General features: G+C 71.5%; 213 protein-coding genes, 1 tRNA gene, 5 pseudogenes and 1 riboswitch (1 of these 220 running past the window's edge). Of the genes and pseudogenes, 89 read left to right on the top strand and 130 right to left on the bottom strand.

Annotated elements, in window-relative coordinates:
* Window positions 1-1767, top strand: the 3' portion of a protein-coding gene (locus O1G22_RS23750; protein WP_270083160.1) for an acetate--CoA ligase family protein. The gene continues 456 nt to the left of window position 1, outside the view; the window shows 1767 of its 2223 coding nt (coding positions 457-2223); its start codon lies off the left edge, out of view; the stop codon is at window positions 1765-1767.
* Window positions 1758-2552, top strand: coding sequence for an enoyl-CoA hydratase/isomerase family protein (locus tag O1G22_RS23745; RefSeq protein WP_270083159.1), 795 nt, complete (start codon window positions 1758-1760; stop codon window positions 2550-2552). Before O1G22_RS23750 ends, O1G22_RS23745 begins: the two co-directional genes overlap by 10 nt.
* Before the next feature lies 1 nt (window position 2553).
* Here O1G22_RS23745 and O1G22_RS23740 read toward each other — a convergent pair whose 3' ends face one another.
* Window positions 2554-3471: a hypothetical protein gene (locus O1G22_RS23740; protein WP_270083158.1), complete on the bottom strand. Its 918-nt coding sequence runs from the start codon at window positions 3469-3471 to the stop codon at window positions 2554-2556.
* A gap of 82 nt (window positions 3472-3553) precedes the next feature.
* Between O1G22_RS23740 and O1G22_RS23735 the strand changes: the two genes are divergently transcribed.
* Entirely contained in the window at window positions 3554-4147 is a 594-nt protein-coding gene (locus tag O1G22_RS23735; protein WP_270083157.1) for a flavin reductase family protein, read from the top strand.
* A 3-nt stretch (window positions 4148-4150) separates the two neighbouring features.
* Here O1G22_RS23735 and O1G22_RS23730 read toward each other — a convergent pair whose 3' ends face one another.
* Both O1G22_RS23730 and O1G22_RS23725 read right to left on the bottom strand, forming a co-directional pair.
* Window positions 4151-5296 (bottom strand): class I SAM-dependent methyltransferase, encoded by a 1146-nt coding sequence (locus O1G22_RS23730; RefSeq protein WP_270083156.1) that lies wholly within the window; start codon window positions 5294-5296, stop codon window positions 4151-4153.
* 101 nt (window positions 5297-5397) lie between these two features.
* Window positions 5398-6723: an MFS transporter gene (locus O1G22_RS23725; protein WP_270083155.1), complete on the bottom strand. Its 1326-nt coding sequence runs from the start codon at window positions 6721-6723 to the stop codon at window positions 5398-5400.
* A gap of 71 nt (window positions 6724-6794) precedes the next feature.
* Between O1G22_RS23725 and O1G22_RS23720 the strand changes: the two genes are divergently transcribed.
* Entirely contained in the window at window positions 6795-7808 is a 1014-nt protein-coding gene (locus O1G22_RS23720; protein WP_270083154.1) for a GlxA family transcriptional regulator, read from the top strand.
* Window positions 7809-7826: 18 nt separating this feature from the next.
* On the opposite strand, the gene O1G22_RS23715 is transcribed toward O1G22_RS23720, so the two are convergent.
* Genes O1G22_RS23715 through O1G22_RS23705 form a run of 3 tightly spaced genes read right to left on the bottom strand, consistent with a single transcriptional unit; the run spans window position 7827 to window position 10954 of the window.
* Window positions 7827-8876, bottom strand: coding sequence for a Zn-dependent alcohol dehydrogenase (locus O1G22_RS23715; RefSeq protein ID WP_270083153.1), 1050 nt, complete (start codon window positions 8874-8876; stop codon window positions 7827-7829).
* Window positions 8876-10024, bottom strand: a complete 1149-nt coding sequence (locus O1G22_RS23710; protein WP_270083152.1) for an acyl-CoA dehydrogenase family protein — start codon at window positions 10022-10024, stop codon at window positions 8876-8878. The genes O1G22_RS23715 and O1G22_RS23710 overlap by 1 nt, the downstream gene beginning before the upstream one ends.
* A gap of 18 nt (window positions 10025-10042) precedes the next feature.
* Window positions 10043-10954 carry an SDR family NAD(P)-dependent oxidoreductase gene (locus O1G22_RS23705; protein WP_270083151.1) on the bottom strand — a complete coding sequence of 304 codons (912 nt, stop codon included), beginning with the start codon at window positions 10952-10954 and terminating at the stop codon, window positions 10043-10045.
* Between the two features lie 86 nt (window positions 10955-11040).
* Here O1G22_RS23705 and O1G22_RS23700 point away from each other — a divergent pair, with 86 nt between their 5' ends.
* The gene (locus O1G22_RS23700; protein ID WP_270083150.1) at window positions 11041-11967 is read left to right on the top strand and encodes a cyclase family protein; all 927 of its coding nucleotides are present in this window, start codon (window positions 11041-11043) and stop codon (window positions 11965-11967) included.
* Window positions 11968-12318: 351 nt separating this feature from the next.
* Here the strand turns inward: O1G22_RS23700 and O1G22_RS23695 are convergent, their stop codons facing one another.
* From O1G22_RS23695 to O1G22_RS23675, 5 genes are all read right to left on the bottom strand, one after another.
* Complete coding sequence (locus tag O1G22_RS23695) at window positions 12319-12807, bottom strand: ATP-binding protein (protein WP_270086514.1); 489 nt, start codon at window positions 12805-12807, stop codon at window positions 12319-12321.
* A gap of 18 nt (window positions 12808-12825) precedes the next feature.
* Window positions 12826-12963: a hypothetical protein gene (locus O1G22_RS23690; RefSeq protein WP_270083149.1), complete on the bottom strand. Its 138-nt coding sequence runs from the start codon at window positions 12961-12963 to the stop codon at window positions 12826-12828.
* A gap of 409 nt (window positions 12964-13372) precedes the next feature.
* Entirely contained in the window at window positions 13373-14239 is an 867-nt protein-coding gene (locus O1G22_RS23685; RefSeq protein WP_270083148.1) for an acyl-CoA dehydrogenase family protein, read from the bottom strand.
* A gap of 2 nt (window positions 14240-14241) precedes the next feature.
* Complete coding sequence (locus O1G22_RS23680) at window positions 14242-15378, bottom strand: acyl-CoA dehydrogenase family protein (RefSeq protein ID WP_270083147.1); 1137 nt, start codon at window positions 15376-15378, stop codon at window positions 14242-14244.
* Window positions 15378-16574, bottom strand: a complete 1197-nt coding sequence (locus O1G22_RS23675) for an amidohydrolase family protein (RefSeq protein ID WP_270086513.1) — start codon at window positions 16572-16574, stop codon at window positions 15378-15380. The genes O1G22_RS23680 and O1G22_RS23675 overlap by 1 nt, the downstream gene beginning before the upstream one ends.
* Before the next feature lie 95 nt (window positions 16575-16669).
* On the opposite strand from O1G22_RS23675, the gene O1G22_RS23670 reads away from it, so the two are divergent.
* Together O1G22_RS23670 and O1G22_RS23665 are read left to right on the top strand one after the other, a co-directional pair.
* On the top strand, window positions 16670-18184 hold the full coding sequence (locus O1G22_RS23670) for a class I adenylate-forming enzyme family protein (RefSeq protein WP_270083146.1): 1515 nt from the start codon (window positions 16670-16672) through the stop codon (window positions 18182-18184).
* A 312-nt stretch (window positions 18185-18496) separates the two neighbouring features.
* A complete protein-coding gene (locus O1G22_RS23665; protein ID WP_270083145.1) occupies window positions 18497-19006 on the top strand; it encodes an allene oxide cyclase barrel-like domain-containing protein in 510 nt (169 codons plus the stop codon).
* Here the strand turns inward: O1G22_RS23665 and O1G22_RS44905 are convergent.
* A pseudogene (locus O1G22_RS44905) lies at window positions 18984-19226 on the bottom strand (hypothetical protein); the annotation flags it as partial. The gene O1G22_RS23665 and the pseudogene O1G22_RS44905 overlap by 23 nt on opposite strands.
* A 74-nt stretch (window positions 19227-19300) precedes the next feature.
* On the opposite strand from O1G22_RS44905, the gene O1G22_RS23660 reads away from it, so the two are divergent.
* On the top strand, window positions 19301-19708 hold the full coding sequence (locus tag O1G22_RS23660; protein ID WP_270083144.1) for a hypothetical protein: 408 nt from the start codon (window positions 19301-19303) through the stop codon (window positions 19706-19708).
* Between the two features lie 257 nt (window positions 19709-19965).
* On the opposite strand, the gene O1G22_RS23655 is transcribed toward O1G22_RS23660, so the two are convergent.
* Window positions 19966-20616, bottom strand: coding sequence for a response regulator transcription factor (locus O1G22_RS23655; protein ID WP_270083143.1), 651 nt, complete (start codon window positions 20614-20616; stop codon window positions 19966-19968).
* Entirely contained in the window at window positions 20604-21878 is a 1275-nt protein-coding gene (locus O1G22_RS23650) for a sensor histidine kinase (protein ID WP_270083142.1), read from the bottom strand. Before O1G22_RS23650 ends, O1G22_RS23655 begins: the two co-directional genes overlap by 13 nt.
* 135 nt (window positions 21879-22013) lie before the next feature.
* Between O1G22_RS23650 and O1G22_RS23645 the strand changes: the two genes are divergently transcribed.
* The 3 genes from O1G22_RS23645 to O1G22_RS23635 all read left to right on the top strand — a co-directional run bounded on the left by O1G22_RS23645 (window position 22014) and on the right by O1G22_RS23635 (window position 23915).
* On the top strand, window positions 22014-22529 hold the full coding sequence (locus O1G22_RS23645) for a hypothetical protein (RefSeq protein WP_270083141.1): 516 nt from the start codon (window positions 22014-22016) through the stop codon (window positions 22527-22529).
* A 66-nt stretch (window positions 22530-22595) separates the two neighbouring features.
* Entirely contained in the window at window positions 22596-23312 is a 717-nt protein-coding gene (locus O1G22_RS23640) for a class I SAM-dependent methyltransferase (protein ID WP_270083140.1), read from the top strand.
* A gap of 324 nt (window positions 23313-23636) precedes the next feature.
* Complete coding sequence (locus O1G22_RS23635; RefSeq protein WP_270083139.1) at window positions 23637-23915, top strand: hypothetical protein; 279 nt, start codon at window positions 23637-23639, stop codon at window positions 23913-23915.
* Between the two features lie 46 nt (window positions 23916-23961).
* Here the strand turns inward: O1G22_RS23635 and O1G22_RS23630 are convergent, their stop codons facing one another.
* The gene (locus O1G22_RS23630; RefSeq protein ID WP_270083138.1) at window positions 23962-24642 is read right to left on the bottom strand and encodes a GAP family protein; all 681 of its coding nucleotides are present in this window, start codon (window positions 24640-24642) and stop codon (window positions 23962-23964) included.
* Window positions 24643-24942: 300 nt separating this feature from the next.
* On the opposite strand from O1G22_RS23630, the gene O1G22_RS23625 reads away from it, so the two are divergent.
* Genes O1G22_RS23625 through O1G22_RS23615 form a run of 3 tightly spaced genes read left to right on the top strand, consistent with a single transcriptional unit; the run spans window position 24943 to window position 28104 of the window.
* A complete protein-coding gene (locus O1G22_RS23625) occupies window positions 24943-25533 on the top strand; it encodes a hypothetical protein (RefSeq protein ID WP_270083137.1) in 591 nt (196 codons plus the stop codon).
* A gap of 30 nt (window positions 25534-25563) precedes the next feature.
* Window positions 25564-26916, top strand: coding sequence for a Dyp-type peroxidase (locus O1G22_RS23620; RefSeq protein WP_270083136.1), 1353 nt, complete (start codon window positions 25564-25566; stop codon window positions 26914-26916).
* 57 nt (window positions 26917-26973) lie between these two features.
* A complete protein-coding gene (locus O1G22_RS23615) occupies window positions 26974-28104 on the top strand; it encodes a catalase family protein (RefSeq protein ID WP_270083135.1) in 1131 nt (376 codons plus the stop codon).
* Window positions 28105-28112: 8 nt separating this feature from the next.
* Here O1G22_RS23615 and O1G22_RS23610 read toward each other — a convergent pair whose 3' ends face one another.
* The gene (locus O1G22_RS23610; RefSeq protein ID WP_270083134.1) at window positions 28113-28373 is read right to left on the bottom strand and encodes a GntR family transcriptional regulator; all 261 of its coding nucleotides are present in this window, start codon (window positions 28371-28373) and stop codon (window positions 28113-28115) included.
* A 349-nt stretch (window positions 28374-28722) separates the two neighbouring features.
* Between O1G22_RS23610 and O1G22_RS23605 the strand changes: the two genes are divergently transcribed.
* Window positions 28723-29019: a hypothetical protein gene (locus O1G22_RS23605; RefSeq protein ID WP_270083133.1), complete on the top strand. Its 297-nt coding sequence runs from the start codon at window positions 28723-28725 to the stop codon at window positions 29017-29019.
* On the opposite strand, the gene O1G22_RS23600 is transcribed toward O1G22_RS23605, so the two are convergent.
* Window positions 28976-30421: a zf-HC2 domain-containing protein gene (locus O1G22_RS23600; protein ID WP_428986393.1), complete on the bottom strand. Its 1446-nt coding sequence runs from the start codon at window positions 30419-30421 to the stop codon at window positions 28976-28978. The two genes, O1G22_RS23605 and O1G22_RS23600, sit on opposite strands and share 44 nt — an antisense overlap.
* Window positions 30418-30999, bottom strand: coding sequence for a sigma-70 family RNA polymerase sigma factor (locus O1G22_RS23595; protein ID WP_270083132.1), 582 nt, complete (start codon window positions 30997-30999; stop codon window positions 30418-30420). Before O1G22_RS23595 ends, O1G22_RS23600 begins: the two co-directional genes overlap by 4 nt.
* A gap of 365 nt (window positions 31000-31364) precedes the next feature.
* Between O1G22_RS23595 and O1G22_RS23590 the strand changes: the two genes are divergently transcribed.
* The gene (locus tag O1G22_RS23590; protein ID WP_270086511.1) at window positions 31365-31745 is read left to right on the top strand and encodes an STAS domain-containing protein; all 381 of its coding nucleotides are present in this window, start codon (window positions 31365-31367) and stop codon (window positions 31743-31745) included.
* 205 nt (window positions 31746-31950) lie between these two features.
* A complete protein-coding gene (locus O1G22_RS23585; protein ID WP_270083131.1) occupies window positions 31951-32463 on the top strand; it encodes an EF-hand domain-containing protein in 513 nt (170 codons plus the stop codon).
* Window positions 32464-32509: 46 nt separating this feature from the next.
* On the opposite strand, the gene purU is transcribed toward O1G22_RS23585, so the two are convergent.
* On the bottom strand, window positions 32510-33391 hold the full coding sequence (gene purU / locus O1G22_RS23580; RefSeq protein WP_225097888.1) for a formyltetrahydrofolate deformylase: 882 nt from the start codon (window positions 33389-33391) through the stop codon (window positions 32510-32512).
* Between the two features lie 143 nt (window positions 33392-33534).
* Complete coding sequence (locus tag O1G22_RS23575) at window positions 33535-34035, bottom strand: SCO4402 family protein (RefSeq protein WP_225097889.1); 501 nt, start codon at window positions 34033-34035, stop codon at window positions 33535-33537.
* Window positions 34036-34152: 117 nt separating this feature from the next.
* Here O1G22_RS23575 and O1G22_RS23570 point away from each other — a divergent pair, with 117 nt between their 5' ends.
* On the top strand, window positions 34153-35478 hold the full coding sequence (locus O1G22_RS23570) for an ABC transporter substrate-binding protein (RefSeq protein ID WP_270083130.1): 1326 nt from the start codon (window positions 34153-34155) through the stop codon (window positions 35476-35478).
* 120 nt (window positions 35479-35598) lie between these two features.
* Here O1G22_RS23570 and O1G22_RS23565 read toward each other — a convergent pair whose 3' ends face one another.
* A complete protein-coding gene (locus tag O1G22_RS23565; protein WP_270083129.1) occupies window positions 35599-37242 on the bottom strand; it encodes a hypothetical protein in 1644 nt (547 codons plus the stop codon).
* A 155-nt stretch (window positions 37243-37397) separates the two neighbouring features.
* Window positions 37398-38783, bottom strand: a complete 1386-nt coding sequence (locus O1G22_RS23560; RefSeq protein WP_270083128.1) for an NsdA family TPR-like regulatory protein — start codon at window positions 38781-38783, stop codon at window positions 37398-37400.
* A 281-nt stretch (window positions 38784-39064) separates the two neighbouring features.
* Here O1G22_RS23560 and O1G22_RS23555 point away from each other — a divergent pair, with 281 nt between their 5' ends.
* The gene (locus O1G22_RS23555; protein ID WP_270083127.1) at window positions 39065-39730 is read left to right on the top strand and encodes a bifunctional DNA primase/polymerase; all 666 of its coding nucleotides are present in this window, start codon (window positions 39065-39067) and stop codon (window positions 39728-39730) included.
* Between the two features lie 156 nt (window positions 39731-39886).
* On the opposite strand, the gene O1G22_RS23550 is transcribed toward O1G22_RS23555, so the two are convergent.
* Both O1G22_RS23550 and O1G22_RS23545 read right to left on the bottom strand, forming a co-directional pair.
* Window positions 39887-40774, bottom strand: a complete 888-nt coding sequence (locus tag O1G22_RS23550) for an alpha/beta fold hydrolase (RefSeq protein ID WP_270086510.1) — start codon at window positions 40772-40774, stop codon at window positions 39887-39889.
* A 346-nt stretch (window positions 40775-41120) separates the two neighbouring features.
* Complete coding sequence (locus O1G22_RS23545; RefSeq protein WP_225097895.1) at window positions 41121-41813, bottom strand: iron-dependent transcriptional repressor DtxR; 693 nt, start codon at window positions 41811-41813, stop codon at window positions 41121-41123.
* A gap of 218 nt (window positions 41814-42031) precedes the next feature.
* Here O1G22_RS23545 and O1G22_RS23540 point away from each other — a divergent pair, with 218 nt between their 5' ends.
* Window positions 42032-42787, top strand: coding sequence for an SIS domain-containing protein (locus tag O1G22_RS23540; protein WP_270083126.1), 756 nt, complete (start codon window positions 42032-42034; stop codon window positions 42785-42787).
* 21 nt (window positions 42788-42808) lie between these two features.
* Here O1G22_RS23540 and O1G22_RS23535 read toward each other — a convergent pair whose 3' ends face one another.
* The 3 genes from O1G22_RS23535 to pdxH all read right to left on the bottom strand — a co-directional run bounded on the left by O1G22_RS23535 (window position 42809) and on the right by pdxH (window position 45803).
* Entirely contained in the window at window positions 42809-44242 is a 1434-nt protein-coding gene (locus O1G22_RS23535) for a PAS domain-containing protein (RefSeq protein ID WP_270083125.1), read from the bottom strand.
* Window positions 44243-44355: 113 nt separating this feature from the next.
* Window positions 44356-44802 carry a GNAT family N-acetyltransferase gene (locus tag O1G22_RS23530; RefSeq protein WP_270083124.1) on the bottom strand — a complete coding sequence of 149 codons (447 nt, stop codon included), beginning with the start codon at window positions 44800-44802 and terminating at the stop codon, window positions 44356-44358.
* 287 nt (window positions 44803-45089) lie between these two features.
* The gene (pdxH, locus tag O1G22_RS23525) at window positions 45090-45803 is read right to left on the bottom strand and encodes a pyridoxamine 5'-phosphate oxidase (protein ID WP_428986392.1); all 714 of its coding nucleotides are present in this window, start codon (window positions 45801-45803) and stop codon (window positions 45090-45092) included.
* A gap of 183 nt (window positions 45804-45986) precedes the next feature.
* Between pdxH and O1G22_RS23520 the strand changes: the two genes are divergently transcribed.
* On the top strand, window positions 45987-47087 hold the full coding sequence (locus tag O1G22_RS23520) for a citrate synthase 2 (RefSeq protein WP_270083123.1): 1101 nt from the start codon (window positions 45987-45989) through the stop codon (window positions 47085-47087).
* A gap of 140 nt (window positions 47088-47227) precedes the next feature.
* On the opposite strand, the gene O1G22_RS23515 is transcribed toward O1G22_RS23520, so the two are convergent.
* The 15 genes from O1G22_RS23515 to O1G22_RS23445 form a co-directional block, all read right to left on the bottom strand.
* Window positions 47228-48265: an isopenicillin N synthase family dioxygenase gene (locus O1G22_RS23515; RefSeq protein WP_270083122.1), complete on the bottom strand. Its 1038-nt coding sequence runs from the start codon at window positions 48263-48265 to the stop codon at window positions 47228-47230.
* 229 nt (window positions 48266-48494) lie between these two features.
* A complete protein-coding gene (locus tag O1G22_RS23510) occupies window positions 48495-49067 on the bottom strand; it encodes a hypothetical protein (RefSeq protein WP_270083121.1) in 573 nt (190 codons plus the stop codon).
* 33 nt (window positions 49068-49100) lie between these two features.
* Window positions 49101-49715, bottom strand: coding sequence for a TetR/AcrR family transcriptional regulator (locus tag O1G22_RS23505; protein ID WP_270086508.1), 615 nt, complete (start codon window positions 49713-49715; stop codon window positions 49101-49103).
* Window positions 49716-49725: 10 nt separating this feature from the next.
* Entirely contained in the window at window positions 49726-50463 is a 738-nt protein-coding gene (locus O1G22_RS23500) for an enoyl-CoA hydratase family protein (protein WP_270083120.1), read from the bottom strand.
* Window positions 50460-52040 (bottom strand): 4-coumarate--CoA ligase family protein, encoded by a 1581-nt coding sequence (locus O1G22_RS23495; RefSeq protein ID WP_270083119.1) that lies wholly within the window; start codon window positions 52038-52040, stop codon window positions 50460-50462. Before O1G22_RS23495 ends, O1G22_RS23500 begins: the two co-directional genes overlap by 4 nt.
* 40 nt (window positions 52041-52080) lie before the next feature.
* Complete coding sequence (locus tag O1G22_RS23490) at window positions 52081-53241, bottom strand: acyl-CoA dehydrogenase family protein (protein WP_270083118.1); 1161 nt, start codon at window positions 53239-53241, stop codon at window positions 52081-52083.
* A 7-nt stretch (window positions 53242-53248) separates the two neighbouring features.
* Complete coding sequence (locus O1G22_RS23485) at window positions 53249-55102, bottom strand: acetyl/propionyl/methylcrotonyl-CoA carboxylase subunit alpha (protein WP_270083117.1); 1854 nt, start codon at window positions 55100-55102, stop codon at window positions 53249-53251.
* An 8-nt stretch (window positions 55103-55110) separates the two neighbouring features.
* Window positions 55111-56709 carry an acyl-CoA carboxylase subunit beta gene (locus tag O1G22_RS23480; protein ID WP_270083116.1) on the bottom strand — a complete coding sequence of 533 codons (1599 nt, stop codon included), beginning with the start codon at window positions 56707-56709 and terminating at the stop codon, window positions 55111-55113.
* Window positions 56706-58466 (bottom strand): acyclic terpene utilization AtuA family protein, encoded by a 1761-nt coding sequence (locus O1G22_RS23475; RefSeq protein ID WP_270083115.1) that lies wholly within the window; start codon window positions 58464-58466, stop codon window positions 56706-56708. The genes O1G22_RS23480 and O1G22_RS23475 overlap by 4 nt, the downstream gene beginning before the upstream one ends.
* Window positions 58463-59257, bottom strand: coding sequence for a TIGR03084 family metal-binding protein (locus O1G22_RS23470; protein WP_270083114.1), 795 nt, complete (start codon window positions 59255-59257; stop codon window positions 58463-58465). The genes O1G22_RS23475 and O1G22_RS23470 overlap by 4 nt, the downstream gene beginning before the upstream one ends.
* A gap of 136 nt (window positions 59258-59393) precedes the next feature.
* Window positions 59394-60302: an EamA family transporter gene (locus O1G22_RS23465; RefSeq protein ID WP_270086507.1), complete on the bottom strand. Its 909-nt coding sequence runs from the start codon at window positions 60300-60302 to the stop codon at window positions 59394-59396.
* 184 nt (window positions 60303-60486) lie between these two features.
* The gene (locus O1G22_RS23460) at window positions 60487-62478 is read right to left on the bottom strand and encodes an ABC transporter ATP-binding protein (RefSeq protein WP_270083113.1); all 1992 of its coding nucleotides are present in this window, start codon (window positions 62476-62478) and stop codon (window positions 60487-60489) included.
* A gap of 96 nt (window positions 62479-62574) precedes the next feature.
* Complete coding sequence (locus tag O1G22_RS23455) at window positions 62575-62715, bottom strand: hypothetical protein (RefSeq protein ID WP_270083112.1); 141 nt, start codon at window positions 62713-62715, stop codon at window positions 62575-62577.
* A 213-nt stretch (window positions 62716-62928) separates the two neighbouring features.
* A complete protein-coding gene (locus tag O1G22_RS23450) occupies window positions 62929-63693 on the bottom strand; it encodes a metallophosphoesterase family protein (protein ID WP_270086506.1) in 765 nt (254 codons plus the stop codon).
* Window positions 63684-66869, bottom strand: coding sequence for an FAD-binding and (Fe-S)-binding domain-containing protein (locus tag O1G22_RS23445; RefSeq protein ID WP_428986391.1), 3186 nt, complete (start codon window positions 66867-66869; stop codon window positions 63684-63686). The genes O1G22_RS23450 and O1G22_RS23445 overlap by 10 nt, the downstream gene beginning before the upstream one ends.
* A 168-nt stretch (window positions 66870-67037) precedes the next feature.
* Between O1G22_RS23445 and serC the strand changes: the two genes are divergently transcribed.
* Both serC and O1G22_RS23435 read left to right on the top strand, forming a co-directional pair.
* Window positions 67038-68156: a phosphoserine transaminase gene (gene serC / locus O1G22_RS23440; RefSeq protein ID WP_225097911.1), complete on the top strand. Its 1119-nt coding sequence runs from the start codon at window positions 67038-67040 to the stop codon at window positions 68154-68156.
* A gap of 489 nt (window positions 68157-68645) precedes the next feature.
* On the top strand, window positions 68646-69365 hold the full coding sequence (locus tag O1G22_RS23435; RefSeq protein WP_270083111.1) for a hypothetical protein: 720 nt from the start codon (window positions 68646-68648) through the stop codon (window positions 69363-69365).
* Between the two features lie 109 nt (window positions 69366-69474).
* Here the strand turns inward: O1G22_RS23435 and O1G22_RS23430 are convergent, their stop codons facing one another.
* Window positions 69475-71016 (bottom strand): cellulase family glycosylhydrolase, encoded by a 1542-nt coding sequence (locus tag O1G22_RS23430; protein WP_270083110.1) that lies wholly within the window; start codon window positions 71014-71016, stop codon window positions 69475-69477.
* Window positions 71017-71172: 156 nt separating this feature from the next.
* Between O1G22_RS23430 and O1G22_RS23425 the strand changes: the two genes are divergently transcribed.
* Complete coding sequence (locus O1G22_RS23425) at window positions 71173-71631, top strand: PPOX class F420-dependent oxidoreductase (protein WP_270083109.1); 459 nt, start codon at window positions 71173-71175, stop codon at window positions 71629-71631.
* 4 nt (window positions 71632-71635) lie between these two features.
* Here the strand turns inward: O1G22_RS23425 and O1G22_RS23420 are convergent, their stop codons facing one another.
* The gene (locus tag O1G22_RS23420) at window positions 71636-72619 is read right to left on the bottom strand and encodes a TolB-like translocation protein (protein WP_270083108.1); all 984 of its coding nucleotides are present in this window, start codon (window positions 72617-72619) and stop codon (window positions 71636-71638) included.
* An 89-nt stretch (window positions 72620-72708) separates the two neighbouring features.
* Between O1G22_RS23420 and O1G22_RS23415 the strand changes: the two genes are divergently transcribed.
* A complete protein-coding gene (locus O1G22_RS23415) occupies window positions 72709-73392 on the top strand; it encodes a GDSL-type esterase/lipase family protein (RefSeq protein ID WP_270083107.1) in 684 nt (227 codons plus the stop codon).
* Window positions 73393-73480: 88 nt separating this feature from the next.
* Window positions 73481-74071 (top strand): Uma2 family endonuclease, encoded by a 591-nt coding sequence (locus O1G22_RS23410; protein WP_270083106.1) that lies wholly within the window; start codon window positions 73481-73483, stop codon window positions 74069-74071.
* Here the strand turns inward: O1G22_RS23410 and O1G22_RS23405 are convergent.
* Window positions 74068-75177 (bottom strand): hypothetical protein, encoded by a 1110-nt coding sequence (locus tag O1G22_RS23405; RefSeq protein ID WP_270083105.1) that lies wholly within the window; start codon window positions 75175-75177, stop codon window positions 74068-74070. The two genes, O1G22_RS23410 and O1G22_RS23405, sit on opposite strands and share 4 nt — an antisense overlap.
* A 95-nt stretch (window positions 75178-75272) precedes the next feature.
* Between O1G22_RS23405 and O1G22_RS23400 the strand changes: the two genes are divergently transcribed.
* On the top strand, window positions 75273-76268 hold the full coding sequence (locus O1G22_RS23400; protein ID WP_270083104.1) for an aldo/keto reductase: 996 nt from the start codon (window positions 75273-75275) through the stop codon (window positions 76266-76268).
* A 211-nt stretch (window positions 76269-76479) separates the two neighbouring features.
* On the opposite strand, the gene thpR is transcribed toward O1G22_RS23400, so the two are convergent.
* Window positions 76480-77052, bottom strand: coding sequence for an RNA 2',3'-cyclic phosphodiesterase (gene thpR / locus O1G22_RS23395; RefSeq protein ID WP_270083103.1), 573 nt, complete (start codon window positions 77050-77052; stop codon window positions 76480-76482).
* 39 nt (window positions 77053-77091) lie between these two features.
* Here thpR and O1G22_RS23390 point away from each other — a divergent pair, with 39 nt between their 5' ends.
* Complete coding sequence (locus O1G22_RS23390; protein WP_270083102.1) at window positions 77092-77616, top strand: GNAT family N-acetyltransferase; 525 nt, start codon at window positions 77092-77094, stop codon at window positions 77614-77616.
* A 41-nt stretch (window positions 77617-77657) separates the two neighbouring features.
* On the opposite strand, the gene O1G22_RS23385 is transcribed toward O1G22_RS23390, so the two are convergent.
* From O1G22_RS23385 to O1G22_RS23375, 3 genes are all read right to left on the bottom strand, one after another.
* Entirely contained in the window at window positions 77658-78824 is a 1167-nt protein-coding gene (locus O1G22_RS23385; RefSeq protein ID WP_270083101.1) for a TIGR03118 family protein, read from the bottom strand.
* 136 nt (window positions 78825-78960) lie between these two features.
* Complete coding sequence (locus O1G22_RS23380) at window positions 78961-80298, bottom strand: MFS transporter (RefSeq protein ID WP_428986390.1); 1338 nt, start codon at window positions 80296-80298, stop codon at window positions 78961-78963.
* Between the two features lie 27 nt (window positions 80299-80325).
* On the bottom strand, window positions 80326-80769 hold the full coding sequence (locus O1G22_RS23375; protein WP_270083100.1) for a MarR family winged helix-turn-helix transcriptional regulator: 444 nt from the start codon (window positions 80767-80769) through the stop codon (window positions 80326-80328).
* Window positions 80770-80924: 155 nt separating this feature from the next.
* Between O1G22_RS23375 and O1G22_RS23370 the strand changes: the two genes are divergently transcribed.
* Window positions 80925-81125, top strand: coding sequence for a BrnA antitoxin family protein (locus O1G22_RS23370; RefSeq protein ID WP_225097925.1), 201 nt, complete (start codon window positions 80925-80927; stop codon window positions 81123-81125).
* Here O1G22_RS23370 and O1G22_RS23365 read toward each other — a convergent pair.
* Window positions 81118-82566 (bottom strand): NCS2 family permease, encoded by a 1449-nt coding sequence (locus tag O1G22_RS23365; RefSeq protein ID WP_270083099.1) that lies wholly within the window; start codon window positions 82564-82566, stop codon window positions 81118-81120. The genes O1G22_RS23370 and O1G22_RS23365 overlap by 8 nt on opposite strands.
* Before the next feature lie 171 nt (window positions 82567-82737).
* On the opposite strand from O1G22_RS23365, the gene O1G22_RS23360 reads away from it, so the two are divergent.
* Both O1G22_RS23360 and O1G22_RS23355 read left to right on the top strand, forming a co-directional pair.
* Window positions 82738-83004: a DUF2530 domain-containing protein gene (locus O1G22_RS23360; RefSeq protein WP_225097927.1), complete on the top strand. Its 267-nt coding sequence runs from the start codon at window positions 82738-82740 to the stop codon at window positions 83002-83004.
* A 16-nt stretch (window positions 83005-83020) separates the two neighbouring features.
* Entirely contained in the window at window positions 83021-85417 is a 2397-nt protein-coding gene (locus O1G22_RS23355; protein ID WP_270083098.1) for an HAD-IC family P-type ATPase, read from the top strand.
* A gap of 4 nt (window positions 85418-85421) precedes the next feature.
* Here O1G22_RS23355 and O1G22_RS23350 read toward each other — a convergent pair whose 3' ends face one another.
* Together O1G22_RS23350 and O1G22_RS23345 are read right to left on the bottom strand one after the other, a co-directional pair.
* The gene (locus O1G22_RS23350; protein ID WP_270083097.1) at window positions 85422-86993 is read right to left on the bottom strand and encodes an FG-GAP-like repeat-containing protein; all 1572 of its coding nucleotides are present in this window, start codon (window positions 86991-86993) and stop codon (window positions 85422-85424) included.
* A gap of 91 nt (window positions 86994-87084) precedes the next feature.
* Window positions 87085-87552, bottom strand: coding sequence for a hypothetical protein (locus tag O1G22_RS23345; RefSeq protein WP_270083096.1), 468 nt, complete (start codon window positions 87550-87552; stop codon window positions 87085-87087).
* Window positions 87553-88398: 846 nt separating this feature from the next.
* Between O1G22_RS23345 and O1G22_RS23340 the strand changes: the two genes are divergently transcribed.
* From O1G22_RS23340 to O1G22_RS23330, 3 genes are all read left to right on the top strand, one after another.
* Window positions 88399-92430, top strand: coding sequence for a polymorphic toxin-type HINT domain-containing protein (locus tag O1G22_RS23340; protein ID WP_270083095.1), 4032 nt, complete (start codon window positions 88399-88401; stop codon window positions 92428-92430).
* 26 nt (window positions 92431-92456) lie between these two features.
* Entirely contained in the window at window positions 92457-92831 is a 375-nt protein-coding gene (locus O1G22_RS23335; RefSeq protein ID WP_270083094.1) for a hypothetical protein, read from the top strand.
* Window positions 92832-92942: 111 nt separating this feature from the next.
* Window positions 92943-93311 carry a hypothetical protein gene (locus tag O1G22_RS23330; protein ID WP_270083093.1) on the top strand — a complete coding sequence of 123 codons (369 nt, stop codon included), beginning with the start codon at window positions 92943-92945 and terminating at the stop codon, window positions 93309-93311.
* Window positions 93312-93361: 50 nt separating this feature from the next.
* On the opposite strand, the gene O1G22_RS23325 is transcribed toward O1G22_RS23330, so the two are convergent.
* The 5 genes from O1G22_RS23325 to O1G22_RS23305 all read right to left on the bottom strand — a co-directional run bounded on the left by O1G22_RS23325 (window position 93362) and on the right by O1G22_RS23305 (window position 99912).
* On the bottom strand, window positions 93362-94192 hold the full coding sequence (locus tag O1G22_RS23325) for a hypothetical protein (RefSeq protein WP_270083092.1): 831 nt from the start codon (window positions 94190-94192) through the stop codon (window positions 93362-93364).
* Between the two features lie 291 nt (window positions 94193-94483).
* Window positions 94484-94939 carry a class IV adenylate cyclase gene (locus tag O1G22_RS23320; protein WP_270086503.1) on the bottom strand — a complete coding sequence of 152 codons (456 nt, stop codon included), beginning with the start codon at window positions 94937-94939 and terminating at the stop codon, window positions 94484-94486.
* 298 nt (window positions 94940-95237) lie between these two features.
* The gene (locus O1G22_RS23315) at window positions 95238-98381 is read right to left on the bottom strand and encodes a sacsin N-terminal ATP-binding-like domain-containing protein (RefSeq protein WP_270083091.1); all 3144 of its coding nucleotides are present in this window, start codon (window positions 98379-98381) and stop codon (window positions 95238-95240) included.
* An 85-nt stretch (window positions 98382-98466) separates the two neighbouring features.
* Window positions 98467-98952 (bottom strand): GNAT family N-acetyltransferase, encoded by a 486-nt coding sequence (locus O1G22_RS23310; protein ID WP_270083090.1) that lies wholly within the window; start codon window positions 98950-98952, stop codon window positions 98467-98469.
* 33 nt (window positions 98953-98985) lie between these two features.
* The gene (locus O1G22_RS23305) at window positions 98986-99912 is read right to left on the bottom strand and encodes a DUF3027 domain-containing protein (protein WP_270083089.1); all 927 of its coding nucleotides are present in this window, start codon (window positions 99910-99912) and stop codon (window positions 98986-98988) included.
* Between the two features lie 275 nt (window positions 99913-100187).
* On the opposite strand from O1G22_RS23305, the gene O1G22_RS23300 reads away from it, so the two are divergent.
* The 4 genes from O1G22_RS23300 to O1G22_RS23285 all read left to right on the top strand — a co-directional run bounded on the left by O1G22_RS23300 (window position 100188) and on the right by O1G22_RS23285 (window position 103796).
* Window positions 100188-101591 (top strand): MFS transporter, encoded by a 1404-nt coding sequence (locus tag O1G22_RS23300; protein WP_270083088.1) that lies wholly within the window; start codon window positions 100188-100190, stop codon window positions 101589-101591.
* A 120-nt stretch (window positions 101592-101711) separates the two neighbouring features.
* Window positions 101712-102191, top strand: a complete 480-nt coding sequence (locus O1G22_RS23295) for a DUF2771 domain-containing protein (RefSeq protein ID WP_270083087.1) — start codon at window positions 101712-101714, stop codon at window positions 102189-102191.
* Window positions 102161-102949, top strand: coding sequence for a futalosine hydrolase (locus tag O1G22_RS23290; protein ID WP_270083086.1), 789 nt, complete (start codon window positions 102161-102163; stop codon window positions 102947-102949). The genes O1G22_RS23295 and O1G22_RS23290 overlap by 31 nt, the downstream gene beginning before the upstream one ends.
* Window positions 102936-103796, top strand: a complete 861-nt coding sequence (locus O1G22_RS23285; RefSeq protein WP_270083085.1) for a 1,4-dihydroxy-6-naphtoate synthase — start codon at window positions 102936-102938, stop codon at window positions 103794-103796. Before O1G22_RS23290 ends, O1G22_RS23285 begins: the two co-directional genes overlap by 14 nt.
* 425 nt (window positions 103797-104221) lie before the next feature.
* On the opposite strand, the gene O1G22_RS23270 is transcribed toward O1G22_RS23285, so the two are convergent.
* On the bottom strand, window positions 104222-104605 hold the full coding sequence (locus O1G22_RS23270; protein ID WP_158922086.1) for a cold-shock protein: 384 nt from the start codon (window positions 104603-104605) through the stop codon (window positions 104222-104224).
* 176 nt (window positions 104606-104781) lie between these two features.
* Between O1G22_RS23270 and O1G22_RS23265 the strand changes: the two genes are divergently transcribed.
* Entirely contained in the window at window positions 104782-105039 is a 258-nt protein-coding gene (locus O1G22_RS23265) for a hypothetical protein (RefSeq protein WP_270083084.1), read from the top strand.
* Here O1G22_RS23265 and O1G22_RS23260 read toward each other — a convergent pair.
* Entirely contained in the window at window positions 105009-105632 is a 624-nt protein-coding gene (locus O1G22_RS23260) for an HAD family hydrolase (protein ID WP_270083083.1), read from the bottom strand. The genes O1G22_RS23265 and O1G22_RS23260 overlap by 31 nt on opposite strands.
* A 47-nt stretch (window positions 105633-105679) precedes the next feature.
* A complete protein-coding gene (locus O1G22_RS23255) occupies window positions 105680-106711 on the bottom strand; it encodes a hypothetical protein (RefSeq protein ID WP_270083082.1) in 1032 nt (343 codons plus the stop codon).
* 77 nt (window positions 106712-106788) lie between these two features.
* On the opposite strand from O1G22_RS23255, the gene O1G22_RS23250 reads away from it, so the two are divergent.
* Both O1G22_RS23250 and O1G22_RS23245 read left to right on the top strand, forming a co-directional pair.
* Window positions 106789-109332 carry a helicase-associated domain-containing protein gene (locus O1G22_RS23250; protein ID WP_270083081.1) on the top strand — a complete coding sequence of 848 codons (2544 nt, stop codon included), beginning with the start codon at window positions 106789-106791 and terminating at the stop codon, window positions 109330-109332.
* A gap of 76 nt (window positions 109333-109408) precedes the next feature.
* A complete protein-coding gene (locus O1G22_RS23245) occupies window positions 109409-111052 on the top strand; it encodes a DNA repair helicase XPB (protein ID WP_270086502.1) in 1644 nt (547 codons plus the stop codon).
* 6 nt (window positions 111053-111058) lie between these two features.
* Here the strand turns inward: O1G22_RS23245 and O1G22_RS23240 are convergent, their stop codons facing one another.
* A complete protein-coding gene (locus O1G22_RS23240) occupies window positions 111059-111241 on the bottom strand; it encodes a hypothetical protein (protein WP_225097946.1) in 183 nt (60 codons plus the stop codon).
* Between the two features lie 268 nt (window positions 111242-111509).
* Here O1G22_RS23240 and O1G22_RS23235 point away from each other — a divergent pair, with 268 nt between their 5' ends.
* Together O1G22_RS23235 and O1G22_RS23230 are read left to right on the top strand one after the other, a co-directional pair.
* Window positions 111510-113585: a HelD family protein gene (locus tag O1G22_RS23235; protein WP_270083080.1), complete on the top strand. Its 2076-nt coding sequence runs from the start codon at window positions 111510-111512 to the stop codon at window positions 113583-113585.
* Between the two features lie 86 nt (window positions 113586-113671).
* The gene (locus O1G22_RS23230; protein ID WP_270083079.1) at window positions 113672-114352 is read left to right on the top strand and encodes a hypothetical protein; all 681 of its coding nucleotides are present in this window, start codon (window positions 113672-113674) and stop codon (window positions 114350-114352) included.
* A gap of 149 nt (window positions 114353-114501) precedes the next feature.
* Here the strand turns inward: O1G22_RS23230 and O1G22_RS23225 are convergent, their stop codons facing one another.
* Window positions 114502-115203: a copper homeostasis protein CutC gene (locus O1G22_RS23225; RefSeq protein ID WP_270083078.1), complete on the bottom strand. Its 702-nt coding sequence runs from the start codon at window positions 115201-115203 to the stop codon at window positions 114502-114504.
* 110 nt (window positions 115204-115313) lie between these two features.
* Here O1G22_RS23225 and O1G22_RS23220 point away from each other — a divergent pair, with 110 nt between their 5' ends.
* Both O1G22_RS23220 and O1G22_RS23215 read left to right on the top strand, forming a co-directional pair.
* Window positions 115314-115961 (top strand): HD domain-containing protein, encoded by a 648-nt coding sequence (locus O1G22_RS23220; RefSeq protein ID WP_270083077.1) that lies wholly within the window; start codon window positions 115314-115316, stop codon window positions 115959-115961.
* Window positions 115962-115988: 27 nt separating this feature from the next.
* Window positions 115989-117092 (top strand): GNAT family N-acetyltransferase, encoded by a 1104-nt coding sequence (locus O1G22_RS23215; RefSeq protein WP_270083076.1) that lies wholly within the window; start codon window positions 115989-115991, stop codon window positions 117090-117092.
* Window positions 117093-117173: 81 nt separating this feature from the next.
* Here O1G22_RS23215 and O1G22_RS23210 read toward each other — a convergent pair whose 3' ends face one another.
* Window positions 117174-117449 (bottom strand): DUF4031 domain-containing protein, encoded by a 276-nt coding sequence (locus tag O1G22_RS23210; protein WP_270083075.1) that lies wholly within the window; start codon window positions 117447-117449, stop codon window positions 117174-117176.
* A complete protein-coding gene (locus O1G22_RS23205) occupies window positions 117446-117838 on the bottom strand; it encodes a hypothetical protein (protein WP_225097953.1) in 393 nt (130 codons plus the stop codon). Before O1G22_RS23205 ends, O1G22_RS23210 begins: the two co-directional genes overlap by 4 nt.
* Window positions 117839-117894: 56 nt before the next feature.
* Between O1G22_RS23205 and O1G22_RS23200 the strand changes: the two genes are divergently transcribed.
* The 3 genes from O1G22_RS23200 to O1G22_RS23190 all read left to right on the top strand — a co-directional run bounded on the left by O1G22_RS23200 (window position 117895) and on the right by O1G22_RS23190 (window position 120085).
* Complete coding sequence (locus O1G22_RS23200) at window positions 117895-118800, top strand: MurR/RpiR family transcriptional regulator (protein ID WP_270083074.1); 906 nt, start codon at window positions 117895-117897, stop codon at window positions 118798-118800.
* Between the two features lie 51 nt (window positions 118801-118851).
* Entirely contained in the window at window positions 118852-119775 is a 924-nt protein-coding gene (gene murQ / locus O1G22_RS23195) for an N-acetylmuramic acid 6-phosphate etherase (RefSeq protein WP_270083073.1), read from the top strand.
* A 91-nt stretch (window positions 119776-119866) separates the two neighbouring features.
* A complete protein-coding gene (locus tag O1G22_RS23190) occupies window positions 119867-120085 on the top strand; it encodes a hypothetical protein (protein ID WP_270083072.1) in 219 nt (72 codons plus the stop codon).
* Here O1G22_RS23190 and O1G22_RS23185 read toward each other — a convergent pair.
* Window positions 120079-120735: a class I SAM-dependent methyltransferase gene (locus O1G22_RS23185; protein WP_270086501.1), complete on the bottom strand. Its 657-nt coding sequence runs from the start codon at window positions 120733-120735 to the stop codon at window positions 120079-120081. The genes O1G22_RS23190 and O1G22_RS23185 overlap by 7 nt on opposite strands.
* Window positions 120736-121143: 408 nt before the next feature.
* Between O1G22_RS23185 and O1G22_RS23180 the strand changes: the two genes are divergently transcribed.
* Complete coding sequence (locus tag O1G22_RS23180; RefSeq protein WP_225097968.1) at window positions 121144-121716, top strand: hypothetical protein; 573 nt, start codon at window positions 121144-121146, stop codon at window positions 121714-121716.
* On the opposite strand, the gene O1G22_RS23175 is transcribed toward O1G22_RS23180, so the two are convergent.
* On the bottom strand, window positions 121711-123270 hold the full coding sequence (locus tag O1G22_RS23175; RefSeq protein ID WP_270083071.1) for a carboxylesterase/lipase family protein: 1560 nt from the start codon (window positions 123268-123270) through the stop codon (window positions 121711-121713). The two genes, O1G22_RS23180 and O1G22_RS23175, sit on opposite strands and share 6 nt — an antisense overlap.
* Window positions 123271-123334: 64 nt before the next feature.
* Window positions 123335-124459, bottom strand: a complete 1125-nt coding sequence (locus O1G22_RS23170) for an NADH:flavin oxidoreductase (protein WP_270083070.1) — start codon at window positions 124457-124459, stop codon at window positions 123335-123337.
* A 122-nt stretch (window positions 124460-124581) separates the two neighbouring features.
* Here O1G22_RS23170 and O1G22_RS23165 point away from each other — a divergent pair, with 122 nt between their 5' ends.
* A complete protein-coding gene (locus O1G22_RS23165; RefSeq protein WP_270083069.1) occupies window positions 124582-125433 on the top strand; it encodes an alpha/beta hydrolase in 852 nt (283 codons plus the stop codon).
* A gap of 101 nt (window positions 125434-125534) precedes the next feature.
* Here the strand turns inward: O1G22_RS23165 and groL are convergent, their stop codons facing one another.
* The 4 genes from groL to thrC all read right to left on the bottom strand — a co-directional run bounded on the left by groL (window position 125535) and on the right by thrC (window position 129665).
* Entirely contained in the window at window positions 125535-127157 is a 1623-nt protein-coding gene (groL, locus tag O1G22_RS23160) for a chaperonin GroEL (protein WP_225097972.1), read from the bottom strand.
* Window positions 127158-127458: 301 nt separating this feature from the next.
* Window positions 127459-127662 carry a cold-shock protein gene (locus tag O1G22_RS23155; protein WP_004929928.1) on the bottom strand — a complete coding sequence of 68 codons (204 nt, stop codon included), beginning with the start codon at window positions 127660-127662 and terminating at the stop codon, window positions 127459-127461.
* Between the two features lie 444 nt (window positions 127663-128106).
* Complete coding sequence (locus tag O1G22_RS23150) at window positions 128107-128385, bottom strand: MoaD/ThiS family protein (RefSeq protein WP_225097973.1); 279 nt, start codon at window positions 128383-128385, stop codon at window positions 128107-128109.
* A complete protein-coding gene (gene thrC, locus O1G22_RS23145) occupies window positions 128382-129665 on the bottom strand; it encodes a threonine synthase (RefSeq protein WP_270083068.1) in 1284 nt (427 codons plus the stop codon). The genes O1G22_RS23150 and thrC overlap by 4 nt, the downstream gene beginning before the upstream one ends.
* Before the next feature lie 17 nt (window positions 129666-129682).
* Window positions 129683-129830, bottom strand: a riboswitch (SAM riboswitch).
* Between the two features lie 171 nt (window positions 129831-130001).
* Here thrC and O1G22_RS23140 point away from each other — a divergent pair.
* Window positions 130002-130973, top strand: a complete 972-nt coding sequence (locus tag O1G22_RS23140) for a glucosyl-3-phosphoglycerate synthase (RefSeq protein WP_270086500.1) — start codon at window positions 130002-130004, stop codon at window positions 130971-130973.
* An 82-nt stretch (window positions 130974-131055) separates the two neighbouring features.
* Window positions 131056-132495 carry an alpha,alpha-trehalose-phosphate synthase (UDP-forming) gene (locus O1G22_RS23135; protein WP_270083067.1) on the top strand — a complete coding sequence of 480 codons (1440 nt, stop codon included), beginning with the start codon at window positions 131056-131058 and terminating at the stop codon, window positions 132493-132495.
* On the opposite strand, the gene otsB is transcribed toward O1G22_RS23135, so the two are convergent.
* The 3 genes from otsB to O1G22_RS23120 all read right to left on the bottom strand — a co-directional run bounded on the left by otsB (window position 132483) and on the right by O1G22_RS23120 (window position 135026).
* Window positions 132483-133316, bottom strand: coding sequence for a trehalose-phosphatase (gene otsB / locus O1G22_RS23130; RefSeq protein WP_270083066.1), 834 nt, complete (start codon window positions 133314-133316; stop codon window positions 132483-132485). The two genes, O1G22_RS23135 and otsB, sit on opposite strands and share 13 nt — an antisense overlap.
* Window positions 133317-133524: 208 nt before the next feature.
* The gene (locus tag O1G22_RS23125; RefSeq protein ID WP_225097977.1) at window positions 133525-133758 is read right to left on the bottom strand and encodes a DUF3263 domain-containing protein; all 234 of its coding nucleotides are present in this window, start codon (window positions 133756-133758) and stop codon (window positions 133525-133527) included.
* 14 nt (window positions 133759-133772) lie between these two features.
* Window positions 133773-135026 (bottom strand): extracellular solute-binding protein, encoded by a 1254-nt coding sequence (locus O1G22_RS23120; protein ID WP_487416680.1) that lies wholly within the window; start codon window positions 135024-135026, stop codon window positions 133773-133775.
* Window positions 135027-135179: 153 nt separating this feature from the next.
* On the opposite strand from O1G22_RS23120, the gene O1G22_RS23115 reads away from it, so the two are divergent.
* From O1G22_RS23115 to O1G22_RS23105, 3 genes are all read left to right on the top strand, one after another.
* Window positions 135180-136127 carry an ROK family protein gene (locus O1G22_RS23115; RefSeq protein WP_270086499.1) on the top strand — a complete coding sequence of 316 codons (948 nt, stop codon included), beginning with the start codon at window positions 135180-135182 and terminating at the stop codon, window positions 136125-136127.
* 134 nt (window positions 136128-136261) lie between these two features.
* Complete coding sequence (nagA, locus tag O1G22_RS23110; RefSeq protein ID WP_270086498.1) at window positions 136262-137389, top strand: N-acetylglucosamine-6-phosphate deacetylase; 1128 nt, start codon at window positions 136262-136264, stop codon at window positions 137387-137389.
* Window positions 137390-137511: 122 nt separating this feature from the next.
* Window positions 137512-138441 (top strand): 1-phosphofructokinase family hexose kinase, encoded by a 930-nt coding sequence (locus tag O1G22_RS23105; protein ID WP_270083064.1) that lies wholly within the window; start codon window positions 137512-137514, stop codon window positions 138439-138441.
* Here the strand turns inward: O1G22_RS23105 and O1G22_RS23100 are convergent.
* Window positions 138438-139382 (bottom strand): carbohydrate-binding protein, encoded by a 945-nt coding sequence (locus O1G22_RS23100; protein WP_270083063.1) that lies wholly within the window; start codon window positions 139380-139382, stop codon window positions 138438-138440. The genes O1G22_RS23105 and O1G22_RS23100 overlap by 4 nt on opposite strands.
* Window positions 139383-139502: 120 nt before the next feature.
* Window positions 139503-141158 carry a diguanylate cyclase CdgB gene (cdgB, locus tag O1G22_RS23095; RefSeq protein ID WP_270083062.1) on the bottom strand — a complete coding sequence of 552 codons (1656 nt, stop codon included), beginning with the start codon at window positions 141156-141158 and terminating at the stop codon, window positions 139503-139505.
* Window positions 141159-141535: 377 nt separating this feature from the next.
* On the opposite strand from cdgB, the gene O1G22_RS23090 reads away from it, so the two are divergent.
* A complete protein-coding gene (locus O1G22_RS23090; RefSeq protein ID WP_374116136.1) occupies window positions 141536-142027 on the top strand; it encodes a flavin reductase family protein in 492 nt (163 codons plus the stop codon).
* Between the two features lie 27 nt (window positions 142028-142054).
* Here the strand turns inward: O1G22_RS23090 and O1G22_RS23085 are convergent, their stop codons facing one another.
* Both O1G22_RS23085 and arfB read right to left on the bottom strand, forming a co-directional pair.
* Complete coding sequence (locus tag O1G22_RS23085) at window positions 142055-142939, bottom strand: sigma-70 family RNA polymerase sigma factor (RefSeq protein WP_270083061.1); 885 nt, start codon at window positions 142937-142939, stop codon at window positions 142055-142057.
* 108 nt (window positions 142940-143047) lie between these two features.
* The gene (gene arfB, locus O1G22_RS23080; protein ID WP_270083060.1) at window positions 143048-143485 is read right to left on the bottom strand and encodes an alternative ribosome rescue aminoacyl-tRNA hydrolase ArfB; all 438 of its coding nucleotides are present in this window, start codon (window positions 143483-143485) and stop codon (window positions 143048-143050) included.
* A gap of 146 nt (window positions 143486-143631) precedes the next feature.
* On the opposite strand from arfB, the gene O1G22_RS23075 reads away from it, so the two are divergent.
* Window positions 143632-144207 (top strand): TerD family protein, encoded by a 576-nt coding sequence (locus tag O1G22_RS23075; protein WP_069780172.1) that lies wholly within the window; start codon window positions 143632-143634, stop codon window positions 144205-144207.
* A gap of 173 nt (window positions 144208-144380) precedes the next feature.
* On the opposite strand, the gene O1G22_RS23070 is transcribed toward O1G22_RS23075, so the two are convergent.
* Window positions 144381-145787, bottom strand: a complete 1407-nt coding sequence (locus tag O1G22_RS23070) for a M1 family metallopeptidase (protein WP_270083059.1) — start codon at window positions 145785-145787, stop codon at window positions 144381-144383.
* Window positions 145788-145991: 204 nt separating this feature from the next.
* On the opposite strand from O1G22_RS23070, the gene O1G22_RS23065 reads away from it, so the two are divergent.
* Window positions 145992-146492, top strand: coding sequence for a hypothetical protein (locus tag O1G22_RS23065; RefSeq protein ID WP_270083058.1), 501 nt, complete (start codon window positions 145992-145994; stop codon window positions 146490-146492).
* A gap of 16 nt (window positions 146493-146508) precedes the next feature.
* Here the strand turns inward: O1G22_RS23065 and O1G22_RS23060 are convergent, their stop codons facing one another.
* Window positions 146509-147216: a pentapeptide repeat-containing protein gene (locus O1G22_RS23060; protein ID WP_270083057.1), complete on the bottom strand. Its 708-nt coding sequence runs from the start codon at window positions 147214-147216 to the stop codon at window positions 146509-146511.
* A gap of 104 nt (window positions 147217-147320) precedes the next feature.
* Here O1G22_RS23060 and O1G22_RS23055 point away from each other — a divergent pair, with 104 nt between their 5' ends.
* Complete coding sequence (locus tag O1G22_RS23055; protein ID WP_428986389.1) at window positions 147321-148838, top strand: MFS transporter; 1518 nt, start codon at window positions 147321-147323, stop codon at window positions 148836-148838.
* Window positions 148839-148856: 18 nt separating this feature from the next.
* On the opposite strand, the gene O1G22_RS23050 is transcribed toward O1G22_RS23055, so the two are convergent.
* Entirely contained in the window at window positions 148857-149261 is a 405-nt protein-coding gene (locus tag O1G22_RS23050) for a hypothetical protein (RefSeq protein WP_270083056.1), read from the bottom strand.
* A gap of 296 nt (window positions 149262-149557) precedes the next feature.
* Between O1G22_RS23050 and O1G22_RS23045 the strand changes: the two genes are divergently transcribed.
* Window positions 149558-149962 carry a patatin-like phospholipase family protein gene (locus O1G22_RS23045; protein WP_270086496.1) on the top strand — a complete coding sequence of 135 codons (405 nt, stop codon included), beginning with the start codon at window positions 149558-149560 and terminating at the stop codon, window positions 149960-149962.
* Window positions 149963-150025: 63 nt separating this feature from the next.
* Here the strand turns inward: O1G22_RS23045 and O1G22_RS23040 are convergent, their stop codons facing one another.
* From O1G22_RS23040 to O1G22_RS23030, 3 genes are read right to left on the bottom strand one after another with little or no spacing between them, the layout of a single operon-like run.
* Entirely contained in the window at window positions 150026-150505 is a 480-nt protein-coding gene (locus O1G22_RS23040; protein WP_270083055.1) for a GNAT family N-acetyltransferase, read from the bottom strand.
* A gap of 24 nt (window positions 150506-150529) precedes the next feature.
* Window positions 150530-151951: an NAD(P)/FAD-dependent oxidoreductase gene (locus tag O1G22_RS23035; protein ID WP_270083054.1), complete on the bottom strand. Its 1422-nt coding sequence runs from the start codon at window positions 151949-151951 to the stop codon at window positions 150530-150532.
* A gap of 9 nt (window positions 151952-151960) precedes the next feature.
* The gene (locus O1G22_RS23030; RefSeq protein ID WP_270083053.1) at window positions 151961-152626 is read right to left on the bottom strand and encodes a rhomboid-like protein; all 666 of its coding nucleotides are present in this window, start codon (window positions 152624-152626) and stop codon (window positions 151961-151963) included.
* Between O1G22_RS23030 and O1G22_RS23025 the strand changes: the two genes are divergently transcribed.
* From O1G22_RS23025 to O1G22_RS23015, 3 genes are all read left to right on the top strand, one after another.
* Window positions 152625-153542, top strand: coding sequence for an aminoglycoside phosphotransferase family protein (locus O1G22_RS23025; protein WP_270083052.1), 918 nt, complete (start codon window positions 152625-152627; stop codon window positions 153540-153542). The genes O1G22_RS23030 and O1G22_RS23025 overlap by 2 nt on opposite strands.
* 161 nt (window positions 153543-153703) lie before the next feature.
* Window positions 153704-155662 (top strand): hypothetical protein, encoded by a 1959-nt coding sequence (locus tag O1G22_RS23020; RefSeq protein ID WP_270083051.1) that lies wholly within the window; start codon window positions 153704-153706, stop codon window positions 155660-155662.
* A 227-nt stretch (window positions 155663-155889) separates the two neighbouring features.
* A complete protein-coding gene (locus O1G22_RS23015) occupies window positions 155890-158316 on the top strand; it encodes an N-acetylmuramoyl-L-alanine amidase (protein ID WP_270083050.1) in 2427 nt (808 codons plus the stop codon).
* A gap of 107 nt (window positions 158317-158423) precedes the next feature.
* Here the strand turns inward: O1G22_RS23015 and O1G22_RS23010 are convergent, their stop codons facing one another.
* The 6 genes from O1G22_RS23010 to O1G22_RS22985 all read right to left on the bottom strand — a co-directional run bounded on the left by O1G22_RS23010 (window position 158424) and on the right by O1G22_RS22985 (window position 165427).
* A complete protein-coding gene (locus O1G22_RS23010; protein WP_270083049.1) occupies window positions 158424-159107 on the bottom strand; it encodes an ATP-binding cassette domain-containing protein in 684 nt (227 codons plus the stop codon).
* Complete coding sequence (locus tag O1G22_RS23005; protein ID WP_270083048.1) at window positions 159104-160138, bottom strand: ABC transporter ATP-binding protein; 1035 nt, start codon at window positions 160136-160138, stop codon at window positions 159104-159106. Before O1G22_RS23005 ends, O1G22_RS23010 begins: the two co-directional genes overlap by 4 nt.
* Window positions 160074-161951 (bottom strand): ABC transporter permease subunit, encoded by a 1878-nt coding sequence (locus O1G22_RS23000; RefSeq protein WP_270083047.1) that lies wholly within the window; start codon window positions 161949-161951, stop codon window positions 160074-160076. Before O1G22_RS23000 ends, O1G22_RS23005 begins: the two co-directional genes overlap by 65 nt.
* 8 nt (window positions 161952-161959) lie before the next feature.
* Complete coding sequence (locus O1G22_RS22995) at window positions 161960-163501, bottom strand: ABC transporter substrate-binding protein (protein WP_428986501.1); 1542 nt, start codon at window positions 163499-163501, stop codon at window positions 161960-161962.
* A 103-nt stretch (window positions 163502-163604) separates the two neighbouring features.
* Entirely contained in the window at window positions 163605-164873 is a 1269-nt protein-coding gene (locus tag O1G22_RS22990; protein ID WP_270083045.1) for a S53 family peptidase, read from the bottom strand.
* A gap of 480 nt (window positions 164874-165353) precedes the next feature.
* Window positions 165354-165427, bottom strand: a tRNA-Thr gene (locus tag O1G22_RS22985).
* 176 nt (window positions 165428-165603) lie between these two features.
* Here O1G22_RS22985 and O1G22_RS22980 point away from each other — a divergent pair.
* The 4 genes from O1G22_RS22980 (at window position 165604) to O1G22_RS22965 (ending at window position 170057) form a co-directional block, all read left to right on the top strand.
* Complete coding sequence (locus O1G22_RS22980) at window positions 165604-166932, top strand: RNA-guided endonuclease InsQ/TnpB family protein (RefSeq protein ID WP_270083044.1); 1329 nt, start codon at window positions 165604-165606, stop codon at window positions 166930-166932.
* A 328-nt stretch (window positions 166933-167260) separates the two neighbouring features.
* Window positions 167261-168397 carry a diacetylchitobiose ABC transporter ATP-binding protein MsiK gene (gene msiK, locus O1G22_RS22975; protein WP_270083043.1) on the top strand — a complete coding sequence of 379 codons (1137 nt, stop codon included), beginning with the start codon at window positions 167261-167263 and terminating at the stop codon, window positions 168395-168397.
* A gap of 228 nt (window positions 168398-168625) precedes the next feature.
* On the top strand, window positions 168626-169084 hold the full coding sequence (locus O1G22_RS22970) for a hypothetical protein (RefSeq protein WP_270083042.1): 459 nt from the start codon (window positions 168626-168628) through the stop codon (window positions 169082-169084).
* Between the two features lie 241 nt (window positions 169085-169325).
* Window positions 169326-170057, top strand: a complete 732-nt coding sequence (locus O1G22_RS22965) for a nucleotidyltransferase family protein (RefSeq protein ID WP_225098002.1) — start codon at window positions 169326-169328, stop codon at window positions 170055-170057.
* A 66-nt stretch (window positions 170058-170123) separates the two neighbouring features.
* On the opposite strand, the gene O1G22_RS22960 is transcribed toward O1G22_RS22965, so the two are convergent.
* The 7 genes from O1G22_RS22960 to O1G22_RS22930 all read right to left on the bottom strand — a co-directional run bounded on the left by O1G22_RS22960 (window position 170124) and on the right by O1G22_RS22930 (window position 177187).
* On the bottom strand, window positions 170124-171863 hold the full coding sequence (locus O1G22_RS22960) for a DoxX family protein (protein ID WP_270083041.1): 1740 nt from the start codon (window positions 171861-171863) through the stop codon (window positions 170124-170126).
* 153 nt (window positions 171864-172016) lie between these two features.
* Entirely contained in the window at window positions 172017-172958 is a 942-nt protein-coding gene (gene rlmB, locus O1G22_RS22955; RefSeq protein ID WP_225098004.1) for a 23S rRNA (guanosine(2251)-2'-O)-methyltransferase RlmB, read from the bottom strand.
* Window positions 172959-173062: 104 nt separating this feature from the next.
* Window positions 173063-174457, bottom strand: a complete 1395-nt coding sequence (cysS, locus tag O1G22_RS22950) for a cysteine--tRNA ligase (RefSeq protein WP_270083040.1) — start codon at window positions 174455-174457, stop codon at window positions 173063-173065.
* A 60-nt stretch (window positions 174458-174517) separates the two neighbouring features.
* Window positions 174518-174922 carry a PPOX class F420-dependent oxidoreductase gene (locus O1G22_RS22945; RefSeq protein WP_270083039.1) on the bottom strand — a complete coding sequence of 135 codons (405 nt, stop codon included), beginning with the start codon at window positions 174920-174922 and terminating at the stop codon, window positions 174518-174520.
* A 173-nt stretch (window positions 174923-175095) separates the two neighbouring features.
* On the bottom strand, window positions 175096-175602 hold the full coding sequence (gene ispF, locus O1G22_RS22940; RefSeq protein ID WP_225098007.1) for a 2-C-methyl-D-erythritol 2,4-cyclodiphosphate synthase: 507 nt from the start codon (window positions 175600-175602) through the stop codon (window positions 175096-175098).
* On the bottom strand, window positions 175592-176344 hold the full coding sequence (gene ispD, locus O1G22_RS22935; protein ID WP_270083038.1) for a 2-C-methyl-D-erythritol 4-phosphate cytidylyltransferase: 753 nt from the start codon (window positions 176342-176344) through the stop codon (window positions 175592-175594). Before ispD ends, ispF begins: the two co-directional genes overlap by 11 nt.
* 360 nt (window positions 176345-176704) lie before the next feature.
* Window positions 176705-177187, bottom strand: coding sequence for a CarD family transcriptional regulator (locus tag O1G22_RS22930; protein ID WP_003953493.1), 483 nt, complete (start codon window positions 177185-177187; stop codon window positions 176705-176707).
* A 666-nt stretch (window positions 177188-177853) separates the two neighbouring features.
* Here O1G22_RS22930 and O1G22_RS22925 point away from each other — a divergent pair.
* Window positions 177854-178543, top strand: a complete 690-nt coding sequence (locus O1G22_RS22925; protein ID WP_270083037.1) for a DUF461 domain-containing protein — start codon at window positions 177854-177856, stop codon at window positions 178541-178543.
* A 108-nt stretch (window positions 178544-178651) separates the two neighbouring features.
* On the opposite strand, the pseudogene O1G22_RS22920 reads toward O1G22_RS22925, so the two are convergent.
* The 4 genes and pseudogenes from O1G22_RS22920 to phoR all read right to left on the bottom strand — a co-directional run.
* Window positions 178652-178732, bottom strand: a pseudogene (locus O1G22_RS22920) (DNA-binding response regulator); the annotation flags it as partial.
* A 77-nt stretch (window positions 178733-178809) separates the two neighbouring features.
* Window positions 178810-178890 (bottom strand): annotated as a pseudogene (locus O1G22_RS22915) (DNA-binding response regulator); the annotation flags it as partial.
* Window positions 178891-179125: 235 nt separating this feature from the next.
* Window positions 179126-179797 carry a two-component system response regulator PhoP gene (gene phoP / locus O1G22_RS22905; protein WP_466437636.1) on the bottom strand — a complete coding sequence of 224 codons (672 nt, stop codon included), beginning with the start codon at window positions 179795-179797 and terminating at the stop codon, window positions 179126-179128.
* Window positions 179798-179802: 5 nt separating this feature from the next.
* The gene (gene phoR, locus O1G22_RS22900) at window positions 179803-181062 is read right to left on the bottom strand and encodes a two-component system sensor histidine kinase PhoR (protein WP_270083036.1); all 1260 of its coding nucleotides are present in this window, start codon (window positions 181060-181062) and stop codon (window positions 179803-179805) included.
* Window positions 181063-181242: 180 nt separating this feature from the next.
* On the opposite strand from phoR, the gene phoU reads away from it, so the two are divergent.
* The 3 genes from phoU to O1G22_RS44560 all read left to right on the top strand — a co-directional run bounded on the left by phoU (window position 181243) and on the right by O1G22_RS44560 (window position 182855).
* Complete coding sequence (gene phoU / locus O1G22_RS22895) at window positions 181243-181932, top strand: phosphate signaling complex protein PhoU (RefSeq protein ID WP_225098011.1); 690 nt, start codon at window positions 181243-181245, stop codon at window positions 181930-181932.
* Between the two features lie 116 nt (window positions 181933-182048).
* Window positions 182049-182204: a hypothetical protein gene (locus O1G22_RS22890; protein ID WP_225098012.1), complete on the top strand. Its 156-nt coding sequence runs from the start codon at window positions 182049-182051 to the stop codon at window positions 182202-182204.
* Window positions 182205-182645: 441 nt separating this feature from the next.
* Entirely contained in the window at window positions 182646-182855 is a 210-nt protein-coding gene (locus O1G22_RS44560) for a hypothetical protein (protein WP_333492327.1), read from the top strand.
* A gap of 70 nt (window positions 182856-182925) precedes the next feature.
* On the opposite strand, the gene O1G22_RS22880 is transcribed toward O1G22_RS44560, so the two are convergent.
* Together O1G22_RS22880 and O1G22_RS22875 are read right to left on the bottom strand one after the other, a co-directional pair.
* Window positions 182926-183636, bottom strand: coding sequence for a DUF2637 domain-containing protein (locus O1G22_RS22880; protein ID WP_270083035.1), 711 nt, complete (start codon window positions 183634-183636; stop codon window positions 182926-182928).
* A 383-nt stretch (window positions 183637-184019) separates the two neighbouring features.
* Window positions 184020-185273, bottom strand: a complete 1254-nt coding sequence (locus O1G22_RS22875) for an MDR family MFS transporter (RefSeq protein WP_270083034.1) — start codon at window positions 185271-185273, stop codon at window positions 184020-184022.
* 179 nt (window positions 185274-185452) lie between these two features.
* Here O1G22_RS22875 and O1G22_RS22870 point away from each other — a divergent pair, with 179 nt between their 5' ends.
* A complete protein-coding gene (locus O1G22_RS22870) occupies window positions 185453-186214 on the top strand; it encodes a phosphoglyceromutase (protein WP_225098016.1) in 762 nt (253 codons plus the stop codon).
* A 63-nt stretch (window positions 186215-186277) separates the two neighbouring features.
* Here the strand turns inward: O1G22_RS22870 and O1G22_RS22865 are convergent, their stop codons facing one another.
* Window positions 186278-188092 (bottom strand): sialidase family protein, encoded by a 1815-nt coding sequence (locus O1G22_RS22865; protein WP_270083033.1) that lies wholly within the window; start codon window positions 188090-188092, stop codon window positions 186278-186280.
* A gap of 177 nt (window positions 188093-188269) precedes the next feature.
* Between O1G22_RS22865 and O1G22_RS22860 the strand changes: the two genes are divergently transcribed.
* Window positions 188270-188548: a hypothetical protein gene (locus O1G22_RS22860; protein WP_270083032.1), complete on the top strand. Its 279-nt coding sequence runs from the start codon at window positions 188270-188272 to the stop codon at window positions 188546-188548.
* Between the two features lie 120 nt (window positions 188549-188668).
* Window positions 188669-189145 (top strand): carboxymuconolactone decarboxylase family protein, encoded by a 477-nt coding sequence (locus O1G22_RS22855; protein WP_270083031.1) that lies wholly within the window; start codon window positions 188669-188671, stop codon window positions 189143-189145.
* 29 nt (window positions 189146-189174) lie between these two features.
* Here O1G22_RS22855 and O1G22_RS22850 read toward each other — a convergent pair whose 3' ends face one another.
* A complete protein-coding gene (locus O1G22_RS22850) occupies window positions 189175-189600 on the bottom strand; it encodes a DUF2000 domain-containing protein (protein WP_270083030.1) in 426 nt (141 codons plus the stop codon).
* 49 nt (window positions 189601-189649) lie between these two features.
* Here O1G22_RS22850 and O1G22_RS22845 point away from each other — a divergent pair, with 49 nt between their 5' ends.
* On the top strand, window positions 189650-190459 hold the full coding sequence (locus O1G22_RS22845) for a helix-turn-helix transcriptional regulator (RefSeq protein ID WP_270083029.1): 810 nt from the start codon (window positions 189650-189652) through the stop codon (window positions 190457-190459).
* Window positions 190460-190465: 6 nt separating this feature from the next.
* Here the strand turns inward: O1G22_RS22845 and O1G22_RS22840 are convergent, their stop codons facing one another.
* Window positions 190466-190966 (bottom strand): type III secretion system chaperone family protein, encoded by a 501-nt coding sequence (locus tag O1G22_RS22840; RefSeq protein ID WP_270083028.1) that lies wholly within the window; start codon window positions 190964-190966, stop codon window positions 190466-190468.
* Window positions 190959-192296 (bottom strand): D-inositol-3-phosphate glycosyltransferase, encoded by a 1338-nt coding sequence (gene mshA, locus O1G22_RS22835; RefSeq protein ID WP_270083027.1) that lies wholly within the window; start codon window positions 192294-192296, stop codon window positions 190959-190961. The genes O1G22_RS22840 and mshA overlap by 8 nt, the downstream gene beginning before the upstream one ends.
* A gap of 292 nt (window positions 192297-192588) precedes the next feature.
* On the opposite strand from mshA, the gene O1G22_RS22830 reads away from it, so the two are divergent.
* The 4 genes from O1G22_RS22830 (at window position 192589) to O1G22_RS22815 (ending at window position 197637) form a co-directional block, all read left to right on the top strand.
* A complete protein-coding gene (locus O1G22_RS22830; protein ID WP_270083026.1) occupies window positions 192589-193296 on the top strand; it encodes an LAETG motif-containing sortase-dependent surface protein in 708 nt (235 codons plus the stop codon).
* A 520-nt stretch (window positions 193297-193816) separates the two neighbouring features.
* Window positions 193817-194662 (top strand): class I SAM-dependent methyltransferase, encoded by an 846-nt coding sequence (locus O1G22_RS22825; protein WP_270083025.1) that lies wholly within the window; start codon window positions 193817-193819, stop codon window positions 194660-194662.
* 290 nt (window positions 194663-194952) lie between these two features.
* Window positions 194953-196050, top strand: coding sequence for a C40 family peptidase (locus O1G22_RS22820; protein WP_270086495.1), 1098 nt, complete (start codon window positions 194953-194955; stop codon window positions 196048-196050).
* Window positions 196051-196326: 276 nt separating this feature from the next.
* Window positions 196327-197637 carry a PP2C family protein-serine/threonine phosphatase gene (locus O1G22_RS22815; RefSeq protein ID WP_270083024.1) on the top strand — a complete coding sequence of 437 codons (1311 nt, stop codon included), beginning with the start codon at window positions 196327-196329 and terminating at the stop codon, window positions 197635-197637.
* Between the two features lie 99 nt (window positions 197638-197736).
* Here the strand turns inward: O1G22_RS22815 and O1G22_RS22810 are convergent, their stop codons facing one another.
* The 3 genes from O1G22_RS22810 to O1G22_RS22800 form a co-directional block, all read right to left on the bottom strand.
* The gene (locus tag O1G22_RS22810; RefSeq protein WP_263636230.1) at window positions 197737-198087 is read right to left on the bottom strand and encodes a DUF2516 family protein; all 351 of its coding nucleotides are present in this window, start codon (window positions 198085-198087) and stop codon (window positions 197737-197739) included.
* 115 nt (window positions 198088-198202) lie between these two features.
* Window positions 198203-198799: a hypothetical protein gene (locus O1G22_RS22805; RefSeq protein WP_270083023.1), complete on the bottom strand. Its 597-nt coding sequence runs from the start codon at window positions 198797-198799 to the stop codon at window positions 198203-198205.
* Window positions 198800-198877: 78 nt separating this feature from the next.
* On the bottom strand, window positions 198878-199306 hold the full coding sequence (locus O1G22_RS22800) for a helix-turn-helix domain-containing protein (protein WP_270083022.1): 429 nt from the start codon (window positions 199304-199306) through the stop codon (window positions 198878-198880).
* 119 nt (window positions 199307-199425) lie between these two features.
* On the opposite strand from O1G22_RS22800, the gene O1G22_RS22795 reads away from it, so the two are divergent.
* Window positions 199426-199800: a VOC family protein gene (locus O1G22_RS22795; RefSeq protein WP_270083021.1), complete on the top strand. Its 375-nt coding sequence runs from the start codon at window positions 199426-199428 to the stop codon at window positions 199798-199800.
* 102 nt (window positions 199801-199902) lie between these two features.
* Here the strand turns inward: O1G22_RS22795 and O1G22_RS22790 are convergent.
* The 3 genes and pseudogenes from O1G22_RS22790 to O1G22_RS22780 all read right to left on the bottom strand — a co-directional run.
* Window positions 199903-200250 (bottom strand): annotated as a pseudogene (locus tag O1G22_RS22790) (sigma factor); the annotation flags it as partial.
* A complete protein-coding gene (locus tag O1G22_RS22785) occupies window positions 200247-200798 on the bottom strand; it encodes a carboxymuconolactone decarboxylase family protein (RefSeq protein ID WP_270083020.1) in 552 nt (183 codons plus the stop codon). The gene O1G22_RS22785 and the pseudogene O1G22_RS22790, both read right to left, overlap by 4 nt.
* 97 nt (window positions 200799-200895) lie before the next feature.
* Complete coding sequence (locus O1G22_RS22780) at window positions 200896-202236, bottom strand: aminotransferase-like domain-containing protein (RefSeq protein ID WP_270083019.1); 1341 nt, start codon at window positions 202234-202236, stop codon at window positions 200896-200898.
* An 81-nt stretch (window positions 202237-202317) separates the two neighbouring features.
* Between O1G22_RS22780 and O1G22_RS22775 the strand changes: the two genes are divergently transcribed.
* Window positions 202318-202956: a LysE family translocator gene (locus O1G22_RS22775; protein ID WP_270083018.1), complete on the top strand. Its 639-nt coding sequence runs from the start codon at window positions 202318-202320 to the stop codon at window positions 202954-202956.
* Between the two features lie 64 nt (window positions 202957-203020).
* Window positions 203021-205387 carry an excinuclease ABC subunit UvrA gene (locus tag O1G22_RS22770; protein WP_270083017.1) on the top strand — a complete coding sequence of 789 codons (2367 nt, stop codon included), beginning with the start codon at window positions 203021-203023 and terminating at the stop codon, window positions 205385-205387.
* A 125-nt stretch (window positions 205388-205512) separates the two neighbouring features.
* Here O1G22_RS22770 and O1G22_RS22765 read toward each other — a convergent pair whose 3' ends face one another.
* The 10 genes and pseudogenes from O1G22_RS22765 to O1G22_RS22720 form a co-directional block, all read right to left on the bottom strand.
* Complete coding sequence (locus tag O1G22_RS22765) at window positions 205513-206142, bottom strand: RraA family protein (RefSeq protein WP_270083016.1); 630 nt, start codon at window positions 206140-206142, stop codon at window positions 205513-205515.
* A gap of 18 nt (window positions 206143-206160) precedes the next feature.
* Window positions 206161-208206, bottom strand: a complete 2046-nt coding sequence (locus O1G22_RS22760) for a HelD family protein (protein WP_270083015.1) — start codon at window positions 208204-208206, stop codon at window positions 206161-206163.
* 50 nt (window positions 208207-208256) lie between these two features.
* On the bottom strand, window positions 208257-208871 hold the full coding sequence (locus O1G22_RS22755) for a TetR family transcriptional regulator (protein WP_270083014.1): 615 nt from the start codon (window positions 208869-208871) through the stop codon (window positions 208257-208259).
* A gap of 20 nt (window positions 208872-208891) precedes the next feature.
* Window positions 208892-209869 (bottom strand): ATP/GTP-binding protein, encoded by a 978-nt coding sequence (locus O1G22_RS22750; RefSeq protein WP_270083013.1) that lies wholly within the window; start codon window positions 209867-209869, stop codon window positions 208892-208894.
* A 106-nt stretch (window positions 209870-209975) separates the two neighbouring features.
* Window positions 209976-210701, bottom strand: a complete 726-nt coding sequence (locus O1G22_RS22745) for an HAD family hydrolase (protein WP_270083012.1) — start codon at window positions 210699-210701, stop codon at window positions 209976-209978.
* 78 nt (window positions 210702-210779) lie between these two features.
* Window positions 210780-211490, bottom strand: a complete 711-nt coding sequence (locus tag O1G22_RS22740) for an HAD family hydrolase (RefSeq protein WP_270083011.1) — start codon at window positions 211488-211490, stop codon at window positions 210780-210782.
* Window positions 211491-211513: 23 nt separating this feature from the next.
* The gene (locus O1G22_RS22735) at window positions 211514-212410 is read right to left on the bottom strand and encodes a GntR family transcriptional regulator (protein ID WP_270083010.1); all 897 of its coding nucleotides are present in this window, start codon (window positions 212408-212410) and stop codon (window positions 211514-211516) included.
* Window positions 212407-213036, bottom strand: a pseudogene (locus tag O1G22_RS22730) (GntR family transcriptional regulator); the annotation flags it as partial. The gene O1G22_RS22735 and the pseudogene O1G22_RS22730, both read right to left, overlap by 4 nt.
* 97 nt (window positions 213037-213133) lie before the next feature.
* Entirely contained in the window at window positions 213134-214417 is a 1284-nt protein-coding gene (locus O1G22_RS22725) for a GNAT family N-acetyltransferase (RefSeq protein WP_270083009.1), read from the bottom strand.
* 43 nt (window positions 214418-214460) lie between these two features.
* The gene (locus tag O1G22_RS22720; protein ID WP_270083008.1) at window positions 214461-215087 is read right to left on the bottom strand and encodes an RsiG family protein; all 627 of its coding nucleotides are present in this window, start codon (window positions 215085-215087) and stop codon (window positions 214461-214463) included.
* Window positions 215088-215247: 160 nt separating this feature from the next.
* On the opposite strand from O1G22_RS22720, the gene dtd reads away from it, so the two are divergent.
* Window positions 215248-215673 (top strand): D-aminoacyl-tRNA deacylase, encoded by a 426-nt coding sequence (dtd, locus tag O1G22_RS22715; RefSeq protein WP_270083007.1) that lies wholly within the window; start codon window positions 215248-215250, stop codon window positions 215671-215673.
* 23 nt (window positions 215674-215696) lie between these two features.
* On the opposite strand, the gene ygfZ is transcribed toward dtd, so the two are convergent.
* From ygfZ to O1G22_RS22690, 5 genes are all read right to left on the bottom strand, one after another.
* On the bottom strand, window positions 215697-216662 hold the full coding sequence (gene ygfZ, locus O1G22_RS22710) for a CAF17-like 4Fe-4S cluster assembly/insertion protein YgfZ (RefSeq protein ID WP_270083006.1): 966 nt from the start codon (window positions 216660-216662) through the stop codon (window positions 215697-215699).
* 9 nt (window positions 216663-216671) lie between these two features.
* Window positions 216672-217121, bottom strand: coding sequence for a Fur family transcriptional regulator (locus O1G22_RS22705; RefSeq protein ID WP_270083005.1), 450 nt, complete (start codon window positions 217119-217121; stop codon window positions 216672-216674).
* Between the two features lie 16 nt (window positions 217122-217137).
* Window positions 217138-217713, bottom strand: a complete 576-nt coding sequence (locus O1G22_RS22700; protein ID WP_225098052.1) for a heme-binding beta-barrel domain-containing protein — start codon at window positions 217711-217713, stop codon at window positions 217138-217140.
* Window positions 217714-217935: 222 nt separating this feature from the next.
* Window positions 217936-218214: a DUF397 domain-containing protein gene (locus O1G22_RS22695; protein ID WP_270083004.1), complete on the bottom strand. Its 279-nt coding sequence runs from the start codon at window positions 218212-218214 to the stop codon at window positions 217936-217938.
* Entirely contained in the window at window positions 218196-219035 is an 840-nt protein-coding gene (locus tag O1G22_RS22690; protein ID WP_270083003.1) for a helix-turn-helix domain-containing protein, read from the bottom strand. The genes O1G22_RS22695 and O1G22_RS22690 overlap by 19 nt, the downstream gene beginning before the upstream one ends.
* A 172-nt stretch (window positions 219036-219207) precedes the next feature.
* On the opposite strand from O1G22_RS22690, the gene O1G22_RS22685 reads away from it, so the two are divergent.
* The 3 genes from O1G22_RS22685 to O1G22_RS22675 are packed head-to-tail and all read left to right on the top strand — an operon-like array spanning window position 219208 to window position 220087.
* Window positions 219208-219465, top strand: a complete 258-nt coding sequence (locus tag O1G22_RS22685) for a hypothetical protein (RefSeq protein WP_270083002.1) — start codon at window positions 219208-219210, stop codon at window positions 219463-219465.
* A complete protein-coding gene (locus tag O1G22_RS22680; RefSeq protein WP_270083001.1) occupies window positions 219462-219728 on the top strand; it encodes a hypothetical protein in 267 nt (88 codons plus the stop codon). Before O1G22_RS22685 ends, O1G22_RS22680 begins: the two co-directional genes overlap by 4 nt.
* Window positions 219725-220087 (top strand): DsrE family protein, encoded by a 363-nt coding sequence (locus O1G22_RS22675; protein ID WP_270083000.1) that lies wholly within the window; start codon window positions 219725-219727, stop codon window positions 220085-220087. Before O1G22_RS22680 ends, O1G22_RS22675 begins: the two co-directional genes overlap by 4 nt.
* A 72-nt stretch (window positions 220088-220159) precedes the next feature.
* Here O1G22_RS22675 and O1G22_RS22670 read toward each other — a convergent pair whose 3' ends face one another.
* Together O1G22_RS22670 and O1G22_RS22665 are read right to left on the bottom strand one after the other, a co-directional pair.
* Window positions 220160-220630: an HIT family protein gene (locus O1G22_RS22670; protein WP_270082999.1), complete on the bottom strand. Its 471-nt coding sequence runs from the start codon at window positions 220628-220630 to the stop codon at window positions 220160-220162.
* A gap of 417 nt (window positions 220631-221047) precedes the next feature.
* The gene (locus O1G22_RS22665) at window positions 221048-221311 is read right to left on the bottom strand and encodes a DUF3099 domain-containing protein (protein WP_270082998.1); all 264 of its coding nucleotides are present in this window, start codon (window positions 221309-221311) and stop codon (window positions 221048-221050) included.
* Between the two features lie 130 nt (window positions 221312-221441).
* On the opposite strand from O1G22_RS22665, the gene O1G22_RS22660 reads away from it, so the two are divergent.
* The 3 genes from O1G22_RS22660 to O1G22_RS44900 all read left to right on the top strand — a co-directional run bounded on the left by O1G22_RS22660 (window position 221442) and on the right by O1G22_RS44900 (window position 222810).
* A complete protein-coding gene (locus tag O1G22_RS22660; RefSeq protein WP_270082997.1) occupies window positions 221442-221636 on the top strand; it encodes a hypothetical protein in 195 nt (64 codons plus the stop codon).
* A 150-nt stretch (window positions 221637-221786) separates the two neighbouring features.
* Window positions 221787-222530: an LmeA family phospholipid-binding protein gene (locus O1G22_RS22655; protein ID WP_270082996.1), complete on the top strand. Its 744-nt coding sequence runs from the start codon at window positions 221787-221789 to the stop codon at window positions 222528-222530.
* A gap of 199 nt (window positions 222531-222729) precedes the next feature.
* Complete coding sequence (locus O1G22_RS44900; RefSeq protein WP_351055874.1) at window positions 222730-222810, top strand: Ms5788A family Cys-rich leader peptide; 81 nt, start codon at window positions 222730-222732, stop codon at window positions 222808-222810.
* Window positions 222811-222815 lie beyond the last annotated feature (5 nt).

The raw sequence follows: 222815 nt of genomic DNA, 5'->3' as shown, positions 1-222815 counted from the left end.
ACCGGCGAGGCGGGTGCCGAGGCCCAGGAACGGCTCGCGGACGCCGTACGCCGCTCGGGCCTGCGCCTGCTCGGCCCGAACACCAACCTGAACGCCTTCGAGCGCTTCCGGGAGGACCTGGACGGCCCGGCGATCGCGCTGATCACCCAGTCCGGCCACCAGGGCCGCCCGGTCTTCTCCCTCCAGGAGCTGGGCATCCGCCTCTCCCACTGGGCGCCCACCGGCAACGAGGCCGACCTGGAGACGGCCGACTTCATCTCGTACTTCGCCGAACAGCCCGAGGTCGGCGCCATCGCCGCCTATGTGGAGGGCCTGAAGGACGGCCGCGCCTTTCTGCTGGCCGCCGACCGCGCCGCCCGCCGCAAGGTGCCGGTGGTCGCGGTGAAGGTGGGCCGCACCGAGACCGGGGCCCGTACGGCCGCCTCGCACACCGGCAAGCTCACCGGCGCCGACGCGGTGGTGGACGCGGCGATGCGCCAGTACGGCGTCGTACGCGTCGACGGGCTCGACGAACTCCAGGACACCGCGGCCCTGCTGGCGCGGGCGCGGGCTCCCCTGGCGGACGGCGTGGCGGTCTACTCGATCTCCGGCGGCACCGGCGCGCACGTCGCCGACCTGGCGGCCGGCCTGGGGCTGCGCCTGCCGCGGCTGTCGGACGAGCGGCAGGCCGAGCTGCACCAGTGGATCCCGGAGTACCTGAGCGTGGCCAACCCGGTCGACAACGGCGGACACCCGGTCGGCGACGCGCGCGGCCGGAAGATCATCGACGCGGTGCTCGCCGACCCGGCGGTCGGGGTCCTGATCTGCCCGGTCACCGGCCCGTTCCCGCCGCTCAGCGACAAGCTGGTGGCGGACCTGGTCGCGGCGGCCGAGGAGACGGACAAGCTGGTGTGCGTGGTGTGGGGCTCCCCGGTCGGCACCGAGCCGGCGTACCGGGAGACCCTGCTGGGCTCCTCGCGCGTGGCGACCTTCCGCACGGTCGGCAACTGTCTGACGGCCGTCCGCGCCTGGCTGGACCACCACCGCTTCGTGCGCGACTACCGCTCCCCCTTCGACGAGGCCCCGCGCCTGCCCTCGCCCTCCTTCCGCAAGGCGCAGGCGCTGATGCGTCCGGGCCGGCAGCTGAGCGAGCACGCGGCGAAACAGCTCCTGCGCGCCTACGGCATCCGGGTCCCGCGGGAGCAGCTGGTGACCAGCGCGGCGGCGGCCGTACGGGCCGCGGCCCAGATCGGCTACCCGGTGGTGATGAAGGCCTCGGGTGCCCGGATCGCCCACAAGACCGAACTGGGTCTGGTGAAGGTCGGCCTGACGTCAGCCAGCCAAGTCCGTGACGGCTACCGCGAGTTGATGGACATCGCCCGCTACGAGGGGGTCTCGCTGGACGGGATCCTGGTGTGCCAGATGGTCGAGCAGGGCGTGGAGATGGTCGTGGGCGCGACGCACGACGACCTGTTCGGCCCGACGGTGACGGTGGGCCTGGGCGGGGTGCTGGTCGAGGTCCTGCACGACACGGCGGTCCGCGTCCCGCCGTTCGGCGAGGACCAGGCCCACGCCATGCTCGCCGAACTCCGCGGCCATCCCCTGCTGGACGGCGTCCGGGGCCGCCCGCCGGCCGACCGCGACGCGCTGGTGGAGGTGGTTCTGCGGGTCCAGCGCATGGCACTGGAACTCGGCGACCAGATCGCCGAGCTGGACATCAACCCGCTGCTGGTCCTGCCCCGGGGGCAGGGCGCGGTGGCACTGGACGCGCTGGTGGTGTGCCGGTGAGCGGGATCCGCCACGAGGTCCGGGAGCACGTCTCGTACCTCACCCTCGACCGGCCCGAGGCGCTGGGCGCCCTCACGCCCGCGCTGCGGGACCGGCTGATCGAGCTGCTGGCGGAGGCCTCGGCGGACCCGGAGACCCGGGCGGTGGTGCTGACCGGCACCGGACGCGGCTTCTGTGCGGGCGCGGACCTGCGGGGTGGCGGTTCGGGAGCCGGTGAGCGCGTCGCCGGTGATGTGGCCCGCACCCTCCGGCTCGGCGCTCAGCGGCTGATCGCGGCCGTGCTGGACTGCGAGAAGCCGGTGATCGCCGCCGTGAACGGTACGGCGGCCGGGCTCGGCGCGCATCTCGCGCTCGCCTGCGACCTGGTGCTGGCCGCTGAATCCGCCCGCTTCATAGAGGTGTTCGTACGACGTGGACTCGTACCGGACGGCGCAGGCGCCTATCTGCTGCCCCGGCTGCTGGGCCCCCAGCGGGCCAAGGAGCTGATGTTCTTCGGGGACGCGGTTCCGGCGGCGGAGGCGGAACGGCTGGGGCTGGTCAACCGGGTGGTGCCGGACGGGGAGCTGGCGAAGACGGCACGGGAATGGGCGACCCGCCTGGCTTCCGGCCCGACCCGGGCCCTGGCCCTGACCAAGCAGCTGGTGAACACCTCTCTGGACACCGACCGTTCGGCCGCCTTCGCCGCCGAGGCCGCGGCGCAGGAGATGAACATGACGACGGCGGACGCCAGGGAGGGCCTGCGGGCGTTCGCGGAACGCCGCAGCCCGGAGTTCCGGGGGCGGTGAGTCAGGTCTTCCGCTTCAGCGTCCACAGCGTGCCCGCGTCCGGATCGCCGAAGAGCACGAACAGTTCGGGGTCGTGCTCGGTACCGCTGATCGACCAGTGGGTGTCCTCGCCGCAGGAGCGGTCGAGCTTCAGCAGCACGCCGTCGCGCTGGGTGCCGTCCGGGGCCGGGCCGGGCTCCCAGCGGCCGGGGCCGTCGCACAGGACGACGTCCGTCGGGGGCCCTTCGTCCCCGGACGGCTCGGCCGGCAGCCTGGTGGCCTCGGCGCGCCCGCTCGGGTACAGCCGCAGCACGGCCCCGCTCGGGCCGTGCCAGACCCCGGCCAGCTGGGCGGTGGTCAGCTTCGGCGGCTCGTACTGCTTGATCAGGCCGGCCGCGATGGCCCCGAGCCCGCCGCCGAGGGCCAGGGCGAAGAGGCCGGCGCAGGCGAGTGCCGAGCGCCACCACAGGCCCCACTGCGACCACGTACGCGCGCGGACGTAGGGGAGGGCGAGCGCCGGCAGCACGCCGAGGCCGGTGAGGACCGCGGCCGTGGTGGCGAACGGCCAGTGCCACAGCGCCGCCGTCACCGCGCCCCAGCCGACGGCCGTGGCCACCGCTCCGGCGAGCCGCCAGGCCCGCTCGGGACCGCCGTACCGGCGGAGCGCCGGCCGGGCGAGCAGGGCCGCGGGCAGCGTCAGCACGAGCGAGGCGAACAGGCCCAGCAGCGGGAGCAGCAGCGGCGCGAAGATCAGCAGGAGCGCCGGCCCGAGGGCACCGCCGGTGCCCGCGCCGTACTGGTCCTGGGTGACGCTCCGGAGGAGCCACAGCAGCCCGGCCGCGGGCAACTGCGCCGCGTTCACCGGGATCGCCGCGGCCACCTCACTGCGCAGCGCCCGGTCCGCGGCCCGGCCCTCGTCGCGTACGTTCTCCCACCCCATGATCGCACCCTATGAGCCGTCGGTACGGGGCACTCCGGCAGGCTTCCCATCTGACAGACTGTCAGCTTCAATGGAGGGCGTGATGGGACACGCAGGGGCGGCGGCCGCCGCAGTCCGGTATCTGAGGCCGAGGGCCGTGGAGCCATTGCCGCGGCCGGAGTTGCGGTGCGTCCGGGAGGACGAGCGGGCGTCGGTGGAGCCGGGCGAGTTCCGGCGGGTGCTGGGGCACTTCGCGACCGGGGTCACGGTCATCACCGCCCCGGCCGGCGCGGACGAGCCGGGCCCCGCCGGGTTCGCCTGCCAGTCCTTCTCCTCCCTCTCCCTCGAACCGCCCCTGGTCTGCTTCCTGGTGGGCCGTACGTCCACCACCTGGCCGCGCATCGCCCGCGCCGGCGTCTTCTGCGTCAACGTGCTCGGCGCCGGCCAGGGCGAGCTGTGCCGGGCCTTCGCGGTGAGCGGCGCGGACAAGTTCGCGGGGGTGGCGTACGACGCGGCGCCCGTCTCCGGGGCACCGCGGCTGGACGGCGCGGTCGCCTGGATCGACTGCACCGTCCACGCCGTGCACACCGGGGGCGACCATCTCATCGTCGTGGGTCGGGTGGCGGCCCTGGGGGCGGCCGGGGACGGCGAACCGCTGCTGTTCCACCGGGGGCGGTTCGCCGGGCTCGGCCCCTAGGAATCACCCGGCTGCCAACCGCCACAACGACGTCACCTCGGCCGCGCGGGCCGCGTGCAGCGGGTCGCGCGGGTCGTTCGCACGCGGGTGACGGGGGCGGGTGTCCGTACGGTCCAGCACCTTCAGGCCCGCCTTCCCGATCGCCGCGAGCAGCTCGCCCCGGGTGCGCAGACCCAGGTGTTCGGCCAGGTCGGAGAGGATCAGCCAGGCCTCGCCGCCGGGTTCCAGGTGGGCGGGGAGTCCGGCCAGGAAGGCGTGCAGCATCGCGCCGCCGGGGTCGTACACGCCCTGGTCGAGGGGGGAGGCGGGGCGGGCCGGGAGCCAGGGCGGGTTGCAGACGATCAGCGACGCCCGGCCGGGCGGATACAGCTCCGGGCCGGTGACCGTGACCCGGTCCGTGAGGCCCAGGCGGCCGAGGTTGTCCCGGGCGCAGGCGCGGGCGCGGGGGCTGAGGTCGGTCGCGGTGACGTGGGTGAGACCGCGCCGGGCCAGCACGGCGGCCAGCACACCGGTGCCGGTGCCGAGATCGAAGGCGGTACGGCCCTCGGGCAGGGCTGCCCGCGCGACCAGGTCGACGTACTCGCCACGCACGGGGGCGAAGACGCCGTAGTGCGGGTGGATCCGGGCGCCGAGGGCCGGTACGTCGACGCCCTTCTCGCGCCACTGCCGGGCGCCGAGCACGCCCAGCAGCTCCCGGAGCGGTACGAGGGTGGGGCCGGCGGGCGGGCCGTAGGCGTCGGCACAGGCCTGGCGGACGTCCGGGGCGCGGCGCAGGGCGAGGCTGTGGTCGGCTTCCAGCAGGACCAGCAGCCGGCCCAGGATCCGGGCCCGGTGGGCGCGGAAGCGGCGCAGGAGGTGGAAGCTCTCGGCCGCCGAGGCCGCCGAGGCTCCCGAGGCCTCCGAGGCCCCCCGGTCCGGGGGCTGTGGGGCCTTGCGGTCGATACGGCGGGCCAGGGCGCTCAGCAGCTGTCGGGCGCCGTGGTAGTCGCCGCGCCACAGCAGGGCCGTGCCCTCGGCGGTGAGGCGGTGGGCGGTGGCGGCGCGGACGCGGTCGTCGGCGACGATCAGCCGGCGGGGCGGCGGGAGTTCGCTCTCAGAGTGCCAGCGGGCGGACAGGGGGTCGTTCTCGGTCCAGCGGACCAGGGGCACGGCATGCTCCTCGGGAGGGGGTTCCTACGTGTGCGGGCACGAGGAACGCGTCACCGAGGACCATGCCGAGTGTCATCAACTTCCCTTTCCTGAGCGTGGGTTCAGGGTACTGCGAGGACGGGCGTCGCCGGGGCCGGGTGGCGGCGGATCACCAGGGACATCAGGGCCGCCGCCGCGCACAGGGCGCCGGAGGCGTACCAGACGAGGTCGTAGGAGCCGAAGACGTCGCGGGCGACGCCGCCGAGGTAGGCGACGAGGGCCGCGCCGATCTGGTGGGAGGCGAGGACCCAGCCGAAGACGATGGCGCTGTCGTCACCGAACTGCTCCCGGCACAGGGCCAGGGTGGGCGGGACGGTGGCCACCCAGTCGAGGCCGTAGAAGACGATGAAGAACAGCATCGGCGGGTGCACCGACGGGCCCAGCAGCATGGGGAGGAAGAGGAGGGACAGGCCGCGCAGGGCGTAGTAGACCGCGAGCAGGCGGCGCGGTTCGAAGCGGTCGGTGAACCAGCCGGAGGCGATCGTGCCGGCCACGTCGAACACGCCGACGACCGCGAGCAGCGAGGCCGCCGTGGTGACCGGCATGCCGTGGTCGTGCTCGGCGGGCACGAAGTGGGTCTGGATCAGACCGTTGGTGGAGGCGCCGCAGATCGCGAAGGTGCCGGCGAGCAGCCAGAAGGTGCCGGTGCGGACGGAGGTGGACAGCACCTTCAGCGTGCGGCGGGCCGCGCCGGTGACCGGCGCCGGCTTGGGTATGAACTCCTTCGCCCCGTACGGCGCCACGCCGATGTCCGCCGGGTGGTCGCGCAGCAGGATCCAGACGAAGGGCACGACGGCGAGGGCCGCCAGGGACACGGTCACGGCCGCCGGGCGCCAGCCGTGGTGCTCGGACAGCCAGGAGAGCAGCGGCAGGAAGATCAGCTGGCCGGAGGCGGACGCGGCGGTGAGGATGCCGCTGACCAGGCCGCGCCGCTCGGCGAACCAGCGGTTGGTCACCGTCGCCGCGAAGGCGAGCGCCATCGAGCCGGAGCCGAGCCCCACCAGCAGGCCCCAGCACAGCCACAGCTGCCAGGCCGCCGTCATCCACACGGTCAGGCCGGACCCGGCGGCGATCACGACCAGTGCGACGGCGACCACCCGGCGGATGCCGAACCGGTCCATCAGCGCGGCGGCGAAGGGGGCCGTGAGGCCGTAGAGCGCGAGGTTGATGGAGACGGCCGCGCCGATCGTGCCGCGCGACCAGCCGAACTCCTGGTGCAAGGGGTCGATCAGCAGACCGGGCAGGGAACGGAAGGCGGCCGCGCCGATGATCGTGACGAACGTGACGGCGGCGACGAACCAGGCGCGGTGCACACGGTGGTGCCGGGCGGGCGGAGCGGCCTGGGCGGGGGCTTCGGCTGAGGCTGCGGCTGGGCTTGTCTGAGTCACGTCATAGAGCATCCGGTCTGCTGTTCCGCGCATCGAGTGGCCCGAAGGACAGCATTCGCTAGGATCGGGCCATGGCTGCTGTCACCGAGGATCCTGAGGCTGTCCGTCCGCATCGCGTCGTCGTCCTCGCCCTGGACGGCCTGCTCCCCTTCGAGCTGGGCATCCCGCACCGCATCTTCGGCCGCCCCGAGGACGAGCGGGGCCGGCCGCTCTACGAGGTCGTGACGTGCTCGGTACGGCCCCCGGGCCCGGTCGAGACCGACGCCGACTTCGCCATCCACGTCACCCACGGCCCGGAGGCGCTGGCCGAGGCCGACACGGTGATCGTCCCGGCGTCGTACGAACTGGGACCTGTCTTCGAGGAGGGCCGGCTGACCGACGACCTCGCCGCCGCCCTCGCCCGCATCCGCCCCGGCACCCGCCTCGCCTCCATCTGCACCGGCGTCTACGTCCTCGCCGCCGCCGGCTACCTGGACGGCCGCCCGGCGACCACGCACTGGGCCGACGCCGAGCGCTTCCAGCGGCTGTTCCCGCGGATCGAGGTGGACGCGGACGTGCTGTTCATCGACGACGGCGACGTGCTGACCTCGGCCGGGGTGGCCGCCGGGATCGACCTGTGCCTGCACATGGTGCGCCGCGACTTCGGCACGGCCGTCGCCAACGACGTGGCCCGGCGCACGGTCGTACCACCGCACCGCGACGGCGGCCAGGCCCAGTACATCGAACGCCCCGTCCCCGACCCGCAGGTGGCGACCACGACCGCCGCACGCGCCTGGGCGCTCGGCCGGCTGCACGAGCCGATCCAGCTGCGCGACATGGCCGGACAGGAGTCCATGTCGGTACGCACCTTCACCCGCCGCTTCCGTGAGGAGGTCGGCATCAGCCCCGGCCAGTGGCTCACCCAGCAGCGCGTCGAACGCGCCCGCCATCTGCTGGAGACCACCGACCTGTCCATCGACCAGGTCGCCCGCGAGTCCGGCTTCGGCACGGCCCAGTCGATGCGCCAGCACCTCCAGCAGGCCCTGGGCGTGACCCCGACGGCCTATCGGCGCACTTTCCGGGCGACGGTCACCTCGGCGGTCTGACGCCCGCGGACGAAAGACTCAGAATGCCAGGACCGCCCGCGCCACCCGCCCCGCCTCCGCGTCCGCCCGCGCCTTCTCGAAGTCCTCCACGGGATACACGGCCGTCACCAACTCGTCGAGCAGGAGCCGCCCTTGGCGGTACAGCTCGGCGTACAGGGCGATGTCCCGCTGGGGGCGCGAGGAGCCGTAGCGGCAGCCCAGGACGGACTTGTCCAGGTACAGGGAGGAGACGAGGAAGGACGCCTCGGCCGTGACCGGCGGGACACCGAGGAGGATCGCCTGGCCGTGCCGGCCGAGGAGGTCGATCGCCTGCCGGATCAGCTCCACCCGGCCCACGCACTCGAAGACGTGGTCGGCGCCCGTGGGCAGGATGTCCGTCACGCCCTCCGCCGAGGTCAGGAAGTCGGTCGCGCCGAACTGCCGGGCCATCTCCTCCTTGCCCGGATTGGCGTCCACGGCGACGATGCGCAGGGCCCCCGCGATGCGCGCGCCCTGGATGACGTTCAGCCCGATCCCGCCGGTCCCGATGACGACGACGCTCTCCCCCTGCCCCACCCGAGCCCGGTTCAGCACCGCGCCCACCCCGGTGAGCACCCCGCACCCGATCAGCGCGGCGGACGGGAACGGGAGATCCTTCGGGATCCGTACCGCCTGTACGGCCTTGACGATCGTGCGTTCCGCGAAGGCGGAGTTGGCGGCGAACTGGTACACCGGCTCCGCACCCCGGGTGAACGGCTTCCCTGGGCGGCCGATGGCCTGCCGGCACATGGTCGGCCGGCCCCGGTCGCACTCCGCGCAGGTGCCGCAGTTGGCGAGCGTGGACAGGGCCACATGGTCGCCGGGCGCGACATGGCCGACCCCCGCCCCGACCGCTTCCACGACCCCGGCCCCCTCGTGCCCCAGCACCACCGGCACGGGGAAGGGAATGGTGCCGTCCACCACGGACAGGTCGCTGTGGCACAGCCCGGCCGCGGCGATGGCGACGCGCACCTCCCCCGCCCCCGGCTCCCGCACCGCGAGATCGTCGACCACCCGCACCCGCTTGCCGTCGAACACCACTCCACGCATCACACGGCCCCCTTGGGCTCTCTGGGCAGACCGAGCACGCGCTCGGCGATGATCGTGCGCTGTACCTGGTCCGAGCCGCCGTAGATCGTGTCGGCGCGGGAGAAGAGGAACAGGTGCTGGTCCGCGTCCAGTTCGTACGGCGCCGCAGGCGACCAGTCCGCCGGGCCCACGGAGGCGGCCGCGCCCCGCACCCGCACCGCGAGCTCGCCCAGCCGCTGGTGCCACCCGGCCCACAGCAGCTTGGCCACACTGGGCGCGCCCGGATCCTCGGAGCCGCCGAGGGTGCGCAGGGCGTTCCAGCGCATGGTCCGCAGCTCGGCCCACTGCCGTACGAGCAGCGCGCGTACGACGGGATCGCCGGCGGCGCCGGTCGCCACGGCGGCCCGCACCACCCGCCCCAGCTCCTCGGCGAACCCGATCTGCTGGGCGAGCGTCGACACCCCCCGCTCGAACCCGAGCAGACTCATGGCGACCCGCCAGCCCTGCCCTTCGCCGCCGACGACATGCGCCACGCGCGCGTGTGCCCCGTCGAAGAAGACCTCGTTGAAGTCACTGGTGCCGGTCATCTGCCGGATCGGCCGCACCTCGATACGGCCCGGCTGGTCCATGGGCACGAGCAGAAAGCTCAGTCCGTGATGCCGGCGGGAATCCGGCTCGGTCCGGGCCAGCACGAAGCACCAGTCGGCCTCGTGCGCGAGCGAGGTCCAGATCTTCTGCCCGCTGATCCGGTACCGCTCCCCGTCCCGCACGGCCACGGTCCGGATCCCGGCCAGATCAGACCCGGCACCGGGCTCGCTGTACCCCTGGCACCAGAGCTCCTCACCGGCGGCGACCGGCGGCAGAAACCGCTTCTTCTGCTCGTCGGTGCCGTGTGCGATGAGGGTGGGAGCGAGCAGGTTCTCCCCGATGTGCCCGGACCGGGGCGGCGCCCCCGACCGCGCGTACTCCTCGGCCCAGGCGACCTGCTGGGTGAGGGTCGCGGTCCGGTTCCCGTATCCCGATTCGGGCCAGCCGAGCCCGATCCAGCCGGCGGCGCCGAGGGTGTGCTCCCATGTGCGTTTGCTGTCTGCCGAGTTGACGTGAGAGGCCAGCCAGGAGCGAGCCTCCAGGCGAAACGCGTCATCTTCTACGCTGAACCCGAAATCCATGTGGACCGCCTCAGTTGGTCATGCGTTCGGCCGGTCTCCCGCCCGCGCCGCCTCTTCCATCGCCACAAGCTGGGACAGCATCGGCATCGGATCCACCCCCACCGACCCCGGCAGAGACTCCGCGATCCGCTGCGGCGTCCAAGGCCTCTCCCCGTAAACCGCACGGAGTTCCCTCGGCTGGGCCCACACCGCGATCTTCGGCCCCGCGACCGTGTACACCTGTCCGGTGATGCCCTGCGCGGCAGCCCCGTCGGACAGCAGATACACCACGAGCGCGGCCACGTCCTCCGGCTCGCCGATCTCGGCCAGCTGCATGGGCACGTTCGCCGACATCCGCGTACGGGCCACGGGGGCGACGGCGTTCGCGGTGACCCCGTACTTGTGCAGGCCCAGCGCCGCGCTGCGGACCAGTGAGATGATGCCGCCCTTCGCCGCACTGTAGTTGGCCTGGGAGACCGAGCCCTGGTGGTTGCCGCTGGTGAAGCCGATCAGGGTGCCCGAGCGCTGCCCGCGCATCACGGCGGAGGCCGCCCGGAAGACGGTGAACGTGCCCTTGAGGTGGGTGGCGACGACGGGGTCCCACTCGTCCTCGGTCATGTTGAACAGCATGCGTTCGCGCAGGATCCCGGCCACGCAGACGACTCCGTCGAGCCGGCCGTAGGAGGACACGGCGGTGTCCACCACCCGCTGTCCGCCCGCCATCGTGGAGATGTCGTCGGCGACGGCGACCGCCTCGCCGCCCGCCGCCTCGATCTCCTTGACGACCGCTTCGGCGACCTCGCTCGTCGGTGCCGTCCCGTCGGCGGCGACGCCGTAGTCGTTGACGACGACCTTCGCTCCCTCGGCCGCCGCCGCCAGGGCGACCGCCCGTCCGATCCCGCGCCCGGCTCCGGTCACGGCGACCACCTTGTCTGCCAAGAAGTTCCCCACGTCCGGCCCCTTCCCGCGGTTTCTGACGGTCCGTTAGATTTTATGGCCCGTCGGACGCACGGACACAACCCCCGGGGAGGCACCGGATGGCACTGCCGGAGGAGTTCCACGAGATCGCGGGGCGCGTGAACAACTGGGGGCGCTGGGGGGCGGACGACGAGATCGGGACCCTGAACCTCATCACCGGCGAGGTCGTGCGCGAGGCCGCCGCCCGCGTCCGCACCGGCCGCCGTGTCCCGCTCGCGCTGCCGCTGCGTGAGGACGGTGTGCAGACCGGGATGATCCCGGGACGGGTCAATCCCCTGCACGCCATGGTGCAGATCAACCAGGAGCTGTTCGGGCCCGGCACGGTCGCGTGCAGCGACGACGCGGTGACGATGGGCCTGCAGGCCGGCACCCACTGGGACGCGCTGACCCATGTCTCGCACTCCGGGAAGCTCTACAACGGCCGCCCTGCGCACTCGGTCACCGCGCACAGCGGGGCCGGGTTCGGCGGGATCGACAAGGCGCGGCACATCGTCTCGCGCGGGGTGCTGCTGGACGTGGCACGCGCGCGTGGCGTGGACCGGCTGGAGGGCGGTCACGCGGTCACGCCGGAGGATCTGGACGCGGCCGAGGAACTCGCGGGTACGCGCGTGCGTGCCGGTGACATCGTGCTCGTACGGACCGGGCAGGTGCAGGTGTATCTGGCCGGGGACAAGCACGGGTACGGCTATCCGTCGCCGGGGCTGTCCGTCCGCACGCCGGAGTGGTTCCACGCGCGCGATGTGGCCGCCGTCGCCAACGACACGCTCACGTTTGAGATATTTCCGCCCGAGATCGACAATCTGTGGCTGCCCGTGCATGCGCTGGACCTGGTGGAGATGGGGATGCTCCAGGGTCAGAACTGGAATCTGGAAGAGTTGTCCACAGCCTGTGGAGAAGAGGGGCGGTACGCGTTTCTGCTGTCGGCGATGCCGGAGCCGTTCGTCGGGGCGACGGGTTCACCGGTGGCACCGGTGGCGATCCTGTAGCCCAAGGCCCGCGGTGAAGCCCGAGCTGGAACCGGAGCTGGGGCCTGAGCTAGAACCGGAGCTGGAGCTGGAGCCTGAGCTGGAACCGGAACTGGAACCGGATGGCGGCGCGCCTCCCCCCACCGGCGCGTCTCCCCCACGGCCGTGCGCGCACGCCGCCATCCGATGCGACCCACACTCGACGAGGGCCGCCGTCACCCATGCCCTCGTCGTCCCCTCGCGGCGAATCGACGCCCACCAGCGTGTTCAGGTGCCCACGTGACGTCAACGCCGGTACGGGGATTTGTTACGTACGCCCAATTCACGGACCCCGCGCACGGATGCACCCCCGGCGCACCGCCGCGCCGGAACCTACACCGCCTCGAAGGCCAGGCCCTCGTACGCGGACAGTCCGCCCCCGTACGCCAGTTCCGCGCCCTGCCGGGGCGTCTCCTCCTGGGACTGTGAACAGCGGTCCAATTCGCACCAGATGCTCTTGCCGGCGCCTTCCGGGCTCCAGCCCCAGCGATCGGCCAGGCAGTCCACGAGCGCCAGGCCCCGGCCACCGGTGGCATCACCCCGGGCGCAACGCGGCACGGGGGCGCGGGAGCTGGTGTCGGCCACCTCCACCCGCACGGTGGCCGAGGGGTCGGCCCCGCTCTGCGCACCCGGCAGGGACAGCCGCAGCACGGCCGGGCAGCCCGTGTGCACCACCGCGTTGGTCACCAGCTCGGAGACGAGCAGGATCAGGGTCTCGGCCAGCGGCTCGTCGGCCGCTATGCCGAGCCCGGCGAACCGCGAGCGGGCCCACCTCCTCGCCCGCCCCACCTCCGCGGGGTCGGGCCGGATCTCCAGCTGCACTTGAAGCACCTGCACCGCTCACACCATCCGAACCGGCGGACACATGACCCCGCACAACGCTGCCGCCACGGCGAAAGCCACGACGACGATCACGACGAGGGCCACGATCGTAGCCATTTTCTGCATGGCCAGAACAACGGCCAGAGCAGGGATCACGGACCGTGATTCCCTTATGAGACAGCATGGTTGACGTACAGTCACCCCAACAAGCGCTTCGGGCATATTCCAGCGCGAAGGAGTACGCGTGCGGCATACTGTGCGACGCTCGTGCCAGGGAGTCGAACAGGCGGGGTCCGAAGCGGTGTCCGCGACGGCATCCGCCCTGCGAGGAGCGCCGCGCACCGCGCCACCCGGCGCCACCCCAGGGGGTTCACCGGCCCGGCTCGCGCTCACAGCCACTCGCATCCCACACAAGGTACCGGAGCGGACCCCTGACTCCAGGCCGTGACGAGTCACGCATAGGACACAACCAGGTATCAACGCTCCGTGATATCGGTTTGCCACGATCCGCGACATCTTGGGCCATGGCTTGCAGGGAGTCGCAGTCCAGGGCGCTGTCGGCCGGTCAGCCGGCCAGTCGCGCGGCGAGGAGTTCCTCACTCTGTGTGTCCCCATCGCCACGCTGGGCCCGCACCCAGGCCCGTTTCAGATGCAGATGGACGTCCGCCTCCCAGGTGAAGCCCATGCCGCCGTGCACCTGCAGGCAGTCGCGCGCGCCGCGTACGGCGGCCTCGTCGGCGAGCAGCCGGGCGGCGGCGATGTCGGCCGGGTCGGCGGTGACGGCCGCCGCGTAGACCGCCACGCGCGCGATCTCGGCCCGCACCAGCAGGTCGGCACAGAGATGCTGCACCGCCTGAAACGCCCCGACCGGCCGCCCGAACTGCTCCCGAGTCCGGGCGTGTTGCGCGGCCAGCTCGCACACACGCCCAGCCGTGCCCAGTTGTTCGGCTGCGGTGAGCAGACTGCCGACGGGGTCCGTGACACCGGCGACGGGAACGCGGTGCAGTGGCGTCAGCGGGTCCAGCGAACGCAGGGGTACGGCGCCCGAGGTGTCTCCGAGTACGGCGTCCGCGCCGTCCAGCCACTCCACCAGCTCCCCGTCCACGGCCGCGACGACCGTCTCCCCGGTCGCCGCACCCGGCACGCTCCCGGCCGCGAGGTGGGTGGCGACCAGGGGTCCCGGCAACAGCGCCCGACCCGCCTCCTCGAAGACCAGGACCGCCTCCGGCAGCCCCAGCCCGACCCCGCCCCGCGCCTCCGGCAGCCGCAGAGCGAAGAAGCCCGCCTCGCCGAGGGCCCGCCACAGCCCCCGGTCGAGCCGGCCCGGAGCGTCCACGGCCGCCCGCAACGCCTCATGCCCGAACCGCCGCTCCAGCAACTGCCGTACGCCCGCCCGCAACGCGTGCTGATCATCGGTGAGTTGAAATCGCACGCTCATCTCCCCCTCGGCAGCCCGAGCATCCGCTCGGCCACGATCGTGCGCTGGATCTGGGAGGTGCCGGCGGCGATGGTGTAGGAGAGGGACGACAGCCGGTCCAGGACCCAGGGCCGGTCCAGGTCGAGGCGGTCCGGGCCGAGTACGTCCGCCGCCGCGTCGTACAGGTCCTGGCGGGCGTGCGAGTAGCGGAGCTTGAAGAGGGAGCCGCCCACACCCGGCACGCCACCCCCGCTCACCTCCGCCGCGCTCACGTTCCACTGGGTCAGCCGCCACAGCGCCCGGAACTCCGCCTCCAGCCGGCCGAGGCGACGGCGCAGTACGGGGTCGTCCCAGCGGCCGTTCTCCCGTGCCGCGCACGCCAGTTGGCCGAGCACCCGGCGACAGGCCAGCACCTCGCCGACGAAGGCCGTGCCCCGCTCGAAGGACAGGGTCACCATGGTCACGCGCCAGCCGTCGTGCTCCGCGCCCACCCGGTTGGCCACCGGCACCCGGACCTCGTCCAGGAACACCTCGGCGAACTCCGCCGACCCGGCGAGCGTACGCAGCGGCCGTACGGTGATCCCCTCGGCGTCCATGGGCATCGCGAGCCAGCTGATGCCCCGGCGCCTGGGCGCGTCCGGGTCGGTGCGGACGAGCAGTTCGCACCAGTCGGCGACCTCCGCGTGCGAGGTCCAGATCTTGGACCCGCTCACCACATAGTCGTCGCCCTCCCTCCGCGCGCGCGTGCGCAGTGCGGCGAGATCGGAGCCGGCACCCGGTTCGCTGAACCCCTGGCACCACACCTCCTCGCCGCGCAGGATCGGCGGCAGCCAGCGCGCCCGCTGCTCCGCCGTACCCTCGGCGGCGATCGTCGGACCGGCGTGCAGCAGCCCCACGAAGTTCGCCCCCACGTACGGCGCGCCGGCCTCCTCCGTCTCCTCCAGGAAGATGAGGCGGGTGGTCGGCGAGGCATCCCAGTGGACGTCGGCGTACCCGGCGTCGTGGAGCATCCGCTGCCAGCCGAGGTCGTAGGCGCGGCGGCCCGGCCAGTCCTCGGGCGCGGGCCGGTCCGGGAGGGTGGGCAGCACCTTGGCGAGCCACTCCCGCAGCCGGGCCCGGAACTCCTCCTCCTCGGGCGTGTACGACAGGTCCACTACCGGTCCAGATCCAGTCCGAGCATGCGGATGGCGTTCCCCCGCATCAGCTTGTAGACCGTCTCCTCGTCCAGGCCCTTCACGTGGTCGAGGGCGACCTCCTTGGTGTGCGGGAAGGTCGAGTCGACGTGCGGGTAGTCGGTCTCGAAGGTGGCGTTGTCGCGGCCGACGACGTCGATCGAGGCGACCCCGTGCCGGTCGCGGAAGAAGCAGCAGAAGATCTGCCGGTAGTAGTACGTCGACGGCGGCTCGGGAATCAGATCCCTGACTCCGCCCCAGGCCCGGTGCTCCTCCCACACGTCGTCGGCACGCTCCAGGGCGTACGGCACCCACCCCATCTGCCCCTCGGAGTAGGCGAGGGTGAGGCGCGGGAAGCGGACCAGGACCCCGCTGAAGAGGTAGTCCATCATCGAGGCCATCGCGTTGTTGAAGCTGAGCGAGGCCTGGACGGCGGGCGGGGCGTCGGGGGAGGCGGCCGGCATCTGCGAGCTGCTGCCGATGTGCATGTTGACGACCGTGCCCGTCTCCTGGCAGACGGCGAAGAACGGGTCCCAGTAGCCGGAGTGGATGGACGGCAGCCCGAGGTGGGTCGGGATCTCGGAGAAGGTCACGGCCCGCACCCCGCGCCCGGCATTGCGCCGGATCTCGGCGACGGCCAGCTCCACGTCCCACAACGGAATGAGACACAGCGGGATCAGCCGCCCCCCGCTGTCCCCGCACCATTCCTCCACCATCCAGTCGTTGTAGGCGCGGACGCAGGCGAGGGCGACCTCCTTGTCGTGCGCCTCGGCGAAGGTCTGCCCGCAGAAACGCGGGAAGGTGGGGAAGCAGAGGCTGGCCTCGACGTGATTGAGGTCCATGTCCTCCAGTCGGGCCTTGGGATCCCAGCACCCGCGCCGCATCTGCTCCCGCGTGATCCCTTCGAGGGTCATCTCGTCCCGGTCGAACCCGACGGCGGCGATGTTGCGCTTGTACGGGAACTTCAGGTCCTCGTAGATCCACCAGTCCGTCGGCTGCCCCGCCGGGTCCATGGTGATCTGGTACTTCCCGCCGACGTAGGCCAGTTCGCCGATCCCGGCGGTCAGCGGCTTGGGCCCCCGGTCCCGGTACCTGGCCGGCAGCCAGGTCTCGAAGAGGTGGGCGGGCTCGATCACATGGTCGTCGACGCTGACGATGCGGGGCAGTTCGGTCGCCATTTCGGTAGCCATGAGTCCCCTACTTTCCTGATGGTCCGTCAGATAGCAATATGACATCTGACGGTACGTCAGCCAAGTCCGCTCTGGGGGCACCCGTGAACGAGACCCCGCACGCCCTGAGTTCCGCACCCACGCTGTGGGACCTGGTGGCCCGCCGCGCCGCCCTCACCCCCGACCGCCCGGTACTGCTCCAGGGCGACCGCAGCCTGACCTTCGGCGACCTGCGCACGCGCTCGGAACGGGTCGCGGCAGGCCTGTACGCCATAGGGGTCCGCCCCGGCACGGTGGTCGCCTGGCAGCTGCCCACCCGTATCGAGACCGTTCTGCTGTCCCTCGCGCTGGCCCGCCTGGGCGCCGTACAGTCCCCGGTCATCCCCTTCTACCGGGACCGGGAGGCCGGCTTCGCGCTGCGCGAGTCGAAGGCGGAGTTCTTCGCGGTCCCGGGCGTGTGGCGGGGCCACGACCACACGGAGATGGCACGACGGCTCGGCGCGAAGGGGATCTTCGAGGCGTACGACGACTCCTTGCCGGAGGGAGACCCGTCGACGCTCCCCGCTCCCCCCTCCGAGGGCACCTCGGTCCGCTGGATCTACTGGACCTCGGGCACCACCTCCGACCCCAAGGGCGTACTGCACACCGACCGTTCCCTGATCGCGGGCGGCTCCTGCCTGGCGCACGCCCTGCGCCTCACGCCGGACGACGTCGGCTCGATCGCCTTCCCGTACGCCCACATAGGCGGCCCGGATTATCTGGTGATGCTGCTCCTGTACGGCTTCCCTGCGGTGCTGTTCGAGCACTTCGCGCTGCCGGACGCGCTCGCGGAGTACCGGCGGCACGGGGTGACGATGGCCGGCGGCTCGACGGCGTTCTACTCGATGTTCCTGGCCGAGCAGCGCAAGCAGCCGCCGGGAACGAGGCTGATCCCGTCCCTGCGCCTGCTCGCGGGCGGCGGCGCCCCCAAGCCACCCGAGCTCCATCACGCGGTCGTCCGCGAGATGGGCGTACAGCTGACGCACGGGTACGGCATGACCGAGGTCCCGATGATCACCATGGGCGACCCCGAGGACACCCCGGAGAACCTGGCGACGACCGAGGGCCGGCCGCCGTCGGGCATGGAGATCCGGATCGTCGACGGCGAGATACGGCTGCGCGGCGAGGCCGTCTGCCAGGGCTATCTGGACCCCGCCCAGACGGCGGCCGCCTTCGACGCCGAGGGCTTTCTGCGCACCGGCGACCTGGGGCGTCTGACGGACTCGGGCCACCTGGTCCTCACCGGCCGCCTGAAGGACGTCATCATCCGCAAGGGGGAGAACATCTCCGCCAAGGAGATCGAGGACCTGCTCGCCGCGCATCCGCTGGTCGCGGACGCGGCGGTCATCGGCCTGCCGGACGCGGACCGGGGCGAGCTGGTCTGCGCGGTGGTGGAGCAGCCGCCGGATGCCGACGAGTTGACCTTGCCGGAGGTCGTCACATACCTGCGGGCTGCCGGCCTCTCCGTGCACAAGCTGCCGGAGCGGCTGGAGGTGGTGGCCGCGCTGCCGAGGAACGAGACGCTGCGGAAGGTGCTGAAGTACAAGCTGCGGGAGCGGTTTTCAAGGCCGTTCCCTTAGGCCGCTCAGGCAATCCATCTCGTCCGTGGGGGTCCGAGGCCCACGCCGACGCACGGAAGCCTTACGCCGGCGTCCTCAAAGAGCATGACCTCCGCCGGTTTCCGCTCCATGGTCACCCACCGCGACTTCATGGCAGCTCAGCCAACCCGCCCGCGTGACTCGTCCGGTCGGGCGGGCCGTCTCTCGTCCCGGGTTGGTCCGATCGATCGGATCTGCCGGTGAGTCGCACCGGGACGTTCCGGGCAGCGGCAGAGCCGAGGTTATGAATACATCACCTGCCCATCGGTGAATATCAACCTCAGGAGCCACACGATGCGCCCCATCAGAGCAGCCTGTCTCGGCACGGCCACTGCGCTGGTCACGCTTCTCGCCTGCGCCCCTGTGGCGGGCGCCGCCGCGACGGACACCGATTCCGCTCATGCCAAGGGCGGAGACAAGGTCTTCAAGCTCATCGGCCGGCTCGCGCAGGAGACCCGCTTCCCCGTCAACCCCGGCGGCAGCCCCGCCCAGGGCGATCGGGCCGTCTTCCGCTCGATCCTCTTCGACCAGAACGACAAGCAGGTCGGCGACACCGGCGGCACCTGCACCACCACCCGGGTCGACAACGGCGGAGAGGAGGAGTGCGTCGTGACCTACAACCTCCCGGGCGGCCAGCTCTCCGTGCAGGGGATGGTCTTCGGCTTCCTCAATCCGGGCCCTCCCCCTTCGTTCGACAACGGGATCACCGGGGGCACCGGAAAATTCGACCGGGCTCGTGGCACGGTCCACGCCGACACGATCGCTACGAACACAAGGCGCTTCACGTTCGACCTCGACCACTGACTGACCCTGATCGCGATCTACAGATGGAGTACTGGACTCCATCGGGAACCTTGTGGGGCTTGTTCGCCTTCACGTGGCGGACGGGGACGCCGGTGGTGCGCTGTATGACGCGGTCCTGGCCGTCCAGCTCGACCGTGAGGGTGGATTCCGCCACGTGCACGGTCACGGTCCGGCCTGCGTACGGGCAGCCGAGGGAGACGACCTGGCGGCAGACCACGACTTCCACCCGCTGACCGTCATGGGCCTGGGGATGATCTGCGCCAGGGCGCCAGGTCTGTCGCGCGCGCCGTCCGTGTGGCTACGGCCGCCGGCGCTCCGGCTGCCCGCAAAGCTCACGCCCGTACCGCGACGGACCTCGCCCACACCGTCGCCGCCGCTGGCGGCGCGATCAACGCCCTCGGCGGCGCCCACGCCGATCAGCTCTTCATCGACCACTTCACCTCGGCCTACGCCAACCCGCGTGCCAACGCCGACTTCGCCCGGAACCGGATCGCCACCCACCTCACCGCCGCCCGCACCGCGCTGGCCGAAGCCACCAGCATGCTGCGCAGCGGCGCCACGAGCGCGGACCTCGCCGAGCAGCGCGTTCTCGCCGCCCGAAGGCGCAGCCCGCAGACGGTCTCGGCCGCTCCCGGCCAATCCTCCCCACCTCCGGCCGAATCCCCCGCACCGGCGCCGCCGAACCCGGGACGAAGGCGCTGACGCGACGACCGCCCTGACATCACGTCTGCTCCGGACATCGGCCGACCAGCCCGAGCCACCCCGCCCAACCCTCGAAGACTGCGAATACACCAGCGCTGACCGGCCCCACCCATGCCGTGGCCCTGCGCACCACGGCCACCGCCTTCGACGCCCACCGCGGCAAAGCCTGGTGAAGAGCACGTGTCCGAAGGCGCCGCATTCCCCACCACATGGCGATCAGCACCGTTGTCGACTGGGCATGCGGGCGTGATCGCGCACTATGCGGTCGCAACGCCCAGGAAGCGCAGCACCGCCAGGACGCGGCGGTGGTCGGCGTCGGCCTTGGGCAGGTCGAGCTTGGTGAAGATGCTGTTGATGTGCTTGGCGACCGCGCTCTCGCTCACGACCAGCTCGGCGGCGATGCCGGAGTTGGACCGGCCGCCCGCCATCAGCTCCAGCACCTCCCGCTCGCGCGGTGTCAGCCGGTCGAGCGGATCGCTGTGCCGGCGCACCAGCAGCTGCGCGACGACCTGCGGGTCGAGCGCGGTGCCGCCGGCCGCCACCCGGCGTACCGCCTCGGCGAACTCCTCGACGTCGGCGACCCGTTGCTTGAGCAGATAGCCGACGCCCGAGGTGTTGGTGGCGAGCAGATCGGCGGCGTACCGCTCCTCCACGTACTGCGACAGCAGGAGCACGGCGGTACGCGGGTACTGGCGGCGGATCACCAGCGCGGCGCGCACTCCCTCGTCGGTGAAGCCGGGCGGCATGCGCACGTCGACCACGGCGATGTCGGGCCGGTGCTCCTCGACGGCCGCCAGCAGCCCTTCTGCGTCGGCGACTTGCGCGCACATCTCGAAGCCGGCCGCCTCCAGCACCTTGACCACGCCGATGCGCAGCAAGAGGGAATCCTCGGCGATCACGGCGCGCACGGCAGCTCCACGGTGATGACGGTCGGGCCCCCGGCGGGGCTGCGGCAGGAGAACGTGCCGTCGACGGACGCGACGCGCTTGGCGAGCCCGGCGAGCCCGGTGCCACCGCCGGCCGCCGCGAGATCCGCGCCGCCCGCGCCGTCGTCCGCGACGACCACCAGCAGTGTCTCCCCGATCCGCTCCACGGTCACGTCCGCCTGGGTCGCCTGGGCGTGTTTGACCACGTTCGTCAGGGCTTCGGAGACCACGAAGTACGCGACGGCCTCGACCGTGGGTGAGGGGCGCTGCGGCAGGTCCACCGCCACGCGCACCGGGATCGGGAGGCGGGCGGCGACCCCGGACAGCGCGGCGTCGAGGCCGCGGTCCTCAAGGACGGCCGGATGCAGACCGCGCACCAGGTTGTTCAGCTCGGCGATCGCCTCCTTCGCCTCGCGGTGCGCCTCGTCGATCACCTTGCGGGCGTCCTCCGGCAGGTCGCCGAGGGTGGACCTGGCCAGGCCCAGGTTGACGGCGAGTGAGACGAGGCGCTGCTGCACGCCGTCGTGCAGGTCGCGCTCGATCCGCCGCCGCTCCGCGTCGGCGGCGTCGAGCACGCCGGCCCGGCTCTCGGCGAGGTCGGCGACCCGGCGGGCCAGCTTCTCCGTGCGGCTGGGGCCGAGCAGGACCTCGGCCGCCCGGGCCTCCAGCCGCACCAGAGCGCCGGTCAGCCGGGGCCCGAGGAACAGCAGGGCGAGACCGCCGGCGGTGATGTACACGGCCTGCGTGGTGTACCCGAGGTCGGTGACCCGCCACTGAGGGGGCAGCGCCCAGATCCACACGTAGATGGAGGCGGCCACGAGAGCGGCGGCCCAGACGGCGAGGACGGCGAGGTCCAGGACGGCGAGCAGCGGACCCGCCACGGCGTGGTAGCAGACCTGCCGCCACAAGGCCCGCGTGGTCAGCCGGCGCACCGCCGACGTCCAGTTGCGTCCGGGCCCGGGTACGGCGGGGCGCGGGAGGTCCTTGCCGACGAGCGCCCGGTAACGCCGCCGCTGCCCGACGGTCAGCAGGGGTGTCACCACGAGCGTGAGCAGCACGGGCAGCGGAGTCACGGCTACCGCGCCGGGCGCGCGCACCAACGCCGCCATCGTGCCGAGCAGCCAGAGCCACAGTGGCACCACGGCGAGGTGGAGCGGCAGGCCGGCGGCGACGAGCGCGGTCCGGTGTCCCGCCCTGCGGAACGGCCGGCCCAGTACCAGCTGCAGCCACGTCGTGAGTTGCATGCGTCAAACGGTAAAGCCGCAGGCCATCCCCGTGCCATGACGCTCCCGCCCGGTTCGGGGGTGCACTTTTCTCCACCCCGGGTCGGAACCCTGCGTGACTGACGGCGCCCTGGTGTGCGGCGGAGGGTGGAGCACGTGAAGGGGAGAGCCGGCGGGGAGCGGGGGAAGACGATGCGTCAACTGACCTTGTGTGATGAGAAAGTGGCCGGTGCCGAGGGCTTCGACCGCGCCGAGGTCATCCCGCTCCACGAAGAGGTGGAGGAGCCGCGCCCGGCGCGGGGCATGCGGCGGGCCGGGGGGCTGCTGGTCGCCTGCGGGCTCGGCCTGCTGCCGTGGCTGTACGTGCTGGCCACCGGCCTGCCGGCCACCGCGACCGCGGCGCACTGGCCGGTTGCCTGGGTCGGGCTCGACGCGCTGGAGGCGCTCGGCCTGATCGCCACCGGCCTCCTCGCCGCCCGCGGCGACCGGCGGCACGCCCTGGCAGCCGCCGCGACCGCGACGCTGCTTGTGGTGGACGCCTGGTTCGACACCACGACCGCGGCCCCGGGCGGCGACTTCGCCACCGCGGTCGCCATGGCGCTCGGCGCCGAGCTGCCGCTCGCCGCGCTGTGCGGCCGGCTGGCGCTGCGGGCGCTGGGCCGGCACACGTGACGCCGACCGCCCGACCGCCTACCACGAACAACGATCACGAACCGAATCGATCCACCGGAGAACACCATGCACCGCATCACCACCGCCGCCGTCGCCCCGATCCCGGCCCGGACCCGCTGGGCGGTCGCCGCCGGCGCGGGCGCCGCGTTGGCCGCCGCCTGGTGGCTGGGCGACACGGCGCCCTATCCGTACGCCCAACGCGGCCTGCTCGACGTGCCGTTGCCGTTCCTGACAGCCGACCGGATGGATGCCGTACTGCAACCGCGGCCGGGGGAGCGGATCCTGGAGATCGGCCCGGGGACGGGCCTGCAGTCGCTGCACGTCGCCCCGCAGCTCGGGCCGGAGGGACGGCTCGATGTGCTCGACATCCAGCAGGAGATGCTCGACCACGTGATGTGCCGCGCCGAGCGCGACGGCCTGGCGACGATCAGGCCCACCCGCTCGGACGCACGTGAACTGCCCTACGCCGACGGGACATTCGACGCCGTATATGCCGTGACCGCGCTCGGCGAGATCCCCGAGCCGGATCGGGTACTGCGCGAGGCGGCACGGGTGCTGGCACCAGGCGGGCGGCTGGTGATCGGCGAGTTCTTCGACCGGCACTGGATCCCCTTCGGCCGGCTGCACCGGCTCGCCGACGCCGCCGGCCTCCACCTGACCGAGCGCCGCGGCCCAAGCCCGGCATACCTCGCCCGCTTCCGACCCTGCGGAGCCCACGCGCCCGTTCGCCAGGGCGAGCACCTCGCCGACGGCGACCGGGAAAGCGACGACGGGAAAGCGTGAGCACCACACGCAGGGACCGCGATCACCGAGCAGGTGTCAACGGTGATCGTCAGTTCTGGACAGTATCGCTGTCCTGTTCCGCTTCTGCCCCAAGGCCATTCACCGCAGCCAACAGCACTCGAAGCAGCAGGTCGAGCGTGCCTTGAAAGCTGTCGGAGAAGGGTAGATGGTCCGGGGACCACGCAGCCGTAGAGATCTCCGTGTTGAGGTGGTTGGCGATGTGGCGGTACTTCGCTCGGTATTTGCGGTTCCGTTCAGTTGGCAAGGTCGAGTCCGGTCCGCAGCTGGACTACAACCCACCGAAGAGGGACGACCTTTCGGCGGATGTCGTACTTGGACTCATTGATCCGCCCAGGACCCACGAAAGACAGCTCGGCAGTCAACCTCGCGGTGTGGCAGGGGCAGAAAATGCCGACTCGGCAGGCATGTTCTGACCTGATCTCGACTCAGGGCGTCTGGATGGTCGAAGTTCAGAAGGGCACAGTGATCTGCCTCAAGACGCAGGCCGGGCGCATCGCTGTCCTGACCATCACATCGACGAGCGACAGCTTCAGCACGGGTGTAATGGCTCAGGCGACCGTATGGTCAGAGATTGCCGACTGACTATTACATTGCCATCCACTCGGTCGCTTCGTCTGCTCGATCTTTCTCAGCCGGAGGTGAGGATGGAGATGCCGTCTCCGAGCAGCTTCACCCCGAGCACGAAGAACAGGACGGCCATCACAGCGACATTGTGCTGAGCTGCCCACTCTTTCCAGTTGGCGAGCGTGGTCTTGGCGCGCTCTCCCCCGAGGAGGAAAACTCCCAGCGGGGCCAGCAGACCAAGGGTGGCGATCAGGACGAAGATGGCCAGCGATGCGATCTGCTGCCCGACCGGCAGTCCTGCTGAGCCGATCGCGGCGCCCGCGGCGATCGTCAGCGGTGCGTTCTTGGCGTTGAGCGCGGCCAAGGCCAGCCCGAGTGCGAACACCTTGACCGGCGTGAGGCGGTCGATCGCGCCCATCCACTTCGGCAGCTGGGCCTGCGAGGAATCCCTGGGGCGTCGGCGCCACTGCCGGGCGCCGAAGAGGACGAGGATCACGCCCAGAGCGAGCTTGAGCGCTCCCACCCAGGTGGCCGGATGCTTGTGGGCGGAGGCGCCGGCCGGGGAGGCGATCGCCAGCATCACCGCGCCCAGTACCGCGAGTCCCAGGATCCAGCCGACGGTGAAGAGGACGCCGTTGAGCCGCCCTCGGGGCGTGGCGAGTATGAGGATGACGGCGATGATCGGGAGCGGACTGACCGCGACGGCCGCCGCGAAACCCAGCACGTCACCGAGGACTGCGCCCATGGTTGCCTCCGGGTGGCGATCCAGTGGAGCGGGTGTGGCGACGGCGGCGTACTTGGCACGTCCCACCGCTTCCATCTTCCTGTGCCTGGCCGGATCTGTCCTCGGGAGCTTCTCGGGACGCGAGGGCTCCTGGCCTGGCCTGCACCGCCCGCTCCGATGCCGTCCCGGGCGACCGCATCGGCCGGGGCTGAGGATGCGAGGCGCCGCATCCGCGGTGAGCATGGGCATGTGAGGGCGATGGCGTCCCATGTTCGGGTGCTGGGCGACCCTCGCACCGATCCGTGGCAGGAGGGTTTCACGATGACTGCGACGACAGGTGCAGGCCGGTCAGCGCACCCCGAGCGGCCAGGCAAGTCGGATGGGGTCTGCAGCGAGTTCACCGTCTTCACCGAGATCAAGCCGGGCCATGCGGACGCGTTGCGTGAGGATCTCGCCGCGATGGCCGACACGGCGGATGACGAGAGGGTCCACGCGGCGGTGCGCCAGATCGGCACCCTGCATGACGCACGGCATGTGATCTTCGACAACGACACCCGGTTCATGTTCGCCAGCGTCTTCGACGGCTCTTGGGACACCTACATCGACGACTTCGCCAAGACAGTGGTCGGGGAGCGCTTCGACAAGGTCTTCTCGCACAGCGTGGGGTTCCCCGGCGTCAAGGATCCAGGGGTGAAGGACTGGTTCGTCGCCCACCAGGCGCCCGCGGGGGTCTTCGTCAGCGCCTATCCCGATCTGACCGTTCAGCAGATCTACAAGGACCAGCGCGTGGACGAAGCGTTCCAGGAGGTGCTGGACACCGCCGAGTTCCGCGCGGCGCTGGAGAACCCGGCCAACGCGGAGTTGGTGGCCACGCCTGCCTTCCAGAAGCTGCTGGAGGAAGCCTCGGCCTAGAGCCCGGACGATGTGGAGGCACAAGCGATCATGAAACCTGCGGACAGCAGCGGCGCGACCGGTGTGCGTGTCGAGATCGACGACGTCCAGAGCGGGGCCCTGCGTCCACGGCCCGTCCCGTACGAGGGAAAGTTCATCTTCCTGCGCGTCGACGACCGTCACGCCGGGCGCGCCCTGCTGCGCCGGCTGCTCCCGGTGACCTCGGGTGGTCTGCCCGACGCGGACCGGAGCGGGGAAGCCTGGGTGGCTGTGGCGTTCACCTACCAGGGACTGAGGGCCCTGGGGGTGCCGCAGGAGTCGCTGGACAGCTTTCCGCAGGCGTTCCGTGCGGGCATGGCCGCCCGGGCGGAGCTGATCGGAGACGTGGGCGAGAGTGCGCCGGCCCACTGGGAGGCACCGTTCGGAACGGGTGATGTCCACATCGCGTTGAGCGCCCTCTCCTCCGATGCGGCGCAGCTGGACAGGGAGCTGAAGCGGGCTCGTGTCGCCTACGAGGACACCCCCGGTGTCCAGGTGATCTGGCAGCAGGAGGTCCGTCAGCTCCCGACCGGCCGCACCACCTTCGGGTTCCGTGACGGCATCAGCCATCCGAACATCGAGGGTGTCGGACTGCCGGGCTCCAACCCGCAGGAAGCTCCCATCAAGGCCGGCGAGTTCATCCTCGGCTACCCCGACGAAACCGGCAGCCTCCCGCCCATGCCCGAACCCGAGGTGCTGGGGCGCAACGGCACCTACGCAGCCGTCCGCAAGATCCACACCAACGTGGCGGCCTGGCGCCGTTACCTGCGCGCGAACAGCTCCAGCGCAGAGGAGGAGGCACGTCTGGCGGCGAAGATGGTCGGGCGCTGGCCCAGCGGGGCGCCGCTGACGCTGACGCCGGAGCATGACGATCCGGAGCTGGCGGCCGACCCGCAGCGCGTCAACAACTTCCTGTACCGGGAGAACGACGACCGGGGGTACCGGTGCCCCGCCAGTGCGCACATCCGGCGCACCAACCCCCGTGATTCCACCATCATCGGCGACGCACGCATGCACCGTCTCATCCGCCGCGGCACCACCTACGGCCCGCCGCTGCCCGAGGGCGTGCTGGAGGACGACGGCGCCGACCGCGGCCTGGTCGGGGTCTTCCTCGGAGCCCACCTGGAAAGGCAGTTCGAGTTCATCAAGGCCGAATGGGTCAACGACGGCAACTTCATCGGCTATCCCGGCGAGCAGGACCCGGTGGCCGGGCATCACGGCGGAACCGGCACCGTCACCATCCCGGAGAAGCCGGTCCGGCGTCGCCTGCAGAACCTGCCCAGCTTCGTGGTCACCCGAGGCGGCGAGTACTGCTTCGTACCGGGTCTGCGCGCCTTGCGCTGGCTCGCCGAACTGGAGGGCTGAGGGCAGTTCCAAGCCGCTGAGGTGCGATCACGGTCTCTGAGAGGAGAGGTCGGAGTCATGGCAGCACAGTTCGTCCGCTACACACCGGACATCGAAGACGACGATCCGCACTTCGACGAGAGCCTGCAGACGGTGATCGCAAAGACCGAGAAATACATCACCGAGTCGGTCGAGGCCGGTGGCACCGGACGGGCCCTCCGCGACGCCCATGCCAAGGGCTACGGGCTGGTCCGGGGGCAAGTGGAGATCCTGGACGGGCTCCCCGCCGAGTACGCCCAGGGGATCTACGCGACCCCGGGAACCCACGACGCGCTCATCCGCTTCTCCAACGGCTCGCCCCACGCCGGAGCCGACGCGCGACTGGGCGCCGCCACCGGACTGGCGCTGAAGATGTTCGACATCCCCGGTCCGACCCTGCTGGAAGACGAACCGGACACGGGCACCTTCGACTACGCCAACATCAACGGACCGATCTTCTTCTGCAACACGGTCGAGCACTACCTGTTCATCCAGGAGCTGTTCCTCGACGCGCCGGCCTACTTCTCGCAGGGCCGGCCCGGAGCACATCGCTTCTTCACCGAGTTCGTGACCGGAAAGGGAACGCTGGACCAGGACAACTGGGCGTGGGACGAGTTCCTGGCCTTCCTGCGTCTGTCGAAGACCGCTCCGGCAAACGTACTGCTGTCGAGCTACTGGACGATGGGTGCGGTCCGGCACGGGGACTACATCGCCAAGGTGCGCATCACCCCCGACCCGCCCTCCGCCGCCGCGGTGGTCCGGCGGGACATCGACCCGACCTCGGCGGCGGAGGTCTTCCGACCGGCGTTGGAGGCCGAGTTGCAGGAGCGGCCCTACGCCTTCGACATCCAGGTCCAGCTCTGCACCGACCTGGAGCGCATGCCGGTGGAGGACACCACCGTGGAGTGGCCCGAGAAGCTCTCGCCGCCCGTCACCGTGGCCAAGCTACGGCTGCCGCAGCAGGACATCTCCGGCCCGGAAAACCTGGAGAAGATGGACTCACTGTCCTTCACTCCCTGGCGGGTCACCGCCGAGCACGCCCCCCTGGGCAACATCATGCGGGCCCGCAAAGAGGTCTACCGGCACTCCTCCATCGCGCGCCACAAGCTCAACCAGCAGTCACGCACAGAGCCGCGCAGCGCCGACGAGGTACTCGGCCCGGCCCGATGAAGCTGCGTTCAGGAGGCCGGCGTTTCTTCGGCTGCGGGTGGCAGAGGGTCGGCGACGAAAGTCCCCAGGCCGACCTCGCCACGAGTCCAGCCCTGCTCTCGCACATGCCTCATGGCCTTCGCCGCGGTCGCGTTCACCACGCCGAACTCCTGGGCGATCTCCAGAGTGGACGGCACGCGGCTGCCCGGAGGATACGTGCCGTCCTTGATGCGCCGGATGATCTCCCCTGCGATCTGCCGCCAGAGTGGGCGCGTGCGATCAAGGTCCATGACCTTCAGCCTGGGTGACCATGGCTTTCCGCGCATCCGTAGTTATCCACGGTTATCTACGCTAGCCTGCTCCCACGAAAGCGATCGGCCCCGGCGGGAAGCGGCTACTTCCTCGCCAGGGCCTGAGCCGACTGAACTGGAGTCGACCTGCGCCCCTGCCGCCCAGGCCCGTCAAGCCGCCCCTGCCCGTCGTCCTCGCCGACGGCCAGCCCCTCGTCCGGCCCTACGTCACCCTGTGGGAACGCGAACGCGAGGAACTCGACCGACGGCGCCTGCAACGCGAACGGCGCCGGGCAGCCGTACTGGCGACCATGGGCCAGGACTACGCCGTCCCGTGCGAGGTCGCCGTATGAGCGCGTCGCGCCTGCGCAGCCTCGGCGTCGACCCGGCCACCGGCAAGGAGACCTACGCGGTCACGCGGCCCGGTGGCTGCCTCGACGCACTCGCCGACGCTCACGCACTCACGTCAGCTGCCACCCTGCTCGCCGTCGTGGGCGCCGTACTGGACGCGGACAACGCCTCCGACGCCGAACTCGCCGCCTTCGTACCCCCCTTGCACATGGCACTCGGTGAGTGCGTCGGCGTGATCGCCGAGAGCACGGTCACATCCGGCTCAACCCCGCCGTCGCGAACAGCACGTCCCTGATCGCCTGCCGGTCGCCGACCTGGCCCGCTGCCGCCTCCTCCGGTGGGATGTGTCCGGCGGCCAGGCGGCAGAACTCCACGCCGTCCAGGGCGACATGAGCCACCTCGAATTCCGCCGAGCCCACCGCCGCCGGGGAGTCCAGCGGGATCAGCCACTCACCGCCCGCCGCGCCCTCGATCTCCAGGCGCAGGCTGCGGCCGGGCGCGCCCGCCGCGACCAGGTGCGGGGTCCCGCCCGGCGCGGAGCGGCCCGTGCGGCGCCGCTCGGCGAGCGCGGTCGGGAGCATGCGGGCCGCGAGGTCGATCATCTTGTTCAGGTGGCGCGGCGCGGGCGGCTCGTAGGGATAGTCGACCGCCTCCGCAATGTCCTCGGCATGCACCCAGCACTCGAAGGCCCGGTCCAGCATCGCGTCGTGCAGCGGAAGCGAGAAGTCGCCGTACGACACCGGGAGTCCGCCCGCGTGGCTGCCGGTGAAGGCCACCGTGCGGACCAGGCTGTGGCTCTGCTCCCGCCAGGGCCCGCGCACCGAGCGGGTCGGCGGGAAGTGGGAGGTCCGCCAGAAGGCTTCCGAGCGTTCCGCCGGGCCCTCCGCATCGATGCCCTGCATGCCGGTGATCTCGGCCAGCGGGTCCTCCAGGCCGAGCGTGAGCGCGATCAGCCCGTCCACCGACAGCAGGTGGGCGATCACACCGGCCACGGTCGTACGACGGCTCGTCGGCTCGTCGCCCTCGAACCAGCGCAGCCGTACCGGCGAGTGCCACTCGGCGTCCCCGAAGTCCTGCAGCAGGGCGTCCAGCCGCGCGGCCTCGGCGTCGTACGGCGCCGCCCAGGCCGGCAGCGGGATGCGCGGCGGCCGGCGGTCCAGGCAGGCCTCCAGGACGCGGGTGCGCAGCCCCGGGTCCAGGTCGAGGCTCTCCGGCTGGTGCAGCAGGCCGACGGCCTCGCGCAGCCGGCGGGCCTCGTCGGCGCAAGCCCCGCAGGAGCCCAGGTGGTCCTCGACGGCCGCGGTCTCCGCCGCCGAGCAGGCGGCCAGCGCCCAGGCCCCGAGCAGCGACTTCAGGACGTCGTGCGGCAGGTCGAGCGGCACGGGCACCGCCTCTCCCAGATCGGCGAGGCCGGGCAGCAGGCGACCGCCGTCCTCCACGGAGGCACGGGGCGTCGGTATGCGCGGCCGGTCCGGCTCGGGCGTACCGGAACCGGACGGCACCTGCCCGGAGCCGCCGCCATCGCCCTCACCAGAGTGCCCGTTCCCGACGGGACCGCCGGGGCCGCCGGGGCCGCCGGGCACGCCCGGACCACTCGGACCGCGGTCATCGCCATCCCCCTCGTGTCCTCCGTACCCCTCTCCTCCCCCATCTCCCTCGTGCTCGTCGTGTGCCTCGAACCGGTCGGCCTCGCTCACACCGCACCCCCGTGTTCCGGAGGCGCTCCGGCGTCGTGGGCGGTGGAGAGCAGCTGCAGGCCGAGGCGGAGCCGGCGGCGGGCCTCGTCCTCGGTGACGCCGAGGTCGGCGGCGGTCTGGCGGTAGTCGCGGCGCTGGAAGTAGGCCAGTTCGAGCGCGGCGCGCAGCGGGGCGGGCATGGAGTGGACGATGAAGTCGGCGCGGGCGGCGACCGAGGCGCGCCGCACCGTGCGCTCCAGCTCCGCCGTTTCCCCCGTGGCACCGCCGGCCCCGTGGGGCAGCGCGGCGGTCCCGCTGTCGCGCAGCCGCTGCACGGCGAGCCGGTGGGTCACGCCGGCCACCCAGGAACGCAGCGGGCCTTGCTTGGGGTCGTAGCCCTCGGGGTGCTCCCAGACATGCGCGAAGACCTCGCGCGTGAGGGTGTCGGCGGCCTTCTCGTCGCCGAGGACGCGGTGGGCGAGGCTGTGCACGAGCGAGGCGAATCTGTCGTACAGCTCGCCCAGGGCGGCCGCCTCACCGCGGGCGAGCCGCTGCTGCATCTTGCGGTCCCAGCGGGGCGGTACGTCCTTCTTGGCCATGCGGTCCCCTCCCCTCACCCGTGCTCCGGCCCGTCCAGCGTCTCTGCACCGTCCTCCCGAATGTAGTCGGCACCTCTGACAGCGCACGCCCCTTTGTGCCAATGCGCGCCCTCCGAGGCGTCGCAGGTGATAGTGCCCTCTTCACACAACCTTCACACGGAGCGCGGGCATCTCTGACACATCCTTGATCGAATGCGATCGATAGTGACCGAAACAAGCCCCTTGTCGATCACGTCCGGTTTGTTGCACGACGTTTCAGGGAACGGCCGCTGGGCAGCCGCGCGGAAGCAAGCGAAGGAATCGCTTCCGTTTCCAGGCGGTTCCCGCGATTCCGAGAGTTCGAGAGTTCCGGCGAGCGGAGGGGCATAGCCGTGGCATTCAACGTGACCGGCGTCGAACGGGGCGAGTGGGCTGTCCTGCGCGTCTCCGGGGAACTGGACCTGATGACCTCGCCGGTGCTGCGCCAGCGGGTGCACGACGTCGTCGCCGAGGGGCACCACAGCCTCGTCGTGGACCTCTCCGAGGTGTTCTTCTGCGACTCCAGCGGGGTCGGCGTCCTCATCGCCGCCCGTCGGCTGCTCCGCTCCTGCCAGGGCCGGCTCCGGCTGATCCTGCCGGAAGGAGGCGTTGTCGACGGCTCGCACGTCAACCGGGTCCTCGGCGCGCTCGGCGTCCGCCGCCTGTTCGACGTCCGCCCCGACCTCGACGCCGCCATGTCCGACGAGGCGGACCCCCTGTCCGCCTGAAACCCGCCGTTCCACCGACCCGTCGTTCCGCCGACCCGTCGTTCACCGACTCGCCGTTCCGCGATCTTCGCGACAAGTCCACACGTCTGTCCCAGGATTCCCCCGGTCTTGGCACAACCGCCTGTTTTCCGCCACCTCGCGGCCACCCGCGTCGTACGCTCCGTGCGAGATCGACCCACGCACAGGTAAGGCGGCCCGAACAGACATGGTCAGCACCGAGTACGAGCGCAGGATCGCCGCCCGGTTCGCCGGCTTCGACCAGGACGGCAACGGCTGGATCGACCGCGAGGACTTCAGTACGGCCGCCAAGGCGCTCCTCGCCGAGTTCACCGTGCCCGCCCGCTCGGACAAGGGCCAGGCGCTGTACGCCGGAGCGGAGGCGTTCTGGCAGGGCATGGCCGGCATCGCGGACCGTGACGGGGACCAGCGCATCACCCGCGAGGAGTTCGTCACCGGCGCGGTCAAGCGCCTGCGCGACAACCCCGCCCGCTTCGCCGAGATCGCCCGCCCGTTCCTGCACGCGGCGCTGGCCGTGGCGGACACGGACGCCGACGGCCGGATCAGCGTCGCCGACACCGCGCGCGTCCTGCGGGTCCTTCACGTACCGGACGCCCTGGCCGCGTCGACCGCCGCCGCCCTCGACGCGGACGGCGACGGTGTGATCGGCGAGGCGGAGATCGTCCCCGCGTTCGCGGAGTACTTCACGATCTCCGAGTGACCGCCCGACGAGCGCCCGACGAGCACCCGGCGACCGCCCCGAGCTCTCAGCCGAAAACGACCGTCCGCCGCCCGTTGAGCAGAATCCGCCGCTCGGCGTGCCACTTCACGGCCCGCGCCAGCGCCTGGCACTCCACATCGCGCCCGATGGCCACCAGCTGGTCGGGGGTCACATCGTGGGCCACCCGCTCGACCTCCTGCTCGATGATCGGGCCCTCGTCGAGGTCGGCGGTGACGTAGTGCGCCGTGGCGCCGATCAGCTTCACGCCGCGCGCGTGCGCCTGGTGGTACGGCTTGGCGCCCTTGAAGCTCGGCAGGAAGGAGTGGTGGATGTTGATGATCCGGCCGCTGAGCTGCTTGCACAGGTCGTCCGAGATGACCTGCATGTAGCGGGCGAGGACGACCAGTTCGACGTTCTCCTCGCGGACGATCTCCAGCAGCCGGCTCTCGGCCTCCGCCTTCGAGTCCTTCGTCACGGGGATGTGGTGGAAGGGGATGTTGTACGAACCCACCAGTTCCTGGAAGTCCGTGTGATTGGACACCACGCCCACGATCTCCACGGGCAGCGCGCCGATCCGGGCCCGGAACAGCAGGTCGTTCAGGCAGTGCCCGAACTTGCTGACCATGAGCAGGATGCGCATCTTCGCGTCGGCCCGGTTGATCTGCCAGTCCATGTGGAAGGAGTCGCCGATCGCCGCGAAGCTCGCCCGCAGCTTCTCCACCGTCACCGGCTCCTCGGCCGAGAAGTGGACGCGCATGAAGAACAGACCGGTGTCGTGGTCGCCGAACTGCTGGCTGTCCTCGATGTTGCAGCCGGTCATGAAGAGGTAGCTGGACACGGCGTGCACGATGCCCTGCTTGTCCGGGCAGGAGAGGGTGAGGACGTACTGGGCTGCCGGTGCTGCGGCGGGCGCGGACTGCTCATTCATGCACTACAGGTTCCCATACGGCCGCCCCGCCGTGGATGGTCGTCCCGCAGGACGGGACACGCCTCATGGGTCCTACCCCGTCACGGATCCTGCTGCGTCACGGATCCTGCCCCGTCACGGGTCCTGCCGCGTCACGCGTCCCGCTAAGCGGTCCTCGTCATGATCCGCAGCACTTCCAGCGTCTTCGGCGGCGTCTCCGGGTCCTCCCCGTCGCTCACCGACATCCGCACGTGCGCGTCCCGCGCCGCCCGCACCGCCTCCGGCCAGCCCTGATGGTCGAGGTACGCGGCGACCGGCGCGTCCGGGCCGACCTGGTGCATGATCCGCAGCACCCGCAGCACGGCGGTGTCGACGAGCGCCGCCTCCTGCGAGTCCCGGAAGATCGTGCCGACGTACTTCTCGGCGGACCAGTTGTCCAGCCAGGTGTCCTCCACCAGCCGGTACACGGCGTCGGTGACGTCACCGTACCCGTCCACGCCGGCCAGCCAGACGTCCCGCTGGAACACCGGGTCGGAGAGCATGTGCAGCGCCGAGCGCACATTGCTGCGCCAGCGCCACCACGGCATGTCGCTTAGAGGCATGCCGCCCATGGTGGAGGAGCGACGGCCGCGACGGGAAGAGTTCTCCGAACCTTGCACGGTCATCGATCGTACGTTCCTCACCACACGGACCTCACCGGCCCCTGTAATTCACCTCCGCGTCACCTTTCATTGACCGAGGGTCACTCCTGGGTTAGCGGTGTGAGGGAATCGTGGGCGCACATGACCGGCAGGCGACGTACGCGCAGCACCTTCCCCCGCCCATTCTCCCGGCCCGTCAGAGCCGGTGCCCTGTCTCTGGGCGCTGTGGCTCTCTGTGCGTCGCTCACCGCCGGATGCGGGGTCATCCCCGGTACCACGGGGGGCTCCGGGGATGACCCGATCAAGGTCATGACCTGGGCGCCGGAGAACACGAGCGCCACCAACAAGCCCGGCATGCCCGCGATGGCCCGCGCCTACGGCAAGTGGATCAACGACCACGGCGGGATCAACGGCCGCAAGCTGGAGATCCTGACCTGCAACGACCACAACGACAGCGTGGCCGCCGCCCAGTGCGCCCGCCAGGCCGCCGACGAGAACGTCGTCGCGGTGGTCGGCTCCTACAGCCAGTTCAGCGACTCCTACCTCTCCCCGCTGGAGGGCGCCGGCATCCCCTACATAGGCGGCTACGGCGTCACCAGCGGCGAGTTCACCGGCCAGATGTCGTACCCGGTCAACGGCGGCCAGCCCGCCCTCCTCGCCGGCCTCGGCAAGGCCCTTGCCGCCACCTGCGGAAACGTCTCCCTCGTCCGCCCCGACAACATCACCGGCGACCAACTGCCCCCGCTGCTGAACTCCGGCCTGAAGGCGGGCGGGCACGCGAACGCGGACGACGTGCTGGCCCCCGACACCGCCACCGAGTACAGCTCCCAGTCCGGCCAGGCCCTGCGCGACGCGACCAGGAACAACGCCCGCAAGGGCTGCGTGGTGCCCGCGCTCGGGGACCTCACGGACACCTTCATGGACTCCTTCCGCAGGGCCCGCGAGCAGTACCCGGAGGTGCGGCTGGGAACCGTCCTCGGCAACGTCGACCAGACCGTGATCAACGCCACGGGCGGGGCGTCCAGCCCGTACGAGGGGTCGTACATCACCGGCTGGTACCCGCCGGCGAGCGACGCGCGCTGGGACCAGATGAAGAAGGTCATCAACGAGGAGGCCTTCGGCGACAACCGCATCGACCCCGCGGACGCCGGGGTACAGACCACCTGGATCGCCTACACCGTGCTGAAGGCCGTGCTGGAGAAGATCGGCTCGGGCGACGTGACCGCCGACTCCGTGCGCCGCACCCTCAGCGGCGGCCTGCACGTCTCCACCGGCGGCCTCACCCCTCCCCTGAGCTGGCCCTACGAGGGCAAGCTCGCCTCCGTCGGCTTCCCGCGCCTGGTCAACGCGAGCGTCACCCTCCAGGTCGTGCAGAACGGCCAGCTGGTCGCGGCCCGCAAGGGCATCGGCGGCACGAACGGGACCGCCGACATGACGCAGACCCTGGAGAACGCCGACGTGCAGTGACGGCGTCCGTGCCGTGACGGCGCCCGTGCCGTGACAGCGCCCGTGCCGTGACAGCGTCCGTGCCGTGCCGGCCCCGGGGTGACGCCGCCGGCACCCCGGTGGGCGCCGGCGGCGGTCAGATCACAGCTGGGTGGACTGGCGCTGGGTCAGGCCGTACTTCTGCGCGATCGCGTTCCACAGCCCGGCCGCCTTCGCCTTCTGCGCGCTGGCGGTACCACTCGCTCGGTCGCCGGCCGCAGCCTGTCCGGTGACGCGGGCATGGCCCTTGTGACAGCCCTTGCCGCCACCCTTGACCTGGTCGGCCCAGGCCGCGTAGTGGTTGTCGGCCGCGGCGGAGGCCTGCCAGGCCTTGGTCAGGGAGTCGGTGAGCGCGCCGTTGTCCGGCAGCTTGTCGACGGACAGCTTGCCGAGCCGGGTGACGAGATCATTGCGCTGTGTGGCCGCGTCGCGCAGGTCGGTGGCGGCACCGTCGAGGTTGTCGCAGCTCTTGATGTCGGCCACCGCCTTGATCGCCGAGGCGCGGCTGTTGCCGCTGTCGGCGAGCAGCTTGTCCAGCTCGACCGCCTGCTGCCGGGCGGGGTCGGCGGCCCCGGAGGAGCCCTGGGTCGCGGCCGGGGAGGCGGCGGCGACCGTCTTGCTGTTGTCGGTCTTGCTCCCGCCGTCGCTGAGGAGCGCGCCGGCGCCCACGCCGATGACGACGATGCCGATGCCGATGCCCGCGATCAGCGGCACCTTCGAGCGCCGCCGGGGCCGGTCGTCGTCGTGCGCCGGGTCGTACGCCGGCTGCTGCGCGCCGTACGCCTGCTGCGCCGGGGCATACGCCTGCGCCTGGCCGTACGGCTGCGCCGGGCCGGGGTAGGCCTCCGGCTGCTGGACGCGCGGCAGCTGCTGGGTGGACCCGGCCGGGCCGTCGCCGCCCGCCGGGCCGCTGCGGAAGAGGTTGTCGAACTCGGCCGGCGGCTGCCGGTCCCCACCCTGCGCCTGGGCGGTGTACGGCGGTATGTACTGGGTGGCCTCGGAGTCCGACGTCACCGGTGCGGCCGCGGGGGCCGGCTGCTGGGGTGTGATGCCCAGGTAGCGGGTCTCCTCGCCGCCCGACTCGGCCGGCAGCGCGGCGGGCGCCACCGGCGCGATGTACTGCGTCGCGGCCTCGGCCGGCCCGGCCGGGACCGGCGGCAGGTACTGGGTCGCGCCTTCGTCGGCGGGCGCGGGGGCGGCCGGGACCGGCGGGAGGTACTGGGTCGCGCCGTCGGCCGCCGGGGGCAGCGCGCCGGGGTGCGCATGCGGCGCGGCGGCGGGCGCGGAAGCCTGCGGGAACTGCGGCTGCGGTTGGTGGGGCTGCTGCTGCGGCTGGTGGGGCTGCTGCGACTGCTGCTGGTACGGCTCGGGTGCGCCGTACGCCCCGCCGTGGCCGTCGGTGCCGTAGCCCGGGGTCTGGCCGCCGGGGGCGTAGGCGGGCGGGTGGCCGCCGTACGACGGGGCCGGGGCGCCCTCCGGGGGCAGCGGGCCGGGGTTCACCGCGGGCGGCTGCCCGGCCGGGGCGTCCCACTGCTGGGCCGGTGCCGGGGGCCAGCCCTGGCCCGGCTGGGACGGCTGCCGCTCGGGCCCCCAGGAGCCGCCCCAGGCCTGCCCGCCGGCCGGGGCTGCGGGAGCGGGCGCGCTGGTCATGCCCGGCAGCACGGGCTCGCCTCCGTCGGAGGGCAGCACGATGCCTTCACGCGCGGGCTGCGCCGAGGGCTCCTCGCGTTGTCCACTCTGCGTCACCGGGACTCCTACTTATGGGGGACCTTGTGAATCGTCGGCTCACGCTACCGGGTCCCCCGAGCCGGGTGCTATGCAGCTCATGGCCCGATCTCGTCCCCTGTGACGGTGATAACAAACCGCCCCGCGGTGCGCGAGGTGCGCCGCGGGGCCGGTGTTCACGCGGCCTGCTGGAGGTCGAGGCGTGCCCCGAACTCCCGTACCACCGCCTCCTCCCGGAAAGGTTCCAGCCGCTGCTGGAGATCCTCCAGATACTCGGCGCCCCGGTTGGAGCGGAGCGTCTCCAGCAGTTCCACCGCCCTCAGACCCGAGGTGCAGGCCTGTTCGATCTCACGCTGCTGCACCTGGGCGGTGGCGAGCAGCACATAGCCGATGGCGCGCCTGCGGGCCCGGGACTCCGGATGCCCGGCCAGCGACTGCTCGGCGTACCGGGCCGCCTGCTCGGGCTGTCCCAGGTCACGGTGGCAGTGCGCCAACTCGTCGGCCAGATAGGCCTCGTCGAAGTGCGCGATCCACACCGGGTCGTCCCCGGCGGCGTCGTCCGCCTGCTCCATCGCCGTGACCGCCCGCCCGGTGGCCGCCTGTGCGGCGCGTACGTCACCGAGCAGGGCGTGCCCGCGCGCCTCGGCCGCGTGGAACATCGCCTCCACGCGCGGGGTCACATGCCCGCGCGCCCCTTCCTGCGCCGCCCGCGCCAACTGGGAGATCTCGCGCGGGTTTCCGAGCTGTGCGGCGAGGTGGCTCATGGACGCGGCCAGCACATAGCCGCCGTAACCGCGGTCCCCGGCGGCCTGGGCGAGCCGCAGCGACTGGATGTAGTACCGCTGGGCCAGGCCCGGTTGGCCGGTGTCGACGGCCATGTAGCCCGCCAGCTCCGTCAACCGGGCGACGGCGGCGAACAGTTCACGCCCGACCGACTCCCGGTACGAGCCCGCGAGCAGCCCGGAGACGACGCTGTTGAGGTAGTGCACGACGACCGGGCGGACATGCCCGCTGCCGTACTGGTGGTCCAGGTCGGTCAGCGCCTGCGTCATGGACCGTACGGCCGCCACGTCGGCCTGGCCCACGCGCGGGCCCGCCTGCCGGGCCACCTGGGCGTCGGGGGCCGAGATCAGCCAGTCGCGGCTGGGCTCGACGAGGGCGGAGGCGGCGACGGAGGAGCCGGACAGGAAGTCCCGGCGCCCCACGTCGCTGCGCCACAGCTCGCAGACCTGCTCGATGGCCCCCAGTACCGTCGGCGAGAACTGGAGACCGACTCCCGAGGCGAGGTTCTTGCCGTTGGCCATGCCGATCTCGTCGATCGTGACCGTACGGCCGAGCTTGCGCCCGAGCGCCTCCGCGATGATGGCCGGGGCCCGGCCCCGCGGCTGCTGGCCGCGCAGCCAGCGGGCCACGGACGTCTTGTCGTAGCGCAGGTCGAGGCCGTGTTCGGCGCCGCACATGTTGACCCGCCGGGCCAGCCCGGCGTTCGAGCACCCCGCTTCCTGAATGAGAGCCTGCAGCCGTTCGTTCGGCTGCCTCGCCACGAGAGGCCTTGCGGCCATGTATTACCCCCTGTGGTGCGATCCCCTGGTTGCGATCCCCTGGAGTGAGATGTTCCGCTCGGGAAGATCACTGCCCAGCTGACATACCGTCAATGCGCGACATGTGCGGTTTGCCGGGGTAACGGCGGATGCCAGCCCCCTTCCTGGCTACCCACCTCACACCCTGCTTCCTCCCACGCGCCCCCGGACGTGCACCCATGCGCCCCGGCTGCGGAATCGATGCTCCACCCCCGCGCGCGCTACGGCCGTAACTCCAGGTGAGTGCGGGAGTTGAGAGGGGCGTGGAAGAGACGATCGCGGGCGCCGAGAACAGTCAGATTGCCGGTCAGATTCCGCAGCAGCGCGGGGAATCGCTGCTGGAGACCGCCGTACGGTACGCCGAGGAGCGGCACTGGGACGTGTTCCCGGGGACGTGGCTGGAAGCCGTCGACGGGATGCAGCGCTGCTCGTGCGGCGACGCCTCCTGCTCTGCGCCGGGTGCGCACCCCGCGCGCCCCGACTGGGCGACCCAGGCGACCGGCAGTGCGACCGTCGCGCGCCGGATGTGGCAGAAGCAGCCGACCGCGTCGATCCTGCTGCCGACGGGGCGGACCTTCGACGCGCTGTCCGTCCCGGAGACCGCGGGGTTCCTGGCGCTGGCCCGGATGCAGCGGATGGAGCTGACGCTGGGGCCGGTGACGCTGGCTCCCGACCGCCGTATGCACTTCTTCGTGCTGCCGGGGGCGTCGGTGAAGGTGCCCGAGCTGGTACGGAAGCTGGGCTGGACGCTGTCGTCACTGGACCTGGTCGCGCTGGGCGAGGGTGCGTACGTCGCCGCTCCGCCGACTCGGTTCGGATCCCGTGGCGCCGTGCAGTGGGCCTGCCGGCCCACGCCCGCGAATCGGTGGCTGCCGGATGCGGAGGAGCTGATCTCGCCGTTGGCGTATGCGTGCGGCCGGGATCGATAGCGGGTTCGCCGTTCGTCTGCCTGGTGCGGTTTCGTCGGCGGGTGCGGGTCGTTCGTGGCTTGTCGCGCCCACGTGGCGGAGCCACCGCGTGGGCGCGAGCAACCACCATTCACCCGCACCCGGCAACGACGAAGCACCCGGCAGACGAGCAGCCGCTCATTCCCCGAGCAAGCTGTCGAGAAACGGCGAGACGGCCGCCCGCCAAGCCACCGGCCGGTCATAGTGGGCGAGGTGCCCCGCGTCCGCCACCTCCGCATACTCCCCCCGCGGCAGCACCCGCACCATCTCCTGCGCCTCCGCCCGGCCCAGTTCGCCGTCCAGGCCCCGTACGACCAGCGTGGGGCACCGCACCTGGGCCAGTTCCTCCCAGTGCGCGTCGTACACCCAGGTCTCGCGGGAGCTCAGCATCTGCTCGGGCTCGAAGACGGGGCGCCAGCCGTCGGCGGACTCGTGCATGACCTCGGCGTAGAAGGCGCCGCGGGCGGGGTTCGGGCGCTCCGCCCAGGGGTCGTCCTCGCCGAACCACTTGCGGACGTCGGCGAGGGTCGCGAAGGGGACGGGCCAGGAGTGGAACCAGTCGGCCCACTCGCGCTGCGAGGCCGCGCCGAGCGCGGAGGCCCGCATGTCGCAGATGATCAGGCCCCGCACCAGGTCGGGGCGCTTGGCGGCGAGCTGCCAGGCGGTCAGCGCGCCCATGGCGTGGCCGATGAGGACGGCGGGGGCGAGGCCGAGCTGTTCGAGGGCAGCCTCGGCGTCCTCGACGTACGCCTCGCGGGTGAAGGCGGCCTGCGCGGACTTGCCGCTCTGGCCGTGCCCGCGCTGGTCGAGCGCGACGGCGCGATACCGGGCGGCGAGCCAGCGGGCGGTCGGCGCCCAGTGCGAGGCGCGGCCCATCAGCCCGTGAAGTAACAGCACGCCCGGAGCGCGGGGCTCCGCCTCCGCCCGGTCGTCCGCCGGGTCCGGGTCCGCCTTGGGCGGGTCGGCGAACTCCCAGGCGGCCAGGCGCACGCCACCCGCTCCCGTCACGTCCATACGCCGCGCCATGGGCCTGGCACCCCCCAGCTCCGCCTGCCTCGTACCGGTGTACTGCCGTACTCGCTCGTACTCGCTGCTGTCGCTGTCGTGCTCGTGGTCGTGCTCGTGGTGGTACTTGCTCTGCCGCCGCAGATTATCGAATATCCATTCGAAAAATCCGTCTCTGCGGACAACACCCCTCATTCGAGTGACACCCGTCCAGGAATGATCGCTGTCACCCAGGGGATCTTTCAGGCGGGAGGCGGACCGCTCGGGGAAAAACGGTCCGAGGGGGATGACCCTGGGAGCTCGGGGCTCCGGGTCAGCACAGGGGAGGACAGGCCCCGGCGTCGTAAGGCGCCGGGGCCCTCGCCGTTCAGCGCTTGGCGACGAACACGTGGGAGGCGATGTCCGCCTCCAGCTCGGCCGCCTCGCCACCGCTGCCGACCAGCACACCGCCGGCCGACTCGGTCACGCTCACCACGGAGCCGGGCTGCACGCCCGCGCGCCGCAGCGTGTACATCAGCTGGGCGTCGGTCTGGATCGGCTCGCCGATCCGGCGGACGACGACCGTCTTGCCGTCCGCGCCCGGGTCGAGGTCGGCCAGCGAGACCATGCCCTCGTCCAGGAACGGGATGGCGCCGTCCTTCTCACCGAGCTCCTCCAGGCCCGGGATCGGATTGCCGTACGGCGACTCGGTGGGGTGCCGCAGCAGCTCCAGCACGCGGCGCTCCACGGCCTCGCTCATCACGTGCTCCCAGCGGCAGGCCTCCGCGTGCACCTGCTCCCACTCCAGGCCGATCACGTCGACGAGGAGGCACTCGGCCAGGCGGTGCTTGCGCATCACGCGCGTGGCGAGCCTTCTGCCCTCGTCCGTCAGCTCCAGGTGGCGGTCGCTGGCCACGGAGACCAGGCCGTCGCGCTCCATGCGCGCCACCGTCTGGCTCACCGTCGGCCCGCTCTGGTCGAGCCGCTCCGCGATGCGGGCTCGCATGGGCACGACGCCTTCCTCTTCGAGTTCGAGGATGGTGCGGAGATACATCTCCGTGGTGTCGATCAGTCCGGACATACGTGCCCCTCGATTACCTCTGCCGGATACCTCTGCCGTAAGTCCGGCGCGTGCGCTGGCCCTGCCACCAATTCTGCCGGATCCCACTGACAAGCGGGGGGCGCCGGGAAAACGTGGGCACCGAACCCTCTCCGGGGCGCCCCCCTCGGCCGTATTGACACCGCACTGGTCCAGACCGCACGGTGATCCGCGACACAGACGCTGCGAAGGGGCACCGCATGAGCGACGGCACGCCTGCCGACCTGTTCTTCGACGCCGCCATCAACCTGCTGCGGCGGGTCCGCGAGGAGGAGGCCGAGTCGATCCGGGCGGCCGGCACCCTGCTCGCCGACACCGTCGCGGCCGGCGGCCGCCTGTTCGCCTTCGGCGCCGGACACTCCTCGCTGGCCGCGCAGGACGTCGTCTACCGCGCGGGTGGGCTCGCCCTGATGAACCTGCTCGCCGTGCCGGGTGTCGTCGGCGTCGACGTCACCCCGGCGACGCTCGGCTCCGCCCTCGAACGCGTCGACGGCCTCGCGAGCGCCGTCCTCGGCGCCTCCCCGGTCCGCGCCGGCGACGCCCTGGTGATCATCTCCCTGTCCGGCCGCAACGCCCTGCCCGTCGAGATGGCCCAGGGTGCCCGCGCCCTGGGCGTGCGGGTCATCGGCGTGACGTCGGTCGCGTACGCCTCGGAGACCCGGTCCCGGCACTCCTCGGGCACCTTCCTGAAGGACCACTGCGACATCGTCCTCGACTCGAAGATCGCCGTCGGCGACGCGGAACTCACCCTCGACACCATCCCGGCCCCCTTCGCCCCCGCCTCCACCGTGGTCACCACCGCCCTCATGCAGGCCGTGATGGCGACCACCGCCGCCACCCTGGCCGAACGCGGCATCGAGCCCCCACTCCTGCGCTCCGGCAACGTCGACGGCGGCCACGAGTGGAACAGCCGGGTGATGCGGGAGTACGGCGAGCGGATCTTCTACCGGCACTGAGCCCCCGCAGGGCTCAGCCCGCTATGCGCCGCGAGCCTCCTCCGCCAGGTCCAGCGCTGCCGCTATGCGCGCCGCCACGTCCTCGGCGTAGGCCGTGTCGGACCGTTCGAAGCGGGTACGGGCGGGGCCGCGCAGGAAGGTCACCACGCCGAGTGTCCGGCCCCGGCTGCGCAGTACCGCGCACAGGGCGTGGACCGCGTCGTCGGGCCACTGCCGGGCCAGCGCCCACTGCCGGGCCAGCTCCGCCGGGACCGAGCCGGCGTCCGCGCGGACACTGCCGGCGCGCTCCACGCACTGCACCGCCGGGTGACCGGCCGCGTAGCACACGGGCAGCCCGGCCGCGCCGGTGAGCAGGCTCGGCCCCGGCGTCCCGGCGGGCGTCGCGGCGATCCGTACCAGCCGTACGGTGCTTCCCGTCCCGTTCTCGCGTCCGTTCTCGCGCCCGTTCTCGTGCCCGCCCGCGCGCGGTGGCGCGGCCACGCGGTCGAGCAGGGCATGGTCGGCGAAGCCGGCGAGCGCGAAGTCCAGGTGGACGGTGGCCGCCTCGGCCGGGTCCTCGCACTCGGCGGCGGCGCGGGCCGCGCGGTGCAGCTGGTTCGTGCGGAAGCGCAGCAGGGACGCCTCCTGCTCGCCCTGCTTGGCCTCGGTGACGTCCTGGAACAGCCAGCCCACGCCGAGCGGCACCGGTTCCTCCGCGAGCGGCGAGGCCAGCCGTACGAAGCCGCTGCGCCAGCAGCGTCGCTTCTCGCCCTCGGGGGTGCGCAGGGCCACCCACATCTCGGCGGGCGCGGGCGGCGCGCCCTCGGCCAGGACGTGCGTGAGCGCGGCCTCCAGCTCCTCCACGCCCTGCGCGAGCAGCTCGCCGAGGGGTCTGCCGAGCGCCGATGTACGGCCGATGCCGAGTGCGCGGGCCGCGTGCGCGTTGACGACGGCGGGTCGCAGGTCGGCGTCGATGAGGACGACGCCCCAGGCCGCGTCCTCGAACAGTGCCTCGCTCAGCGCGATCGACCGCTCCAGATCGATCTGCGCGTGCACCTCGCTGAACGCGCAGTACAGCCCGGCGGGCTTGCCGTCGGGACCGCGTACGGCGGCGGACTGCGTGCGCACGAGCACCCGGCCGCCGTCCTTCGTGACCAGCGCGAACTCGTGCACCTGCCGGCCCGGCGCGTGCATGGCCGACATCAGCCGGGACTGGACCTCCTCGGCGTCGGCGCTGCGCACCGCCCAGCCGGCGAAGCCGTGCCGTCCGACGGCCTCGGCGGCCGTCCAGCCGAGGATCCGCTCGGCCTCCCGGTTCCAGTGCGTGACGACCCCGTCGGCGTCGAAGGCGCACAGCGCCGCGTCCATGCCGTCGAGGAGCGCGGCGAGCAGATCGGAGCCCCCGGACTCACCGGGCTCGCCCGGCTCGTCCGGTCCCAGTTCGTCGGTGGTCCCACTCCGCCGCGAAGCACTCACCTGGACCCCCTGCAGGCTGTGTCGGCGCCGGTACGGCGCGCGGTTCGCTCACTGGCCTTCATTCAACTGGAACGTGACACAGCCCACACCCTGTTCCCGCAACTTCCCGGGAATCAATCCCCGCTCCACCGCAGATCCACCCACTCGTCGTGCTCCCCGTCGAGCACATACCGATCGATCTCCGCAAATCCCCGCCGCGCGGCGAATCGCAGCCCGTCCTCGTTCGCCGCCAGCACGCAGGTCTCGATCACGCTCGCCCCCAGCACGCGCGCGTGGGCGAGCCCGTCCTCGTACAGGGCCGTCCCGAATCCCCGCCCCCGGAAATCCGGCAGCACGCGCGCGATGACGGTCGCCGCGCTGTCCTCCCCGGCCGGCGGGCGCACGGTGGAGCAGCCGACGAGCACGTCCCCGAGGTAGGCGTTCCGCAGCCGGTACCGCTCCTGGCGCTCCCGGGCGTCCTCCAGGGACATGGCGGCGGGCGGGACGATCACGTTGTGAACGTGCCGCCACTGGTCGAGCATGTCGTCGCCGTCGACGGGGACGATGCGGAGGTTTGTCATGCTCGGGACGGTAGCGAAAAAAGGGGTTGAGCGGCTGCCGGTCACTTCTTAAGGTGTGGAGCACACGAGAAGGGAGGTGGTTCGGCAAATGTATGAATACCGGACGCGTGAGGTGGCTGCGGGCTAGCGGCCCGTCACCACGCTCTGTGCGGTGCCGGACCAGTGCGCGATACGAGCGCACAGCCGGCCAATCCCAAGCAGTCACCCGACCCGCGGGCTGCCGGTACGTCCGGCCGGCTCCTCCTTGAGGAACCCAGCCCGCGGGTCGTCTGCGTTTCCGGCAGGGGTCAGGGGCTCAGGCGCTCCACCCGCCACCTGCCGTCCGGCTGGGCGACGTACCGCAGGCGGTCGTGCAGGCGGTTCGCGCGGCCCTGCCAGAACTCGATCGTCTCGGGGGTGACGCGGAAGCCGCCCCAGTGCGGGGGGACCGGGACCTGTTCGTCCTCGGGATAGCGGGCCTCCAGCGCGGCGTAGGCGGTGTCCAGTTCGGCGCGCGAGGCGATCACCGAGGACTGCGCGCTGGCCCAGGCGCCCAGCTGGGAGCCGTGCGGGCGGGTGCGGAAGTAGGCGGCGGTCTCGTCGCGGCCGGTGCGCCGGGCGGTGCCGGTGACGATGACCTGGCGGGCGAGCGGGTGCCAGGGGAAGAGCAGGGAAACGTGCGCGTTCTCCGCGAGATCGCGGGCCTTGCGGGAGTCGTAGTTGGTGTAGAAGACGAAGCCGTCGGTGTCGTACTGCTTCATCAGGACCGTGCGTGAGCTGGGGTGGCCCGCCGCGTCCGCCGTGGAGACGACCATCGCGTTGGGTTCGTAGACGGTGCCGTGCAGGGCCGCGCGGGCGGCGTCCTCGAACCAGCGGGTGAACTGGTCCATGGGGTGGGTGGCGAGGTCCTGCTCGGCGAGGCCCTCGGCCTGGTACTGCTTGCGCATGGCGGCGGGATCGAGGGCGGGGTCCAGGGAATCCAGGCGGTCCCGGCGGTCCAGGAACGGTTCGCGATCGGTCACGCGGTCATCTTGCCGTACGCGCCGTCGAGGCTTCCTCGAACAGACATGGCACTCAGTGCCGCTCAGGCTCCCGATACCTGGCACTGAGGGATATCGTGCTGCTTCCGCCGCGGTTGGGTGACGGCCCGCCGATCCGGGCATTACCGGGGTGACACCGCCCGACACATCACGAGGAGCCGCCTGATGTCCGATTTTGTACCCGGACTCGAAGGAGTCGTCGCGTTCGAGACGGAGATCGCCGAACCGGACAAGGAGGGCGGCGCCCTGCGCTACCGGGGCGTCGACATCGAGGACCTGGTCGGACACGTCTCGTTCGGGAACGTGTGGGGGCTGCTGGTCGACGGCGCCTTCAATCCCGGTCTGCCGCCCGCCGAGCCGTTCCCGATCCCGGTGCACTCCGGTGACATCCGGGTCGACGTGCAGTCGGCGCTCGCCATGCTCGCCCCGGTGTGGGGGCTGAAGCCGCTGCTCGACATCGACGAGCGGCAGGCGCGGGACGATCTCGCGCGGGCCGCCGTGATGGCGCTGTCGTACGTCGCCCAGTCCGCGCGCGGGCAGTCGCTGCCGATGGTGCCGCAGCGGGAGATCGACAAGGCGCAGTCCGTGGTCGAGCGGTTCATGATCCGCTGGCGGGGCGAGCCGGACCCGAAGCATGTCGCGGCCGTCGACGCGTACTGGACCTCCGCGGCCGAGCACGGCATGAACGCGTCGACGTTCACCGCGCGCGTGATCGCCTCGACCGGCGCGGATGTCGCCGCCGCGCTCTCCGGTGCCGTCGGCGCGATGTCCGGGCCGCTGCACGGGGGTGCGCCGTCGCGGGTGCTCGGGATGATCGAGGAGATCGAGCGAACCGGGGACGCGGAGGCGTACGTCAAGCAGGCGCTGGACCGCGGTGAGCGGTTGATGGGGTTCGGGCACCGGGTGTACCGGGCCGAGGATCCGCGGGCGCGCGTACTGCGGCGTACGGCGCGGGAGTTGGGGGCGCCGCGGTTCGAGATCGCGGAGGCGCTGGAGAAGGCCGCGCTGGAGGAGCTGCACAATCGGCGGCCGGATCGTGTGCTGGCGACCAACGTCGAGTTCTGGGCCGCGATCATGCTGGACTTCGCTGAGGTGCCGGCCCACATGTTCACGTCGATGTTCACGTGCGCGCGGACTGCTGGGTGGTCGGCACACATTCTTGAGCAGAAGCGGACGGGGCGGCTGGTGCGGCCTTCTGCGCGGTATGTGGGGCCCGGTCCGCGTCGTCCGCGGGACGTGGAGGGGTTTGCGGATATCGCCCACTGAGAGGGGTGTCTGAGGAGCGCGGGCGACTGCGGCGCCATGGTGGCTGGTCGCTCCCCCAAACTCTCGACTTCGTTCGAGCAGGGAGGTACCCCCATCGCGGCGGAGCCGCACATCGATGCGGCCCCGCGCCCCTGGGGAGTTCACGCCGCCGGTGTCAACAGGTGGCCGTGGTGCCGCTCCGCCACCAGCGGATGTGCCCTCAGCTTGCCCTTCAACTCGTTGTAGCCGTACTCGGCGTACAACGGGTTCGACGGATCCGTCGTGACGCCCGGGGCCTGCGCGGCGTGCGGGAACGGCAACGGGTCTATGCGGGCGTCCAGTCGGGGGTTGTAGAAGAACGGGACCGAGAAGCGTTCCGTCGCTCCGGGCGGGCTGACCACGCGGTGGTTGGTGGCCAGGAGGTAGCCGTTGGTCGCCACTTCCAGGAGTTCGCCGAGGTTGACCACGAAGGCGCCCTCGACCGGCGGGACGTCGTGGAAGAGGCCGTCTTCGCGCTGGACTTGGAGGCCGCCGACCGTGTCCTGCAGGAGCAGGGTCAGGAAGCCGTAGTCCTTGTGGGCGCCGACGCCCTGGTCGGTGCCGTCGCCCGCGCTGCCGGGGTAGCGGACGAGCTTGAGGTGCGGGTGGGCGTGCGCGCCGAAGACCGGGGCGTAGAAGTCGGCCGGGGCGCCGATCGCCGTCAGCAGTTCACGCAGGAGGCGGTCGGCGACCGCGCTCAGCCGGTCGATCCAGGCCAGGGCCGCCGTGCGCAGCTCGGGCAGGGTGGCCGGCCACTGGTTGGGGCCCTGGAGCCACCAGTACGGCGGCTCGTCGGGGCCGGGGACGCGGGCGGGGCGTTCGGCGCCGATGTCGAGCTGGTCGCGCCAGTCGCGGGCGCCGGCGGTGCGCTCGTCGCCGGTGCGGGTGTAGCCGCGGAAGTGCGGGGAGTTCACGTTGTCGAGGGCGAGCCGGTCGGCCTCGGGGAGGGCGAAGAAGGCGCGCATGGCGGTGAGCAGCGCGTCGGTCTCGGCCCGGGTCACGCCGTGCCCGACGAGCTGGAAGAAGCCGACGTCGTGGGCGGCACTGTGCAGCTGGGCGTGGAGCAGGGCACGGGCCTGGGGGCCGCGGTCGACGGCCGACAGGTCGATGATCGGGAGCTGGTCGTACGACGGAGTCGCCGTCACGGTGAGCGAGGTCATGGGTGCGTCCGCAGGGTGTACGGGGGCATGGGCAGCCGCCGAGGGTGAGGCGGCCCCGGGTGCCACGAAGGGAAAGAAGAGAGGAGAAGGGGCTGGTCAGGCGGAGTGGCGCCGACAGCCCATGCTCGTGACGCGCACGTAGTCCACGTGGCGGCGGCGGACGAGCATCGGAAGCATGCGGCAAGGGTACTGCGCCGCGCCGGATACGGGTGTGGCCCGCCTCACTGGCTCAGAACTTTCCCCACACGCGCACCGTACGGTGTCCGTCCAGCGCGTCGGCTATCAGCGTGCCGAACTCCTCGGTGAACTCCGGCCAGTTCCAGAACTCGAAACCCAGGTGTCCGAAGGCGAAGTAGTCCCAGGCCCAGGTCCACTCGGGCAGGGGGACGGCGGTGGCGCAGGCGGGGCAGTCGACGTCGGCCTCGCCGGTCTCGTCCCAGCGGTCCATCGCCCTCCCGTACGGCTCCCAGGCCGCGTCGATCCGGTCGTACTCCTCGGTGTACAGGCGGATCGTGGCCGTACAGCGCGGGCAGCGGGCCCAGTCGGCCTCGCCCTGGCCGCCGTGGAAGACCGTGCGCCCGGTGATCACGGTCAGGCCGTCGGTCGGCTTCCAGCGGGCGTCCCCCGGATCGACCGCGCGGTCCCAGCGCGGGCCGGGCAGGTGGTGTCCGAAGGAGCGGTCGGCGCGCTCGGCCAGCACGATGCCCTCCGCCACGAGCAGGTCGAGCACGCGCCCGGCGAGGCGCGGCGCCTCGGCGGCGGTGGCGTCGAGATCGACGATCGTCTGAAACGTGTCCCCCATGCCAGAACCGTAGCCGCCGCCACTGACAACGGCTCAGCCGAGCGCCTGTTCCAGCAGTTCGGCCCACTGGGCGACGACCCGTTCGCGGCGGGCGGTGTCGTCGGTGAGGAGGTTGGCGAGGCCGAGGCCGCGGGCCATGTCGAGCAGGCCCTGGACGGTCTCGCGGACGCCGGGGCGGGACTCGTCGGCGCCGAGGAGTTCCACGGCGATGCGGTGGCTCTCACGGCCGACGCGGGCCTCCAGTTCGGTCACGCGCGCGCGGAGCTGGTCCTCGTTGGAGGCGGCGACCCACAGGTGCAGGGCGGCGCGGAAGAGCGGGCCGGTGTAGAGGCCGACGAGCGCCGCGACGACGGCCCGGCGGTCGGCGGGGCCGTCCGGGAAGAGGTCCCGCAGCGCGGTGGAGCGCTCCTCGGCGACGTACTCGACGGCCGCGGTGAACAGGTCCTCGCGGGTCGGGAAGTGGTGCTGGGCGGCGCCCCGGGAGACGCCGGCGCGTTCGGCGACAACAGCGACGGTGGAGCCCGCCCAGCCGTGCTCGGCCAGGCAGGCCACGGCCGCCTCCAGGAGCCGCTGCCGGGTGGCCCGGCTGCGGTCCTGTTTGGGCGCGCGGTCGCGTTCCCTGGGCGCGGGGTTCTGCTCCGCCGTCATGCTCATCCGGTCACACCACCCACGCCGCGTCCCGCTTCTCCAGGAAGGCCGTCATCCCCTCCCGGGCCGGGCCGGAGGCGAACAGCCGGGCCGAGAGCCCGGTCAGCTCCGCCGCGTCCCGGTCGAATGTCTCCAGCACCCTAGCCGTGAGCAGCCGTTTCGTCTCGGCCAGGGCGTGCGGCGAGGAGCGGCGCAGGCCGTCGAGGATCGGGGCAAGTGCCTCGTCCACGTCGTCCGCCGTCGTGGTCAGCAGGCCCAGGCGTACGGCCTCGGCCGGGTCGAAGCGTTCGCCGGTGAGGTAGTAGCGGGCCAGAGCGCGGGGGTCGGTGCGCGGGATCACCGGCAGGGAGATCACCGCGGGGGCGACCCCGATGCGGACCTCGGTGAAGGCGAAGGTGGCCGTGCGGGACGCGGCGGCGATGTCGCAGGCCGCGAGCAGGCCGAGGCCGCCCGCGCGGACGTGGCCGGTGACCCGGGCGACGACCGGTCTGGGCAGCTCGACGATCTGCCGGAGCAGGCCCACCAGCGCGTCGGGGTGCGGCGGGTCGCGCAGGTCGGCGCCCGCGCTGAAGGTGTTTCCGGTGTGGGTGAGGACGACGGCCCGTACGTCCTCGTCCGCGGCGCAGTCGGCCAGCGCGCTCGCGAGGCCGGAGACGAGGGCGGCGGAGAGCGCGTTGCGGGTGCCGGTGGCGTCGAGGCTGAGGGTCTCGACGCCACGCGCGCGCGTGCGGCCGATCGGTGAGCTCACGGGTGCTCCCTGAGGTCCCTGAGCTCGCGGCGCAGGATCTTGCCGGAGGCCGCGCGCGGGACGGTGTCGATGAAGGTGATCCGGCGGACGCGCTTGTAGGGCGCGACCCGTTCGGCGACGTACAGCATGATCTCGTTCTCCGTCAGCTCCTCGGCGGCCTCGGCCCGGCGGACGACGAAGGCGTGCGGGATCTCGTTGCCGTCGTCGTTGTAGGAGCCGATGACGGCGGCGTCGGCGATGCCGGGGTGGGTCAGGAGCAGCGCCTCCAGTTCGGCGGGGGCCACCTGGAAGCCCTTGTACTTGATCAGCTCCTTCACCCGGTCCACGACGTACAGCCAGCCGTCGGCGTCGACGTGCCCGACGTCTCCGGTGTGCAGCCAGCCGTCGGTGTCGATCATGGCGGTGGTGGCGTCGGGGCGGCCGAGGTAGCCCCGCATCACCTGGGGGCCGCGGATCAGGATCTCGCCCGCCTCGCCGGTGCCGAGGTCCTTGCCGGGGTCGTCCAGGGAGACGATCCGCATCTCGGTGCCGGCGATGAGGCGGCCGACCGTGCCGGCGGGCGCGTCGTGCAGCCGGGCGAGCGGGACGACGTGCGAACCCGGTGACAGTTCCGTCATGCCGTAGGCCTGGCCGATCGGGGGCAGGCCGAGCCGCTCGGCGCACGCGCGCGCGAGGTGCGCGTCCAGCGGGGCGGCGGCGCTGATGACGTACTTCAGCGAGGACAGGTCGTAGTCGGCGACCGCGGGGTGCTTGGCGAGGGCGAGGACGATCGGCGGGGCGACGTACAGGCCGGTGATGCGGTGGTTCTGGACGGCCGCGAGGAATGTCTCCAGCTCGAAGCGGGGCAGCACGACGACCGTGGCGCCCTTGCGCAGCGGCGCGTTCATCAGGGCGGTGAGGCCGTAGATGTGGAAGAACGGCAGGACGGCGAGGATGCGGTCGCCGGGGGTGGCCGGGACGGCGGGCTCCAGCTGGGCGAGGTTGGTGGCGATCTGCCGGTGGGTGAGCATCACGCCCTTGGGGATGCCGGTGGTACCTGAGGAGTACGGCAGCGCCGCTACGTCCTCGGCCGGGTCTATGCCGGGCCGGGGCTCGGGGGCGGTGGACGCGAGCATGTCGATCAGGGACCGGTGCCCGCTCGCGCTGTCGCAGACGAAGATCTCCCGTATGCCGCCCGAGAGTTCGGCGGCCCGGCGGGCCGTGCCCAGCAGCGGTGAGATGGTGACGATCCAGCGGGCGCCGCTGTCGCGGAGCTGTTTGGCGAACTCCTCGGGCGTGGCGAGCGGGTGCACCGTGGTGACGGAGGCACCCGCGCGCGTGGCCGCGTAGAAGGCGGTCGGGAACGCGATCGTGTTGGGGCTGTGCAGGGCGAGGACATCGCCCTTGCGGACGCCCGCGTCGGCGAGACCGGCGGCGATGCGCCGGTGGAACCGGTCCAGCTGCGCGTACGTGAGCGTGGTGCCGTCCGTGCCGTCGATCAGGGCTGGCTGCTCGCCGAAGCGGGCCGCGTGGCCCAGGACGGCCTCGTGGATGGGGAGTTCTACGGGCGGGACGTCTGCGTACTCGCTGCGGAACACGGTTCCTCCAGGCGGATGCGGCGGCTCAGTACGACCCGGTTCAGTACGACTTGGGCAGACCGAGCGTCTGATGGGAGACGTAGTTGAGAATCATCTCCCGGCTCACCGGGGCGATACGAGCCACGCGCGCGGCCGTTATCAGCGAGGCGAGGCCGAACTCGCGCGTGAGGCCGTTGCCGCCGAGGGTGTGCACGGCCTGGTCGACGGCCTTCACACAGGCCTCACCGGCCGCGTACTTGGCCATGTTGGCGGCCTCGCCCGCGCCCATGTCGTCGCCGGCGTCGTAGAGACGGGCCGCCTTCTGCATCATCAGCCGGGCCAGTTCCAGGTCGATGTGCGCCTGTGCCAGGGGATGGGCGATGGCCTGGTGGGCGCCGATGGGGGTCTTCCAGACGGTGCGGTCGCGGGCGTACTCGACGGCCTTTGCGAGGGCGTACCGGCCCATGCCGATCGCGAAGGCGGCCGTCATGATCCGCTCGGGGTTGAGGCCCGCGAACAGCTGCAGGAGGCCCGCGTCCTCGTCGCCGACGAGCGCCTCGGCGGGCAGTCGTACGTCGTCCAGGACCAGCTCGAACTGCTTCTCCGCCGCGTTCAGTTCCATGTCGATCGGGCGCTTGTGGAAGCCTTCGGCGTCCGTCGGGACGATGAACAGGCAGGGCTTGAGACGTCCGGTACGGGCGTCCTCGGTGCGGCCGACGATCAGGACGGCGTCGGCCATGTCGACACCGGAGATGAAGACCTTGCGGCCGGTGAGGAGCCAGTCGGTGCCGTCGCGGCGGGCCGTGGTGGTGATGCGGTGGCTGTTGGAGCCGGCGTCGGGTTCGGTGATGCCGAAGGCCATGAGACGGGTGCCGTCGGCGATTCCGGGGAGCCACGCCTGTTTCTGGGCCTCGGTGCCGAAGCGGGCGATCACGGTGCCGCAGATGGCCGGGGAGACGACGAGCATGAGGAGGGGGGAGCCTGCGGCGCCCAGCTCCTCCAGGACGATGGAGAGTTCGGTGATGCCGCCGCCCCCGCCGCCGTACTGCTCCGGGAGGTTGACGCCGAGGTAGCCGAGTTTGCCGGCGTCGGACCAGAGTTCGGCGGGGGGTTTGCCTTCGGCGACCGTGCGGGCGAGGTAGTCGCGGCCGTAACGCGTGCCGAGGGCGGCTACCGCGGCACGTAGGGCCTTGTGTTCTTCGGATGCGGCGACGGACGTCATGGGGCTCCTAGGAAGAGGGTTCCTCGACTACGGCCAGCAGCGTTCCTGGCTCCACTTGCTGTCCGGCGGTCACCGGGAGGGCGGTCAGCGTGCCCGCCGCCGGTGCCGAGATCTGGTGCTGCATCTTCATCGCTTCCAGCCAGATCAGCGGCTGTCCGGCCTGGACGGGCGCCCCTTCCGTCAGGCCCTCGGCGATGCGGACGACCGTGCCCGGCATGGGGGCGAGCAGGGAGCCTGGGGCCAGGTGGGCCGTGGGGTCGGCGAAGCGGGGGAGGGCGGTGAGACGGGTGGCGTTGACATGGACCTGGTTGCCGTACGCGGAGACCTCGAACCGGCGTTGGACGCCGTCCACTTCGAGGACGACCACGCGCGCGCCCGCGTGCACGATCCGCACGCCCTCCGCTGTGAGGCCGTCACGCGTGTGCGTGTAGTGGACCTCGTGCTCCTCGCCCGCCATCTCGTACCGCTTGACCTGCGGCCGCGAGGGCAGATTGCGCCAGCCGCCGAAGCGGGAGCGGCCGTGGGCGTCGGCCAGGGCGGCCGCCAGGGGGGCGTACGGGTCGGGGGCGGGTGAGGTGAGGGCGGCGAGGTGGCGGGCGTAGAAGCCGGTGTCCATGCGGGCGCCGGTGAACTCCTCGTGGCGCAGGGAGCGGACCAGCAGGTCACGGTTGGTGGCGGGGCCGTGGATCACGGCGCTGTCGAGGGCGCCCGCGAGTTTGCGGAGCGCCTCCGCGCGCGTGGGGGCGTGGGCGACGACCTTGGCGAGCATCGGGTCGTAGTGCACGCCGATGGTGTCGCCGTCGCTGTAGCCGGTGTCCAGGCGGACGCCGGCCGGTACGGCGAGCCGGTGCAGGGTGCCGGTCTGCGGGGTCCAGTCGCGCGCGGGGTCCTCGGCGTACAGGCGGGCCTCGATCGCGTGCCCACGCGCGCGTGGGGGGTCTTTCGGCAGTGCCCGGCCCTCGGCGATGCGGAGTTGCTCGGCGACCAGGTCGAGGCCGAACACCTCCTCCGTCACCGGGTGTTCGACCTGGAGGCGGGTGTTCATCTCCAGGAAGTGCGCGCGGCCGTCGGCGACGAGGAACTCGACGGTGCCCGCGCCCACGTACGACACGGAGCGCGCGGCGCGTACGGCCAGCGTGCGCAACTCCTCCGCGAGCCCCTCGGAGAGGCCGGGCGCCGGGGCCTCCTCGATGACCTTCTGGTGCCGGCGCTGGAGCGAGCAGTCGCGCGTGCCGAGTGGCCAGACGGTGCCGTGGGTGTCGGCGAGGATCTGCACCTCGACATGGCGGCCGTGCTCCAGGTACGGCTCCACGAAGACCTCGCCGTCACCGAAGGCGCTCGCGGCCTCGGCGCGCGCGCCCTCCAGTGCGGTGCTCAGCTCCTCCAGGCGGCGCACGATCCGCATCCCACGCCCGCCGCCGCCCGCGGCCGCCTTCACCAGGACCGGCAGATCGGCCTGCGTGACGTCGGCCGCGTCGAGGGGCGCGAGCCCCATCAGCTCCTTCGCCCGCGTCTTGGACGCCATCGCCTCGATGGCCTCGGGGGACGGGCCGATCCAGGTCAGGCCGGCGTCGAGGACCGCGCGCGCGAAGTCTGCGTTCTCGGAGAGGAAGCCGTAGCCGGGGTGCACGGCGTCCGCGCCGGTGGCCAGCGCGGCCTTCACGATCAGGTCGCCGCGCAGATACGTCTCGGCGGGCGCCGCGCCCGGCAGCCGTACCGCCGTGTCGGCCACGCGCGCGTGGAGGGCGTTTTCGTCGGCGTCCGAATGCACGGCGACCGTCCGGATCCCCGCCTCACGGCAGGTGCGGACGATCCGGCAGGCGATCTCGCCCCGGTTGGCGACGAGCAGTGTCGTAATCACGTGATGCCTCACATCCGGAAGACGCCGAAGCCGCCGCGTGCGCCCTCGTAGGGCGCGGTGTGGATCGCGGACAGGCACAGGCCGAGGACGGTGCGGGTGTCGCGCGGGTCGATGACGCCGTCGTCGTACAGCCGCCCGGACAGGAACATCGGCAGCGACTCGGACTCGATCTGCTGCTCCACCATGGCGCGCAGCGCCGCGTCCGCGTCCTCGTCGTACGGCTGCCCCTTCGCCGCCGCCGACTGCCGGGCGACGATCGACAGCACGCCCGCCAGCTGCTGCGGGCCCATGACGGCGGACTTGGCGCTGGGCCAGGCGAACAGGAAGCGGGGGTCGTAGGCGCGCCCGCACATGCCGTAGTGCCCGGCGCCGTACGACGCGCCCATCAGCACGGACAGGTGCGGGACCCGGCTGTTGCTGACGGCGTTGATCATCATCGCGCCGTGCTTGATGATCCCGCCCTGCTCGTACTCCCTGCCGACCATGTAGCCGGTGGTGTTGTGCAGGAAGAGCAGCGGGATGTCACGCTGGTTGGCGAGCTGGATGAACTGGGCGGCCTTCTGCGACTCGGCGCTGAAGAGGACCCCTTGGGCGTTCGCGAGGATGCCCACCGGATAGCCGTGCAGGTCTGCCCAGCCGGTCACCAGACTGGTCCCGTACAGCGGCTTGAACTCGTCGAAGTCGGAGGCGTCCACGATCCGGGCGATGACCTCGCGCGGGTCGAAGGGGGTCTTGAGGTCGCTGGGAACGATCCCGAGCAGCTCCTCGTTGTCGTATTTGGGTGGCTCTGCGAAGGGGGGATCGGGATGGGCCTTGCGGTGGTTGAGGCGGGCGACCACGCGGCGGGCCTGGCGCAGCGCGTCCGGCTCGTCGACGGCGAAGTGGTCGGCGAGGCCCGACACGCGCGCGTGCATCTCGGCGCCGCCGAGGGACTCGTCGTCGCTCTCCTCGCCGGTGGCCATCTTCACCAGCGGCGGCCCGCCGAGGAACACCTTCGCCCGCTCCTTGACCATGATCACGTGGTCGGACATGCCGGGGACGTAGGCGCCGCCGGCGGTGGAGTTGCCGAAGACGACCGCGATGGTCGGGATGCCGGCGGCGGACAGCCGGGTGAGGTCGCGGAAGATGGCGCCGCCGGGGATGAAGATCTCCTTCTGCGACGGCAGGTCGGCCCCGCCCGACTCGACCAGGCTGATGCAGGGCAGCCGGTTGGCGAGCGCGATGTCGTTGGCGCGCAGGGCCTTCTTCAGGCTCCAGGGGTTGCTCGCGCCGCCGCGCACGGTCGGGTCGTTGGCGGTGATCAGGCACTCCACGCCCTCGACCACCCCGATCCCGGTGACGAGCGAGGCGCCGACCGCATAGTCGCTCCCCCAGCCGGCCAGCGGGGACAGCTCCAGGAAGGGCGTGTCGGGGTCGAGGAGCAGCTCGATCCGCTCCCGGGCGAGCAACTTGCCGCGCTCGCGGTGCCGTCGGACATACTTCTCGCCTCCGCCGGCGAGCGCCTTGGCGTGCTCGGCGTCGAGTTCGGCGAGCTTGGCGAGCATGGCCTCGCGGTGGGCGCGGTGGTCGGGGCTGCCAGGGTCCAGGGCCGAGGTCAGGGTGGTCACAGCAAGGCCTCCGGGATGTCCAGGTGGCGGGAGCGCAGCCATTCGCCGAGGGCCTTGGCCTGCGGGTCGAAGCGGGCCTGCGCGGCGACGCCGGCGCCGAGGATGCCCTCGACGACGAAGTTGACCGCGCGGAGGTTCGGCAGCAGATGCCGGGTGACGGGCAGCTCCGCGCTCTCGGGGATCAGCCGCCGGAACCGGTCGGCGGTCAGTTCGTGCGCGAGCCACCGCCAGGCGTCGTCGGTACGGGCCCAGACGCCGACGTTGGCGTTCCCGCCCTTGTCCCCGCTGCGGGCCCCGGCGACCAGCCCGAGGGGTGCGCGCCGGGTCGGTCCGGCGGGGAGCGGGTCCGGGAGGGCCGGTTCCGGTACGGGAGCCAGGGGCTGGGTGTCCTGGGGCGGCGCCACAGGGATACGGCGTCCGTCGGAGAGGACCGCCATGTGGTCTACGGCGCCATGGGGGACGTACACATCCTCGAAGACCCCGTAAGGGAAGCCCTTCCCGGGTGGCGAGAGCACATGGAAGCCCGGGTAGCTGGCCAGCGCCAGCTCCACGGCGGCCGCGCCCAGCGCCCGCCCGACGACCCGTTCGTCCGGGTCCCGTACGACGAGCCGCAGCAGGGCGCTGGCGGTCTCCTCGGTGCCGGCGTCGGCCCGGTCGGTCCGCACCAGCTCCCAACGGGCCTCGGCGGGCGGTGACTTGGCCAGGGCGTCGGCCAACTGGGCCCGCACGAGTTCGGCCTTGGCCTCGATGTCGAGTCCGGTGAGGACGAAGCCGACCTCGTTGCGGAAGCCGCCGAGCCGGTTGAGCCCGACCTTGAGCGTCGGCGGCGGCGCCTCGCCGCGCACCCCCTCGATGCGCACCCGGTCCGGCCCGTCCTGGCTCAGCCGTACGGTGTCCAGGCGGGCGGTGACGTCGGGCCCGGCGTACCGGCCGCCACCCGTCTCGTACAGCAGCTGCGCGGTGACCGTGCCGACGTCGACCAGGCCGCCGGTGCCGGGGTGCTTGGTGACGACGCTGCTGCCGTCGGCGTGGACCTCGGCGAGCGGGAACCCGGGCCGGCGTACGTCCCCCTCCTGGAAGAAGGCGTAGTTGCCGCCGGTGGCCTGGGTGCCGCACTCCAGCACATGTCCGGCGACGACGGCACCCGCGAGTCGGTCGTACTCCCCCGGCTGCCAGCCGAAGTGCGCGGCGGCGGGCCCGGTGACCAGGGCCGCGTCCGTCACCCGCCCGGTGACGACGATGTCCGCGCCGGCCCGCAGGCATGCGGCGATGCCGAAGCCGCCGAGGTAGGCGTGGGCGGCGAGGGTGCCGATGGGGGTCCCCCCTGGTCGAGCGAAGTCGAGAGCTTGGGGGAGGGCGGCGGCGAGGTCGTCGCCCTCGACGTGCGCGACACGGACCGGGATGCCGAGCCGTTCCGCCAGCTCCCGTACGGCGGTGGCGAGTCCGGCCGGATTCAGCCCGCCGGCGTTGGTGACGATCTTGACGTGCCGCTCGTGGGCGAGCCCGAGGCAGTCCTCCAGCTGGCGCAGGAAGGTGCGGGCGTAGCCGGCGGAGGGGTCCTTCAGCCGGTCGCGGGCGAGGATCAGCATGGTGAGCTCGGCGAGGTAGTCGCCGGTGAGGACGTCGAGTTCGCCGCCGGTGAGCATCTCGCGCAGGGCGTCGAAGCGGTCGCCGTAGAAGCCGGAGAAGTTGCCTATGCGCAGGGGGTGCGGGGTGGGCGGGGTGCGTGGGGTGGGCGGGGTGTGCGGGGCGCTCACCGCGCGGCCCCCTTCGGCGGGCGGCCGGCGCCGGGCGGGCCCGCGAAGGCCTGGGCGATGTCGAGCCAGCGGTCGGCGTCCGGGCCCGTGGCGGTCAGGGCGAGGTCGGCGCGGTGGGCGCGTTGGGTGACGAGGAGGCAGAAGTCGAGGGCGGGGCCGGTGACGCGCTGGGGGGCGGCTTCGGGGCCGTAGGTCCACGACGCGCCGGAGGGTGCCGTCAGTTCGACGCGGAACTCCTCGGCGGGCGGGGTGAGGCCGTGGACGGTGTGGGCGAAGTCGCGGGCCCGCACCCCGATGCGGACCACATGCCGGAGCCGGTCCGTGGGTGTGCGCACCACACCGAGCGCGTCGGCGACGTCCTGGCCGTGGGCCCAGGTCTCCATAAGGCGGCCGGTGGCCATGGAGGCGGCCGACATGGGTGGACCGAACCAGGGAAAGCGCGTGCCGGTGGGTGCCGCGCGCAGGGCCTCCTGGAGTGCGGCGCGCCCCTCCCGCCATCGGGCGAGCAGCTCGGCGGGCCGGAGCCGGGCGCCCTCGTCGGCGCCCTCGTCCACGAAGGTGCCGGGCGCCGCGAGCGCCTTCTCGGCCAGCTCACGGAAGCCGCCCTGATCCGTGACGGCGAGCAGCGCGGCCCGGTCCGTCCAGTGCAGGTGGGCGATCTGATGGGCGACGGTCCAGCGCGGCGCGGGGGTGCTCCCCGCCCACTGTTCCTCGCTCAACCCGGCGGCGATGCCGTCGAGTTGGTCGCTTTCCTCACGCAGGTCGTCGAAGACGGGCGTCGGCTCGGACATGGGGCGAGCATGGCAGCGGAGGCATAAACAATCAAGCATGCTTGCATGAATTTGTGGCGAGCGGCCGGGCAAGGCGGTGCCTCACTCGGCACCTCACTCGACGGGACTCGACGGGCCGCATGAGCGGCCCATGGCGTCAGACCTCCGGTGTCGGCTCCACGCGGGCCTTGCCCCGCCCCACCTGAGTCCGCACCGCACCGATGCTGGCCGCGATGACCAGAGTGATGGCGGCTGTCTCCGTCCACGACAGGGACTGGCCGAGGATCAGGAAGCCCGCTGTTGCCGCGATCGCCGGTTCCAGGCTCATCAGGATCGCGAAGGTGGAGGCGGGGAGGCGGCGCAGGGCCAGGAGTTCGAGGGTGTAGGGCAGGACCGAGGAGAGCAGGGCCACCGCCGAACCGAGGGCGACGGTGGTGGGGTTCAGCAGGCGAGTGCCCGCCGAGGTGATGCCCAGGGGGAGGAAGAGGAGTGCCGCCACCGCCATGGCGAGGGCCAGGCCGTCCGCCTGGGGGAAGCGGCGGCCCGTACGGGCGCTGAAAAGGATGTAGACCGCCCACATGGCGCCGGCACCCAGGGCGAATCCGACACCGATGGGGTCCAGGTCGCTGAAGCCGCCGCCGCCCAGCAGGAACACGCCGAGCAGGGCCAGGCCCGCCCACACCGCGTTGATCGCCCGCCGGGAGGCCAGGACGGACAGGGTGAGCGGGCCGAGGACCTCAAGGGTGACCGCCGGGCCCAGCGGGATGCGGGCGACCGCCTCGTAGAAGAGGCCGTTCATCGCGCCCATGGCGATGCCGAACGCGAGCACCGTGCCCCAGTCGGCACGCGAGTGGCCGCGCAGCCGGGGACGGCAGACCACGAGGAGGACGATCGCCGCCGCCAGCAGGCGCAGGGTGACGACACCCAGCGCGCCCGCCCTCGGCATCAGCGTCACCGCGAGCGCACCGCCGAACTGGACCGAGATGCCGCCGGCCAGCACCAGGCCGACCGGGCCGAGTGAGCCGAAACGGCGGGGTGCCCCGGCTGGGGCCGCCGGGGCAGGCATGGCGGTGCCGGAGGTACCAGAGGTACTGGGGGTGCTGGGGGCGGTGGTCACGGGCAGTCCTGGGCTTGATCGAGTACGTCCATCGCGATGTACTACCAGGTCCAGGGTAATAGACTTCGACAGGAGCGTGAACCCTTTAAGGGGCTGTCCCGGATGGTGGGACGCCCTGCTGCGGCACCGGGGATCAGATGCCTTGCCGCCAGACCTCCTCGCCTCGGAACAGGGGGCGGCCGTCGGGGAGGTACGACGGCACAGTGCCGTAGGGCTCGTAGGCCGGCTGGGGCGCCACCCATGTCTGTGCCGGGACGTGGGCGGCATGGTCGTACGCCTGCGGCTGCGGCTGTGCCGACGCCTCCTCCCACAGCGGCATGCGCAGTTCGCCCGTGTCCATCACCGCGTTGTTCTGCGAGCGGTGGAGGCGGGCATAGGCGCCGCCCCTGGCCAGGAGTTCCTCGTGGCGGCCGGTTTCGACGACGCGGCCCCGGTCCACGACCAGGATGCGGTCGGCGTCAGGGGCGAGGTTGAGGTCGTGGGTGATCATGATCGTCGTACGGCCCGCCATCAGGCGGCGCAGGGGCTTGACGACCCTGCGCGCGGCCATCGCGTCCAGGCCGGTCGTCGGCTCGTCCAGGACCAGGACGGGGGCGTCGCGCAGGATGGCGCGGGCGATGGCCAGGCGCTGGAGCTGGCCGCCGGACAGGCGGGCCGAGTTGGGGTCGACCCGGGTGTCGTAGCCGTCGGGGAGGCGGACGATGAAGTCGTGGGCGTCGGCCGCTCTGGCCGCCTCCTCGATGGCCTGGTCGCTGGCGCCGGGGCGGCCGCAGGCGATGTTGGCGCGGACCGTGTCGTGCAGGACGAGGGTCTCCTGCGGGAGCAGGGTGACGTACTCGCGGAGGCGGGCCAGGGGGAAGTCCCGGAGGGGGACGCCGTCCAGCAGGACCTCGCCGGCGTCGGGGTCGTAGAAGCGGAGCAGGAGTTTGGAGACCGTGGACTTTCCGGCGCCGCTCGGGCCGGTGACGATCACCAGGTCGCCGGGGCTGACCGTGAAGGAGAGGCCTTCGAGGGCGGTTCTCTCGGCGCCCGGGTAGGTGAAGGCGACATCGCGGACCTCGACCGTTCCGTCCGGGCGTCCGGTGTGCGCAGGGCGGCTCGGGTCGGTGACCGAGGGGCTGACGTCCAGGATCTCGATGAGCCGCTCGGCGCCGGCCGTCGCGGCGGTGACGGTGAGGCCGAGCTGGGCGAGGCCGCGCACGGGCGGGTAGAGGTAGCCGAGGAAGGCGGCGAAGGCGAGGAGCTGGCCGAGGGTCATCCGGCCGGTGGAGATCTCCCAGGCGCCGATGCCGATCACCGCGAGCACGCACACCGTCTCGATGACCTGCACGAGCTGCTCGTAGGCCTCGTTGAGCCGGGTGGAGCGGACCGAGGCGCGGAACCAGGCGTTCGCCTCCTCGCTCAGCCGACGGCGTTCGGCGTCCCGGCGGTCGTAGGCCTGGGTGAGCACGATGTTGCCGAGGGACTCCTCGACCACGGAGGTGATCGCGCCGTCGGCGACCCGGCCCTCGCGGGAGACGTCCTTGATGGAACCGGAGAAGCGGCGCGCGGCCAGCCAGAACAGAGGCGCGAGGACGAAGGTGGCGGCGGCGAGGTCCCAGCGCAGCCAGAACGCGGCGGCGGCGTAGAAGAGGGCGGAGAACGCGGCCGAGGCGGCGCCGATCAGGCCGGAGACCACCATCGTCTCGATGGCCTCGACGTCGCTGGTCAGCCGGGCGAGCAGATCGCCCTGGCGGTGGCGCTGGAAGAAGTGCGGCGGCAGTTGCTGGACGTGGTCGAAGACATGCTCGCGCAGCCGCATCACGAAGCGTTCGGTGGCCCACGCGGCCAGGGAGTTGCCGGCGTACGCGACGAGCGCGCCGACGACGGCGATGCCCAGCCACTTCAGGGCCGACGCCCAGAACGCGGTCAGCGAGCCCTTCTCCAGGGCGTGGTCGGTGAGGTCGCCGAACAGCAGGATGGCCTCGGTCTCGGCGAGCGCGGCGAGCACCGTGCACAGCCAGACGACGAGCAGCCATTTTCTGAGCCCCTTGGTCAGCGGCCAGAAACGGCGGAATGCCGTCCGGGCGGGAATGGTGGGGGTCTCGTACTCGAACTCGTCACCCGCATCATTCACGTCGCTCATCGCATTCCCCTTCCGGAATCACCTTCCCGAACGAAAAAGAACGGAAGAAAAAGGGGCCGACGGTGCACCATCGGCCCCTTTCCGCTCAGCCTCGGATCACTGGTCCCGGCCGGGGAACGGCTTGGGCAGCGGCTTCGGCGCGTGCTTCGGGCGCGGCTTCGGCTTGGGGTGCGGCGGCGGGGGGAGCTGCTTCGACTTGGGCTTGGGGGGCAGCGGGACAAGCTTGTTGAAGCCCATTTCCTACTCCTAGTGTTTCGCAGTTCTGGTGTTTCTCAGTTCTGTGTTTCGAGAATTCCGCGTCCGGCTCCCGACACCGAAGAACCTACACGCCGCCCACGACCCCGAACAGCAAAGTCGGCAAAGGGGCGCTGTGAATACCTTGGGATTCCTTGGTGGTTCCTGAGAGACCCGTGCGAACCTGAGAGTTCTCTTATGAACCTGAGAGCGGGCTTATGATCCGGCGTCAGCTCCCCATGCGGCCAGCACCTCCGTGTCCGTCGGCCGGGCGTGCAGGTAGTAGTCGGCCCACTCGGCGATGTCCGGGTAGGCGCACTCCGCGGTGAGCCGGGCGGCTGCCGCCGGGATGTCGTACGGCGTCACCCGTAGGTCGGTGCCGGGGCCGAGGAGGCACCAGTGGGCGCCGGGGCGGCCGTAGGGCATGCCGACGCTGCCCGGGTTGACCACGAGGCGGCCGTGGGCGAGGCGGACGTAGGGCATGTGGGTGTGACCGCAGACGACCGTGCCGATACCGGGGGCGAGGCCGGTGAACACCTCGGCCCAGCGGCCGGGGCGGGAGTCCACCAGCACCAGCTCCTCGTCGTCGCGCGGGGTGGCGTGGCAGAACAGGACCGTGCCGAGGCCGCGGACGCGCAGCGTGAGCGTCTTCGGCAGGGCGGCGAGGAGGTCGACCTGGTCCTCCCGCAGCGCCCCGGCCGCGAACGGGCCTATGGGGTCGGGTATCTCCGTGCGCTCGCCGCGCCGGTACTCCACCAGCTCCCGGTCCGCGTTCCCGCCGAGCCACAGCACCCGCTCACCCTGCTCCCGCAGCAGGTCCAGCACCTCGGCCGGCTGCGGGCCCGCCGCGATGTCACCGGTGAGGACGATCCGGTCGGCCGCGGCCACGTCGGGCTCCGCCAGGACCGCTTCCAGAGCGGGCAGTACGCCGTGGATATCGGACAGTACGGCCAGCCTTCCGTATTCCTCGGTCACTTCGATTCCTCGGCTTCCTTCTCCAGCGCCTGCGCCAGCACCTCCGCCAGATGCCGTCCCCGCACCCCGGCCAGCTGCTCCAGCTGGGTGCGGCAGGAGAAGCCGTCGGCCAGGATCAGCGTCTCCTCGGGCGCTTTCCGGACCGAGGGCAGGAGCTGGTCCTCCGCGCAGGCCTTCGACACCTCGAAGTGGCCTTTCTCAAAGCCGAAGTTGCCCGCGAGGCCGCAGCAGCCGCCGCTCAGTTCGCCGGTGAGGCCCGCGGCCTCGCGCAGGCGGCGGTCGGGGGTGTCGCCGAGCACCGCGTGCTGGTGGCAGTGGGTCTGGCCGGCGACCGGGCGGTTGACGGCGGGCGGGGTCCAGTGCGGGGCGTGCCGCTCCAGGGTCTCGGCGAAGGTGAGGACGGCCGCGGACAGTTCGGCCGCGCGGGGGTCGTCGGGCAGCAGCTCGGGCAGGTCGCTGCGCAGGGCCGCCGCGCAGCTCGGTTCCAGGACGACGACCGGGACCCGCGCCCGCAGCACCGGCTCCATCAGGTCCAGCGTGCGGCGCAACACCGCGCGGGCGCGGTCCAGTTGGCCGGTGGAGACGTAGGTCAGGCCGCAGCAGACCCGGGCCCGGCGGGCGGTGAGGAGTGCGGTGGCGGGCCTCGGCCGCCCGGTGCCGAGCGCTCCGCCGCGCGGCAGCAGCGTCGGCGGCAGGGTCACACGCAGTCCGGCGGCCTCCAGCACCCGGACTGCCGCCTGGCCGACGGACGGGGAGAGATGCTCGGTGAAGGTGTCCGGCCACAGCACGACCAGGTCCCCGGTTGCCTGGGCGGGTTCCCGTCCGGGCGCCTCGGCAGGTACCCGTCCGGGCGCCTCGGCAGGTCCCCATCCGGTTGCCCCGGCAGGTCCCCATCCGGGCGCCCCGGCAGGTCCCCATCCGGTTGCCCCGGCGGGTTCCCGTCCGGGCGCCTCGGCAGGTCCCCGTCCGGTTGCCCCGGCAGGTCCCCATCCGGTTGCCCCGGCAGGTCCCCATCCGGGCGCCACGGCAGGTCCCCGTCCGGTTGCCCCGGCGGGTTCCTGTCCGGTTGCCTCGACGGGTTCCCGTCCGCGCCACCACGCCGTGAACGTTCGTGTCGCCAGCCGGGGGATCTCCCGTTCCGGCGCGATCCCGGCGAGGCGTTTGCCGAGGGCGGCGAGCGGTCGCAGGGAGGCGAGTGCGTTGAGGAGCGGGGCCGTGTGGGTGCGGGCGGTGCAGCTCAGCCACTCGGGCAGGCGGCCCATGGTGTGGTGTGCGGCGGGGCGGCGGCGGCCGGCGTAGTGGTGGTGCAGGAACTCCGCCTTGTAGGTGGCCATGTCGACGCCGACCGGGCAGTCCGAGCGGCAGCCCTTGCAGGACAGGCACAGGTCGAGGGCGTCACGGACCTCCGTGGAGCGCCAGCCGTCGGTGACCAGTTCGCCCGCCAGCATCTCGTGCAGCAGCCGGGCCCGGCCGCGCGTGGAGTGCTCCTCCTCGCCGGTCGCCCGGAAGGACGGGCACATGACGGCCGGGCCGGTCACCGTCGTCGTACGGCATTTCGCCACGCCGACGCAGCGGCGGACGGCCGCGCGGAAGTCGCCGCCGTCGGCCGGGTAGCCGAAAACCACGTCCACGGGGTTCGCCGGGAGCGCGGAGAAGCGGAGGTTGGTGTCCAGCGGGGCCGGGCGGACCAGCATGCCGGGGTTGAGCAGGTCGTCGGGATCCCAGAGGGCCTTGGCCCGCTCGAAGAGCCGGACCGTCTCGGCGCCGTACATGCGCGGCAGCAGCTCGGCGCGGGCCTGCCCGTCCCCGTGCTCCCCGGACAGTGAGCCGCCGTGTGCCACCACAAGGTCGGCCAGTTCCTCGGAGAAGCGACGGAAGCGGCCGACGCCGGCCTCGGTGAGCAGGTCGAAGTCGATGCGGACGTGGATGCAGCCGTCGCCGAAGTGGCCGTACGGCGTGCCGCGCAGCCCGTGCGCGGACAGCAGGGCGCGGAAGTCGCGCAGATAGGCGCCGAGCCGGGCGGGTGGCACCGCGCAGTCCTCCCAGCCGGGCCAGGCCTCGGAGCCGTCGGGCATCCGGGTGGCCGTACCGCTCGCGTCCTCGCGGATCCGCCACAGCGTCCGCTGGGCGGCGGGGTCGGTCACCACGATCGCGTCCACCACGTCGGCCGCGCGGACGATCTCCTCCGCACGCGCGCGTGCCTCCCCCGCCGACTCCCCGCCGGTCTCCACGAACAGCCAGGCACCCCCCTTCGGCAGCCCGGCGGGTGAGCGCACCAGGTCGGCCGCCATGCCCTCCACGGTCAGCGGGCCGAGGGGCAGAAGTCCGGCGGCGGCCTCGGCGGCCGCGCTCTCGTCGCCATACCCCAGCACGGCCAGCGCACGCGCGCGGGGTGCCTCCACCAGCCGTACGACCGCCTCGGTCAGGATGCCGAGCGTGCCCTCCGAGCCGCAGAAGGAGCGGGCCACGTCGGCGCCCTTCTCGGGCAGCAGCGCGTCCAGCGCGTACCCCGAGATCCGGCGGGGCAGCTCCGGGAAACCGGTGCGCAGCCGGGCCAGCTCGCCCTCCGCCAGCTCCCGCAGGCCCTCGGGCGCCCCGGCCCAGTCCTGCCCCAGCCGCAGCCGCCGCCCGCGCGCGGTGAGGACGGACAGCTCCCGCACACTGTCCGCGGTGGTCCCCCAGGCGACCGAGTGGGAGCCGCACGAGTTGTTGCCGATCATCCCGCCGAGCGTGCATCTGCTGTGCGTGGAGGGATCGGGGCCGAACCGCAGCCCGTGCGGGGCGGCAGCCTCCTGGAGCCGGTCGAGGACGAGGCCCGGCTGGACCACGGCCGTACGGGTGGCGGGGTCGATGGAGATCAGGCCGTTCATGTGCCGGGTGAAGTCCAGTACCACACCCGTGCCCGTCGCCTGCCCGGCGATCGACGTACCCCCGCCGCGCGCCACCACCGGAACCCCGCGCGCCCGGCACACCTCCAGCACGGCGGCCACGTCGTCGGCGTCTGACGGGGCCACGACGCCGAGCGGGACACGCCGGTAATTGGACGCGTCCATGGTGACCAGCGCCCGGGAGGTGACATCGAAACCGACCTCGCCCCGGACGGCTCTGCGCAGCTCCGCTTCGAGACCGGAAAGATCCGTTGCACGACCCGCACGACTCGCACGACCCCTGAGATCCGTCATGCGTCCAGGATGCATCCGCTCACGCACAGTCACCGCGAGTTTTCCACAGTCCCGCCCATATCGTCGTACAAACAGTCGTACGAGTTCACAGGTCCACTACCCGGAGATCTCGTCTCATCGGACGGACATGGTTTCCGCCCGGTTTCGCCCACCGATACCCTCCGACTCGTGGCCGACATCCAGATTCCCGCAGACATCAAGCCCGCCGACGGACGTTTCGGCGCGGGCCCCTCCAAGGTGCGCACCGAGGCGCTGGACGCCCTCGCCGCCACCGGTACGTCCCTGCTGGGCACCTCCCACCGCCAGGCGCCCGTCAAGAACCTTGTCGGCAAGGTCCGCGAGGGCATCTCCGAGCTGTTCTCCCTGCCCGAGGGCTACGAGGTGGTCCTCGGCAACGGCGGCTCCACCGCCTTCTGGGACATCGCCACCCACGGTCTGATCGAGAACAAGTCCCAGCACCTCAGCTTCGGCGAGTTCTCCTCCAAGTTCGCCAAGGCGGCCAAGCTCGCCCCCTGGCTGGCCGAGCCCACCGTCATCGCCACCGACCCCGGCACCCACCCAGAGGCGCAGGCCGAGGCGGGCGTCGACGTCTACGCCTTCACCCACAACGAGACCTCGACCGGCGTCGCCATGCCGATCAAGCGGGTCGAAGGGGCCGACGAGGGCGCGCTGGTCCTCGTGGACGCCACGTCCGGCGCCGGCGGCCTCCCGGTCGACGTGTCGGAGACGGACGTCTACTACTTCGCCCCGCAGAAGTCCTTCGCCTCCGACGGCGGCCTGTGGATCGGTATCTTCTCCCCGGCCGCGATCGAGCGCGCGGAGCGCGTCCACGCGTCCGGCCGCCACATCCCGGAGTTCTTCTCGCTCCCCACGGCGATCGACAACTCCCGCAAGAACCAGACGTACAACACCCCGGCCCTCGCCACGCTCTTCCTCCTGAACGAGCAGCTGGAGTGGCTCAACGGCCAGGGCGGCCTCGCCTTCTCCACGGCCCGCACGAAGGACTCCTCGACCCGCCTCTACACCTGGGCGGAGGAGTCCAAGTACGCCACCCCGTTCGTCACCGACCCGGCCAAGCGCTCGCAGGTCATCGGCACGATCGACTTCTCCGACGAGATCGACGCGGCCGCTGTCGCCAAGGTGCTGCGCGCCAACGGCATCGTGGACACCGAGCCGTACCGCAAGCTCGGCCGCAACCAGCTGCGCATCGCGATGTTCCCGGCGATCGACCCGGCGGACGTCGAGGCGCTGACGAAGTGCGTCGACTTCGTGATCGAGAAGCTCTAGCCTCTCGGCGAGTACGACGGTGAAGGGCGCCCGGCGAGCAATCGCCGGGCGCCCTTTGCGTAGCACCGGCACCGGCACCGGCACCGGCACCGGCATGGCCCGGACCGCGCTGTACGGCGAGTAGTTCCCGGCCACGTCGTACGTACGCGCCCGGTACTCGTAGGTGCGCCCGTCGGCGGGCAGCGGGTCGCAGACGGTGACGTAGGCCGGGTCGTGGTGCGGGTCGTAGCCCTGGTGCACGACGACGGACCGTGCAGCGGACACGGCCCATGGAGATCAAGATTCCGGTTCCTGTCGATTTTCGGTGACAATTCTGGCACTGGAATGGGCCATTCGATCGCATATCGTCGTTCCGTCGCCACCCCCCGTCTCACCGGCCACGACGCGCCTCGCCACCGAACAGTGACGCCGAAGCGCCGGACCGGTGACGAGCGGCATGCAGACCCTTTCCTTCCGGTGTCTCCGGTCGTCGCTTCGAGGAGCTCCTCCATGTCATCCGTGTTCGCACGCCGCCGCCGTTCTCTGCTGACCGCCTCGGTGCTCCTGAGCGCCGTCGGCGCCACCGCCCTGCTGCCGGTGGCGACCGCCTCGGCCGCCACCACCTCCCATGCCGCCGCCGGCCCGTCCGCACGCTACGCGGGCAAGGCCGTCGCTATCGGCCAGGACATGGTCGCCGTCCTGCGCAACGACCCCCGTGCCGGCGGCCCCGAGGCGTGGATCCGCGCGGTGCAGCCGCACTGGCGGCAGGGCGACGCCTACATGGAGCGCGTCCTGACCAAGCTCGACCGCGGCCACGGCACGGACCAGGAACGCGGCCTCACCCTGCGCCTGGTGGGGGCCGGCGGCTCCGCTCCCGCGCTCAAGGTGACCTCCGCCAAGGGCGGCACGCACACCTTCCCGCTCCCCAGGGTCGGCACCCCTGACGCACGGGGCTGCACCCTCATCCAGGAGCAGTTCATCGGCGCCGGCACCGTCGCCGTGCTGAGCAACGGCCCCAAGGGACCGGAGGCGTTCTTCAAGGACGCGGGCGACGGCACGCGCTTCGCCGGTGTCGTCAACCGCGCGCACCCCTCACTGCCGAAGAGCGCCGGCTTCCTCGCCCGCATCGTGAACCCCTACGGGCCCGCCCCCAAGCTCCTCACCAACATGGAGGGCGGCGGCCACCCCGCGAGCACGACGGCCTTCCCGGCGCCGGGGTGCGTGAAGTGACGGAGCAGGGCCCGGAGTTCCGGGCCCTGCGGGCGGGACCGCGGCCGTCGCACGCGCACGCGGTCCCGCCCGTCACCGGCCCCACCCCCGCGGACGCGCGCTCAGACCGTCACTGCGCCGTACAGCTCACACGCGGTACGCCCCCGCCACCCGGCGCGCCCCCGAAGCCGAAGCTCACCGAACTGCCCGCCGGCACCGTGCCGTTCTGCGCCGCGTTCACCGCCGTGACCGTGGCCCCGCTCTGCGTGTACGACGCGTTCCACATGTTGGTGACCTTCTGAGCCCCGCTCCACGTCCACGTCACCTTCCAGGACGTCAGCGCCGTGGAACCGGTGTTCGTCACCGTCACGTCGGCGTTGAAGCCGCTTCCCCAGTCGCTGCTCACCGCGTACGAGGCCGAGCAGGAAGCCGCCGTACCCCCGCCGCCGCCACCGCCGCTCCCGCCACTCCCGCTTCCCGGGAACAACGGTGCCTTGATGCTCGTCAGATACCCGTCCTTCACCGTGTCCACCGTCACCCAGTCGTCCTTCAGGATGCCGCCCGTGTCACCGGAGTCGGGGTTCCAGGACCAGAAGGTCCACTGGAAGCTGTCGGCACCGTACGTCGAGGTCGGGCGGAGGTAACTCACCAGTGCCGACAGCCACTTCTGGTCCACTGTCGGCTGCAGTGTCGTACCGAACTCGCCCAGCCACACCGGCGCGATGTTCTGCTTGAAGATGTAGCCCCAGTACGTGTCCCAGATGCCCGGCATGTTGGCCGGGAAGGACGGATCGCTGAACCAGCTCTGCTGGGCCACGCTGGTGGCGTAGTCGTGGGCCGAGTAGACGAGGCGGCCGGGGACGTCGAGTCGTACCGGGTACTGCGCCACCCCCATCAGGTTGCCACCCCACCAGCCCGACACGCCGTTGTACGACTGCACGCCCTCGACGAAGATCAGCAGGTTCGGGTTGACCGACAGGACGGCGTTTCCGGCGCGCTCGGCGGCGAGGCGCCAGTCGACCGACGTGTCCCCGCAGCCCCAGCAGGCCGGATCGTGCGGCTCGTTGTGCAGGTCGATACCGATCACCGTGTCCTGGCCCAGGTAACGGGTGGCCAACGCTTTGAGGTCGGTCATCCACGTCGACTCGGGGACCGAGGACGTGTACCAGAGCGCCGACTGGCCGCCCGCGTCCGGGCGGTGGCGGTCCAGGATCACCTTCAGGCCGTCCTGGCCCGCGTACGCCACGATCTTGTCCAGGACCTGGAGGGACGTCAGGCCCTGGAGGTCGGCGTTCTTGCCTCCCGAGAAGTCGATGCTGTTGGGGACCGCGCCGGGCTTGAGGATGTCGTCGCTGTAGGGCAGCCGGATGGTGTTGTAGCCCAGCGATCTCATCTGGTCGATCATGCTGCGGTAGTCCCGGGACCACAGGCCGTGGACCACCTGGTTGCTGGTCTCGAAGCCGAACCAGTTGACCCCGGCGATCCGCACCGGCTGCCCGGCCGCGTCCAGAATCTGCCGTCCGCTGGTGTGCCAGTAGCCGGCGCCAGGTGCGGCTGCGGGAGTGGCTGCGGCTGCGGGAGTGGTGGCCGCGTGCGCCGTATGGGCACCGGCCAGGGGAAGGAGGAGCGCGGCGGCGGCAGCACACAGCGCTCTTCGCAAGCTGTGGAACATGTGCCTTTCCTCTCGGGAGGCGCGGCCCAGGGCGAGTGGGAGCGCTCCCACGCACCGCGTATCCCCAGCAAACAGATAGATCATGCCCACGTCAAGAGCTGCGTCGGTGCGCGTTCTGGACTTGAGGAAGGAGCCGACCGGTGTCTCCATGGAGACATGGCCAGTCCACGCCCGAGCCCCGCGCTCGCCCCCTTCGTCAAGCAGTACGCCGCCCTGCTCACGACCCACAAGCGGGACGGCACCGGCGTCGGCACCCCTGTGAACATCGCCGTCGAGGGGGACCACGCCTACTTCCGCACCCCGGGCACCACCTCGAAGGTCAAACGCCTGCGCAGCAACGCCGAGGTGGAGCTGGCCCCCTCCACCCTGCGCGGCGCCCCCACCGGGCCGGAGATCCATGCACGGGCCCGGCTGCTGGAGCACGGCAGTCCGGAGGACCGGCACGCGGCGCAACTGCTGCGGCACAAGTACCCGTTCATGCACGGGGTGCTGGTGCCCCTCACGCACAAGGTGATGCGCGCGGAGACCTTGCACTACGAGGTACGACCCGTGCAGGAGCAGCCTCCCGGGAAGTGGGCGGAGCCCACGGATCGATTCGACCGGCCGGACCAGTGACGGTTCAGCTCCGGCGCCGCAGCCGCCGCAGGCCGAAGAGGGCGGCCGCCCCGGCAGCGACGATCACGGCACCGACCTTGTAGCTCCCGCCGCCCGAACCGCCACCGCCGTCCGGCCCGGAACTCCCCTTCCCCGCAGGGGAGTCGGACGAGGGTCGGCCGGGAGCGTCCTCTGCCACGACCTCGCTGTCGGCGCCCTCGGAGCTGTACAGCAGCTTGGTCCCGTCGAGGGAATAGCTGACGCCCTCGCCCTGCCTCTGCAACGGCACGTCGAGCTGGCCCTCGCGCTTGATCCGGCCGCCGTTCCAGGCGTAGGAGATGCCGCCGAAGTAGCCACGCACGGCCAGCTGCCGTCCGTCCGGCGAGAAGGCGGCGTCCGTGGCCCACAGGTCGACGGCGGCGATGGGCCTGAAGATGTTCGCGCCGGAGGTGGAGAGGGTGGCCGGGCCCTCGTACAGGTGCCCGCCGTCCTCCTTCTTGTCGATGATGTAGACGCGCCCGGTCTTCGGGTGGACGACCAGCGACTCGGCGTCCCGGGGCCCGTTCTCGTACTTCACGACGTACTGCGTGGCGGTGACCGTCTCGTCCTTCAGCACCTTCGGCTCGGGCAGCCGGTAGATCCAGACGTACGGCCACTTGCCGCCGAAGTTGTCGCCGATGTCGCCGAGGTAGATCTGGTTGTCCGGCCCGATGGAGATGGCCTCGTCGTCGCGCGGGGCGCCGATGCCGCGCAGGGTGACGCGGGCGACCGTCTTTCCGGTCCTGCTGTCGACGCCGTAGATGTACGGGCCGTCGCCGCTGTCGTTGTGCGTCCAGTAGATGCCGGGGTGCAGGTGGGAGGCGGCGAGGCCGCTGGACTCGGCGATGCGAGGGTCCTTGAGGGTGAAACCCTGGTCGCCGGCGCGGGCCGTGCCGTCGGCGGCGGAAGCGGGCACGGCCGACGCGCCCACGAGCAGGACCCCGGCGAGGACGGCGAACGATCGACGCATGACCCCAAGCCTGCCATTCCCTCCGGGCGTTCGGCGGACGTGGTGGGCCTCACACTCCATGGGCATGCGTGATCGTCCATCATGAGCGGATGCTCAGATTCATGCCCGTAGGTGACTCCATGACGATCGGGAGCGCGGGCGAGCACACGTGGCGTCACCGGCTGTGGCGGCACCTGTGCGAGACGTACGGCGGCCCGTTCACGTTCGTCGGTCCGCGCGAGGAGCTGTACGACAAGACGGCCGAGGCCCCGGTGTCGTACGCCTACGCCGAACCCGAGTTCCCCCGCCGGCACCTGGCGGGCTGGGGCGAGGGCTGGCTGCACATGGCTCCGCTGATCGGGGAGGCGGTGCGCGCCCACCGCGCGGACGTGCTGCTGGTCTCCCTCGGCCTGATCGACCTCGGCTTCTACACGAACGCCGAGCAGACGGCGGAGAACGTGCGTGCCTTCATCGCGGGGGCCAGGGAGGCCGACCCGCGCATCCGCATGGTCCTGCTGCCGGTGATACCGAACATACGGGCCGAGCAGGACACCGACTTCGCCGCCCAGGTGGACCTCTTCAACGTCCTGCTCGGCAAGACGGTCGCCGACCTGGACGAACCCCGGTCGCCGCTGCTGCTGGCCTCGACTCCGGAGGGGTACGACATCCACGTCGACACTTATGACGGCACACATCCCAACGCGAGCGGGGAACACCGGATCGCGGGGGCGTTCGCGGGGGCGATGTGGGAGGCGTGGGGGGTCGGACAGGCGTACGTGGCTGGAACGGATTGACCGATTTACGGCGTATCCCGGTCACTGTGCGTATCGTTGAACCGCGCGGCTGCACCCGTCCGTGGGGCGGCCGGGGAGGAGCGCCACGATGACCGTCCTTGAAGACAGGATCGAGATGGCCGACGCCGACGCCAACACCAAGCGCTTGGACGAGTGGTTCGAGCGGCTTGAGCGTATGCCCGTCCCCGAAGGATTCAGGGTCGAGATCGTCGGGGGCAACGTCCATATGACGCCGCAGCGGGACACGCATTGGGAGATTATCCGCTGGATTGTTCGGGCCATCGAGGACAGGTTCGGGATGCGCGTGAAGGTGTTCTCGGACGTCCGCATCGACTTCCCCGGCCATGAGAACGCCTTCTGCCCGGATGTCGCCAAGCTGAAGGACTCGGCGAAGAAGGAGAAAGGCCGCTGGCGCTACCAAGACGTCGAATTCGTCGCCGAGGTCATCTCCAAGGGCATGGGCCCCAACGACTACGGCCCGAAGAAGATCGCCTACGCCGAGGCCGAGGTCCCCGTCTACATCGTCGCCGACCCCTATGTGGGGCGGTGCTACGTCTACACCGACCCCCAGGACGGCGACTACGAGAAAAGGGATACATTCGACTTCGGCACCGACATCGACCTCACCGGAACCGTCGTCGACCTCGTCCTCAAAACCGACGACTTCCCCCGCGACTAGCCCAGCTCCCACACGTACAGCGCATCCCCCGACTCCGCCGCCGTCACCCACCCCCCGCCCTCCAAAGCGACCGGCGGACGGGAACCGACCGGAGCTGGATAGCTGATCTGCACCGGCGTACGCGCACCCTCCGTCTCGACGATCCAGTGCCGCCCCTCCCCCCACTCCTCATCACCCTCCACGGTCGATCCGATCAACGTCGTCTCGTCCAGGAAGCCGCCCGCCCAGTCCCAGTAGGGAAGCGCCTCGTCGTTGTCGGGTTCGGCGTCCGGATGCCGGGGGAGAGACGACTCGGCGTCCCACTCCAGGCCCTCCACCACGGCACCGCTCGGGTCGCGGACGGCCAGGGCGTCCTGGTCGTGGGTCACGGTCATCAGCCGCTCCCCCGAGGGACTGACGCTCATCAGGGCCAGGTCACCCTCGACGTACTCGACGGCGAGCCTCTCCCCGTCCCAGCGGCCCCAGCGCAACGGCGCCCCGTCCTGCCCCTCCCCGATGCTCAGCCCCATCTGCCACGGGTCGGTCGGGTGCGCAAGGTGGAAGCTGCCGGCTGCCGCCGCCTGGGCGTCGGCCCGCGCGAGCACCCGCCCGTCCCCGGCGTCCAGCAGCAGCCACTCGTCGATCGTGTCCGGGCTCAACTCCCCCGTGGACAACGGCCCGCGCACATGCGCCCAGACCAGCTTGCCGTCCACCGAGAACCCGGCCGAACCGCCCTCCGGGTAACGGTGGTCCTCGCTGTCGCCGTACTCCTCGTACGACGCGTGCATCTCCCGGCAGGCGCCGTACCAGCAGCCGTGCCGGATCTCCCAGCGGACCGCGCCCGACGGCTCCACCGCGCGGAGGGCGTGCACCCCGGCGAACACGGCCAGGCTCGCGTCCGGTGCCACCGCCCACGTCCCGCGCCGTCTCGGCCAGGGCGCGGGCAGCCGCACCCGCTCCCCCGCCGGTGCGAAGGCGTCGTCCAGGGGCTGGACCACGAGCGCGTCGTCGGTGCGCTGGGCGAGCAGCCGCCGGCCCGGTCGCCCGAGCAGCTCCGGCAAGCCGGCCTCCGACAGGGGCAGCAGCGCGGGGACGGTGGCACGAAGCCGGGCGGCACGAGCGGACACGGGGGCTCCCTGGGGACAATCGACTCGGCGAAACCCTATGCCACGCCCCAAAGGCGCTTGCTTCGAGCGCACTTCAAGCCGTTGGCTAGGGAACCATGGAGTACACGCAGCTAGGACGTACGGGACTCAAGGTCAGCCGGCTCGTGCTCGGGACCATGAACTTCGGTCCGCAGACCGAGGAGGCCGACAGCCACGCGATCATGGACGCGGCGCTGGACGCGGGCATCAACTTCTTCGACACCGCCAACGTGTACGGCTGGGGTGAGAACAAGGGGCGCACCGAGAGCATCATCGGCAACTGGTTCGCCCAGGGCGGCGGGCGGCGCGACAAGGTCGTCCTCGCCACCAAGGTCTACGCCAACATGGCGCCCGACGGGCAGCCGGCCTGGCCCAACCACGACAAGCTCTCCGCGCTGAACATCCGGCGGGCCGTGGACGCCAGCCTGAAGCGGCTGCAGACCGACCACATCGATCTCTACCAGTTCCATCACATCGACCGGGACACCCCGTTCGAGGAGATCTGGCAGGCGATCGACGCCCTGGTCCAGCAGGGCAAGATCCTCTACGTCGGCTCCTCCAACTTCCCCGGCTACAAGATCGCCCAGGCCAACGAGGCCGCCGCGCGCCGGGGCGGCACCATCGGGCTGGTCAGCGAGCAGTGCCTGTACAACCTCTTCGAGCGCCGCGCCGAGATGGAGGTCATCCCGGCCGCGCAGGAGTACGGCCTCGGGGTCATCCCCTGGTCCCCGCTGCACGGGGGTCTGCTGGGCGGGATCATCAAGAAGGAGGTCCAGGGCGGCCGCCGTGCCTCCGGACGCGCCGCCGAGACCCTGAACGACCCCGCCGCCCGCGCCCGGGTCCAGGCGTACGAGGACCTGGTCGACAAGCACGGCCTGGAGCCCGGCGAGGTGGCCCTGGCCTGGCTGCTCACCCGCCCCGGCGTGACCGGCCCGATCGTCGGCCCGCGTACCGCTGAGCAGCTGGAGTCGGCGCTGCGTGCCGTCGAGCTGAAGCTGAGCGAGGAGCTGCTGGCGGGCCTGGACGAGGTGTTCCCCGGCCCGGGGCCGTCGCCGGAGGCCTTCGCCTGGTAGGACGGATTCTCCTGGCAGCCCCGTGAGGGGCAGCGCCCCAAGGGGCGCGGGGAACTGCGCGACCGGCCACCGACGGCCCGCAGCCGAAGAACCGGCCGCAGTTCCCCGCCGCTCCTACCTGACAGCCGCCGAAACAGCCACCACCACAAACATCAGCACAAGCACACCGGCCATGATCCGGTTCCGGGTTTTCGGGTCCACGCCATCGAGCCTAGCGGCCGGCGCCCAGTGCCCAGCGGGCGACCACCTCATAGCGCGGCTGCTCGCCCGGCACCCCGGACCGTGGCAGGTTGCTGCGCACCAGCGCCAGCTCGCTCACCGTCCAGGTCGTGCTGGTGAAACCCCGGAGCAGATCGACGAAGGGCCGTACGTCCACCGAGTCCCGGCTCCGCGCCACGGTCAGGTGCGCCTTGTACCGCCGGTGCTCCCCCATCGGCAGCCCCGCCTTGCGTGCCGCCGCCTCCGCCCGCTCGGCCAGCAGCCGCATCGCCTCCACCCCGCCGTAGGCGCCCGTCCACAAGGCCTTGCCGTGCCCGAACTGGCCGCCGCCGGAGAGGGCCAGGTCGAAGGGGTCCGTGCGGCGGGCCACCCGGGACAGGCGGTCCGACAGGTCGGGTACGAGGTCGTCGGCGACCTCGCCGTAGAAAGCGAGGGTGAAGTGCCAGCCCGGCCGGTTGGTCCAGCGCAGCCCCTCCGAACCGGGCAGCCTCTTCAACTTGGCGATCTCGGCGGCGAGTTCATGGACGACGTGGTCCGGAGGGAGCACCGCGGCGAAGAGTCTCATGTCTTCACCTTCGCAGACCCGGTGGGCATGATGGCGTTCATGACGATCATCATTCGTGACGGCGGACCCGACGATCTTCCCGTGATACTCGGCATGCTCGACAGCTGTGTGGAGTGGCTGGTCGCGCAGGGCCGCAGCGGCCAGTGGGGAAGCGAGCCGATGTCGGAGAACCCGAGGGTCGCGGACTCGGTCGCCGGGTACATGGGCAAGGGCCGTACGTACATCGCCGAGGTCGACGGCGTACCGGCCGCCACGCTCACGCTCAGTGACGCGCCCGGCGACTATCTGTCCCACCTTCCGCCGCCCGGTGAGCCCGAGCGGTACATCCACTGGCTCGCCTCCGACCGCCGTTTCAAGGGGCGGGGTGCCGGTGCCGCGCTGCTCACGCACGCGGCCGAGGAGACCCGGCGGGCCGGGGTCGGGCTGCTGCGCGTGGACTGCTACGCGGGCGGCGACGGCAAGCTCGTGGCCTATTACCGGGCCAACGGCTTCACGCCGACCGAGACCTACACCTCCGGCACGAACGGCGACTGGCCGGGGCAGGTGCTCGCCCGGCGGGTGTGACCGCCGGGCGAGCACTCCCGGGTGCGGGAAAGGCCGGCGGATCAGCGCTCGGCGCGCAGGGTGCCGAGCAGCCCGTCCTGCTCGTCGTTGATGCCCGCGGCGAACCAGACGCTGTCCTCGCCGCCGGACTTGGCGGTGCCCCGTTGCAGTCCCCACAGGCCGTTGATCACGATCGGCTGCCCGGCGGGGTTGTCCAGGGTGCCCTCGAAGCGGCCGGTCCGCAGGTCGAACGCGTGGATGAGGCCGTCGCCGAAGTTGCCGACGAGGAGGTCGCCGCCGAACTTCCCGAACTTCTTGGGCGCCACCTCCAGGCCCCAGGGCGAGTTGAGCGGCGACTTCATGCCCCCGCTGGCGAAGCGCTGGAGCAGCTTGCCCTTGGTGCTGAACACGTTGATGAAGCCGTTGCCCGGTCCGGCGACGTCGTCGTGCTTCTTCTCGTCCTGCTTGGCGTAGGTGACGAAGATCCTGTCACCGATGTTCTTGACGTCGAACGGCGCGAAGCCCCCCGGGATGTTCGGGTCCTGGAACGCCCCTGCGGGCTGCGGGATCAGCTTGAAGTCGGTGCCGAAGACGTCGATGCGGGCGTCACGGAAGTTCGCGACGAGGATGCGCGGCTGCCGGTGCCCGTGCTGCTTCGTCTCCCTCTTCTCGCTGTCCACGAGGGTCAGGCCCTTGAAGACCGCGTCGTCCTCCTGGGCGACCTGGACGGCCTGCGTCGGGAGGACCCGGGGGTTGAAGGCGAAGAGGCCGCCGTTCTCCCCGGCCCAGATGAACCGCGCGGGGTGGGTCTTTCCGGTGGAGGTGGAGCTGAAGCGGAAGTCGTCGGTGTCGTTGCGTACGACCCCGGTCGGGTCGGCGTTGTCGGGGAGCTGCACGACGGGCGAGCCGACGACGACCGGCCGGTCGTCCCGGGCGCCCGAGTACACCGTGGACGTATTGGTCGCGTTGTTGGAGACCCTGATCGAACCGTCCGTCGTGCGCACCAGCCCCCAGGGGTTCTGCAGGTTCTTGTCCTGCAGCTCCGCTCGGTTCGCGAGGTCGGAGACGAGGTCGCGCTCCCGGAAGCCGTGGTCGCCGACCGGCGGCCCGCCCACGGCCCCGGACGGCCCGGCGGCGGCGAGCGCGCCGACCGTGCCCAGGGTCAGCGCGACCGCCGTCAGCAGCCGTACGCGGGAGCGGGGTCTGGGGGTCGATGTCTGTGATGCCATGTGGATGCTCCTGTCCCATACGATTTCCGAGAGGACATATCGTCAGAAGTCATCTCATATGGGACAATCGCACCCGCGATCGACACGCAGACACGCATCCGTACGGCCCTACGCCAAGGGGCCTTACGCCACAGGCCTACGCCGCCGTCGCCAGTTCCTCCCGCTCTCTCGGGACGAAGCGGACCTGAGGGTGGCCCCGATGCCAGCCCACCGTCAGACGCAGCCCGCCGATGCGGACCAGGATCAGACCGATCGCACCGGCCGCGGCGGCCGAGACGATGCCGCCGAGGGCGAAGCCGACCCGGGCGCCGTAGGTGTCGGTGATCCAGCCGACGACCGGCGCGCCCAGCGGCGTACCACCCATGAAGACCATCATGAACAGGGCCATCACCCGGCCGCGCATGGCCGGGTCGGTGGCCATCTGGACGGCGGTGTTCGCCGTGACGTTCACCGTGAGGCCGAAGATCCCGATCGGGACCATGAGCAGCGCGAACAGCCAGTACGACGGTGCCAGCGCGGCCACGATCTCCAGCGCGCCGAAGGCCACCGCGGCGGCGATCAGGACGCGCAGCCGGGCCGTGCCGCGCCGGGCGGCCAGCAGGGCGCCGACCAGCGAGCCGACGGCCATCAGGGTGTTGAAGAGGCTGTAGGCACCGGCGCCGGCGTGGAAGATGTGCTGGGCGTAGGCCGTCAGCCAGACCGGGAAGTTGAAGCCGAAGGTGCCGATGAAGCCGACCAGCACGATCGGCCAGATCAGCTCCGGGCGGCCGGCCACGTACTGGAGACCTTCGCGGAGCTGGCCCTTGCCGCGCGGGGTGCGCTCGACGACATGCAGCTCGCGGGCGCGCATCAGCAGCAGGCCGGTGATGGGGGCGGCGAAGGACAGGCCGTTGGCGAGGAACGCCCAGCCGGTGCCCACGCCGGTGATCATCAGGCCGGCGACGGCCGGGCCGATCAGCCGGGCGGACTGGAAGTTCGCCGAGTTCAGGCTGACCGCGTTCTGCAGTTGCTCGGGGCCGACCATCTCGGAGACGAAGGACTGGCGGGCCGGGTTGTCCACCACGGTCGCGAGGCCGACGGCGAACGCGGCGAGGTACACGTGCCAGACCTGGACCTGTCCGGAAAGGGTCAGCGCGGCGAGCGCCAGGCCCGTCACGGCCATCGACGCCTGGGTGACCAGCAGCGTGGGGCGCTTGGGCAGGCGGTCGACCAGGACACCGCCGTAGAGGCCGAAGAGGAGCATCGGCAGGAACTGCAGGGCCGTCGTGATGCCTACGGCGGCGGAGGAGCCGGTGAGGCTGAGGACGAGCCAGTCCTGGGCGATGCGCTGCATCCAGGTACCGGTGTTGGAGACGACCTGGCCGAGGAAGAAGAGGCGGTAGTTCCTGATCCTCAGCGAGCTGAACATCGAGGACTTACGAGAGTTGTGGGTGGTCGGTGCGGGGGCGGAATCTACTCCGGGTCCCGTACTCAAAACGGTTCGCCTCCTTGCGACGGTTTCTTACAGATGTGCGAGCTTCTCCAGCACGGGGGCGGCGGCGCGCAGCTTGGCCCACTCGTCCTCGTCGAGGCCCTCGGCCAGGCCGGCCAGGAACGCGTTGCGCTTGCGGCGGCTCTCTTCGAGCATCGCCTCGGCCTGTTCGGTCTGGGTGACGACCTTCTGGCGCCGGTCCTCGGGGTGCGGCTCCAGCCGGACCAGCCCCTTGGCTTCGAGCAGCGCGACGATGCGGGTCATCGACGGCGGCTGGACGTGCTCCTTGCGGGCGAGCTCGCCCGGGGTGGCCGAGCCGCAGCGGGAGAGGGTGCCGAGCACCGACATCTCGGTCGGGCTCAGCGACTCGTCGACCCGCTGATGCTTGAGCCGACGGCTCAGCCGCATCACGGCGGAGCGGAGGGCGTTCACGGCGGCAGCGTCGTCACCGTGGGAGAGGTCCAGATCCGGCATGTTCTTTAGAGTAACTCATTACTCTCGCTAAAGACTAGCGTCCCGCTGGAGCCATGCCCGTGAGCCTGGCCACTGAACCCTTCGCTCACCCATACGGGTGAGCCGATTGCGGAAAGCGACCCGCCGGCCGGTCGGATGTGGCGACCCTCGTACGCATGGGGACCAGTGTGCTCAGCCTGCGGATAGACGGGGAGCTGCTCGAACGGCTCCGGCACCACGCGGCGAAAAGAGGAATGAGCGTCCAGGACTATGTCGTCCGGACGCTCATTCGCGATGACTTCGACGAGCGGTTCCAGGCCGCCGTCGAGGAGACGGAGAAGTTCTACGGGGTCTCCGAGCCCCGGCCGATCACGTGAGGCCCAGGGCCGGCATCAGGTAGTAGAAGGCGAAGACCGCCGAGACGAGGTACATCGGCACCGGGATCTCCCGACCCCGGCCGGCGGCCAGGCGCAGCACCGTGAAGGTGATGAAGCCCATGCCGATGCCGTTGGTGATCGAGTAGGTGAACGGCATCATCAGCATCGTCACGAAGGCCGGGATGGCGATCGTGTAGTCCGCCCAGTCGATCTCCTTGATCGAGTTCGACAGGATCAGGAAGCCGACCGCGACCAGCGCCGGGGTGGCCGCCTGGGACGGGACCATCGTGGCGACCGGGGTGAGGAACAGCGCGACGGCGAAGAGACCGCCCGTGACGACGTTCGCGAGGCCCGTGCGGGCGCCCTCGCCGACACCGGCCGTGGACTCCACGAACGCGGTGGTGGCCGAGGAGGAGCTGGCACCGCCCGCCGCGACCGCGAGGCCGTCGACGAAGAGGACCTTGTTGATGCCGGGCATGTAGCCCTCGGCGTCGGTCAGCTTGGCCTCGTCGCTGACGCCCATGATCGTGCCCATCGCGTCGAAGAAGCACGACAGCAGGACCGTGAAGACGAACAGGATGCCGGTCAGCACGCCGACCTTGTGGAAGCCGCCGAACAGGCTGACGTGGCCGATCAGGCCGAAGTCGGGGGTGGAGACCGGGTTGCCGGGCCACTTCGGGACGGTCAGGCCCCAGGACGGGATCGTGGTGACCGCGTTGAGGATCACCGCGAGGACGGTCATGCCGACGATCGAGATCAGGATCGCGCCCGGCGTCTTGCGGACGATCAGCGCGAAGGTCAGCAGCACACCGAGGATGAAGACCAGCACCGGCCAGCCGTGCAGGTGACCGCCGGTGCCGAGCTGGACCGGGACGGTGGTCTGGGCGATGTCGGGCATGCGGGTGACGAAGCCGGAGTCGACCAGGCCGATCAGCATGATGAACAGGCCGATACCGATCGAGATCGCCTTGCGCAGCCCGAACGGCACGGCGTTCATCACGCGCTCACGCAGACCGGTGGCGACCAGCAGCATGACCACGAAACCGGCCAGCACGACCATGCCCATGGCGTCGGGCCAGGACATCCGGGGCGCGAGCTGGAGCGCGACGACCGAGTTCACCCCGAGGCCGGCCGCGAGCGCGATCGGCACATTGCCGATGACGCCCATGAGGAGCGTGGTGAACGCGGCCGTCAGCGCGGTCGCCGTCACCAGCTGACCGTTGTCCAGGTGGTGCCCGTACATGTCCTTCGCGCTGCTGAGGATGATCGGGTTCAGCACGATGATGTACGCCATCGCAAAGAAGGTGGCGAAACCGCCCCGGATCTCCCGGGCGACGGAGCTGCCGCGCTCGGAGATCCTGAAGTAGCGGTCGAGCCCGTTCCGGGGCGCACCGCCCGGCTTCTCGGGGGTGGGGGCCTTGGCGGGTGCCGAGGTGGACATGCGTGACCTCATCTCCTACGGGGTTCCCCCGAGCCTCGTTGGAGTTTCATACGAGCAGAAGTGGACAAAGACAAACGGTTTCAGTATGAACGTATGAGTACTAGATCGCTATCTCCGCGCGTAGACCGCCGTAGAAAGCGCTCAGAAAGGGGCGGCGCTTAAGCTGTGCCCATGGCGAAGTGGACCCCGAAGCACGAGGCGCCGGAGCCCCTGGAGGGCCCCGTGGTCGCCACCATCACCGGCGGCACGATCGTGTGGTTCGTGCTCTTCCTGGTCCAGCTGCCGTTCTACGGCTGGTTCCACTCCCACGGTCACCTGTGGTGGCTGTGGACCTGCCTGGCCGGAGGCGGGCTGGGGCTGATCGGGATCTGGTACGTCAGGAAGCGCGACGCCGCGATCAAGCGGGCAGCGGCGCTGAAGGCGACGACGGCGAAGTAGCCGTACCGTCGATTACATGACCCACATAGACGCGGGTGCCGAACTCGATCCGGTGCATCCGGTGGCCCTTCCGATGACCGGGTCGGCCGGGCTGACCGGTGCCGAGGTGGCGGAGCGGCGCTCGCGCGGTGAGGTCAACGACGTCCCCGTGCGCAGCAGCCGTTCGCTCGGGGAGATCGTCCGGGCCAACGTCTTCACCCGGTTCAACGCGATCATCGGCGTGCTCTGGCTGATCATGCTGTTCGTCGCGCCGATCCAGGACAGCCTGTTCGGCTTCGTGATCCTCGCCAACACCGGCATCGGCATCATCCAGGAGTGGCGGGCCAAACAGACCCTCGACTCGCTCGCGGTGATCGGCGAGGCCCGGCCGACCGTTCGCAGGGACGGGACGGCCGTCGAGGTCGCCACCCATGAGATCGTCCTCGGCGACCTGATCGAGATCGGGCCCGGGGACAAGATCGTCGTGGACGGGGCGTGCGCGGAGGCCGACGGGCTGGAGATCGACGAGTCGCTGCTCACCGGCGAGGCCGACCCCGTCGTCAAACGCCCCGGCGACCCGGTCATGTCCGGCAGCTTCGTGGTCGCGGGCGGCGGCGCCTTCCAGGCCACCAAGGTCGGCCGCGAGGCCTACGCCGCCCAGCTCGCCGAGGAGGCCTCCCGCTTCACCCTGGTCCACTCCGAGCTGCGCACCGGCATCTCCACGATCCTCAAGTACGTCACCTGGATGATGGTCCCGGCGGCCGTCGGGCTCGTCATCACCCAGCTCGTCGTCAAGAGCAACGGCTTCAAGGACGCCGTGGCCCGCACCGTCGGCGGCATCGTCCCCATGGTCCCCGAGGGGCTGGTACTGCTCACCTCCGTCGCCTTCGCGATCGGCGTCATCCGGCTGGGCCGCAAGCAGTGCCTCGTCCAGGAACTCCCGGCCATCGAGGGGCTGGCCCGCGTCGACACCGTCTGCCTGGACAAGACCGGCACGCTCACCGAGGGCGGCATGGACGTCACCGAGCTGCGCACCCTCGACGGCTACGACGAGACGTACGTCCGCAAAGTGCTCGGCGCGCTCGGCGAGTCCGACCCGCGCCCCAACGCCTCCCTCCAGGCGATCATCGACGCCTACCCCGACAGCGACGAGTGGCGCTGCGTGGAGTCGCTGCCGTTCTCCTCGGCCCGCAAGTACAGCGGGGCCGCGTTCAGCGAGGGCGACGGCGAGACCAGCACCTGGCTGCTGGGCGCCCCGGACGTGCTGCTCGCCGACGGCGACCCGGCCCTGGCCGACACCGAGCTGCTCAACGAGAAGGGGCTGCGCGTGCTGCTGCTGGCCCGCGCGAGACGCGATCTGGACGACCCCGAGCCGGCGCACGGCGCCCACCCCACCGCCCTGGTCGTCCTGGAGCAGCGGCTGCGGCCGGACGCCGCCGACACCCTGCGCTACTTCGCCGAGCAGAACGTCCGCGCCAAGGTCATCTCCGGGGACAACGCGGTCTCGGTCGGCGCGGTCGCGGCCAAGCTGGGCCTGGAGGGTACGGCGGTGGACGCGCGGCGGCTGCCCGGCGACCCGGCGGGGATGGCGCGGGCTTTGGACTCCGGGACCGTCTTCGGCCGGGTCACCCCGCAGCAGAAGCGGGACATGGTCGGTGCGCTCCAGTCCCACGGGCACACGGTCGCGATGACCGGCGACGGCGTGAACGACGTGCTCGCGCTGAAGGACGCCGACATCGGCGTCGCCATGGGCTCGGGCTCGGAGGCGACGCGGGCGGTGGCGCAGATCGTGCTGCTGAACAACAGCTTCGCGAGCCTGCCGTCGGTCGTCGCCGAGGGGCGCCGGGTGATCGGCAACATCACGCGCGTGGCGACGCTGTTCCTGGTGAAGACCGTCTACTCGGTGCTGCTGGCGGTGCTGGTGGTGTGCTGGCAGGTCGAATACCCCTTCCTGCCACGGCACTTGACTCTCCTGTCCACCCTCACCATCGGCGTCCCGGCCTTCTTCCTGGCCCTCGCCCCCAACACGGAGCGGGCGAAACCCCATTTCGTACGACGGGTGATGCGGTACTCGATCCCGGGCGGCGTGGTGTGCGGGGTGGCGACCTTCGTGACGTACCTGATCGCCCGTCACTACTACTCCGCGCACGACCGGTTGGACGCCGGGACCAGCGCGGCCACGCTGACGCTGTTCCTGATCTCCATGTGGATCCTGGCGATCATCGCCCGCCCGTACACCTGGTGGCGGGTCACCCTGGTGGCCGCGATGGGCGTGGCCTTCCTGTTCGTCCTCGCCGTCCCCACTCTGCAGAAGTTCTTCGCGCTGAAGCTGGTGGGGATGACGATGCCGTGGACGGCGGTGGGGGTGGCGGTGGTGGCGGCGGCCGCCCTGGAGTTCCTTTGGAAGTGGGTCGACCGCCGCTTTCCGGACTGATGGTTCAGACCGAGGGCCACATGGTCCGGCCGGCCGCGAGCCCGCCCTTGCCGTCACCGGCGTACAGGCGCAGGTCGCCACCGGCGGTCAGCACGGCGAGGTCGGCCTTGCCGTCGCCGTTGAAGTCGCCGCCGAGCACCCGGCGCATGCTGCCCCAGGACTTGTCGGGCCACATCGAACGGCCCTTGTCGAAGGTGCCGTCGGCCTTGGCCAGGTAGAGGCTCAGGGAACCGTCCGAGGCGACGGCGGCGATGTCGTCACGTCCGTCGCCGTTGAAGTCGCCGGTGGCGATGTGCTTGTTCTTCCAGGTCTTGTCCGGCGACATCGACTTCTTCTGGTTCACCAGGTTGCCGTCGCCGTCCCTCTTGTACGTGTAGAGGGAGCCGTCGGGCCACTGGAACAGCGGGGTGTCGTGTCCCGGGGTCGTGCTGTGCAGGGTGGCGACGGGCAGGCCGTCCTTCCAGGCGGCGTCGTTCCACAGCTTGGCCCGCGTCCACAACGTCGGGGTGATGGAGTGCTTCGAGGCCAGGAAGAGATCCCCGCCGTCCTCCACGGTGATCGCTTCGAGCCCGGTTCCCGCCTGGAAGTCGCCTGCGACGAGTTCCTTCACACCGGAGCGGCCCAGGGAGTTCAGGTAACTGCCGTACTCCAGCGTGCCGTCGGGACGGCTGGTGAAGACGTGCGCCGTGCCGTTGGCCAGGACCGCCGCGATGTCCGTGCGCCCGTCGCCGTTGAAGTCGGCTGCCGTGACGGCGTCGCCGACGTACTCCTTGCGGGTCTTCAGGCGTACCTGCTGGATCCATCCGGCGATGTCGTCGACCCGGGTCGCGACGGCCCCGGTGCGCGTCTCCGTGGAGCCGAAGCAGCCACCGCTCCAGGAGCGGGCGACCACCGCCACCAGCCTGCCCCGGCCGTCGAGCACCGGGCCGCCGGCGTCTCCCGGGCACAGGGCGCCGCCGCCGGAGCCGGGGGAGATCGCCAGGGTCGAGGCGTCCACGGCGTCCACACCGAAGGACCCGGTGTGCGCCCGTCCGGGAACCCACTCTTCCTTGGTGCGCCCGTACCCGACGGCCCTGAGCTGGTCCCGCACGGCGGGAGCGGTGCTGCCCACCACGGCCGCGGTGATGCCGGGGAACGGCCCGTCCAGCGGGTTGTCGATGGTGGCCGCGTTGTCGATCCGCGCCATGACCAGGTCGCGGTCGGGGTGCGGGACCAGCTCCACCACCTTCTGCTTGACGGTCTCCGTCGCGTCGGGCCCGTTCCCGTCGACGGTCACCACGGTGGTGTGCGCCGGCGCCCCGGCGGGGACCTGGCCTGCCTGCTGGGGGTCGGTGGCGAAGCAACTGGCGGCGGTGAGCACCCACTGGGCGTCGACCAGGGTGCCGGAGCAGGCGCGTTCGTCGTCACGGCCGACGTTGATGTGCACCTTGAGCGTGTACTGGTCGGCGCTGTCGGCGACCTGGTCGCCGACGACGGACTGGGCCGGGGGTGCCAGCAGCAGTCCGGTGGTGAGGCCCGCCGTCAGGACCCCGGCCACCGACACGGTGCGCTTCCCGCGTGTACGGGGCTGTGTCACGTCTTCCTCGAATCACAAGGCCTGTTCTGCGGACGCAGCAGGCATGTCGGATCCGTGCACGCAGCGCGCACGGACATCGGGCAGTGGCTGGTCAGCCGGTGACGCGCAGTTCGACGAGCACCGACCTGGCTCCGCCGGCGGTGCCTTCTCCGACGGATTCGAAGCCGCCCTGGGGCACGTTGACGGTCGTGGTCTCGCCATTGGCCGTCAGGTCCGCGCTGACCGGGTGGTCGGGGGCCTCCACCGCGAAGACACGGGGAAGTTCGAGCGTGAGGCGGCCGCTCTTGCCGAGGGCCTTGAAGCAGTAGGTGCCCTGGCGGCCGACGGACTCGTCCTTGACGGTCTGCACGCGGATCTGCTGGGCGGCCAGGTCACAGTCGGCGAGGAGGATGTGGCCGTCCCCCTTCTTCAGCTTGATCCCCTTCTCCGCCAGGATGCGGTCGGCCTGGGGATAGCCGTAGTCCTCGACAGCGACGGGCGGAGCCGAGGCGGGCGGGGGCGTGGGCGGGTCGTCGGCGGCGGCGACGGACACCCCCGCCAGCGTGGCGAAGCCGGCCACGACCGCGGACACCATGATTTTTCGGGCGCGGAAAGGCACGCAGGAGTCCTTTCAGTAACGGATCCTCAGGAAAGGGGATATCGCTCGGAATGCGATGAACGAAAAGCCTGGGAATACGCCGAAGAAGTCAGGCGAGCGCCGGAAAACCCCCCGTTGAAATCCCCTGGCCGGATGCCACCGCTGGTCAGACGGAGGCAAAGGCAAGCAAACGCTAGCCAAAGCCTGACCGCCCGTCAATACCGCATAAGCCCGCGGTCGGACCAGCCCCGAGGAAATCCAAATAAGATGTAAATATCGCCTTGAAGGTTGCACGCAAAGGCCATGAGATGGGCCACATTGCCTCGCGTTGGTGGACCCTTGGTCGTCCGACTACGGTGTGCGGCACGTAATGCCTGCTGCGCAGGGGGGGCGCCTGCCGTCGGCAACTCGGTCCGATCACTGACCAGTTCGGACCGGGTCCTGCCGGAATTCGCCGCGGTCGCGCGGTACCCCCTGCGACAGGTGCACGAGGGGGGAAGAGGACACAGATGAAGAGGCCCACGGCTGCCGGTACCCCGGTCGCCGGCACCGCGGTTGCCGAGCTGCGCCCACGGCGCGGGGACGCCTCACGTCCGTACTGACGGCGCCGTCGCCACTCACGTCCCGTCCCGATCCGGCCCCGGACGTGCCTGAGGGCTGCCCGCATGCGGTCCCGTCCGTGACCGCGCCCGCTCTGCCGTTCGCCCCCCCACCCGGCCTCCGGCCCTCAACGGACCGGAAAACACACACTCTTCCGAACGAGCAAGGAGCCCCATGGGTAGGAAACAGCGCCCGCCCGCGCGAAAACGAAGAGCCATCCTCACCAGCGTGTCGTGGGCGGCGGCGACGGCGGTCCTGGCCGGTCTGCTCACCGCGTACCCCGCGGCCGCCGACGGCACTCCGGGCGGCACCCCGGACGGCACGGTGGAGCCGTACCACCCGACCGCCCGGCAACAGGTGGTGGAGATCTGGGCCACCGGCGGCAGCGAGGTCAAGGAGGCGGCCGAGGCCGCTCTCGTCGGCAGCGACGACGACATCGCCACGTTCCTCACGACGTACGGGGACCGTCAGACACAGGACTACCGGGTCGCGGCGGCCCAGATCGGCGACCTGGGCGGGGAGAACACCCTCGACGCGGTACGCCAGGCGCTGAACGGTCCGGAGAGCGGTCTGGCCCAGTTCCTGAAGAACGGGTGGCAGGGCGCCTTCCAGCAGGACGAGCGGGTCCTCGTCGCCCGTGCCATCGACGCGGGCGGCCCGGAGGTCCAGGCGCGCGGCCGCGCGGCCCTCAACGGCACGCCCGAGGACATGGAGAAGTTCCTGGACTCGGGCCGGACCGAGGCACAGGAGCAGGACGACCGCGTCCTGGCGACCCAGATCGTCGCCGCCGGCGGGCCGCAGGTGAAGGCCGCCGGACGTCTCGCGCTGAACGGAACGATCGACGACGTCCGCGAATTCCTGGACGTCGGCCAGTTCGTGGCGCGCAGCCGTGACGAGGAGTACGCCAGCGTCGCCGAGTTGGCGGACCAGGCGGAGCAGGCCGGCAAGGTCGCCGCCAAGGAGACGAAGGCCGCCCAGGCCGCCGCCAAGGAAGCGATCGAGGCCTCGCAGCAGGCCAAGGAGGCCGCTCAGAAGGCCGCGAAGGAGGCCGCGGCCACCAAGCAGGACTCGGCCGATGCCGCACGCGCCGCCAACCGGGCGGCGAGCGCCGCGTCCGGAGCCGCGAGCGCCGCACAGCGGGCCATCGCCGCGGCCGACGCCGCCAACAGGTCGGCCCGCGTGGCCGCGGCCGCCGCCGCCCAGGCGGCATCCGCCGCGGTCGGTGCCGCCAACGCCGCCGCGAACGCGCGCAGCGCCGCCGCGGCGGCCGCGACCGACGCGAGCCAGGCGGACGCGGCCAAGAAGGCCGCCCAGCAGGCGAACGCGGCTGCCGCGGGCGCCAACAAGGCAGCCGACGCCGCCGACCAGGCCGTGAAGGCCGCCACGGCCGCCGGTGACGCCGCCGCCTCCGCGGCGGACGCGGGTGCCAACGCCGCCGCGGCCGCCGACGCCGCCGTACAAGCCGGCCAGTACGCCGGAGAGGGCAGCGCCGCCGCGGCGAACGCCCGGGCCGCCGCAGCCCGGGCGCACCGACAGGCCGCCGAGGCAAGCCGGGCCGCCGGCGACGCCGAGTCGCTCGCCCGCAAGGCCGCCACGGCCGCCGGCGACGCCCGCGACGCGGCACGGTCGGCCGCCGCGCACGCCATCAACGCGGCGAACGCGGCGAACGAGGCCGCCAAGCACGCCGGTGAGGCGAACGCCGCGGCCCAGCGCTCCACCGAGCACGCCAACGCGGCCACCGACGCGGCGAACACCGCCTCCAAGGCCGCCCAGCAGGCGCAGACCGTGTACACGCTCGCCCGCCAGGTGGAGAGCGCGGAACTGCTCGCCCGCACCAACGCCGGCATCGAGAACGCCCGCAATCTCAAGGCCGAGGAAGAGGCCGACGAGGCCGCCCGCAAGAAGGACGCGGACGACGCCGAACAGCGCCGCCGCACCGCGGACGACCTCGCCCAGAAGGCTCAGAGCGGTACCGGCGACGACGAGATCGCGCGGCTCGGCCGGCAGCTCGCCATGGCCGATGCGAAGGACGGCAAGCCCTGGATGCGCGCCGCCGCCCAGACGGCACTGGGTGCGGACACCGCGGGTGTCGTCGCCTACGTGCGCAGCGGCCGCACCGAGGCCCAGCAGCAGGACGACCGGACGGACGTCGAGCGACTGGCCGAGGAGAGCGCCGTCAAGGAGGTGCGCGACGGCGCCGAACAGGCGCTCAAGGGCGACGCCGCCACCGTGAGCGCGTTCCTGCACGAGGGCCAGTACACGGCGGGCAGCGAGGCGTTCCGGGTGGCGGTGGCGCAGGCCGCCGACACCGGCGGTCCCATCGTCAAGGAGAGGGCCCGCAAGGCGCTGGACGCCGGGACCACCGACTCGTACCGGGCGTTCCTCACCGACGGCCTCGCGAAGGCCCAGGTCGAGGACGACCGGGTGAAGGCCGCCCAGCTGGCCGACAGCGGCACTCCGGAGGTGAAGTCCGCGGCGCGCATCGCGCTGGAGGGCCCCTCCTACCTGCTGCACCAGTTCACCGAGTCCGGCCAGTACACCGCCCAGCGCAAGGACATGCTGTCCCTCACGCACCAGCAGCAGGTCCAGCAACTCGTGGCGCAGGCGTCCGAGGTCGCGGCGAAGGCCCAGCAGAACGCGGCGAACGCACAGATCACCGCGGCGCATGCCCGCAGGGCGTCCACGGACGCGGACAAGTGGGCGGCGAAGGCGAAGGACTCCGCTCGCCAGGCGGGTGATTACGCCAAGGAAGCCGAACAGCACGCCAAGGACGCCGAGGCCTCGGCACAGCAGGCGGCGGAGTCGGCGCGGACCGCGCGTGCCGCGGCCGACCGGGCGAACCAGTCGGCGCACGACGCGGCGGTCTCGGCCAGCGACGCCACCGTGTCGGCCGAACTGGCCCAGAACTCCGCCGGTTCCGCGTGGGCGGCTGCCGCCGAGGCGAAGGCCTCCGCGGACCGGGCCGGCAAGAGCGCGGCCGAAGCCCTGAAGGCGGCGAAGGACGCGTTCACCGTCGCGGTCAAGAAGTACCGCGAGGAGGAGGAGACACGCCGGCGTGAGGCCGTGGCCAAGAAGGAGGCCGCGGAGAAGAACCCGGGCTCACGGGCCGAGGAGCTGTACCGGTGCGGCATCGTCGGCTGCGACGCCGTCAAGAACCCGGGACGCTGGTGCCAGCACAACGAGGTCTACTGCGACGTACTGTCCAAGACCCCGGAACTGGAGATCCTGGTCGACAACTTCACCTGGTTCGTCGGGACCGTCACCGGCCTCGGCTCGCTGGACCAGATGCAGAACTGCGCCGAGAAGGGCGACCTGGAGGCGTGCTGGCAGCTCGGCCGCGACATGGCGGTCTCGACCAAGTTCCGCATGATGGGCACGGCCTACAAGATGCTGATGAGGCTCGAACACGGCTGCGGTGAGTGCTTCCTGGCCGGCACCCGTGTCCTCATGGCGGACGGCAGCCACAAGCCGATCGAGAAGCTCCAGCCCGGGGACCTGGTCCGGGCCACCGATCCGCTCACCGGCGAGACCGGGGCGCGGCATGTCACCCGGCACATCGTCACCAAGGACGACAAGCACTTCGCCGCGGTGACCATCCGGGGCCCGACCGGCGGCCTGAGCAAGATCACGGCCACCTACGACCACCCGTTCTGGAGCGTCAACCTCCGCGCCTGGATGCCCGCCGCCGAGCTGGTGCCGGGCGACAGTCTGCGCACGGACAGCGGTGCGACGGCGACCGTCGTCGCCAACCACGCCTTCGACCGGCAGGCCGTCACCTACAGCCTCACGGTGGAGGGGCTGCACACGTTCTACGTGCTGGCCGGCCAGACCCCGCTGCTGGTCCACAATTCCGCGTGCAAGGTCCTGGTGCTCGGTCTGAAGGAGCACATCGACGAGGACACCAAGAGCCTCGACGGGTACAACCTGATGGATCCCGAACTGGACAAGGAGATCGGCAAGCTCCCGGGCAACGTCCCGTACACCGAGTGGATGAACAGGGTCAGCGCCGCGATGCGCGACAATCAGAAGATCGCGGTGAGCCTGAAGGGATTCCGGCCCGTCAACGGCACGTACCAGCAGAAGTTCGACGCGGCTGTGGAGGCCGGACAGGGAAACAACTGGGGGGCCACGGAGTGGGAGATGGCCCAGCTCGAATACCACTACCGGGTGGGGAACCTCGACTGGGAGAACGTGAAGTTCTACGGCGATGACGGTAAAGAGGTCAAGATCGACCCGCCGAAACCCCCGGCGAAGAAGTAACAGAAGAAGTAACAGGTGACAGGAATATGGTCGAAACCTTCCGGTCCGACCGGACCTTCACGGTGTGGCAGTACACCGTCGCCCACCACCAGCGGGTGCTGCTGCGCAGTTCCCGCCCGACGGAGTCGGACGCGCGCATCGACCTGCACGTGGGCGGTGTGAGCGGAATGCTGCTGCGCCCCTCCTACCAGGGGCTCGTGATCCGTGAGGGAACGGCCGAGGAGAGGGACCACGTGGTTTCGGTCCTGGGTCCGGAGGTCTTCGGACGAGGAGAACTGCTCCATGTGATCGGGGAGGAGCGCATGACGGGTTTCATCGCCGGCGGGCCGCTCCAGTGCCGTGAGATGTACGCGGACGACGACGCCCCGTCCGGTTTCCTCCCCATGCCCGAGACCGCTTGAGATCACTTGAGCAGAACCGCTGTACGTCCAGGCCCGGCATCGCGCCGGGCCTGGACGCCGTCTGTGGAAGATCCAGAAGGCACGAGGAAACACGGAGAGACGCGGAGAGAGATGACCGAACTCTTCCGGTCGGAGCGCACGTTCCAGGTGTGGCACTACACGGCTGCGCACGGTGACCGGCTTCTGCTGCGGTCCCCGCTGGGCCGGGACAGTCCCCGTATCGACCTGTACGTCGACGAAGTCCGAGGGCTTTTGCTGAAGCCGCTCTACCGCGGCCTCGTGATCCGAGAGGGCACTGAAGAGGAGAGGGAGCGGCTGGAATCCCTTTACGGCATGTCCGTCCCCGCATCCGCTCATCTGCACGTCGTGGGCGAGGACCGCATGCGCGGCTTCGTCATCGGCGGCCCGCTGCTCCGGCACGAGGACCAGGGCGAGTTCAGGGACCCGTCCCACTTCGGCCCCATCCCCGGAACCCCCTGATCCCGGCAACGCTCGGCCGGGAAGCCCCAGCCGAGCGTTTTTCGAGTTCCTTACTTCGCGCCGACGTACACGCCCGTGGCGCTGACCGCCGGGGTGGTCGAGTAGCCGCCGAAGGAGTAGCGCCAGTAGCCGCTGTAGTTCACGGTGGCCGTGGTCTTCAGGTTGCCGTACGAGTCGGTGTACACCGTCTTGATCGTGGTGTACGTGCTGGTGCCGGCCTTGCGGAACTGGAGCTTGACCGGCACACCGGAGAAGCCGTGGTAGAGGTGGTCCTGCCAGTTGGCGCGGGAGAGCTTGCCCGACACGGTGACGCTCTTGCCCTTGTAGACGGACGTCGAGCTCACGCTGGTCGTCAGCTTGGAGTTGCGCTGGACCAGGGTGGTGCCGAGGCCGCCCTGCTCCTTGAAGCCGACCTTGCTCATGTCGGGGTTGCTCTGGCTCTGGCCGTTGAAGGCGATGGCCACGCCGCCCACGCTCCAGCTGCCGGCCCAGGCGTTCTGCAGGTCGCCGTCGGCCGGGTGGATGTCGACGGAGCCCTTGCAGGTGGCCGTCGTCGACGAGGTGGCGGTGCAGGTCGCCGGGTTGTCGCCGTACAGCCTGGGGGCCGTGGTGCCGTAGGTGCCGTGGTAGAGGAAGGCGCCCGTGTAGAAGTCCTTCGCGGCGATGTTCACGGTGGAGCCGTGCGTCAGCGTGTACGCGTACGAGACGCTGACCTCGCTGGTCGTTCCGACCTTGACCGCCTTGGCGATCGAGACGTTCGAGAAGCTGACGTTCAGCGTGTACGGGGTGCCCGAGTTCGGCGCGGCCTGCGCGGCCGGAACTGCGAGGGCGGTAAGGGCCAGGGCGCCGGTGACGGCGGCCACGGTGGCACGAATGCGCATGTGCGTTCCCCTGAAGGGAGAAGAGATCGTGGAGTCGGTTGACTCGCGTGATCAGATCCGCGACCCCGGGGGCTGGTTGTACGACAAGAATGATTTCCGGCCAGATTTGGGGCGGGGATTACCTGATCATGGCGTAACCGATGAACAGGCAGGGCCCGCCGAGGGGGCGGCCCACTACGGCGCTCAGTCACAGCGTCGTGGGGTCCGGCCTCCCAGGCGTCTCCCCGCCGCTCATGCCGCCACCCGTCTGAGGCCGTCGACCCGCCGAGGCCGGGAGACGGGCGCGCAGTGTCATCGACGCTGCGCTGCAACGGCCCCGGTGCACGTCTCCCGCGTCAGGTCCTCCGGGCCAAGCCCGAGATCTGCGAGCACTGCCCGAACATCCTCCAGGGCTGCAGCCAAGTCCGCCTCGTCCACGAGGGTCTCCACCTCAAGGAATGTCCCGTCGATCTCGGGTACACGTACGAGTGTGGCGAGCATGCGTCGGCCGTAGGCTTCGAACTCGTAGTTGCGGCACCGCTTCTCGAAGGCGATGACGGGCACGTGCCCGAGACCTCGGAGGATCGCATGGGCCGCTTCGGTGTCCTGGACGCGGGTTTCGTGCTCCGGTTTCGATCCGGACTCCTGGTCGACTGCGGCGCCTTTGAAGGTGAGTACCGTCCGGGTGCTGTCCGCGCCGTGCACTGTGCGTACTCGCAGCTCCTGGTCTGCCTTGGCCCGGCTGATCGCGGCCGGGTTGCACGCGATGGCAGACGACTCCGAGTAGCCCCGGCATCCGCCCCGGCAGAAGGGGCCCCATGGCGACCGCAGGGTCAGGGCCGCGCCCCCAGAACCCCGTCCCGTCGGTGTCCCGCAAGACGCCGGCGGGACGGGTCACGTCAGCTGTGCCATCGGCGACCGAACCAAAGGTGGCCCGCTGAGCCCTGACCAGCTCCGCTCGTCTGCCTCGCCTGACTCGATGCGCTGCTGCGGGGAGCCCCCTCCAGGGGGACGGGTGCCTCAGCGAACCGAGTCGGGCCGGCAGGGGGGCGGGGGGGATGGACCCTCAGTCGAACCAGCGGTCCCGGGCCAGTTCCTCCGTCCTGGACGGGTCCTCCAACAGGGCGGCCACCTCGAAGCGGCGGGGCCACTGGCCGGCCGCCCAGGCCAGGCCGGCCGCGACGCCCTCCAGGGTGGCCGCGTGCAGCACGCCGTCGTCGGTGAGGCGCCAGTCGATCTCCACGGCGTCCACGACCAACTCCTCGTGCTCGACGTACGTCTGCGGCGTACGCGGTCCGAGCAGGACCCGCACCGACTCCGGTACGTCGTGCTCGGTGCCCTCCGAGTGGACCTCGCCGGTGACGGACTCGCTCAGCCGCCGCACCTGGAACAGTTCCGCCAGCTCGGCGGCCCGGGCGGGCCGGACCGGCAGCAGCGGGACACCGGAGGTGAAGGGCAGCAGGTCGGGCGAGTCGACCACGACGGCGTCGGCGGCGTCCACGACCGTCACCCGGCCGTCGACCACGGCCCGCAGCTCGTCCGGCAGGGTCACCTGCTCGGGGTCCAGGTCGGCCAACGCGCCGTACAGGCCGTGCAGTTGGGCTGACGTCACCGGCCGGTCGGGATCGGCCAGGCGGTCCAGCAGCTCGGCGGCGCCGCCGGGCTCGTCCAGCAGGGCCGCGACCGAGGTGCGCACCCCGAGGGCGCGCAGCACCTGCTCGTCCTCGAACCCGGTCGCGTCGGCCTCGTCGTACAGGCCGTGCAGCAGCGGGTCGCCGCCGGCTGCCAGGAGACCGGCCGGGCGGCGGCCGTCGATGACCGGGTGGCCGCGCAGCCACCACGCGGTGTACGGCCGCACGACCTCGTGGGTGCCGTCGGGCAGCAGGACGCGGACCGGCTGGGTGAGGGCGTCGCGCAGCGGCCGCTGGGCGAGCAGGGCGAGTGCCTCGGGCCAGTGGTCGTCGTCCACGAGGTCCAGGTCGCGTACGGCGATCAGCTCGGTGGCGACCGGCGGTACGGGGCTGTCCGGGAAGCGGTCGAGGATGTCCTCGCACCACACGTCGACGGCATCCAGCAGTCCGGCGTCGTCGGGCTCGGCGAAGTCGCCCTCCCGGGGCTCCAGTTCGTCGGGGTCGAGGACGACATCGGTGGCGCGGACCAGCGCGAAGCCGGCGAGCACCCCGCAGGCGGTGAGCGGCTGCTCGCCCCACTTGTCGGCCATGTCCTGGTCCACGGCGGCCAGTTCGCCGTCGCGGATGACACGGGCGAAGGGGCTGCCCGGGAGGACCAGCTCACCGGCGGGCGCGAGTTCGCCGTCCTCGTCGGGCAGTGCGAGGGCGCCCAGCCAGGGCTCGTCACCGGGCTCCAGCCCCGCGTCACGCACCAGCGCCAGAACCGTGTCGGCGAGTTCCTCGGCGTCGGGCGCGTCCTCCTCCCAGCCGATGCCCTCGTCCTCCAGCGAGGCGGCGACGGCGGCCCGCACCTGCGGGGTGGTGAGCACCGCGCGCGGGGTGGCGGGCAGGGCGCCCAGCTTCTCCAGCAGCGGGTGCGCGGCGTCCTCGTGGGCGACCTTCAGCCCGAGCCGGCCGAGGACGTCCGGGTGGATCAGGGCCGCGTCCGGGGTGGGGAGGAGGACCTGGCGGGGGCCGATGGTGGTCCGGCCGTCGGCCAGCGGCACGGGAAGGCCGGACAGCCGATCCGGGTCGACCCCGGCGAGGCTGTCGTAGAGCCGCCACCACCAGTCGGGGTCCTTCTCCAGGCCGGCGAGGCGGTCGACGGCGTCGGCGAGGGAGAGCCGGGCGACGCCGAGGCCGCGCAGCTCGGCCCGGCGTTCGAGGCCGGCGGGCAGCAGGGTGGGCAGCACCTCGGCGAGCACCCGGACGGTCTGGGCCCCGGCGCCTTCCACGATCTCCGCGTCCCGGGGCCGCAGCGCCTCGGGCAGCTCGTCGTCCTCCCCGGGCTGGACGGCGGGCGGCAGGAAGGCGAGCCGGGGCAGGCGCTCCAGCACGGCCTGCCGCAGCGCGCCGTCCAGCTCGCCCTTGCCCAGCGGGCCGGGCACGAGGTCGATGATCCCGTCCGTCACCGGCCGCCAGCCGGCGAGGAGTTCGGTGTACGTGTCGGCCGCGCGCTGTACCAGGAAGTCGGTGAGGGGGCCGGGGGCGGTGTGCCGGCGGGTGGTGTCGAGGGGGAAGGAGGCGATCAGCAGGGCCGGGACGCCGAGGGGCTCGTCGCTGGGGGTGGGCGCGTGCACGACGGGCGCGGTGCGCGGCCGTGCGGGCCGCCCGTCCTCGTCCTCGGGTACGGCCCAGGTCACGGACCAGTGCGGACGCAGCCGCTCCTCGACGGGCCGGTCGGCGAGCAGTTCGGCGGTGAGCGGCCCGTGCGCCGCGGCCGTGCGCCAGCGCGTGGTCCCCGTGCGGGAGTCCTCGACGACTACGACGGTGCCGCCGTCGTCGGCGGCACCGGTACGGCGGCGCAGGACGCGCGGGGCGTCCCCGCCGGCCTCGATGACGACCTCCGCCAGCCCGGGCAGGGCGAGGAGCAGGGCGTCGTCCACGGCGTCCAGGAGCCGCTCGGCGAGATCGGCGGCGGCCGCGTCCCGCAGGGGCAGGATGACGGCGGTGTCGTACGGCTCCGGGGCGGTGCCCTCGGCGGCGAACGGCAGCCGGAGGAGGGGAACGTGCCCGTCCCTTCTGCGCACCTCGTCCCCGAGTCCGGGGCTGTGCCGGGCGATGTCGGCGGCCAGCTCCCGGACCTCGGCGAGGGACCAGCGGACACCGCCGTGCCGCCCCACGATCGCGGGCTCGTCCGTCACCGCGAGTACGGCGGCGAACCCGACGCCGAACCGGCCCACGGCCCCCTGGGTGCCCTCGGTGTCCCGTTTGGCGGAGGCGCGCAGCGTGGACAGCGACTCGACGCCGGCGGCGTCCAGGGGGGCGCCGGTGTTGGCGGCGACGAGGACGCCGTCGCGGAGGGTGAGCCGCAGCCGGCCCGGGGTGTGGGCCCGCGCGGCGGCGTCGGCGGCGTTCTGGGCCAGCTCGATGACGAGCCGGTCCCGGTAACCGCCCAGGACCAGGTCCTCCTCGGCGTTGGCGTCCTCCCGGAAGCGGGCGGGGCTGGTGGCCCAGGCGTCGAGCACACCGCGCCGCAGCCGGGCCGTCCCGAACGGATCGGCACCCTCGGCCGCCGGCCGCACGTACTTGCTGCTCACGTTCACACTCCTCGTCGACGTCGGGACGAAGGTACAGCGGGCCGGGGCGAACCCTGGCCTTCGCCCGTCCGCCGGACTCGGCCGGTCAGGGAAAGGCTCGGTGGTAGCGCTGGCGGGAGCCGCCCTCCGGGCCAGGGGGTGCTGGGGCGGAGGGGGTGAAGCCCAGGTGTTCGTAGAAGGCTCGGGCGCCGCTCCGTGCCGCGCCGGGGTGGTCCTTGCCGAACGTGACGACCTCCAGGGAGGCCGGGGCGTGGACCCATCTGCGGGTGGCGTCGGTCAGCAGGGCGCGGCCGACCCCCGTGCGCCGGGACTGTTCCGAGACCACCAGCCAGTGCACCTTGTGGACGGGTGCCGTACCGCCGAAGAGCAGGGCGCCGAGCAGGTCCGTACCAGAGTCCTCGCCGTAGCCCTCCCCGGTCTGTGCGACCAGTGCCGTGGAGCGGCGGATGTGTTTCTCGACGGCACCGGTGAAGCCGGGGTCGTCCACCATCGGGCCGAACCAGTGCTCCACCTGTGCCGCCAGCCGGAGAAAGCCGGGCAGGTCCCGCCGCCCGGCGAGTCTGATGATCACCTGCTCAGTCTCGCAGCCGACCCCGGCCCCGGCTCAGGAGTGGCCCAGCTCCGCCGTCTCCTCGTCGGCCGGCTCCGGCACCGAGCCCGAGTCGCGGGCGGGACGCAGCGGGAAGGCGTCGACCTTCGTCTCGTCGATGACCGGCGGCGCCACCTGCGGGGGCTTCGGCATGACCGCGGCCTCCGAGTGCGCCCCGCAGCCGTAGGCGAGGGAGACCACGCGGCCGTCGGCCGGGGAGAACTCGTTGGCGCACACGCCGAAGGCCTGGCCCAGCGAGCCGCCGATCGGGTTGAGGAAACCGCAGGTCACGCACGTGGCAGGGGCCGCCTGAGCCATCGCCGTCTTCGGGCCGTACGCCTCCTCCCAGCGGTCGGCCGCGCTGTGCAGGCCGTAGCGGGACAGGACGCGGGCGCGACGCATGCCCAGTTCCTCGGCGACCGCGGCGATCGAGCCGCGGGAGGGGACGGTGGGCTGGACGGCCGGGGTGCCGGGGGTGACCTCGGCGTCCTCCGCGTCCGCCAGTTCTTCCATCTCGTGGGAGACCACCGAGTGCGGCGGCGGCTCCTCCTCGGCCGTGTAGCCCGGCTCCAGGCGCAGGTCCTCCTGGTCGGTGGGCAGGAGGTCGCCGGGGCCGAGGTCGCCGGGGCGCAGGCGCTCGCTCCACGGGACCCACTCGGGGGCGAGGAGGGCGTCGGGGCCGGGGAGGAGGACCACCTCGTCGAGGGTCACGATCTTGGCGCGGGAGGCGCGGACCACCGTCGCCGCCCAGCGCCAGCCCCGGTAGCCCAGTTCCTTGCACTCGAAGAGGTGCGTGACAACGCGGTCGCCCTCCGACACCAGGCCGACGTGCTCACCCACCACGCCGGGCGCGGCTGCCTCCTCGGCGGCGGCGCGGGCGAGATCGACCGCCTCGGCGCACAGACGGTCGGGGGTGCGGCTTCGCGTTGTCGCTGCGCTCACAGGTATCGCTTCTCTCCTACGCCGTCTCACGAGTGCGGCTGCCTCCGGCGGGTTGGCCGACGGAGCGGACCGGGGGACCGCATCGACGTCTGCATCCGCGCGCTGGGCGCACCTCTGCCATCCATTCTGCGTTATGGCTGAGATACGCACGCTACACCGAACAGGATTCGTGGGTTTTTCCCACCCGCCCACACACCCGCCCGTGCATCCCGCACCGCCGCCCCGCACACCCGACTCGCCCGGCCTCGCACTATCCACCCTCTTCTCGGGGCACTATGAACGTCGTGACAGCCGCGGACAAGGCGAGTGGTCGGAGCGGCGGTGCGGGACGCGTGGGCGGTGCCGTCCGCTCCGTCGGTCGCGCCCTGCACTTTCCGGTCACCGGGGCGGCCCGCGGGATCCGGAAGGCGACGCACGCCCATGGCGCGGGCGAGTCGGGGCTGGGCAAGCTGATCGAGCTGCACGCGGTGAACGGCGCCGGCGATGTCATGATCACCGTGGCGCTCGCCTCCACCGTCTTCTTCTCCGTGCCGACCGCCGAGGCCCGGGGCCGCGTCGCGCTGTATCTCGCCATCACCATGGCGCCCTTCACCGTCCTCGCCCCCGTCATCGGCCCCCTCCTCGACCGGCTGCCGCACGGCCGGCGCGCCGCGATGGCCGCGGCCATGCTGGCCCGTGCCCTGCTCGCGCTGATCATCTCGGGCGCCGTGGCGAGCGGCAGCCTGGAGCTGTACCCCGCCGCGCTGGGTGTACTGGTCGCGTCGAAGGCCTACGGCGTGGTCCGCAGCGCCGTCGTACCGCGGCTGCTGCCGCCCCGCTTCTCGCTCGTGAAGGCCAACTCCCGGGTCACCCTCGCCGGTCTGCTGGCCACCGGCGCCGCCGCGCCGCTCGCGGCAGGGCTGCACACCATCGGGGATCCCTGGCCGCTCTACGGCGCCTTCGTGATCTTCGTCGCGGGAACGTTCCTGTCGTTCACCCTGCCGCCCAAGGTCGACTCGGCCAAGGGCGAGGACCGGGCGCTGCTCGCCGCCGACGAGCAGCATCTGCACGGGCCGCTCAAGCGGGAGCAGATCAAGCGGCCGGGGCTGCGGACCGTCGGCCCCGCCGTCACGCACGCGCTCGGCGCCAACGCCGCCCTGCGCTGCCTCTCCGGCTTCCTGATCTTCTTCCTGGCCTTCCTGCTCCGTGAGCACCCGCTGACCGGCGAGAGCGCGGCGGTCTCGCTGGGGATAGTCGGCGTGGCCGCCGGCGCGGGCAACGCCCTCGGTACGGCCGTGGGGGCCTGGCTGAGATCGCGCGCCCCGGAGATCATCATCGTGACCGTCGTCGCCGTGGTCCTCGGTACGGCGGTCGTGGCGGCCGTCTTCTTCGGCGCGTTCCTGGTGGCCTGCCTCGCCGCGGTCGCCGGGTTCGCCCAGGCGCTGGCCAAACTGGCCCTGGACGCGCTGATCCAGCGGGACGTGCCCGAGCAGGTGCGCACCTCGGCGTTCGCCCGCTCCGAGACCCTGCTGCAGATGGCCTGGGTGTTCGGCGGCGCGGTCGGCATCGTGCTGCCGCTCGACGGCACCGTCGGGCTCTTCATCGGCGCCGCGTTCGTCGCCGCCGGCTGGCTGACCACCGTGAAGGGACTGCTCGCCTCGGCCCGGCACGGCGGCCGCCCCCGCGCCCGCGTCGACTGACCTGCCGGGGCGTAACGAACCGGACACGGTTTCCCGAACACAGGCACGGCTGGCGTAACGAACCGGGCACGCCGTACCCCACGTGGGCGGACGGCTCCGGGCGCCCGATAGCCTTCGGCCATGACCACGCTGCAATCCGCTGTGCGACGCCGCCGCGCCGTCGCCGCCGCCGGCGCCGTTTCCGCCGGACTGCTTCTGCTCTCCGCCTGCGAGAAGCCGACGCCCGTCGCGACGATCACCGTCGGCGAGAGCTCGGTCAACTCCGAGGCCCTGTGCTACAACGACGGCAACACGCTGGACGCCAAGACGCTGGCGAAGTGCGCCAAGAAGGTGAACGACGTCAAGTCGATCACCGTGGACACGGACGCCACCGTCCGCTTCGGCGTCGACCCGAAGATCGCGGACGAGGGCTGGGTCCTGCTGGTGAACGGCCGTCAGTTCACCGACGTCAGCAAGAAGACGTACCGCACCATCCCGGGCAGCGCGTTCTTCAACGCCCAGTACGGCACCGAGGGCGACACCAACACGGTCTCCATCCAGATGGGCGGCACCACTCCGGGCAAGGGACTGTGGTCCTTCAAGCTGAAGAAGGCCTCCTGACCACGCCTTCCGCACGCATCCTCGTAGCCACCGCGGTCCCCGCCGAACGGGACGCGGTGGCACGGGCGTTTTCCTCGCCGGACTCGCAGGACTCACCGGACTCGCCGGTGGAGCAGATCTGGCAGCCGGGTGTGGGACTGACGCGTACGACACGTACGGCCGGCGTCTGGGATCTGCTCGACGCGGGTGTCGGCCCGGCCCGCGCCGCCGCCTCCGTCTCCGCCGCACTCACCGCGGCCCGGCTCGCCGGTACCCCGTACGACCTCGTCGTCTCGGCCGGGATCGGCGGGGGCTTCCAGCCCGAGGCGCCCGTCGGCTCGCTCGTCGTCGCCCGTCGGATCACCGTCGCCGACCTGGGCGCCGAAACCGCCGACGGCTTCCTGCCGGTCACCGACCTGGGCTTCGGAACCGTCCACCACTACCCGCCGAGATCACTCGTACGGGTTGCCTGCCAGGCCACCGGCGCCCCGGCCGGCACCATCCTCACCGTCTCCACCGTCACCGGCACCGCCGCCCGCGCCGCCGAACTGCGCGCCCGGCACCCGCAGGCGCTCGCCGAGGGCATGGAGGGCTTCGGGGTGGCGGAGGCGGCCGACGCGCACGGGACGGCCGTCCTGGAGGTCCGCGCGGTCTCCAACCCGGTCGGCCCGCGCGACCGCGCCGCCTGGCGCATCGGCGACGCCCTGACCGCCCTCACCGAGGCGTTCGGGAAGCTCGCGCCCGCATTGGAGAGTTGGAACCGACATGACGACCAGTGAGCAGCAGCAGACCCTGCGGATCGCGTACTCCCCCTGCCCGAACGACACCTTCGTCTTCGACGCCCTCGCCCACGGCCGCGTGCCCGGGGCGCCCGCGCTGGACGTGACGTTCGCCGACATCGACATCACCAACGGCATGGCCGAGCGCGGCGAGTTCGACGTGCTCAAGGTGTCGTACGCCGTCCTGCCGTACGTCCTCGGCGAGTACGCCCTGCTGCCGTGCGGCGGCGCGCTGGGCCGGGGCTGCGGCCCGCTCGTCCTCACGCGGGAGGCGGGGGCGGACCTGACGGGCCGTACGGTCGCCGTGCCCAGCGAGAAGTCGACGGCGTATCTCCTCTTCCGGCTCTGGGCGGCCGACACCCTCCCCGGCGGGGTCGGCGAGATCGTCGTCCTGCCGTTCCACGAGATCATGCCGGCCGTGCGGGACGGCAAGGTGGACGCCGGACTGGTCATCCACGAGGCCCGCTTCACGTACCAGAACTACGGTCTGCACAAGCTCGCCGACATGGGCGAGCACTGGGAGCGGACCACGGGGCTGCCGATCCCGCTGGGCGCGATCATCGCCAAGCGCGCGCTGGGCGCGGACACGCTGACCCGGCTCGCGGATTCCATCCGCACCTCGGTACGGGCCGCCTGGGACGACCCCGAGGCCTCCCGGCCGTACGTCATGGCCCACGCCCAGGAGATGGACCCGGCCGTCGCGGACCAGCACATCGGCCTGTACGTCAACGAGTTCACCGCCGACCTCGGCGAGGACGGCTACGCGGCGATCCGCGGCCTGCTGACGCGTGCTGCGGCCGAGGGACTACTGCCTGCCCTCCCGCCCGAGGCACTCGCGTTTCCCTGACCCGTACGACACCGACAGCCGCCGGACAGAGTCCGGCGCAGCCGTCCGCAGCCCGCGAAGCGACGCAAGGACGGCAGACAAAGGCGCCGCGGCGATCCGCGGCCTGCTCACACGCGCTACGGCCGAGGGACTACTGCCCGCCCTCCCGCCCGAGGCACTCGCGTTTCCCTGACCCGTACGACACCGACAGCCGCCGGACAGAGTCCGGCGCAGCCGTCCGCAGCCCGCGAAGCGACGCAAGGACGGCAGACAAAGGCGCCGCGGCGATCCGCGGCCTGCTGACGCGCGCTGCGGCCGAGGGACTACTGCCCGCCCTCCCGCCCGAGGCGCTCGCGTTTCCGTGAGGCAATCCGGGCGCACGCGCGACGGCCGAGGGGCTGGTGCCGCCCCTCGGCCCGGATGTGCTCGTGTTTCGCTGACGGTCCTCAGACGTCCAGCTGGTCGGCGACCGCGCGGAGCAGGCCGGCGATCTTCTTGCCGGACGCCTTGTCCGGGTAGCGGCCCTTCTCCAGCATCGGGGTGATGTTTTCGAGAAGGGTCGTCAGGTCCTGCACGATCGAGGCCAGCTCGTCCGGCTTCTTGCGCTGGGCGGCCGCGACCGACGGCGTCGGGTCCAGCACGGTCACGGAGAGCGCCTGGTCACCGCGCTGACCGGCGACGACGCCGAACTCCACGCGCTGTCCCGGCTTGAGTACGTCGACTCCGGCGGGGAGAACCGAGGAATGGACGAAGACGTCACCGCCGTCGTCGCGGGAGAGAAAGCCGAAGCCCTTCTCGCTGTTGAACCACTTGACCTTGCCGGTAGGCACGTCTGTCCTCGTCCTCGTGTCTCGTCGGGAAAACTACTTCGGAAACGGCTCTTGATAGCACTACAGCGGGTCGACCATGACCCGCCGCTACCAAGCGCTACCAAGGCTAATGGTCTTCGGGCGGGTGACAAGACGTCCCCCGGTTGTTCACCGTGGCTGGGAACTACCCTGGTCCGGTGCGTGACAAAACCCAAACGAATTCCACCGAGCCCGGTGACCGGCTGATCCGCGCCGGTGCCGTCGTCTTCTTCCTCGGGGCGCTGGCCACTCTGGTCACGGTGGCCCCGCTGTTCCTCGGCGACAAGCCTTTTCCGACGTACATGTACCTGCTGAGCATGCTCATGGGCGTCGGTTTCCTGCTCGCCGCCGCCGGTGTGCTGCGGTCGGTGACGGCCGGCCGGCGTCAGGCGCGGGCGGCCGCCGCCGAACGGTAGCCGTCGAGCCAGCCCGGGAACGCGGACAGGTCGTCCAGCACGACGTCCGCCCCGGCCGCGTGCAGATCGTCGGCCGGGCACGGCCCGGTGGCCACGGCGACGGACAGCGCGCCCGCCGTACGCGCCCCGCGCACGTCCCCGACATGGTCACCGACGTACACGCCCGCGCCGTACTCGCGCAGCGCCCGCGCCTTCTGCTCGGCCCACAGGTCGCCCACGACCACGTCGGGTTCGATGCCGAGGTGCGCCAGGTGCAGCTTGGCGTTGGGCTCGTACTTCGCCGTGACGACCATGGTCCGCCCGCCGGCCGCCCGTACGGCCGCTATCGCTTCCCGCGCTCCCTCCATGGCGGGGGTCGCCGCGATCGCGATCGTCGGGTACATCTCCCGGTACAGGTCCGCCATCGCGGGGATCTGCTCCTCGGGGAACCAGTTGACCAACTCCTCCGCCAGCGGCGGCCCCAGCCGCGTCACCGCCAGATCGGCGTCGATGTACGTCCCGGTCCGCTCCGACAGCGCCAGGTAGCAGGCGCGAATGCCCGGCCGTGAGTCGATGAGGGTCATGTCGAGGTCGAAGCCGACGGTGAGAGTCATATGGGTCATTGTGCCGGGTGGCTGTCGTCTGCCGGTGCGGTGCGGTGTCACCTCCGCCGCTGCGACCGCCACACCAGGTACAGAGCCGACGCCACCGCCGCCCCCCGCACCACCCACGGCCACGTCCCCGCGACCGCGTCCCCCATGTGCCCCTGAGCGATCGGCTGCCCCCAGCGCCCGTTGTCCCGCCCCCACAGCCACACCAGCCCCGCCGCCACCGCCGTACCCGGCAGGATCAGCACCGCCGTCTTGGTCTCCGCGGCGGTCAGCCGGCGGGAGCCGTAGGCGATGGCCCAGCCGAGCAGGAGCGCGAACCAGTTGCCGAGCACCGCGCCGGCGACCAGCGCGGCGGCGGCCAGCAGCAGGAAGGGGTTGGTCCAGCCGGCGGCGGGGCGCAGGGGCAGCATCCGGCGACGCCCGCTGGGAGCGGCCTCCTCCGCGGTGTCCGGCGCCTCGTCCGTCGCCTCCTGCGCGGCGGCCTTCTCCGTCCCCTCCGTCTCCTTCGGCGGCCGGCGGAGCAGGTCCGGGATCTCCACACCCCCGACGAACCCCGGCACGGAATCGGTGTCCGGGCCGCCGCGGGGAGCGCCGCCGAGCTGCCACCAGTCGGGATGCGTGGCGCTGTCGCCGAGTTCGTGCGCGGAGGCGAGATGGGGCGGGGCGGGCGCGTCGCGCGGCGCGGACGGTGCCGCGGGCTCGGAACCGGCGGAGCGGGGGCGGGGTACGGCCCGGCGCAGGCCCTTCGGCCGGTCCTTCTTCCCCTCGGCCTTCCCGTCGGTGTCGCCAGCCTCGGGCTGTACCGGCACCGCGGCCGCCGGGGGCTGCGGGAAACGTCCGGGGCCGGGGCCGGATGTGCCGCCCGCGGCCGCCACGACCTCGTCGGGGGTGCCGAGCCGGTCCAGGATGCGGCGTACGGCGGCCGGACTGTCCACCGTCACCTTGGCCCGGTGCCGGTCGATCTCGTTGCGCAGCTCCGTCACGAGCCGCATCCGCGTGGACGACGGCAGCTGCCGCTGCTGAGCGATGTCCCCGACACGGCTCAGGTACTCGTAGACGACCTGGTCGCTCTCGATCCCCACGGTGAGGACGGTACCGCTTGGTCACCGTCCACCCGACTCACTCGGCTGGAACCGGCGCACCCGCTACCGTGGGTCAGATGAGCCAAGCGGCCCGACCAGCTCCCCGTTCCCTCGCGGAAGCGCTGCGCGCCAGGGACGACGCCTCCCTGTCCGCGCTCCTGCGCAGCCGGCCCGACCTCATCACGCCCGTCCCGACCGACCTCACCCAGCTCGCCACCCGGGCCGGCACCCGCGCCTCGGTGCTGCGCGCGCTGGAGCGGCTGGACCGGTTCGCGCTGCAGACCGCGGAGGCGCTGGCCGTGGCCCCGGACCCGGCGTCGTACGACACCCTGCTCGGGCTGATGGCGGGCGACGCCCGGGACGCGACGGTCGGCGGCGCGCTGCCGCGTGCCCTCGGCACCCTGCGCGAGCAGGCGCTGGTCTGGGGCGACGACGAGCGGCTGCGGCTCGTGCGCACCGCCCGGGAGCTCCTCGCCCCGTCCGCGCAGCACCCCTCCCCGACCGGGCTCGGCCCGAGCGTGCAGGAGGCGACCTCGGGCATGTCGCCGGGCCGGGTCCAGGAGATCGTGACGACCGCCGGGCTGCCGTCGACGCACGACGCGGTGTCCGCCGTGGCCGCGCTCACGGCGCTGTTCACCCACCGCGGGAAGATGGCCAAGCTGCTCGCCGGCGCCCCGGCCGGGTCGCAGGAGGTGCTCGCCCGGCTGGTCTGGGGGCCGCCGTACGGGCAGGTCACCCCGGAGCCGGCCGCGCATCTGCGCTGGCTGCTCGACCGGGGCCTGCTGCTGCCGACCGCCCCCGGCACGGTCGTCCTGCCCCGCGAGGTGGCCCTGCATCTGCGCGAGGGCCTCGCGCACCGCACGCCCGAGCCGCTGCCGCCCGCCGTGGAGCCGGCCGCCGCCCACAACCCGCAGGTGGTCGACGCGACGGCGGCCGGGCAGGCGTACACCGCGCTCGCCACCGTCGAGGAGCTGCTGAAGGACTGGGACGAGGGCGGCCCGGCCGTGCTGCGGGCCGGCGGGCTGAGCGTGCGGGACCTGAAGCGGACCGCCGTCGCGCTGGACGTGGCGGAGCCGGTCGCCGCGTTCTGGGTGGAGCTGGCGTACGCGGCCGGTCTGATCGCCTCCGACGGCGAGGCCGACGAGCGGTACGCGGCCACGCCCGCCTACGACGAGTGGCTGGAGCGGCCCGCCGCCGAACGCTGGGGCCGGCTGGCGGAGGCCTGGCTGGCGGCCACCCGGACGCCGGGGCTGGTCGGCGGGCGGGACGCCAAGGACCGCACGCTCTCCGCGCTCGGGCCTGGCCTGGACCGCTCGGCCGCGCCCGAGGTACGGCACCGGGTGCTGACCCTGCTCGCCGGGCTCCCCACGGGCACGGCGGCGGACACCGAGTCGGTCCTGGCCCGGCTGCGCTGGGAACGGCCCCTGCGCGGCCGGCAGCCGGACGGCGCGGAGGACCTGCGCTCCCGGCTGGCCCGCTGGACCCTGGCGGAGGCGGAACAGCTGGGGATCACCGGCCGGGGCGCGCTGTCGGCGCACGCCCGCGCCCTGCTGGGCGCACCGGCCCCCGCCGCCGTACCCCCGCGGGACGGCTCCGGTCCGGGCGCCAAACTCCCGGTCCATCACCACCACACCCCCGCTTCCCTCTCCCCCCTTGAGCAGACGACGGCGACCGCGGCGGCCGCCCGGATCCTGGCCCCGCTGCTGCCCGAACCCCTGGACCACGTGCTGCTCCAGGCCGACCTGACGGCGGTGGCGCCGGGCCCGCTGCGGCGGCCGCTCGCCGACACGCTGGGCGTGCTCGCGGACGTCGAGTCCAAGGGCGGCGCGACGGTCTACCGCTTCACACCGGGCTCGGTCCGCCGTGCCCTGGACGCCGGCCGCAGCGCCGCCGACCTGCACGCCTTCCTCACCGAGCACTCCCGTACGCCGGTCCCGCAGCCGCTCGCGTATCTGATCGACGACGTGGCCCGCAAGCACGGCCGGCTGCGGGTGGGGGCGGCCTCGGCGTACGTCCGCTGCGACGACGACGCCCTGCTGAACGAGATCCTGGCCGACAAGCGCGCCGCCGCCCTGCGGCTGCGCCGGCTGGCCCCGACCGTGCTGGCCGCCCAGTCCGACCCGGCGACGCTGCTGGAGGGCCTGCGCGCGATGGGGTTCGCGCCGGCCGCCGAGTCCGCCGAGGGCGATGTCCTGATCGCCCGCGCCCACGCCCACCGCACCCCGCCGCGCACCGCACCCGAGCCGGTCCCGGACGGCCCGCCGCCGCCCGACGCCACGCTCCTGACGGCGGCGATCCGCGCGATCCGGGCCGGCGACCTGGCCGCGACCACCCCGCGCAAGCCCGTCGGCGAGTCCGCCGGGGCCGGGGCCACGCCGGCGGGCGGCGAACTCCCCCGCACCTCCGCCGCCGAGACCCTGGCCACCATGCAGGCCGCCGTCCTGACCGGCGGCTCCCTCTGGATCGGCTACGTCAACGCCGAGGGCTCCGCCAGCCAGCGCGTCATCGCCCCGGTCCGCGTCGAGGGCGGCTTCGTCACGGCGTACGACCACACGGCGGACGAGGTCCGGACGTATCCGCTGCACCGGATCACGGGGGTGGCGGAGCTGGCGGAGGACTGACCTGCGGCTCACCCGGTTCCGCGGCGAATGCGGCACACTGGACGTTTGGCCGTTGAGGAAAGGGTGTGTGCCGCTCGTGAACGGACCGCTGATCGTACAGTCCGACAAGACCCTGCTCCTGGAAGTCGACCACGAGCGGGCCGACGACTGCCGGCGGGCCATCGCGCCGTTCGCCGAGCTGGAGCGGGCGCCGGAGCACATCCACACCTACCGGGTCACGCCGCTCGGGCTGTGGAACGCGCGGGCGGCCGGGCACGACGCCGAGCAGGTCGTGGACGCGCTGGTGCAGTACAGCCGGTATCCGGTGCCGCACGCGCTGCTGGTCGACATCGCCGACACGATGGACCGCTACGGCCGGCTGACCCTGTCCAAGCACCCGGCGCACGGACTCGTGCTCACCACCACCGACCGGCCGGTGCTGGAGGAGGTGCTGCGGTCCAAGCGGATCATTCCGCTGGTGGGCGCCCGGATCGACCCCGACACCGTCGTCGTGCACCCCTCGGAGCGCGGGCAGATCAAGCAGGTGCTGCTGAAGCTGGGCTGGCCGGCCGAGGACCTCGCCGGGTACGTCGACGGTGAGGCGCACCCGATCGAGCTGCTGGAGGACGGCTGGGCGCTCAGGCCGTACCAGAAGCAGGCCGTGGAGAACTTCTGGCACGGCGGCAGCGGGGTCGTGGTGCTGCCGTGCGGTGCCGGAAAGACCCTGGTCGGCGCCGGGTCCATGGCGCAGGCCAAGTCGACCACCCTCATCCTCGTCACCAACACCGTCTCGGCGCGGCAGTGGAAGCACGAGCTGGTGAAGCGGACCTCGCTGACCGAGGACGAGATCGGCGAGTACAGCGGGACGAGGAAGGAGATCCGGCCGGTCACCATCGCCACGTACCAGGTGCTGACGACGAAGCGGAAGGGTGTCTATCCGCACCTGGAGCTGTTCGACTCCCGGGACTGGGGGCTGATCGTCTACGACGAGGTGCATCTGCTGCCGGCTCCCGTCTTCAAGTTCACCGCCGATCTCCAGGCGCGCCGGCGGCTGGGGCTGACGGCGACGCTGGTCCGTGAGGACGGGCGCGAGTCGGACGTCTTCTCCCTCATCGGGCCCAAGCGGTTCGACGCGCCCTGGAAGGAGATCGAGGCGCAGGGGTACATCGCGCCCGCCGACTGCGTCGAGGTGCGGGTGAACCTGACCGACTCCGAGCGGCTCGCGTACGCCACCGCCGAGACGGAGGAGAAGTACCGCTTCTGCGCGACGACGGACACCAAGCGGAAGGTGACGGAGGCGATCGTGCGCCGCTTCGCCGGCCAGCAGATCCTCGTCATCGGCCAGTACATCGACCAACTCGACGAACTGGGCGAGCACTTGAACGCCCCGGTGATCAAGGGCGAGACGTCCAACGCGCAGCGCGAGAAGCTCTTCGACGCGTTCCGCGAGGGCGAGATCAGTGTGCTGGTGGTGTCGAAGGTCGCGAACTTCTCCATCGACCTGCCCGAGGCGACGGTCGCCATCCAGGTGTCCGGCACCTTCGGCTCGCGCCAGGAGGAGGCCCAGCGCCTGGGCCGCGTGCTGCGCCCGAAGGCCGACGGCCACCAGGCCCACTTCTACTCGGTGGTCGCCCGCGACACCCTCGACCAGGACTTCGCCGCCCACCGGCAGCGCTTCCTGGCCGAGCAGGGCTATGCCTACCGCATCGTGGACGCCGACGAGATCCTTGCGGAGAGCTGAGCCGGGTCACTTGCGGCGTATGCCCGCTTCCTCGCCGTACTCGCCGAAGATCACGACGCTGATCGCCGCTTCCGCGAACACCTTGAGGGCGCGCAGGGCGTTGCCGATCGGATGGTGATGGGGGCCGTCCGTGGCTGTGGCGCCGGCCGGGGGTCGGGCGGGGGCCGGGGAGATGGATGCTGCGCTCATGTCTCCATGGTGGCTCTCCGGGCATAAGACCCGCATCGGTCTCCGGGGCCAATTCCGGATGCCCCGGACTAGGCCCGCGGGTGGACTCCGCCCCCTACTCCAGGGATCACGTGTCCCCTAGGGGCCGGGAAATTCATTGGCCCCCTCCCCATCCCCTCCCCTAGAATCTCCGCTCTTGCCCGCCTCCCTTCCGCGGAGCGCCGTCGCCCGGTCGGAAACCGTGCGGCATCGTCGTAGCCACCCCAGCAGGTCTACCGGAGGCACCCCCTTGTCCACGCCCGCCCCAGAGCCGCTCGACGCCCCGCTCGCTGCCCCGCTCGACGACCCCCTCGCCCGGGAGCGCGCCCATCTGTCCGCCTCCCGTGCCGCGCTGCGCGCCATGCGTGAGGACGTGGAGGCGCTGGACATCAAGGACGTCGCCGCGAACTGGGTGAACGCCCAGGTGCTGTCCCGCCAGATCGACGAGCGGATCAAGGCGCTGGCCGACCTGAGCGACACCCCGCTGTTCTTCGGGCGGCTCGACTATCTGCACGCCCCGAAGGCGGACCAGGCCGAGGGCGCGGAGGGAGAGCAGTTCTACATCGGGCGCCGGCATGTGCACGACGCCGACGGGGACCCGATGGTCATCGACTGGCGTGCCCCGGTCTCCCAGCCGTTCTACCGGGCGTCCAAGAAGGACCCGATGGACGTCGGGCTGCGCCGCCGCTTCGGCTACACCGGCGGCGACCTCACGGCGTACGAGGACGAGCACCTGTCCGACCCGGAGGAGTCCGCGAAGGCCAGCAAGCTGCTCCAGCAGGAGATCGAGCGGCCGCGCGTCGGCCCCATGCGGGACATCGTCGCCACCATCCAGCCCGAGCAGGACGAGATCGTCCGCAGCGGGCTGGGCGGGACCGTCTGTGTGCAGGGAGGGCCCGGCACCGGGAAGACCGCCGTGGGTCTGCACCGGGTCGCGTATCTGCTCTACGCCCACCGGGAGCGGCTGGCCCGCACCGGCACGCTCGTCATCGGGCCGAACCGGTCCTTCCTGCACTACATCGAGCAAGTCCTGCCCGCCCTGGGCGAGTTGGCGGTGCAGCAGGCCACCGTGGACGACCTGGTGGCGCATGTGGAGGTGCGCGGCACGGACGAGGCGGCCGCGGCCGTGGTCAAGGGCGACGCCCGGATGGCCGAGGTGCTGCGCCGGGCGCTGTACGCGCACGTGAGCATGCCGACGGAGCCGGTCGTGGTCGTGCGCGGGTCGCGGCGCTGGCGGGTACCGGCGTACGAACTGGAGGACGTCGTACGGGAGTTGCTGGAGCGGGACATCCGGTACGGCGCCGCCCGCGAGGCCCTGCCGCAGCGGATCGCGCACGCGGTGCTGGTACAGATGGAGCGGGCCGGGGAGGCGCCGGACGACCGGGTGCAGGACGCGGTGGCCCGCAACAGCGCGGTCAAGGCGGCCGTGAAGGCGGTCTGGCCGGCCGTGGACCCGGCGAAACTGGTGCTGCGCCTGCTGACGGACGCGGACTTCCTCGCCGAGCACGCCGCGGGGATCCTCGACGAGGACGAGCAGAAGACGATCCTGTGGGCCAAGCCGGTGCGCAGCGTGAAGTCGGCCAGGTGGTCGTCGGCGGACGCGGTGCTGATCGACGAGGCGACGGACCTGATCCAGCGCACGCACTCGCTCGGCCATGTCGTCCTGGACGAGGCGCAGGACCTGTCCCCCATGCAGTACCGCTCGGTCGGCCGCCGCTGCACCACCGGCAGCGCCACCGTCCTCGGCGACCTGGCCCAGGGCACGACCCCGTGGGCGACCCGGAGCTGGGACGAGGCGCTGGCCCACCTGGGCAAGCGGGACGGTGTGATCGAGGAACTGACGGCGGGTTTCCGCGTGCCGACGGACGTCATCCGTTACGCCTCCCGGCTGCTCCCCCACATCGCCCCCGGTCTCACCCCGGTCGCCTCCGTCCGGGAGAACCCCGGCTTCTTCGAGGTCCGTACGGCCACCGGGACCGCCGACGTCGTCGCGGCCTGCGAGGAGTTGCTGGGCAACGAGGGCTCGACGGGCCTGATCGCCGCCGACGCCCGCATCCCGGCCCTGGCCGAGGCCCTGACGGCGGCGGGGATCACGTATCTCGCCCCCGGCGAGGAGACCACCCGCGAGACCCGCCTCACCCTGGTCCCGGCCTCCCTCGCCAAGGGCCTTGAGTACGACTACGTCGCCCTGGACGAACCGCAGGCGGTGGTGGACGGGGAGCCGGACGAGCGGACGGGGCTGCGGCGGCTGTACGTGGCGCTGACCCGAGCGGTGTCGGGCCTGATCGTCACGCACTCGGCGCCGCTGCCCGCACAGCTGGGGTGAGCCGACGGCGGGGCTGTCGGTGCGGATGAGTAGGCTGCGGTGCCGTTGTGTCAGGTCTGTCGCGTCCCCCTTTGGAAAGGCCTCCGTTGAGCACACCGCCGTCCCCGCATCCCGGATACCAGCAGACCCCCGGGGCGTACCCGCAGCAGCCGGGTCCCTACGCGCAGCAGGCGCCTGGGCCGTACGCGCAGGCGCCCGGGCCCTACGCGCAGGCACCCGGGGCCTACCAGCAGCCGGCCCCCGGGGCGTATCAGCAGGCGCCCGCGCCGTATCCGCCCCAGCAGGCGCCCGGCGGCTACGGCCAGCCCCAGGCTCCGTACCAGCAGGCGCCCGTCGACCACAGCCGGCCCGCCCCGTATCAGCAGGCGCCCGCCGGCCCCGGGTGCGAGGTGTGCGGAGCCGGGCCCGCCACGCGGGTGACGATCCGGGGCCACCAGGGCATGCTGATCGTGATGCGGAACCTGTGGCGCAAGGGCACCTTCTGCCAGTCCTGCGCGCTCGCCGTCTTCCGCAAGATGCAGTCGGACACGCTGGCGAAGGGCTGGTGGGGTCCGATGTCGATGATCATCACGCCCATCACGCTGCTGATCAACCTCTTCGCCCTGTCCAAGATCCGCAAGCTGCCCGCCCCGACGGCCGCACTCGGCCCCGGCCTGGACCCGGGCCTCCCGGTGTTCCGCCGCCCGGCCGGAATGTTCGGCCTGCTCCCGCTCTCGGGCTTCGGCGTGGTGTTCCTCTTCGTCCTGGTCGTCCTCGCGACTGCGTGAGGGAAGCGCCCCGAAGGGGCGCGGGGCTGTGTCCGATATGCGGCTCCGCCGCGATGGGGGTCCCCCCTGTTCGAGCGAAGCCGAGAACGTGGGGGAGCGAGCCACCACGACGGCGCCGCACCGGGCGTAAGTCCAGAACCGGAGCGGCGCTATTCCCCGTCCAGCACCCTCCGCCATTCCCGCACAGCCTCCTCGGAAACCGGCCCGGCCCAACCCGCGGGGCGAGCGGCGCCGCCGATGTGGAAGGCGTCGATCCCTGCCGTGCGCAGGGGGCGTACGTGCTCCAGGCGCAGCCCGCCGCCCACCAGGACCGTCTGGCCGTACCCGGGCTCGCCCCGGCGCCCCGCCTCCGCGAGCAGCGTCGGCAGCCCCTCGTCCACCCCGCCTGCGGCGCCCGCCGTGAGGTAGGTGTCCAGGCCGGGCAGGTCGGCGAGCTGCTTGCGCAGGGCCTCGCGGTCGGCGGCGCGGTCGATCGCGCGGTGGAAGGTCCACGCGCAGCCGTCCAGCGCGCAGGCCACCCGCTCCACCGCCGCCAGGTCCACCCCGCCGTCCGCGTCGAGGAACCCGAGCACGAACTGGTCGGCGCCCGCGTCCCGCAGCTCGCTCGCCACCCGGACCAGCCGCTCCAGGTCCCCGGCGGCTCCGGCCGCAAAACCGTCCGTCAGCCGCAGCATCACGCGCAGGTCGATGTCGACGGCCGCCCGGATGCCGGCGACGGTGGCCGGCGCGGGGGTGAGCCCGTCGGCCGCCATCTCGGTGACCAGCTCCAGGCGATCCGCGCCTCCGGCCTGGGCGGCGACCGCGTCCTCGACGTCGAGCGCGATCACCTCCAGGACTGCACGCTTGCTCATGGCACCCCATTCATCGCGGCTACAGGTCCAGGGACAGGTGTAGAGGTCTAGTCCAATTCAAGGGTACGCCCTACCCCCTCCCGCGGCCGACAGCACGCCACAATGTGCCCATGGCCGACCTCGACGCCCTGCGTTCCCGCTGGCTGCATGCCCTGCTCGCGGCACGTGACGACGACTCCTGCGCCCCGGACCCGTACCGGTACGCCGATGCCCTGCTGCGCCGCTGGCAGGAACCGCAGCGCCGTTACCACACCCTTGAGCACCTCACGGCGGTCCTCGACCGCATCGACGTGCTCGCGGAGTACGCGGACGACCCGGACGTCGTACGCCTGGCCGCCTGGTTCCACGACGCCGTGTACCTGCCGGAACGGTCGACGAACGAGGAGCGCTCCGCCCGCCTCGCCGAGCGCGCCCTCCCCGAGGCCGGGGTCTCGCGGGACAAGACCGCCGAGGTGGCCCGGCTGGTCCGGCTCACCGTCACGCACGACCCGGCCGACGACGACCGCGACGGCCAGGTGCTGTGCGACGCGGACCTCGCGATCCTGGCCGCGCCCCCGTCGGCGTACGCCACCTACACCGCCGAGGTGCGCGAGGAGTACCACTTCGTGCCGAACGACGCCTTCCGGGAGGGCCGTTCGGCGATTCTGCGCCAACTCCTCGGACTGCCAAGGCTGTTCCGCACCCCGTACGGCCAGGAGCACTGGGAGGCCACCGCCCGCTACAACCTCGCCTCGGAGCTGGAATTGCTGTCGACCTGAGCCCGCGCCTTCCCTAGAGTGCGCCTCATGCGAACGATCAACGGGGAAGATGTGAACAGGGCCGTCACCGGATGCGTGGCGGCGCTGCGGCCGGCTGCGGACCGGGACTGGACGGAGGTCACGGCCGGGGGGCTGGAGTGGAGCTGTTGGAGGACGGCCGAGCACATCGCGGGCGCTCTCGTCGCCTACGCCGGCCAGTTGGCGAGCGGCGCCCAGGACGCCTACGTCCCCTTCGACATCACCCTGGACGAGGGCACGGACAACACCGGCCTCCTACAGGTGATCGAGACGGCCGGCGGCCTGCTCACCGCCACCCTCCGCACCACCCCGCCCGGCGCCCGCGCCTTCCACCCCTTCCCGTTCCGCAGCGCCGACCGCGAGGGCTTCGCGGCGATGGGCGTCGTGGAGACACTGCTGCACACCTACGACATCACCCAGGGCCTCGGCCTCCCCTACGAACCCCCGGCCGACCTCGCCGAATCCGTCCTCGCCTGGCTCTTCCCGCAGGTCAAGCCCGGCCCCGAGCCCTGGCCGACCCTGCTGTGGGCCACCGGGCGCGGCGAGCTGCCCGGCCGCGCCCCGGTCACCGACTGGCGCTGGCGCAACAACCTCGTCATCCCCGCCGACCGCATCACCCTCACCGGCCTGCGCCCGGCCGCCGCCCGCGATCTGCGGCTCGGCGGCGACGGCGGCCTGGACTGGATCGAGGGCGGCCCGTACGAGGGCACCCGGGACGCCGCCGGCATGCTGGTGAAGGCGTACGAAGCGGGTGTGCACCGACCGGAGTTCGGGGTCTTCGCCCTCGTCCGGCACGAGGACGGCCGCGCGATCGGCGGCATCGGCTTCCACGGCGCCCCCGACGAGGAGGGCTGGGTGGAGGTCGGCTACGACCTCGCCGAGGGCGCCCGGGGCCAGGGGTACGCGACGGAGGCCCTGCGCACGCTGGCCGACTGGGCGCTGGCCCGGGACGACGTCCGCATGGTCATCGCGACCGTCGAGCACGCCAACGTCCCCTCGCAGCGCGTGGTGTCCCGGGCCGGCTTCACCCGCGCGACCGTGGAGGAGGAGCGCATCGCACACGCCGGGCACGGCGTGGAGGACGGACTGCTGCTCTACGTCCGCCAGGCCTGAGGCTCTACGTCCGCCGGGCCTGCTGCTCTACGTCCGCCAGGCCTGAGGCTCTACGTCCGCCGGGCCTGACGGGCTCCAGCTCTACGTCCGCCGGGGCTGAGGGCCCTTCCTGCGCCGCAGTCCGGAGGCGTGCAGCAGCCGCACCACGTCGCGGCTGCTGACCTCCACCGCCCCGGCGGCCACCACGTCCGCGTACCGGTGCGCCGGAATGTCGTAGTGGTCGCCGTCGAAGGCCCGCCTCGGCACCTCCAGCTTCTCGGCGAACGCGTGGAGTTCGTCGTACGACACATCGCTGATCAGGTGCGACCAGAGGCGCCCGTGTCCCGGCCAGGCGGGCGGGTCGAGGTACAGGGTCACGAGGAGGTCGTCCCGCCGGTGGCCGAGCCCAGCAGGCCCACCGCCGCGACCTTCACGCCCGCCTTGTGACAGACCCAGTGCGGATCGGGGCCCAGTTCCGGCTCCACGTCGAGGGCGTGCGGGTCGCCCGAGCCGCACACCGGGCACAGCGGCCAGCGGCCGTACCGCTCCAGCAGCGCGTCCTGCACGTCCTGGGCGACCAGCCCGGCGAGGTAGGCCATGCCGTCCGGCCACTGCTCGACCCACCAGCGGCGCTCCGCGACGGAGTCCTCGACCAGCGAGACGACGTCCGCGTGGGCGACCTCGCCCGCGATCAGATCGGCCAGCACCAGCGCGCGGGCGGCGTGCAGGGCCTGCTCAAGGGGGCTGACGGGATCGAGGGACTCCATGGAACCCATTGTGCGCACTCTTGACCGCCATACCGAACCGAAAATAGCTTTCATCTGTGACCCAGGACGTGAAGGAAATTTTCGGAAGTCCGGGCGGCTCGCTCGCCGCGAAGGTGCGCACCCTCGCCCCTTCCATGACCCGGTCCATGCTGCGCGTCGCCGAGGCCGTCGCGAACGACCCGGCCGGCTGCGCCGCCCTCACGGTCACGGGCCTCGCCGAACTCACCGGCACCAGCGAGGCCACGGTGGTGCGCACCGCCCGTCTCCTCGGCTACCCCGGCTACCGGGACCTGCGGCTCGCCCTCGCCGGGCTGGCCGCACAGCAGCAGTCGGGCCGGGCGCCCGCCATCACGACCGACATCGCGGTGGACGATCCCATCGCCGACGTCGTCGCGAAACTCGCCTACGAGGAGCAGCAGACCCTCGCCGACACCGCCGCCGGACTCGACATCGCGCAGCTCGGCGCCGCCGTCACCGCGCTGGCCGGCGCCCGCCGCACCGACGTCTACGGCATCGGGGCGTCCGGGCTGGTCGCCCAGGACCTCACCCAGAAGCTGCTCCGCATCGGCCTCATAGCCCACGCCCACAGCGACCCGCACCTCGCGGTGACCAACGCGGTGCAGCTCCGCTCGGGCGACGTGGCGATCGCGATCACCCACTCCGGCTCGACGGGGGACGTCATCGAGCCGCTGCGGGTCGCCTTCGAGCACGGGGCGACGACCGTGGCCGTCACCGGCCGGCCCGACTCGCCGGTCACCCAGTACGCCGACCACGTACTGACCACGTCCACCTCACGGGAGAGCGAGCTGCGGCCCGCCGCGATGTCCTCGCGGACGAGTCAACTGCTCGTGGTGGACTGCCTGTTCGTGGGAGTGGCCCAGCGGACGTACGAGACGGCGGCGCCCGCGCTGGCCGCGTCGTACGAGGCGCTGGCGCACCGGCATCGCACCAGCCCCAGGTGAGCACCAGCACGCGAACCCGAACCTGAGAGACCTGAGAGAGCCGCCCCCCTCATGACCTCCCCCGACCTGCGCCGCCAGTTGGCCTCCCTGACCACCGAGGCCTTTCGTCCCGACCTCGCCGACATCGACCGTCTGCCCACCCTCGACATCGCCCGCCTGATGAACGGCGAGGACGCCGGCGTCCCCGCGGCCGTGGCGGCCCAGCTGCCCCGGATCGCCGCCGCCATCGACGCCGTCGCCGCACGCATGGCGAACGGCGGCCGGCTGATCTACGCCGGTGCCGGTACCGCCGGCCGGCTGGGCGTGCTGGACGCCTCCGAGTGCCCGCCCACCTTCAACACCGATCCCGCCCAGGTCGTCGGCCTGATCGCGGGCGGCCCCTCGGCCATGGTGACCTCGGTGGAGGGCGCGGAGGACTCCGAGGAGCTGGCCCGGCAGGACCTGGACGCGCTGAAGCTCACCACCGACGACACCGTGGTCGGCATCTCCGCCTCGGGCCGCACCCCGTACGCGATCGGCGCCGTCGAGCACGCCCGCGCGGTGGGGGCCCTCACCATCGGCCTGGCCTGCAACGAACACAGCGCGCTGGCCGCCGCCGCGGAACACGGCATCGAGGTGGTCGTGGGCCCCGAGCTGATCACCGGCTCCACGCGCCTGAAGGCGGGCACGGCGCAGAAACTCGTCCTGAACATGATCTCGACGATCACGATGATCCGGCTGGGCAAGACCTACGGAAACCTGATGGTCGACGTCCGCGCGTCGAACGACAAACTCCGGGCCCGCTCCCGCCGGATCGTCGCCCTGGCCACAGGGGCGGGCGACGAGGAGATCGAGCGGGCGCTGGCCGCGTCGGGCGGCGAGGTGAAGAGCGCGATCCTCGCCCTCCTCGCCGACGTCGACGGCCCCACGGCCGCCCGCCTTCTGGAGGAGTCCGGCGGCCATCTGCGTGCCGCGCTGGCCCACGCGCCCCGCTGAGCCGCACGCTCGGGGCAACAGGGGCGCGGGCGCGGCCCCCCGACCGGCTGCACCCGCGTAACACCCCGCCCCGGGCGGTCGTTCCCCCGGCATGACGAAGATGAAGCTCCTGGCCACCGCCGCCCTCACGATCTCCGCCGCCGCCCTGGCCGCCCCCGCCCACGCCGAGGACTCCGGCCACTGGACGACGACCGGCACCGCGCGGTGCGCCGAAGACCTCGCCGTGCTGCCCGTCGCCAACGCCGTCTCCCCGCTGCCGCTGCACTTCGCCGGGCCCACCTGCGGCGAGGGAAGCCTCATCCGTCACTGACGAGGCGCCCGCCAGACCAAGGTGTAGCGCCAGAAGAGCCGGCGGCGGAGCCGGGCGCCGGGCAGGATCCGGCGGGCCTCACGGCCGATCTCGGTGCGGGTCATCTCCGGATCCCGGACGGGGGCGGTCATGGAAACGGGCCGGTGCGCCGTGGCCCGACCCCGGTTCTTCACCCACCCCATGAGCAGGTTGAGCGGTATGGCCGTCAGCCCGATCGCCTGGTCGAGGGCGCCCTCCAGCCGGGCACAGCCGACGACCACCAGGGTGCCGCCGGGCGCCAGCTCCTCCCGGAACCGGGCCAGGGTCTCGGCGAACGGGAGGTGGTGGAGCACGGCGACGCAGGCGATGACGTCGTAGGGGCCGACGGGAAGGTTTTGGGGGGCGGAGGCGCGGGTGTAGGTGACGGGACCGTCGGCGGGGGTCGCTTCCCGTGCCCGCCGCAGAATCTCCTCGTCCGCGTCCACCCCGACGACCGACTCCGCGCGCCCGGCGAGCAGCCGCACCAGGTCCCCGCTGCCGCACCCCACGTCCAGCGCACGGCCGAACCGGCGCGGCAACTGCCGTAGCAGCCAGCGGTGATAGTGGGCGTTGTGGTCCCAGGGGTGAGCGGCGTTGAAGCGGTGCAGGGCCTCGATCAGTCTGCTCAACAGTGACGCCTCTCCCGATTGACCGCCCGAAGCTCAAGCCCCGAGCCCCAGCTCCGAGCGCCTTTTCAAGGAATGGGTGGAGACTAGAGGTCAAGGCCCGACAGGACGGCAAGCACTCCTGCATCCATGCATGGCTGCTGCGCCTGTTCATCCTCCGGTGCCAGATCACTACCCGCGACCACGACACCAACCAACGCGCCCGCATCGCCAAACCCAAGGGCTGCGCCGAAGCCGGTATCCCCGTCTACCTCCATCGACCGCGACGACCAGACCCTCACGGTCTTCAGCGAGCCGAAGGAAGGCCGCTACCAACGGACACTCTCGTACCCTTGGGGATCCCCAGTGCCGCTGCCCGACCCCGTCGGCTTCACACTGGACACCGAGGAACTCAAGGACCACGCGGACTGACACATGAACCACGCCCAGCTCACCGCCCTCGGACGGGCCCTGCGGCTCGTCGGGGAGCACGGGGAGGCCCTGACCGGGGACACCCCGGACTCCCGGCTGCACGAGATCAAGGCCGATCTGCGCCGGGCGCTCGATCTGCTGGACGAGAGTGTCGCCGCCGGCGCGCCCGCCACCCGGTGCCCCGAGCACCCGCAGGGCCCCGTGGACGAGAGCGCGCCCGATCTGTGTCTGCTCTGCGAGACCCGGCGCCGGGCTGCCCGCCGGTCGGAGTACCAGAGCGGGGGCAGGGCCGAAGCCGCCCCCGCCGCTACCGCGCCCTCCCGCTACGGCGTCCGTGCCGACCGGCCGCAGCCGCAGCAGCGCTGGCTGCCCGAGGCCTGGAACGGGCAGGAGTGGCAGCTGTGCGGCACGCCCCGGCGGGACCGGCGTGAGGCCGAGGCGTATCTCGCCGCCCAGCGACGCTCGTCCCGGCCCGCCATGGCCTACCGGCTCGTGCACGAGTTCACCGACTACGAGGTGCTGCGCGTGTGGGGCACGCCCGTGCGCGTCGACATCGAGCCGATGGGCAACCTATAGCAGCGGCAGGGCACCGAACGCGTACCCCTCCCAGATGCGCCGGCTCCCTTCCTCCGGATACGGCCCCACGTGCGGCTCGGCGTCCAGGATCTGCACCGGGCGGCTGTCGGTGTCGTACGCCGGCCAGCCCGGGTCGCCGGTGCGGGCGAAGGCCGGCCAGGCGTGCTGGAGGAACGCGGTGAGCCGCTCCGCCTCCGGGGTGGGCTTGCCGCCGGGGAAGAGCAGCGGGCCCAGGTCGGCGCCGTACGTGCCGAAGAGCAGGGGGATGTCCAGGGCGTGGCAGGCGCCGAGCGTGCCGGTGCCGTCGGGGGCCGGCCAGGTCAGCTCGTAGACATGGGCGCGGCCGCCGCCCGCGAGCTGGGCCTCGGCCAGGCGCAGGCTCGGTATCGCGAACAGCCAGTCGGTCTGGACGCGTTCGAAGAGACCCTCCGGCCCGGCGCCGGGGAAGGCCGAGCGGTACGCCGTCGCACCCGCCTCCCCGCCCGGCGCGTACAACCGCAGGGTCTGCGCCGCCCGTTCGTCCGTGATCCTGCCGGGCAGGCCGGCCATGACCAGGAAGAGCCGGAACTCGTCGCGGTTGTGCCCGACGAGGAGGTCGATGTCGCGAGCCGCGCCCGCCGCCAGCGCCTCCCACGGCGTCGTGGGCAGTACGTCGCCGTCGACCACCGGGGAGAAGGGGACGGCGGTCGGGGCCGCCTGGCCCCAACGGGCGGTGTACGCCGGCATCTTGGCGCCCAGCGTCTGGCCCGCCTGGGTGAGGTGCTGCGGGTCCACCTCGCTCAGGTCGGCCGCGGTGGGCGTACGGCCCGCCTCGGCGGCCAGGTCGCCGGCGATGTCGGCGGCCAGCTCGGCGGAGAAGAAGGTGCCAGGCACGCTCTGGGCGATCGCGCGCCGGAACAGGCCGCGCGCTCGTGGCATGGCCAGCAGCGCGGCGATGGAGCCCGCGCCCGCCGACTCGCCGAACACGGTGACCCGGGCCGGGTCGCCGCCGAATCCGGCGATGTTCTCCTGGACCCACTCCAGGGCCGCCACCTGGTCCAGCAGGCCCCGGTTGGCGGGGGCGCCGGTCCACAGGGCGAAGCCCTCCATGCCCAGGCGGTAGTTGAGGGTGACGACCACGGCGTCGCCGGCGCGGGCGAGGTGCCGGGCGTCGTGACCCGGCTGGCCGCCGTGGCCCAGCTTGAACGCCCCGCCGTGGATCCACACCAGCACCGGGCGGGCGGCCGACGGGTCCGGGTCCGGGGTCCAGACGTTGACGGTCAGCCACTCGTCGCCCGTGGGGAACGGCACCTGGGCCGTGCGGCCGAGGAAGCCGGTTTCCTGCGGGGGCGGCGGGCCGAACGCGTACGCCTCGCGTATGCCGTCCCAGGGCAGGGGCGGACGCGGGGCCTGGAAGCGGTCCGGGCCGACCGGGGGTGCGGCGAACGGGATGCCCCGGAACACCGACAGTCCCTGCTCGCGCAGGCCGCGCACCGCGCCGGAGGCGGTGCGCACCACGGGACCGTCGATGTCCGGGACATCGCCTTCCAGGGCCTGGGACTGGCTCGTCGTCATGCTCGCTCCTCACTGGTCATCAGAGGAACGCACGAGGACGACGACAAGTGCCCACGGCGGAAGGTCAGCTGAGGGTCTTCACCGCGGCGGCGTCGTACGGCTGCAGCTCGTCGAAGCGGTCGGCGAGCACCTTGGCGGCCCACTGCGGGTCCTGGAGCAGCGCGCGGCCGACGGCGACCATGTCGAACTCCTCGGCCTCCAGCCGGTCGAGGAGGTTGTCGATGCTCTTGACCTCGGAGCCCTGGCCCTGGAAGGCGGCCAGGAACTCGCCGTCGAGGCCGACCGAGCCGACCGTGATGACCTGCTTGCCGGTGATCTTCTTCGTCCAGCCGGCCAGGTTCAGGTCCGAGCCGTCGAACTCCGGCAGCCAGTAGCGGCGGGTGGAGGCGTGGAAGACGTCGACACCGGCCGCGGCGAGCGGGGTGAGGATCGCGTCCAGCTCCTCGGGGGTCTCGGCGAGGCGGGCGGTGTAGTCCTGCTGCTTCCACTGCGAGTAGCGGAAGATGATCGGGAACTCGGCCGAGACGGCCTCGCGGACCGCCGCGACGATCTCCGCGGCGAACTTGGTGCGGGCGACCGCGTCACCACCGTAGGCGTCGGTACGGCGGTTGGTGCCCTCCCACAGGAACTGGTCGAGGAGGTAGCCGTGGGCGCCGTGGAGCTCCACGCCGTCGAAGCCTATGCGCTCGGCATCCGCGGCGGCCTTGGCGAACGCGGCGACGACGTCGTCCAGGTCCGCCTGCGTCATCGCCTTGCCGGTCGGCTCGGCGTCCGCGGCGACCAGGCCGGACGGGCCCATCGCGGGGGCGTCCGGGAAGGGGGCCTCGCCGTCCTTGCGGACCATGCCGATGTGCCACAGCTGCGGGACGATGGTGCCGCCCGCCGCGTGCACGTCCTCGGCGACCTTCGCCCACCCGGCGAGCTGCTCCTCCCCGTGGAACCGCGGCACGCGACCACTGTTCCCGGCCGACTCGTGGCCCACGTACGTGCCCTCGGTGACGATCAGGCCGACGCCGGCGGCAGCACGGCGCGCGTAGTACGAGCGCACGTCGTCGCCGGGGATGCCGCCGGGAGAGAACATCCGGGTCATCGGCGCCATCACGATCCGGTTCGGCACGGTGAGGCCGTTGAGCGTGATCGGGCGGGACAGCAGCTGGGCCGCGCGGGAGGCGGGGGCGGGGGTGGTCACGTGGGGGCTCCTCGTGAGTGGCGGTCTGTCGGTTAACCAGTCGGTATGTGAGCACGCATTATTGCAGCGCCTTAAGTAAGTAACATCTATGCGCCGGCCCACATTCCAGAAAGCGAGATCAGATGCAACCGACCTTCGTACTGGTGCACGGAGCCTTCGCGAACTCCTTCTCCTTCGCGCCCCTCCAGGCCGAACTCGGCCTCCTCGGGCACCGTTCGGTGGCCGTCGACCTGCCCGGCCACGGATTCGCGGCGACCTATCCGCGCGCCTACCAGGCGCCGCAGGACCCCGAGGAGCTCGCCGGCACCCCCGGCTCGATCAAGGGCGTCACGCTCGCCGACAACGCCGCGCATCTGATCGGGATCCTGGAGCGGGCCAAGCGGAACGGGCCGGTGATCCTCGTCTCGCACAGCCGCGGCGGCATCACGGCCACCGCCGCGGCCAACGCACGACCGGAACTGATCGACCGCATCGTCTACGTCTCGGCCTGGTGCCCGGTCGACCTCGACGCCAACGACTACTACGCCGAGCCGGAGATGGCCACGGTCGACCCCGCCTCCCTGGCCCTGGCCCTGGCGGGGGACCCGGCCCGGCTCGGCCTGCTGCGCGTCAACTTCCGCACCGCCGATCCGGCCGCCCTCGCGGCGTTCCGGGCGGCCTTCCTCGCCGACGGCACCGAGGACGAGCTCCTGGCCTTCCTGAACACCTTCCAGCCCGACGAGAACCTGGACACCGGCACCTCCGCCGACCGGGCGCAGGCCGCGACCTGGGGCCGCATCCCGAAGACCTTCGTACGCCTGGCCGACGACGCAAGCCTGCCGCTCGCCCTGCAGGACCGGCTCATCCGCGAGGGCAACGCGCTGACGCCGGACAACCCGTACGACGTCCGCACCCTGGCGGGCAGCCACCTGAAGTGGCTGACCGACCCGGCACCGGCCGCCCGGCTTCTGGGCGAACTCGCCGCGCTCCAGTAGGAAGCGCGCGGGAGAAGACCGTGGATACGCCCGAGGGCGGCACCCCCTGTCGCAGACAGGAAGTGCCGCCCTCGGAAAAGGACAGGTGATCCGCAGCGGGATCAGAAGTCCATGTCACCGCCCGGCATGCCGCCGCCGGCCGGCGCGGCGGCCTTCTCCGGCTTGTCGGCGATGACGGCCTCGGTGGTGAGGAACAGCGCGGCGATGGAGGCGGCGTTCTGCAGCGCGGAACGGGTCACCTTCGCCGGGTCGATGATGCCCTCGGCGACCAGGTCGACGTACTCACCGGTCGCGGCGTTCAGGCCGTGGCCCGGGGTGAGGTTGCGGACCTTCTCGACCACCACGCCGCCTTCGAGGCCGGCGTTGACGGCGATCTGCTTCAGCGGGGCCTCAAGGGCGAGCTTCACGGCCTGGGCGCCGGTCGCCTCGTCACCCTCCAGCTCCAGCTTCTCGAAGACGTTGGTGGTCTGCAGCAGGGCCACGCCACCACCGGCGACGATGCCCTCCTCGACGGCCGCCTTGGCGTTGCGGACGGCGTCCTCGATGCGGTGCTTGCGCTCCTTGAGCTCCACCTCGGTGGCGGCACCGGCCTTGATGACGGCCACGCCGCCGGCCAGCTTCGCCAGACGCTCCTGGAGCTTCTCGCGGTCGTAGTCGGAGTCCGACTGCTCGATCTCGGCGCGGATCTGGTTGACCCGGCCCGCGACCTGCTCGGAGGAGCCGGCACCGTCGACGATGGTGGTCTCGTCCTTGGTGATGACGACCTTGCGGGCGCGGCCCAGCAGGTCCAGGGAGGTGTTCTCCAGCTTGAGACCGACCTCCTCGGAGATGACCTCGCCACCGGTGAGGATCGCGATGTCGTTCAGCATCGCCTTGCGGCGGTCGCCGAAGCCCGGGGCCTTGACGGCGACGGACTTGAAGGTGCCACGGATCTTGTTGACGACCAGGGTCGACAGGGCCTCGCCCTCGACGTCCTCGGCGATGATCAGCAGCGCCTTGCCGGACTGCATGACCTTCTCCAGCAGCGGGAGCAGGTCCTTGACCGAGGAGATCTTGGAGTTGGCGATGAGGATGTACGGGTCCTCCAGCACCGCCTCCATGCGCTCCATGTCGGTCGCGAAGTAGGCGGAGATGTAGCCCTTGTCGAAGCGCATGCCCTCGGTGAGCTCCAGCTCCAGACCGAAGGTGTTGCTCTCCTCGACGGTGATGACGCCTTCCTTGCCGACCTTGTCCATGGCCTCGGCGATCAGCTCGCCGATCTGGGTGTCGGCGGCGGAGATGGACGCGGTGGAGGCGATCTGCTCCTTGGTCTCGACGTCCTTCGCCTGCTCCAGCAGGGCGGCGGAGACGGCCTCGACGGCCTTCTCGATACCGCGCTTCAGAGCCATCGGGTTGGCGCCGGCGGCGACGTTGCGGAGGCCTTCCTTGACCAGGGCCTGGGCCAGGACGGTCGCGGTCGTCGTGCCGTCACCGGCGACGTCGTCCGTCTTCTTCGCGACTTCCTTGACCAGCTCGGCGCCGATCTTCTCGTACGGGTCCTCCAGCTCGATCTCCTTGGCGATGGACACACCATCGTTGGTGATCGTGGGGGCGCCCCACTTCTTCTCAAGGACGACGTTACGGCCCTTGGGGCCGAGGGTGACCTTGACGGCGTCGGCGAGCTGGTTCATACCGCGCTCAAGGCCGCGCCGCGCCTCCTCGTCGAACGCGATGATCTTGGCCATGTGAAGTGGTCCCTCCAGGACTGGGGGTGATTCCTTCGGACCGCGCCCGCGCCCGCGACGGACGGCTCGCCGGCCTGTGGTTCCTTGCCCCACGTGGCCTACGGGCCTCACCGACCCGGTCCTTCTTTGTCACTCTCACCTTCAGAGTGCTAACGCCAATGATTAGCACTCGGGGGTGGCGAGTGCAAGCGCCTCTCGGTCTTCGGCAGGGGCGCGAGGGGGCCCGGGGGCACCGGGTCACGGGGCCACGCCGAAGGGCCCGCACCTCTTGCGAGGCGCGGGCCCTTCGGACAAGAAACGTTCAGGCGCTGAGGCGAACCATGTCGGCCTGCGGGCCCTTCTGGCCCTGCGAGATCTCGAACTCCACCCGCTGGCCCTCTTCCAGGGTGCGGTAGCCGTCCATCTGGATGGCGCTGTAGTGGACGAAGACGTCCGCACCACCGTCGACCGCGATGAAGCCGTACCCCTTCTCCGCGTTGAACCACTTGACGGTGCCCTGAGCCATGCCTAACTCCCCTATTACTGGCCCTTGCACAGATCCACACTTCGCGGATCCGGGTCAGACCTCACCCCCCATTGGTCGGGGGCGTGCGCCGGAACGCGTCGACCGCGGCTGAATGTATCTGTCCAACTGCCGTCTGCAACAGGTCAATCGGACGAGAAATCTGGACGCCCCCGGTCCGGAATCTGCCTAGAGTTCGGCCGATTCCAGGGCAAGTCGGGCCGTACAAAGAGGTACGAAAGCCGCATAAAACCCGCATACTTTGGCTACTTCTTATCGGGTGTGCGGCGTGAAATCCGGGAGCCGCGACCCTCGGGTGCGGAGCGGGTTCCCCAACTGTACCGCGCTCAATCACGCAGAATGGCCCCCTCCGTTTCTCTCACGGAGGAGGCCATTCGATGAACAATCCGTAACCCGGATTACCGAAGGTAATGACCGGTCATTCGGTCAGCATCCACCCGCTACCGCGGGAATGATGGAGACACCCGCGCCGTCGGGCGTCGCGGTCTCCAGGCCCTGCTCGAAGCGCACGTCGTCGTCGTTGACGTAGACGTTCACGAACCGGCGCAGCTTGCCCTGGTCGTCCAGGACACGGGCGGCGATGCCGGTGTGGTTCTTCTCCAGGTCCGCGATGACCTCGGCGAGGGTCCCGCCCTCGGCGGCGACCTCGGCCTGACCGCCGGTGTAGGTGCGCAGGATGGTGGGGATGCGAACGGTCACGCTCATGCGAGGCCAGCCTCTCGGAAGGAGTCCAGGGTCGGACGGATGGTGGCGGTGAGCCCCGTGCCGGCCACCGCGTCGAGGGTCTTGAGGCCGTCGCCGGTGTTGAGGACGACCGTGGTGAGCGACGGGTCGAGGACGCCGTTCTCGATCAGCTTGCGCGTCACGCCGACCGTCACGCCACCCGCCGTCTCGGCGAAGATGCCCTCGGTGCGGGCCAGCAGCTTGATCGCGTCCACCACCTGCTCGTCGGTCACGTCCTCCACCGCACCACCCGTACGGCGCGCGATGTCCAGGACGTACGGCCCGTCGGCCGGGTTGCCGATGGCGAGGGACTTGGCGATGGTGTTCGGCTTCTGCGGGCGGACCACGTCATGCCCGGCCTTGAACGCCGTCGACACCGGCGAGCAGCCCTCGGCCTGCGCGCCGAAGATCTTGTACGGCCGGTCCTCGACCAGCCCGAGCTTGATCAGCTCCTGCAGACCCTTGTCGATCTTCGTCAGCTGGGAGCCGGAGGCGATCGGGATCACGATCTGGTCCGGCAGCCGCCAGCCGAGCTGCTCGCAGATCTCGTACGCCAGCGTCTTGGAGCCCTCGGCGTAGTACGGCCGCAGGTTGACGTTGACGAAGCCCCAGCCCTCGCCGGCCGGGTCGCCGATCAGTTCGGAGCAGAAGCGGTTGACGTCGTCGTAGTTGCCCTCGATGCCGACCAGCTCGCCGCCGTAGACCGCGGCCATGACGACCTTGCCCTGCTCCAGGTCGTGCGGGATGAACACGCAGGAGCGGAAGCCGGCGCGGGCGGCGGCGGCGCCGACGGCACCGGCCAGGTTGCCCGTGGAGGAACAGGACAGGGTGGTGAAGCCGAAGGCGCGGGCGGCCTCCAGGGCCTGCGCGACGACCCGGTCCTTGAAGGAGTGCGTCGGGTTGCCGGAGTCGTCCTTGACGAACAGGCCGCCGGTGACGCCGAGTTCACGGGCGAGGTTGTCGGCCTTGACGAGCTTGGTCCAGCCGGGGTTGATGTTCGGCTTGTCGGCGACGTCGGCCGGGACGGGCAGCAGGGGCGCGTACCGCCAGATGTTCGCCGGGCCGGCCTCGATCCGCCTGCGCAGCTCTTCGGTGTCGTAGGCGGAGAAGTCGTAGGCGATCTCCAGCGGGCCGAAACACTCCTCGCACGCGAAGACCGGGCCGAGCGGGACACGGTGACCGCACTCGCGACAGCTCAGGGCCGCGGCCGGACCGAGGTCTACGGTGGGAGTGGAGGTGCTTGCAACTGTCTGCACAGCCATGGAGGCGAGGCCCTTTCTCCTCATCTTCCTCACGACGCATCTCGCCGTGAGACGGATTTGGCACCTTCCCTAGTCGGGAGCCTCGCCACGTCAACGTGACAAGAACCGGCTGGAGGGTTGCCGGGGCTTCATCGGGCCGTGTCCCTCTGCCCCTCTGGATGAGCGGTATGCGGTTGTATGAGCGGTTGTGCACGCGCGCGACCAGCGACATGCGATGGTCACCGGCGTTGTTCAAGACTGTAACCGAAGGCCAGGACAGTTGAGATAGTCGTCCGAACCGCGAGATGGATCACACCATCACCACCTGTGATCACGAACAGTGAGGAGCCGCAGAGCGTGCTGGAAGAAGTCGAGCGCTGGCTGGCCACCCGCTCCTGGTCCGCGACCGATCGCCCGCTCCACCGGATACTGACCGCCAAGCAGCGCACGGGCCAGACGATCAGTGTCGTGCTGCCCGCGCTCAACGAGGAGGAGACCGTCGGCGACATCGTCACGGTCATCCGGCACGACCTGATGGAGCGCGTCCCGCTCGTCGACGAGATCGTCGTCGTGGACTCCGGCTCCACCGACCGCACCTCCGAGGTCGCCGCCGCCGCGGGCGCCCGCGTCGTCCACCGCGACGCGATCCTGCCCCGCATCCCGGCCGTCCCGGGCAAGGGCGAGGTTCTCTGGCGCTCCCTGCTCGTGACCCATGGGGACATCGTCTGCTTCATCGACGCCGACCTGCGGGACTTCTCCGCCGACTTCGTCTCGGGCGTCGTCGGACCGCTGCTCACCGACCCCGAGATCGCCCTGGTCAAGGGCATGTACGACCGCCCGCTCGCGACAGAGTTCGATTCGCTCGCCTCCGGCAAGACCGCCGGGCAGGGCGGCCGGGTCACCGAGCTGATGGCCCGCCCGCTGCTGAACATGCACTGGCCCCAGCTGGCCGGCTTCGTCCAGCCGCTGGGCGGCGAGTACGCGGCCCGGCGCAGCCTGCTGGAACAGCTTCCCTTCCCCGTCGGCTACGGCGTGGAGCTGGGCATGCTGGTGGACGCGCTGCACCTGGTGGGCCTCGACGCCCTCGCCCAGGTGGACGTGGGCGTGCGCAAGCACCGGCACCAGGACGGGCAGGCGCTCGGCCGGATGGCCGCCGCGATCTACCGCACCGCCCAGCTGCGGCTGGCCCGGGGCCATCTGGTCCGGCCCTCCCTGACCCAGTTCGAGCGGGGCGAGGACGGCTTCGAGCCGCGCACGTACTCGGTCGACACCGAGGAACGGCCGCCGATGGTGGAGATCGCGGAGTACGCCGAGCGCCGGGTGGCCTGACTTCGCCGGGCCGTCGTATACGGCAGGGGCGTCGGGCGTGGCCGTACGTTTGAGCGTTTCCGGGCCGGGCTAGGTTCGGACCATGGCTTCCACCGGTGGTGCTGAGGTGCTGGTCGCGTCCAACCGCGGCCCGGTTTCGTACACGGCTGACGAGAACGGCTCGCTGCACGCCAAACGGGGCGGCGGCGGGCTGGTCTCGGGGCTGTCGGCCATCGGGCCGGAGGCGAACGCCGTATGGGTGTGCGCGGCGCTCGGCGACGGCGACCGGGAGGCCGTACGGCGGGCGGACGGCGGGCTGCTGCCGGGTGAGGACACCGGCGGTCAGCGGGTGCGGATGCTGGACATCGACGCGGCCGTGCACGCCGACGCGTACAACGGGATCGCCAACTCGGTGCTCTGGTTCGTGCACCACATGCTGTACCAGACCCCGCTGGAGCCGGTCTTCGACGCGGAGTTCCGGCGCCAGTGGGCGTCGTACGAGACGTACAACCGGGCGTTCGCCGAGGCGCTGGCCGAGGAGGCGGGCGAGGGGGCGGCGGTGCTGGTGCAGGACTACCACCTGTGCCTGGTGCCCGGGTTGCTCCGAGAGCTCCGCCCGGACCTGCGGATCGGCCACTTCTCGCACACCCCGTGGGCCCCGCCGGACTACTTCCGCCTCCTGCCCGACGACATCGCGGCCGCGCTGCTGAGGGGCATGCTGGGCGCGGACCGGGCGGCCTTCCTGACCTGGCGCTGGGCGGAGGCGTTCGAGGCGTGCTGTGAGACGGTCCTGGGCCCCGACGCCCTCGTGGGCACGGCGATCGGGGTGCACGGGCTCGGCGCGGACGCGGACTTCCTGCGCGAGCGGTCGCACCGGCCGGATGTCGAGGAGCGGATGGCGGCGCTGCGTGAGGAGATCGGCGAGGGCCGCAGGACCGTCGTCCGCGTGGACCGCACCGAGCTGTCGAAGAACATCGTGCGCGGGCTGCTGGCGTACCGGCAGCTGCTGGACGAGCGCCCCGAGTGGCGTGAGCGGGTCGTCCATGTGGCGTTCGCGTACCCGTCCCGGCAGGACCTCGCCGTGTACCGGGACTACACCGCCGAGGTGCAGCGGGTGGCGGAGGCGATCAACTCCCGCTACGGGACGGCCGGTTGGACCCCGGTGGTGCTGCATGTGAAGGACGACTTCGCGCGCTCGCTCGCCGCGTACCGGCTGGCCGACGTGGCGCTGGTCAACCCCATCCGGGACGGCATGAACCTGGTCGCCAAGGAGATCCCGGTCGTCTCCGACCAGGGGTGCGCGCTGGTGCTGTCCCGGGAGGCCGGTGCGTACGAGGAGCTGCGGACCGACGCGTTCGGGGTGAACCCCTACGACGTGCTGGAGACCGCGCGGGCCCTGCACGAGGCGCTGTCGCTCCGGCCGGAGGAGCGGGCGGACCGCACCAAGGGGCTGGCCGCGGCGGCCACCGCGCTTCCCCCGGCCCAGTGGTTCCTGGAGCAGCTGGAGGCGCTCCAGGAACTCGGGGAACCTCAGTCCAGCTGATCGGCGAGGGCGCGGAGCAGGTCCACGACCCCGGCCGGGCCGTCGACCACCACGTCCGCCCGTTCGGCCAGTTCCGTGACCTCCGTGCTGCCGCTGCACACCAGGAGGCCGGGGATGCCGTCGGAGCGGAGTTTCTCGACGGCGGCGTAGGCGGGGAGGTCACCGAGGTCGTCGCCGGCGTAGAGGACGCTGGTCGCGCCGGTGGCGCGGACGTGCTTTCCGAGGGCGACGCCCTTGTCCATGCCGGGCGGGCGCAGTTCCAGGACCATGCGGCCGGGTTCGACGATCAGGCCGTGGCGGGCGGCGAGGTCGGTGAGGGGGCCGCGCAGGGCCTCGAAGGCGGCCTCGGGGTCGGCGGCGCGGCGGGTGTGGACGGCCACCGCCCGCCCCTTCTCCTCGATCCAGGTGCCGGGCCAGGCACCGGCGCGTTCCAGCACGCCCGGCAGCTCCGCGCGGACGGCGGCGACACCGGGGTGCGGGGCGGGGGCGGTGACGGTGCCGGTGGCGGCGTCCCAGCGTTCGGCGCCGTAGTGGCCGAGGACGGTGAGGTGGTCCAGGCCGGGGACGCCGGCGAAGCCGCCGTAGCGGACGGCGACGCCGGCGGGGCGGCCGGTGATCACGGCGATGGAGGCGACCTTGGGCGCGAGCCGGGCGAGCGCCGGTACGGCGTCGGGGTGGGCGCGGGCCTGTTCGGGGTCGGCGACGATGGGGGCCAGCGTGCCGTCGAAGTCCAGACCGACGACCGCGGTGCGGGGCTGCGCGAGCAGGGCGGCGAGTCCGTCCCGGCCGGGTCGGGTGACCGGGGTCGGCATAAGGTCCATGGACCGACACTATCCAGCGCGGGTCGCCGTCACTCCTGGGACTCCGCCCCTGGACCCCACCCTCCCCCACGCTCGGCTTCGCTCGCGCGGGGGGACCCCCATCCCGACTCGGTGGGCTGAAAAGGAACCCAGCCGGCCGCACTCCCGGTCGGTTGGAGGGTGAGCCCCTCGGCCGACCGAGTCGGGTGGGCGGGCGGGTGGGCGGAAGTCAGCGGTTCTCGCGGTGCGACTCTCTCACCCTGCGCAGGCGGTTCACCGTGACCGGGTCGTGGGCCAGGGCTCGCTCGTCGTCCAGGAGGGCGTTCAGGAGCTGGTAGTAGCGGACCGGGGCCAGGCCGAGTTCCTCGCGGATCGCTCTTTCCTTGGCGCCGGGTCCCGCGAAGCTCCGGCGTTCCAGGGCGAGGACCGCCTTCTCCCGGGTGCCCAGTTCCGCCAGTTCCATGGAGTCACGGTAACTCAGCTCGCGGCGCTGCTGTCCGCCGCCGTGGCCGTGGCCTGGAGGCGGGTGAGGACGCCGGAGGGGTCGCCGCCGGGGGCGACGGCCTGGCCGATGTTCTGCTTCACGGCCGCCGCGACCGCCGCCCAGGAGGTCTTGCCGACCGGATACAGCTCGGAGGTGGGCAACTGGTCCAGGAAGGGGTGCAGGGCCTTGTCGGGGGCCGCGTAGGACTCGCTCATCGCCGTCGACGCGGAGCCGGTGACCGGCAGGAGGCCGTAGTCGCGGGAGAAGGCCAGGACGTTCTTCTCCGCGTACACGAAGTTGAGGAAGTCGCTGATCTGCTGGGCGTGGCCGTTCTGCTTGAACGCCATCATCCAGTCGGTGACGCCCATCGCGGCCCGCGCCGTGCCCGTGCGCCCCGGCATCGGCACCATGCCGAACTGCACGCCCTTCTTCTCGGCCTGCTGGATCAGCGTCGGATGCCCGTTGAGCATGCCGACCTGTCCGTCGGCGAAGGCCGCGAAGGCGTCCGCACGGTTGAGCCTGCCCGGCGCGACCGGACCGGTCAGCCCCTTGTCGACCAGGTCGTCCTTGAGCCAGGTGAAGGTGTCGACGTTCTGGGCGGAGTCGATCGTGTACGTGCCGACGTCATCGGTGTAGCCGTTGCCGCCCGTGCCCGCGGCGGCGCCGCTCAGCAGCCACTGCATCGTCTCCGCCTGCGCCTCCTCGGGCCCGAGCGGCAGCGCGAAGGGGTACTTCACGCCGGTCTTGTCCTTGAGCGCCTGGGCGTCGGTGGCCAGCTGGTCCCAGGTGGTGGGCGGGGTGATGCCGGCCTTGGCGAACAGCGTCTTGTTGTAGAAGAGCACACGTGTGGAGGCGGCGAAGGGGATGCCGTACTGGGTGTGGTTCCACTGGCCCGCGTCGGCCAGCTGGGACAGGAGGTCGGCCTGGGTGCGGATGGAGAGCAGGTCGGAGGCCGGGTAGAGCTTGCCTGCGGCCGCGTAGTCGGCGTAGGCGCCGATCTGCGCCATGTCGGGCGCCTTCCCGGCGGCGACCATCTTCTTGACCTTGGCGTCGACGTCGTTCCAGGAGTAGACGCTGACCTCGACCTTGACCCCGGAGTGCTGGGCCTCGTACGCCTCGACGACGCCGTCCCAGTACTTCTTGGAGCTGTTGGCGGCGGAGTCGCCGTAGTCGGCGGCGACGAGTCTCAAGGTCACGCCGGACGACCCCGTGGTCCCGCAGCCCCCCAGGAGCACTGTCATGCCCATGGCAACCGCAACCGCAATCGTTCCTGCCGTACCCCGACGCACCCTCAACGCCCCAACCCTGCTGTCTGACCGTTCAATATGTGGACACATAAGGTCTACACCACGTGAGTGGACTAGACCTCTCCCGGGTCCGAGGGCCACACTAGGGCCGTGGTGAGACATGTCATCGCCCTGGACGTGGGCGGTACCGGGATGAAGGCCGCCCTCGTCGGCGACGACGGCGCACTGCTCCACCGCGCCCGCCGCGCCACCGGCCGCGAGCGCGGACCGGACGCGGTGGTCGCGACGATCCTCGACTTCGCCGCCGAGCTGCACGCGTACGGCGCCGAGCACTACGGCACACCCGCGCGCGCCGCCGGCATCGCCGTCCCCGGCATCGTCGACGAGGAGCGGGGCATCGCCGCCTACGCGGCCAACCTCGGCTGGCGGGACGTACCCCTGCGCGCCCTGCTCACCGAGCGCCTCGGCATCCCCGTCGCCCTCGGCCACGACGTGCGCACCGGCGGCCTCGCCGAGGGCCGGATCGGCGCGGGCAAGGGCGCCGACCGGTTCCTGTTCGTGCCGCTCGGCACCGGGATCGCCGGCGCCATCGGCATCGACGGCCGGGTGGAGGCGGGCGCGCACGGCTTCGCGGGCGAGATCGGCCACATCGTCGTACGGCCGTCCGGCGCGCCCTGCCCCTGCGGGCAGCACGGCTGTCTGGAGCGGTACGCCTCCGCGTCCGCCGTCAGCGAGGCCTGGGCGGCGGCCTGCGGGGACCCGGAGGCGGACGCGGCGGACTGCGCGAAAGCGGTTGCGTCCGGTGACCCGAACGCCGTCCGGGTCTGGCAGCAGGCGGTGGACGCGCTCGCCGACGGCCTGGTCACCGCACTCACCCTGCTGGACCCGCGCACGCTGATCATCGGTGGCGGTCTCGCCGAGTCGGGGGAAGTGTTGTTCTCGCCGCTGCGCGACGCCGTCCGGCGCCGGGTCACCTTCCAGAAACTCCCGGCCATCGTCCCCGCCGCCCTCGGCGACACGGCGGGCTGCCTGGGCGCGGGGCTGCTCGCGCAGGACCTGCTGACGGCCACCATCCCTACGACTCCGGAGGTAAGCACCTGATGGCAACCAAGCGGGACAGCGACCCGTCAGGGGCGCGGGGCGGTATTGATATGCGGCTCCGCCGCGATGGGGGTCCCCCCTGTCCGAGCGAAGCCGAGAACTTGGGGGAGCGACCAGCCACGACGAACCCGCAGGTGCTCACCGGCGCAAACGTGGTGCTTCCTACGGGAACGGTGAAGAACGGCCGGCTGGTCGTGGACGGCAAGCGCATCGCCGGCACGGCCCCAGCCAACGCCGAGGTGATCGACCTCACCGGCTGCTGGCTGGTGCCCGGCTTCGTCGACATCCACAACCACGGCGGCGGCGGAGCCTCCTTCTCCGGCACCCCGGACGACATCCTCAAGGCCATCCGCACCCACCGCGCCCACGGCACCACCACCCTCGTCGCCTCCACCGTCACCGACGAGATGGATCTGCTGGCGACACAGGCCGGACTGCTGAGCGAGCTGGCCGAGCAGGGGGAGATCGCCGGCATCCACTTCGAGGGGCCGTTCATCTCCCCGTGCCGCAAGGGCGCGCACTCCGAGGCGCTGCTGCGCGACCCGGACCCGGCCGAGGTCCGCAAGCTGATCGACGCCGCGCGCGGCAGGGCGACGATGGTCACCCTGGCCACCGAGCTGCCGGGCGGCATCGACTCCGTACGGCTGCTCGCCGAGCACGGCGTGATCGCGGCGATCGGGCACACGGACGCGACGTACGAGCAGACGGTGGAGGCGATCGACGCGGGCGCCACGGTCGCCACCCACCTCTTCAACGCGATGCCCCCGCTGGGCCACCGCTCCCCCGGCCCGATCACGGCCCTGCTGGAGGACGAGCGGGTCACGGTGGAGCTGATCAACGACGGTACGCATCTGCACCCGGCCGCGCTGGAGCTGGCGTTCCATCACGCGGGCGCGGACCGGGTCGCGTTCATCACGGACGCGATGGACGCGGCCGGCATCGGCGACGGCCGCTACATGCTCGGCCCGCTGGAGGTCGAGGTCAGCGAGGGGGTCGCCCGGCTGGTGGAGGGCGGTTCGATCGCGGGCTCCACGCTGACCCTGGACCGGGCGTTCAAGCGGGCGGTGACCGTCGACCGGCTGTCGGTCGAGGACGCGGTGACGGCCCTGTCCGTCAACCCGGCCCGCCTGCTCGGCCTGTCCGACCGCATCGGCTCGCTGGAGCCCGGCAAGGACGCCGATCTCGTCATACTCGACGCGGACTTCGATCTGAAGGGGGTCATGCGGCGCGGCGAGTGGGTCGTAGCGCCCCAACTGGCCTGATCCGTCCCACTTCTCCGGTGACGGTGGCCTGCCCGTGACTGGGCCGGCCGCCGTCTCTTTGGCATGATCGTGCCCCCGGAAACCGAAGCCAGGCGCAGGAACATCGAGGGAGGTCGGCCCGGGTGATCCTCACGGTCACGCTGAACACCGCTCTCGACATCACGTACCGCGTACGGTCGCTGCGGCCGCACGCCTCGCACCGGGTCGCGGAGGTCGTCGAGCGGCCGGGCGGCAAGGGCGTCAACGTGGCCCGGGTGCTGGCCGCGCTGGGGCACGAGGTGACGGTGACGGGCTTCGCGGGCGGCGCGACCGGCCGGGAGGTACGCGCCCACCTCACCGGCATCCCCCTGCTGACGGACGCTCTGCTCCCCGTCGCCGGCGCGACCCGGCGCACGATCGCCGTCGTGGACGAACTGTCCGGCGACACCACCCAGCTGAACGAGCCGGGCCCGCAGATCGAGCCGGCCGCGTGGGGCGCCTTCCTGGACCGTTACGAGGAACTGCTGCCCGGTGTCTCGGCGGTGGCCCTGTGCGGCAGCCTGCCCCCGGGTGTACCGGTGGGCGCGTACGCGAACCTCGTGCGCGCCGCCCGCGCGCAGGATGTCCCCGTCCTGCTGGACACCAGCGGCGAACCGCTGCGCCGCGGGGTCGCCGCCCGCCCGGACCTCATCAAGCCGAACGCCGACGAACTGGCCGAACTGACCGGCTCCCACGAGCCGCTGCGCGCCACCCAGGACGCCCGGAGGCGCGGCGCCCACGCGGTCGTCGCCTCGCTGGGTGCGCAGGGCCTGCTCGCGGTCACCCCCGAGGGCCGCTGGCGGGCAGCCCCGCCCGCCCCGGTCCACGGCAACCCGACCGGCGCGGGCGACTCGGCCGTCGCCGCCCTGCTGTCGGGCCTGGTGGAACACCTCCCCTGGCCGGACCGGCTCGCCCGCGCGGTGGCCTTGTCGGCGGCCACCGTACGGGCCCCGGCGGCGGGCGAGTTCGACCGGGCGGCGTACGAGGAGCTGCTGGGGCGGGTGACGGTGAGCGGCGGGGTCGGTGTGGCCTAGCCGTTGCGCGTGTGCTGGCCCTGCTGGAGCCAAAGCTGGTCGATCAGCGCGTTGCACTTGTCACCGGGCTGGCAGGAGATGGAGATCGTGTTGGCGCCCTTGTTGAGGGTGGGCCACACGTAGGTCGTCGTCCAGCCGTTGACGAGGTCGCCGTCCTTGGCGTGCGCGTAGTTCTTCAGCGGCAGCCCCGTGGCGAACGGCTTGCCATTGATGCTGACCGTCATCTGCTGGTCCTGGCCGGGCACGCTGAAGTGAGCGAACAGGGTGTAGATGCCGTCCGAGGGGACGTTGTTGACGGTCCAGGTGATCGAGGCGCCGACCTGGTTCAGCCCGCCCACATAGGAACCGTCGGAGGTCTGGGCGCCCTTGACGTCCGAGGCCTTCGCCGCACCGCCCGCCAGCTGGAGGGCACCCGCGTCGGTCTTCAACTGCCCGCTCGCCGCCGAGGCGCTCCCCGACGGGCTCGGCTGGGTGCTCTGCGACTGGGTCGGGGCGTTGCTGGCCTGGTTGCCCGCCTTGTTCTCGTCCGAGTTGCCGTTCAGCATCGCCACGCTGATGCCGATGACGACCGCCGCGACGACCGCGATCGCACCGATCAGCAGGCCCTTGGTGTTGGGGCCGCGCCGGGCGGGCGGGGGCGGGACCGGCTGACGGCTCGTCGGGGCGCCGCCGGGGAGGGTCTCGGGGGCCTGGTAGTGGGCGCTGGGCTGGCCGTAGCCGCCCTGCTGGTGGGGCACGCCCTGGCCGTACGTGGGCTGTTGGCCGTACGGGGCCTGCTGGCCGTACTGGCGCTCGCCGACGGCACGCACCCTGCTGACCGAGTTCGGGTAGCCGTAACCGCCGGACGGCGGCTGGGCTCCTCTGGCCTGGCCGTCGGCGTACAGATAGCCGAACGGGTCGTCGTCCTCGGGCGTGCTCGCGCCGTTGTCGCCGGGCGTCATCGCTCGTGTACTCCTCAGCAGGTGCGGGCGGATGCGAATAAGGGTGTGGAGTAGCGAGCCTACCCGCTCCGGCTGAGCCAAACAGGTCACTCGGCCTGCATCAACTCGCTGACCTGCGGCTCATCCCGCGCGCCGGTGCTGTTTGGGACGAGATCGTTTCTCTACGTACATCCGCTCGTCGGCAGACTTCAACACTTCGTCCGCAGTCATGCCGCAGTGTGCCCACCCGATGCCGAAGCTTGCGCCCACCCGCACGGCCCGGCCCTCGGCCCGGATCGGCTGGATGATCTCGTTGCGCAGCCGTACGGCGAGGTCCTGGGCGTCGGCCCGGCCGAGGCCGTCGGCGAGGATGACGAACTCGTCGCCGCCGAGGCGGGCGACCGTGTCGCCGTCCCGGACCCCGCGCGACAGGCGCCGGGCCACCTCGATCAGGACCGCGTCGCCCGCGTTGTGCCCGAACCGGTCGTTGATCGACTTGAAGCCGTCGAGGTCGCAGAAGAGCACCGCGAGGCCCTTGGTGCCGTCGTCGCGGCCCTCCTCGGGGGCGGCGGTGTGCACATGGTGGTCGAAGGCGTCGTACCCCTCCGTGCCCGGCCGGAAGTCGAAGCCGTGGCCGGCGGGGCTGTCGAAGACCGGGTGGCCGTAAGCCGCGTCGAGGGAGTCCAGGGCGCCGGGCTCGGCGGGGCGCCGGCACAGCCGGGCCGACAGGCGGGAGCGCAACTCGGCGGAGTTCGGCAGGCCGGTGAGCGAGTCGTGGGAGGCGCGGTGGGCGAGTTGCAGCTCGCGGCGCTTGCGCTCCTCTATGTCCTCGACGTGGGTGAGCAGGAAGCGGGGGCCGTCGGCGGCGTCCGCGACGACCGAGTTGCGCAGCGAGACCCAGACGTACGTGCCGTCCCGGCGGCCCAGGCGCAGCTCGGCCCGGCCCCCCTCGGCGGACGTACGCAGCAGGGTGCCGATGTCCTCGGGGTGGACGAGGTCGGAGAAGGAGTAGCGGCGCATCGCGGAGGCGGGGCGGCCGAGGAGGCGGCACAGGGCGTCGTTCGTCCGCAGGATCCGGCCGTGCTGGTCGCCGCCCATCTCGGCGATGGCCATGCCGGAGGGGGCGTACTCGAAGGCCTGCCGGAAGGATTCCTCGCTGGCGCGCAGGGCCTGCTGCTCGCGCTCCAGACGGACCAGGGCGCGCTGCATGTTGGCGCGCAGGCGGGCGTTGCTGATCGCGATGGCGGCCTGGAAGGCGTACATCTGCAGGGCCTCGCGGCCCCACGCGCCCGGCAGGCGGCCGTTGCGTGGCCGGTCGACGGAGATCACGCCGACGAGCTCGCCGCAGGAGCCGCCCTGCACGCCCGGGGTGTACATGGGCGCGAAGAGGCGGTCCGACGGGTGCCACTCGTCCTCGAAGCGGGGCGCGGGCCCGTCCGTGTACCACTGGGGGACGTCGTCGTCGTCCAGCACCCAGCCCTCGGTGTGCGGGATGAAGACCAGGTCGCCCCAGTGCTCGCCCATGTTCAGCCGCCGGTCCCAGGACTCGCGGGAGCCGACCCGGCCGGTGATCAGGGCCTCGGCGGCGGAGTTGCCGGAGAACGCGGCGACGACGAGGTCGCCGTCCTGGCGGACGAGGTTCACGCACGCCATCTCGTACCCGAGGGCCTGTACGGCGCCGTCGGCCACGGACTGCAGGGTGTCCGCGAGGCTGCGTGCCGTGTTCATGTCGGCCATGACCTGGTGCAGCTGCCGCAGGGAGGCAAGGCGGACATACGGCTCCGACTCGGTCTCCATGCTCGCCCTCCCCCGCGACCTCGCAGCGAATCAAGGGTTCTCTCAGCTTCCGCCAGCTTCCCAGCCACTGAATCACAGCGCGCTGCCCGCTCGGTACACAGGGTCAACAATTCTTGCCCCTTGTGACTCAAGTCACAGGGGAACATGAACAATTGAGTGGAGTTTCTGCATTTCACACGTGCGTTTACTGAACGCAAGCTTTGTGAGCGTGCGCACAATTGGTCCATTGGACCTAGGACCCGGCTCGGGCGGAGGCCCGATGCGGGGCGCGCAGGGCGGAGATTAGCGTTTCGGGCGTGCTGAAGACTGCCTCCCCCACCGCCCTCACCGCTTCCGGGCATGCTGAGGGGGTGAGCAACGACGAGTTCCGGGCCGCGATGTCCCGGCTGGCCGCGGGCGTGGTCCTGGTGACCGCGCAGGAACCGCCGCTCGACCCGGACGACCCGGACGCGCCGGGCGGGGAGGACGTCGGCATGACCGCCACCGCCTTCCTGTCGGTCTCGCTCGACCCGCCGCTGGTCCTCGTCAGCCTGCGCGAGGGCTCCCGCATGGACGACCTGCTGGCCGAACAGCCCCTGTGGGCGGTCTCGGTCCTCGCCGAGAGCCAGCGCCATGTCGCCGGCCGCTTCGCGATGAAGGGCCGCATCAGCGACCGTCTGCTCTTCGAGGACATCCCCTACGTCCGCGGCGAGGTGAGCGGCGCACCCCTGGTCGGCGGCGCGCTGGCCACCCTGGAGTGCCGCACCGAGCAACGCGTACCGGCCGGCGACCACACCCTGGTCATCGGCCGCGTCCTCACCGCGCGCGTGCCCAGCGCCGAGGGCGGGCCCCTGTTGTACTTCCGGGGGCGGTACCGGCAGGTGGGCTGAGCACCGGCACCACGCCCGAGAGGTCCGCTACGCCGGCTCGATGCTCAGCTCCGCCAGGCGGGCCGGGTCGGTCACGATGTCGATCGTGGCGATGCGGTCGGCGACGAAGGTGAAGGTCAGGACGCGTTCCAGGCGGCCCTCGGCGTACCGGACCAGGCCCGTGGCGCCGTCCACCAGAACCGGGCGGGACGTGGCGGCCAGGTGGGCGAAGTTCTTCGCGCCGGAGGCGACCCCCCGCGCCCCGATGGTCGTACCGGCCTCGCCGCGGGCCAGCACGTCCGGGTCGAGGACGGCGAGCAGGCCGTCGAAGTCGCCGTCCCGTGCCGCCGCCAGGAAGGCGTCGACCACCGCCCGCTGCCGTACCAGGTCGGTCTCCGGCGCGTCCGCGCCCCGCACCCGCCGCCGCCCCCGGCTGGCCAGCTGCCGCGCCGCCGCCGGGGTGCGCCCGAGGATCCCGCCGACCTCCTCGAACGGCACCCCGAACAGGTCGTGCAGCACGAACGCCAGCCGCTCGGCCGGGGTGAGCTGGTCGAGGACGACGAGCAGGGCCGTGCCGACCGAGTCGGCGAGCAGGGCGTCCTGCGCGGGGTCCGGCCCGGCGGAGACCGCCGGCTGCCAGGTGTCCAGGGGCTGTTCGCCCCGGGTGCGGCGGGAGCGGAGCATGTCGAGGCAGACCCGGCCGACGACGGTCGTCAGCCAGCCCCCGAGGTTGTCCACCGCGCTCGTGTCGGACCGGTTCAGCCGGAACCAGGCCTCCTGCACGGCGTCCTCGGCCTCCGCGGCCGAGCCCAGCATCCGGTAGGCGACGGCCCGCAGATGCCCCCGGTACGCCTCGAACCGCTCGGCGAGGACGTCGTCGTGGCCGTGGGGGTGGTCGCGGTGCTGGTCGGGGTGCGTGTCGTGCTCGTTCATCGGTGCTCCGGCCTCTCGGTCGCCGTACGTCGGTGTCGGTGTCTCCACGACACCGACGTACGGCGTCCCGGAAGTGTGACGGGCGGCCCGCTCTCCGCCCTGCGCGGCCTACTGCCAGTCGCGCCCGGAGCGGCCGCGCTTGGTGTCGGAGCGCTGCTTCTTCTCCCGCAGCCGGCGTTCGTTGATGCCGCGCGGGATACGGGTGGGCCTGCGGGGCCTGGGCGGGGGCGCGCTGGCCTCCGCGAGGAGCGCGGCGAGGCGTACGGCGGCGGCCTCGCGGTTGCGCCACTGGGAACGGTGCTCGGAGGAACGGACGGTGACGACTCCGTCGACGAGCCGGCCGGCCAGCCGCTGCAACGCCCGTTCCTTCCACACCGGCGGGAGCGCCTCGGTGCGGGCCAGGTCGAAGCGCAGCTCCACCTGCGAGTCACTGGTGTTGACGTGCTGTCCGCCGGGCCCCGACGAGCGGGAGAAACGCCACATCAGCTCGGCCTCGGGCAGCGAGACGGAGCCACGGATGACGTAGGGACCGGACATGTCCACCATGGTCGCGCGGGTGACCGGTCCACGTCACTCGAAATAACCCGGGTAAAGAAAGTAAAGGAAGCCGGAACCTTCCCGGGGTCGCTGGGCGTTCTTAGGGATGGCTGTAGGTTTTCCGCCGTACCGAACCAAGGGAAGGGACTCCCAGAATGGCTGTAAGCCTGTCCAAGGGTGGCAACGTCTCGCTCACCAAGGAGGCTCCGGGCCTGACCGCCGTCACCGTGGGCCTCGGCTGGGACGTCCGCACCACCACCGGCACGGACTTCGACCTGGACGCCTCCGCCATCGCGGTCAACGCGCAGGGCAAGGTCTACTCGGACGCCCACTTCGTCTTCTTCAACAACAAGCAGACGCCGGACAACACCATCGTCCACACCGGTGACAACCGCACCGGCCAGGGCGAGGGCGACGACGAGGCGATCAACGTCAACCTGGCCGCCCTCCCGGCCGACATCGACAAGGTCGTCTTCCCGGTCTCCATCTACGACGCCGAGAACCGCGGCCAGAACTTCGGCCAGGTCCGCAACGCCTACATCCGCATCGTGAACCAGGCCGGCGGCGCCGAGATCGCCCGCTACGACCTCTCGGAGGACGCCGCGACCGAGACCGCGATGGTCTTCGGCGAGCTGTACCGCAACGGCGCGGAGTGGAAGTTCCGCGCGGTCGGCCAGGGTTACGCCTCGGGCCTGGTCGGTATCGCCCAGGACTTCGGCGTCAACGTCTGACAGTCCGCCGCGCTGAGCGCGGAACCCCGGGTGGCGGCCGGCCACGGCCCGCTGCCCGGGGCTTTTGCCGTCCTGGACGGAAAACTGCCCTGGACAGAAGACCGTCCTGGACGGAAAAAGGCGAAGACGTGTGCCGTCCCCGGCGATACGTTGCCCGCCCCGGTGCCGGTCGTTCAGGCGTGGGACGGTTTGCCGTCGCCGTACAGCCAGTCCTTCCAGATCTCGGTGAAGTCCTGGTCCGGGAACCGTTTCTCCACGTAGGCGGTGAAGTCGGCGGTGTCGGCGTAGCCGTAGCGGTGGTCGGCGGGCCAGCTGCGCAGGAAGGCGAAGAAGGCCTTGTCGCCGATCTTCTGGCGGATCTTGTGCAGGACCATCGCGCCGCGCTCGTAGACGGGGCTGTCGGAGATGTGGGCGGCGCCGGACGGCTTCGCGGGCGGGTAGGCCCAGATCGAGTCGTCGTCTCCGTCGTAGAGGTCGGTGAAGATCTTCTGGGCGCTGTCACCGCCGTGGTCCTCCTGCCACAGCCACTGGGCGTAGGTGGCGAAGCCCTCGTTGAGCCACATGTCCTGCCAGGACTTGGGGGTGACGCAGTTGCCGTACCACTGGTGGGAGAGTTCGTGCACGACCGTGCCGACGTCCGGGGCGCCGGGAAAGGTGGGCCGGTCCTGGGTCTCCAGGGCGTACCCGGAGGAGCCCGGCGCGGCGACGATCGCACCGGCGGAGGAGAAGGGGAACGGGCCGAAGACGCCCTCCTCCCACTTGATGATGTCGGGCAGCTGGGCCAGCACGTCCGCACTGTCCTTCGCCACGTCCGGGTCGACGGCGGTGAGGATCGGCAGCCCGTGCGGGCCGGTGGTGCGGGCGAGGGTGAAGTGGCCGATGGCGACCGTGGTCACGTAGCTCGCCATCGGCTGGGCGGTGTGCCAGTGGAAGGTCGTCCGGCCGCCGTGGGTGCTCTGCCCGGTCAGCACGCCGTTGGAGACGGCCTGGAGGCCCTGGGGGACGGTGACGGTGATGTCGTAGGTCGCCTTGTCGGAGGGGTGGTGATTGCCCGGGTACCACGCCATCGAGCCGACCGGTTCGCCGAGCCCGAGCGCGCCGTCGGCGGTGGGCAGCCAGCCCTCCTTGGAGCCGTCGGGGTCGGTGAGGGTGTGCGGGACGCCCGAGTAGCGGACGGTCGTGCGGAACGTCTCGCCCGCGTTCAGGTCGTCGTGCGGGCGGACGGTCAGCTCCTGCCCGGCCCGGCTGAACAGCGCGTCCTTGCCCTCGACGGTGACCGCGTCGACGTGCAGCCCGTCGAGGTCGAGGTCGAAGGCGGACAGGTCCTGGGTGGCGCGGGCGGTGATCACCGCCGTACCGGTGAGCCGGTGGCCGGACGGGGTGTAGTCGAGGGTGAGGGCGTAGTGCTCCACGTGATAGCCACCGTTGCCGGCCTTCGGGAAGTACGGGTCGTGTACGCCGGAGCCGCCCGGGGTGCCGTGCACACCGCCGTCGCACGCCGTGCCGGTGAGGGCGAGGCTGAACGTGAGCAGGGCCGCGATGGTCGGGGCGGCCACGGCGAGGCGTACGGATCGGGGCACGAGGGCGATCCTAGGGGGCGCCGGTCTTACTTATGGGGAGCCGAAATCAAGAGTTAGGGGGGCCGGGATCAAGAGTTGCGGGCCCCCCGTATCAAGAGTCTCGGGGGTCGGGATCAAGAGTCTCGGGGGTCGGGATCGAGAGTTATGGGGCCCGGAATCCAGAGGCGCGCTGGGACTCTCCGCGCCTCGTGACACCATCGGTGCGTGCTCGACATCGGCTACGCCCTCTCCAACCGCTTCCCCGACCCGCCGCAGACCGACTACCGTCGCGCGGACGTCCACGCGCTGCGCCACGACCTGTTCTGCGGCGACGTCTACCTCGCGGACACCAAGACCGACCGGGAGCTGTCCACAGCCTGGGGATGGGTGCCGGTGTTGGACTTCGCGTGGGCGCTGTGCGACATCGTGGAGCAGCTGGACCGGGATCCGATGGGCTCGCGCGCCGCCCGGCCGCAGCAGGCGGAGCTGGACTTCACCGAGTCCACCGACCGGATGCTGTTCGAGCGCCGCTTCGGCTGGGTGGACGTCGAGGCCGACTGGATGCCGGCCGAGGAGGCGCCGCTCACCTTCTCGCACACCGAACTGCGCCGCGAGGCCCGCGACTTCCTGCACGATCTGATCGCCGACCTCACCGACCTCCACGAGGACCTGGCGGAGAACCCGGCGATCTGGACCCTCCAGGCCCGCTTCCCCCGCGTGCCCTGACCTCGAAAGCCGGCTGTCAGTCCGCCACTCTGATCCCCAGCTCCACGGCCAGCACCGGTGCCAGATCCAGCAGTTGCCCGGTGCTGATCACCGCCCCGGACAGCCGGTCCAGGCCGCGGACGATCTCCAGCGGAGCGGCGCCACGCAGGTCGACGTCCTTCAGCGTCGCGCTGCCGAAGTCGGCTCCCTTCAGCGCGCAGTCGACGAACTCCACCCGCTCCAGGCTCGCGCCCGCGAAGTCCGGCTCGACCAGGACGCAGGACTCGAAGACGACGTCCTTGAGTCTGGCCTCGCGCAGATTGAGATAGTCGATCTTGCCGCCGCGGATCACGACCCGCTCCAGCACTGCGCCGTGCAGCTGGGTGCCGCCGAGGCGCGCGTCGATCAGCTCGACATCCCGGAACGTGGACTCGGCGAGATGCGTGCCGACCCCGCGCGGACCGGTCAGCACCGAGTCCAGCACTCTGGCCCGGCCCAGCGCCGTACCGTCCAGTCCGCAGGCCGTCAGCGCGCAGTCCATGAACCGGGCGCCCGTGCCGTCCTGCCCGCTCAGGTCCGCGTCCCGGAACTCCAGCCCGTCGTAGTCCCCGTCCGGCTCCAGCTCGCCCTCGGCCCACGGGGTCAGCGGCGGCAGCCGCAGCTCCGGCCGCCGCGCGCCCTTCACCCGGCTCCCTTGGCTCCCGCTCGCCCGGCTCCCGCCCTCACCCGTCGCTCTCCTCGCCATGCCCCCCATGCTGCACCCCGCCACTGACAATCGCCCTGACCAGGGAAAACACCCAGAAGACCGGCCCGGATGCGATACGCCCCGATTCATGGTCTTCTGACGGGGTGAGTATCGGCCGAACGGGTGAAGCAGGGGCTCCCGGGACGGCCCCGGACGGCGGAGCCGACGCGCACCGCTGGTGGGCCCTGGTCGTCATCGCGCTCGCCCAGCTGATGGTGGTCCTGGACGCGACGATCGTGAACATCGCGCTCCCCTCAGCCCAGCACGCCCTGCACATCTCCGACGGCAACCGGCAGTGGGTGATCACCGCCTACTCCCTCGGCTTCGGCGGGCTGCTCCTGCTCGGCGGCCGGATCGCCGACCTCGTCGGCCGTAAACGCACCTTCGTCATCGGGCTCGTCGGCTTCGCCGCCGTCTCCGCGCTCGGCGGCGCCTCCACCAGCTCCGGCATGCTCTTCGGCGCCCGCGCGCTCCAGGGCGTCTGCGCCGCCGTCCTCGCGCCCTCCGCACTGTCCCTGCTGACCACGACGTTCACCGGCCCGCGCGAACGCGGCAAGGCCTTCGGGGTGTACGGCGCGCTCGCGGGCAGCGGTTCGGCGATCGGGTTCATCGTGGGCGGAGTGCTCACCGAGTACCTGAACTGGCGCTGGTGCCTGTACGTCAACGTCCCCATCGCCGTCGTCGCGGTCCTGGGCGCCGTCACCCTTCTCCACGACCGCCCCGGCCACCGCGAGGCCCGCCTCGACATCCCCGGCGTGCTGCTGGGCTGCGGCGGGCTGGTGGCGATCGTCTACGGATGCAGCGAGGCGCAGCCGCGCGGCTGGACCGCCCCCCTGGTCCTGTCCCTCCTCGCAGCCGGAATCCTCCTGCTCACACTCTTCATCTTCTGGCAGACAAAGGCGCCGAGCCCCCTGCTCCCCCTGCACATCCTGCGCGACCGCACCCGCGCGGGCTGCTTCCTGACGATGATGCTCGCGGTCGTCGGCATGTTCGGCCTGTTCCTGTTCATGACCTACTACCTCCAGGTCATCCTCGGCTACTCGCCCCTCAAGGCGGGCCTCGCCTTCCTCCCCCTGACCGCCGCGATCGTCACCGCCTCCACCCAGATCTCCGCACGCCTGCTGCACCACGTGCCGCCCCGCACCCTCATGGTCCCGGGCACCCTGCTGGCCAGCTCCGGCCTCCTTCTGCTGACCCGGATGACCCCCCACTCCTCCTACGCCGGCGAAATCCTGCCCGCGCTGCTCCTGATGGGCCTGGGTATGGGCCTGACCTTCATGCCGATCTTCGCCACGGCGACGGCAGGCGTGGCCCCACGCGACTCGGGGGTCACCTCCGCGACGGTGAACACCTGCCAGCAGGTGGGTGGTTCGATCGGTACGGCCCTGCTCAACACCATCGCCACCAGCAGCGCCGCCGCCTACATCACCGCCCACCTGCACAGCCCCGCGGCAAAGCCCACGGTGGTCCCGGCGGGCGTGGTCCACGGCTACACGGTCGCGATCTGGGTGGCAGCCGGGGTGATGCTCCTGGCCGCCCTGACCGCCGCCGTGCTGGTCACGGCGAAGGCCCCGAAGCACGCGGCACGGACGGGGACACCGGCGCGGGAGTCGGTGCGCTGAGCTCGGCTGCCGTCGGCCCTAATCCCACACCACGGACCACACAGCCGCACCGTGCGGTACGTCCGGGATGTCCTGGTAGTCGTCCACCAGATCCGGGATCACCCCACTGGCCTCGAACCCTTCGATCCACGCGGCGCAGGTGGCCTCGTCCGCCGTGGCGCAGATGGCGATGGCCTCTGCGGTGAGTTCCTCCATCTCCAGTGTCTCCGGGTGCAGTTGAACCCGCACCCACGCAACGCCCGCGCGCTGCTCGATGACGCGCAGGCGTTCGGCCAGATCCGCGAGAGGAGGACGGCCGTAGCCCCACTGGTTCGGTGCGATGCATCCCTCGTCGTCGTTGCCGGCGAAGAACTCGTCCAGGGTGAGCAAAGGCATCACGCCTTCGTCTCCGGCCCGGTTGATCACTTGCTCAACGGAGATCACGGCCAGGGATCCTCGCACACGGAGGTGCCTGCGCATGCAGCCAGTGCAGTGCCGTACCCGGTGAGCTCTTCCAGCGTTGCCGCTCCCGCGATTCGGTGAAGTCGGCGAAGTCGTCCCCGATGGTTTCGCGCGCCTGCCCCCGTCCGTGGGCGGTGGTGGTGCTGCCGGCATGGCGTGGTTGATCGGTTTCTCCATGCTGTGCAGGAGACCGGTGTGTCCCTTGCTGACGCCGACATCACGGTGGGCACCTCTGCGGGGGCGACGGCCGCGACGCTGCTGCGCCGGGCAGGGAAAGGCTGCTTGAAGGAGGCGTACCGGAAGCTGACCACGCCCGGACAGAGGACGGGATACCCCTGACCACGGCGCTGCGGGCCTCAAGCGCCGTCCCGGGGGTGTGGCCCGTGGTCGAGGCCGCAGGGGAGCAGTACGTCGATGCGGGCGTGGCCAGCGCGACCCACTGCGACCTCGTCGACGATGTGCGCCGTGTGGTCGTCCTGCGGCCGACGCCCAACCTCCAGGGACCGATCGCACGGGAAGAGGCGGTGCTGGAGCGGGCGCTCGTCATCGAACCGGACGAAGAGTCCCGCCGTGCCTTCGGCGACAACTCCATGGATCCCGCAACGCGCGAGGACGCAGCCGTGGCGGGCCACCGCCAGGGACAGGCGCAGGCGCACCGTGTCAAGGCCTACTGGAGCGCGTGACGGCGAGCTCCGCGGCGGCCGAACATCCCGCACGCAAGGCGCCCGGTGGGGGCCGGCCCGCGCCTACTCCTGCGCCCCCAGCTCGGCCAGCGCCCCCTCCGTCAGCCGGTACACCGTCCACTCGTCCTGCGGGCGGGCGCCCAGGGACTCGTAGAAGCCGATCGCGGGCGCGTTCCAGTTCAGCACCGACCACTCCAGGCGGCCGTAGCCTCGCTCCACGCAGATCCGCGCCAGCTCGGCCAGCAGGGCGCGGCCGTGGCCGGCGCCGCGGGCGGCCGGGCGGACGTACAGGTCCTCCAGGTAGATGCCGTGCACCCCGCGCCAGGTGGAGAAGTTCAGGAACCACAGCGCGAAGCCGACCGGCTCGCCGCTCCCGTCGTCCACCGCCATGTGCGCGAACGCGGCCGGCCGCTCCCCGAACAGCGCCTCCCGCAGCTGCTCCTCACTCGCCCGCGCCTCCTCCAACGCCTTCTCGTACTCGGCGAGTTCACGGATCAGGGCGTGGATGACGGGGACGTCGGCGGGGGTCGCGGCGCGAATCATGAGCCGAGGCTAACCCGGCGGCGCTCAGTGCCGCCCCGCCACCCGGTCCGCGAGCTTCGCCAACCGCGAGGACTCCGCACCGGGCCGGAGGCGTTCGCGTTCGTCGGCGGCCCGGTACGTGGCGTACATGCCGTGGACGCCCAGCCAGCGGAAGGGTTCCGGTTCCCACTTGCGGACCTTGTGCTGCACCCAGGGCAGGTCCGTGAGGTCGGTGCGGCCGGCCTGACCGGAGTCCTGCTGGACCAGGTCGCGCAGGGTGCGGGCGGCCAGGTTGGTCGTCGCGACGCCGGAGCCCACGTAGCCGCCCGCCCAGCCGAGGCCCGTCGAGCGGTCCAGCGACACCGTCGCGCACCAGTCGCGGGGGACGCCCAGGACGCCCGACCAGGCATGCTGCACCCGTACCCCGGTCAGGGACGGGAAGAAGCGGGTCAGGATCTCCGTCAACGCCTCTGTCGTCGCCTGCTGGGTGCGGCCGTCGTTGTCCGTGCGCGAGCCGAAGCGGTACGGGATTCCGCGCCCGCCCAGTGCGATCCGGCCGTCGGCCGTGCGCTGCGCGTACATGTACGCGTGCGCCATGTCGCCCAGGGTCTCGCGGCCCTCCCAGCCGACCGCCGCCCACTGCTCCTCGGTCAGCGGCTCGGTCGCGATCATCGAGGAGTTCATGGGGAGCCAGGTGCGCTTCTGGCCCTTCAGGGACGCCGTGAAGCCCTCCGTGCAGCGCAGGATGTACGGCGCGCGGACCGTGCCGTACGGGGTCACCGCGTGCTTGGGGCGGATCTCCGTCACCGGCGTCGACTCGTGGATCGTCACCCCGAGGGCTTCGACCGCCGCGGCCAGGCCCTTCACCAGCTTCACCGGGTGCAGGCGCGCCCCGTGCGGGGTCCACGTCGAGCCGACCGCGTCCGCGACCCGGATCCGCTCGGCCGTCTCCCGGGCGCCGTACAGCTCCCGGTCCTTCTCGCCGTACGACAGCTCGTGCTCGTGGAAGGCCTTCAGCCGGGTCAACTGGGCCGGCGTGGTGGCCACTTCCAGGACTCCGCCCCGGTGGATGTCCGCCTCGATGCCCTCCGCCGCCGCCACCGCGATCACCTCGGCGACGGTGTCGTTCATGGCCTTCTGGAGGCGTACGGCGGCCTCCCGGCCGTGCAGCCGGGCGTACCGGTCGCGGCCCGCGATGCCGTTGTACAGCCAGCCGCCGTTGCGGCCCGAGGCGCCGTAGCCGCAGAACTTCTGCTCCAGGACGGTGATCCTCAAGAACGGCGCCGCCTTCTTGAGGTAGTACGCCGTCCACAGGCCTGTGTATCCGCCGCCGACGATCACGATGTCGGCCGAGGCGTCACCGGACAACGGCTCGCGCACCGCCGCCGGGAGGCCGTCGTCCGCGTACCAGAAGGAGATCCCGCCATTGACGACACCATGGCCGACTCTGCTTGCCGAGCTGCTCATGGCGGGACGTTAATCCCTCATGGCGGCCAGTGTCTCCTTCGGATTCCATGCTTTTCCGCGCCCTCTGACCAGTGGATAGCAGGCCAGCCCGATCAGCACCGAGACGAAATGACCGAGATCGGTGAAGGTCCGGCCCGCGGTCAGCGGCAGGCTGAAGATGATCAGCACCGCCAGGAGGTACGCGTACCGCCAGGGCGGCGCGATGCGGTAGGTGAGGACCGCGATGACCCCGGCCAGCGCGTAACTCACCCCGATGTCCAGGGTGTTGACCGCCGAGTGCGGGGCGATGCCGTCGCGGATCGCCTTCAGCAGGGCGCCCTCGCTGATCAGCGTCGCGAGGACGTGCGCCAGCGCGCACACCGCGAGCCAGCGGGCCGTGCCCAGCCACCGCTCGGCCGGCGCGTGGAACACCGTGTAGAGGAAGGCGTACGGGATCCATTTGCCGCTGTCGATCCACATCGCGCTCGCCACCAGCACCCGCACCGGGTTGCGCGACAGCTCGTGGATGTTGGTCGACCGCTGCCGCAGGAAGTGCTGCTCGAAGTCCGGCGACATGTGGTGCAGCGCGACGGTCGTGACGAACAGGACCACCAGCCACACATAGGTGCCGGGCGCGCTGCGGATCCACGCCCGGACTCGCTCCCGCGCCCTCCTCAGGCCCCGTCTGATTCGCATGAGCCGATTCACGCACGCCAGTATCGTCCGGTCCGTGATCGACATTCCCGCCGAACTGGCCGAGGCGCAGGCGACGTACAACGGCGCGGCGGGGCGGGCCTTCGTCGCCGCCCTGCCGGAGCTCACGGCAGACTTCCTGAACCGCTGGGGGCTGCGGCTCGACGGGCCCGCCATGAACGGTGTCAGCGCGCTGGTCCTGCCGGTCGTCCTGGCTGCCGACGGCACCCGGGCCGTGCTCAAGCTCCAGCTGCGGGACGAGGAGAACGAAGGCGAGCCGGTCGCGCTGCGGGTCTGGGACGGCGACGGGGCCGTACGGCTCCTCGACCACGACCCGGAGACCGGGACCCTGCTGCTGGAGCGGCTGGACACGTCCCGGATGCTCTCCTCGGTGGCCGACACGCACGCGGCCGTCCAGGTCATCGCCCGGCTGCTCGCCCGTCTGACCTCCTTCCCCGCGCCGCCGGGCATGCGCCGGCTCGGTGACCTCGCCGAGGCCATGCTGGAGCGGACCCCGTGGGCGCTGGAGCGCGTCCCCGATCCCGAGGCCCGCCGCATGGTCGCCGACTGCGCGGCCGCCGTGCGCGAGGTCGTCGCCGAGCCCGGGGACCGGCTGCTGCACTGGGACCTGCACTTCGAGAACGTGCTGGCCGCCGACCGCGCCGACTGGCTCGCCATCGACCCCAAGCCGCTGGCCGGCGACCCCGGCTTCGAGCTGTGGCCGGCCCTGGTCAACCGGTTCGAGGCGGCCGAGGTCGCCTGGCGCTTCGACGCGATGACCGACGTCCTGGGCCTCGACCGGGAGCGGGCCCGCGCCTGGACGCTGGGCCGGCTGCTGCAGAACGCTCTGTGGGACGTGGCGGACGGCCGGCCGGTCGAGGACCGCCGGCTGGAGATCGGGCGGCGACTGCGGGTCTAAACCCCGTCAAGTAAATCTGATCAAGGATTTACCTTTCTCTCATTGTCCCTGGTTGACATGCATCGGCAGCATTCGACTGAACATCACGACTGTCATACGGCTGTCATGGCCAGACCACTCGGTCTGTCCTCATCGCACCACCACACCAGAAGGGCACTTCCTTGCTCTCAGGGAGACACCGGGCGGCATCCACCGCCGCTCTGCTGTCCACCACGGCACTCATATCCACCGCGCTGTCCACCGGATGGCTCACCGCGACCGCCTCCGCCGCGCCGTCGGCCAACGGGGCGGCCCACGTCAAGCACCTGTGTTCCCACCCGACCACGCCGGGTCAGATGGCGTGCCTGGCCGAGGCCCGCACGGACATCGTCCGGCACCTGACGGTCAGCCCGAACACGACCCCGAACGGCTACGGCCCCTCGGACCTGCAGAGCGCCTACAACCTGCCGTCCGCCACCGCCGGCGCGGGCAAGACCGTCTTCATCGTCGACGCCTACGACGACCCGAACGCCGAGTCCGACCTGGCCGCCTACCGGTCCCAGTACAACCTCCCGGCCTGCACCACCGCCAACGGCTGCTTCCACAAGGTGAACCAGACCGGCGGCACGTCGTACCCGACCGCGGACGCGGGCTGGGCCGGCGAGATCTCGCTCGACCTCGACATGGTCAGCGCGGTCTGCCCGCAGTGCCACATCACGCTGGTCGAGGCCTCCTCGCCCAGCATGACGGACATCGGCACGGCCGAGAACGAGGCCGTCGCCCTCGGCGCCAAGTACGTCTCCAACTCCTTCGGCGGCACCGAGGACCCGAGCGAGACCACCGCCGACGTCCAGTACTTCAACCACCCCGGCGTCGCCGTCACGGTCAGCGCGGGCGACGGCGGCTACGGCGCCGAGTACCCCGCGTCCTCCCCGTACGTCACCGCGGTCGGCGGCACCTCGCTCAGCCGCACCAGCAACACCCGCGGCTGGACCGAGTCCGTGTGGTCCACCAGCAGCACCGAGGGCACCGGCTCCGGCTGCTCCGCCGACGAGGCCAAGCCGACCTGGCAGACGGACAGCGGCTGCAGCCACCGCACGGTCGCGGACGTCTCCGCGGTCGCCGACCCGGCCACCGGCGTCGCCGTCTACGACACCTACGGCGGCTCCGGCGGCTGGAACGTCTACGGCGGCACCAGCGCCTCCGCGCCCATCATCGCGGGCACCTACGCCCTCGCCGGCACCCCGTCCGCGAACAGCTACCCGTCCACGTACGCCTACGGCCACAAGTCGGCCCTGAACGACGTGACCACGGGCAGCAACGGCAGCTGCTCCCCGAGCTACCTGTGCACCGCCGGCACCGGCTACGACGGCCCGACCGGCCTCGGCACGCCCAACGGGACCGCCGCCTTCGCCGCCGGCGCGAACTCCGTCAACTCCCTCCAGCCCGGCCAGAAGCTCACCTCCGGCCAGAAGCTGAGCAGCGCGAACATCACGCTGACGATGGGCAGCGACGGCAACCTCGTCGCCTACCTGAAGACGAACGGCGCCAGCGGCAGCGGCCCGGCGATCTGGGCCAGCAACACCTCCGGCCACTCCGGCGCCTACGCCTACATGCAGACCGACGGCAACCTGGTCGTCTACTCCAGCAGCGGCACCGCCCTGTGGTCCACCCACACCTACGGCAACTCCGGCGCCTCCTTCCTGGTCCAGGACGACGGCAACCTGGTCGTCTACTCCAGCAGCGGCAGCGCCCTGTGGTCCGACGGCACCTACATGCGCTCGGCGACGATCGGCTCCGGGCAGAAGCTCAAGGGCGGCTCGTGGGTCCAGGGCAAGTACACCCGCCTGGTGATGCAGCCGGACGGCAACTTCGTCATGTACCGCAAGCGTGACGGCAAGGCGATCTGGACCAGCAACACCTACGGCCACGCCGGCGCCTACGCGTACATGCAGACCGACGGCAACCTGGTCGTCTACTCCAGCGGCGGCACCGCCCTGTGGTCCACCCACACCTACGGCAACTCCGGCGCGTACGCCCTGATGCAGAACGACGGCAACTTCGTCGTCTACAAGAGCACCGGCGGCCCCGGCAAGGGCGGCGCCCTGTGGGCGAGCGGCACCCAGTCGTACGTGCCGTGACATACCTGCTCTGAAAACACCGCTGGCCCGGGGGGAAACCCCGGGCCAGCGGCGTATGTGACGCTTAAACGTTCTGGTGCGCTGGTATTCCAGGGGACTCCTGTGACAGCTGTGCCCCCGCAATGACTGCTGATGACAACGACAACAGGTCTTCCGGGTGGGGCATGAGAACTGAACACAGAGTTCGGCGCGGTCGCCGTCGAGCCGGTCTGAAGAAGCGCACATGGGTGGCGCTGGGGGCGGTCGTCGCCGGCGGCGGCGTGGCGGTGGCGACCGTCGCCATGGCCGGTTCGCCGAACCATGGCAACGCGTCGGCCGCGCCGGGACCGATCAAGACACATGTCCACTCGCTGTCCCTCACCGGGAACAGCGCGTCGCTCAAGACGCTGGGGGCCCAGTCCACGGCTCCGTTCAGCATGGTGGGCGTCACCTGGAACGGCGCGCACGCCACACTGCGCGGCACGGTCGAGGTACGGACCCGCTCCGCCGACAGCGGCCACTGGACACCGTGGCTGAAGATGCAGCAGCCGGACGACATCCCCGACGCCGCCGAACTGAACCGTCCCGGTGTGCGCGGCGGAATGTCACCCATGTGGTCGGGGCCGTCGAACGGAATCCAGGTCCGCGCGACCGGCGCGGGCAAGGCGCTGCCCGCCGGACTGCGAGTGGACCTGGTCGACCCGGGCAAGCCCGCCACCAGCGGGACGCCGGACTCCGGCATGGCCCCGGCGGCCTACGCCATGGACGCGACCGCCACCGACAGCGCGACGCCGACGGACAGCGTGTCCCCGACGGACAGCGTCTCCCCGACCGACAGCGTCTCCCCGACCGACACCGCGACGGACTCCGCCTCACCCACGGACACCCCCACCACCACGGACACCCCCACCGCCACGGACTCCGCGTCCGGCACGCCGTCCACCGGGACCTCCGCCTCCGCATCCGCATCCGACTCCGCCTCGCCGAGCACCTCCCCGACGCCCTGGCCCAGCCAGCTCCCGTCGATGTCCGACGCGTACCCGTCCTGCACGACCTCCTCCGCCAGCCCCACCCCGTCCTCGTCGCCGACCCCACCGGACCCGATGCCGGCCGCGACCACCTCGACGGTGGCACCGCCCACCGTGGTCACCCGGGCCGGCTGGGGCGCCGACGAGTGCGCCCGGGACACCGGCTACCCCTCGTACGGCTCCGCCGTGAAGGTCATGTTCGTCCACCACACGGACACCACCAACACCTACTCCTGCACGGACTCCCCGGCGATCGTGCGCAGCCTCTACGCCGCGCACCTCAGCCAGGGCTGGCGCGACCTCGGCTACAACTTCCTCGTCGACAAGTGCGGCACGATCTTCGAGGGCCGCTTCGGCGGAATGGCGCTGCCGGTCGTGGGCGCCCAGACCTACGGGTTCAACACCAACAGCATGGGCGTGGCCGCCATCGGCACGTACACCGACCTCAGCGGCGGCGACTCCACGGCCAGCACCTTCCCCGGAGCCACGCCGAGCCAGGCGATGCTGGGCTCCATCGCCCGGATCGCAGCCTGGAAGTTCGGCATGACCGGAGTGGACCCGAGCACCGGCACCGCGACCCTGCCCGAGGGATCCTCCAACAGCTCCGGCTTCACCCTGGGCCAGAACTACAGCTTCAACGTCATCTCCGGGCACCGTAACGGCTTCGCCACCGACTGCCCCGGCAACCAGCTCTACAACGCCCTGGGCACGGTCCGCTCGTACGCCGCCGGCCCGGTCGGCGCGGTCTCCGTCACCGGGATGTCCGGCGGGGCGGCCAAGTCCGGGACGAGCTACTACACCAAGGGCGCGGCCACGGTGAGCTGGACGACCGCCACGCCGTCCGCGGTGATCTCCGGCTTCGACGTCCTGGTCGACGGCAAGGCCGTGGCGCACACCTCCGGCTCCGCCCGCTCCGCCTCGGTCTCGGTCGCCGCCGGCAGCCACACCGTCCAGGTACGCGCCACCCACGTCCGCGGCGCCACCACACTGTCCGGCCCGGTCACCCTGGTCGGTGACACCACCGCGCCCACCTTCCCGACCGCTCCCGGCGTGCAGGTGCGCACCGGCACGGTGTACTCCTCGTCGGTCCCCGTCACGGTGACGTGGAAGGCCGCCGACAACGCGGCGCTGGCCAAGGTCATGGCGACCGCGCCGGCCTCGGCCACCTTCGGCCCGACCGTGACCTCCTGGAACACCTGGGCCAAGCCCGGCGCCTCGGACCTGTTCGCCCTGAAGGCGTACGACGTGGCCGGAAACACCGGCGGCGCCTCCGTCTACCGGACGCCGAACATCATCCAGGAGACCTCCACCACCCGCACCGGCAGCTGGACCCACAAGAGCAGCACCTCCTACCTGGGCGGCTACTCCTACAGCTCCTCGTCCGCCGGGGCCTCGATCAGCTGGACCTTCACCGGACGCTCGGTGGCCTGGATCGTCTCGCGCGCCTCCACCTCGGGCCAGGCGTACATCTACGTCGACGGCACCAAGGTCTCCACGGTGGACCTGAAGTCCTCCACCACCCTCTACCGCCAGGCGATCTGGACCAAGACCTGGTCCGGCTCCGCCAAGCACACCCTGAAGATCGTCGTGGTCGGCACCTCGGGCCGCCCGACCGTCACCACCGACGGCATCGCGACCATCGGCTGACCGGCCGGCCACACCTCACCAAGGAGCCCTCTGCCCGCGAGAAGTCCGCGGACAGAGGGCTCCCGCGCGAACGCCCGGCGCCGAGCGTCTCCGCGTGGCCTCGATGCTCAGCCCTCATCGGTGACGATCCGCCCGTCCCGCATCCGGACCACCCGGTCCGCGAAGTGCCGTACGACCGCCTCGTCGTGGCAGATGAACAGGCAGCCCAGGCCCAGTTCGTCCCGGAGGTCGGAGAGCAGGTTCAGGACGCCGGCGCGCACCGACGGGTCGAGTGCCGACACCGGTTCGTCGAGGACCAGCAGCCGGGGCTCGGAGGCGAGGGCGCGGGCGATTCCCGCGCGCTGGCACTGGCCGCCGGAGAGCTCGTGCGGGCGGCGGTCGCCGTACGACGGGCCGAGACCGACGAGGTCGAGCAGCTCGGCCACCCGGGCCGGGCCGTCAGGGCCCCAGCGGCCCTGCACCTTCAGCGGCTCGGCCACCGCGTCGCGGATACGGTGACGGGGACTGAGGGAGCCGTACGGGTCCTGGAAGACGGGCTGCATGCGCGGGCGCAGGGGCCGCAGCTCGTCGTCCGACAGACCCGTCAGCTCTTGTCCCTCAAGGCGTACCCGGCCGCTGTCGGGGCGGCGCAGCTGGAGGACGGCCAGAGCTGTGGAGGACTTGCCGCAGCCCGACGGCCCGTTCAGGGCCAGGGTCTCGCCCGCGTCGAGCGAGAACGAGACACGATCGACGGCGGTGACCGTGCCGTAGCGGACGACGAGGTCGCGGACGTCGAGCAGCGGGACACTCATGCGCGGGTCGGCTCCCGGAAGACGTCGGATGCCGGGTGGGGGACGTCCGCCCAGCGGTGGCAGGAGACCAGCCGGCCCTCCACCGGCTGCGGCACCGGCTCCACGCGGTGGCAGACAGCCGCCGCGAGGGGACAGCGCGGGGCGAACGCGCAGCCCGGAGGCAGGGCGCTCGGGGTGGGCGGGGTGCCGGGGAGGACGGGCAGCCGACGGCGGCCGGGGGGCACGTACTGGGGAAGGGAGGCCAGCAGGCCCGCCGTGTACGGGGCGCGCGGGCGGGCCAGCACCTCACGTGCCGGGCCCAGTTCGGCCAGGCGTCCGGCGTAGAGGACCAGGATGCGGTCGGCGTGCTCGCGTACGACGTCCATGTCGTGGGTGACGAGGACGAGCGCGGCCCCGACCGCTGCCCGCTGCTCGCCGAGCACCCGCAGTACCTGGTCCCGGTGGCCCGCGTCCAGCGCGGTCGTCGGCTCGTCGGCGACGACGACGTCGGGCTCGTTGACCGTGGCCATCGCGATGACGGCCCGCTGCCGCATGCCGCCGGAGTACTCGTGCGGATACGCGCGCGCCCGGCGTGCGGCGTCGGGGATCCCCACCCGGTCGAGGGCGGCGACGGCGAGCGCGCGGGCCTTGCTCCGCGTCACGCGGCGCACCGACCGTACGGCGGCGGCGAGTTGATCGCCCACGGGGTGCACGGGAGAGAGGGCGGAGAGGGCGTCCTGCGGTATCAGGGAGATGCGGCGGCCGCGCTGAGCGGCCGGATCCGTCTCCCCGTGCAACCGGATGCTCCCCGTCGTCGTCGCACCTCGTGGCGTCATCCCCAGCAGCGCCCGCGCCGTCAGGGACTTGCCCGCGCCGGACTCGCCGACGAGGGCGAGCACTTCGCGTGGCCGCACGTCGAAGGACAGGCCGCGCACGGCCTCGGCTCCGGCGAAGGCGATCCGCAGATCGCGTACCGAGAGAGCCGCGTCAGCGGCCGGCGGATTCGGTGATCCGGGGGTGTTCGCGGACAGCGGCACGTTCGGCGTTCTCACAGAAGGGCTCCTTTCGTATCGCGGCGGTGGGCAGGGCGGTCAACCGGCGTGGCGCGCGGCGAAATCGGGCGAGTCGGCAGCGTGAGGAGTGGCAGAGCCTGATCCGTCCGGGCACCGCGCGCCCTGCCGACCAGGACGCCGCCGACACCGCGAGGCCCGCCAGCAGAGCCAGTGCGACCGCCGGGGCCAGCGCCGCCCACGGGGCGCGCTCCACGTACGCGCGGGATTCCTCCAGCAGCAATCCCCACTCGGGCGTGGGCGGCTGCGCACCCAGACCCAGAAAACCCAGCGAGGCCAGGGCCAGCGCGATGCCCGGCAGACGCAGGAGCGCATGGCGGGTGACCGGGGCCGCGACCGAGGGCAGGACGTGACGGGTCAGGATCCACCACCGGCTCGCTCCGATGGCCCGCTGGGCGGTCAGGAACGCCGACGCACGGACCTCCTGCACCAGGGCCGATGCATGCGCGGCGAGCGGCGGCCACGAAATCAGTGCTACGGCGAGCGCGGCGCCGCCGGTGCCGGGCCCGGCCGCGGCGGCAACCAGGATCCCGACGATCACCGGCGGCAGCGCGTTCGCGATGTCCGCCGCGCCGGCCGCGATGCCCGGCAGGAAGCCGAGCACGAGGGCGACCAGCAGGCTGAGGGCGCACACCGCTGCCGCGGTGCCCACCGTGGCGGCCGCGCCGTGACCGAGGCGGGCCAGGACGTCACGGCCCAGGCCGTCCGTGCCGAGCGGGTGGGCCCGATCCGGCGGCAGAAGCCGGGCCTTGGCGTCCACCGTGTACGGGTCGCGGAGCAGGCCCCAGCCGATGGCGGCCGACAGTACGGCGGCGAGCGTCAACGGGATCACCGGGTGAGTGCGGGCCGAGCGGGGCGCGGGCAGGGTCAGGCCGGCGTCGCGCAGGACGGGGCCGAGCAGCCGGCGCCGTACGATCGCTGCCAGAGCGCCCGCGGCAAGGCCCAGCGCCAGCAGGGCGAGCACGCACCCCTGGAGCAACGGCAGATCCTGTGACGTGGCTGCGCCGAGCGCCGTACGTCCGATACCGGGCACCGCGAACACCGTCTCCACAGCCACCGCGCCTCCCGTCAGACCGACGGCCGCCATGCCGAACTGCGGAACGAGAGGCGGAAGGACGCGCCGGAGGGCGGCCGCCGCGACCCGGGCACGACTGACTCCGGCCCCCCGCCACAGCTCCGCCCACCGCTCGTCCAGCACGGCGGGCAGCGCTTCCGCGACCAGGCGGCCCAGCAGCCCGCCCGCGGGAACGCCGAGCGCGAACGCGGGCAGCACCACGTACGCGGGACCCTGCCAGCCGGAGGTCGGCAGCCGGCCCAGCCACACCCCGCACACCAGCAAGGCGACCGTGGCCAGCAGGAACTCGGGGAGGGAGGCCAGCATCGCGGCGATCGCGCCGGCCGACTCACGCCCGCGGACGAGCACAGGTGCGACCAGCGCGCAGGCCAGCAGCACGGCCACGGCGAACGCGGCACCCATGAGCCCGAGCGAGACCCGAAGGCCGGAGACGACGGACGGAAGCACGTCCGTGCCCGACACCCACGAGGTGCCGAGGTCGCCGCGGAGCAGCCCGGAAACCCACCGTCCCAGGACTGCGAGGGGCCCCGCGTCCAGGCCGAGATCCGCTCGGATCGCGGCCAGCGCCTCCGCCGTCCCCTCCTGCTCGGCCGAGCGGGCACGCAGCACGGTCAGCGCCGGATCCCTGCCCGAGAGCCAGGGCAGCAGGCCGACGGCGGTCAGCACCGCACCGAGACAGACGAGGCGGGCCGACGCGGCCGGGCCGGCCAACCCCTTCATGACAGCGCTCACTTGACGTAGGTGTCCCTGGTGACGAGTTCACGCTCACGCGGGTCATGCACCGCACCGACGACTCCCGCCGCATCACCCTGGATCACGCGCTCGTGGAGCAGGGGCACCGCCGCGTCCGTGCTGAGCACGGCGGCCTCGGCCGCCGACACGGCCTTCCGGCGCCGGTCCCCGGCAGCGGCCTCGGCCGCCTTGTGCAGGGCCCGGTCCACCGCGGTGTCGGACAGCTGGGAGATGTTGAAGGATCCGTCGGAGGCGAAGTCGCTGTAGAGGTACGCGGCCGGGTCACCGGAGTCGAGGACGGTCGCCCGGGAGAGGATGAAGGCGTCGAACGCGCCCGCGAGCGCGTCGGACTCGATGTTCGCGTACTGGCGGACGTCGAGCTTCACCTCGAAGCCGGCCTTCTGGAGCTGTTGCTGCACGGTGGCCGCCACCTCGGGCAGCTCCGCCCGGTCGGTGAACGTGCCGATGGTGATCGTCTTCCCGGACGGGTCACCGGCCTTGCCGCGCCGGACCGGCGCCCGCAGGTCGGCGGCCCAGGGCAGCGCGGGCCCCAGCAGCCCCTCGGCCACATCGGCGCGGCCCTCGTACACGCCCTCGACGATCGACTCCGCGTCGATGGCCGCACGGGCCGCTGCCCGCAGCGACGCGTCCTTGAAGACGCCGTTCCCCGTGTTCAGGTAGAGGGTGTTGGTGCGCGGCATCGGGACCTCGGTGATCAGCTCCTGATCGAGCACCGCGGCCTGCGACACCGGCACCGCCTCGACGATGTCGGCCTCGCCGCTGCGCAGGGCGGCGGCGCGGGCCGTGCCGTCCGGCACGAACCTCACATCGATGCCGGCCGCCTTGGCCCGGCCGCCCCAGTAACCGTCGTAGCGGTCGAGGGACGCCGACAACGTGCCGTCGACCTTCGTCAGCTCGAACGGACCCGTGCCCGCGCCGACCGGGTCGACGGTCTTTCCCCGGTATGCCTTCGCCGCGAGGATCGAGAGCTGGGGAGAGCTCAGGCGCTGGGGCAGGAGCGGGTCCTCGACGGGGGTGGTGACGACCACCCTGTTCCCGTCGGCCTTCGCGGTCAGGTCGACACCGTCGAGAATGCGGGGTTTCGGGGACGCCGTGGCCGCCCTGGTGAGGGAGTTGACGATCGCCTCGGCGGTGAGCCTGGTTCCGTCGTGGAAGGTGACGCCGTCCCGGACGGTGAAGGTCCAGCTCCGGCTGTGCTGCGTCCAGCCGGTCGCGAGCGCGGGCCGCGCGTCGCCGTCCGCGTCGAGCTTCACCAGGGTCTCGGCGGCGGACCAGCGCGAGAGCTTGAACGCGTCGTCGGACAAGGGGGACAGGCCCGAGCGGGGCGGCTGCATCATCGCGACACGTATGCGTCCTCCCTCGGGCCCGGCCCGGCCGGCTTCCGCCGAGGAAAAGCAGCCGGTCAGAACGACCGAGGCGATGGTGAGCGCGCTCGGGGGGAGCAGCCGGCGGACGGACAGGCGCACAGAACCCTCCGGTAAAGGAACGGTCAAGAAGAGATGCGCCGACCGTAGCATAACGACAATCATTTTCAATCATTGAGGCGAGAAAGGGGGCTGGGCCCGCGCCGCAACAAGTGCGACGCGGACCCAGCCCCCTTCCGTCCGGATGGCGCCGCCGTCAGAAGGCGCCGATGCCGATGGGCGTGCCGAGACCGGTCGGCCCGTCGTATCCCGGACCCGCCGTGCACAGGTAACTACTGCCGCAGGAACCGTTGCTGCCCGAAGTGACGTCGTTGAGCGCCGACGCGTGGCCGTACGGATACGAGCCGTCGACGACCTGAGCGGTGTTTCCCGCCAGCGCATAGACACTCGCGATGATCGGCGACGAGACGCTGGTCCCCCCGACCTCCACCCATCCGTCGGCACCCTGCGCGAGACCGAGCTGAAGCTCGGTGTCGCACAACACCCCACCGCCACAGCTGCTGTACGTGTCATAGACCGCCACCCCCGTGTTGGGGTCGGCGACCGCGGCCACATCGGCGACGCTGCGCTTGGCACATCCGGAGTCGTGCTGCCAGGACGGCTTGGCCTCGTACGCCGAGCAGCCCGAGCCCGCCCCGCTCCAGGCGGTCTCGGTCCAGCCGCGCGAGTTGGACGCCTTGCTCAGCGAGGTGCCGCCCACAGCGGTGACGTACGGGGAGGAGGCCGGCCAGGAGACGCCGTAACCGGAGTCACCCGAACTCGCCGTGATCGCGACGCCGGGGTGGTCGAAGTGCGAGTCGAAGGAGGTGACGGTGTTGTCCTCGGACCCACCCCAGCTGTTGGAGACAGAGACGACGCCCGGTGTGGCGGCAGCGGTGTCCTCGGCCGTCATGAGATCCGGGACGTTCGCCGAGCCCGCCTCGACCAGCAGGATGTGGCAGTCGGGGCAGGTCGCCGAGACCATGTCGAGGTCGAGACTGATCTCCTCGGCCCATCCGTAGTCACCGGAGGGCAGCGGCGACGCCTGGCCGCGCTGATTCACCTTGCGGAAACAGCCGTTGGCGGTCGTGCACGACGGCAGACCGTAGGCGCTGCGGTAAGCGGCCAGGTCGGACTCGGCGTTCGGATCGTCCATGGCGTCGACGATCGCCACCGTGCGACCGGCCCCCGAGGTACCGCCCAGCTTGTAGGCGGAACGCAGATCAGACGGCACGTACCCCACCGTGGTCGGGGATCCGGAGGTGAACGGTGACATGCGGCCCGAGGTGGTGCGGTGGGCTTTCAAGACCCCGAAACAGCGGGCTCGCCCCGCCCGCACGGGATGGAAACAGCCGAAATCCGCCGTACCCGCGGAGGCGGACGCGCGCGGCGCGGACGAGAGAGGGGCGGCCTGGACCCCGGTGGCCAGGCCTATGGAGAGGGCGGTGACGGCGAGTGTGAGCATCGCGGTGAGGGCAGCTGCCATCCTCCGCACCCGGCGTCTCGGTTGGTGGCGGTGGATCACCAGGGATCCGGAGGGTATCTCGCTGCACTGCATCAAGCCTCCGTGCGGTTTCGGGCGGTGCGGAAGGGCCACATGACGAAAAACAGCATTGACAGATGCCATGTCAGGTCAGCTACGGGCCAGGTGGTTTCACCATGCGGCCGCCCTCTTACGGTGGTCAAGGCCATGTCAATGCAGGTCTTGTGAGGCTGCCGCGATGAGCGAGTGAACCGCGGTTGGTGGAGGTGTGTCCGCGCTACTTGTCGTCCACGACAGCACCGACCAGGCGGGAGGTGTACGAGGGCGCCCTCAGGACCGACGCCAGTATCCGCACCACCGCGCTCGACTCGGACACGGTCCAGGCCCTCGCACGGCCACCCTCGTCCACGCGGCCGAGCCAATAAAAAGGCCAAGCAGAGCGCCGCCCTGGGGAGAAACCCCAGGGCGGCGCGGCATTCGAAGAGCCCCCTGTCGGATTCGAACCGACGACCTCGGTCTTACAAGGACCTTGCTCTGGCCAACTGAGCTAAGGAGGCACCGCGCACTACAACGCCGTACGCGAAGGCGGCACCACTGTACACAGAGCCGGATTCCCCAGGCCACGAAGTTCCGCACTCCACACGACCTCAAAACTGAGCGTAACCATCCGTGCACCCGTTCGTTGATCGGTCTGACGTGCTGTTCCGAAGATCGGATCGTCGGGGAGGGGTCCATGGGGAAGCTCGCGGAGAAACCGAAGCCGGAGGCGGTGAGGGGTGAGGAGGCCGAGCGCATCAAGCGCGAGGTCCTCGGCATCGGCGACCGCCGTAAGCACCACACACGCAAGGCGGCCCGGCTGCGGTCCCACGCCAAGGACCCCGAGTCACACCACCGTCTCTACCGGTTTCGCTTCTATCCGACCGAGGAGCAGGCCGAACAGCTGGAGCGGACGTTCGGCGCGTGCCGGTGGGTCTACAACGAGGGGCTGGCGCTGCGCTCGGAGGCCTGGGAGCGGCATCGGGTGAATGTGGGGTTCGCGGAGACGTGCCGGGCTCTGACCGGTTGGAAGCGGGCTGAGGAGACGGCGTGGTTGGGGGAGGTGTCGTCGACGGTGCTTCAGCAGTCGCTTCGGCATCTGGATCAGGCGTACGGCCGGCTTTTCAAGGGGCAGGCGAGGTATCCGAAGCGGAAGGAGAAGGGGCGGTCGCGGGATTCGGCGACGTATGTGCGTACGGGCTTCAGGTGGGTCGAGGATCCGGAGCGGCCCGGTACGGGGTTGATCACGCTGGCCAAGCAGTCGGAGCCGTTGGACATCCGTTGGTCGAGGGCTTTGCCCGCGGGTGTGGTTCCGGTGCGGTTGTCGGTGACGCGGGATCGGGCGGGCCGGTATTTCGTGTCGACGCTGGTGGAGGAGCGAATAGCACGGTTGCCTGCCGTGTTCGTGCCGGGGACGCGGGAGCCGAAGGCGGTCGGGCTGGATGTGGGGCTGGCGTCTCTGGTCACTCTGGATGACGGCTCGAAGTTCGATCATCCGCGGTTGCTGAAGCGGTACGCGGAGAAGCTGGCGCGGTTGCAGCGGGAGCTGCACAGGAAGGTGAAGGGGTCGAAGAACCGGGGGAAGGTCAGGCAGAAGATCGGGCGTCTGTATGCGCTGATCAGGGACGTGCGCAGGGACATGCTGGACCAGTTGACCACCCGCCTCGTGCGCGAGAACCAAGTGCTCGTGGTGGAGGATCTGTCCGTCGTGAACCTGACACGTGCGGCACGCGGGAAAGGCCGGAAGCATAAGGCGAGGCTGAACCAGGCGATCACCGACGCCGCGTGGGGCGAGCTGCTGCGGCTGCTGCGGTACAAGTGCGAGTGGTACGGGCGGAAGCTGGTGGTCGTCGACCGGTTCTTTCCGTCGACTCGGCGTTGTTCGGCCTGTCATGCCATGGGGCCGAGGATGGATGTATCCGTCAGGCAGTGGACGTGTGCCGAGTGCGGTGCGCTGCATGACCGGGATGTGAATGCGGCCGTGAACCTCCGGGACGAGGGGGTGCGGTTGCTGGCCGCCGCGTAGGCGGCTGATGCGGTACGGACCGACGGGCCGTCGGCCGGAATGCCTGTGGAGTCCGTGTAAGACCGGTCAGGCGCAGTTCAGCAGGGCTGTGTGTGGTCGGCGGTGGGCAGTGAAGCAGGAAGCCCTCAGGCAAGGTCACAAGTGCGTTGCTCTACCTCCGCTCGAAAATTTCCGCGAAGTTCACAGTGGCATGGGTACTGACAGACGAGTGAACGCCAGGTACCGTCCTGATCCAGTTCACTCGGTTCACCTGTGTGGGCTACACCAACCACCTTCCTACAACGGATCGTCCGGCACGTTCCTGCCGGTAGAAGGGGGCCTCTGAGCCATGGCCACTGTCACGTTCGACAAGGCGACCCGGATCTACCCGGGTTCCACCAAGCCCGCCGTCGATGGTCTCGACATCGCGATCGAGGACGGCGAGTTTCTCGTCCTGGTCGGCCCGTCGGGTTGCGGAAAGTCCACCTCGCTGCGGATGCTCGCGGGCCTGGAGGACGTCAACGGCGGCGCCATCCGCATCGGTGACCGCGACGTCACGCACCTGCCGCCCAAGGACCGGGACATCGCCATGGTGTTCCAGAACTACGCCCTCTACCCGCACATGACGGTCGCCGACAACATGGGCTTCGCCCTGAAGATCGCGGGCGTCAACAAGGCGGAGATCCGGCAGAAGGTCGAGGAGGCTGCGAAGATCCTCGACCTCACCGAGTACCTGGACCGCAAGCCGAAGGCGCTCTCCGGCGGTCAGCGCCAGCGTGTCGCGATGGGCCGCGCGATCGTCCGTGAGCCGCAGGTCTTCCTCATGGACGAGCCGCTGTCCAACCTGGACGCCAAGCTCCGCGTCTCGACCCGTACGCAGATCGCCTCGCTCCAGCGCCGCCTCGGCATCACCACCGTCTACGTCACCCACGACCAGGTCGAGGCCATGACGATGGGCGACCGGGTGGCCGTGCTCAAGGACGGTCTGCTCCAGCAGGTGGACTCGCCGCGGAACATGTACGACAAGCCCGCGAACCTCTTCGTCGCCGGCTTCATCGGCTCCCCGGCCATGAACCTGATCGAGGTCCCGATCGCCGACGGCGGCGTGAAGTTCGGCAACAGTGTCGTCCCCGTCAACCGGGAGGCCCTGAAGGCCGCCACCGACAAGGGCGACAAGACCGTGACCGTGGGCGTGCGCCCCGAGCACTTCGACGTGGTCGAGCTGGGCGGCGGCGCGGCGGCCTCCCTGAGCAAGGACAGTGCCGACGCCCCGGCCGGCCTCGCCGTCTCGGTGAACGTGGTCGAGGAGACCGGCGCCGACGGCTACGTCTACGGCACCGTCGAGGTCGGCGGCGAGAAGAAGGACCTCGTCGTCCGTGTCAGCAGCCGTTCCGTCCCGGAGAAGGGCGCCACGCTGCACGTCGTGCCGCGGCCGGGCGAGACCCACGTGTTCTCCACGTCCACGGGTGAGCGTCTCTCCGACTGAGCGGACTGAGCTGCGCGTTTGCGCGTGCGTTGACGAAAGGGGTCCTGCGGAGTGCCGCAGGGCCCCTTTCGCGTCGTCTGTAGCGCCGGGCCGCTCCGGAAATACCCCGGCACAGTGATCAATTCGGGCGGAGGGCGTCAACCCTCTACCCAGAAAACGGCGCGACCTCATCCCCCATACGAGTGACTCAATGTCGCCACATCGTTACCGGACGCTACCCTCACACGCGTGAAGCACTCCACCATCCTTCAGACGCGACGCGGCCACCGGGGCGGCCCTGCCCGCCGGATCGGCCGCACTCTCGCCCTCGTCCTGCCCGTCGTCCTGGTGCTCTCCGGGACCCTCGCGGTCACCCGGGTCAACTGGACCGGGAGCCCCTCCAGCTCGGTGCTGGCCGCCTCGGACGTCTCCACGGCGGAGGTTCCCAAGGCCGTCGCGCACGCCCCCGAGGACGTGCTCCGCGAGCGGCTGATGGGCGAGCTCCAGGACCGGAACCCGGGCGTGGTCCTCACCCACCTCCAGCAGGCCGTCAACGGCCACCCGTCGCTGGCGCGGCACTGCTCGTCCATCGCCCGCGCGCTGGGCCAGGCCGCGGTGCGCATGTACGGCGCCTCGCGCGCCCAGTCCTTCGCCCGTCCGGTGTGCGACACGTCGTTCGCCTCGGGTGTGCTCGCCGCGGCGCGCTGAGCCCCCGGGAGGCCGGTCGGCATCGCGTCCCTGCCGGCCGCCCCGGGCAAGGGCCGTAGGCAGCGCGTCGCTGTCGGCCGGCTCCGGGCAGGGGCCGTAAACCGTAAACAGCGCGTCGCTGCCGGCCGCCCCGGACAGGAGCCGTAAGCAGCACGTCGTCTGTCGGCCGCCCCGGGCAGGGGCCAGAGGCAGTGCGTTGCTGTCGGCCCGCTCCGGGCAGGGCGCCGCGTACAGTGCGGGCATGACCCATCCCAGCGCCGCGTCGCGCCCCACCCAAGCCGTGATCCTGGCCGGTGGCCAGGGCTCCCGGCTGCGTCCGTACACCGATGACCGGCCCAAGCCGATGGTCGAGATCCCCGGCACGGGCACCCCGATCATCGGCCATCAGCTGACCTGGCTCGCCGAGGAAGGCGTGACGGACGTGGTGGTCTCCTGCGGCCACCTCGCCGAGGTCCTGCAGAAGTGGCTGGACTCCGCCGACCTGCCGGTCTCCGTCACCACCGTCGTGGAGACCGAGCCCCTCGGCCGCGGCGGCGGCCTCCGGTACGCCGCCGCGCATCTCCCCCGCCCCGGCCAGCCGTGGTACGCCACCAACGGCGACATCTGGACCCGCTTCTCCCTGCGGGACATGGCCGACTTCCACACTGAGCGGGACGCTGTCGCGACGCTGGCTCTGGCCCGGCCCCGTATTCCCTGGGGTGCGGTGCGGACCGACGGGTTCGGGCACGTCACCGACTTCATCGAGGCGCCGCCGTCGACGTTCGAGATCAACGCCGGTGTGTACGTCTTCTCGCCCGAGTTCGCCGAGCTGCTCCCCGAGCGGGGCGACCATGAGCGGACCACGTTTCCCCGGCTGGCCCGGGAGGAGCGGCTCTTCGGGTTCCCTATTCCGCAGGGGGCGTACTGGCGGGCCATCGACACCGCGAAGGATCTGACGGAGGCGGCCAAGGAGCTTGCGGCGTTGGGTCGTTGACGGTCAGAGGGCCCCGTACCTTCCCTGGTACGGGGCCCTCTGCTGTCTCTCTCCTGGCTCGTTCCGTCAGCCCAGCAGGCCGCCCACCAGGCCCGGCTGGCCGGAGGACGAAGCGCCGCCGGAGCTGGTCGTGCCGCCCGACGGGGAGCTGCCCCCGGTCGAGGTGCCGCCGGTGCTCGTCGGGCCCGCGGTGGTGCTCGGGGTGCCGCCTGCCGGGGAGGAGTGGCGGGGCGGGATCTGGCCCGTGGTGCCCTGGGTCTCGCTCGGGGTCGTCGTCGTACCGCCCGCCGTGTGCGTGGCGCCCGGGGTCGTCGCCGCGCCGGACGGGCTCGCGCCGGCCGTGGCGCCGCCTGTGGGGGCTGTGGAGGCCGACGGGCTGGTGCGGTGCCGCGTGCCCGGTCCCTGCGGGAGCGGGGAGCCGGGGAGGTTGTTGCGGGGGGCCTCGCCGGGGCCGGGGACGACCACGCGGCTGGAGTCGCGTACGGCGCCGCCCAGCAGGGAGCCGACGAGCAGGGTGACGCCGACCGTGATGGCCGTGATCAGCGCGCCGCGGCGCAGGACGTAGCGGCGCAGCTCCCAGATGTCGGAGCGGGGGCCGAGGCGGCGCCAGGCGCCGGCGGCGAGGCGGCCGTCCACGGAGTAGACGGGGGCGCCGGCGATGATCAGCGGGGACCAGGCGGCGAGGTAGATGATGTCGGGGGCGTCGTAGGCGGGGACCGTCTTCCAGCTGACCGTGACGATCAGGGCGGCGGAGAGCAGGGCGCCGACGACCGCGGCCACGCGCTGCCAGCAGCCGAGGATCGTGAGGACGCCGACGACCACCTGGAGGAAGGCGATGACCAGGCCGGCGCCGACCGGGTGGTGCAGGGCGGTCTGGCGCAGCGGCTCGGCCACGTCCCACGGGTGCAGGGTGTTGAGCCACTTGACCATGGAGCCGCGCTTGCCGCCGTCGAAGTAGACGGGGTCGCACAGCTTGCCCATGCCGGCGTAGATGGAGATGAAGCCGAGGAAGATGCGCAGGGGGAGGAGGACGACGCCCAGGTTCATCCGGCGGCCGGGGTAGTAGGCGTGCCGGGCCGGGTCGTCGCCCTGGTGGCGGGCGGGGCGCGGGGTGTCGTCCTGGGCGGCTGCTTCCGCGTAGTCGTCGTGGCGGTCGTGATCGTCGTAGCGGTCGTAGCGGTCGTGATCGTCGTAGTCGTCGTAGCGGTCGTGGGGCTCGAAGTCCGTTTCCGCGTACGGGGGTTCGTCGTAGGCGCCGGTCGTCGAGCGCATGTGCGGCAGCAGACGGGTGCCGTCGGCGGCCTCGGGGGCGGTGCGCTGGTGGCCCACGACGGGGGTCTCGACCGTCTGGTCCAGGTCGTCGTAGGCGTCGCCGTAGCCGGTGCCGACGCGCGGGATGACCTGGGTGGCGCCGGGCTCGGTCTCGTCGGCCTGGCGGACGCTGCCCCGCACGGCCTGGAGGAGCCGGTGCGCGCCGGTGTCGTCGGGGGCGGACTTGCCGCTCCACACGACGGGGCGGCGGCGGGCGGCGGCGCCCGCCCGGCCCGCCGGGCCCCCGACGGGCATCCGGGCGGTGTCCTGGGCGGCGCTCAGATGCCGGGCGATCCGCGAGGATTGGGAGCGCTTCGCCGACGCGCCCAGCTGCACGCGGAAGCTGGCGTGATTGACGATGACCTGCGCCGGATCGCTCGGCACCTTCACCATGCTCAGCGCGGGAGCCTCGTCGGGCCCGGAAGCGAATCCCGAGCTGAATCCCGACGAGCGTCCCCCCGTGGGTGTGCGGGGTGTTCTGGTGTCCACACTCATCTAACCGAGTGACGTGGAGTTAGGACACTGCTTTGACCGGGCGGATGTGTCCGGACCCCGTCAAAGTCGTCTCGAACACCACAGGAGCACCAGAATTACCCCGCAAGGGTGAAGTTCCGGACGGATGTTCAGTCCCGTCGGCGCGCCGTGCCGTCAGCCGCGCCGACGCGCCGCCTCGTAGAGGACGATGCCCGCCGCCACACCGGCGTTCAGCGACTCCGCGCCACCCGGCATCGGGATGCGCACACGGAAGTCGCAGGTTTCGCCGACCAGGCGGGACAGGCCCTTGCCCTCGCTGCCGACCACGATCACGACCGGGCCGTCCAGTGCCTGGAGCTCGCCCAGTTCGACCTCGCCGTCCGCCGCCAGCCCGACGACCGTGACGCCGGCCTTCTTGTACGACTCCAGGACGCGGGTGAGGTTGGTGGCGCGGGCGACCGGGGTACGGGCGGCCGCGCCGGCGGAGGTCTTCCAGGCACCGGCGGTCATGCCGGCCGAGCGGCGCTCGGGTACGACGACACCGTGGCCGCCGAAGGCGGAGACGGAGCGGACGACGGCGCCGAGGTTGCGCGGGTCGGTGACCCCGTCGAGCGCGACGACCAGCGGGTCCTCGCCCTCGTCGGCCGCCGCGTCGAGCAGGTCCTCGGGGTGCGCGTACTCGTACGGCGGGACCTGCAGGACGAGGCCCTGGTGGTTGAGGCCGTTGGTCATGCGGTCCAGCTCGGGGCGCGGGGCCTCCATCAGGTTGATGCCGCCGCGCTCGGCGGCGAGCTGGAGGGCCTCGCGGACGCGCTCGTCGTTGTCGATGAACTGCTGGACGTAGAGCGTCGAGGCGGGAACGCCCTCGCGGAGCGCCTCGACGACCGGGTTACGGCCGACGACCAGCTCGGACGCCGACTTGCCGCTGCCGCGGCGCGCTTGCGGACGCCCCTGTGCGCGGCGGGCCTTCGCGGCGGCGGCGCGCTGCTTGGCGTGCCCCTTGCGCATCTCGGCGGGCGGGGTCGGGCCCTTGCCCTCCAGGCCCCGGCGCCGCTGGCCACCGCTGCCGACCTGCGCGCCCTTCTTGCCGGACATGCGGCGGTTGTTCGCGGCCATGAGTTACTCGTCTCCGTTGAGCTTCGTGTTGAGCGTCGTACGTACGTCTTATGCAGTGTGCCGCCCGGAGGGCCGGGCGGCACACTTGATCTTCTGGTCCGGGGCTAGGGCTTGAGGCTCCAGCGCGGGCCCTGCGGGCTGTCCTCGATGGCGAGGCCGGACTGGGCGAGCTGGTCGCGGATGGCGTCGGCGGTCGACCAGTCCTTGCGGGCGCGGGCGGACTCGCGCTGGTCCAGCACCAGCCGGACGAGGCTGTCGACCACGCCGTGCAGGTCTTCGCCCTGGTCGGACTCGCCCGCCCACTGCTCGTCCAGCGGGTCGAGGCCGAGGACACCGAGCATGGCCCGCACCTCGGCGAGCCGGGCGACGGCGGCTTCCTTGTCGTCGGCGGCCAGCGCGCTGTTGCCCTGCCGGACCGTGGTGTGCACGATCGCGAGGGCCTGCGGGACACCCAGGTCGTCGTCCATCGCCTCGGCGAAGGCCGGCGGGACCTCGGCGGCCGGCTCGACGGCCCCGGCCAGCTCGATGACCCGCTGCACGAAGCCCTCGATCCGCGCGAACGCCGACTCGGCCTCGCGCAGGGACTCCTCGCTGTACTCGATCATCGAGCGGTAGTGCGGGGTGCCCAGGTAGTAGCGGAGCACGATCGGCCGCCACTGCTTGACCATCTCGCTGACCAGGACGCTGTTGCCGAGCGACTTGGACATCTTGTCGCCGGCCATGGTGACCCAGGCGTTGTGCACCCAGTACCGGGCGAAGTCGTCGCCGTAGGCCTTGGCCTGGGCGATCTCGTTCTCGTGGTGCGGGAAGATCAGGTCGAGGCCGCCGCCGTGGATGTCGAAGGCGGTGCCCAGGTACTTGTGCGCCATGGCCGAGCACTCCAGGTGCCAGCCGGGACGGCCCTCTCCCCACGGGGTCGGCCAGGTCGGCTCGCCCGGCTTGGCGGACTTCCACATCGCGAAGTCCCGCTCGTCCCGCTTGCCGGTCTCGCCCTCGCCGGACGGCTGGCGCAGATTGTCCAGCTCCTGCCGGGACAGCTCCAGGTACTGCGGGAAGGACCGTACGTCGAAGTAGACGTTGCCGTCCGCCGCGTAGGCGTGGCCGCGCTCGATGAGGCGCTGCATCATCTCGACCATCTCGGTGATGTGGCCGGTGGCGCGCGGCTCGTACGTCGGCGGCAGGCAGCCGAGGGCGGCGTAGCCCTCGTTGAAGGCACGCTCGTTCTCGTACCCGATCGACCACCAGGGGCGGCCCTGCTCATGGGCCTTGGCGATGATCTTGTCGTCGATGTCCGTGACGTTCCGGATGAACGTCACGTCATAGCCGCGGTACGTGAACCACCGGCGCATGATGTCGAAGTTGAGCCCCGACCGGATGTGCCCGATGTGCGGTGCGGCCTGCACGGTGGCGCCACACAGGTAGATCGAGACACAACCCGGCTTGAGCGGGGCGAAGTCACGGATCTGCCGGGCGCTGGTGTCGTACAGGCGAATAGTCACCACTCCAGGGTAGTGGGCGCGGAGCGGTGCCTTGCGCCTCTTGGCTCAGAACATTCCGGCTCAGAACATTCCCACGACCTTCTCGGGAGTGATCTTGACGATCACCCGCGCGGCGTCGTTCACGGAGTCGGGGTTGAACTCGGCGTACTTCTTGCCGGTGTACTTCATCGACAGTTCGTCGATCAGGTCCCTGGCGCCCTGGGTGGTGAACTCCGCGGTGCCCCGGACCTCGCCGTAGACGTAGGGCATCTCGGGGTCCTGGACGATGACGCTCACCCGGGGGTCGCGGTCGAGGTTCTTCTTCTTGCGGCGGTCGACGGTCGTGGAGAACAGGATCTGGTCGCCGTCCCGCTTCACCCACACCGGGGACATCTGCGGGCGGCCGTCGGGCTGGATCGTGCCCACCACGATGAAGACGGGGCCGTCGAGCAGGGACTTGAGCCGGTCGGGCAGGGTGGCGGGCATGGGTACCTCCTCGGTCAACGATGACTCTCCGGGTACCCTCGCACGCTCTCGGCACACGCGCATCGCGAGCGCCACCGTCAGCAGCCCCTCCGCACCACCGGCGCAGTCGTCAGCCCGCCGTCCGCACCACCGGCGCAGCCGTCAGCCCACCATCCCCATCACCGGCGCAGCCATCAGCCCGCCGTCCGCACCACCAGTGCCGTCGCGATCGCCATCAGGCCCTCGTCGCGGCCGGGAAAGCCGAGGCCGTCCGTCGTCGCGCCGGAGACGGAGACGGGGGCGCCGGCCGCCTCGGAGAGGACCTTCTGGGCCTCGGTGCGCCGCTTGCCGATCTTCGGGCGGGGGCCGATCACCTGGACGGCGATATTGCCGATGGTGAAGCCCGCCGCGCGGACGATCCGGGCGGCCTCGGTGAGCAGCGTGACTCCGGGCGCGCCCGACCACTCGGGCCGGCCGGTGCCGAAGTGCTGCCCCAGGTCACCGAGCCCGGCGGCGGAGAAGAGGGCGTTGCAGGCCGCGTGGGCGACGACGTCGGCGTCGGAGTGGCCGGCCAGCCCGGGGCCTTCCCCCTCCCACTTCAGGCCCGCGCACCACAGCTCGCGACCCTCCTCGAAGGCGTGGATGTCGGTGCCGATGCCGACCTGCGGCAGGGGCAGCACGAAGCCGGCCTCAGAAGCCATCGTTGAGCCTCCTGCGGGCCAGGACCGCCTCGGCGAGGACCAGGTCGAGGGGGCGGGTGACCTTGAAGGCCTCCTCGTGACCGGGGACGGTCACGACCGGCAGGCCGAGCTGCTCGACCATGCTCGCGTCGTCCGTCACATCGCCGGTGACGGTCTCGTGCGCGCGGATCAGGGTCGTACGGTCGAAGCCCTGCGGCGTCTGCACGGCGCGCAGGCGGGCCCGCTCGGGCGTGGCGACGACCGGTTCCGGCTCGCCGGCGACGGCCGCGGGCTCGACCTCCTTGACCGTGTCGGCCAGCGGCAGCGCCGGGACGACGGCCGGCGCGCCCTCGCGGACGGCCTCGATGACCGCGTCGACCGTGTCGACCGGGACGAGCGGGCGGGCCGCGTCGTGCACGAGGACGATGCCGTACTCGGGAGGCAGGGCGTCCAGGCCGAGCTTGACCGACTCCTGGCGGGTGTCGCCGCCCGGGACGACCAGGAAGTCCGTGCGGTCCGGCAGCGCGTGCACGTCGAGCAGTGACTTGACCTCGGCGGCGCCGTCGGACGGGGCGACGACGACCACCAGGGAGACATGGCGGGACGCGGCGAGCGCGCGGACCGCGTGGATGAGCATGGGCGTGCCGTTCAGCGCGCGCAGCGCCTTGGGGGCGCCCGGACCGAGGCGTACGCCCCGGCCGGCGGCGGGAATCACGGCTGCGACGGGGGTCTGCGCAGGTGAGGGGCGCGATTCGTCAGACATCGGTTCCTGTCAGGTTTGTGTGCTCGACCTAGGTGGGTATGGCCTGGAGGAGTGCCGGGCGCGACGCCCTTGACCGGACCCTTCCGTGACCCTGGTCGAGGTCAGCTGCCCGGGCCCGGCACATCAAGTATCGGGGGGCGCGTCCGCTGATCGACCGAGGGTCCACCAAGGATCCAGCGGCCGGGGATTCACTGGATTCACCAGGATCCACCGGTTCCCCGACACAGACCCGCCTGCGGGGACGACCCGCGAGGACGAACATGCCGCAGCGCCCGGCGACAGGGTCAGTGTCATCGGGCACCGCGGCATTTCACTGTGCTGAGCGTGCCGGCAGCGAGAGGTCGCCGCCCACGGCGCGTGTCAGGAGGCGAGCACCTCGTCGAGCAGGGCCTCGGCCTTGTCCTCGTTCGTGTTCTCCGCGAGAGCCAGCTCGCTCACCAGGATCTGGCGGGCCTTGGCGAGCATGCGCTTCTCACCGGCGGACAGTCCGCGCTCGCGCTCACGACGCCACAGGTCACGCACGACTTCCGCGACCTTGATGACATCACCGGAGGCGAGCTTCTCCAGGTTTGCCTTGTAGCGACGCGACCAGTTCGTGGGCTCCTCGGCGTACGGCGCGCGCAGCACCTCGAAGACCCGGTCCAGCCCGTCCTGACCGACCACATCACGCACGCCCACGAACTCAGCATTGTCCGCTGGCACACGTACCGTCAGGTCACCCTGGGCAACCTTCAGCACCAAGTAGGTCTTGTCCACGCCTTTGATCTGGCGAGTTTCGATGGCCTCGATCAGCGCGGCCCCGTGATGGGGATAGACCACGGTGTCGCCAACCTTGAACGTCATGTGACAGGTACCCCTTCCGTGGCTATCCAGGGTAACACGGATACGGCGTCTTCTGAATGGCGTTTTCGCAGGTCAGGGCATATCTCGGGGCTTGACAACAGCGACAGGAACGTGCTTCGAAGGGCCTGCGGAAGCGGGTATTCGCAGGTCGGAGGGGCTCTTCAGGCGGGGTGAAACGCGTACGTTACACACACCGAGCGCCCTCTCCAAGTGGCCTAACATCCCGATTTGTCCTGTTCCAAGCGTGCGACTTCCGCTACTCCGTTCGGCGTGCGGGGACCGGTGCGGAGCCGGACGCGTCACGAATCCGGAATTGATCAACGACGCGCGGAGGGGTGCCCGGTGATCAATATCGGGGACGGTCCTCGAAGACGGTCATCGAAGGCGTCATCGAAGACGTCATCGAAGGGGCGCACATTCCTTCACGGAAATTTTGCGCGCGGTTATGCGAATGGCGGACGAGCGCCTCGCCAAAGTGACTCAAGAGTCACTTGTGACTGGAGTGACGAGAGGCCCGCAGTACCCCCAGCCGGAGGCCAAGGCGGCCTCTTGGGGAGGGTCGGGTGCGGTGGCGTGGGAACGGCTCGGTAACCTAAGCCCGCTGACAGACACTTAGGGTGGCTTTATAAGGGGAGCCGCCCGCGCGTTCAAGGAGTTGCCGCCGCCGTGAGCAGCAGCCTTCGACGCGGCGCCCTCGCCGCCTCCGCCATCGTCTTCTCGATCGCCTCGCTCGCCGCCTGCGGCGCCGGCAACGACTCACAGACCCTGGGAATCAAGCCGGACAACGCGGCGACCGCCGTCGGCAACATCAAGGTCCAGAACGCCCTGATCATCACCCAGCCGGACCTGCAGTCCACCGGGCCGGCCGTGATCTCCGCGACCCTGTTCAACCAGGGCTCCTCGGACGAGACCCTCCAGTCCATCTCCCTCCCGGGCACGAGCGGGTCGGTCACGCTGACCGCACCCAAGGGCCAGAGCCTGACCGTCCCGGCGCACGGCTCCCTGCTCCTCGGCGGCAAGGGCAACGCCTCCGCCGAGCTGCCCAGCGGCCGTGAGGCGGTCCAGGACGGCAACGTCCAGAAGCTCACCTTCACCCTCAGCAAGACCGGCGCCGTGAGCCTGGACGCCTTCGTGGTCCCGGCCACCAGCTACTTCGACAAGTGGGGCCCGAGCACGATCCCGTCCGCTCCGGCGAGCCCGTCCGGCGCCCCGGGCGCGTCCGCTTCCGCCAGCGGCAAGCCGGCGAAGGGCAAGGGCAAGGGCGGCAAGGCGACCCCGTCGGCGGGCGCGAGCGAGTCCGCGTCCACCGGCGCCACCCCGACCGACTCGGCGTCCCAGTCGACCACCGGTCACTGACCGACGTACACACGAGGGCGGCACCCCTGCGGGGGCGCCGCCCTTCGTCGTGGGTGCCGCGAGTCGTACGACCGCCGTACGCCTTACGGCTCGGACTCGGAGCCCGGTTTAGGGCTCGAACTTGTAGCCCAGGCCCCGGACCGTCACCAGGTACCGCGGCGCGCCCGGGTCCGGTTCGAGCACCATCCTCGACGCACCCCTCGCACTGCTCCGCAGGCTTCGAAGTGCTGAGCCGGACTCCGTCCGGCAACCGAGGCGAGCCCGGTCTACGGCTCGAACTTGTAGCCCAGGCCCCGGACCGTCACCAGATACCGCGGCGCGCCCGGGTCCGGTTCGAGCACCATCCTCGACGCACCCCTCGCACTGCTCCGCAGGCTTCGAAGTGCTGAGCCGGACTCCGTCCGGCAACCGAGGCGAGCCCGGTCTACGGCTCGAACTTGTAGCCCAGGCCCCGGACCGTCACCAGGTACCGCGGCGCGCCCGGGTCCGGTTCGAGCACCATCCTCGACGCACCCCTCGCACTGCTCCGCAGGCTTCGAAGTGCTGAGCCGGACTCCGTCCGGCAACCGAGGCGAGCCCGGTCTACGGCTCGAACTTGTAGCCCAGGCCCCGGACCGTCACCAGATACCGCGGCGCGCCCGGGTCCGGTTCGATCTTGGCGCGGAGGCGCTTGACGTGGACGTCGAGGGTCTTGGTGTCGCCCACGTAGTCGGCGCCCCAGACGCGGTCGATCAGCTGCATGCGGGTCAGGACGCGGCCCGCGTTGCGCAGCAGCATCTCCAGGAGGTCGAACTCCTTGAGCGGGAGGTCGACCTTGGAGCCGGCCACCGTCACCACGTGGCGGTCGACGTCCATGCGGACCGGGCCCGCCTCCAGCGCGGCCGGGGTGACCTCCTCCGGCTCGCCGCGGCGGCGGAGCACCGCGCGGATGCGGGCGACCAGCTCGCGGGAGGAGAAGGGCTTGGTGACGTAGTCGTCGGCTCCTATTTCGAGGCCCACGACCTTGTCGATCTCGCTGTCCTTCGCGGTCACCATGATCACGGGGACGTTGGAGCGGCCGCGCAGCTGTCGGCACACCTCCGTACCGGGCAGACCCGGCAGCATCAGGTCGAGGAGGACGAGGTCGGCGCCGTTGCGCTCGAACTCGTCGAGTCCGTCGGGCCCGGTGGCCGCGACGGCGACCTCGAAGCCCTCCTTGCGGAGCATGTACGACAGGGCGTCGGAGAAGGACTCCTCGTCCTCGACGACGAGCACTCGGGTCACGGAAGGACCTCCGGGGCGGGAAGCGGTTCGTACGGGGATGACGCGGTGGAGCCGCCGGCCTCGTCATCGAGGTCGGGGTCGGGGTGCTGCGATGCGCGGTCGCGGGCCGCGCCCGCCTCCGGCAGCCTGAGGGTGAACGTGGAGCCCTGGCCTTCGGCGCTCCAGACCGTGACCTCCCCGCCGTGCGAGGCGACCACGTGCTTGACGATCGCGAGACCCAGACCGGTGCCTCCGGTGGCCCGGGAGCGGGCCGGGTCGACGCGGTAGAAGCGCTCGAAGATGCGCTCCTTGTCCTTGTCGGAGATGCCGATGCCCTGGTCCGTGACGGCCAGCTCGATCATGTCCCCGCCGGGTGCGTTGACCCGGCGGGCGGCTATGCCGACGCGGGTGCGGGCCGGGGAGTAGTTCACGGCGTTCTCGACGAGGTTGCCGAGGGCGGCGGCCAGCTGGCCGCGGTTCCCCCAGACGTGCAGGTCGGCCGTGCCCCCGGCGGACATGATGATCTGCTTCGTACCGGCCTGGTGGCGGCAGCGGTCCATGGCCTCGGCGACCAGCTCGTCCACGCGGACGGGCTCGGCGTCCTCCAGCGGATCGTCGTTCTGCACGCGGGAGAGGTCGATGAGCTCCTGGACCAGGTTGGTCAGCCGGGTCGCCTCGATCTGCATGCGGCCCGCGAAGCGCTGCACGGCCTCGGGGTCGTCGGAGGCGTCCATGACCGCCTCGGAGAGGAGGGACAGCGCGCCGACGGGCGTCTTCAGCTCATGGCTGACGTTCGCCACGAAGTCGCGTCGTACCGCCTCGATCCGGCGGGCCTCGGTCAGGTCCTCGACCAGCAGCAGGACCAGACGGGAGCCGAGCGGGGCCACGCGCGCGGAGACGGCGAGGGCCTCGCCGCGTCCGGTGCCGCGGCGGGGCAGATCCAGCTCGACCTGGCGTATCTCGCCGTCTCTCCGGGTGTCCCGCGCCATCTGGAGCATGGGCTCGACGGAGAGCTTGCCGCCGCGGACCAGCCCGAGGGCGTAGGCGGCGGAGCTGGCCTTGACCACGGCGTCGGCCTCGTCGAGGACGACGGCCGAGGAGCGGAGCACGGACAGCACGGTGTCCACGCCGGGCGGGAGTACGGGATCGGTGTGCAAGGAAGTCCTGGTCGGTCGCTTCTGGTCGCGTTCGCTCCAGCGGAACGCCAGCATGGCGATGACGCCGGTGAGCACCCCGGCGATCGCTGCCGCTGCGGCGACCGCCGCGTTCACGTCCATGCATCCAGGTTAAGCAGGGGGTACGACATGACCACAGCCGTCATCGTGCGTCCTCGAACACTCGTCGCCCAGAGTTCACCTTGGAGCCAGTATTGGTTCATTTGGGGTGGCAGAAACGGACGCGTGTGGGGCAGAACGTGGGAGCGTGGGGACCAAGCACACCTATGAGAGGGAACCCTGATGCGGGACGCGTACCACGAGGAACTTGACTCGATCGGCGACGGTCTGGTGGAGATGGCCCGGCTGGTCGGGTCGGCGATCGGGCGCGCCACGACCGCCATCCTGGACGCCGACCTGAAGCTGGCCGAGAGTGTCATCGAGGCGGACCAGAAGGTCGACGAGCTCCAGCACGACCTGGAGGCGCGGGCCATAGCCCTGCTGGCGCGGCAGCAGCCGGTGGCGACCGACCTCCGCATCGTCGTCACCAGCCTGCGCATGTCCGCCGACCTGGAGCGCTCCGGCGACCTGGCCCAGCACGTGGCGAAGCTGGCCCGGCTGCGCTTCCCCGAGCGCGCGGTCCCGAACGACCTGCACGCCACGATCCTGGAGATGGGCCAGCTCGCGCAGCGCCTGATGGCGAAGGCGGCCGAGGTGATCATCACGAAGGACGTCGATCTCGCGCTCCAGCTGGAGCAGGACGACGACGAGATGGACCTGCTGCACCGCACGCTCTTCCAGCACCTGATCGACGAGCGCTGGAAGCACGGCATCGAGACGGCGGTGGACGTCACGCTCCTCGGCCGCTACTACGAGCGGTACGCCGACCACGCGGTCGCGGTCGCCAAGCGCGTCGTCTATCTGGTCACGGGCGAGCACGCGGACGAGCTCCAGCCGGACATCCAGCCGGTGACGGGCGTCGAGGGCGCGTAACCCCGCCGGGGCCGGGCCGTGGGGGGCGTGGGCGCCTCCATGCGCCGTTGATGCGCCCTGGGGAGCGGGCATGAAATGGGCGAGGGCACCGCTGCCCCAGCATCCAGGAGGGACCCATGGCCGAATCCCCCAGCACCACGCCCGACCCCACCCAGGAGCGCCAGAGCGACCAGCCCGCCGAGACCAGGAGCCTTCCGCTGTTCGGCGCGTGCGGCTGCGGCTCGGGCTGCGGCTGCGGGTGCCAGCAGGGCAACCCCTGCCAGTGCGGCTGACGAAACACCCGCGACACCCGGGGCCGGTGTGAACTCGTTTCACACCGGCCCTTTGTCGTGTGCGCCGTCGGGTCCGTGAACCGAATCTGCACAGTGCGCACGCAACTGTGGGCTTCCGGGTTCCGTTCGTACGGAGTTGTCCCGATCGGCATGGCCACAACAAGAGCTGTGACCCGCCTGTGTGGCAAGGATGTGTGGAGAAACTGCCCTCAACGCGTGACCACGCGTGCACCGATATGTCGAACAGGGCTGCCAACTGGGCAGGTGGGAGCGGCGGTTGACTGGATGCCCGGCGCGCTCCGTGGTTTGATCGCTCGGGCCGCCGGGATCGCGCCAAGGTGACCTGAAAAGGCTGGCGCGTACCTGCGGCCGCGGCCCGTCGTCTGTCCCCAGCCGGGCCGCTCCCCCTTGTGGACCATCCATGCGAAGGGCAGTTTCCCCATGAACTCCGCTCACCAGGTTCAGACCGTCGAGATCTCCGACGCCGAGCTCGACAACGTCTCCGGCGGCCTGAGCCCCGAGGCGAACGCCACCCTCGGCACCACGACCCTCAGCAGCACCGAGGTGCTGTCCCAGCTCGACGGCGTCAAGGGCGAGGCCCTCGGCCTCCTCGGCCAGTACGGCCACGCCAGCGTCAGCGTCTCCCTCTGAGGCGCGCTGCCGGCCTGACCGCACCGAGCCCCCTGTCCCGCGGAGAACCGCCGGACAGGGGGCTCGGTCGTCACGGCAGGGAATTCGGCGGATCGGTATATGTGGCGTGCCGGGCCCGGCTCCTGGTCGAGATCTGGCCGACCAGTTCCCAGAAACACACCAGAGCGGTGACCGGCGGAATTCCGAAGATCACTAACGAGAGCAGCGCGTGCGACGAGTGACTGACGCACAGCGCCACGGCCATCGCGGAGGCCGCCAGCACCACGCCCCAGGATCGCCGCGCACCCCGGCGTTGTGCGGTGGCCCGCAGGACGGAGAGCGCCGCCACGAACCAGGGCCCGTACACCGTCAGCGGCCAGCATTTCGCGAGACTCGCCGGCAGCACCGACGAGGCGATCACGCACAATTGGCCGTACGAATAGCAGACGGACCATGCCAGCATGCACACCGCACACAGCGAGACCGCCACGATCAGCAGCGTGATGTGGGTGATACGACGGCCGCCGTCGAGCAGATGGGATTCCTGGCGGACCCGCCGCCGGCTGCTCCGGCGCGGGGCCGGCACGGTCGGCGGGTCGGGAACGGGGATGGCGACGGTCGGCGCGGCCAGCATCTGGGCCAGTTCCTCGACCGGGTCCCAGTCGTTCGGCGCCATGCCCGCGTCCGGCACGCTCCAGGCGTCGTCGTAGAGACCGGAGTCGTAGCGGCCCGCGTCGTCGTAACGGCCCGCGTCGTAGCGGCCCGCGTCGTAGCAGCCTGTGTCGTGATGAATCCTGTCCATCGATAAACCTCCGGGCCCAGCCTCAGGACGCCCCGTACAGATCCGCCATGGCCCGCCAGTATTCATTTTCCATTGCGCTGAGTCTCTTCAGAAAATCGACAAGCAGGTCCGAGCACGACGTGCGGTCCACCTCATCACCCCAGTGGAGCGTCGTCGGATTATCTTCGGCAGTGCACCAGTCCAATCGCGTCACGGTGAGCTAACGACGGCTCCCGGAAGCGGGGTTTGGGGCGTTCGAGGGATCCAGGTGGCTCGAAAGGGGAGTTTTCGAGTGCCTGTTGACGCAGCGGCGAAGACTTATGAATATGCGTGCAATTACATTCCGTGAATACTGGAATGAGATGGTCGGCCACTGGAATTAATGAGATGGTCGGCCACTGGAATTAAATGGTCGACGCCGATCCGGCGGCACGCGCGCCGCTCCGCTCGGCCGCCGGCCGCTCGGTCGGCAGCCTCCGCATGAGCACCCCGTACCCCAGCCCGGCGACCGTCCCCACCACCGCGCACATCCCCCACAGCCACTGCGCACCCCACCGGTCGATGACCGCGCCGGACATCAGCGGGGCGACCAGGGCGGCGACCGACCAGGACAGGGTGTAGACGCCCTGGTAGCGGCCGCGGCCGTGCACCGGGGACAGGCGGACGACGAGGCCGGTCTGGGTGGGCGCGTTGACGATCTCGGCGAGGGTCCAGACGCACACGGTGACCATGAAGACGCCGACCGAGCCCGCGAAGGCCGTGAGACCGAAGCCGTAGCCGGCGAGCACCGAGGAGACGATCAGCAGGGTGCGCGGGTCGCGGTGCTCGATGAACCGGGTGACCGGGATCTGCAGGGCGACGATCAGGATGCCGTTGACCGCGATGGCGAGGCCGTAGTCGGCGGGCGAGAACCCGGCCTCCCCCATGGCCACCGGCAGTCCGACGGACCCCTGCTGGAAGATCAGGGCGACCAGGAAGGACAGGCCGACGACGGCCATGTAGCGCCCGTCGCGCAGCACGGCCTTGAGGCTGACCTCGTCCTCCGCCTGCTTGGCCGTGAGCGCGGGGCGGGACTCGGGCACCTTCAGGAAGACGACGAGCGCGCAGCCGGCCGTCATCCCGGCCTCGATCAGGAACCCGGCGAGATAGCTGAACTCGGCGATGAACCCGGCGGCCATGGAGGAGACGGCGAACCCGAGGTTGATGGCCCAGTAGTTCAGGGAGAAGGCGCGGAGGCGGTCCTCGGGACGGACGATGTCGGCCATCATCGCCTGCACGGCCGGGCGCGAGGCGTTGGAGGCCATGCCCACGAGGAAGGCGACGGCGGCGATGGCGGCCGGGTCGGTCATGAAGCCGAGCAGCGCGACCGAGGCGGCCGTCGCGGACTGCGCGATCAGCAGGGTCGGCCGCCTGCCCAGCCGGTCGGCCATCACCCCGCCGCCCAGCGAGGAGACGACCCCGCCGAGCCCGTGCAGCGAGGCGACGAGACCGGCGTACGAGGCGGAGTAGCCGCGGTCGAGGGTGAGGTAGAGGGCCATGAAGGTGGCCACGAAGGCGCCGAGCCGGTTGACCAGGGTGCTGGTCCACAGCCACCAGAACTCACGGGGGAGCCCGGAGACGGTCTCCCGGGCGGCACGTCGGAGACGGGCGGCGGACATGGCGGATCCCCCCATGGGTGTACGACGCCTCGGCGTGGGGCGTTGTAAGCGGCTCAAGCGGTAGGCACAACTTACAAACAGGGGGATGCCGCCGGCCACTGGATTAACAGATGCCGTCAACTGTCCACCCATCGGCCGACCCGGGCGGCGCCCCGAACGGGTGGATTACGCTCTTTCCCATGGCCGACGCACCGTACAAGCTGATCCTCCTCCGCCACGGCGAGAGCGAGTGGAACGCGAAGAACCTGTTCACCGGCTGGGTGGACGTCAACCTCAACGAGAAGGGCGAGAAGGAGGCAGTCCGCGGTGGCGAGCTCCTGAAGGACGCCGACCTTCTCCCCGACGTGGTCCACACGTCCCTCCAGAAGCGCGCGATCCGCACCGCGCAGCTGGCCCTGGAGGCCGCCGACCGCCACTGGATCCCGGTCCACCGCAGCTGGCGCCTGAACGAGCGCCACTACGGCGCCCTGCAGGGCAAGGACAAGGCGGCGACGCTGGCCGAGTTCGGCGAAGAGCAGTTCATGCTCTGGCGCCGCTCGTACGACACCCCGCCCCCGCCGCTCGCGGACGACTCCGAGTTCTCCCAGGCGCACGACCCGCGCTACGCCTCCATCCCGCCGGAGCTGCGCCCGGCCACGGAGTGCCTGAAGGACGTCGTCGTCCGGATGCTCCCCTACTGGTACGACGGCATCGTCCCCGACCTCCTGGCCGGCCGCACGGTCCTCGTCGCCGCCCACGGCAACAGCCTGCGCGCCCTGGTCAAGCACCTGGACGGCATCTCCGACGCCGACATCGCGGGCCTGAACATCCCGACGGGCATCCCGCTCTCCTACGAGCTGGACGAGAACTTCAAGCCGGTCACCCCCGGCGGCACGTACCTCGACCCCGAGGCGGCCGCGGCGGCGATCGAGGCGGTCAAGAACCAGGGCAAGAAGAAGTAACCTTTTCGATCATGCCCCTGACCTGCGTTTCCGGCGCAGGTCAGGGGCATTTTCACGGTCGGCTCAGCCCACCACTGCCCCGTAGATGTTCTGGTTCCGCCCGCCCGCGTCAAGGCAGGTGTCCGGTCCCCAGGTGCCGTCCGGGTTCTGGGTACGGCACTGGTGCACATCGAACCCGTCCGTCCCCTCGGCCGCCGGGTACCTCGGGTCGGTGCCGGGGACGGTGTCGCGCTGGTCGGTCCAGGCCAGGAACGCGGTCGGACCCGACGCGGCGATGTAGTTGTAGTCGCCGAAGAACGGCTCGTCGGCGTCGGTGAACTGCTCGTACTGCGGCATGGTCGACTGGGTGGACACCTTGTTGACCGCCCAGCTCCCTCCGGAGTCCGACGAGGTCGCGTAGTAGGTGTCCAGGCCTGTTCCGGTCGACACGGAACCCGGCGGGTTGTCGCTCACCCAGCGGTTGGAGACCGGCACCGTACGGAAGTCCCCGCCTCCCGGCCCGCTCGCGGTGTCGTCCCGGCTGTCCTGCCAGACGACGTGCAGCCGGCCCGAGTCGGCGGCGATGTCGGGGAGGAACTGGTGGCCCTTCGCCTGCGGGTCGATGCGCTGCGGGCTGCTCCAGGTCGCGCCGCCGTCACCTGTCCGCATGAAGTAGAGCGCGTCCTGGCTTCCGGTTCCCCTGCCGACGGTTCCGTACGTCGTCCCGGTCGGTGTCTGCGAACCGGGCACCGTGCCGTCGTAGACCAGGAAGACCTCGTCGGGGTTACCGGCGGAGGTGGGGTCGGCGGCCAGGCGGACCTGGCTGCCTACGCGGGCGAACGTATAGCCGGACTGGCAGGCGAGGGGGCCGTCACCGCAGTCACGGGGATCGGTGCCGGGCAACACTGTCTGGTCCAGCGCCTGCCAGCCGACGTAGGACGTGGCGACCCTCGGCCTGGTGAACGAGCGCCCGCCGTCGGTCGACTTCACCCAGCCGATGGAGCTGTTGCCCAGGCCGTTCGCCGCCAGCTGGTGCCAGCTGACGTAGACGCTGCCGTTGCGGGTGACCGTGACGTCGCAGATGTCGGACGCGGTCACGGAATTGGTGACCCTGTTCGTGGTGAACGTGCGGCCCTGGTCGGTCGAGCGGGCCACATACACGGCGTTCGGGGAGTTCGGGCCGGTGAAGCGGGTCCAGCAGACGTAGATGTTGCCGGCGTTCGGGCTGTCGGCACCGCGGTCGACCTCCAGCGCAGGCTTGTCCTGGAAGAGTCCGCGGAAGTCCTGGACCGGGGTGGACCGGGCGACGAGCGTGGTGTATCGGTGGTTGGGCTTCGGGCCGGAGGTCCAGTCGTAGCGCGAGACGAAGAGCGACGCGTTGGGATTGCTCGTGAGGTTGTCCGCGATGGTCGCGTAGTACAGGTGCCCGTTGTTGTCCCAGGCCTGGACGGGGTCGCCGGCCTGGTTCTCGTGCATCTGGTACATCGGCGAGGCCTGGCCCTCGGCCGAGGTGTCCGTCGGGTAGCCGGGCAGCAGGCTGTCGGTCCACGACTGCCCGCCGTCGGCGGAGTAGTAGAACCCGGCCCAGGCCGACCCTCCGGTCGTCGCCGCCGCGCAGTAGTCATTGGCGCCGGCGGTCAGCAGCTGCCGGTTGTGGGGCGCGACCGTGGTCGTCGGCTCGTTCTGCTGGCGCTTGTTGACCGAGCACGCGGCGATCGTCGGGTCGCTGCCCCCGTCATCGCGGACGTACTGGTGGTCGGAGATCTTGACGTCCTGGCCGGCCTGCGCGGCCGCGGACGGCCCGCCGAATCCCAGGGCGGCGGCGCTCAGGGCCAGCAGCCCTCCCCACAGGCGAGCGCGCCGTCTTCGTGCGCGCCCAGACGCCGTCCTCTGCATCATCGTCTCCTCATCCTGCGTTCGAAGCGGGTCGTTCGTAGCTTCGGCGGCACGGCAGACGGACAGGGAGAGGCTCGTCCCCGAGGCGTGCGTGATACACCCGTTTGCCTGGCCGGGGTTGCGTACGGCACACCTGGACGTCCCGCCCACCGCTGATCTGACCAAGGTGAGGAAGAACCCGTGAGCAGACCCGCCTCGCGCTGCACCACAGCCCTGTATGCCGTATCCGCGACCTGCGCCGTCATAGGCGCTCTGCTGTGGATACGCAGCCGGACCGGTACGCCTCTTACGCTCTCCTCTTCCTCCTACGGGTCCTACCTGGCAGCCGACAGCTACAGCCCGTCGGCCTGGCGGGTGTGGTCACCGGCAGTGTCCGAAGGACGTCTCGGCCTCTATCTCCTCGCGGCCGGGCTGGTGCTGGCCGTGGTGGCGCGCCTGTTCTCCGCCCGGCGTGACTGAGCGGCGCCGAGCGCAGCGCTCCACGCGTGACTGCCGTCACATCGCCTCTCGCCATGTCACATCCCGGCATCCCCCGGCGTCAGACGGGTGTAGTCAGCACCGAGGACACAGGAGTAGATCATGGAACCGCGTCTGAACCTCTTCGGCAACCCGCTCGCCGGCCGGGCGATCAAGCACCTGAACGCGGTGGGCCAGGTGGTCGTGGAGTCCGGGCTCCCCGCCGCCACTCAGGAACTGGTGAAGATCCGGGCCAGCCAGATCAACGGCTGCGGGTTCTGCACCGACATGCACACCAAGGACGCGCGCGCCGCCGGTGAGACCGAGCAGCGGCTGCACCTCGTCGCGGTGTGGCGGGAGGCCAAGGTGTTCTCCGAGGCCGAGCGGGCCGCCCTGGAGCTGGTGGAGGAGGGCACCCGGATCGCCGACGCGGCCGGTGGTGTCCCGGACGACGTGTGGGCGAACGCCGCCAAGCACTACGACGAGAACCAGCTCTTCGGCCTGATGACGCTGGTCGCGCTCATCAACGCGTACAACCGCCTGAACGTCATCGTCCGGATGCCCGCCGGCGACTACCAGCCGGGCCAGTTCCAGCACTGACCGCGACGTGCCAGGGGGCGCGGGTCACCTCACGGGTGCATCCGGGCCCCCTTCAGCACCTTGTCCACCCCGTTCCGGGGGCCGTACACCGCCAGCCCCACGAGGTCCAGCTCGGCCGTCGGCACGGCCCGTACCGCCGCGCGGTTGTCGCGGTCGTTGCCCGTCGTGAAGAGGTCCGCCGTGAAGACCGCGCGGGGCAGGGCGCGGTTCAACACCCTTGTGTGGGCCGCCTTCAGGGTCTCCTTCGTACCCTCGAAGACCAGGACCGGCTGGCGGAACATCGGCAGGTACGACACCCCGTCCGCGTCCTCGTACGGCTCCCCGATCACCTCCTCGATCTCGCTGCCCAGGCCGCTGACCAGGAACGCGGTCACATTGAGGCGCTGCCAGGGCTCCAGGTCCTCGCGGAGCAGTACGGCGATCTTCGTGTCGAAGCGGATCGGTTCGGTGTTCATGGACTGAGACTGCCGCGCCGCCGGGCGGGCGGTCTTGTACGTTCTTTGCGTGGCCGCAGCTCAGCCGGACGTCTCCGCCTGGCGCCCACGGGTCCCGGGTGTCGTGGAGGTCTTCCACGCCCGATTCACCGAGTACGCCTATCCGATGCACGTCCATGACGTCTGGACGCTGCTCATCGTGGACGACGGGGCCGTACGGTACGAGCTGGACCGGCACGAGCACGGAACCCCGCTCGGCACCGTGACCCTGCTGCCGCCGCACGTCCCGCACAACGGCTCCCCCGCCACCCCGCAGGGCTTCCGCAAGCGGGTGCTGTACCTCGACACCAGCCGGCTCGGTGCCGACCTCATCGGCCCCGCCGTCGACCGGCCCGATCTCGTCGACCCCCTGCTGCGGCGGCGCGTCGGGCAGCTGCACTCCGCCCTCGCCCGGCCCGGCGACGAGCTGGAGGCGGAGAGCCGGCTGACCCTCGTCGGGGAGCGGTTGCGGGACCATCTGCGGGGCCGGGGCGGTACGTCCGCGCACCGGAGCGATCCGCTCCTCGCCGGACGGCTGCGCGAGCTGCTGGACGCCCGGGTCGTCGACGGGATGCGGCTGGAGGAGGCCGCGCGGCTGCTGCACGCCCACCCCGCCCATCTGGTACGGGCGTTCAGCGCCGCTTACGGCATCGCACCGCACCAGTACCTCATGTCACGGCGGGTCGGGCGGGCCCGGCGGCTGCTGCTGGACGGGCAGGCGCCGGGCGAGGTGGCGGCGGCGACCGGCTTCTGCGACCAGGCCCATCTCACCCGGCACTTCAAGAAGCTGGTCGGGGTCACTCCGGGGCGCTACCGGGTCAGTTCGCGCCGGTCGTCGTAGCGACCGTCAGTCGGCCGGGCGCTCGATCAGATGGCGGAACGCGTCCAGGTTGCGCGTGGACTCGCCCCGGGACACCCGCCAGGCGTACTCCTTGCGGATGGAAGAGGCGAAGCCCAGCTCCAGCAGGGTGTTGAAGGCGCCGTCGGCCGCTTCCAGGACCTGGCCGAGGAGGCGGTCGATCTCGTCGGGGGTGACGGAGGCGAGGGGGAGGCGGGCGGTGACGTAGATGTCGCCGAGGCGGTCCACGGCGTAACTGACGCCGTACAGCTTGAGGTTGCGCTCCAGGAGCCAGCGGTGGACGCCGGGCTCGTTCTCGTCGGGGTGGCGGACGACGAAGGCGTTCAGGGACAGCGAGTGACGGCCCACCAGGAAGGAGACCGTCGTGGACAGCTTGCGGGTGCCGGGGAGTTTGACCACGTAGTTCCCGGGCTCGGGGCTCTCCCACTCCAGTTCGGCGTCCTTGAGGGCACCTTCGAGGATCTGCCCCGCCTTCTCCACATCACCCATGGGGGGAGCGTACGCGACGGCGGTGGGACTGGGTCGCGGCCATGTAGACCTCGGCGGTGGCGGCGGCCGCCGTGTCCCAGCCGAAGGACTGGGCGTGGCGAGCGGCGGCCTGCCCCATGCTCGTCGCGAGGGACGGCTCGTCGGCGAACCGGTGCAGCACGCGCGCGTAGTCGGCCGGGTTGTGGCCCGCCACGAGGAAGCCGGTCTCGCCGTCGCGCACGGCCACCGGGAGACCGCCGACGGACGCCGCCAGCACCGGCGTACCGGCCGCCTGCGCCTCTATGGCGACCAGCCCGAACGACTCGCTGTACGACGGCATGACCAGCACGGACGCGGCCCGGAACCAGTCCGCGAGCTGTTCCTGGCCGACCGGCGGCCGGAACCGTACGACGTCCGCGATGCCGAGCCGTGCGGCGAGCTTCTGCAGGCCCTCCGGCTTGGCGAGGCCGCTGCCGCTCGGGCCGCCGACGACCGGGACGAGGATGCGCGAGCGCAGCTCGGGGCGCTCGTCCAGCAGCACCGCCACGGCACGCAGCAGGACGTCCGGGGCCTTCAGGGGCTGTATGCGGCCCGCGAAGAGCGGGATCAGGGCGTCCTGGGGCAGGCCCAGGCGGAGGCGGGCGGCGGCGCGGCCGTCGGCCGGGCGGAAGCGGTCGAGGTTCACGCCGGGGTGGACCACGGCGACCTTGGCGGGGTCGGCCGCGTAGTGCCGGACCAGCTCGTCGGCCTCCTCGTCCGTGTTGGCGATGAGCCGGTCGGCGGCGGCCACGATCTGGGTCTCACCGATGACGCGGGCGGCGGGCTCGGGCGTGTCGCCGTCGGCCAGGTTGGCGTTCTTGACCTTGGCCATGGTGTGCATGGCGTGCACCAGGGGCACGCCCCAGCGCTGGGCGGCGAGCCAGCCGACGTGGCCGGAGAGCCAGTAGTGGGAGTGGACGAGGTCGTAGTAGCCGGGGCGGTGGCCGGCCCAGGCCTGCATCACGCCGTGTGTGAAGGCGCACAGCTGGGCGGGCAGGTCCTCCTTGGCGAGGCCTTCGTACGGCCCCGCGTCGACATGGCGCACGAGGACGCCCGGGGCCAGCTGGACGGTGGGGGCGAGGCCGCCGGAGGTGGCGCGGGTGAAGATCTCGACCTCGATGCCCTGCGCGGCGAGGCGCTGGGCCAGCTCCACGATGTAGACGTTCATGCCGCCGGCGTCGCCGGTGCCGGGCTGGTGGAGCGGGGACGTGTGCACGGAGAGCATGGCGACCCGGCGGGGTCGGCGGTGCAGCCGGAGCCGGGGGGAGGCGGCCGGGGAGCGTCGCCCGAGCCTGCTGACGTAGTGGCTCACCGTGGCGTTCCTCCTTACTGCGGGCATGCCGGACGGAGGTCCGGGCTCGGCCTCCGAGGGAGTCAACAGCGGCCGGGCGTCCCGCCATTTCCCGATCAAGCGGCTTTACTCAATCATGACCCGGGGTCGATCAACCGTTCGGGGGCAGGGGTGGGGGTACTTGACCCACCAAGAGGAGACCCTTGGACCAGCCTTGACCTGCGCCGATACAACCTTTGACAGGACACGGCCAGCCCCGGTACACGCTTCCTCGTCGGATGTCACCCCCCCTCACCGAACCCCGAGGACCAGCGTGTTCCGTTCCCGTCACCTCACCAGGGCGGCTCGTGTCGTCGGCACGTCAGCCGCCGCGGCCGCGCTCTCCGTCGCCGCCGCCCAGACCGCGCTCGCCTGCAGCATCGCCGACTTCTCCGCCGCCCCCGCCTGCGACAGCTCGGGCAAGCCGGTCGTCCGGGTCACCGACAAGGACCCCTCCGGCACGCCGGCCACGCTCACCCTGAAAATTGAGCTGAGCATGCCCGGCGGGGAGCGGGACCTCGACACGCAGACGATCCAGCACCCGACCGCGCAGGGCGTCAGCGTCGACCTGCATCCCCTGACCTGGCACGCCGGACAGACCTTCGTGATCCACGTCAAGGCGGGCGACAGCGTCGACGAGGACCTCAAGCCCCCGGTGGTCGTACCGGACAACTTCACCTGCGCCCCCGCCGGCTCCTCCTCGGCCTCCCCGACGCCGACCGCCCCCGCGTCCTCGGCCCCCACCGCTCCCGCGTCCTCGGCGCCGTCCGCCACCCCGGCCCCGGTGCACAGCGGCGGTGGCACGGCCGCCTCTCCCGTGGCGAGCAGCGCCCCGTCACCCGCGGGCGGCGGTACGCACCTCGCCTCGACCGGCGCCTCCGGCAACACCCCGCTGATCGCCGGCGCGGCAGCGGCGCTGGTCCTCGCGGGCGCCGGCATCGTCACAGCCCTGCGCCGCCGCACGGCACACCGCGCCGGCTGAGCCCGGCATCCGGCTGGGCAAGCCGCTCCGACTGACTGCGGCGCCCGGCCCGGGGAGCGGCTTCCCGCCGCCTCCGGCGCCGGGCCCGGCGAACCGCTTCCCGGCGACTCCGGCACTGGGCCCGACCATTCCAGGCCGAGCCCGGCAGGCCACGACAACGGGCCCGGCCATCCAGCCCGGCAGGCCGATCCCACCGACCCATGCACCGGGCCCGACCATTCCAGGCCGGGCCGACAAGCCACGACAGCCGGCCCCGCCATCCGACCCGGCAGACCACTCCCGCCGACCCCGACACCAGGCCCGACCACTCCAGGCCGGGCCCGACAAGCCCCTCCAGCCGACGCCGGCGCTCGGCCCGCCGACCGGCACCGCCGTCGCCACCGGTCGGCCGACCGCCACCACCACGCCCGGCCCGGCAACCACCACGCCCGGCCCGGCCAACCACCACGTCCGGCCCGGTCGGCGCCGCACCCACCTCCAGCCCGGCCGACGCCGTACCCGCCCCCTTACCCTCGTAGGCATGACAGCCCGCGCAGCGACCCTCCCCCACTCTCGGCTTCGCGGGGGGACCCCCATCGTGGGAACGGTGACGCGCGGGACGACCAATCCCAATCGGCTGCGGCGCATGGACCGTTGGATCGCCGCCACGCACGGGGCCGAGCTGCGTCGCGCCGAGGATCCGCTGGCGGTCGACCTCGGATACGGCGCCGCGCCCTGGACCGCCGTCGAGCTGCTCGGCCGGCTGCGGACCGCCGCGCCGCGCGCGCGTGTGGTCGGTGTCGAGATCGAGCCGGAGCGGGTCGCGGCGGCCGAGCCGTACGCGCGGGAGGGGCTCGTCTTCCGGCACGGCGGGTTCGAGATCCCCGTCCCGGGGCGCCCGGTGCTCGTGCGGGCCGCCAATGTGCTGCGCCAGTACGACGAGGACCAGGTCGCCGCCGTCTGGGAGCGGCTGCGCGCGCGGCTCGCCCCGGCCGGCGCCGGTTCGCGCGGCGGGCTGCTGGTCGAGGGGACGTGCGACGAGATCGGCCGGCGGCATGTGTGGGTCGCGCTCGGCCCGGAGGGGCCGCGGACCGTGACCTTCGCGACGCGGCTGGGCTCGCTGGAGCAGCCGTCCGACCTCGCCGAGCGGCTGCCGAAGGCGCTGATCCACCGCAACGTACCCGGTGAGCCGGTGCACGCCTTCCTGCGCGACTTCGACCGGGCCTGGGCCGCCGCCGCACCCTACGCCTCCTACGGCGCCCGCCAGCGCTGGCTGCGCGCGGTACGGGACCTGACGGCCGACTGGCCGGTGACGGACTCCCCGGCCCGCTGGCGGCAGGGCGAAGTGACGGTGGCGTGGGAGGCGTTGGCGCCGCGCGGCCGCTGACCGCTGACCGCTGACCGCTGACCGCTGACCGCTGACCGCTGACCGCTGACCGCTGACCGCTGACCGCTGACCGCTGACCGCTGACCGCTGACCGCTGACCGCTGACCGCTGACCGCGCAGGAACGATCTCTGCGCGTCGTTCGTCACACCGGCGGGGAGATCGTCATACCGGGGCCGGTGAGGGGGGAACAGGAGAGAAACACCTGCCTCTGTCGCTTTGCGCCGTGACGTGGCACGATCCCCCAGATACGGTAAGTTACTGACGGTAAATCAGTTTGGGGGTACGGGTGATGGGCTGGGGCAAGCGCGGCATCCTGACGGCCGCCGTGACCGTGGTCTGCGCGGTGACCGCGCTGGCGGCACCCGGCGCGGCCTTCGCCGCCCCGGTACCGACACCGAGTACGTCCCCTTCCCCGGCCCCCTCCCCTTCGCCGTCCTCAACTCCCGCGCCCAGCAAGGACCTTGAGAAGGTCCGCGAGAAGCTCGACGGGCTGTATCACGACGCGGCCGTCGCCACCGACGCCTACAACGCGGCCGAGGAGAAGGCCAAGAAACAGTCCGCCGAGATCGTCGCGCTGGCGAAGAAGATCGTCGAGGGGCAGGAGAAGCTCGACCGGCTCAAGGACCAGGCGGGCGCGGCGGCCCGCGAGCAGTACCGCACCGGAGGCATCCCGCCCACCGCCCAGTTCCTGCTCAGCGACGACCCGGCCCAGGTCCTGGACGGCGCCGGGCTGGTGCTCCAGGGCCAGCGGGCGACGAGGGACCTGATCGGCGAACTGACCCGCACCCAGAACGACTTGCAGGCGTACGCCGACGACGCCGCCGAGCAGTGGCAGAAGCTGGACACCGAGCGCAAGGCGAAGGCCGCCGCCAAGAAGAAGATCGAGCAGCAGATCTCCGCCGCCAAGAAGCTGGAGTCCGAGCTGGCGAAGCGGGACCAGGAGCGGCTGCGGCAGCTGGAGGACCAGGCCGCGCTGCAGGCGCAGACCTCCTGGCTGGACACCGGCATCCTCAAGGAGATCAACGGCAAGGCGTCCGAGCAGGGCAAGAAGGCCGTCGCGTTCGCCACCGCCCAGCTCGGCAAGCCGTACGTCTGGGGCGCCGAGGGCCCGGAGTCGTACGACTGCTCGGGCCTGACCTCCCAGGCCTGGGCGGCGGCCGGCCACCCCATCCCGCGCACCTCGCAGGAGCAGTGGCAGCAGCTCAAGCACATCGACATCAAGGACATGCGGCCCGGCGACCTCATCCTCTACTTCACCGACGCCAGCCATGTCGCCCTCTACATCGGCGACGGCGCGATCATCCAGGCCCCGCGCCCGGGCCGGAACGTGACGATCGCGGGCGCCGGCTCGATGCCGATCCTGGGGGTCGTACGGCCCGACGCATAGCCCTCACGGAGGGGTGTGCGGTGACACGGGTCACGTGACCCACCGCACGCCCACTCGCGCCCAAACCCCGGCAGGACGTGAGCTTCGTCATTCCGGGTGGTCCGGCGCCCTGTCCAACTGCGGTACGGAACGCGGCATATGACGGCGGCCTGCGCGGGAGCGACGCGGCTCACACCATTCCATCGGGACGGGCAATGCCGCTATGGTCACCCGTCGGTGGCTTCGAGACCCTCGGCGCCGCCCATGCCCTCGGGGGGAGGGAAGGAACCCAAGACGATGCCCGTACCCATACCGCGGCAGAGAGCGATCCCGGCCGCGGAGAGTGGTCAGGCTGAGGCCGCCTCCACAGTCGGCGGCCCCCTCAAGGAAGAGGCCCAGCTGGCCCACCGCGACGCCACGCCCACGAGCGGCACCGGCACCACGCTCACCCTGCTGCTGATCGAGGACGATCCGGCCGGCTCGCCGATCGTGCCCGAACTGCTGGACGCGTCCGGCAAGCCGATCCGGGTGCGCACCGCCCGCAACCTCACCGAGGCCGAGCGGCTGCTCACCGACGACGTCCACTGCATCCTGCTGGACCTCGCCCTGCCCGCGCCGGGCGGCAGCGACGCCGACGACGAGCTGGCCGTGCTCAAGCACGTGCTCCGGCTCGCGCCCCGGCACGCCGTGCTCGCGCTGACCGCCTCCGCCGACGCCGAGCGCGGCGCCGAGGCCGTGCGCGTGGGCGCCCAGGACTATCTCTTCCGGGACGAGCTGGACGGCCGGCTGCTCAGCCGCGCCATCCGGTACGCGGTGGAGCGGAAACGTTCCGACACCGCCGAGCGGCGGCTGGCCGAGGGCCGGCTGCGCGCGCAGGAGAACCGCCGGCTGGAGCGCGGGCTGCTGCCCACGCCCCTGCTGGACGGCTCCTCGCTGCGCTTCGCCGCCCGCTACCGCCCCGGCCGCTCGCGGGCCCTGCTCGGCGGCGACTTCTACGACGCCGTCCGCACACCCGACGGCACGGTGCACGCCATGATCGGTGACGTCTGCGGCCACGGCCCGGACGAGGCCGCGCTCGGCGTGGAGCTGCGCATCGCCTGGCGTGCGCTGACGCTGGCCGGGCTGTGCGGGGACGAGCTGCTGGGCACGCTGCAGCAGGTGCTGGAGCACGAGCGCGCCGACGAGGAGATCTTCGCGACGCTGTGCACGGTGGACATCGCGCCGGACGGGCGGAGTGCGGGCCTGTGCCTGGCCGGGCACCCGGCGCCGCTGCTCGCCCGTCCCGGGCGGGACGCGCGACTGCTGCCGTACGACAACAACGGGCCCGCGCTCGGGCTGCTGCCCGGGGCCCGGTGGCCGCGGATGCAGGTGGAGCTCGGGGCCGAGTGGAGTCTGATGCTCTACACCGACGGGCTGATCGAGGGCCGGGTCGGTGCGGGCGGTGAGCGTCTGGGGCAGGACGGGATGGTGTCGATGATCCGCCGGCAGCTCTCCGAGGGGCTGCGGGGAGAGGCGCTGTTGCGGGCCGCGGTCACCGAGGTCCGTGAGCTCAATGGGGGCGAGCTGACGGACGACGTGGCTGTGGTGTTGCTGGACAGGACGTCGTAGGCGAAGTCCCGCCCGCGCCCCTCGGTCAGCTGTCAGCCATCAACTGTCCGCTGATGGCTGACAGCTGACGGCTGATGGCTGACTCCAGGGGCGCAATTTTCAGCGGCCCCCGTTGTACGGACCGTACGGGCCGTCGCTGCTGCTTCCCCTGCCCCGGCGGCGGAAGCCGCCCCGGCCGCCCCGCCCGCCGGAGACCTGCTGAAGGGCCGGGCGGACGTCGACGAAGAAGACGATCGTGGCGACCAGACCCGCGAGCTGGAGGAACAGCATGGGCACGAAGAGGTTCACGCCCACCGCCACGCCCAGGATGATCAGCCAGAAGCCCTTGTTCTGCTTGTCCGCGGCGCGGTAGGCGTCCTCGCGGAAGATCGCGGCCATCACGAACGCCACGATGGCGAACGCCAGCATGGCCGTGAAGATCAGCCACATCACTCCGCCGACTGCAGTCATCAGCACAGTACCCACCACCCGAGTCGACTCGTCCGTACAGCCACCGTACCCATACAACGGGCCGGACACCCCGAAGGTGCCCGGCCCGGTATCGCTGTCGTCGCGTCGCCCGCGCTCACTTCGCCGGCGGCGTGGTCTTCTTCGCCGTGGTGCTCTTGCGCGGGGCCGGGGCCTTCCGGGCGGCCGGCTTCTTGTCCGCGGCGGGCTCGGACGTGGCCTCGGCGGGCTTCGGCTCGTCCTTGGCCCCGGCCGGCTCGGGCTCGCCCTCGACGGCGACGGCCAGTTCCTCGATGCCCTCGGCGGCCTCGCCGCGCCAGTGCTTCACGGTCTGCTCGCCGTGCTCGGCGACCTTCTCGTAGGTCTCGCGGGCCTTGACGGCGTACTCGGCGGCGACGCCGACGCCGCGCAGGGCGAGGTCCTGGGCCTGCTCGCCGAGCTTCTTCAGGTCCACGTCGAGGGTGCCGAGGAACTCGTTGACCTTCGTCTGGAGGGTCTCCTGCGCCTCCTTGGCGCGGGCGGCGGCCTTCTCCTGCACGGCCTTGGGGTCGGTGTTGCGCACGGCCTCGATGCGGGCCGGTGCCTCGGCGCGCAGCTGCTCGACCAGGGCGGGCACCTTCTTGGCCTGCTGGTAGGCGAGGTCGGCGGTGCCGGCGGCGAAGTAGAGCGGAGTCGGGTCGCTGAGGGTCTTGCGCAGGTCGTCGGTGATGGCCATGGTGTTCAGGTCCTCCCGGATTCGCGTTCGGCTGAGGTTGGTGTGGTCCGCGGTGGGGCGGCCGGCGCCCTGGTCCGGTTATCCGGCCGTCCGCCGCGGACCGGCATCGATATCGACATCGGCATCGCCGTCCTCGGCCCCGGCGGGCTCGCCGACCCCGAGTCCGTTCTCCTTGCGGAAGGACTCGTAGATCTGGAGCAGCACCTGCTTCTGCCGCTCGTTGAGCGAGGGATCGGCGAGGATGACCGCCCGGGTCTCCACTTCGTCCAGGTCCCGCTCCGCGTCGAGGATCCCGGCGCGGACGTACAACGTCTCGGCGGAGATGCGCAGGGCCTTGGCGACCTGCTGGAGCACCTCCGCGCTGGGCTTGCGCAGCCCGCGCTCGATCTGGCTCAGGTACGGATTGGACACCCCGGCGGCATCGGCGAGCTGCCGCAGCGACAGCTGGGCGTTCCGCCGCTGTTCGCGCAGGTACTCACCGAGGTTGCCGACGTTCAGCGATGCCATGCCTCCACCTTGCCCCACCCCTGCTAACAATTGCAAGCATCCGCTTGCAAAAGTGTGTCGCACGGGTGGGCCGATTAAGGACTGGCTGCCTGCGGTCGCCGCCTCGTAGGGTGCCGATCATGGCGTGCCGTATTTCCGAACTGATCATTCCCTGCCAGGATCCGCAGCGGCTGGCGGCGTTCTGGTGCGAGGTGCTGGACTTCATCGTGCTCGACCCCGACGACGGCGGCGCGGTGGAGATCGGGCCACGGGAGGGGTTCGGCGGACTGCAGCCGACTCTGGTCTTCGTCCCCGCCACCGAGCCCAAGGCGGGCCCGCTGCGGCTGCACTTCGACGTCAACGCCACCGACCGCGATCAGGCCGCCGAACTGGAACGCCTCCTGAAGCTCGGGGCGCGCCCGGCCGACATCGGCCAGAACGGCGACGAGCCCTGGCACGTCCTGGCCGACCCCGAAGGCAACGAATTCTGCCTCCTGCGAGCCCGTCTGAGCTGAGCGCACTGCACCCGCGGAACTACCGGGACAGTTCCGACGGTTCGTCCAGCCTGGTCAGCCACACCGGCGTCGTCTCCAGCGGGGTTAAGGGCGTGGGAGGTGCCGCCAGGTCGGCCCGAGGGTCTCCGGCACGGTCAGCATCGCCATCGAGACGCTCTCCGCGAGCTCGACGTCCTCGGCGACATCGGGGCTGGTGAGCAGCGGTTCGGGCAGCCACTCGCCGACGTACTCCGCGCGCCTGCGCGACAGGCTGCGCAGGCGGTTGAGCGACTGGCGGGTGACCGTCCGGACGAGGTACGACCGCGGGTCGCGGACCCTGGCCCGGTCGACGCCGGCCCAGCGCAGTCAGGACTCCTGGAGCACGTCCTCGGCGTCGGCGGCCGAGCCGAGGATCTCGTAGGCGACCGTGAAGAGCAGGCTGCGGTGGGCGACGAACGGGTCCTCGGTCATGCCTTCGGCGCCAGGGGGATCGAGCAGGCGTCGGAGTAGCCCTGCGAGGTGATGCCGTGCGCCGTGTTGCACCGGGTCGCCAGGTTGGCGAAGCCGATGAACACGGTGAGTTCGACCAGGGCCGCCGGGCCGAGCCGGTCGAGCAGCCGCGCCGAGAGCTCGTCGGTGACGGTCGACGGGGTGTTCGTCATGGCCTCCGCGTACTCCAGCACGTCCCGCTCCAGCGGGGTGAACACGTCCGACACCCGCCAGCGCGGCACCTGGCTCGCCTTGGCCAGGTCCAGGTTCTGGTTCAGCGCGTGGAAGTAGTTGATGTCGAGGCACCAGCAGCAGCCGACCTGGGCCGCGACCGCCATGTGCGCGAAGGTCTTGAGGCTCGCGTCGGCCTCGTCCAGCGAACCGATCGCCGCCGAGAACTCCTGGTTGGCCTCGGCGAGCTTCGGGTGGTTCCACAGCACTTCGAAGGGCTCGGGCACCGAGCCGAGCTGTTCCAGCACCGCCTGCCGCAGCCCGGCGGGAATTTCTGCCTTCGGAATGCGCACCGTCATCGTCTTCTCCCCGTACGAAGGTCTAAGTCGTGTGGCCTGTCCGGTGGTTCGGCATGAAGACACCGGCCGGTGCGCGGATGTGACACCCGGGCTCGCGTCAGTCCGTGACGAGGTCCTCCGGGGCCGAGCGGGCCAGGCCGGCGAGGGTGGTGAGCGCCTGGGCGAGGACGTCCGGCGGGGGTGTGGCCAGGCCCAGGCGGACGGCGTTCGGGGCGTGGCCGGCGTCGACGGTGAACGCGGCGGCGGGTACGACCCCGATGCCGTGCCGCGCGGCGGCGGCGACGAAGGTGTCCGCCCGCCAGGGGCGCGGGAGGTGCCACCAGCAGTGGTAGGAGCGCGGCTCGCCGCGCACCGGGAACCCGGCGAGGCACCGGGCCGCGAGCTCCTGCCGTACCGTCGCCTCCCGCTGCTTGGCGGCGACCAGCTTCCGTACCGTGCCGTCCTGCTGCCAGCGGTGGGCGGCCTCCAGGGCGAAGCGCATCGGGGCCCAGCCGCCCGCGCGCAGGGCGGCGGCGACCGAGGCCGTCAGGGCGGGCGGGGCGACCGCGAAGCCCAGGGTCAGGCCGGGGGCGATGCGCTTGGAGAGGCTGTCGATCAGGACGGTCCGCTCGGGGGCGTACGCGGCGAGCGGCGGGAGTTCGTCGCGCAGGAACGCCCAGATCGCGTCCTCCACGGCGGGCAGTCCGAGGCTCAGCAGCACCTCGGCCAGCTCCTCGATCCGCCGCTCGGGCATGGTGAGCGAGAGCGGGTTGTGCAGCCTCGGCTGGACGTAGAGGGCGTGCAGCGGGGCGGCCGCGTGGGCCTCGGCCAGCGCCTGCGGGACCAGGCCGTCCTCGTCCATGGGCAGCGGGACGAGGGTGATGCCGAGCCGGGCCGCCACCGCCTTGATCACCGGGTACGTGAGCTCCTCCACCCCGAGGCGGCCGCCCGGCGGCACCAGGGCGGTGACGGCGGCGGAGAGGGCCTGCCGGCCGCCCGCCGCGAACAGCACCCGCGCAGGGTCGGGGCGCCAGCCGCCGCGGGCGAGGAGGCCGGCGGCGGACTCCTGGACGGCGGGCAGGCCGGCGGCGCCGACCGGGCGCAGGGCGTGCGCGAGGGCGTCGGGGCGCAGCAGGCCGCCGAGCCCCTCGGCGAGCAGTGCGCTCTGTCCGGGTACGGCCGGGTAGTTCAGCTCCAGGTCGATCCGGCCGCCGGCCGCCGGTTCGGTGAGCGCGGGAGCGGTCTCGTCCTGCGCCGCGCGGACGTACGTACCGCGTCCGACCTCGCCCACGGTCAGGCCGCGGCGGGCCAGTTCGCGGTACACGCGCGTGGCGGTGGAGTTGGCGATGCCGTGCCGTTTCGCGAACGCGCGCTGCGGGGGCAGCCGGTCGCCGGGGCGCAGGGCGCCGGAGCGGATCTCCTCGGCCACGGCGTCGGCGACGCTCAGGTAGTCGGTCACGGTCAGCCACCTCACCACAGAATTGCACCGAGAGCAATCTTTTGATTGCACTGAGCTATTGAACTGACCTACGCTCCCCGCATGATCGAGCCAAGCGAAGTGTTCGGCGTGAGCGTGGTGGCACTCGGCATGGTGCTCACCCCCGGCCCGAACATGATCTATCTCGTCTCGCGCAGCATCACCCAGGGCAGGCGCGCCGGGATGATCTCCCTGGGCGGCGTGGCCCTGGGCTTCCTGACATACCTGCTCGCCGCGAACCTGGGCCTGTCCGTCGTCTTCACCGCCGTACCCGAGCTGTACGTCGCGGTGAAGCTGGCCGGCGCCGCCTATCTCGCGTATCTCGCCTGGAGCGCCCTGAAGCCGGGCGGCATCTCGGTCTTCGCCCCGCAGGACGTGCCGCACGACTCGCCGCGCAGGCTGTTCACGATGGGCCTGACGACGAATCTGCTCAACCCGAAGATCGCCGTCATGTACGTCTCCCTCATCCCGCAGTTCATCGATCCGGGCCGGGGCCATGTCCTGCTCCAGGGGCTGGTGCTGGGCTCCGTGCAGATCGTGGTGAGCATCGCGGTGAACACGGCCATCGTGCTCGCCGCCGGCACCATCGCGGTCTTCCTCGCCCGCCGCCCCTCCTGGCTGAAGGTGCAGCGCCGGCTGATGGGCACGGTGCTGGGTGCGCTCGCCGTCTCGCTGGCCGCCGACACCTCGGGACCGGCGTAGCCCCTGCGGATGTGGTCAGGATTCGAGAAGCGCCGGCCGGGCGGGCGGCGTTAGGTTGGCCGGCATGGACCTCACCGCAGCGCACGCCGCCGACAGCCATGACCTGATCCGAGTGCACGGTGCCCGTGAGAACAACCTAAAGGACGTCGACGTCGAGCTGCCCAAGCGCCGGCTGACGGTCTTCACCGGCGTCTCCGGCTCGGGCAAGAGCTCCCTGGTGTTCGACACGATCGCCGCCGAGTCGCAGCGGCTGATCAACGAGACGTACCCCGCCTTCGTGCAGGGGTTCATGCCCAACCTGGCGCGTCCCGAGGTCGACGTCCTCGACGGGCTGACGACCGTGATCACCGTCGACCAGCAGCGGATGGGCGCCGACCCGAGGTCCACCGTCGGCACCGCCACCGACGCCAACGCCATGCTGCGCATCCTCTTCAGCCGGCTCGGCACCCCGCACATCGGCTCGCCCAAGGCGTTCTCCTTCAACGTGGCCTCGATCAGCGGCGCCGGCGCGGTGACCGTCGAGCGCGGCGGGCAGCAGGTGAAGGAGCGGCGCAGCTTCAGCATCACCGGCGGCATGTGCCCGCGCTGCGAGGGCCGGGGCACGGTCTCCGACCTCGACGTCACCCAGCTCTACGACGACTCCCTGTCCCTGAACGAGGGCGCGCTGACGATCCCCGGCTACAAGTCCGGCGGCTGGAACTACCGCCTCTACACCGAGTCCGGCCTGGTCGACCCCGACAAGCCGATCCGGAAGTACACCAAGAGGGAGCTGCAGGACTTCCTGTACCGCGAGCCGACCCGCATGAAGATCGCGGGCATCAACATGACGTACGAAGGTCTGATCCCGCGGATCCAGAAGTCGATGCTCGCCAAGGACAAGGAGGGCATGCAGCCGCACATCCGGGCCTTCGTGGACCGCGCGGTCACCTTCACGGTCTGCCCCGCGTGCGAGGGCACCCGGCTCACCGAGGCGGCCCGGTCCTCGAAGATCGCGGGGGTCAGCATCGCCGACGCGTGCGCGATGCAGATCAGCGACCTGGCGCAGTGGGTGCAGGGGCTGGACGAGCCGTCGGTGGCGCCGCTGCTCGGCTCGCTGCGGCACACCCTGGACTCGTTCGTGGAGATCGGCCTCGGCTATCTCTCGCTGGACCGGCCGGCGGGCACGCTGTCGGGCGGCGAGGCCCAGCGCGTGAAGATGATCCGCCACCTCGGCTCCTCGCTCACCGACGTCACGTACGTCTTCGACGAGCCCACCACCGGGCTGCACCCGCACGACATCCGGCGGATGAACGACCTGCTGCTGCGGCTGCGCGACAAGGGCAACACGGTGCTGGTCGTGGAGCACAAGCCGGAGGTCATCGCGATCGCCGACCACGTCGTGGACCTCGGCCCCGGCGCCGGCACGGCGGGCGGCACGGTCTGTTTCGAGGGCACCGTCGAGGCGCTGCGGGGCAGCGGCACCCTCACCGGCCGCCACCTGGACGACCGGGCGGCGGTGAAGGAGGCCGTGCGCAAGCCGACCGGCGCCCTGGAGATCCGCGGGGCGACGACACACAACCTCCAGGACGTGGACGTCGACATCCCGCTCGGCGTGCTGTGCGTGGTCACCGGTGTCGCGGGCTCCGGCAAGAGCTCGCTCGTGCACGGCTCCGTGCCCAAGGGCGCGGACGTCGTCTCCATCGACCAGACCCCGATCCGCGGCTCCCGGCGCAGCAATCCGGCGACGTACACCGGGCTGCTGGAGCCCGTCCGCAAGGCCTTCGCCAAGGCCAACGGCGTCAAGCCGGCCCTGTTCAGCGCCAACTCCGAGGGCGCCTGCCCCACCTGCAACGGCGCCGGGGTCGTCTACACCGACCTGGCGATGATGGCCGGGGTCGCCACGACCTGCGAGGAGTGCGAGGGCAAGCGGTTCGAGGCGTCGGTGCTGGAGTACACACTCGGCGGGCGGGACATCGCGGAGGTGCTGGCGATGTCGGTGACCGAGGCCGAGGAGTTCTTCGGGACCGGCGAGGCGCACATCCCGGCCGCCCACAGGATCCTCCGGCGGATGGCCGACGTCGGCCTCGGCTACCTCACCCTCGGCCAGCCCCTGACCACCCTGTCGGGCGGCGAGCGGCAGCGGCTGAAGCTGGCCACGCACATGGCCGACAAGGGGGGCGTGTACGTCCTGGACGAGCCGACCACGGGTCTCCATCTGGCCGACGTCGAGCACCTGTTGGGCCTGCTCGACCACCTGGTCGACTCCGGCAAGTCCGTCATCGTGGTCGAGCACCACCAGGCCGTCATGGCCCACGCGGACTGGATCATCGACCTCGGGCCCGGGGCCGGGCACGACGGGGGGCGGGTGGTCTTCGAGGGGACACCGGCCGAGCTGGTCGCCGCGAAGTCGACTTTGACCGGGGAGCACTTGGCCGAGTACGTGGGGGCGTGAGGGAGCGGTTCAGCGCCGTTGGGCTCTCGGTTCGCTGCCGGGTGCGGGTGCTCCGTAGCCGCGCAGTTCCCCGCGCCCCTGGGGAGTCGCGGTGCCGTCGGCTCCCCCGGCCTGCCCCACCCCCCTCAGCCCTCGAACCCACCGGCCGCCAACAGCTCGTCGATCCGCGCCCGATGAGCCTTCTCCCAGTCGTCCAAGGTCTCCTCGGCCTCCTTCGCGAGCTTCGCCCGCGCCGCCCGCAGGACTTCCTCCGCCCGTGCCGCCGGTACGACCACCACGCCCTCCTCGTCCGCCACGACCACGTCCCCCGACTCCACCCGGACACCCCCGCAGCGCACGGGCTGGTTCAGCGGTCGTACCGCCTTCTTCGCGCCCGGGATCGGGATGATCCCCCGGGCGAAGACGGGGAAGCCCAGCTCGCGGACCTCGCCGAGGTCGCGGATGAGACCGTCGGCGACGAAGGCGGCCACGCCGTTGCGCTGCGCGACCGCGCACACGTTGCCGCCGGCCAGCGCGAAGTCGAGGTCCCCGGACTCGACCACGATCACCGAACCGGACGGGGCGCGGTGGATGGCGGCGTGCAGCATGAGGTTGTCGCCGGGCGGGCAGCTGACGGTGAACGCCGGTCCGGCGACGCGCGGTACGGGTCCCCACAGCGGCCGTATCCCGATGTCCATGACGTGTGCACGGCCGAGCAGGTCGGCGAAGGTGGTCGTCGGGATTCCGGCAAAGGCTTCGGCTTCGGTGTCGGTCATGCCCGCACGCTATCGCCGTCAGAACGGCAGCGGGCGGGAGTGGATCACGTCCAGCCGGGACACCGCCCGGGTCAGGACGACGTACAGCCGGTGCGCGCCCCGCTCCTCCGCCTCCGCGACCGCCGCCGGTTCCACGGCCACCACGTGGTCGTACTCCAGGCCCTTGACCATGCTCGCCGGTACGACGGTCACCCGGGCGCCCAGTGTGTCCGGGCCGGACGTGGCGATCCCGGCCGCCGTCAGGGCCGCCGCCACGTCCACCGTGTCCGCGTCCGCCGCGACCACACCCACCGAGCCCTCCCGGGCCAGCGCCTCGCGGACCGCCGTGACCGTCGTGCCCGGCACGTCCGTCGTCGGCCGGAGCCTCACCTCCCCGTCGGTGCGCAGGGACCGGGCGGCCGGGACCGACACGTCCAGGCCCGCCAGCAGCCTGTTGGCCAGGGCGACGACGGCCGCCGGTACCCGGAAGCCGGTCGTCAGCGGCACCACCGTCGCGTCCGGTTTGCCAAGGTGGCGCAGCTGGGCCGGCCAGTCGCGGGCGGCCCACGGGGTGGTGCCCTGGGCGAGGTCGCCGAGGACGGTCAGCGAGCCGAAGGCGGCCCGGCGGGCGATCGCCCGGCACTCCATGGGCGACAGGTCCTGCGCCTCGTCCACCACGATGTGCCCATAGCCCTCGGGGTGCTCGATCAGCCCCGACAACTCGTCCAGGAGCACCAGATCCGCCGCCGACCAGCGGGCCGACTTGTACGAGCGCGGCGGGCGGGGCCACACCAGTGCCGCCTGCTCGTCCGGGTCCAGGAGGCCGTCCGCCGCCCGCGCCAACGCCCGTGCGTCCGTGAGGAGTTCGGCGAGCACCTCCTCCGGGCGGGCCTTCGGCCACACCGCGTCCAGGTGGGCGGTCAGCGGCCGGGCCCGTTCGATGCGGCGCACCCAGGCGGCCGGCAGCACCCCGGAGCGCCGCTCGGCCTGCTCGCGCAGCCGCCGTACCACCCGGGTGCGCACCCGCTCCCGCCCGATGGCGTACGGCGGCTCCTCGGCGCGCACCTCCGCGACGATGCCGGCCAGCTCGGCGGCGGACACCCGCCAGCGGTACGAGCCGTCCGGTACGGCGAGGTCGGCGATCCCCTCGGTGCTCACGCGCGCGTACAGCGCCCGGCGCAGCACCTCGGCCATGCGGGCATCGTGCTTGACGGTGGCGGTGGCCACGGGGTCGGTGCCCTTGACCGGCTGGTGGGCGATCTCCTCCGGCAGGGTGGCCTGCCGGACCCCTGACTCCCCCAGGGACGGCAGCACCTCGGCGATGTAGGAGAGGAACGTGCGGTTGGGGCCGAGGATCAGCAGGCCGGCGCGCTGGAGCCGTTTGGGGTGGGTGTAGAGGAGGTAGGCGGCGCGGTGCAGGCCCACGGCGGTCTTGCCGGTGCCGGGGGCGCCCTGGACGCACACCGAGTCGGTGAGGGCGGCGCGGACCAGGTCGTCCTGTTCGGGCTGGATGGTGGCGGCGATGTCCCGCATGGGGCCGACCCGGGGCCGCTCGATCTCGCGGGCGACGATGTCGCTGGTCCGGGAATCGCCCCGGCCCAGGTACTCGTCCTCCAGCCCGGTGAGGTCGGCGGAGTCGCCGCTGCCGCCGGGCGCCCAGCCGAACCGGCGCCGTATCTCCACACCCTGGGGATCGCGGGCGCTCGCCTGGTAGAAGGCGCGGGAGACGGGGGCCCGCCAGTCGATCACAAGGGGCGGGGCGGCCGGGTCCTCGGTGATGCGGAGGCGGCCCACGTGGTAGTCCATGCCGCCGTGCCCGGGGTCGTCGTCGGCGAAGTCCAGGCGGCCGAAGAACAGCGGGCCGGGCGGGAGTTCGCGCAGCTCCTTGGCCTGGCTGCGCAGCCGGTGTCCGAGCACCTCGGCGTCGGCCCCGGAGGCGGAGACGTCCTCGCCGATGACGACCTGCTCGGCGGCGCCCTCGATCATCGCGGTGAGGGCGGCACGGCAGCGGTCGTGGTGGGCGCGCTCGGCGTGGAGGGTTTCGGTGAGGGCGGGGTCGGTGAGGGCGGGATCGAGTGACGTCATGACGCCAGCGTACCGCCATAGCGTTACCGAGTTACATTTTTAACCCGGTCTCATTCATCGACATCCAGGCGCGGCAGACACTTCGCCAGCCGCGCGAACGCCCGCTCGGCGGCCCGTACGGCGTCCGGCGCCACCCCCTCGACCGGCTCCCCCGCCGCGATCCGCCGGAAGTTCTCCAGCGCGAGGATCCGCTGCACGGCGATGATCTGCCCGGCGGCGAGCCGGGCGTCCAGGTCCCCGCCGAGCGCCTCGGCGAGGGCCGCCTCCGACCGCTCCTGGTGCCGGTACGCCCGTGCGACCAGGGACGGGGTGCCGTAGAGCAGGGTGTGGAAGGCGAGGACGGCCGGGTGGTCGTTCAGGCCGGTGACCGGGTCGCGGCGCTCCAGCCCGGCGAGGAAGTGCCGGCGCAGCACGTCCACCGGGTCGGCCGCACCGGCGACCACCCGCGCGGCCTCCGTCTCGTGGTCGGCGATCCGGTGCAGGACCAGGTCCTCCTTGGCCGGGAAGTACCGGAAGAGAGTCGGCTTGGAGATCCCGGCCGCGGCGGCGACCTCCGCCACGGACACCGCGTCGAAGCCCCGCTCCAGGAACAGCCGTACGGCGATGTCCGACACGTCCTGGTACATCCGCTGCTTCTTGCGCTCACGCAGGCCCATCTCACCCATGAGGCCGAGCCTATGCCGGGTCAGTCACCGCTCTGGGGAGCCGGGACCGGGGTTGCCGGGGCAGCCGGGGGCGCCGGAGTCGCCGAGGCGGGTGCGGTCAGGGCACGGGCCTGGTTCCAGAGGGTGTCGAAGTACTCCCGTTTGCGGCTGATGGTGTCCCGCGCCCGCTGTCCGTCCTCCCAGCGCCAGCCGGTCAGCATCACCTCGTTCCCGAGGAGGTCGAGCACCTGCCTGCCGTTCTCGTCGGGCCACAGCACGGCCTTGTCGTACGCGCCCTCGGCCATGAAGCTGTCGTCGATCAGATACAGCTTCTCGCCCGGCGTGAAGTGCAGCACCTGGAACTCGACCGACAGGTTTCCCTGTCCGCGGTCGCGCATCCGGACCTTGGCCTGCTTCAGGTCCCGCTCGTAGCGGCGGACCTGGTCGTCCAGGCGGGCGCGGAACTCGGGCGAGTCACACGCCTGGCCGTCGACCACCTGCCCCGGCACGTCCATCTCCCGCAGGAAGTCCGGGACGAGGAACCGCACGGTCACCTCGCGCCCCGCGTAGGCGGGCAGGGCCTGGAGGGACTCCTTGAGGCTGGTGACGACGGTCTCCCCGGTGAAGCACATGACGCGGAACTCGACCCGCTCCTTGTCCCGCAGCGCGCTGTGGAACTCCGCCAGCACCTGGTTCTGGGTGATCGGCGCCCCGGCCGCCGACCGCTGGGCCTCGCCGAGCAGGGCCACCTGCCCGCTCAGGACCCGGATGGTGTCCCGCAGCTCCGCCGTGGTCTCCCGCTGGGTCTCGTGGGCCGAGTTCAGCCGCTGCACCTCGCTGTAGAGCAGGAAGCCCACCAGGCTGAGCAGCGCCCCGCCGATGTAGACGTTGCCCTGCAGGGCGTCGCCCAGCGGCTTCACGAACTGGGCCACCAGGTTCAGGCCGAACACGGCCAGCAGCACGACCTTCGACACCGTGCCCTCGGCCCGCGCCCAGCCGGCCGCCACCCTGCTCCTCAACGTGCTCTCCGCCACCAAATCCCCCTACTGGCAGGCGCGTTGGAATCGTGCCGTTCATGGTGCCCGGTGCCGGGTCCGCTCAGGAAGAGGGTCGCACCGGTCCGGTTCAGCGCGGGATCCGGGCGAGCAGGGGCGCGTACGACGCCAGCACGATCTTGGCCCCGGCATCGCGCATCAGCTGCCGCTTCCCGGTATTGCGTCCGATGCCGAGGAACCGGACGCCCGCCTGCTCGGCCGCCATGAAGTCCGTCGGGGTGTCACCGATCATCACTGCCTCGTCCGGCGGCAGGCGCAGGTCCTTCAGGGCGCGGTCGAGCACGTCGGGGTGCGGCTTCATCAGGTCGGGGTCGGCTTCGCGGCCGTGAACGACCGCGAAACTCTCCCACAGCCCTTTCGCGCGCAGGTAGTCCTCCGCCGCGGCCGCCGCGTTGTTCGTGACGACGGCCAGCCGGGTGCCGCGCCCGGTCAGCCACTCGATCAACTCGGCCGCGCCAGGAGTGGGCAGCGCGGTCCGGGCGGCTCTCCGCTCGCCGACGGTGACCTGCTGCTCCATTCGCGCCACCAGGTCGCCGACGTCCCGCTGCCGCCGGGCGCGGTGGACGGCGCGCAGCACCACGTGCGGGTCCTTGTCGCTCCGCTCGGCCGGGGAGAGCACGTCCAGCAGGCCCTCGGCGGCCACGGTCTCCCGCAGGGCGTCCGCGAGCGGCAGCGAGCTGTCGTACGGGAACAACCGGCACAGCGGCCCGTCGAAGTCGAACAGCACGCAGGCCGGGCCGGTCCCGTCGGTCAGGAGCTGCCACGCCTCCTCGGCGTCCTCGTACGTACCAGCCATGCCGTTCCACCCGCTCCTCGAACCGGTCACCCGCCGTACCCTGCCAGCCTGCCCCGGAACCGGCCGCGAACACCCGGCCTATGTCCTGAGGAGCATCAGGAGCGGTTCCAGCGACTGTACGACCAGTCCGGCGCCCGCGGCCCGCAGGAGCCGCTCCTTGTGCGCGTTGCGCGCGTAGCCGAGAAACGGCACGCCCGCGTCGTGCGCGGCGGCGAGATCGGCGGATGAGCCGCCGATCGTCAGGGCCGCCTCGGGGGCGGAACCCATCGCGGACAGGGCCCGGTTCAGGCAGTGCGGGTCGGGCTTGAGGAGGTGCAGGTCGGTCGTGCGGCCGTAGATATGGGGGGCGAAGCAGGACGTCAGGCCACGGTCGTTCAGATAGGCGCGGACCACCTTGGGCGAGTTGTCGGTGGTGATGGCCAGCCGGGATCCGACCGCGGTCCAGGTGCGTATCAGGGGGTCGGCGTAGACGGTGGGCATCGCGGAACCGGCGGCGCGCAGTTCCTCCTGGGTGAGGCGTTCCTCCAGCTCGGCCACGAGGTCACTGCCGGGGTACCGGCGGTGCACGGCACGCAGCACCACATGCGGGTCCAGCGAGTCGCGCTCGACGTCGCTGAGCAGATCGTGCAGCCCGCGCCCGGCCAGCCAGTCCAGCAGCTCGGCTGCCACGCGTTCCGCCGTGTGCCGCGCGAACAGCCGGCAGATCGGTCCGTCGAAGGCCCACAACACACAGCGGGCCGGTGTGATCAGTTCCCGAAGCTTTTCGATCTCGCTCGCATCAGAGGTCACATCAGAATGCGCATCAGAAGTCACTAGGAGAGTGTCAGGTCCGTCGTGATGGTTTCCCAGAGGGCGTCGAACCACTTCTGCGACTGCTCCACGAACGCCGCGTCCCGCTGTCCGGCCCGCTGCTCGAAGGAGAACAGCAGGGACTCCAAGCCGAGGGTGTCGTACATCTCCAGCGTGCCGCTGTCGGTGGGCTCCTCGCGCCGCGTGATCATGTAGTGCGCGAACAGCGCCTCCACCCCGTTGAGCAGGTACAGCTTGACCGGCGGGGTGAACGGCAGCTCCCGGAAGGTGACCTGGACGTCGATGTCGTGGGTGCCGCGCAGCGACTGGAGGTTGTACCGGAGCACCTGCCCCACGGCGTTGCGCATGGCCAGCCACCGCTGGTGCACGGTGTCGTCCTCCGCGCTCCCGGCGTCGACCGAGACCGGGAAGGCGAGGTTGATGTCCCGGCTGGGCAGCATGATCCGGGCGTCGATCCGGTCCGGCCGCAGCCGTCCCTCGTGGATCAGCCGCAGCGGCTCGCCGAGCGCCGGGATCAGGCTCTGAGCGGTCAGGCAGACGGCCTCGATGCGCACGTGCGGCGCCGCGAACGCCTCGATCAGCCGGGGCGCGAGCGCCACCATGGTCGGCTGCGGGACCTCACTGGCCGGCCGCAGGACCTCACTGGCCGGCCGCAGGACCTCACTGGCCGGCCGCGGCTCGGCGGCCCGTGGCGGGCTCCCCTTGCCGACGTTGCTGAGCAGGCCCTCCTGCTGGAGGATGCGCAGCGCCTGGCGCACGGCACCCCGCACGACCCCGAACTCCTCGGCCAGCTCGGTCTGCGTCGGCAGCCGCTCGCCGGGGCGCAGGGCACCCGTGCGGATGCGTTCACGCAGAGTGTCGGCGACCCCCTGGGCCGTGTGTCTTCCGCTGCCGTTCACGGCCGTCCGCCTCCCAGGGGCAGGTCCGAACTGATCGTCTCCCACAGCGCGTCGAACCACTTCTGCGACCGCTCCACGAACACCGCGTCCCGGACCCCGGCCCGCGCCTCGAAGGCGAACAGCATCGAGCGGGTGCCGTCGGCGTCGTACAGCTCCAGAAGCTCGTGCTCGATCTCCCGCTCGCGCCGCAGGAGCGTGTAGTACGCGAACAGCGCCTCGGAGCCGTTCAGCAGATACAGCTTGACCGGCGGGGTGAACGGCAGGGCGCGGAAGGAGACGTGCACGTCGATGCCGTGCGTGCTCCGCAGGGCCCACAGGTTCTGCGCCAGCACCATGCCCTGGGCGTTGCGCTGGGCCAGCCAGCGCCGGTGCAGCAGCCCGCCGTCCTCGGTGACCGGCGCCGGGAAGGCGAGGTCGATGTCGTGGCTGGGCAGCAGCACCCTGACGTCGATCCTGGCCGGTTTGAGCCGTCCGGCGTGGATCAGGCGGAGCGGCTCGCCGATCGCGAGGGTCAGCGAGACCGAGGTCAGACACAGGGCGTCGAGCGTCACGTGCGGTGCCTGGAACGCCTCCGTCATGCGAGGGGCCAGACCGACGAGCGTGGGCTGCGGCAGGGCGGCCGGCCCCGGCACGAACGAACCTTCCGACATCACACTCGAACGGTACAACTTTGCGCCAACTTCGGGCAGTTGGTCGGCAGCAGCCACAACTGCACACCCGGCATCAAAAAAGGTCCGGGCACCACGGGAGCCTGGGCGAGCGGAACAGGGCGTCGGCCTTGCGGGCGGCACCCTCTCGTTCTTCCCGCACCCGGCCCAGCGCCACGAGCCGCGTCAGCGACTCCCCGCCGAGCCATACGGACCCCAACTCCCCGATGTCGAGGGTGAGATCGGCGGTCGCGGACGTGCCCGTACAGGACGCGCCCTCCGCCGAGGCCTCCAGCCGGAACCGCCCCCCGCCGTATCCGTCCTTGTCGACGACCTCAAGAACCACCGCACCGGCCGTCTCGTACGTCCGCGCCTCCAGGGCCCGTACGACGTCCAGGATCCGCACCCACAGCCAGTCCGTGTGCTCGGTGACGCGGGCCGCGCGGGGGTCGGGCAGGAGGTGGGGCAGCAGGTCGTCCGGGGCGCGCCGGCCGCTGGTCACCCTGGCCACCCAGTCGATCGAGCACAGGTAGTGCCACAGGGCGCGCTCGGCCGCCGGGGTGGTGGCGAGCAGCCAGTTCACGGTGAGGGCGTCCTCCGGCTGGTTGCCCTGCCAGACGTGCTCGGCCTTGTACGACACCAGGCCCTCGACCTCGCCGGAGGCCGCGCGGTAGACGGCGTGGAAGGGCTCCTTCCAGTCCGGGCCGGAGCGCAGGACGCCGGTGGCCAGGTCCCACCACGCCGGGATACGGCTGACCGCGCCGGGCTGCCCGGCCCGGAACCGCTCATGCAGCTCGGGGCCGAGCTTGCGTACCTCGGCGCCGTCGATCAGATCGATCCGGCCTCCCCCACGCTCGGCTTCGCTCGCGCGGGAGGGACCCCCACCCGCGGGACCGGCCCAGCGCGCGTCGAGACCGGCCCGGGGCACCTCGACGGCCCACTGGGCGGCCCAGCTCGCCGGGCCGAAGCCGTAGCGGCCGTAGATCGGGTACTCGGCGGCGATCAGCGTGGCGACGACGTCACCGCGCTCCTTCGCCGCCGCGAGGTCCCGGCCCAGCATGCGGGTGAGCAGGCCCCGGCGCCGGTGGGTGGGGCTGACGGTGACGCCGGAGACGGCGTCAGCGGGGACGAACGCACCGCCGACCGCGGTGAGTTGCTGCGGGAAGGAGCGCAGCGTCCCCACGCACCGGTCACCGTCGAAGGCGCCGAGCCGCCGGGACGAGCCCTCGGCGTCCGTCCGGCGGCTGAGCTCCAGCTGGTCCTCGCCCGGGGTGGGCGGGCTCAGGAAGCCGGTGTTCACGGCCCGCAGCCAGTTCTCGCGCTCGTCCTCACCGATGGTGCGTACGTCCAGGTCGCTCATCGCCTCACGATAAGCACACGGCCTTCCGGCCGTCGCCCCCTTTTCAGCTCAGCAGATCGTCCACCTGGGCCTCGCCGACCCGGTACCGGCGGGCGATCTCCGCGCTGCACTCGTCGGTGGTCCCCTGGAGCCGCTGCCGGCGCCGGGAGACCTCCTGCTCATACCGCACCAACCGGCCCATCGCACTGGCCAGTTCGAGATCGGTGCGGGCCACGAGATCGCTCAGCTCGACCTCGCCGAGCATGTCGGCGGCCAGCTGCCGGAACTCCTCGTTGTGCGGGGTGCCGAGCGTGACATGGCGGGCGGAGGAGCGGTACTGGGCCGGGGCGTCCTGCAGGATCTCCGGCAGCCGGTCCACCACGGAGCCGTCCGCCGGCGCCGGCACGGCGGCCCGGCCGCGCCGGGTGAGCTCCGCGCGCAGGATGTCGATCCGGCCCTGGAGCAGCCGCCGCACATAGCTGAGGTCGGCCTCGTCGCGCTGGGCGTCCCGGCGCAGGGTGCGCAGCTCGGGCAGACTGAGCCGGGCCAGATCGTGCTCACAGGGCTCCCCGGGCAGCGCGGGACCCTGCAAGGCCTCGGCACGCTGGGCGGGCGGCCGGTACGCCGTCTCCGGCGGCTGTGCCTGGACCCCTTGGGTCCCCAGCCGACCGCTGGTACTCGGTGTGCTCATGGTGCTCCTGACCGTCCCCTCGACCGGCGCCTGGAAGCATCGTGCCACCCCGAGCGACCGCTATGTGACCGAGTGCCCCCGAACGGCCGCACATGGGCGGTAAGGGATTGATAATGGACCCGCTGTGAGCGGGCGCCGGGCACCCGGCATGATGGTCCGCATGCGAGCGGTGGTACAGCGGGTGGACGGCGCCAGTGTCGTCGTGGACGGCGAGACGGTGGGCGCGATCGAGGGCGAGGGGCTGTGCGTCCTCGTCGGGGTGACCCATGAGGACACCAAGGAGAAGGCGGCCCAGCTCGCCCGCAAGCTGTGGTCGATCCGGATGCTCCAGGACGAGAAGTCCTGCAGCGACATCGACGCCCCCCTGCTGGTCATCAGCCAGTTCACGCTCTACGGCGACGCCCGCAAGGGCCGCCGCCCCACCTGGAACGCGGCGGCCCCCGGCGATGTCGCCGAGCCCCTGGTGGACGAGGTGGTCTCCCAGCTGCGCGCCCTCGGCGCGACGGTGGCGACGGGCCGGTTCGGCGCACAGATGAAGGTGTCACTGACGAACGACGGCCCGTTCACGGTGCTGCTGGAGATGTGAATCCTCCCCTCCCTGACGGCGTCCTACGGCTCGACGACGACTTCCTGCGCGGCGGCGGTGTCCCCGGCGACCAGCCGCGCGTCGAGGGGCACGTTCCGCTTGACCAGCGCCAGCGCCACCGGCCCCAGCTCATGGTGCCGGACGGACGTGGTCACGAACCCGATCTTGCGTCCGTCGGGCCCCTCGTCCGCGAGCCGGATCTCGGTCCCCGGCACCGGCAGATGGACGTCACTCCCGTCCAGGTGGAGGAAGACCAGCCGGCGCGGCGGCTTGCCCAGGTTCTGCACCCGGGCCACGGTCTCCTGCCCCCGGTAGCAGCCCTTCTGCAGATGCACGGCCGTACCGATCCAGCCCAGCTCGTGCGGGATGGTCCGGTGGTCGGTCTCGAAGCCGAGCCGGGGCCGGTGGTGCTCGACGCGCAGCGCCTCGTAGGCGAGGATCCCGGCGGCGGGCCCGTGCGACTCGGCGAAGGACTCCAGGTCGGCGCGCGGCAGGAACAGATCACGCCCGTACGGGGTCTCCCGTACGACGACCCCGTCCGGCACCTCCCCGATGGACCCGGCGGGAAGGTGGACGACGGCGAAGTCGTCCGTCCGGTCGGCGACCTCGACCCGGTAGAAGAACTTCATCGACTCCAGGTAGGCGACGAGCGCCTCCCGCGTCCCCGGCTCCACATGCGCCCACACGGTCGTACCGTCGTCGACCAGGTACAACGCGTGCTCGATGTGGCCGTGCGCGGAGAGGATCAGCGCCTCGGTGGCCTCGCCGACCGGCAGCTCGCTGACGTGCTGGGTGAGGAGCAGATGCAGCCAGCTCAGCCGGTCGTCGCCGGTGACGGTGATGACACCGCGATGGGACAGGTCGACGAATCCGGTGCCGTCGGCGAGGGCGCGCTGCTCCCGGAACAGATCGCCGTAGTGCGCGGCGACACCTTCGTCCACGCCCTCGGCGGGAACGGCGCCGGGCAGGGACAGCAGAGGGCTCTTCATACGGCCACCCTACGACGCGGTAGTCGAACTCTCCGATGATCCTTTCAGCGAACAGTCCTTGCACCGGCCGAAGATCGCGAAGTGCTTCATGTCGGTGTCGAACCCGAACTGCGCCCGCAGCTTGGCGGTGAACTCCGTGGCCACGTCCACATCGGCCTCGATCACCCTCTCGCAGTCCCGGCACACCAGGTGCAGATGATGATGCCGGTCGGCGAGGTGGTAGGTGGGCGCACCGTGCCCCAGATGGGCGTGGCTGACCAGACCGAGCTCCTCCAGGAGCTCCAGCGTCCGGTACACCGTGGAAATGTTGACCCCCGACGCCGTCTTCTTCACTTCCGTGAGGATGGCGTCGGGGGTCGCGTGCTCAAGGTTGTCCACGGCTTCGAGCACAAGCTGCCGCTGCGGCGTCAGCCGGTAGCCTCGCTGCCTGAGGTCACTCTTCCAGTCGGTGCTCACCACACCGACGAGTCTAGGACTACTTGAAGAAGGCGATGCCGTCGTCGGGCATGTCCTGCGGGAGGGCCTTGGCCCAGCGCTCGACTTCCTCCGGCGTGACGACCTTCTTCAGGTGGGCCGACATGTAGGGGCGCAGCTCGACCTCGGGGGTCTGCTTCTCGCCGACCCACATCAGGTCGCTCTTGACGTAGCCGTAGAGCCGCTTGCCACCGCTGTACGGCCGGGCGGCGGCCGTGCGGGCGACGGCGTCCGTGACGAGATCGATCTGCGGCTTCTTGTCGGCCAGCTCGCCGTACCAGATCTCGATGACACCGTCGTCGCGGGTCATCGTGACCTCGACCTTGCGGTCGGCGTCGATCCGCCAGAAGCCGTGCTCCGACTCCAGGGGGCGGACCTTGTTGCCGTCGTTGTCCAGCACCCAGGTGTGGGAGCGGTACTCCAGGAAGTCCCGGCCGTCGTGGCTGAAGGTGACCTCCTGCCCGAAGTTGCACTTCTCCGAGCCGGGGAAGTCGTGCACGCCCGCGCCGGCCCAGTTGCCGAGCAGGAAGGCGAGCGGGACGAGGCCCTTGTGCAGGTCGGACGGGATCTCGATCATGATCGGCAAGCTTTCCTAGACGAGGTTCAGCGCTGGCCCTGGTACAGCTTCTTCACGGCCAGACCGGCGAAGGCGAGCACGCCGACGCAGACCAGGACCAGCAGGGTTTCGAAGAAGATCTCCACGGGTGCTCCTTGAGCGAGGGTGGGCATACGACAGAGCCGGGCCCCAGCTTACGCGGCCGGGGCCTGGCTCTCCGTATGAGGTGCGCTGTCCGGGCGCTCAGCCCTTGACGCCGTCGACGAAAGCCTTCCAGGCGGGGGCGCCGAAGAGGAGGGGGGTGCGGGTGGTGTCCTTGCTGTCGCGGACGGGGACGAGGCCCTTGGCGGGGAGGTTGTCGGCGATCTCCAGGCAGTTGCCGCCGTCCTGGTTGCTGTAGCTGCTCTTGCGCCAGTCGGCCGCGGCCAGGAGATCGTCGGAGACCTCGACGCAGGCGCCGCCGTCCTGGTTGCTGTAGCTGCTCTTGCGCCACGTCACGTTGCTCAGGTCGATGGCTCGCATGGCGCTTCCTCCAGCATCCGCTTGATGAACTCCCGCGATTCGTCCGGGGTTAGGGCCAAATCGCGTACTCGATCGTATCGAAGCTGGAGCCGCTGGACAGCCGTACTTTCTTGGACCAGTTCGCCTGAGTAGCCCGTTTCCACCCAGGCGACGGTCCCTGCGGGGCCTTGCAGGAACATGGTGTCGGTGTCCGTCAGCCCATGCAGCCCCTTCGCCGACGGCAGCACCTGGACGATGACATTGGGGCGCTCCCCCATCTCCAGAAGATGGCGCAATTGCACCCGCCACGCCTCCGGATCACGGAGCGGGGTGCGCAACACCGCCTCGGAGAGGATCGCGCGGAACTGCGGCCCGCCCTCCGCCAGCAGCAGTTCCCGGCGTCCCATACGGGCTGCCACCTGCTTCTCCAGCTCAGCACCCGTCAGCCCGCCCTGCTGGAGCAACTCGGTGGCGTACTCGGGAGTTTGCAGCAGGCCAGGCATGATGCCCGGCGAGTACTGCCACATACTCACCGCCTCGGCCTCAAGCAGCATGTACCGCCGATACCGCTCCCTGAACTGCGTCTGGTCGGCCATCGCCAACTCCCACAGCGTGAGCAACTTGTCGCCCGTGCCGTAGTACAGATCCAGCGCCTCTACGACCTCCGGTCCCCCGAGCGTCTGCCCCTTCTCCATCTTCCCGAACAGCGACGCGTCCCAGCCCACCGCATCCGCCAGCGCCCGCAAGCTCACGCCCTTCATCGCGCGCAGTAACCGCAACTCCTCGGCGAAACGAGCCCTCGGCTCCTGGCTACGACCTGTGATCGCCCTGCGCTGCGGCACCGCGCCCTCCCCGACTGTCGAACTTGTGGAATTTAGACGGCCGATCCGGCACTAACGGCCATTCCGCTCGATTCCGCCTCCGCACTGGGCCATCCTCAATACCAGCCCAGGTGCACGCAGAGTAGTGCAACTGTCGCATTCCGTATAGATATTGAGGAAAGGAGCAAAGCCTATGGGAACGGATCCGGCCACCCCGCTGTACGACCCCGTACGCCTCCGTGCCGACGTCCGGGCCGCCAACGAGCGCGCGCAGGCGCTGCCGCCGGACCCCGAGGACCTGAGCCGGCCGCCCCGCCCCGTCCCGGGATGCGCGGCGTGCCTGACGCTCGCCGAGCGGCGGGAGTCGGCGCGGGTGGCGTACGACCGGAGCGCGGAGACGGACGCCAACGTGTTGCTGCGGCAGCACCAGCGACAGGAGCACAGGGCATGAGCGGACTGCCGTACGAGGAGTGCAAGCGGTGGCGGGACGAGGGGTGGACCTTACGGACGGCCGAACACGACACCCCGCCCGCCTACGCCCTGCCGCCCTTCCACCCCGACCACCAGCCCCGGCCCCGCGCCCGGCACCGGAACGAGAACCGGCACCGGCGCACCCGCTCCGTCGACGGAGCCCTCGTCAGCGGCGCGCTCACCATCCTCTGCGTGGTCACCCTGGTCGTCACCGTCGTCGTCGCGGCTACGCTTCCCTCATGACCAAGAAGCTCGTGATCAAGGTGACGGCCGGGGCCGACGCGCCCGAGCGCTGTTCGCAGGCGTTCACCGTGGCGGCGGTGGCCGTGGCCAGCGGCGTCGAGGTCTCGCTGTGGCTGACCGGGGAGTCGTCCTGGTTCGCGCTGCCGGGGCGGGCGGCGGAGTTCGAGCTGCCGCACGCCGCTCCGCTGCCGGATCTGGTCGAGGCGATCCTGGCCGCCGGGCGCATCACGCTGTGCACGCAGTGTGCGGCCCGGCGCGAGATCACCGAGAAGGACGTCATCGAGGGCGTGCGGATCGCGGGTGCGCAGGTCTTCGTCCAGGAGGCGCTGGCGGACGGCGCCCAGGCCCTCGTCTACTAGTGCCGCATCAAGCGACGTTCGCCCTGTTCGCGGCCTTGCGGAGTGGCTCGTCGGCGACGTGCTTGCCGGACGCTACCGCAGCGCCGCCTGCAGGTGGGCGAGCTGCGCCAGCAGCTCGGCCGGATCGAGTGAGCGGGCGGTGGCGAATGCCTGGTCCGGGAGCATGGTGCGTGGGCCCGGGTCATCCAGGTAGCGCGGCAGCACGTGGGTATGCACGTGCGCCACGGAGTTGTTCATGCACTGGTAGTTGATCTGTGCGGGCGCGTAAACGCGATGGATCGCGGCGCCGACCGTCCGGACCGCCGACCAGTAGCCGGTGACCTCCGCGTCGGTGAACAGCGCGGGATCGGGTACGTGCCGGCCCCGGAACACCACCACGCTGTACCCCGGGCTCGCGGGCCGCTTCAGCAGATACGCGTCGGCGAACTCACCGGCGTACCAGCGGACGCCCCACTCGTCCTCGTCCGGCCTGCCCTGCGCGCATTTGGCGCACCCCTCGCCCGACCATTCCGCTTCCCACGAATCCGCCCATGTCCTGGCCACGGCCCGAGGCTACGGCACCGCGACGGACGATCCGCAGCAACCGCCTGCCCTCAAGACGAAGGAGCGGCTGTTCACCGAACTGCTGCGGCGCGAGCTGCACGCGATGCTCGGCACCCTCGCCGCCGGGATCGAGGCGGACCCGTCCGCCGCCCTGCCACCGCCCCCCCGCCGGGCCGGCCGAGGCCGCAGTCCGCGCGGCCGCCCGGGACGTACTCGCCGCACTGGCCACCGCTCAGGGCGCGCTCACCGGCCCATGAGGGGTGAGCCGCCGGGAGCGGGACGGGGCGTCCAAGCGGGTTCGGCGAAGTCCGGTGCGGTTCGGCAGCGCCCCGGAGGGACGCGAGGAACCGCGCGACCAGCCGCGGCGGACCCGCAGCCGCCGACCGGCGGCGTATCGCGGCACTGCCGGCGGACCGCTCACCGCCTGGGGGGCTTCTTGCCGTCCAGCTCGTCCCACCACTCGTCGGACTGCGGGTCGCCGGACGGATCGTCCCACCAGCGGTCCTCCGGCCCCCGCCGGTTGGCGATCATCGCGGCGACCGGAGGGATCAGCATGGCCACGATGCACAGGGCGACGGCCGCGGGGATCGACCAGATGCGGACGACTGCCCAGGCCAGGACGAAGAGCCCGATGCACGTCCCCATCATGGCGAAGTAGATGTGACGCCGCCGCGTGTACATACATCAAGCGTAATTCGGAGCATGCGGCCGGACCCCTCCTGCGCCCCCTCCACTCCGTCGGCGTCTCCTCACCGTGGTGGCCGCGATCTAGGTTCGCGGCATCGGCGAAACGTGAGGGAAATGCGCTGACGTGCCGCGTAAGAACGCTCTGGGGGCTGTCCTTGTCTTCTGGAACGGCCCGGCGCTCCATGGCGTACTGCTGCGCGGAGACCTTGCCGAGTGGTCGTGCGACGCGGTCGGCCGGCCGGCCGAGACCATGGCCGACCTCGCGGCCGGACTGGGGGTCCGTACACCGGTGTTGCTGACCGTCACACGAGCCCGGTAACCGCGGGCCCGGTAGCCGCCGGTCCCACCCGGCCCCTGTCACAGGTGATCCACAATCCCCCCGGCGCCCCGCCCCGCCGGGTTACCGTGGCGTACGCCGTCGCCGTACCGCATGGCAGAAGAACGCCACCGACCCCGGGGGAACCACCACATGCGCGCCCTGCGAATAATCCTGATCCTCGTCGTCATCCTGGGCGGGCTGTTCGTGATCGCGGACCGGGTCGCCGTGCACTTCGCCGAGGGGCAGGCCGCCGACAAGCTGAAGTCGACGGAGAACCTGGCCTCGACGCCCGACGTCAGCATCAAGGGGTTCCCGTTCCTCACGCAGGTCGCGGGCGGGTCGCTGGACGACGTCGAGGTGGGGATCAAGAACTACAACGCCACCACGGGGACCGCCGGCAAGACGATCCGGATCGACGATCTGAAGGCCGACATGAAGGGCGTCTCCTTCTCCGGCGACTACAGCTCCGCCACCGCCGACAGCGCCACCGGTACCGCGACCATCTCCTACGCCGAGCTGCTGAAGACCGCCAAGTCCGAGCCGACCGAGGTCGCCCCGGGGCTCCAGGCCCGGGTCGTGGGTCTGTCCGACGGCGGCAACGGCAAGATCAAGGTCGCGGTCCATGTGACGGGCTCGTTCCTGTCCATCCCGGTCGACCAGACGACGTCCGTGCTCAGCTCGGTGACCGTCGTGGACAACAAGGTCGAGGTCCACGCCGACTCCCTGCCCAAGCTGGCCGCCATCTCCGTCGCCGAGAACCGCGTCCGCCAGATCACCGACTTCCAGCAGGCCATCAACCAGCTGCCCGGCGGCATCAAGCTGGACAAGGTGCAGGCCGCGCCGAACGGTGTGGAGATCCTGGTCAAGGGTTCGGACGTCAAGCTGGCGGGGTAGGGACACTCGCGGTGGACGCCCCCTCGTCCGACTGGCGAGACGGTGACGTCCGTACCGTAGATGCCATCACCCACACGGGCGCCCGGAGGCCGCGCGAGCCTGCCCCGGGCGCGATGCACGTCCCATCATTCGGACGATCGCGTCTCGTCATATGACACACCGGTGACACGCCCGGCCGTACGTCCCTACGATCGGGGCCATGAGGCGACAGGCGGATCTCACCAAGCGGCGGGCAGTGGACCTGTGCCGCGTTGCCGCCATGCTCTGTCGCCCCTTCTGAGTGGA

Origin of the sequence: Streptomyces camelliae (assembly GCF_027625935.1) — a bacterium.
GTDB lineage: Bacteria > Actinomycetota > Actinomycetes > Streptomycetales > Streptomycetaceae > Streptomyces > Streptomyces camelliae.
Note: the sequence above shows the minus strand (reverse complement) of the source record. Positions and strands in the feature narration are given on the sequence as shown.

What these genes read in the sequence shown, in the direction of transcription:
- O1G22_RS23120 (WP_487416680.1), bottom strand. Translation starts at nt 135,026, where the DNA reads ATGGGCATGACAGTGCTCCTGGGGGGCTGCGGGACCACGGGGTCGTCC.
- O1G22_RS23585 (WP_270083131.1), top strand. Translation starts at nt 31,951, where the DNA reads ATGGTCAGCACCGAGTACGAGCGCAGGATCGCCGCCCGGTTCGCCGGC.
- O1G22_RS23510 (WP_270083121.1), bottom strand. Translation starts at nt 49,067, where the DNA reads ATGGGGGACACGTTTCAGACGATCGTCGATCTCGACGCCACCGCCGCC.
- O1G22_RS22855 (WP_270083031.1), top strand. Translation starts at nt 188,669, where the DNA reads ATGGAACCGCGTCTGAACCTCTTCGGCAACCCGCTCGCCGGCCGGGCG.
- O1G22_RS23540 (WP_270083126.1), top strand. Translation starts at nt 42,032, where the DNA reads ATGAGCGACGGCACGCCTGCCGACCTGTTCTTCGACGCCGCCATCAAC.
- O1G22_RS22665 (WP_270082998.1), bottom strand. Translation starts at nt 221,311, where the DNA reads ATGTACACGCGGCGGCGTCACATCTACTTCGCCATGATGGGGACGTGC.
- O1G22_RS23415 (WP_270083107.1), top strand. Translation starts at nt 72,709, where the DNA reads ATGCTCAGATTCATGCCCGTAGGTGACTCCATGACGATCGGGAGCGCG.
- ygfZ (WP_270083006.1), bottom strand. Translation starts at nt 216,662, where the DNA reads ATGAAGAGCCCTCTGCTGTCCCTGCCCGGCGCCGTTCCCGCCGAGGGC.
- O1G22_RS23385 (WP_270083101.1), bottom strand. Translation starts at nt 78,824, where the DNA reads ATGGCATCACAGACATCGACCCCCAGACCCCGCTCCCGCGTACGGCTG.
- O1G22_RS23390 (WP_270083102.1), top strand. Translation starts at nt 77,092, where the DNA reads ATGACGATCATCATTCGTGACGGCGGACCCGACGATCTTCCCGTGATA.
- O1G22_RS23490 (WP_270083118.1), bottom strand. Translation starts at nt 53,241, where the DNA reads ATGACGTCCGTCGCCGCATCCGAAGAACACAAGGCCCTACGTGCCGCG.
- O1G22_RS23455 (WP_270083112.1), bottom strand. Translation starts at nt 62,715, where the DNA reads ATGGGCTTCAACAAGCTTGTCCCGCTGCCCCCCAAGCCCAAGTCGAAG.
- O1G22_RS22755 (WP_270083014.1), bottom strand. Translation starts at nt 208,871, where the DNA reads ATGGGTGAGATGGGCCTGCGTGAGCGCAAGAAGCAGCGGATGTACCAG.
- O1G22_RS22930 (WP_003953493.1), bottom strand. Translation starts at nt 177,187, where the DNA reads ATGACGTTCAAGGTTGGCGACACCGTGGTCTATCCCCATCACGGGGCC.
- cdgB (WP_270083062.1), bottom strand. Translation starts at nt 141,158, where the DNA reads ATGGAGACCGAGTCGGAGCCGTATGTCCGCCTTGCCTCCCTGCGGCAG.
- O1G22_RS22775 (WP_270083018.1), top strand. Translation starts at nt 202,318, where the DNA reads ATGATCGAGCCAAGCGAAGTGTTCGGCGTGAGCGTGGTGGCACTCGGC.
- O1G22_RS23300 (WP_270083088.1), top strand. Translation starts at nt 100,188, where the DNA reads ATGAACGTCGTGACAGCCGCGGACAAGGCGAGTGGTCGGAGCGGCGGT.
- O1G22_RS23420 (WP_270083108.1), bottom strand. Translation starts at nt 72,619, where the DNA reads ATGCGTCGATCGTTCGCCGTCCTCGCCGGGGTCCTGCTCGTGGGCGCG.
- O1G22_RS23190 (WP_270083072.1), top strand. Translation starts at nt 119,867, where the DNA reads ATGACGAAGATGAAGCTCCTGGCCACCGCCGCCCTCACGATCTCCGCC.
- O1G22_RS23225 (WP_270083078.1), bottom strand. Translation starts at nt 115,203, where the DNA reads ATGAGCAAGCGTGCAGTCCTGGAGGTGATCGCGCTCGACGTCGAGGAC.
- O1G22_RS22695 (WP_270083004.1), bottom strand. Translation starts at nt 218,214, where the DNA reads ATGCGAGCCATCGACCTGAGCAACGTGACGTGGCGCAAGAGCAGCTAC.
- O1G22_RS22795 (WP_270083021.1), top strand. Translation starts at nt 199,426, where the DNA reads ATGGCGTGCCGTATTTCCGAACTGATCATTCCCTGCCAGGATCCGCAG.
- O1G22_RS23640 (WP_270083140.1), top strand. Translation starts at nt 22,596, where the DNA reads ATGCACCGCATCACCACCGCCGCCGTCGCCCCGATCCCGGCCCGGACC.
- arfB (WP_270083060.1), bottom strand. Translation starts at nt 143,485, where the DNA reads ATGGTGGACATGTCCGGTCCCTACGTCATCCGTGGCTCCGTCTCGCTG.
- O1G22_RS23250 (WP_270083081.1), top strand. Translation starts at nt 106,789, where the DNA reads ATGAGCCAAGCGGCCCGACCAGCTCCCCGTTCCCTCGCGGAAGCGCTG.
- O1G22_RS22725 (WP_270083009.1), bottom strand. Translation starts at nt 214,417, where the DNA reads ATGAGCGACCTGGACGTACGCACCATCGGTGAGGACGAGCGCGAGAAC.
- O1G22_RS22810 (WP_263636230.1), bottom strand. Translation starts at nt 198,087, where the DNA reads ATGACTGCAGTCGGCGGAGTGATGTGGCTGATCTTCACGGCCATGCTG.
- O1G22_RS22875 (WP_270083034.1), bottom strand. Translation starts at nt 185,273, where the DNA reads ATGTCCGCCGCCCGTCTCCGACGTGCCGCCCGGGAGACCGTCTCCGGG.
- O1G22_RS22800 (WP_270083022.1), bottom strand. Translation starts at nt 199,306, where the DNA reads ATGGCATCGCTGAACGTCGGCAACCTCGGTGAGTACCTGCGCGAACAG.
- O1G22_RS23700 (WP_270083150.1), top strand. Translation starts at nt 11,041, where the DNA reads ATGGCACTGCCGGAGGAGTTCCACGAGATCGCGGGGCGCGTGAACAAC.
- O1G22_RS23285 (WP_270083085.1), top strand. Translation starts at nt 102,936, where the DNA reads ATGACGACCAGTGAGCAGCAGCAGACCCTGCGGATCGCGTACTCCCCC.
- O1G22_RS23575 (WP_225097889.1), bottom strand. Translation starts at nt 34,035, where the DNA reads ATGACCGTGCAAGGTTCGGAGAACTCTTCCCGTCGCGGCCGTCGCTCC.
- O1G22_RS22995 (WP_428986501.1), bottom strand. Translation starts at nt 163,501, where the DNA reads ATGCTACGGTCGGCGCATCTCTTCTTGACCGTTCCTTTACCGGAGGGT.
- O1G22_RS23400 (WP_270083104.1), top strand. Translation starts at nt 75,273, where the DNA reads ATGGAGTACACGCAGCTAGGACGTACGGGACTCAAGGTCAGCCGGCTC.
- O1G22_RS22960 (WP_270083041.1), bottom strand. Translation starts at nt 171,863, where the DNA reads ATGAGTGTGGACACCAGAACACCCCGCACACCCACGGGGGGACGCTCG.
- O1G22_RS23435 (WP_270083111.1), top strand. Translation starts at nt 68,646, where the DNA reads ATGTCATCCGTGTTCGCACGCCGCCGCCGTTCTCTGCTGACCGCCTCG.
- O1G22_RS22685 (WP_270083002.1), top strand. Translation starts at nt 219,208, where the DNA reads ATGGGAACGGATCCGGCCACCCCGCTGTACGACCCCGTACGCCTCCGT.
- O1G22_RS22945 (WP_270083039.1), bottom strand. Translation starts at nt 174,922, where the DNA reads ATGCCCGCCACCCTGCCCGACCGGCTCAAGTCCCTGCTCGACGGCCCC.
- O1G22_RS23165 (WP_270083069.1), top strand. Translation starts at nt 124,582, where the DNA reads ATGCAACCGACCTTCGTACTGGTGCACGGAGCCTTCGCGAACTCCTTC.
- otsB (WP_270083066.1), bottom strand. Translation starts at nt 133,316, where the DNA reads ATGGACCTTATGCCGACCCCGGTCACCCGACCCGGCCGGGACGGACTC.
- O1G22_RS23715 (WP_270083153.1), bottom strand. Translation starts at nt 8,876, where the DNA reads ATGCGTGGAGTGGTGTTCGACGGCAAGCGGGTGCGGGTGGTCGACGAT.
- O1G22_RS23650 (WP_270083142.1), bottom strand. Translation starts at nt 21,878, where the DNA reads ATGCAACTCACGACGTGGCTGCAGCTGGTACTGGGCCGGCCGTTCCGC.
- O1G22_RS23215 (WP_270083076.1), top strand. Translation starts at nt 115,989, where the DNA reads ATGCGAACGATCAACGGGGAAGATGTGAACAGGGCCGTCACCGGATGC.
- O1G22_RS23665 (WP_270083145.1), top strand. Translation starts at nt 18,497, where the DNA reads ATGCGCCCCATCAGAGCAGCCTGTCTCGGCACGGCCACTGCGCTGGTC.
- O1G22_RS23365 (WP_270083099.1), bottom strand. Translation starts at nt 82,566, where the DNA reads ATGTCCACCTCGGCACCCGCCAAGGCCCCCACCCCCGAGAAGCCGGGC.
- O1G22_RS22745 (WP_270083012.1), bottom strand. Translation starts at nt 210,701, where the DNA reads ATGGCTGGTACGTACGAGGACGCCGAGGAGGCGTGGCAGCTCCTGACC.
- O1G22_RS22785 (WP_270083020.1), bottom strand. Translation starts at nt 200,798, where the DNA reads ATGACGGTGCGCATTCCGAAGGCAGAAATTCCCGCCGGGCTGCGGCAG.
- O1G22_RS23175 (WP_270083071.1), bottom strand. Translation starts at nt 123,270, where the DNA reads ATGACGACGAGCCAGTCCCAGGCCCTGGAAGGCGATGTCCCGGACATC.
- ispF (WP_225098007.1), bottom strand. Translation starts at nt 175,602, where the DNA reads ATGGCTTCTGAGGCCGGCTTCGTGCTGCCCCTGCCGCAGGTCGGCATC.
- O1G22_RS23075 (WP_069780172.1), top strand. Translation starts at nt 143,632, where the DNA reads ATGGCTGTAAGCCTGTCCAAGGGTGGCAACGTCTCGCTCACCAAGGAG.
- purU (WP_225097888.1), bottom strand. Translation starts at nt 33,391, where the DNA reads ATGAATGAGCAGTCCGCGCCCGCCGCAGCACCGGCAGCCCAGTACGTC.
- O1G22_RS23205 (WP_225097953.1), bottom strand. Translation starts at nt 117,838, where the DNA reads ATGGAGTCCCTCGATCCCGTCAGCCCCCTTGAGCAGGCCCTGCACGCC.
- O1G22_RS23610 (WP_270083134.1), bottom strand. Translation starts at nt 28,373, where the DNA reads ATGGACCTTGATCGCACGCGCCCACTCTGGCGGCAGATCGCAGGGGAG.
- O1G22_RS23530 (WP_270083124.1), bottom strand. Translation starts at nt 44,802, where the DNA reads ATGACAAACCTCCGCATCGTCCCCGTCGACGGCGACGACATGCTCGAC.
- O1G22_RS23375 (WP_270083100.1), bottom strand. Translation starts at nt 80,769, where the DNA reads ATGCCGGATCTGGACCTCTCCCACGGTGACGACGCTGCCGCCGTGAAC.
- thrC (WP_270083068.1), bottom strand. Translation starts at nt 129,665, where the DNA reads ATGGCTGTGCAGACAGTTGCAAGCACCTCCACTCCCACCGTAGACCTC.
- O1G22_RS22890 (WP_225098012.1), top strand. Translation starts at nt 182,049, where the DNA reads ATGGCCGAATCCCCCAGCACCACGCCCGACCCCACCCAGGAGCGCCAG.
- O1G22_RS23260 (WP_270083083.1), bottom strand. Translation starts at nt 105,632, where the DNA reads ATGACTCTCACCGTCGGCTTCGACCTCGACATGACCCTCATCGACTCA.
- O1G22_RS23425 (WP_270083109.1), top strand. Translation starts at nt 71,173, where the DNA reads ATGGCCAGTCCACGCCCGAGCCCCGCGCTCGCCCCCTTCGTCAAGCAG.
- O1G22_RS22700 (WP_225098052.1), bottom strand. Translation starts at nt 217,713, where the DNA reads ATGATCGAGATCCCGTCCGACCTGCACAAGGGCCTCGTCCCGCTCGCC.
- O1G22_RS22680 (WP_270083001.1), top strand. Translation starts at nt 219,462, where the DNA reads ATGAGCGGACTGCCGTACGAGGAGTGCAAGCGGTGGCGGGACGAGGGG.
- dtd (WP_270083007.1), top strand. Translation starts at nt 215,248, where the DNA reads ATGCGAGCGGTGGTACAGCGGGTGGACGGCGCCAGTGTCGTCGTGGAC.
- O1G22_RS23430 (WP_270083110.1), bottom strand. Translation starts at nt 71,016, where the DNA reads ATGTTCCACAGCTTGCGAAGAGCGCTGTGTGCTGCCGCCGCCGCGCTC.
- O1G22_RS23470 (WP_270083114.1), bottom strand. Translation starts at nt 59,257, where the DNA reads ATGTCCGAGCCGACGCCCGTCTTCGACGACCTGCGTGAGGAAAGCGAC.
- O1G22_RS23090 (WP_374116136.1), top strand. Translation starts at nt 141,536, where the DNA reads ATGTCCCGGCTGGCCGCGGGCGTGGTCCTGGTGACCGCGCAGGAACCG.
- O1G22_RS22765 (WP_270083016.1), bottom strand. Translation starts at nt 206,142, where the DNA reads ATGACCGACACCGAAGCCGAAGCCTTTGCCGGAATCCCGACGACCACC.
- O1G22_RS23550 (WP_270086510.1), bottom strand. Translation starts at nt 40,774, where the DNA reads ATGGCGCGGCGTATGGACGTGACGGGAGCGGGTGGCGTGCGCCTGGCC.
- O1G22_RS22880 (WP_270083035.1), bottom strand. Translation starts at nt 183,636, where the DNA reads ATGGACAGGATTCATCACGACACAGGCTGCTACGACGCGGGCCGCTAC.
- O1G22_RS23240 (WP_225097946.1), bottom strand. Translation starts at nt 111,241, where the DNA reads ATGAGCGCAGCATCCATCTCCCCGGCCCCCGCCCGACCCCCGGCCGGC.
- O1G22_RS23135 (WP_270083067.1), top strand. Translation starts at nt 131,056, where the DNA reads ATGGCTTCCACCGGTGGTGCTGAGGTGCTGGTCGCGTCCAACCGCGGC.
- murQ (WP_270083073.1), top strand. Translation starts at nt 118,852, where the DNA reads ATGACCTCCCCCGACCTGCGCCGCCAGTTGGCCTCCCTGACCACCGAG.
- O1G22_RS23520 (WP_270083123.1), top strand. Translation starts at nt 45,987, where the DNA reads ATGTCCGATTTTGTACCCGGACTCGAAGGAGTCGTCGCGTTCGAGACG.
- thpR (WP_270083103.1), bottom strand. Translation starts at nt 77,052, where the DNA reads ATGAGACTCTTCGCCGCGGTGCTCCCTCCGGACCACGTCGTCCATGAA.
- O1G22_RS22805 (WP_270083023.1), bottom strand. Translation starts at nt 198,799, where the DNA reads ATGGCCATCACCGACGACCTGCGCAAGACCCTCAGCGACCCGACTCCG.
- O1G22_RS23060 (WP_270083057.1), bottom strand. Translation starts at nt 147,216, where the DNA reads ATGGCGAGGAGAGCGACGGGTGAGGGCGGGAGCCGGGCGAGCGGGAGC.
- O1G22_RS23035 (WP_270083054.1), bottom strand. Translation starts at nt 151,951, where the DNA reads ATGAGCAGCTCGGCAAGCAGAGTCGGCCATGGTGTCGTCAATGGCGGG.
- O1G22_RS23560 (WP_270083128.1), bottom strand. Translation starts at nt 38,783, where the DNA reads ATGGCCGCAAGGCCTCTCGTGGCGAGGCAGCCGAACGAACGGCTGCAG.
- O1G22_RS23630 (WP_270083138.1), bottom strand. Translation starts at nt 24,642, where the DNA reads ATGGGCGCAGTCCTCGGTGACGTGCTGGGTTTCGCGGCGGCCGTCGCG.
- O1G22_RS23465 (WP_270086507.1), bottom strand. Translation starts at nt 60,302, where the DNA reads ATGCCTGCCCCGGCGGCCCCAGCCGGGGCACCCCGCCGTTTCGGCTCA.
- O1G22_RS23040 (WP_270083055.1), bottom strand. Translation starts at nt 150,505, where the DNA reads ATGATTCGCGCCGCGACCCCCGCCGACGTCCCCGTCATCCACGCCCTG.
- O1G22_RS23220 (WP_270083077.1), top strand. Translation starts at nt 115,314, where the DNA reads ATGGCCGACCTCGACGCCCTGCGTTCCCGCTGGCTGCATGCCCTGCTC.
- O1G22_RS22825 (WP_270083025.1), top strand. Translation starts at nt 193,817, where the DNA reads ATGACAGCCCGCGCAGCGACCCTCCCCCACTCTCGGCTTCGCGGGGGG.
- ispD (WP_270083038.1), bottom strand. Translation starts at nt 176,344, where the DNA reads ATGTCTGACGAATCGCGCCCCTCACCTGCGCAGACCCCCGTCGCAGCC.
- O1G22_RS23595 (WP_270083132.1), bottom strand. Translation starts at nt 30,999, where the DNA reads ATGGCCAAGAAGGACGTACCGCCCCGCTGGGACCGCAAGATGCAGCAG.
- O1G22_RS23620 (WP_270083136.1), top strand. Translation starts at nt 25,564, where the DNA reads ATGAAACCTGCGGACAGCAGCGGCGCGACCGGTGTGCGTGTCGAGATC.
- O1G22_RS22760 (WP_270083015.1), bottom strand. Translation starts at nt 208,206, where the DNA reads ATGACGTCACTCGATCCCGCCCTCACCGACCCCGCCCTCACCGAAACC.
- O1G22_RS23010 (WP_270083049.1), bottom strand. Translation starts at nt 159,107, where the DNA reads ATGAGTGTCCCGCTGCTCGACGTCCGCGACCTCGTCGTCCGCTACGGC.
- O1G22_RS23615 (WP_270083135.1), top strand. Translation starts at nt 26,974, where the DNA reads ATGGCAGCACAGTTCGTCCGCTACACACCGGACATCGAAGACGACGAT.
- O1G22_RS23030 (WP_270083053.1), bottom strand. Translation starts at nt 152,626, where the DNA reads ATGCGAATCAGACGGGGCCTGAGGAGGGCGCGGGAGCGAGTCCGGGCG.
- O1G22_RS22865 (WP_270083033.1), bottom strand. Translation starts at nt 188,092, where the DNA reads ATGATGCAGAGGACGGCGTCTGGGCGCGCACGAAGACGGCGCGCTCGC.
- O1G22_RS23625 (WP_270083137.1), top strand. Translation starts at nt 24,943, where the DNA reads ATGACTGCGACGACAGGTGCAGGCCGGTCAGCGCACCCCGAGCGGCCA.
- O1G22_RS23635 (WP_270083139.1), top strand. Translation starts at nt 23,637, where the DNA reads ATGTCGTACTTGGACTCATTGATCCGCCCAGGACCCACGAAAGACAGC.
- O1G22_RS22840 (WP_270083028.1), bottom strand. Translation starts at nt 190,966, where the DNA reads ATGGGTGATGTGGAGAAGGCGGGGCAGATCCTCGAAGGTGCCCTCAAG.
- O1G22_RS23720 (WP_270083154.1), top strand. Translation starts at nt 6,795, where the DNA reads ATGGCTGCTGTCACCGAGGATCCTGAGGCTGTCCGTCCGCATCGCGTC.
- O1G22_RS23570 (WP_270083130.1), top strand. Translation starts at nt 34,153, where the DNA reads ATGACCGGCAGGCGACGTACGCGCAGCACCTTCCCCCGCCCATTCTCC.
- O1G22_RS22870 (WP_225098016.1), top strand. Translation starts at nt 185,453, where the DNA reads ATGGCCGACGCACCGTACAAGCTGATCCTCCTCCGCCACGGCGAGAGC.
- O1G22_RS23000 (WP_270083047.1), bottom strand. Translation starts at nt 161,951, where the DNA reads ATGAAGGGGTTGGCCGGCCCGGCCGCGTCGGCCCGCCTCGTCTGTCTC.
- phoU (WP_225098011.1), top strand. Translation starts at nt 181,243, where the DNA reads ATGCGGGACGCGTACCACGAGGAACTTGACTCGATCGGCGACGGTCTG.
- O1G22_RS22850 (WP_270083030.1), bottom strand. Translation starts at nt 189,600, where the DNA reads ATGAACACCGAACCGATCCGCTTCGACACGAAGATCGCCGTACTGCTC.
- O1G22_RS44900 (WP_351055874.1), top strand. Translation starts at nt 222,730, where the DNA reads ATGAGGCGACAGGCGGATCTCACCAAGCGGCGGGCAGTGGACCTGTGC.
- O1G22_RS23460 (WP_270083113.1), bottom strand. Translation starts at nt 62,478, where the DNA reads ATGAGCGACGTGAATGATGCGGGTGACGAGTTCGAGTACGAGACCCCC.
- O1G22_RS23150 (WP_225097973.1), bottom strand. Translation starts at nt 128,385, where the DNA reads ATGAGCGTGACCGTTCGCATCCCCACCATCCTGCGCACCTACACCGGC.
- O1G22_RS23370 (WP_225097925.1), top strand. Translation starts at nt 80,925, where the DNA reads ATGGGGACCAGTGTGCTCAGCCTGCGGATAGACGGGGAGCTGCTCGAA.
- O1G22_RS23100 (WP_270083063.1), bottom strand. Translation starts at nt 139,382, where the DNA reads ATGACGCCCGGCGACAACGGCGCGAGCACGCCCGAGGACGACGACCCG.
- O1G22_RS23710 (WP_270083152.1), bottom strand. Translation starts at nt 10,024, where the DNA reads ATGGATTTCGGGTTCAGCGTAGAAGATGACGCGTTTCGCCTGGAGGCT.
- O1G22_RS23325 (WP_270083092.1), bottom strand. Translation starts at nt 94,192, where the DNA reads ATGCGCATTCGTGCCACCGTGGCCGCCGTCACCGGCGCCCTGGCCCTT.
- O1G22_RS23445 (WP_428986391.1), bottom strand. Translation starts at nt 66,869, where the DNA reads ATGACGGATCTCAGGGGTCGTGCGAGTCGTGCGGGTCGTGCAACGGAT.
- phoR (WP_270083036.1), bottom strand. Translation starts at nt 181,062, where the DNA reads ATGGACGTGAACGCGGCGGTCGCCGCAGCGGCAGCGATCGCCGGGGTG.
- O1G22_RS23335 (WP_270083094.1), top strand. Translation starts at nt 92,457, where the DNA reads ATGGTCGAAACCTTCCGGTCCGACCGGACCTTCACGGTGTGGCAGTAC.
- msiK (WP_270083043.1), top strand. Translation starts at nt 167,261, where the DNA reads ATGGCCACTGTCACGTTCGACAAGGCGACCCGGATCTACCCGGGTTCC.
- O1G22_RS23605 (WP_270083133.1), top strand. Translation starts at nt 28,723, where the DNA reads ATGAGCGCGTCGCGCCTGCGCAGCCTCGGCGTCGACCCGGCCACCGGC.
- O1G22_RS44560 (WP_333492327.1), top strand. Translation starts at nt 182,646, where the DNA reads ATGAACTCCGCTCACCAGGTTCAGACCGTCGAGATCTCCGACGCCGAG.
- O1G22_RS22980 (WP_270083044.1), top strand. Translation starts at nt 165,604, where the DNA reads ATGGGGAAGCTCGCGGAGAAACCGAAGCCGGAGGCGGTGAGGGGTGAG.
- O1G22_RS22770 (WP_270083017.1), top strand. Translation starts at nt 203,021, where the DNA reads ATGGACCTCACCGCAGCGCACGCCGCCGACAGCCATGACCTGATCCGA.
- O1G22_RS22820 (WP_270086495.1), top strand. Translation starts at nt 194,953, where the DNA reads ATGGGCTGGGGCAAGCGCGGCATCCTGACGGCCGCCGTGACCGTGGTC.
- O1G22_RS23355 (WP_270083098.1), top strand. Translation starts at nt 83,021, where the DNA reads ATGACCCACATAGACGCGGGTGCCGAACTCGATCCGGTGCATCCGGTG.
- O1G22_RS22965 (WP_225098002.1), top strand. Translation starts at nt 169,326, where the DNA reads ATGACCCATCCCAGCGCCGCGTCGCGCCCCACCCAAGCCGTGATCCTG.
- O1G22_RS22655 (WP_270082996.1), top strand. Translation starts at nt 221,787, where the DNA reads ATGCGCGCCCTGCGAATAATCCTGATCCTCGTCGTCATCCTGGGCGGG.
- groL (WP_225097972.1), bottom strand. Translation starts at nt 127,157, where the DNA reads ATGGCCAAGATCATCGCGTTCGACGAGGAGGCGCGGCGCGGCCTTGAG.
- rlmB (WP_225098004.1), bottom strand. Translation starts at nt 172,958, where the DNA reads ATGGCCGCGAACAACCGCCGCATGTCCGGCAAGAAGGGCGCGCAGGTC.
- O1G22_RS23505 (WP_270086508.1), bottom strand. Translation starts at nt 49,715, where the DNA reads ATGACGGCGGAGCAGAACCCCGCGCCCAGGGAACGCGACCGCGCGCCC.
- O1G22_RS23740 (WP_270083158.1), bottom strand. Translation starts at nt 3,471, where the DNA reads ATGGGGTGGGAGAACGTACGCGACGAGGGCCGGGCCGCGGACCGGGCG.
- O1G22_RS22720 (WP_270083008.1), bottom strand. Translation starts at nt 215,087, where the DNA reads ATGAGCACACCGAGTACCAGCGGTCGGCTGGGGACCCAAGGGGTCCAG.
- O1G22_RS23025 (WP_270083052.1), top strand. Translation starts at nt 152,625, where the DNA reads ATGAGCCGATTCACGCACGCCAGTATCGTCCGGTCCGTGATCGACATT.
- O1G22_RS23360 (WP_225097927.1), top strand. Translation starts at nt 82,738, where the DNA reads ATGGCGAAGTGGACCCCGAAGCACGAGGCGCCGGAGCCCCTGGAGGGC.
- O1G22_RS23675 (WP_270086513.1), bottom strand. Translation starts at nt 16,574, where the DNA reads ATGGCGACCGAACTGCCCCGCATCGTCAGCGTCGACGACCATGTGATC.
- O1G22_RS23125 (WP_225097977.1), bottom strand. Translation starts at nt 133,758, where the DNA reads ATGGAACTGGCGGAACTGGGCACCCGGGAGAAGGCGGTCCTCGCCCTG.
- O1G22_RS23330 (WP_270083093.1), top strand. Translation starts at nt 92,943, where the DNA reads ATGACCGAACTCTTCCGGTCGGAGCGCACGTTCCAGGTGTGGCACTAC.
- O1G22_RS23545 (WP_225097895.1), bottom strand. Translation starts at nt 41,813, where the DNA reads ATGTCCGGACTGATCGACACCACGGAGATGTATCTCCGCACCATCCTC.
- O1G22_RS23155 (WP_004929928.1), bottom strand. Translation starts at nt 127,662, where the DNA reads ATGGCTCAGGGCACCGTCAAGTGGTTCAACGCGGAGAAGGGGTACGGC.
- O1G22_RS23295 (WP_270083087.1), top strand. Translation starts at nt 101,712, where the DNA reads ATGACCACGCTGCAATCCGCTGTGCGACGCCGCCGCGCCGTCGCCGCC.
- O1G22_RS22815 (WP_270083024.1), top strand. Translation starts at nt 196,327, where the DNA reads ATGCCCGTACCCATACCGCGGCAGAGAGCGATCCCGGCCGCGGAGAGT.
- O1G22_RS23735 (WP_270083157.1), top strand. Translation starts at nt 3,554, where the DNA reads ATGGGACACGCAGGGGCGGCGGCCGCCGCAGTCCGGTATCTGAGGCCG.
- O1G22_RS23410 (WP_270083106.1), top strand. Translation starts at nt 73,481, where the DNA reads ATGACCGTCCTTGAAGACAGGATCGAGATGGCCGACGCCGACGCCAAC.
- O1G22_RS22675 (WP_270083000.1), top strand. Translation starts at nt 219,725, where the DNA reads ATGACCAAGAAGCTCGTGATCAAGGTGACGGCCGGGGCCGACGCGCCC.
- O1G22_RS22990 (WP_270083045.1), bottom strand. Translation starts at nt 164,873, where the DNA reads ATGGCAGCTGCCCTCACCGCGATGCTCACACTCGCCGTCACCGCCCTC.
- O1G22_RS23085 (WP_270083061.1), bottom strand. Translation starts at nt 142,939, where the DNA reads ATGAACGAGCACGACACGCACCCCGACCAGCACCGCGACCACCCCCAC.
- O1G22_RS23515 (WP_270083122.1), bottom strand. Translation starts at nt 48,265, where the DNA reads ATGACCTCGCTCACCGTGACGGCGACTCCGTCGTACGACCAGCTCCCG.
- O1G22_RS23180 (WP_225097968.1), top strand. Translation starts at nt 121,144, where the DNA reads ATGAACCACGCCCAGCTCACCGCCCTCGGACGGGCCCTGCGGCTCGTC.